Origin of the sequence: Streptomyces sp. NPDC093109 (genome assembly GCF_040701725.1) — a bacterium.
Classification (GTDB): domain Bacteria; phylum Actinomycetota; class Actinomycetes; order Streptomycetales; family Streptomycetaceae; genus Streptomyces.
This window is the reverse complement of the sequence record NZ_JBFBEZ010000014.1, coordinates 1-179,909: the sequence shown is the minus strand read 5'-3', so window position 1 is coordinate 179,909 and position 179,909 is coordinate 1. Positions and strand designations below refer to the sequence as shown.

Here is a 179,909-nt window from a genome sequence, read left to right as displayed (position 1 = left end):
CAGCAGGCCCCGATCACCTACGAGCAGCAGTCAGCTACCATCACACTTGCCGCATAACGACACGAACAGGTGTCCACCCTTCTGGGACAAGGCCCCCTCAAGCAGATCCCCTGGTACTGCGAGACTGATGCCCTGGCCCTGGCAACGGCCTGGCAGACCCAGCTCACAGGCGCCGGCCTCCCCGTTCCGCGCATCCTGCGCACCACCACCGGCGGCGCCTGGTTCGAGATCGCGGAATCGCGATTCACCCTCACCGAGTATGTGCCGGGCCGCCGATACACCGGCACGCCCGCCGACCGCGCCCAGGCCGGGCGCACCATGGCCCTGCTGCACGCAGCGAAGGCCGACGTGCCCGATGGCCCCACCGAGAATGCCTTCGACGGTGCGATCAACCACATCGCCCTGGCCCGGGACGTCACCGACGTGCCCAACGCCGTGCTCGACATGATGGAGTACGAAGTACATGCCTGGGCTCTCCGGGCCGACGCGGCCGACTGGGGCAGCCTCACCCGCCAGTTGACGCACGGCGACACCAACCCATGGAACCTGATCTACGCAGCCGGCGGCCCGGCCACCCTCATCGACTTCGACAACGCTCACCGGGGCCCCAGCCTCCGTGACCTCGCCGAAGCCCTGCTGTCGTTCTGCTCCGTGCACTACCAGCACGACTCCACGAACTTCGCCGCAATCCTCCCCGGCCGCATCAACCGAGGCCTCGCCGCAGACATCCTGAACGCTTACACCAGCGTCCGCCGTCTGGCCCCGGCCGAGTCCGCCTGTCTGCCACTGGCCGGCGGCGCGGTCGCCGTCGGTCTGGTGTGTCTGGGGCTGATGCGAGGCGACTTTCCCCGCCACATGGCCGGCGACCTGGCCAACTGGGCGACCGCCGTGCCTGCCGACATCACCAGTCTTCTCGGCGGTCTCCAGCGATGAAGGTGCCGACGCTCCTCCCGCCGGCGCTGAAGAAAGGCGACACCATCGCGGTCGTCACGCTGTCGTCGCCCGGCCCCGCCCAGTACCCCGACGCATTCCTCAGAGGCATCGCCAATCTCCACTCGGCCGGTTTCAACACGATTACCACACCGACCACCCGGGCCCGTACAGGATGGACAAGCGGTACCGCGGAACACCGCGCCGACGATCTCAACGCGGTCTTCGCCGATCCGGCGATCAGTGGCGTCATCACCACGATCGGCGGCAATCACACTGCCCAACTACTGCCCCACCTCGACTGGAACGCGATTGCCGCCAACCCCAAGGTGCTGTGCGGATACTCCGACACCACCGTCCTTCACCACGCCATCCACGGGTGCACCGGCCTGGTCACCTTCTACGGCCCGGCGCTGCTCCCCCAGTGGGGAGAGTATGACCAGCCGTTCCCGTACTCCGTCGATCACTTTCGCACGGTTACGGCGAACTCCGCAGCGCCCGGCCCCGTACCTGTGTCCGGCTACCTGGTCCACGAACCCCACCGCACCGCCCAAGCCGCGCACCGCCGGCGCTCCGTATGCCCGGCGCCGCCACGCCAGGAGCTGCGCCCCGGGACCGCGACGGGCCCGCTGGCGCCGTTCTGCCTGCCGTCGCTGCGGCTGCTGGCCGGTACCCCGTGGCAGCCGGACCTGTCGGGTCACATCCTGCTGATCGACATCTCCGACCCCCCGTACGGGCCCGATGACGCGGACGCCGACCTCACCCACCTGCGGCAGGCCGGGATCCTCGACCACCCCGCAGCGGTGGTCATGCTCCGTATCAGCCGCGCCCAGGACACCGACGGATTCGAAGCGGTACTCGCCGCCCACACTCGCAGCGGCGACTATCCCGTGATCACCGGTATGGAGGGCGGACACGTCGATCCGCTGCCCACCTACCCGCTGGGGATCGCTGCCGGCATCACCGGAACCGAACTTCGCATCGAAGGTCCAGCTGTCACTACCGAGAGGAAGGCGTCCCGTGTCTGAACACGAAGATTCCGCCGACAGCGCCAAAGCCGTCGCCGTCTGGAGTGGCAAGGGCGGCGTCGGCAAGAGCACCATCGCCGCCGCCATCACCCGTGGGCTCAAAGCCCGCGGCGTCAATGTCGGGCACTTCGACGCTGACCTGACCGGCCCCAGCGCCCCCACACTGTTCGGTGTCGACGGGCGGCTGCGGATCCGTCTCCAGCGCATCCAGCCGGCCCGTAGCAACGGCATCCCCGTCGTCTCGACCGGGCTTCTGGCAGACGCGGACCACCCCTACATCTGGCACGGCCCACTGTTGCGCGGCGCGCTGCACCAACTCGTCCACGACACCGCGTGGGGGCCGCTGGACGCGCTCGTTGTCGACATGCCGCCCGGTACCGGAGAGACGCAGCTCGCCGTACTGAAAGAACTGGACTGCGCAGCCGCCGTCATCGTCACCACTCCCCACGAGCTTGCCCTTGTCGATGTACGCAGATCTCTTCGCATGCTGGAACAGGCCGGAGTGCCCGTCGTTGCCGTCGTCGAGAACATGAGCCAAGCCACCTGCCCCAACTGCTTCCACGACTGGCAGCCCTTCCCAGGCTCGGCGGGCGACGATCTCCACGCCCTTCTCCCCGGCAGCCGACTCATCAAGGTGCCCATCGACAAACGAGCCTCCACCATCGAGAGCGGTGGCAACGTGGATCAGTCGGTCATCGCGCACCTCGAACGCGCGGGCCTCATCATCGACCTGTGCACCCTCCTCATGCCGGCGGCCTGAACCGGCCCGCGCCGGTTACGGCTTCGTGGCGTCCGACCCGTATGCCGTCAGGAACTTGTCGCGGAACTCGTTCATCGGCCAGACCGGCGCGTCCTTGGCGGGGCGCAGGCCCTCGTTCCAGTTCCAGCCGTCGATCTTCTTCAGCACCGCCGGGTCGTGGGCGACGATCGAGATCGGTACGTCGCGGCCGGCGTCCGGGCCTGTGACCGTGGCGTTGGGCTGGTGGTCGCCGAGGAAGACGAGGACGGTGTCGTCGTCGCCGTACTTCTCGACCCAGGTGACCAGGGAGTGGATCGAGTACTCGATGGAACGCCGGTACTCGTTACGGACCTTGGCGCTGTCCGTCCACACCTCCTTGGGATCCTTGCCCGCCTTCTTGATCTCGTGGTAGATCGAGCCGTCCCCGATCTCGTCCCAGTCGACGATCTCGGGCAGCGGCGCCCACGGGTTGTGGCTGGAGGCGAGGACGATCTCCGCCATCAGCGGCTGGTGGCCGGCCTTGCCGTGTTCCAGGCGCTCGAAGGCCGCCAGGCTGAACTGGTCGGGGACCGGGGACCAGCTGAACTTCGGTCCCTGGTAGCCCATCTGGCGCGAGTCGTAGATGTGGTCGAGGCCGAAGAACTTGCCCTCCGGCCAGGACCGCGTCACGCCCGGCATGATGCCGACCGTACGCCAGTCACCGGTGCGCCGGAACGCGTCGGTGAGGGTGAGCCGCTTGCTCGACGTCACACTGCGGTACCGCTGCTGGTTCTTGACCCACATGCCGGACATGAAGGTGGTGTGCGCCAGCCAGCTGCCGGCGCCCGACACCGGCGAGGTGAGATAGCCGCTGCGCGAACCGAAGCCCGCCTGGTCGAGCTGCTCCGTGCCGCGTTCGAGTACGGCCTCGACCTGCGGCGCCATCGCGGGGTCGTCGATCGCGCTGCGGCCGTAGCTCTCGATGAACGCGAAGATGACGTTCTTGCCGCGCAGCCCGGTCAGCAGCTGGTCGGCCGGGGTGTCGCGGAACGCGTCGACGCGCGACTCCTCGGCGAAGATCCGCTTGTCCGCGATGCCGTCCGCGATCTGCCGGTAACTGCGGTCGACATGGGCGGCGGCGTTGCCCGCCGTGACCGGTATGCCGCCGATCTGCGTGCCGAGCGACGCGAGGGTGACCCACACGGTGCCGAGCACGAGCGTCGAGCGCGTCGCCACCGCGTTGTGCCGCGCCAGCAGCCCGCTCAGCCGGACGATCGACAGCGTGATCAGGGCGGGCAGCGCCAGGACGAGCGCGATGAGCCCGATCACCACGCCCATCGCCCCGGCCTCGCCGATCGAGTCGTTGAGGAACGACTTGGCGTCGGCGAACAGGATCCAGTCGAGTACGGGGTCGAAGGGCCGGTCGAGGAACTGGTAGAACCCCATGTCCAGCAGGTTCAGGATCGTCAGCACCCCGAGCACCACCCCGCCCGCCACCGCCGCGGCCAGTCGCGACTTCGGCGGCAGTACGAGCAGCAGGGCGGCGGCGAAGATCGCCTCGACGGGTATCCGGGCGAACATGCCGACCGTCAGCAGATCCTTGTGGTTGGGCAGCAGCAGCGCCCCCGTAACCAGCACCGCGGCCAGTACGGTCACGGTCACGCCGACGATCCGCCGCGCGCGGGACGGCGGTTCCGCCGTCACCGGGGCCGCGGTGGGGTCCGTACCGGAGGCGGGATCCGTACCGGTGTCCGTGTCCGTGCCCGGAGTCGGTTGCGGTTCCGATTCCGTGTCCGCGTTCATCTGCGTGTCCGTGTCCGGATCCGTCAGTGACATCCGAAGGCCCTTCCGTGCGAAGCCCGGTGATCGTACGACGGCCCCGCCGGGAAAGGGAGAGGCGACGGTATGTGTGTACGGTTCACCGGCCTCTTCGGTTCAGCGGTCTGCCCAGTACCCGAAGTGCCGGAAAACTGTCGGTGCCCGCGTGTAGGTTCCGGACATGCCTGTGAAGCCGAGTCCGTTCCGGCTCTTCACTTTCCGTAGCCGTAGCGTGAAAATGGGCGCCATATGAGATCAATCACGGATATTGGAGCACCCTCGCGGATCTGGCGGCCCTATATCGACCCACCTCTGATCACCCAGGAGATGGTCCAGGAACCGGCCGCGGCCGTCGGCGGCCCCGATCAGAAGCGACTGCTCCGCTACCTCGGTGAGTTCGTCGCCGGACGTGCCGCGCCTGTCCATACGGCGGTGGCTTTCAACGCGGTGTACTTCGGCTTCGACACCGAGACGGGCGGCTATGCCGGGGGACCGCTGGACATCGGCGAGTTCCCCTCCGTGGCTCTGGGCGATCGGGTGGAGGCGCTACCGGTCGGTGCCATGATCAACGTCCGGACGGGCGGGGATCTTCTTCCGGCGGAGGTTGTCTACAAGGAGGGCGCTCACCCTGCTCTCGGCGGAGAAGGCGACACCCCGGGCTGGATCTCGGGAGCTCCGGCGGAGGCCCGTGGTCCCGGTGAACTGGCCGAGGCGGAGACATCGGTCCTGCGCGAGCGGCTCGTGTTCGACGATACGGCGTTCGGTCAGGGACTCGCAGCCACCAGGGAGCGGCTGAACAGGCTCCGGCGGCGAGGCAGGATCGACGAGTACGGTCACCTGCTGGTCGAGTCCCAGTACGTTTCGTCCGACAGCGGTCTCGACGACGCGGCCTACTACGCCCGGTATCTGATGACCCGGGGCCGGAGCCAGTTGACGAGTTCCCTCGCTCCCATCCCCCTGCCGTTACTTCTGCCGGCCGGAAGCGACCACGAGGTGATGGGGATGGCGCTGCTCACCCTGATGCGCGCGGTTCGGACGGCGCTGGGTTCGCTGCCGAGCGTGCGTATGTGGGGTGACTACGCATTCACCCGGGATTCGATGGTTGATCGCCTCGCCGATCCGGGACCGCTGGGCGGAGCCGCTCTGGAGACGCTGGCACAGTCGGTCGTACGGTCGGCCGTGCCGAGCGGGCGGCGTCGGCCGGTCGGCGGGAAGCGGGTGGCGTACACGGCTTTGGGGCCGGCGCTGCGCTCCCTGCCGGGAGAGCCGGGGAGCCTGCGTACCACGGCGTACCCTCTGGCGATCTGCCATGCGAACACGCTGCTGGCGGACTACGTACGGGGAGAGCGCGACGACACGACGGGGCGGCTGTCCAACGGAGTGTGGCTGGCCGTGGACGACCGCTGGCAGGGCGGCGGGCTGTGGCGTGCCGAGTACGGGAACGGGGATTTCTCCGCGGGTGACGCCGTGGGACACCGCGACGAGTCGTCCGGCCGTGGCTGGCGGGAGAGCCTCCTGCCGGACGCGGCGTCGATCCCGGCCCCAAGCCCGCGTCCGTCCAACAGCCCTGACGGCTCAACTCGTGACGACGGTCCTTCGGGAGGAGCGTGTGCGGACGACGCGGACGGAGCGGACGACGACGGTCTTTGGTGGCCCGACGACGGGGAGTTGGATGTGCCCCGGTGGCAGTCCGTCACGGGCGAGCGGATCGAGTGGGCACAGCCGCTGCGAGCATGGCAGGTACGCGATGGCATCGTGCCGCTGCCCGAAGAGGTCTCGGCCGATGCCGCGCTCCGGGGCGCGGCGGACACCGTACGGCTCCTGCTGAGTCATGACGGGCGCGAGTCGGCGGCCGGGCCGTTCCGCCACAACGCGCGGTTCGAGCCGCGGCGGGGCTGCCTCGTCGGTCTGAGCTGGCCGGCCGACTTCTTCCCGGGTATCTGGCTGTCGCTGTCCTGGCGGCGCGGCAGCCGTGTGGTGCACGCCAGGACCACGCGACTGCCTCAGCCGGAGACTGTTGACGGCAGGCTGATCGAGCATCGGTACGACCGTCGAGTGCTGACCCGGGACGATGGGGAGGGGCCGAGTACAACAGCGTTCCTACGCGATGGCGAATACGGCGTCGAGTGGCTCGTGATGACCGCGGTGCGGCGTCTGGGGCTGCTCGATGTGTATGGAAGAGCGATGCTCCCGCGTGACCGGGTCGGCCCGGCTGTCCGGCTCGTCATGCCGGACGAGCCGAGGAACACCGCACCTTCGGAAGTGGCGGCCGCGCTCGACAGACTGCTCGCCGCGGGGCGGCTGACGCTGGAACGCGGCAGTCGCGGTGTCGACGGCCGCCCTTCCCACCCGGCCCGCTCCGGCGAGCCGGCGCTCGAACTGGTTTGCTACACGCCACTCGTATTGAGTATCAGGCCGTATACGCCGGATTATCAGGAACCGGCCGTGGACTCCGGCCGTGTGATCAAGGGACATCACGTACCCGGTTTTCTTCGCTATATCGGCCATCTGGGATATGAGGCCAGTGCGGAGCAACGACGCTTGTTCCGGGAGGACTTCCTCGCTTTCGGCCTGGCCGGCACACCGGAGATACCGGCGGGATACACCTACGTCCGACCGCATCGTCGTGGCGTTGAAGACTGACACCGCAGACCCGCGTCCCGATAGACCCGCTCGTCGTCCACCAACAATTCGCAGGAGAACGTGTGACCTCACCCCGCCATCCCCGTTCCCGGCTGTGCGAGGAGGCCGACGCGGCTTCCGCGGCGGCCGAAGGACCACCAAGTACCGTGCCACGAGACGTCACTGCCGCGCTCGACTCGCTGTCACAGGCGCTCGCCGCCGTGCCCTCCCCGGTCGGTGCGGCCCTGCGGCTGATCGAGCAGGCGGACGTTGAGCATGCCCTGCACTCCATGCCGGTTCAGTGGCGGCGCAATCTGCTGAGCGTCCTGCGTATTCCGGTTGAGGGGACCAGGGTCAGTCCCGCGCTGTGCCGGGACGTTCTGGCCAGGATGGTGCGCGACCCGGACTCGACGCGCGCCCGGCATGCCGCTGGACATCTCAGTCAGCCCCTCGTCAACGACTTGGTGGCGGCTGCCTTTTCCGAGGAACCGCTGACTCGGCGCTGGAGTCCGGCACTGCTGCGGCTCACCGCGTGGTCCTTTCTGCGTGCCAGCGCCGAGGACGCGCCGATCTGGTTGTGGGCCGTGGATCAGCCATGGATGACGGACTCGATGACACCGGGTGCGCTGGCCGCTGTACGGGAAGCAGCAGGACGCCTGGTCGCCGTTCTGCCGGAGACCGGCATCGCGGAGGAGGCCGAGACCGTGGTGGCGGATCCTGGTGATGCCGACCTCAGGGATGCCCCTTCGGACACCGCCGGGGACGCGGCCCCCGACGCTCGTCGGCTCGTGGCGGCTCTCGACCGGGTTGAGCGGACGCTGTCGGCGGCGGTCGAGCCCGTACAGCGAGTCGGCCGGGCCGTGGCGGAGCGGGCCAGGCCCGATGACGAAGACCTCGCGGCGCTCACCGAGATCGCCTCGGCGTTCGACGACGCCTTGGCAGGACTCCACGCGCACCGTGCGGGAAGCATGCTCCTTGATCTGGAGAGTCTGCGGGAGCAGACGGCCGGAGTGCTCGAAAGGCTCGAACTCGGTCCGCTACGGGAGCGCCTGTCGCTGGTCGCGCGCCTCGTCAGGACCGACGGCTCGGCGCAGCTCGCCGACGCGCTCGCTCAGGCGCAGGAGCGTGCTCGCACACTCCGCGACCAAGAGGTCTGGGACGAACGGGACCGGGCGGCGGCGGAGGCGTTCGACGCCTTGCTGACCATGGTGGGCTTCGCGCAAAACGGCCAGGACCGGGCCGGCGAGATCGTCGAATTCTTCCGCATGATGTCGGCGAAGGCCCCGGAACTGCTCACACTGGCCGCACAGCACGCCGAGTTCGGCCTGGCGCCCGAACCGGGCCCGGGCGGACAAACACCGGTGGACGCCGAGGAAGGCGGTACAGGCCAACCGGCCCCCGCCGGCCCTCAGGTCGCTGCGCCGGCTCTCTCCGTACCGGACGCGGTAGCGGGCGCAATCCCCGATCCCGAGCCCATCTCCGTCATTCCCGCCCAGCCGGTCGGCGACCAGGACCGGCCCGGGCGAGTGACGCCTTCGCGCACTGCGTCGCACGAACCAGTCCCGGCTCGAACGGATGCTCCGCTCTCCGCGGAGCGTGAAGCGGCCGGCGCCCCTCCGGCGGAGTCCGACGCCGCCACCATCACCGAAGCCCGTACCAGGACCAGCACCGGCAACGGCACTGATTCCGGCACGCGCGTCGAGCGAGCACACAAGGCGACCGAGTCGACGCTCGAACGGACCTCGGCCTCGGACGCACTCGCCCCGATCGTGGCTTCGCACCGCTACGGGGCGGCTGCGGCCCTGGCCGAGCAGAACGGCGAGCCGGCGCACCGCGTCTCGGCGCTGCGGATCTCCGCGTACGCCCATGCCCTGCGTTCGGCGAGCGGTGAATGTGTCTCCCGCATCCGTCTTGAGCTGACGGACATGGACGTCGACGCGCTGGTGAGCAGTCGGCCGGACGCGGCCCTCGTCACAGCGGCTCTCCTCCGTACGGTACTCGTCACCGGCGACTACGAGGCCAGTGCGCCGCTGGAGCGGGTGGCCGCGGGACTGCCGCTCAGTCTCACGACCATCGCGGCCGAGGTCTCTCAGCGAGCCCTGAAGTCCATGCTGCTCCACTCGCCGCCACTCGCTCTGGCCCGCGGGGCCGCCGAACTGGAGAAGGCACTGGAGGAGGCCCGGGAGGAGTGCCAGCTCGGGCTCGACCAGATTCCCCGACTGCGCTACAGCCGGGCGACCGAGATCACCCGGCTCTGGCTGGACAAGGACGGGCTGATCGGCGCGCTTCTCCGCAGCGCCGCCGCCGACGACCGGACGGCGCTGGACGCCGTAGCGGAACAAGTACGGCGGCTGAGTGACGACTCCACACTCCAGGACGAGCTGAACTCGATCGACCGGAAGCTGATGAAGTCCAGTCGCAGCCGGCTGGAGGGACCCGCTCGGCAGGATCTGCTGCGCCTTATGAACGACCGGCTCCGAACGATCGAGAAATGGATCGCCGCGGCCCGCGCGCTGAACGCGGGCGCCATGGACTGGAGCGCCGACCAGGTCCAGGAGATGCGTGTGAACGTCCTGGACCTGCGCGACACGGTACTTGGCGACTTGGAGGAACAGGCCCTCCAGCAGGAGCCGTTCGCCGCCGCTGCCCTGCGCGCGGCGGCGGAGTCTCTGGGGCGCACCTTCGAACTGCTCGCCGGTGACGCCCGGCTCAGCCCGATGGAGCCGCCTGCCGAAGTCGCGCTCGGCGCGGAACTGCTGAAGCTGGTCGGCGTGCGTGTCAACGAGGCGACCGGGCAGGTGAACACCCCTCTGCTGTCCGCCGAGGAGATCGCTGTCGCCGCCGGCCGGTCCTGGGAGGACGCGGTACGCGCCCACGTCGGCGCCGAACGCTTCGATGTCGCCCGTCGGCTGCTGGACCTCTCCGAGGGGCATCACCTGCCGGGCTCGGACGGCGCCGACGAGGTGCTGCCGGACCGCGTCCGGGCGATGGTGGACGAGGCGGGCAAGCGCGCGGTGGCTGTACTGGAGGCGAAGCGTGGGGAACTTGAGGACAGCCTCCGCCGCACCCGGGTGAACGGAGTCTTCCGGGAGGAGGAGGAGCGCGACTTCGAACACCGTCTGCGGGCGTCCGCCCTCACCCCGTCGAGTGACCTCGCCTTCGCCCGCAGTCGGTTCGACGGGCTGTCGGAGGAACTGGAGCGGGCGCACGCGACGGCCACCGCCAAACTCCGGGCCCGGCTCGCGGACATTCCCGACCTGCGGCCCGAGAACCTGGCGCGGGTCGAACCGCTGCTCGACGACGGTGACCTGCTGACCGCCGAGGAACTCATCTCGCACCTCTCCAACGGCGAGTCCATTCCCGATACCCACCAGACGGACCACGCGCTGGATGCCTTCTTCCCCGGCGTGCCGGACGCGCTGCCGCACGGGATTACCGAGCAGCTCGTACGGGCCGTACGCGCGCGCGAACGGTTTCTCGGCCTCGACGCCCTGGACTACTCTGCGATGTCGCCGGAGTTCGCGGAGCGCGCGGCACAAGGACTCGACGGCTGGCGCGAGATGGCTTCCCGGCGGGGGAGCCGCCGTACGGAAGGGCTGAGCGAGGAGAACCTGCTTATGCCGGCTCTTCGGCTCATTGGATACCGCAGTCTGCGCAAGCCGCAGCGTGTCCGGCAGCGGAGCACCACGGCCGAGTACCGCTTCCTTGAACTGAGCGAGGTCACGTATACGGGCGATGCCCTGGTGCCCTCGTTCGGAACCGCCCTCCGCGGCCGGCTTCGGGTGATGCTGGTGTGGGGGCAGCCGACCCCCGAGGCGCTGATGGCCCGGGTGCAGGACGACCCCAGCCAGGACAGTCTGCTGGTCGCCTACTTCGGCACCCTCTCGGCGCGCGACCGTACCGCGCTCGCGGCACGGAGCGTCGCCCGGCGTCCGATGGTGGTGCTCGACGACGCGGCTCTCGCGCATCTCGCGGCCCGGGGGAATCAGTTGCTCGACTCCGCGATGCGGGTTCTTCTGCCGTTCTCGGCGGTCAATCCGTACGTCAGCGAGAAGCGCGGCCGAGTGGCCGAGGAGATGTTCTTCGGCCGCCTCGACGAGCTCGGCTCCGTGCAGAATCCGTCCGGCAATCAGGTGGTGTTCGGGGGCCGTGGTCTCGGGAAGTCCGCGCTGCTCAAGGAAGCGGGCCGGAAGTTCACGGCCCAGGCGCCGCTGGCGCACGTCAGCCTTGACCTGAGCCTGGACTCCACCTTCAACGGTACCAGCGCTCAGCCGTCCACCGTGTGGAACACCATCGGGCGCAAACTGATGGAGAAGGACGCACTGCTCCTGCCCAAGAGGGCCAGGGCGGACGCGACCCTCTCGCACGACCAGGTGCTCGCCGGTATCAAGACCTGGCTGAAGTCCGACAGCGGCCGGCGGATACTGATCACGCTGGACGAGGCCGACGGATTCTTCGAGTCGGATTCACCGGGGTTCAGCGAGACCCGACGGCTGCGGGACCTCAGCTCCGAGACGAACGACGGGGTCAAGGTCGTCTTCGCCGGGCTGCACTCCGTACAGCGTTACGCGACCCTGGCGATCAACAATCCGTTCAGCCACCTGTCGCAGCATCCGACCGTCATCGGGCCGCTCCAGCCGCAGGACGCGGCCAATCTGCTCCTCAAGCCGCTGGCCGTGCTGGGCTACCGCTTCTCCGAGCCGGCGCTTGTACACCGGATCCTCGGGCACTGCTCGTACCAGCCGTTCCTCCTGCAGATGTTCGCCCATCGGCTGGTGCAGACCATGCACACCAGAAGGCTGGAGGAGGGAGCGGGTCCTCTGTACTCCATCGCCCGCGCCGATGTCGAACGGGTCCAGTCGGACAAGGAGCTCCAGCGGAGCATCACGGCGGCGTTCCACGACACCCTGCGTCTCGACTCCCGCTACAACATGATCGCCAATGTGGTCGCCCACCACGCGCACCATCACGGCATCGATGCGCGGATGACTCATGCCGAGCTGCGCGACGAGTGCACCTACTGGTGGGCCGAGGGCTTCCGGGACCTGGACCCCGACCAGTTCCGCGCGTATCTCACCGAGATGGAGGGGCTCGGAGTGCTCGCGCCCGACCCCGACCGCAGGGGCTGGCATCTGCGCAGCGCCAACGCGCTGGGCATGATCGGCGCGCTGGAGGACGTGGACGCCCAGTTGCAGAACACGGCCAGCAGGCATGTGACGGAGCGGCTCACCGCCATGGAGACCCGACACCATTCGGTTATCACCCACTCGCACTGCCCGCTCACGGCGGCGCAGATCGCGGACATCCTGCCGGGCCGACAGGTCTCCGGTTCGGAGCAAGGGCGCCGGAATCTGACCCGTGTGGTCATCGGCACGACCGCCACTGGCATCGATCGGGTCGCCTCCGCACTGCGCGAGGTCGCGGAGAGCACGGGCTGGAAGATGCCGTACGTCGTCAGACGAGCTGACTTCGAGCGGGAACTCGTGGCCGGAGAGCCGGGTGTGAGCCGTCTCGTGGTCTCGGACCTGACCGAGAAGTCGCCCGGTGAACAGGCATGTCTGGAATCGCTCGACAACGCTGTGAGCCGTCTTCCCGAGCGGCCCGGTGTCACTCGCTCCGCGGTGATCGTGGCCGGGCTGGATCAACTCGCCCTCTGGACCGCCTTCATGTCCGAGGACTACCCGGGCGACGCGGACGCCGTACCTCTGAGGCGATTCACCCCTCACGGCCTTCGGACCTGGGCACAGGACCAGAAGGAGAACACCTTCACCTCCGAGGCCGCTCTCGAACGGCTGGGAGAGGTCACGGGCGGCTGGCCGTCGTTGGTCGACCGGCTGGCGGAACAGCTGGTGGGGGGACACTCGGAGAATGTCGCCCTGCGAACCATCCGTACGTGGCTCGGGGATCCGCAGGGCGCGGGTGAATTCCTGGCAGAGGTGGGCCTCGTACCGAAGTCGACCCTCTGGGCTTCGTTCCAGGCGGTGCTGGAGCTGATGACGGAGGACGGTCTGCCCGCGGAGGATCTTCAGTTCGCGGTGGAGGCGGCGATCTTTGATCCGGCGATGACCGCTCCGGAGGTGGTCCGCACGCTGCGCGCCATGCAGGTCTTCGACGTCACCCCGGAAGGCCTGCACCGACCCGAGAGCGTCCTGCACGCGTGCTGGAATCTTGTGGAGCAGAGCTAGCGGTGTGAGAGACGGCCCGGGGCGAGGGACTCCTCTCCCGGGCTGTCCGTTCACCGGACGGTACAGCTTCTTGACCCGCTCAGCGGCAGAGCAGCGTGTCGACAGCCTTCTCCAGGCCCTTGACCTCCTCGGGGTCCGTCGGCAGGGCGGTGACCGCGATATTGACCGAGCGGCCCTTCTCCGTCACGCCGCCGCGGGTCTCGTAGCCGGGGATGTCGCCGCCGTGGCCCCAGTAGAGCCCGCCGCAGGAGAGGGGCCGGCCGGCCAGGCCGAGGCCGTAGCGGGCGCCCTCGCCTATGTGGTCGGCGGGGACGGTGGTGCGCATCTGCCGGAGCTGGGCGGGCCTGAGGAGGCGGCCGTCGAGGAGGGCGGTGTAGAAGCGGTTGACGTCGCTGTTGGTGGAGACGAGGCCGCCGGCGGCCCAGCCCCACGAGGGGTCCAGCTCGGTGAAGTCGTACGGTGTCTCACCGGGCGCGGTGACGACGTAGCCCTTCGGGTGCTCCTCGCGGATGGTCATCTCGCCGGTGGCGGGGAAGTACGTGTGCCGCAGGCCGATCCGGTCGATGACGCGGTGGGTCATCTCCTCGGCGAGCGGGCGGCCTGTGACCTTCTGGACGAGGAGGCCGGCGACGATGTAGTTGGTGTTGCTGTACTTCCACTCGGTGCCGGGCGCGGAGGTGGCCTCGGCGGTCAGCGCCAGGTCGAGCAGCTCGCGCGGCTCCATGTAGCGCTTCAGGAGGGGCAGGAGATCAGGACCGGCCTGTTCCAGGTACTCGGGCAGGCCGCTGGTGTGCTGGAGGAGCTGGCGGACGGTGATGTCGTGACCGTCGATGCCCTTGCCGCGCAGGAGGCCAGGCAGATACGTCTCGATGGGCTCGTCGAGCCGGATCTTTCCCTCGCCGACCAGTTGCAGCACCACGACGGACGTGAAGGGCTTGGTGTTGCTCGCGATCCGCACCTGACCGTCCACCGGGACGGGCGACTTGGTGGCGAGGTCGCCGTATCCGGCGGTGTAGTTGCCGGTACGGCCGTCCCGCTCCCGCGTCGAGGCCAGGGCGGCGGGCCGCGCGCCGCCGGCCACGAGCTCATCGACCACCTTCTGCACCGCGGCCGTCTCGCGCTGCCCGTGGGTCCCGTCGCCTCCCGTGCTCCCGCCGTGCCGGGCCAGCGCCGCCGCCCCGGCGGTCGGCAGCGCCAGACCGGCCACCAGTGTGAGCACCGCCAGCGCGGTCACCCGCCGACGTGACGCCTTACGGGTGGAGGCGGCGGAGGCGGAGGAAGTGGCCTTGGGTGTGGGGGAGTTGAACGGCACGGATAGCTCCTCGGGACTGGCCGGAGACGTGTGTTCCGGTTGATCCACATCATGTCCGTGATCCGTCCGGCGCCGCTATGCGGCTCCCACCCGAAGCGCTGCGGGGGCTGTCCCCCCTCAGTCGCTCCCTCCTCCGTCCCTCCCTCCTCCGTCCGTCCGACTGATCAGGTCAGGGGCGGTACGAGGCCCGTCGCGCCGTCGACATCACCTGTCGGCCGTCCGCCTCGCTCAGGCGGCCCGCCGCCGTCCAGCTTCGTACCGTCGACTCGACCACATCGAGCAGCGCGCGCTTGGTGGCGAAGGGCGCGGCGGACCAGATCGCGTCCAGGAGCGTCGTACCGTCCGGGGCGTACGGGTTGGTGACGCCGGAGTCGAGCGTGCCGAACACCACGCGGGGCTCGGTGCGTTGGACGTAGGCGTGGGTGGGGTCCTCGGTGCCCTCGGCGAAGGGGGCGAAGGTGATGCCGTCGGCTGTGGTGAAGTGCAGCGGCCTGCCGGGCACCGGGGTGAGGGCGGCCAGGAGGTCGCCGGAGAGCGCGGTGTCGCGATGGAGGGAGACCGGCAGGAAGGTACGGCGGGGGTCGCGGGCGACCAGGTTGACCGGGCCGTAGAACAGGGCCTGCGTCGCGGGGGCGTCCAGGGCCGGCTCGGTCCACAGTCGGAAGGGCACCTCGATACGGACCGTATCGCCGTCGCGCCAGGCGCGGGAGAGGGTGAAGTAGCTTCCGGGGCGGGGGGTTTCGGGTGCGGGGGCGCCATTCACGGTCACTTTCACGCCGTCCCGCGCCCACGCCGGTATGCGCAGCCGCAGGTCGAAGGAGGCGCGGCGTCCGCCGGTGGTGCCGATCGTGAGCGTTGTGCCCTGCTCCACCGGGAAGTCCGTCGTCTGCGTGACCGTGACACCACGGTCGGCCCAGGTCAGTGTGGACGGGCTGTAGAGGTTGACGTACAGCGCCGAGCCGTCCGCCTCCGCGAAGTACACCGAGTCCTGGTACTTGGTCGCGCTCTCCATCCCTGTGCCCTCGCAGCAGGTCGTCCCCGCCTTGGGCGTGTAGTCGCGTACATGCCCGGGCAGCAGCCCGATGAAGTACGTGACCAGCGGCTTCTCGGCGTCCGGCCGGTCCTGCTTCGAGCCCAGGACCTGGTTGTAGAGGGCGCGTTCGTAGTAGTCCATGTACTTCGGGTCGCGGTCGTGGAAGAACAGCGTCCGGCTCAGCTTCAGCATGTTGTACGCACAGCACGTCTCGGCGGTCGTGTCGTTCAGTGTGCCCGCGATGACACCGCGCCCCCGCCAGAACTCGGTGCTGCTGGTCCCGCCGATCCCGTACATCCGGTACGGCACGACCATGTCCCAGAAGTTGCGCGCCGACGCGAGATACCGGTCCTCGCCCGTCTCCTCGTACAGCCGGACCAGCCCCGTGAAGATCGGGATGTGCTGGTTGGCGTGCATGCCGTCGAGGATGTCGTCACCCGCCGCACACGCGTCGATCAGTCGGTCGAGGTCGAACAGCCTTGCCAGCGCGAGGTGTTCGGGCCGGTGCGTGAGCGCGTACAGATCGCAGATCGCCTCCACGATCCCGCCGAACTCACCGCTGGAGAAGATCCCCCACATCCGTTGCAGTGTGCTCGCGGGCAGCCGCGACAGCCGGAAGTACATCCAGTCGCAGAGCCCGGCGGCGAGATCCAGCGCGCGTGCGTCGTCGGTGTTGAGATACGCGTCGAGCAGGCCGCGCAGGATCTTGTGCGCGGTGTAGTATGGCGCCCACACCGCCGTGTAGTCCCCACTGGTCATCGACTCCAGCGCGATGAACTGCGTCTCGGGGTACGCCGCGAGAAAGCCGGGATGGCTCGGCGCACCCCAGGAACGGCGCAGGGTGGCGTGCAGGGCCCGGCCCGAGGCGTCGGCGAGAGTACTCCCGGACGTCTCGTCGAGACCGTACGAGGCGAGATCGCCCGCCCCGGCCGAGGACGCGGCGGCCGGAGCAACGGAGTTCAACTCAGCCACCTCGGCCGGTGACAGCGCCCGCGACCAGATGTTGACGTCGTCCAGCGCGCCCGCGAAGAGCGGGTCCGCCGGGTAATTCGACCGCCCGAGCCAGTTGTTGGCCGGGGCACCGAGGGAGCGCGGAGTGAGTGTCATCGCGGTGTTGCGCCCTACGGCGACACCGTCCACGTACAGAATCGCGGTGGTGCCGGAGAGTGTGACCGCGAGGTGGCTCCACCGGTCGAGCGGCAGCGGCGCGGTCCCGTTGACGGCCTGTTCGCCGCCCGCTCCGCCGGTCGTGAGCGCGAAGCGCGGTACGCCTGAGCCGTTGCGGGCGGCGAGGTAGAGATAGCGGGTGGTGCCGTCGCCGAAGTCGAACACCCGGGCCCAGGCGGCGTTGTGCGTGGGCCGCACCCAGGCGGAGAGGGTGACGGCGGGGGAGGCGCTCAGGACGGCGGACGGCAGATCGACGTACTGGTACGAGCCCCGGGCGTTCTCGATGGCCGTACCGCCACCTGCACTCGTACCCGCACCCGCACCCGCACTCGCACCCGCACTCGTACCCGCTGTGCTGGACCGGCCCGGTACGGAGAGTACGGTCGGCTCCCGCCGGAGCGCCTCGCGGACCTCGGTCAGCGCGCCGACGATCGCGCGGATCTTCTCGGCGTAGACGGCCTCGCCCGTACTCCCGTAGGACTGCGCGAGCATGCTGAGGAAGTGGCCGGTGTAGTGCCCGCGCAGATTGCCGTTGGCCTCGCCGTCGAGCCCCTCCCAGCCGCCGGGCGCGACCGCGCCGCGTGTGTCGAGCCCGGCGTTGGCGCGGAAGACCTGGAGGAGGCGGTCGGTGTCGTACCCCCGGCCGTAGTCGAGCATCAGCGCGCGCTTGGTGGCGAACACACCGGCACCGAGGGCGACGTCCTTGAGCGCGAAGGGGCGCAGGGCGGCGGGGGCGGAGCGGGGCGTGGCCGCCGAGGACCGTTCGGTGGCGAGGAGGGAGAGGCCGGGTGCCGTCGCGACCAGGGTCGCGGCGTGGAGGAAGACGCGTCGGTTGAGCGGCGGTGTCATGGCTGCCTCATTTCTGGCGGTGCGGGCCCAGTTCCGGCGTGCATGTGTGAGCTGCGTGCGTGCTGTACGACGACAACGTTCGTCATATCGAACAGAGTTCGGGGATCCGGCCGAACGTAGATCCTCGGAGAGGGACCGTCAACGGTGCCGGACGAACTCAGGCCGGACGAACTCGGGCCGTACGAGCGCAGGGCTCGGGTCCGGCAGCGGACGAATCCGGTCATCCGGCCGTACGGTCGTCACTTACGGTCCCGCTTGCCCTTGCGGGTCTTGAGCCCGGCGGCGGCGCGGATCTCGGCGGCGCGGCGGGCGGTGTCGACGAGGGTGCGCGTGGCGCCGACGGGACAGGGGCCGGTGGGGTCGCTCTCGTCGCTCACGCCGTCCGCCGTGCCGTCCGCCGTGCCGTCCGCCACGCCGTCCTCCGCGTCCATCTCCGTACGGCAGTCCACGCAGACGCCCCTGATCAGCTTCGCGGTCGTCTCGTCGTTGTCGCAGCCGACGCACATCATGACGACGCGGTCGACCCGTACGGTCCGCGCGGCGGCTGCGGTGGCCTGCGCGGCGAGCGTCCGCGCGCTGACGGGCTCGGGCGGCATCTTCGTCTCCAGCCGCTTGCGGGCGATCGCGGCGGGGCTGTGCAGCGGCGACGGCAGGCCGGAGGTCAGGGCAACGGTCAGCAGGTCCGGCGAGGCGCCCCGGTCCAGCCACGCGGCGGCGAGCCCCTCCAGTGCGGCGCACTCGGCGGCGGACAGGGTCATACGGGCGTCGGCGCGGCCCAGTTGGGCGAGGGTGAGGTACGCGAGGGAGCGGGCGGGAGGCGAGCCGGCGGGCGTGGCGGGCGCGGCGGGGGCGGCGGCAGGCGCGGCAGGCAGAGCCTCCTCGGAGGCGTCCACGTCCTCCCGGCCCACATCGGGGACCTCCCGAAGGCGCTCCCGCTCCCGCTGCTGCTCCCGCTCCCGCTCCGTAACGTCAACCCCGCACAGCCCCGTCACGAACGTCTTCCACCAGGCATCGTCCCTCGCCGTACGCGAGAAGTAAGTCCGGGTCACCCAGCGGAAACTGCTGTCCGCCAGCACCAAGTGCTCCTTGATCAGGCGCAGATGCCCGGCGTTGGAGAGCCGCCGCAGCGAGCTGGAGCACGCCTGCTGGCCGTAGGCGGCGATGTTCGCGGCGAGGGCCTTGTATCCGATGGCGGAGCCTTCGGGCAGCCGGTCGATGTACGTGGCGATGGCCGCTTCTCGCGGGCACAGGTGTGCGAAGTCGGCTTCACCGCGCGGAAGTTGTTCGGGCGCGGAGCGCTTGCCGTACCCCGGATTGGCTAAGGGGTGTGCGGGTGTGGGGAGGGCGGGGCTAAAGTCGGCGGCAGCCACGTTCATGTGCTCCTGTCTTTTCCTGTTCGACAGCCACACATGACCCGTAGGTCAGGCCCTGGTTCGGTGGTGACACACCGGCTGGGGCCGCTTTATGCGGCGGATGCCGCGAACGCTAGACCTTCACCACGTTACGTGGCAAGCCGACCACTGTTTGTCATATCACCTGCTCATGGCTGTCCCCTGGTGGTGTGAGGGGAGGGAGGGAGGTTCCCTCCACCTCCCAACCAAAGGAAGGGCTCGAAGCCCGGGACCCGGCCCCCGAGGCCCGGAGCCCGGGGCTCAAGTTCCGGAAGGAACCTCGACACCGAAGTGGTGCCGGCCCGCGACCGGTCGGCGAGGCTCCGAGAGCTGCTTCCCGTCCATGAATGGCCCGCTCCGCTGGACTGACGTCACCCCGGCCGGGGATGATCGGCGTCATGAGTACGGTCCTGCACGGAGTCCAGGTGATCCTCCGCCCGTCGACGTCGGCCGATATCCCGGCGCTGGCCGCGATCCGGTCCACACCGGAGGTGTACGCGCGATGGCGGGGCGGCGACGATCTGGTCGCCGCGGTGGCCGAGGACCTGGAGGATCCGGGGGCCCGGAGCTTCACGGTCGAGTACGGCGGCGAGGTGGCCGGCGCCATCCAGTGGGGCGCCGAGGAGGATCCCGACTACCGGCACGCCAGCATCGACGTCTATCTCGACCCGGCGGTACACGGCCGCGGCCTCGGCGCCGACGCCGTACGTACCCTGGCGCGCTATCTGATCGACGAGCACGGATACCGCCGCCTGGTGATCGACCCGGCCGCCGACAACGCCGCCGCCATCGGCTGCTACCGCAAGGTCGGCTTCCGCACGGTGGGCATCATGCGGCGGTACGAGCGGGGTCCGGACGGCAGCTGGCACGACGGACTGCTGATGGACCTGTTGGCGGAGGAGCTGAGCGCCGACTCCTGAACGCTCCTCCGCTGTGGTTGTCCCCACCGCCGAGGGGTGGCTCACCGGATGGGCAAGGGCATCGTTGCGCGACGATCGTGTGTCCCTGAAGACGACTTGAGTCAAAGGGGTAACAGTGGATCGTCCCGGAGAGCACGCTCTCGCGCGCCGCACGTTATTGGCCGGCACAGCGGCGGTTGGTGCGGGAACAGTGGTGTGGGGAAACACGGGGAAGGCCGCCGCGGACGGGCGGAGAGAGCCGGTGAGGCGGTCGGCGGTGGCCGCCGGCGTGGCCGCTGAGGTGGCTCCCGGTGTGGCCGCCGAAGTGGCGCTTCTGGAGCGCGAGCTGATCCAGCTCCGGCGGGACCTCCACCGGCACCCCGAGGCCCCCGGGCAGGAACAGCGTACGGCCGCTGTGGTGGCCCGGGAGCTGCGGGCGGCGGGGCTGGATGTCACCGCTGGAGTGGGCGGTCACGGAGTCGTCGGCGTACTGCGGGGCTCGCGTCCGGGCCGGACCGTTGCGTACCGGGCGGACATGGACGCTGTTCCGCCCCGGGACATCGTCGGGGGAGGTCCCGCGCCGGCCCATCTCTGCGGACACGACGTCCACACCACGGTGGGTATCGGCGTCGCGCGGGTTCTGGCGCGGCTGCGGCAGCGGCAGCGATGGAGCGGAACGGTGGTCTTCCTGTTCCAGCCCGCGGAGGAGACGCTGTCCGGAGCCCGCGCGCTGATCGACTCAGGTGTGCTGGAGCGCGAGTGCGTCGAGGAAATCCACGCGTTGCACTGCGGACCGTTCCCCGTAGGCCGGTTCGCGGTGACTCCGGGCTACGGCATGCCGGGCCAGGACAAGGCGGAAGTGACCCTCACCGGTCCTGACGCACTCGACGACGCGCGGCGCCTGGCCGTCGACATCGGCGCGCTCGCGACCGTGGCTCTGCCGCAGTCCCCGGCCGACCTGGAGCGGATCATCGCGCAGGCCCGGACGCCCGACGGGCCGCTGGCCCGGTTCGTGGCCGTACGGGCAGTAGCCCAGGAGGCCAAGGTGAGTGTGTCCTACCGCTGCTGGCCGCAGGAGCGGTACGCGGAGGTGCGCGAGAGCATTCGCCGCGTGGCCATGACCTACGCGGGGGCCGGGGTGCGCTTCCCCGCCGAGCCGTTCCCGGCCATGGTCTGCCCGGAACACGACGCCCGCCTGCTCGCCCGCCACCTGCGCCGTACCGTCGGCCGGGACATGGTCACCGAGCTCTGTGCCGCCTTCCCGCCCTTCAGCGGCGAGGACTTCGCCCTCTTCCTGGACCGGATCCCCGGTACGTACACCTTCCTCGGTGTCCAGGCCCCTGGCACACCCATCACCACGAGCTATCCGCACTACCCCGACTTCTCCCCGGACGAGCGCGCCATCGGCGTCGGCGTGCGGGCGATGGCGGGCTGGCTCGCGGAGCGCACCCACAGGAGCGCGGAGCACACCGGCGGACGGCCCCGGCCGGTACGGACCGGCCGATGACCTACGGGCGTTGCCAGCACACCCCTCCCGCTTGAGGCAGCTCAGTAAGCCTCCGGAAAGTCCGGCTGCTCGGGGCCGTGCGGGATGTCGATGCGCTCCTCGCCCGTGCGCAGCGCCCGCAGGATGACCCTGCCGACGTACTCGGGGCTGTGCGCGACCAGGCCGGGCCGTGGGCTCGTTCTGCCGTCCCGGAACATCCCGTCGCCGAATTCGGTCGCGGTGATGGACGGCAGAACGAGCGATACGTCGATGCCGTCGGCGGCGAGTTCCTTGCGTGCGACGGTACTGAGCATGTTCACCGCCGACTTGGACGCCGTGTAGGCACCGACCCCGGGCGGGGCGAGCACCGTCGTACCGGAGCTGATGTTGACGATCCGCCCGGCACCCCGGCGCCGCATCACGGGCAGTACCGCCTGGATCGCCGTGACGACACCGACGACGTTGAGTTCGAGCAGCCGGACGTACGCGACGGGATCGATGTCCTCCAGCCGGCCGTGGAAACTGGCCCCCGCGTTGTTGACCAGGCCGTCGACCCGGCCGTACCGCTGTACGGCGAGGTCCACCAGTGTGTGTACCTGGCCGGGATCGGTCATGTCGGTGGGGACGGGCAGGGCCCCGTCGAGTTCGGCGCTCAGGGCGGTCAGGCGGTCGGTGCGGCGGGCGGCCAGGACGGGCCGCGCGCCGGCCTGGTGCAGGAGGCGGGCGGTCGCCTCGCCGATGCCGGACGAGGCGCCCGTGACGATGACCACGCGGTCGGCCAGATCGGGGCCCGGGCCCGGGGTGGGGGCCGGGTTGGGGTTGGGGGCCGGGTTCGGATTCAGCTGTGCGTTCATGGGTTTCGCCTTCGTTGTGCTGCTGCGGAACCGGCAGGTCTCATGCGAAGTGGGTCGCGAACCAATCGAGCATGGGCTCAGGGCGGCGCTGGAACTCCAGGTAGCCGTCCCAACGGGCCGTTGTGCCCTCGATCCACTGGAGCTTCTTCCGGGTGCCCGGGATGTTGTCGAACATCGTCTGCACATCGCTCGGGTGCGTGAGCACATCGTCGCGTACCTGGTAGAGGAAAGTCGGTACGTTGACGCTCTTCGCCCAGTCGATCGGGCTTTTCCGCGCGAAGCCGATGCTCGTACGCATGATGATGAGCTCGTCGAGCCGGTCGATCTCGTCGGGGAGGCCGATCATGGCCAGCCGGCGCTGGAGGATGGTCTTCGCGGTCACCGGCTGAGGTCCGACAAGGCAGCGCACCCCGTGGAAGACCTCGGGGGACTGCGCCATCGCGGCGAAGGTCGAACTGCACCCCAGGCACCGGCTGAACAGACCGATCTTCATACGGCGCGTGTCGCGACGGGCGCGCACGTAGTTGAGTGAGCCGACGACATCGCGGGCCTCGTAGATGCCGCCGGAAGCGACCCCGCCGTTGGCGGCGCCGCTGTGGCCCAGATTCCGCAGGTCGTAGGTGAGCACGTTGTAGCCCGCGTCGTGGAGGATCTTGAGGTCCGGGGTGAAGTCGACCTCGAACCCGTTGCCGCTCGGCGCCCACAGCGAATGCCAGGGCTCCAGATGGGTGGGCAGCCCGGACCGGCTGAATCCCATGGGGTGGTTGGCGATGATCACCTTGTCGGATCCGGGCGCCGGGATGAACCAGCCCTCCAGCGGCACCCCGTCCTGGGCGGGGAAGGTGACGTCCTCGTAGTCGAGACCGTGCTCGGCGGGCGAGTGCAGGATCGGCGACCGCTGGGTGTGGCTGACCCCGTCGGCGAACTGCTTCAGCAGTGCCTCAGCGGCTTCGTCGGCGTCAGCGTCGGTGGCCTCGGTGACCTTGTCGGCGGCGGCGGCTCCTTGCGCACCGGCGAGCAGCGTCGTGGCGCCGAGGCCGAGGGCGGTGGCCGCGCCCACGGAGGTGTTGAGCATCTGTCGTCTGTTCAGGCGGTCGGCCATGGCTGCGTCTCCTGGTGGTCGGCGTAACCCCGAAGTGCCCGTGGAACACGAACTCCCTCTGTTTTCTGGCCAGTTGGCGTTCAGTGCCGGGAATGCCACCCAGTCAACACGGAGCCCCGGCACAGCAGAAGGACCGATCCGGGCGCCATTGATACCGTGAAGGTATGGGCGATCTCCAGGTCAGGCAGCTTCGCTATTTCGTGGCCGTAGCCGAGGAGTTGCACTTCGGACGGGCGGCACAGCGCCTGGACATGGCGCAGCCACCGCTGTCCCGGGCCATCCGGGACCTGGAGCGTCAGTTGGGCGTGCCGCTGCTGGAGCGCACCACGCGCCAGGTCGCGCTGACGCCCGCCGGGGAGGTGCTGCTCCGGGACGCCAGGACCGTACTCGACACCGTCGCCGCCGCAGTCCGGCGCGCCCAGCACGCCGGACAGGCCCGGCCCGCACTGCGGCTGGCGCTGAAGGCCGACTACGACGGCGGGCTGTTACCGCAGATCCTCGCCGCGTACCGGTGCGAGGCGGCGGCGCTCCCGGTGGAGCTGGTGCTGGTCGGGAGGGGCGAGCAACGGCCGGCGCTGTGCGACGGCCGCGCGGACATCGCGCTGCTGCCGCTCCCCGTTGAACGCCGTTATCCGGACGCCGACTTGGCCGCCGACTTGGCCGCCGACTTGGCCGCTGAATCGGCCGCTGAATCGGCCTCTGACCTGGCCGGCGACCTGGCCGTCGATCTGGACGTCGAACCGCTGTTGACCGAGCCCCGGTTGGTCGCCCTGGCGGCAACCGATCCGCTGGCCGCCCGCACCGGCCTGCGCCTGGCCGACCTGGCGGGCAGAACACTCCCCGACGGAACGCCTGCCGACCGGGACGGCGGACGCGGACGCGGAAGCGGAAGCGGCCGACAGCCGAGCCCGGGGCCCAGTCCGGGGCCCAGCCCGGGGCCCAGGCAGCTGGATCTGGCGCAGATCTTCAGCCTGGTCGAAGTGGGAAGCGTCATCTGGTTCCCGCCCGCCTCGGTCGCCCGCCGCCACCCCCGCCCCGGCATCGTCTACCGACCCGTCCACGACCTCCGGCCCCTGACCCTCGGCCTCGCCTGGCCCCGGGACTCCCGCTCCCCGGCCATCGCCGCCCTCGTAAGAACGGCCACCACCGTCGCGGAGGCCGCCCGCCGCACACACCCGGACGGCCGTCCCGTTCCCGGTACGCGGGCATAGCCGCGCTCCTGGCGGGGCTTTTGGCCGTACGAGTGGCTGCCCGGCCTACTTCCCGCTGTCCTCCGCGAGCGTGTGCGCGACAAGGGCGTTGGCGTGACCGTGCCCCAGCCCGTGCTCGGCTTTGAGCCAGGACACGAGTTCCATGTGCTTGGTCAGTGGCGAAGCGCGGATGTTCGCCTTCCACTCCGCGATCGGGCGGCCGTACTTCTTCTCGATCGAAGGGAAGTACGCGGCAGGGCCCCTGGCGGTTTCCGTCATCTCGGTATGTCCCATCTGGCATCTGGTGCTGAGCGATCCCGGGGTGGTGATGCGCTTCGCTTGTATGACCGGAGGCGACGGGCGAACTCATCGGTCTCGGCGAGCGCGGAAACCAGCGGCCGGCACCCGGCGGAAAACACGGCGAAAAGTTTTTTCGCCGACCTGACAACCCAACGGGCGTGCCATCCCGTTCTCACGCCCATGAAGCACTTCACAGCCCCCGGGGGCCCCTGGAGCCCACCGGCCGTCCGGTAGCTGACCGATCACCGCGAACCCTTCCGCGCTATCCCCTCACGATCAGAGAGATGTCCTGTACATGTCAAAGAAAACTTCTGTTCTCGCTTCCGCCGTTCTGGCCGCTGTCCTCTTCCCCCTGCTGACCGCCTGCGGCGGCGACTCCGACAGCGCCTCGGCCAACACGAAGACCGGCGCGAAGTCGGGCTCGAACGCGGATGCCGGCTCCGGCTCCGTGGACGAGAAGCAGGAGCAGCGGGTGAAGGACAACGATGCCTACGAGAATCTGCTCACCGACTGCATGAAGAAGGCCGGCTTCGAGTACACCCCGACCCTCGGTGACATCTACGCCCCCAGCACCGCGTTCGCGGCGATCTCGGGCGCGGACTACGAGCTGGCCAAGAAGTACCGGCAGAAGTACGGCTTCGGCGGCAGCTACGCATCCCTCGTGTACCCGAACGACGGCGAGCTGAAGTCCGCGGGGGCGACCGAGGAGAGCCCCAACGCGGCGTACCAGGCGAGTCTCACCGAAAGCCAGAAGGACGCCTACATGGTCGCCCGGTCCGGGAAGGACTGGGCGACGGACAACGGCCGGCCGAAGGGGTGTGAGGGATCCGCCCGCGCCGAGGTGTACGGGTCGGACGCGGACGTCGACGCGAAGGAGAAGGCGGAGCAGGAGGCCGACAAGGCCAACGAGCTGAAGCTGAACGGCGATTCCGAGCTGGTCGAGCTGGCCCAGACGTACGCGTCCTGCCTCACCAAGGAGGGGATGGAGCCGTCCAACACCCAGCCGACCGCGATCGGTGACGAACTGCGGCTCAATGGTGGCGGTGGGGCCGCTGCCGCCGGCGGGCCCGCTGCCGTCGGCGAGGAGAAGTCCGTGGACGAGGCCAAGAGCCTCCTCACGAAGGAGATCGAGACCGCTCTGAAGGATCTGGAGTGCGGTAAGGCCTTCCGGGCCGCCTACTTCCCGAAGTTCAAGGAGAACCCCACCTACGGCGGCGGCAGCGGCGGCGTCGGCTGACAACACCCGGTCGGGCGCCACCCCGCCCACCTCCACTCACCACCTCCACTCACCACCCTCTTCACCACCACCACTACCCACAACACCGGCGGAGACAAAGACTGATGGCCAGGCGCAGCAGTGACGGAGAAGGCGGCTCCCGCCGTAAGAAGGGCGGCGGCGGGGGCAGCACCAGCCGCCGGAAGCTGGGAGTGGTGGTCGGCGTGATCGTGCTGGTCGGCGCGGGCGGCTGGTTCGCCGGTACGCAGGTGAAGTCCCCGGCCGACGCCGCCTCCGGGCACACGCCCCCGAAGGCCGGACCGGTGTCGGTGGCGGTCGAGGAGCGCGACCTCACCGCGACCGTGGTGGCGAACGGAACCGTCGAATTCGCCTCTCCGCAGACCCTCAGCCTGGCCGGCCAGGTCGGCACCGGCGGCGGCGCGGGCGACGACACCGTCGAGCAGCGGGTCACCAAGGCACCCTCCACCGGCACCGTGCTGAAGGAGGGGGACGTACTGATGTCGGTGAGCGGCCGGCCGGTGCTCGTACTGGCCGGGACGGTCCCGATGTACCGCTCGATCGTGCCCGGCACCAAAGGGGAGGACGTCACCCAGCTCCAGGGCGCGCTGAAGCGGATCGGCTACTTCCAAGGGGCGCCGAGCGGTACGTATCTGTCGGTGACGGCCGAGGCGGTCACGCAGTGGTACAAGGCCAGGGGCTTCGAGGCACAGGCGCCGACCGAGGCCGACAAGCAGCAGCTGACGACACTTCAGCAGGCCGTCAACGCCGCCCAGTTGGCCCTGATCGCCGCGAAGGCGTCCGATGCGGAGAAGAAGACCAAGGAACTGGAGATGAAGCAGGCCCAACTTGGCCTGGACTCAGCCAACTCGGCGCTCTCCAGCTTCAACGCGTCCTACGGCACCAAGATCCCGGCGGGTGAGGTGATCTTCCTTCCCAAGCTGCCGGTACGCATCGACAAGGTGAAGGTGAAGGCCGGTGACGCCCCCGCCGGCGAACTGGGCACGGTGACCGGCTCCGAGCTGATGGTCCAGGCCGTGGTGCCTGGCGCCGACGCCCTGCTGCTGAAGAAGGGCATGACGGTGGACATCGAGGCCCAGGGCAAGTCGGCGGAGGGCAAGCTGGAGGCGATCGGCGACGACGCCAAGCCGACCACCGGCGAGGACAGCGGCGGCGGTTCCGGCGCCGGCACCGGAACCGACTCGACGGGCGGCTCGACGGGCGGCACGGGCACCGGCTCTTCGGGCGGTACGTCCGGCGACTCGGGCCCGGCGCAGCTGCGGATATCGGTGTCCGACACGGACCTGCTGAAGGACTCCGCGGGCTCCTCCGTACGGGTGACGATCAAGGTCGGATCCTCGGACGGTACGGTGCTGACGGTGCCGGTCGCCGCGGTCCGCACCGCGGAGGGCGGCGGGACGCGCGTCAAGGTCGAACGTGACGGCAAGGTGGTGGAGGTGAGCGTCACCACGGGCATCTCGGCCGGCGGCTTCGTCGAGGTCAAGGCGGCCGGAGGTGCCCTGAAGAAGGGCGACCGCGTGGTGGTGGGCAAGTGACTTTTCCAGTGGACGCGAGTTCCGCCACGACGGCCGACGGGCCCGCACGGGACGCCCACGACCCCGCACGGGAAGCCCACGACCCCGCTCCGGCCGACACCGTCATCCGGTTGACCGGTGTGGAGCGCTCCTTCCCCACTGACCCACCGGTGTACGCCCTGCGCGACGTGAACCTGACGGTCGGCCGGGGCCGTCACGTGTCGATCGTCGGGCCGTCCGGCTCCGGCAAGTCGACGCTGCTCAACACACTGGGGCTGCTGGACAGGCCCACCTCGGGCTCGTACCTGCTGGACGGGGTGGAGACCACCGGGCTCGGCGACCTGGAGCGCACCTCGCTGCGCGGCAGCCGGATCGGCTTCGTCTTCCAGTCCTTCCATCTGCTGCCGTACCGGACGGTGGACGAGAACGTGATGATGGCCGAGACCTACCGCCGCCCCCGCCCCGGACGCGGGCGCGCCGGTCGCCGGGAGCGGGCCAGGGAGGCGCTGGACCGGGTCGGGCTCGGGCACCGCTCGGGCTTCCGCCCGGACCGGCTCTCCGGCGGCGAACGCCAGCGCGTCGCCATCGCCCGCGCGCTGATCAGCGATCCGGCGCTGCTGCTGTGCGACGAGCCCACCGGCAACCTGGACAGCGAGAACACCCTCTCGGTGCTGGAACTCTTCGACGACCTGTGCGCGCAGGGGATGACCCTGGTGGTGATCACCCACGACGAGTCGGTGAGCAGGCGCGCCGAGATGCGGGTGCGGATCACGGACGGCCGTCTCACCGTGGAGGGCCGATGAACGCCGCTGAACGCACCACGGAAGTCACAGAGGTAACAGAAGTAACGGAGGGCACGGAGGCCACAGAGGTCATAGACGTCATCGCGTCTCCCACCTCCCCCGCGTCCCCCGCCTCCGGTCAGCGCCCGTCGGCCACCGGCGGCCGTAAGGACAGGCGCAGATGGACGCGCCTCGGCATCGAGCGCCCGTGGATGGACCCCCGGGATCTGTGGCTGGAGTCGCTGGCCGGCGTCATGGCCCGGCCCATGCGTTCGGCGCTGACCACCCTGGGCACGGTGCTGGGCATCACCACGCTGGTCATCACCATCGGTGTGGCGGCGACCGCCGGCAACCAGATCGTCGGCCGGTTCGACGCCCTCACCGCCACCTCGGTCGCCGTTACGGTGCCACCCCCGCCGCCCGGCGCGGAGTCCGTACCGCTGGTGCCCTGGAGCGGACCCGAGGAGGTCGAGCGCCTCAGCGGCGTCGAGTCGGCCGCCGCGCTGGGCACCTCCGACAAGACCGCCAACATCCGCGTCCGGGCCTCCGAGCTGGTGTCCCCGGGCGTCACCAACGGCACCACCCTCGCCGTGACCGCCTCGACCGCGAACCTGCCGGCGGCCGTACGGGGCGAGATGACCGTGGGCCGGTTCTTCGACGCCGGTGACATCGCCGGCCGCGACCGGGTCGTCGTCCTCGGCGATCAGGCGGCCAAGCTGCTGGGCATCACCTCGGTGGAGGATTCCCCCGCCGTGTTCTTCGAGGACCAGTCCTACACGGTCATCGGCATCCTCGGCGGAATCCGGCGCGAGCAGCAGCTCTCCACCTCGGTGATCGTCCCGTACACCACCGCCGGGGAGCGGCTGGGGCTGGCGAACGTCAGCCGGGTCCTGGTGAACACCGAGCTGGGCGCGGCCCAGCAGGTCGCCAGGCAGGCACCGATCGCGCTCTCCCCCGGGCACGAGAGCTCGCTCTCCGTACAGTCGCCGGCCGACCTGTCCAAGGCGAAGGAGAATGTGCAGGGCGACGTCAACGGCCTCTTCCTGGTGCTGGGGCTGGTCTCCCTCATCGTGGGAGCCATCGGCATCGCCAACGTCACCCTGGTGACGGTGATGGAGCGGGTCGGGGAGATCGGCCTGCGCAGGGCGCTGGGCGCCACGCGGCGGCAGATCGCCTTCCAGTTCCTGCTGGAGTCGACGACGATCGGTCTGCTGGGCGGCATCATCGGCGCCGTGGCGGGCATTGTGATCGTGGTCGGTGTGTCCATCACCAAGGAGTGGACCCCGGTCCTCGACCTGCGGCTCGCGGTGGGCGCGCCGGTCGCGGGCGCGGTGGTCGGGCTGCTCGCCGGGCTCTACCCGTCACTCCGGGCGGCCCGGATGGAACCGGTGGACGCGCTGCGCGGTCCGGCATGATGAAGGTCCGGCGTGATGAGAGTCCAGGGCGACGACCGTTCAGGGCGATGAGAGTCCAGGGCGATGAGCGTCGTGCGTGATGAACCGGGACATCCGGCCGCCACCGTAAGGAAGTTCCCGAGAAAATCCTGTGAACCTGACAACCTCCCGGCCCGGCCATTCCGTTGACCTCCGCATGACGCACTCCGCACCGCCCGGCGCCGGGCATCCCGTGCCCCGCCGCTTCCCGTCGCGCGCCACCGACGTGCCGGGCGGTGAGGGCTGTTGAGCCGGAGTGCGGCGGAGCTGGAGGCCTCGTTCGAGGAGTTCGCGCGCTCGCGTCAGCGGCAGCTGCGCCGGGCCGCCTATCTGCTCTGCGGTGACTGGCACCTGGCCGAGGACCTGACCCAGGCCGCGCTGGCGAAGGTCTTCGCGGTGTGGCGCAGGGTGGAGCGGACGGAAGCCCCGGACGCGTACACCCGTAAGGTGCTGTACCGGACGTTCGTGGACGAGACCCGCCGGCAGCGCTGGTGGGAGCGGCCCGGGGCGCACCAGTACGACGTGGTGGCCGCGCCCCAGGACTCGGAGCTGCGGCTGACACTGCTCAACGCGCTGCGCCAACTGCCCGCACGCAGCAGGGCGGTGCTCGTACTGCGCTTCTGGGAGGACCAGAGTGTGGAGGAGACGGCGGCGGCCCTGGGCTGCACCACCGGCACGGTGAAGAGCCAGACTTCCCGGGGGCTGGCCGCACTGCGCCGGATCCTCGGCGACACCCCCCTGGACAGGGAGTCGCACGTCACCAGCTACACAACGGCGGAGTGGTAAGGATGAAGCAGGTAAACGGGAACAACCGGAATGATCGCGAAAGCCGTGATGAGGACGGCGGCGTGGGCGGCCCGGGCGACCCGAGCGGCCGGGGTGGCCCGGGCGGCGACGGAGGCGGACTCGCGCGGGCGCTGGGGCGGCTGGACGACGACTCAGAACCGCCCATGCCCGACCTGGTCAGGGCCTCGATCAACCAGGGCTACCGGATCCGCCACCGCCGCCGGGTCTCCACCGCGATCGGTTCGACCGTAGCGGTGTTGGTGCTGGCGGGCGGCGCCATGACCCTGCCCTCGATGATCAGCGGCCTCCGCCCCGCCGACGGCGCCGCGAACCCGCTGGGTCCCGCCACGGTGCCGGGCCCCACCACGATGCCCGGGATCCGGTACCCCACCACTTCGGTGCTGCGCGCGGCCGACCTGGACATCGCCCTGGATGTCGCGGAGGCGAAACCGGGCGATCCGCTCGTACCGGGCCGCTACTTCCGGCTGGCCGGGCCCGCGGCACCCGACGGCTTCCTGCTCTACGCCGCCGTCTTCCCGACGGTCACGACGAGCCGGAGCGCGAGGGAGGCCCTGGCGGCGGGCACGTGCGTGAACCTCGCCGGCCGGCTGATCACCACGCCCTGGAGCGACCACGCGCAGTGTGTGGGGACCGCCACCCGGTGGAAGGACGGCGACCAGATGCTGTCCTTCACGGTGACGGACCAGCCGGCGGCGGCGGGCACGGAGGCCGTACCCGATTCCGTCGCCGATTCCGTCGCCGATTCCGTCCCCGAATCCGAAGCCGGTTTCGCCGCCGGTTCCGCCGCCGAATCCGTCGCCGATTCCGTCGCCGATTCCGTCGCTGGTCACACGGCTGTCGGGGCGACCTACTTGACGAAGGACGGCTGGACGATCCAGGTGGTGGCCGGCGCCCTGGACCGTACCTCCCCGGCTTCCCCCAGCACGGCCGTCCCCTCCCCGCTCTCCCCGGCCTCCCCCGTACGCTCCGGCCTGCCCCAGACGGAGGCCACGCCCGAGGGGAACGGAACCCGGACCGGGCCCGAGCCGGCGGCCTCGGGCGGGGAGGCCGACCTGCTGGGGAAGCTGGTCATCGACCTGGCCGGCAGCGAGCGGTTCCTCGATCTGGTCCTGGAGCGGACCGACTGACCCTGGAGGTGGCGCGGCCGGCGCGTGGGTCAGGCGACCGGCTCCCAGACGGGCAGCCAGATGTCATTGGAGGCGCCCGCGCAGGTGTACTGGATCAACGCGTTGCCCTTGCCGACGCCTCCGGCGACGTTCAGGCACTTGTTGCTGGACTTGACCACGAGCTCGTAGCCCTTGCCCGTGGGCACGAACTTCCACTGCTCGTTGTTGGCGTTGCCGCAGGTCCACTGAATGACCTCGGCGCCGTTCGCGGTGCCGCCGCCCTTGACGTTCAGACACTTGCCGCTCTCCAGGGACTCGAAGCGGTAGTACCCGCCGCCCATCGACGTGGCGTCCCACCGCTCGTTGGCGGTCCGGGACAGCGGCCACTGGATGATCGGCGTACCGTTCGCGCTGCCGCCGCCCTTGACGTTGGCGACCTGGCCGGGGTCGGACGCGAGGCGCAGAGTCAGCCGGCTCACCTGCACAGAGCGGGCCGTATCGGCGGGACCGCTTGCGGCCGTCCCGGCCGTCTCGGGTGATGCGGCCGATGCGGCCGGTCCCGAGGACGCGAAGAGCGCCGCTCCCACTGCTGCCGTCGCCGCTGCCGCCGCCATGTACCGCTTGAATCCCGACATGTTCGCTCCCGCTCGTCGATTGTCCGTAAGGCTCCGGGCCGGTCCCTCCCGGCCGAGGGAGAGACTTCCGGAGCATTGCCGACCAGAAGAAGAGAAATGGCGCTAAACCGCTCGTTCGTGGGGCGATCATTCCGCAACTCGGGTGAATCGGCGGAGAGATTGTCGTGAGGGGAGAAGCGCGCTCCCCTCACGACAGGCGGCGGTCGACGGTTGGCGGTCGGCGGTCGGCGGCTGGTCCTACTCGAAGAACCTCAGGCCGGCGCCGGTGTTGCTGGTGGCGCCGGGGACGTTGGCGCGGGTGTACGTGGTGCTGCCCCACCAGACGAACGTGCCGTTCCGCCACTGCCGGGCGGACCAGGAGTAGGGCGTCCCCTTGGGTACCGCGTGGTACACGAAGGGGGCCCGTGGGCCGGCCGGCGGGCTGTTGTCGATGTCGCCGTTGACGAGGGCGAAGCTGTTGCTGCCGGGCCCGTCGACCTTCGAGGTGGCGGGCCAGCCGTTCATCATGGTGTCGGGATTGGAGCCGAACAGGCAGCCGTTGGACTTGTACCAGTCCCATACGTATGTGGGGTCGCCACCCTGGCGCAGACGCAGTTCGCCGATGCAGTACTGGTCGCTCCAGGAGCCGTTGGCCGAGTACACGATGTGCAGCAGGCCCTCGGGGTCCTTGAGCGGAATCGGCGCTTCGTTGATGTACGGGTTGCCGACCTTGCGCTCCCAGCTCTCGCGGGGCTGGGAGATGATGTAGCGGGAGCCGGTCGGGGTGGTCGGGCCGCTCATCTTGACGATGTAGAGGTTCTGCTCCGTGCCGTTGGTGGCCTTGGACCAGCCGGACCACACCATCCAGAGCTGGTTGTTGTACCGGAAGACCGAGCCGTCGATCGCCCACATGTCGTCCGGCAGCGCGAGCTTCGTCTCGGCCCCGTAGCCCGTGTCGGGCGAGTCCGAGCTGATGACGTACATACGGTGCGCCGCGCTCTGGCCGCCCGTGAAGTACACGTAGTACTTGCTGCCGATCTTCACGAGCTTCGGCGCCCAGATGTCACCGATCCCCGGATCGGTCCAGATCGTCCTGGACGCGACATCGGCCAGTCCGGCGAGGCTGGAAGCGGAACGGACGGCGATCCCGCCCCCGACCGTCTTCACCGCGTGGTAGGTGTCGCCCACCTTGATCACACTGGGGTCCGCACCGGGGACGTAGGTGTCGGCGGCGAGTTCGAAGTCCGAGCCGGCGGCGGTCGCGGCCGGCGCTGACGCCGAGGCCGACGTGGCGTCCGGGGTGGGCTGATGGAAGGCGAAGGTCGCCGCTATCGCGGTGGCCGTGAGGACAGACGCCATTAAAAGGGCGCGTAGGGGTGTTGCTTTCGGTCTGCGTGGCATGGTCATGATCCCTGCCTAAATGTTCACGCGACGGAGAGGCGACAGGTGTTCGAAGGGCACCGCAATAGAAGCGAAGAGGAGATGGTCGCGCAAGGAGTTGCGCGAAGTGTTGAACAGACCGATGCTCAGTCAACGGCTTTGGCACACAAGGGAATTGGGGGGGGGGGAGGCGGAGGAGGCGCGGGCCGGGGGTTCGTCGGGGTGGCGGGGGTTGTTGGGAAGGGGGCCGCCCCTCCTGGTGTGAGTGTCGCGTCTCCGTGACAGGTGTAAAGGGCGCTCCTGCGTCGCGTCGCTGCGCGATGACCTTCGGTCACCCTTGACTCCTGTCCCGGAGTCGCAAGTGCGGCTTTTCGGGAGGGGCGGCCGGTGGGAGGGGGTTGCCCGGGGGACCGGATGTTCTGCCGGTCGGCTCAGGGTCCGGCGGCCCGGCGGACCCTGCGGGGCTGCGCGGTAGTGGAGTGGGGTGACTCGGCCCCGTCTCGGCGGCCGGCGGTCTGCTGCTGGTTGCGATTCATGCCCCGCTGGTCGCCGTGGAGTGGGAGTAGAGGCTGCTGGGACTCGTGTGGCGGTAAGTGGGCTCCCGGAGGCGGTCTTTGCCTCCAGAAGGGCGTCTAATGCACCTCAGGACACATGTGCCGCCTGGAGTGACTCCCAACCGCCCGCCAAACTACCCCATATGGGACATGTCGGCGGGTGGCGGGGGGCTTGATCCCGACGACGGTGACGTTGCGGCCGTCTGGCGGGCCGGAAGTGGCTCTAGCGTCACACTCCCTGCTCTCGGGCACCGCCCGGAGACCCCCCGTCCGGCCCGAGGACCCCGGCCGGACAGCAGCCGCCGCCCGCCTTCCGGGCACCACAGCGCAACGGCGACCAGCGGGGCATGGGTGCCAGCAATCAGACGGCCGTCAGCCGCCGAGATGAGCCCCGCTGCCCCATGCAAAGTGTGCGCAGCCCCGCAGGGTCCGCCGGGCCGCCGGACCCTGAGCCGGGTAGCAGGGCATCCGGCCCCCCGGGCAACCCCTCACCCCCCGGCCGCCCCTCCCACACCCGCACTTGCGACTCCGGGGCAGGTGTCAAGGGTGCAGCGAAGCGTAATCGGCGTAGCCGACGCGACGTAGGAGCGCCCTTTACTCCTGTCCTGGAGGCGCGAAACTCACAGCTGGAGGGGCGGCCCTCTTCCCCACGGCCCCCGCCACCCACGCACCTACCCCGCCCCATCCAACCCCGGGTGCGGAATGCTCCATGCCCGGCGCCGGGTGCTGTTGCCCACCCCCGTGGGGCAGCGACACCCGGCGCCTGCGCGTGCCGCGCGCCTGGGCGGGCGGCCATGGGGCGCGCATAGCGCCAAGGGTGTCGATCCTGAAGGTGAGGCGGGCGAAAGTCAACTAACGTGGATTGAAGGTGCGGGCGTCAATGGGTGTGCCCCGACCGGGCGCCGTTTTGGGCGGTTTATTCTTAACGATCGTGTAATTGCCGGGCAACGCGTGATCCCCGGCCGTCGTCGAAGAGTTCTATGATCCGGCGCATGAACACCGACTCTTCGCTCGACTTCGCGGCTCGCTTCCGGCGTGTGATCTCGGTGATCTACCCGAAGGATCTGGGGCGTCCCTGGCGCGATTCGGAGATTGCCGAGGGGACTGGCCTGAGCGGTACGTACATCGGGAATCTCCGTAAGGGGAGCCAGAAGCCGAGTCTGGAGAACGCGGTGAAGATTGCCAAGTTCTTCGGGGTGCCGCTGGATTACTTCAGCGATTCGGCCACCGCGCTCGCCGTCGAGCGGGACTTGCGGAAGATCGAGGCCCTGCGGGACGCTCGGGTGGAGCGCATCGCGATGCGAGCGGCCGGGTTGCCTCCGGAGATGCAGGACGCCGCTCTCACCGTGGTGGAGCAGCTACGGAAGGCGGTCGGGCTGCCCGACGGCGACGGTGGCGATGGTGGCGAGGTCAGAGGGGGGTCCGGCGGCGGGTCCCGTGGTGGTACGGGGCATCCGTCCGGCGATGGCTCCTCGGCGTGACCGAGTCCGGTACCGGTGCTGGTTACGAGCTGACGCCGTTGGGGCGCTGGCAACCCGCCGGCGCCGAGGCTGATGAGGATGACGTGCGAGATCTGGGACGTACCCGCCGCCGGATGCGGGCCAAGGTCAGGGAGCTGGACCTGCCACGGCTGCGTACGGTGGAGGAGCTGACCGCGGCGGTTGCGGAGCGGGTCGGGCGTCCCGTACGGCTCGTACCGCGCCGGATGCGGGTCGGTGAGCCGTCCGGGTTCGTCGAGCGGCGCGCGGACGCCGACATCATCCACTTCGAGCAGGAGACCTCCGGCCTGCACCAGGCCCACATCATCTGCCACGAACTGGCCCATCTCCTCTGCGGCCACCTCGCCGAGGCTCCGGCCGACGACGAAGACGATGAAGGGGCCGGGCAGGTGGAGCTGTCCACCATCGACCCGGACATGCTCCGGCTCGTCCTCGGCCGTTCCCACTACGACGCCGTGGCCGAGGAGGAGGCGGAGATCCTGGGCGCCGAGCTGACCCGTACGCTCGTTCTGGCCCCAGGAGCGGGGACGACCTCACAACTCGCGCCCGCGCTGGAGCACCGCAAGGGGCAGAATGTCTGAGCCGACGACGTTCCCCGAGTCGGTGTTTTCCGCCACGGCCTTCTCCGACGCGCCGTTCAACACCGTCTACCTCACCATCGGCACACTGGCCTGGGCCGTCGCCGTACTGAAGTTCCGCGCCTGGCGCCGTGATCCGTCCCCCGGGCTGCTCGTCGTCGCCCTCACGATCGCCTCGCCCGCGACCGCCTTCGTGGTGGCCGCGCCGGTGGTGTACCGGCTGATCGACCGGCTCGCGCACCGCGGCAATCTGGCGACGCTGCTCGTCTACCTGGGCATCACCGGGTTCTCCGCCGCCGCCGTGGTGCTGGCCCGGATGTGGGCGCCGCCCCAGGTGGAGGCGGACGCGGACGCGGATGCGGAGAGGAGGGCGCAGCCGCGGGCGCAGGGCTGGGACGCGGCCACCGCCGACACCTGGCGGCAGGTACGGCGGCGGCTCGCCGTCTTCGGTGTGCTGGTCGTCGCGATGACCGTCCTGTTCCTCACCGGGGGAGCGCACACCCCGGAGACCCCTCTCACCTTCGACACCACCTTCGCCACCGAGCCCCGGATCGCCGCGTTCCTCGTCATCTACCAGGCGCTGTTCGGCTTCGCGCTGGTCGACATCAGCCGCGTCTTCCTCGGCCACGCCGCCCGGCTGCCGGCCGGACCGCTGCGGCGGGGCATCCGGCAGCTCGCCCTCGGTGGGTTCGTCGCCTGCGGGTATGTGATGTGCAAGGTCGTCGCGATCGGCGCCGCCGCCGGTGGTGTGACCGGTACCGAGTGGCTGAGCACCGCCCTGGGGCCCGTCTTCGCCGCGCTCGGCGCCGTCCTCATCACCACCGGTTTCGCGGGCCCGGCCGTCGCCGCCTGGACGCGCCGCCGCCGCGACTACCGGGCCCTTCGCCCGCTCTGGGACCTGGTGTACGGGGTGGACGGCCGGCTGGCGCTCGAAGCGCCCCCGTCGCGCTGGACCGAGCGGCTCGCGGTGCGCGACCTGGAGTGGCGGACCGCCCGGCGCGGACTTGAGATACGGGACGGCCAGCTCACGCTGCGGCCCTGGGGCGACCCCGGGGTGATCGCCGCCGCGCACCGGCTCGCCGACCGGGACGGTCTCGACGACGCGGACCGCGCCGCCCTGGTCGTCGCCGCGTCCCTGCGCCACGCGGCCGACGCGCTGCGCGCCGGCGTACCGCCCCGCGCCCGCGACGAGCAGGCCCAACTGCCGGGCCTCGACACGGAACCGGCCGAGGAACGGGACCACTTGGTGCGCGTCGCCCGCTGTCTGTCCGCGCCCCTGACCGGCGAGGCGTTGGCCGGTGCCGGTGCCGGTGCCAGTGCCACCGACGCTACGACGAATCCCCCGGTGATCCCGTGATGACTGACGCCGAAGCGGACGCCGGTGACGCCGACACTGGTGACGCTCACACCGTGCCGCGTCCTCCGCACCCGTACGACCCCTCCCGTACCCACCGCGCCTACGCCCGCCTCATGCTGGAGACCATGCCCGAGGAGTCCCGGATCGGGCTCACCCTGGGCTTTGTCCGTACGTTCGGGATCCCCGGCATCGCGCGTGTGCTGGCCGGCACCGGGCGGATGGAGTCCGCGCCCAAGGCGCGGGCGAAGGCGACGGGCGTGGCGATGTTCGCGCTGATCGGGTCGGGGGTGGACACCGACGAGGGGCGGCGGGTGGTGGCCGGGCTGCGGCGGATCCATGAACGGCCCGACATCACACCCGAGTTGATGCGGTACGTGATGGCGTGCTTCACGGTGTGCCCGCTGCGGTTCATCGACGCCCACGGCCACCGCGCTGTCACGGACGAGGAGCGGGAAGGCGCGTACGCGTTCCACACCGGCCTGCTCGACGCGCTCGGGCTGCCCCGGTCGCCGGACGAGGCTCAACTCGCAGACGTGGAACGGTGGATGCGCGCCTACGAGGCCCGCCACTTCGCCCCCACCCCGCAGGGCCGCGCGCTCTGGACCGCCACCAGCGGCGGGCTGCTGGCGGCCAGGCTGCCCCGGGCGCTGGCGCGGCTCGCCCCCGCGGTCGCCGCGTCGCTGCTCGACCCGCCGCTGCGTGCGGCGCTGGACGTACGGCCGCCGCTCGCGCCGGTCCGGGGGCTCGTGGCGTACGGGCTGCGGATGTGGTCGGGGGCGCGGGCCCGATCGGACGCGTAACAAGCCCCCAACCCCTACTGGTACTGGACGAACGCCGCGAAGGCTGACGCGGACGCCCCGGCCGGCTCCGGCCGGTGCACGCCCCGTGGCCGGTACTCCAGCCGGTCCGCCACTCCCACCAGATCGGCCAGCAGCCAGACGATGGCCAGCCACATCTCGGTGCCCTGCAACCCCGGCTCCCGTCCTGGCCCCGAGCCGCCCTCTCCCGCCGGGCCGAAACCGAACCCGGCACCGTCGCGCCAACTCCCCAGCGCCCGCGCCAACTGCGGCCCGGCCCACGCCCGTACCTCCGCCGCCCGATGGCGGGTCTGGCGGCCCGCGAGCCACAGCGGATGTGCCACGTCCAGTACGTTGCACGCGTTCTGGCGGCCGTCCGCGAACCACCGCGGATCGGCGGAGTGGGCCAGTACGGTGTCCACCACCCGCTCCGGGTACGGCACCGGAAGCCCGAACTGCGCGAACGAGCCGCGCGTCAGCCGGTAGTAGCCGTTGACCATCTGGAGTCGGCCCTCGGCGGGCGAGGCGGGCGCGCCGCCCCACATCCCCGTCCAGGGATCCACTCGCGTACCGAGCCAGCCGAACAGCGCCTCCAGCGCGCCGGGCGCGCTCGCAGTGGCTCCCGCAGTCGCGCCCGCAGTCCCGCCCGTATCGAGGTTGCGGTACGCGCCGGTCGCCCAGCAGTCGACCCACGCCCCTGCCGACCACGCCCGCGTCCGCCACGGCAACGCCTGTAGCCGTACGACGAGTTGCTCGGCGGTCATCCGCCGTACCGCGTGCACCGGGTGGGCGAACCGGGACCCCAGGAGCTCCAGCGCGTACCCCACCGACAGCACGTGGTACTCGGCCGCGCCGTCCTCGATCCAGCCGTCGGGGGCCGGCGCGGGCAGCACTCCCGGGCCGCCGCCGGGGGCGAGTTCGGGCACCAGGCCGCTCACCGGGTCCTGGAGTGCGCGCAGCCGTTCGGTGTGTTCGGCGGCGGTCAGTTGTGCCGGTGGCGCGCTCAGCAGCAGATCGGCGATCTCGACCGCGTCGCAGTGTGCGCGTACGGTCGCCGGGGCGCCGGGCCGGTCGCTGTAGCGGCCGGTGTCGCCGTCCCAGGAGCGGGTCAGGACATCGGCGGCCTGCGCCCGGGCGCGTTCGGCGAACCGGGCCACGGAGTCGCCCAGGTCACCGTCCGGTGTGCCGCCCGTCGGTGTGCCCCCGTTCGACGTGCTGCGTTTCGACGTGCTGCCTTTCGACGTGCCCGTGCGTGAGGTGTCGGTGTCACTCCCGCGCCGGTCACGGAGCGGGCGGGCCGGGTTCCCGGCGGCGATCGTCCAGGGCGCCAGGTCCTTGGTGACGACCGCGCCGGCCCCCACCACGCAGTGATCGCCGATCGTCACCCCGTCGAGGACGACGACGTTCGAGCCGATCCACACATCGTCCCCGAGGACGATGCCCTCGCTGGTGAGCGGCTGCCGGTGCACGGGCGCGTCCGGCGCGAAACCGTGGTTGAAACCGAGCAGGGAGCTGTGCGCGCCGATACGCACCCCGTTCCCGAGCGTCACCCGCCCCCGTACCGTCGCGTACGGATTGACCGTGCAGTCGCTCCCGGCCCGGATCTCACCGGTGACGTAGGCGTGCCCCGCGATGTAGGAGTCGGCGCCCAGGCTCAGGACATCGGGGAACACACCGGCCGCCGGGGAGACGTAGCAGCGCGGCCCCAGACTCGCTCCGGCGCCGGCCAGCCGCTTCTGGTGGGCGGCCTGCGCCGCGCGCTGGGTGGCGGAGGCGCGGTGCGTGAAATCCCAGGGGCAGTAGTCGAAGTACGCATCCGATGCCGCGTCTTCCGATGCCGCGTGTTCCGATGCCGCGTCTTCCGAGTCCATGTCCGCGAGTGTAGAGAGCGCTTTCTGTCCGGACAATGACCAAGAGAACAAGAGAAACGGACTGCTGCCCCTGGGTGGCGCTCACGCGGTCCGGTGGAGCAGATACGTGAGCAGTACGTGCGTCTCGCGCACTGCCTGCGACGCCTGCGACGCCTGCGACGCCCACGATGTTCGCGGCGACAGGGAGGCCGGCCGGAGGCACGCACGGGCGGCGTCGAGATGCCGGCGCGCCTCGGCCAGCGTGGCGGCGCGCCCGCCGGCCCGGTCGACGAGGGTGGCGGCGTGGGCGGCCGTCGCGTCGTCGAGGGGGCGGGGGGAGCTGAGCAGGCCCGCGAGTTCCCGTCCGGCGCGGTCGTTTCCTGTCGAGGGTGCGGAGAGCGCGGCGAGGACGGGGTACGTCTTCTTCCGCTGCCGCAGGTCACCGTGGACGGGTTTGCCGGTCACGGCCGGATCGCCCCAGATGCCGAGCAGGTCGTCGACGGCCTGGAACGCCACGCCGAGATGGCGCCCGGCCCGGTCCAGCGCGGTGACGGTGCCGGGCGGTGCCCCGCCGAGCAGCGCGCCGAGGGCGGCGGCGCAGCCGAGGAGGGTGCCGGTCTTGCGCTCGGCCATGGCCCGGTACTCGTCCGGACGTACGGCGCCGGGCCCGGTCCACGGCCGGTTCTCGAAGAGCAGGTCCTCGGCCTGGCCGTGCACCAGCCCGGTCAGTGTGGCGGACAGCCGCCGCACGGCGGCGGCGGTGTGGACGGGCGGTGTGGTCTCGGCGAGCGTCTGTACGGCGAGCGCGAAGAGCGCGTCCCCGGCGAGGACGGCCGGCCCGGTGCCGTACGCCTTCCACACGGCGGGGCGCTGCCGCCGCGTACCGTCGCCGTCCATGATGTCGTCGTGCAACAGCGAGAAGGCATGCACCAGTTCGACGGCGACGGCGCCCGGCACCGCCCGTTCCCCGGCCGCCCCCGCGGCCTCGGCGCCCAGTACGGCGAGCGCCTGCCGTACGCCTTTGCCCTGGGGCGCGCCCTGGGACGCGCACTGGGACGCGCCTTCGGACGCGCCGGCGCGCGGGGCGCCGCCCACCTCGCTCCAGCCGAGGGCGTACGCGGCCATCTCCCCGGTCCACGGCTCCAGCCGGCCGACGGCGACGGTCAGCGCGGGACGTACCAACTCCCGGCAGCGGGCCAGGATTTCGGGCGCACTGGCGACATGATCGGCCGCCGTGGAGGTGGCGTCCGGGTGCGCAGCCGCGACTGCGGTGGAAGCCCTCGTCACAGCGCCCCCTGGCCCAGGCCCGGACCCTGAGGCGGGCCCTGGCTCTGACCCAGGCCCAGGCCCAGGCCCAGTTCCGCCGTAGCTCTGTCGACCATGTCGCGGGCGTGCCGCAGCCCGATCCGGTCCAGGGTCTCGCGCAGCTTGGCCAGTTCGGCGGTCGTCTCCGCGCTGTCGCGGCCCAGTCGGGCGCGGGCCTTGGTGAGGCCGAGGCGGGCGAGGGCGGAGCCCCGGGGTTCGTTCATCGCGTCGAACTCGGCCAGCGCCAGCGCGTAGCCCGCCCGCGCCTCCTCGTACCGCCCGGCCCGGTAGAGAACGTTGGCGCGCATCTTGTGGTTGTAGGCGAGCGCGCTGGACAACTCCATTGCACGGCACGGGATTTCGGCCTTGGCCAGCAGGGCCAGCGCGCGCTCCGTATCGCCGTCCCGTACGGACACCACATCGGCGATCCCGCGCAGCGCCCAGGCCCGGCCCCGGTGGTCGTCGGCGGCGCCCGCGGTCTCGGCGGCCTCCTCGAAGAGGGCGAGGGCGGTGTCGTACGAGCCGGTGTTGCGGTGCATCTGGGCGATGCCCTCCAGCGCCCACACGGTGTGCCGCGCCTCGCCGCGCCGGCGGGCCTCGGCCAGGAGCTTCTCGTGGAGTTCGCCGACGGCGCGGTAGTCGCCCTGGATACGGCCGGTCTCCGCCAGCCCGGCGAGCGAGTAGCCGCGTACGACCACATCGCCCCCGCGCTCGCCCAGCTCGGCCGCGAGCCCGAGCAGCCGGTACGCGAGGGGCAGCGCGCCGCGCTGCCGGGCGAGCGTGCCGCCGCTCCACAGCGCCCAGGCCATCGCCCCGGTGTCCTCGCCCGCGCGGGCCGCGCGGTAACTCGCCTTCCACGCGCGGTCGGCCTCCGCGATCCGGCCGAGCCGCCGGTACGCCTCCGCCACGGCGAGCCCGCAGCGCGCCATCTCCCCCCACTGCCCGGCCTCTTCGGCCGCGTGCAGCTCCTCGATCCCCTTGGCCAGCACGTCGGTGAGGGACGAGTTCACCGACAGCGAGCCGAGCGCGCCCTGATATTCGGGCGCGAACGCCTTTCCCCGTACTGCTGTGGTCCCGCTGGTGGTCATCATGTGCGGTTCTCCTGTTCACGTTCCCGTCCAAGACGCTAGGAGAGATGCGGAGTTGGTGAATCCGCCTCCGTGTGGGTCATGGCGTAGTCCTCAGGTGCCATGTGAGGGGGCCGGGTAGTCAGTGCGACGTACGGGACGGGTACGCGGGCCCGGACACACCCCTAAAGTGGGGCGGGCAGCGGTGGTACGAGGGGGAGCGAGCGGCATGACCGGACACACGGACGCGAGCGGACAGACGGCAGGGCGCAAGGCAGGGCACAAGGCAGAGCACACGGCAGGACACACGGAAGGGCACACGGCAGAGCCACGAAAGCGCAGGATCACACTCCGCCACGCCGCCGGCCTCTGCGGGCTGCTGCTCGGCGGTGTGCTGCTGCTGGGCGCGGGCGCCGGCCTGGTGGGCGTACGGGGGACGGTGGACGACGAGCGCGCGTTCCGGGCGGCGGAGCCCTGCCCGGCGGCGGCGCGCGCGGGGGCCGACTGTCTGCGCGAGCTGCCGGCGTCCGTCGAACGTACGGTGACCAGGGACAACGGGCGGGCCGGGACGACGTACCGGCTCCGGCTGACCGGCCCGGACGTACCCCACGAGGTCGACCTGCCCGGCGCGGGCCCGTTCCTGAAGCGGCTCCACCCGGGCGACGGTGTGACGGTCACCATGTGGCGCGACTACGCCACCACCGTCGCCAAGGACGGGCACATCCAGCACACCACGGACACTCCGGAGGGCGAGCCGGAGTTCATGACCGCCCTGTCACTGGCCCTGCTGGCGTTCGGCGCCTACGCCTGTTACGTCGGTGTGGTGCTCGTGCGGCGCCCCTCCCGGTCCACCGGTGGGGCGCCGCTGCCCGCGCTCCTGGTCCCCCTCGGGGCGTTCAGCGTGGCTGCCGCCCTGCTCACCATCCCCACCGTACTCGTGGGCGATGTCACCAACCCCCTTGTGCAGGCGCTCAGTTGGCCGGTGTTCCTGCTGCCGGCCGGGTGGCTGCTGCGCCGCCTCCACCGCGGAAGCCGCGCCCGGCACGGTACGTAGGGACGGGGGAGGGACGGGGGAGAGACGGCGGAAGGCCGGGGGAGGGACGGCGGAAGGCCGGGGGAGGGACGGCGGATGACATCAGAAGAGCCCCTTGTACCCCTGCCACCCCGTGGAGATCTTCTTCCGGGCGCCGAAAGAGCCCTTGCCGTTTCCCTGGTAGCGGTAGAGAACGCCGGCCTTGTCACGGGCGACCAGATCGTTCCTGCCGTCGCCGGTGATGTCACCGACGCCCACGACCGCGTTGTACGAGGCTCCCCAGCCGGTGAACACGGCCGCCCGCGCCCGCAGTGTGCTCTTCCCCGTACCCTCGAACCGGTACAGCGTGCCGTTCTTCCCCCTGGCCAGGATGTCGCCGAAGCCGTCGCCGGTCAGATCGCCGGCGCCGACGATGTGCGTGTACGCCGCCCAGCCGGAGCCGAGCTTCTTGCGGGCGGCGAGTGTGCCGTTGCCCTTGTTGGCGAAGAGGTAGAGATCGCCCGTCGACTTCTTGCGGGCGACCAGATCCGTCCGCCCGTCGCCGGTCAGATCGCCGGGCGCGGTCAGCATGTCGTACGCGTTCCAGCCGGTGCCCAGCGAGGTGTGGCTGTGGGACGGGGTGTACGGGTTCCCGCAGCGGCCCGCGTACCGGCGCAGCTCGCCCTTCGGTATCCGTACGAGCAGCTCGGCGCAGCGGTCGCTGCCCATGTCGCCGAACGGCACGGCGACCGAGCCGGCGGGCCAGCCCGAGCCGGACCGCTTCCAGTCGAAGGCGCCCTTCCCCTCGGTGTAGTGCAGGGAGAGCGCGCCCTTGGAGTTGAGGGTGAGCAGCTCGCCGTAGCTGTGACCGCCCTGGTCGTGGTGGCCCTGCCGGGCTCTGGACAGATCGATCTTGCCGCTTGTGCTGTACGTTCCCGCGCCTTCGACGGCCGTGGCCTTCAGCGTCCAGGTGTACGAGCCGTTGTAGGCGTAGACGCCCGCCGCGTTCTTACCGTTCCAGTCGACGTTGGCCTCCGTGGTGGCGGCGCCGGTGAACGTACGGACGGTACGCCCGTTTGCGTCCTTCAGCAGGAAGGTCCACTCGACGGGCTTGCTGAAGCCCCAACTGCTCTTCCAGTTGGAGTACTTGAGGTCGGCCGAGGACTGGTCCACCTCGGACTCGGTCCGGGTCAGCGACTGGGACGGCACTCCGCTGGGGACGATACGCACACTGTCGTCGGGGCCGACATGGGCGATGTCCCCGCCGAACTTGTCCACGGCCCAGGTGATCCGCCGCTGGTCGGCGGTGTCACCGGCCGGCAGATCGGCGATCGCGCGCGGCGCCGCGCTCTTGCCGGTGTGGAAGTCGCTGAGCAGCAGTTTCCCGGCGGTCCTGTCGTGCTGTACGAGGTAGCCGTCGCCGACGAGGGCGGGTCCTGACGGCACGGCGAAGCTCTTCTTCGCCGTACGGTCGTAGACCCCGGCGCGCGCGGCCGGGCCGCAGTTCCAGTAGACGAAGCGGCCGACGGCCCGCAGCTCCTTGATGGCGCAGCCGGATCCGGTGGCGTACGACCCGACGGCCTTCCCGCTCTTGATGTCGGTGAGGGTGACCGTGCCCGCCGTCGCGCTCGCGCTCCAGAGCTGAGCTGCCCAGATGGAGGCGGCGACGGGGGTCCGGACGATCCGCTTCACCAGCCGTCGGTACTGCGGGACGTTGTCGATGTACTGCTTGCCGGTCGACTGCGCGTCGTAGACGAAGTAGCGGCCGGAGATGTCGACGATCCGCGCGCCGGTGACTGCGGGCTCGGTGCCGTGGTAGCTGTTGGGGCCGGTGTGGATATGGACGCGCTCCTTGCCGTAGCTCATGAAGACATAGCCAACATGGCCGTTGCCGGCCCCCACCAGGGGCATGCAGCCGCCGACGTCGCAGGGCACCTGCTTGGCGTATTCGTCGTCGCCGAACGGACCGACGTATCCCATGGAGGTACGGGCGGACGCCGTCGAGCCGTCCGCCGCGATCTTCCGGAGCGCCATGAACCGGTCACCGTACGCGCCGCGCTCCACCGTATGCAGGCTGCCGCCCGCGAAGTCGATCCCCCAGACGCCGTCGGTCGGCACCGGGGTGGGTATATCGGCGGCGGCGGCCGTGCCGGCCGCGCTCGCCATGCCCGCCGCGCCCGCCGTACCCGCGCCGGTCATCGCGGTGAATCCCGCGACCAGAGCGGCCACGGCGGCCAGAGCCGTGCTCCGGCGGGCCGGCTTCCGATGGCTCAACAGCGCAAGACGTCTCAAAGGGGATCCCCAAGTGGTCGATCCGCTACGGCGGTACGTCCGCCGCCGCGGCGGTACGGGTGAACCAGGGTGTGGGGCGCCTTGGTTGCTGCCTCTGAGCGAGACGTTCGGATCCTAGCAACCGGCAACCCCCGCCGGGGTCGGCGGCGACTTGAGACAGCCGCACCATCCCCCACCCCGCACCATCCCCCACCCCGCACCATCCCCACCTCCGCACCATCCCCACCCCCGCACCATCCTCACCCCCCACTGATCCCCTACCCAGGGAGCCCCCACATGCGCAGATACCTTGCGCGACTTCTCACCGTCCTCGCCGCCTTCATCGCGCTCGTCGCCATGCCCGTCACGTCCGCGTCCCCCGCGCAGGCCGCCGAGGACTGGAACCCGCCCGCGAACCTCACCCAGCCGCTGAACGAGGTGTGGAACCACGTCTCCACGACCTACCCCGACCTCTACGGTTTCCGCAATTACGGCTGGGACCAGGTCATGGCCAACAGGGGCAGCATCAACTACTGCGTCCGCTGGGAGTCCGACGCCCCCGTCAGCACCACCCTGCGCGACAACATCCACGCCGCGCTGAAGAAGCAGTTCGCCAAGTGGATGGCGGCGATGGTGGAGAGCGGCGCGGGTCACAACGCCTGGCCGTACACCACCGTGCCGGTCAACATCGTCGGCTGGGCGGTGAAGGACCGTTCCACACTCCAGTGGACGGACAACTCGGTCGACATCTACGCCGGCAACCTCGACGAGGGTGGCGCTCCGCAGTGTGCGCCGGACTGCGGCCGTTTCTTCCACCAGAACGGCGACTACTCGCGCTGTCCCGGCGGCGCGGCCCGCCACTACGACCAGTCCCTCTGGCTGACCAAGGGATTCCAGGGCGGCGCCGGCGGCGACTGGGGACAGCGCGTCGGACAGGAGTACTTCACCGGTGTGCTCAACCAGGAGAACATTCACATCTATCTGCACGAGGTCGGCCACACCTTCGGTCTCGACGACTTCTACGACTGGACGCCGACCGGGCAGTGCTGCTTCATCATGAACGCGGGCAGCGCCACGCAGATCACGGAGTTCGACAAGTGGATGCTGCGTGACTTCTGGCGCCATGTGAAGAGCCGCTACGGCCTCTGACCCAGCTGACGCGGCTGATGCGGCTGATGCGGCCGATTCGGCTGATGCGGCCGATGTGGCTGACGAGACGCAGGGACACCCCGCGCCGCACATGTCCTCGCTACGATCGGCCGCGTGCGCGCAAACATCGTGATCGCCGAGGATGACGTCAAGCAGGCCGAACTGGTGCGCCGTTACCTGGAGCACGAGGGGCATACGGTCACGGTTGTCGAGGACGGGCTCGCCGCTCTGGAACAGGTCCGGGGCGGCGAGCCCGACCTCCTCGTGCTCGACGTGATGATGCCCCGGGCCGACGGACTCGACGTGGTGCGGATCCTGCGCGCCGAGGGCCGCGAGGTGCCGGTGCTGATGCTGACGGCCCGCAGCACCGAGGACGATCTGCTGCTCGGCCTGGATCTGGGCGCCGACGACTACATGACGAAGCCGTTCAGCCCGCGGGAGCTGATGGCCCGGGTACGTACGCTGCTGCGCCGCAACCGCCGTACCGTCGAGGCCGGTTCACCTGCCGCCGTGGACGACGGGGTGCTGTCGATCGGCACACTGACGGTGGATCCGGCCCGGCACGAGGTCACGGACGGCGGGACGCCCGTACCGTGCACACCCGGTGAGTTCCGTATTCTCGCCGCGCTGGCGGCGGAGCCCGACCGGGTCTTCACCCGGCAGCGGCTCCTGGAGGAGCTGCACGGGTTCGACAAGTTCGTCAGCGGGCGCACGGTCGATGTGCACATCATGAACCTGCGCAAGAAGATCGAACCCGTTCCCCGGCGGCCCGCCCGGCTGCTCACCGTCTTCGGCGTCGGCTACAAGCTGACGGACCCCGCGAAGGACATACGTCATGCACCGCGCTGACCGGCCGGACCGCGACCAACAGCCGCCCAGGCGAAAGCTGTTGAGGCTGCCGCTCCGCAAGAGTCTGCTCGGCCGGCTGCTGACCGTGTCGGTGCTGGTGGCCTTCTGCTCGGTCGCCGCCACCGCCTGGCTCGCGGTGCAGACGACCTCCGGCGCGATCCGCCAGCAGCAGGGCCAGAACCTCAGCGCCGACGCGAAGATCTACAACACCCTGCTGGGGTACGCGGCGACCCACCCGGGCTGGGAGGGCGTCGACTCCACCGTGCGCGAACTGGCCCGGGACTCCCACCGCCGGATCGCGCTGACCACCCAGGACCGCCGGCCGCTCGCCGACTCCGCCACCGCGACCACGACCGCGAATGCGAATGCGAATGCGACGGAGAGTGTGAACTCGACCGGCACCGCGTCGGGCGCCTCCTCCGGTACGCCGTCCGCCGTCCCGCTGCCGGAGCAGGCCTCGGCGGTGGTCGACGCGCTGGCCGTCGACACCGTACTGGTGCCCAACGCCACCACGGCGACCGCCGCCGGCGCCGACCGCGTCGATCCGCGCGCCGTAGGACCGTTCCTGCTGCCCGAGGCGGAACGTGCCATGCTGCGCCGGACCGCCGCGGGACGCGTGAAGTGCCTCAACGGGCTCGGCATCGCGGCGGATGTTGTCGAGAGCCCGAGCGGGCGGCCCCGGCTCCAGTTCGTCAGCAGCGACACCGACCGGTCCATGGAAAACAAGTGTCTGACAGAAACGCCGGACAGTCCCACCGCGACCGAGAAGAAGGCACTCGACGCACTCAACGTCCTGGCCGACGCCTGCCTGAAGCGCCAGGGGCGCACGGGCGTGAAGCTGAAGCTGAACCTGGATCTGTCCTGGGACCGCGGGTACGCCGGGGGCGGCGCGGGCGACGACGCGTCCGTACGGCCCTACGAGCCCTATCCCGTCCCGGCAGACGCGAACGCGAGGGAGGCCGAGGGGCGGGCGGCCAAGGAGCGGGCGGCCAAGGAACGGGAGGCCGAGGCGGAGGCGGCGGAGCAGCGGGCGGCCGAGGAGCGGACCTCCGAGGAGAAGGCAGCCGAGCGGCAGGCGGCCGAGTCGCGGACGCCCGTGGATTCCGAGCCGGGGCCGACGGTTTCCGAGCGCGGAACGACGGTTTCCGAGCCGGGGCCGACGGTTTCCGAGCGCGGAACGACGGTTTCCGAGCCCAGGATGGCGGTAGGTGGCATGCGCGCTCTTCCCACCGACAAGGTGCCCGCGGCCCGCGACAGCGGATACGACCGGGCCATCGCCTCCTGCGTCGGCAGCGCCCGCCGCGAACAGCTCACCTCCTATGTCGCCGGGCCCGCCCTGCTGTTCATCGGCGATCCCGGTGACACCGCCGGCGCGCCCGGGTTCGACCTCTCACCGGCGAACACCGGGCGCATCGTCGGGGTCACCGCGCTCGTCCTCGCCCTCACGGTCGGCGCCTCGGTGTTCGCCGGAGCCCGGCTCGTACGCCCGTTGCACGCGCTGACCGGCGCGGCGCAGCGGATGCGGGACGGCCTGGACTCGGCGCCGGTGCCGGTCGGTCCTGACAACGAGATCGGGCGGCTGGCGGCGGCCTTCAACGACATGGCGGTACACCGCGCCCGGCTCGAGGAGCAGCGCAAGGTGATGGTCAGCGATGTCGCGCACGAACTGCGCACCCCGCTGAGCAATATCCGCGGCTGGCTGGAGGCGGCACAGGACGGACTGGCTGAACCCGACCCGGCGTTCGTCTCCTCGCTCCTTGAGGAGGCGGTGCAGCTTCAGCACATCATCAACGATCTTCAGGACCTGGCGGCGGCCGACGCGGGCGCGCTGCGGCTGCACCCGGAGACGGTGTGTGTCGATGAGCTACTGGGCCAAGTCGCCGCGGGTCACCAGGCGTTGGCGGAGGCGGCGGGCGTCGCTCTGACGGTTTCGCAGCCGCCGGGGCCGGGCGCGGGTGAAGCGCCGGGGCCCCGGCCGCAGCCGCACGCCGACCCCGTGCGGCTGCGCCAGGCCGTCAGCAACCTGGTCTCCAACGCGGTACGCCACACCCCGCCCGGCGGCCGGGTGACGCTGCGCTCGTACCTCTCCGACGCCGGGGACGAGGTGGCCCTGGAGGTCGCCGACACCGGCAGCGGTATTCCGGCGGACGACGTCCCGCATGTTTTCGACCGCTTCTGGCGGGCAGAGAAGTCCCGCAGCCGGAGTACCGGCGGCAGCGGTCTCGGCCTGGCGATCGTCCTCAAGCTGGCCGAGGCGCACGGCGGGACGGCGAGTGTGGTGAGCACCGAGGGGAAGGGTTCGGTCTTCACACTACGGCTGCCGGTCGCGCCCGGCGGAGCCATGGCGGAAGAGGCGGAAGAGAGCGGGAACACGGACAACACCGAGAACACCGAGAACACCGAGAACACCGAGAGCACCGAGAGCACCGAGAGCACCGAAAACACAACAGGAACTTGATGGGATACGCATGGCGTTCTGACAGCTTCCTCACAAGTGGCCGCCAGTCTTGAGCCCTGCCCGGAACCAGGTGTCTTCGCCGTCCGGGCACCACAGAGGCCGAGCTGGAACTGGAGCCCTACATGTCCCGCCATTACCGCCTGCACTTCGCCGTCCTGACCGCGATCACGGCCGGCGCCCTGCTTGTCCCGGCCGCCGCGGCCGTCGCCTCCGACGCTTCCCGCCCCAGCGAGGTGTCGTCCACCTCGCCGAAGGAGGCCGGACGCGACAAGGAGGCCGCACGCGACCGGGCGGCCGAGACACCGGAGGAGGCCGCACGCGACAAGGCGGCCGAGGATCGGAAGCCGGAGGTCGCCGAGAGGGCCGTCCCGGTGTCCGAGCCGAAGGAAGCCGAGCGCGCGAAGGAGGCCAAGCGCGCGGCCGAGCGCGCCAGGGAAGCCGATACGCTGCCGCGCGGTGCCGTCGCCGCGGGCGAGGCCCCGGCCGGGAACAACTCCGGTACGGCCGCCCTCGTCGGCTCGGCGACCGGTGCGCTCCTGCTCGCGGGCGCCGGCACCCTCGTACTGCGCCGCCGCTCCGCGCAGCGCCACACCGCCTGATCCGACACCGCGCCTGATCGGACACCGCCTGATCCGATACCGCATCTGATCCGACACCACGCGTGGTCCGACGCCCCATCCGATCCGACACCCCATCCGATCCGGCACGACAGTGGCGCCGCCCCTCACTGGGCGGCGCCACTGGCAACCCCGCTCTGGAGCCCGCTGTGTTCCCTGCTGTGTCCCCCGCGCACCATCCGGTGCATCCGGTACATCCGGTAAACCCAGTACGTCCGGTACGGCACTCCGGCGCCCTGCCGCCCGTGGCGCGCCTGGCCCGCCTGGCCCTTGTCGTCCCCGCGGTGCTCACCCTGCTGACCGGCTGCTCGTCGGCGGCGGATACGGCCGCGCCGCGCCCCTCCACCTCGGCATCCAGCTCCGCCACCACCGTCGGCACCCCCACTCCCACCCCCACCCCCGCACCCTCGCGCGGCGCGCCCACCGAGGTCACCATCCCCTCGATCGGCATCAGCGGTCCCCTGATGGAGCTGGGCCTCAACGCCGACGGCACCGTCGAGGTCCCGCCGCCGGAGAAGGGCATGACGGCCGGCTGGTACGTCGGCGGTCCCGCGCCCGGCGAAGCCGGTCCCGCCGTCATCATCGGCCACAACAGCACCCGTTTCGGCAAGGCCGTCTTCCACGGCCTCCACAAGATCGCCAAGGGTGCGGACATCACCGTCTCCAACACCCGTGGAAAGCCGGTGCACTTCACCGTCACGGACACGGAGAGCGTCAGCAAGGGCGCCTTTCCCACCCAAAAGGTCTACGGCCCGACCGACACCCACGCACTGCGCCTGATCACCTGCGACGGCGACTTCGACGCCCAGGGCCACCCGCTGAAGAACCTCATCGTCTACGCGACCCGCGCCTGACACCGTCCCCGCGCCTTCGGACCCCGTCCCCCTGCCCGCGCCCGTGGCACAGTGGCAGGAAGAGTGTTTCTACGGGAAACATGCGGGAGAGGGGATCCGGCCCATGCGCATCGGCGACGTGGCCGCGGCAGCGGGAGTCAGCACACGGGTGCTGCGCTACTACGAGCAGCAGCGGCTGCTCACCTCGGCCCGGACACCGGCGGGGCACCGTACGTACGAGAGCAGCGCTGTGGAGCGGGTCCGGCTCATCCAGCTGTTCTACCGCGCCGGGCTCTCCAGCCGGACCATCCGTGAGGTGCTGCCCTGCGTGGATACGGGCGAGGCCGCCCCGGAGCTGCTGACGCTCCTGGCCTCCGAACGTCAGCGCGTGGAGCGGCAGATCTCCGACCTGTTCACGGTCCGTGACCGTCTGGACATGGTGATCGAGGCCACGACCGACCCGGACTACGACTGTGCCGCCGCGCTCGCGTCCTGAGACACCCTTTCCTGTCTGCCCCCACCCTTCTGACCAGCGGACTTGCATATGACATTGGTGTCAAGTCTTAGCGTCCGGAGTCATCGGCAGGTCGCCGGTACCAGGGAGCCGACAGGCGTCGGACTCCGTGGGATGCGGTCCAGGAGATGACGATGAGTGAAGCGTTCGGTTTCCGTGCGTTCGGCGGCCCGGAGGTCCAGGAGTTCTTCGACCGGCCGGACCCCGTGCCGAGTCCGGCGGAGGTCCTGGTGCGGGTCACGGCCGTCGGGGTGAACCCCCTTGACTACAAGCTGCGTTCCGGCGTCATGCCGGAGTTCTACGGCGAGCGGCCGTTCCCGCAGGTGATGGGGGCGGAGGCGGCCGGTGTGGTGCTGGCGGTGGGCGCGGACGTCGACGGGCTGGCGGTGGGCGACACCGTGTTCGGCTGCGCGCTCACCGGGGCCGGCGTCTACGCGCGGACCACGGTGCTGGTCGGGTCCCTCACCGCGCGCAAGCCCGAGGGACTCCGCGACGACTGGGCGGCGACCATCCCCGTGGCGGTCACCTCCGCCCTCAACGCGATGGACCAGCTCGACCTGCCCAGGGGCGCGACCGTACTGATCAACGGAGTCGGAGGCGGCGTCGGTCTCGCGACCGCGCAGGTGGCGCGCGACCGCGGCCTGAACGTCATCGGTACGGGCGGCCCCGCCAAGCGGGCGCTCGCCGAAGCCGTCGGGGTGACGTTCGTCGACTACACCGACGGCCCGGTCGTCCCCCGGCTGCGCGACCTCGCCCCGGACGGGGTCGACGGGGTGGTGGACATGGTGGGCGGCGTGTCCCTGCGTACGGTGGCACCGCTGGCACGCGAGACGGGGAAGGTGGTGTCCGTCACGGACGAGACGGTGGCCGAGCTGGGCGGCGAGATGGTGCGCCGCCGGATCACCCGGGCCGATCTGGAGCACGCGGCGGCGCTCATGGTGGAGGGGCGTCTCGACCCCCACGTCGTCGAGACGTACCCGCTGTCCCGGGCGGCCGAGGCCCTGGCGCTCGTGGAGGACGGCCACGCGGTCGGCAAGGTCGTCATCGACATGACGCGGGAGTAGACGGCGGGAGCAGACGGCGGGAGCAGACGCGGGAGGGGCGCCCGGGGCGGCCACAACGGCCATCCCGAACGCCCCTACCGAACGCCCCGTACAAGCCGGCTGCTCAGGTGAGTCAGACGGTGACTCGGACGGTGGCTCAGACCAGGTCGAACCGGTCGAGGTCCGACACCTTGACCCACGCCGCGACGAAGTCCTTCACGAACTTCTCCTTCGCGTCGTCGCTCGCGTAGACCTCGGCGAGCGCGCGCAGCTCGGAGTTCGAGCCGAAGACCAGGTCGGCCCGGCTGCCGGTCCACTTGACCTCGCCCGTGGCGTCGTCGCGGGCCTCGAAGGTGTTCTGGTCGGGCGAGGTCGCCGTCCACGTCGTACCCAGGTCGAGCAGGTTGACGAAGAAGTCGTTCGTCAGGGTCCCGGGAGCGGACGTGAGCACGCCGAGCGACGACTGCCCGTGGTTCGCGCCCAGGACGCGCAGGCCGCCGACGAGGACGGTCAGCTCGGGGGCGCTCAGGTTGAGCAGGTTGGCCTTGTCGACCAGCAGGTACTCGGCGGGCAGCCGGTTGCCCTTGCCGAGGTAGTTGCGGAATCCGTCGGCGGCCGGCTCCAGCGCGGCGAACGACTCGACGTCCGTCTGCTCCTGCGACGCGTCCACGCGGCCCGCGGTGAAGGGGACCTCGACGTCGAAACCGGCGTCCTTGGCGGCCTTCTCGACGCCCGCGGCACCGGCGAGCACGATCAGGTCGGCGAGGGAGACCTGAGCACCCTGAGCGCCCTGCGCGCCTTCGGTCCGGGCGGAGTTGAAGGACTCCTGGATGCTCTCCAGCGTGCGCAGCACCTCCGCCAGCTGGTCGGGCTCGTTGACGTCCCACCCGGCCTGCGGCTGGAGGCGGATACGCGCGCCGTTGGCGCCGCCGCGCTTGTCGCTGCCGCGGAAGGAGGAGGCGGCGGCCCAGGCGGTGGAGACCAGCTGGGACACCGTGAGGCCGGAGGCGAGGATCCGCCCCTTGAGCGCGGTGACGTCCTCGGCGCCGACGGTCTCCTGCGCCGCCTCGGGCAGCGGGTCCTGCCACAGCAGGGTCTCGGACGGGACCTCCGGGCCGAGGTAGCGCACGGCCGGGCCCAGGTCGCGGTGGGTCAGCTTGAACCAGGCGCGGGCGAACGCGTCCGCGAACTCGGCCGGGTTGTCCAGGAAGCGCCGCGAGATCTGCTCGTACGCCGGGTCGAACCGGAGCGAGAGGTCGGTCGTCAGCATGGTCGGGGCCAGGCTCTTCGACGCGTCGTGGGCGTGCGGGATGGTGCCGGCGCCCGCGCCGTCCTTCGCCACCCACTGGTGCGCGCCGGCGGGGCTCTTCGTCAGCTCCCACTCGTAGCCGAACAGGTTCTGGAAGAACCCGTGGCCCCACTGGGCCGGGGTCGACGTCCAGGTGACCTCCAGGCCACTGGTGATCGTGTCGCCGCCCTTGCCGGTGCCGAAGGAGCTCTTCCAGCCGAGGCCCTGCTCCTCGATCGAGGCGCCCTCGGGCTCGGCGCCGACGTGGTCCGCCGGGCCGGCGCCGTGGGTCTTGCCGAAGGTGTGGCCGCCCGCGATCAGGGCGACGGTCTCCTCGTCGTTCATCGCCATGCGGCGGAACGTCTCGCGGATGTCGCGGGCCGCGGCCAGCGGGTCCGGGTTGCCGTTGGGGCCCTCGGGGTTGACGTAGATGAGACCCATCTGGACCGCGCCGAGGGGGCCCTCCAGCTCACGGTCGCCGGAGTAGCGCTCGTCGTCGAGCCAGACCTTCTCGGGACCCCAGTACACGTCCTCGTCGGGCTCCCAGACGTCCGCGCGACCGCCGCCGAAGCCGAAGGTCTCGAAGCCCATCGACTCCAGGGCCACATTGCCCGCGAGGATCATGAGGTCGGCCCACGAGAGGCTCTGGCCGTACTTCTTCTTGACCGGCCACAGCAGCCGGCGGGCCTTGTCGAGGTTGCCGTTGTCCGGCCAGCTGTTCAGGGGGGCGAAACGCTGCTGGCCGGCGCCGCCGCCACCGCGGCCGTCGCTGATCCGGTACGTACCCGCGCTGTGCCACGCCATGCGGACCATGAGCGGGCCGTAGTGGCCGAAGTCGGCCGGCCACCAGTCCTGGGAGGTGGTCAGCACCTCCGCGATGTCCTGTTTGACGGCCGGCAGGTCGAGGGACGTGAACGCCTCGGCGTAGTCGAAGTCCTCGCCGAGGGGGTTCGCCACGGCGGGGTTCTTGGCGAGGATCTTGAGGTTGAGCCGCTCCGGCCACCACTGGCGGTTTCCGCCGCCCTGCGTCGGGTGCGGGGCGCGCCCGTGCACGACGGGGCAGCCCCCGCCGCCCTCGGTCGTCGCGCCTACGGCGGTTGCGTCATGGTTCTCGGTCATGGGAATCCTTCCGGACCAGCTCGATCACGGTGCTCAGAACTGCGGTGGTCTGCGGGCGGAGCAGGCGGGGCGCGGGCCCCGGTCGGCTTCCTCTTCCTGCTGCGACGGGCCGTACGGGATCTCCCCGCCTCTTGGCTTATCGCCGGAGTCGATCCTACAATGGACAGAGTCCAAGTCAAGAAGAGAGCCAGCTCCACATCCCATCGGAATCAGGACAGCACCCACCGGCCACCCACCGGCGAACCACGGGTGTCGCGCGCATGAGCGATTGAGGTGAACCGACCGACATGAGTGATCTGCTGGAGCGGCTACGAGGACGCGGCTGGCGGCTGACCTCCCAGCGGCGCGTCGTCGCGGAGGTCCTCGACGGCGACCACGTCCACCTCACGGCCGACGAGGTGCACGCCCGCGCGGCCCGGCGGCTGCCCGAGATATCCCGGACGACTGTCTACAACGCGCTGGGCGAGCTGGTCGCGCTCGGTGAGGTGATCGAGGTCTCCACGGACGGCCGCGCCAAGCGTTACGACCCCAACGCGCGCCGGCCGCACCAGCACCTGGTGTGCTCCGGCTGCGGCACCGTGCGCGATGTCCACCCGACGGGGGACGTGCTGGCGGACCTGCCCGCGGAGGAACGATTCGGCTTTACGGTGTCGCAGGCCGAGGTCACGTACTGGGGGCTGTGCCCGGCGTGCGCCGGGGCGACGGCCGCGGCCGGAGGGACGGCCGGTGAGACGGCAGGGGGGACGGCCGGAGGGACGGCGCGGGGGGCGGCGCGTCAGCCGAAGCTCCAGGCCTGACTGCCCGTACCTGACTGACCGTCCTCCCGCCCGTCACCGCGCGCCCCCGGGACCGGGGAAGACGACCGGATACGACACGGTCGGCGTGGGCCGCACCGCCGGACTGTCGTCCCACTCGGGCCGCTCGATCGGGTAGACGACGGTGGGTCGCGGCTGGGGCTGTGGCTGCGCCGGGGGCTGCTGCCGCGTCTGCTGCCTGGGTAATCGGAGCTGCTCGGGCTGTTTGTCTGCGTCGGCGCCCGCGGTGGTGTGACCGCTGGCGAAGAGGAACACCCCGACCACGACCGCCGCCAGGATCGCCGTCTCCCGCCGGGCTCTGGCCGGCAGCCGGGTATGGCTTCTGACTACGATGCCGTTCGACTTCACATACTGCTCGATCACGGGCACAGCTGTGTCCCTTCGTCTCGTCAGCCGATTCACGCTCCCCCTGCACAACCGCCCCCATGTAAGCACCCGTCACTGACATCACGTCACCCCGTAATCGCCGTGCGTGATCACTTCAGGCCATCGCCGATCGCGGTGGATAAGGAAGTGTGAATGCGAACTTTGCTTCGTTTGTGTTGCTCGCGGATGGCGCGGGAAGTGAATTCTCGCTAGGTCGGCCGGTATCGCGCACGGTTGCGAACACGCCCGCAACGAAAAGGAGTTGACCGTTTTTGTGGTAGGCTATTAATGAATTCGCAGGGTGCCACGAAAAAAGGGGAATGGCGTGAATACCGAGAAGGTTACGGCTCGACGTCTCACGGCCGACGAGGTTTCAGGGTTGGGTCTCCAGGACGGCATCTTCGTCTCGGCAGAGACGGACGGCCTTCCTCTCGACTGCTACGCCCCGGCCTTCCTCACGGAGCCGGGCAAGAATTTCGAAGGAGGGTCCTTCACCGCGAGGACGGCCTTCGGCGAGGAAATTCACGTCCTCCCGGACAACGCCGAAGAGGGCGGTATCTGGATCGCCGACAAGGCGGGACAGGAGATCGAGGTCCTCCAGAGCGCCGGCGTTCTGCTGAACCTCGCCCTCTTCGTTCCCAACGGGAACAAGGAATCCCTGGAGGCGCTCTACGCCGCCGCCCGGGACGCGTTCGGCGCGGGCATCGTGCAGCGCTGGAGCGAGGACACCGTCGAGGTGCCCGACGTCAAGGTCGACCTCTACGAGGAGCCGGCCCGGGGCCGCAAGAACACGAACGGCCAGAACCGCGACCGCCGCGCCCTGGACATCTACCCGACCCGCGTGCGCTTCCTGGAGCCCAGCGAAGGCTGGCGTTTCATTGTCGAACCGCACAAGGAGATCGTCGACGACACCCCGACGATCTGACTCAACACCCCCTGAAAGCCCCGCCGGGCGACCCAATCCCCCCGTCCCGGCAACCGAACGCCCGACTGGATCATTCCAGCCGGGCGTTCCGCGTGGGCGGCCACGAATTCCACCGGCGCGAAAGCGCGAAAGCCGGAATCCAAGGCGAAATCCGCGGGCGGATTTGCGTCAATGGAGTTGACGAGGATTCTGTCCGCCCCGCAGACCGGAGGCGGCGGATCCGCCCGATGCCCCCGACGACTTGACGAGAACTCTCGCTACCCCCTCGCTCCCCCCCCCTCGCTCCTCTCCTCGCACCCCGCCAGGCGCGCCGTGCAACCTTCGTCCCACCTCACGAGTCTCCACGCTGTACTTCTTGCCCGCACAGCGCGAAAGGTCCTCGTGCACCAGAAGAGTCTCGTCGGCGCCCGGGTCGGCGGTGTCATGTCCGTGGTTGTCCTCGGCAGTCTGCTGACCGCCGTCCCCCAGGCCGCGGCTGCGACCCCGGCCGCGACCGTGGCCGCCGACACCACCTGCTCGACCAACGTCTACAAGCGGACGTTCTACAAGAACACCTCGTTCTCCGGCTCCCCGGTGAAAACCGACTGCGACAGCAAGATCAGCGAGAGCTGGTCGGGCAAGCCGGTCTCCGGCGCGCCGAAGGACAACTTCGGTGTCCGCTGGTCGGTGAAGCGGGACTTCGGCTCCGGCGGCCCCTTCACGTTCACCGCGTCCGCCACCGACGGCGTCCGCGTGTACCTGGACGGCGTCCGCAAGATCGACCTGTGGAAGAACACCGGTGACACCGCCCGCTCCAAGAGCGCCGACCTCACCGTCCCCTCCGGCAAGCACACCATCCGCGTCGACTACGTGAACTGGAGCGGCGCCGCCAAGGTCGCCTTCACGTACAAGCCCCGGACCTCGGCCGCACACGACAGGACGAAGCCGCTCGCACCCACCGGTGTGAAGACCGCCTACAACACCAAGACGCGCAGGACGGCCGTCTCCTGGTCCGCCAACAAGGAGATGGACCTGGCGAGTTACTCCCTCTACCGGCGGCCTGTCGGCTCCAGCACCTGGACGAAGGTCACCACGACCACAGCCCGGAGCCACACCGACCCCCTGGTGAACCCCGACGACCGTACGCCGTACTACTACGAGGTGCGCGCCAAGGACAAGGCGGGCAACACCTCGTCGGGCAGCACGGACATCATCGTCCGTCCACTGCCCATCGTCACCTCCCTGACCGGCACCTACGCCAAGGCGACCGGCAAGGTCACCCTGAAGTGGCCCCTCAACAAAGAGCCGCACTTCAGCCACTACACGGTCCTGAGCAACGACATCGTGGACGGCCGTTACGTCTGGGTCCCGCTCGGCACCACCAAGAGCAACACCTGGACCACCGCCCCCGTCATCGCCGACGGCGAGACCCGCCACTACCGCGTACTCGTCACCAACACAGGCGGCACCACCACCTACAACCCGAACTGGCTCGACGCCAACGCGCCCCATGAACTCTGGCTCGCCATCCCCGACGGCATCGCCCCCTACTACGCCCCCGACCTGACCCTGGGCACCTGCGCGGGCGGTATCCAGGCGACCGCCATCGACTACACACCGGCGCCGATCCGCGACTTCGCCGGCTTCGAGATCGAGCGCCGTACGGCGGGGACTGCCACCTGGTCGGTCGTCCTGCACCAGGGCTTCGACCCGCGCCGCGACTACGCCACGGCCACCGTCTGCGACACCCCGCCCACCGGCGGCCGTACCTACGAGTACCGGGCCCGCTCCTATGACGCGGCCGGAAACTACTCGCCGGCCAGCGACATCACTGCCGTTACCTGGTGATGCCGTCGATGTGCCCCAGCCGCGTGGCGGCTGGGGCACATCGGACAGCCCGCTCGTCCTGGACTTCGGCCCGGACGCGCGGGTATGCCTCCCGGACGATGAACCATGGCCGCGGACCATCGGCGCGGCAAGGCTCGTGGCATGACACAGACGAACACCACACATAAGGACCCGACGAGCACCGGAAACACCGTGAACACCGTGCTGGTGATCGGCGGCTCCGGCAAGACCGGTCGCAGGACGGTGGCGCGGCTCCGCGAACTGGGCGTGGAGACCCGAGCGGCCTCACGGTCCGGGGACACCCCCTTCGACTGGGCGGACCGCACGACCTGGCAGGCGGCCCTCGACGGGGTCGACGCCGTCTACATCGTCCCGCTGGACACCTCCCCCTCCCCGACGCCCGCCTTCGTCCGGCAGGCCGTCGCGAGCGGGGTCCGACGGCTGGTGCTGCTCTCGGCCCGGGGCGTGGACGTACCCGGCTACTTCGGCTCCTCCTACGAGGGCGGCGGCCCGCATACGGAGGGCGAGGCGGCCGTCCGGTCGTCCGGCGCCGCCTGGACGATCCTGCGGCCCGGCTGGTTCGCCCAGAACTTCAGCGAGGGCGCCTTCCTCGACGGCGTACGTGCCGGCGAACTCGCCCTGCCCACCGGCGACGGGACCGCCGCGTTCGTCGACGCCGACGACATCGCGGCGGTCGCCGTGGCGGCCCTGACCGAGGACGGCCACGACGGCGAGGTGTACGAACTCTCCGGCCCCCGGGCGCTCGGCATCGCCGACGTACTCGACGAGATCGCGAAGGCGACCGGTGTGCGCGCCGCCTACGTCCCGGTGGAGGAGTCCGTCTTCCGGGCCGCGCTGGTGGCACAGGGCCTGCCCGAGGAGGAGGCCGCGCTCTGGGCGGAAGCGATGAAGCCGATTCGCACGAGCCAGGAGGCACCGGTCACGGACGGCGTACGGAGAGCACTCGGCCGCCCGCCGCGCGACATCACCGACTTCGTCCGTGACGCGTCCGAGGCGGGTGCCTGGTCCTGAAGCCGTCAGGCAGGGCGCCGGTCAGCCCGCCGGTACGGCGCGGTCCGGTACGCGGGGGGTGGCGGTGGCGGCAGAGGCGGTGGCAGGGGCGGTGGCAGAGGCAGGAGAGGTGGCGGAGGAGGCGGCGGGCTCCTGCCGGAAGGTGCTCGGGCTCTCGCCACGGAGCCGTTTGAACGCCGCGCTGAAGCCGAACGCGTCCGCGTAGCCGACCCGCCGGGCCACCGCGGCCACCGTCAGCTCCGGGCGGGTCAGCAGATCGGCGGCGAGCGTCATCCGCCACTCGGCGAGATACGCAACAGGACCGTTCCCGACCAGTTCCGTGAACCGCTTGGCGAAGGTCGTCCTCGACACCCCCGCCACGCTCGCCAGCTCCGCCGTCGTCCACGGGTGCGCCGGATTCTCGTGGATCGCGCGCAGGGCGGGCCCCGCCACCTCGTCGCCGAGTGCGCTGTACCACCCCGGTGGTTCGGCCTCCGGGCGGTCGAACCAGTCCCGCAGTGTGCACACCAGCAGCCAGTCCAGAAGCCGGTCGAGCACCGTCTGGTCCCCCGGCCGGCCGGCGCCGCTCTGCGTCTCCAGGTAGTCCCACATCGGCGAGCAGTCCTGCTCGTCGGATATCACCAGGACCGGCGGCAGAGCGCGGAGGAGCCGCCGCGGAACCTGCTCCCGTACGTCGTACGCGGCGGCCAGCAGCACGGTGGAGCCGCTGAGTTCGAGGTCCCGGTCCACCGCGGCCCCCGGCGCCTCTTCTCCCCAGTGCACCTCCCGTACGCCCGTCGCCCGCTCCGTCGCCGTACCGTCGGGCGGGTCGTCCGGCGGGTCGTCCGGCGGGTCGTCCGTGAAGCGGAACGGTGCGGGCCCCCGGACGATCGCCGTGTCGCCGAGCGCCACGCGCCGCGCCTCTCCGTTCTCCGGCACGATCCACCCGGCGCCACGCAGCGGTACGCACAGCGTCAGGTACGGGCCGTCGGTGAACCGCAGCGACCACGGCGGCCACAGCACCGAACGGCCGAACACCGCACCCTTGCCCCGCACGCCCCGCAACAGCTCGTCGAACACGTCCATGGAGCCAACGATAGGCAGGCACCACGGGTGTCCCGGACGATCGCCTATGCACGACGGACGGACAGCCATGGGTCAGGCGGCGGCGCCGCGATGGACTTGCCCCATGACAACGCAGAGCGCGTACGGCGCCTCGTCCGACATCCTCGTCCTCGGTGCCACCGGCAAGACCGGACGCCGACTCACCGCCCGGCTGCGCGACACGGGCACCGCCCCGGTCCGGGCCGCCTCCCGCTCAGGCGAGGTCGTCTTCGACTGGACCCTGCCCGACACGTGGGAGCCCGCGCTCACCGGAGCCGGGGCGGTTTACCTGGTCGCGCCCGACGATCCTTCACCCGTAAGGGAGTTCGTGCGGCAGGCGGCAGCGTCCGGGGTGCGCCGCTTCGTGGCTCTCTCCGGTCACGGCGTCGAGAAGGCGGGCGACGGCATCGGCTTCGGCTTCGTCTTCGGACAGGGCATGGCCGCCGGCGAGGAGGCGGTCCGGGAGTCCGGTGCCGAGTGGACGGTCCTGCGGCCCAACAACTTCTTCCAGAACTTCGACGAGGACCTGTGGCTCGCGCCTCTGCGGGCCGGCCGTCTGGCCCTGCCGATCGGGGAGATGCCGGAACCGTTCATCGACGCCGACGACGTGGCGGCGGTCGCGGCGACGGTGCTCACCGAGCCCGGCCACGCGGGCCGCACCTACGAACTGACTGGCCCCCGCGCACTCACCTTCGCCGAGGCCACCCGGACGATCGCCGAGGCCGCCGGCCGGCCCATCCGCTACGAGGAACTCACCCCGGCCGCCTACCGCTCCGAACTCCTCGCCGAGGGCCGGCCGGAAGCCGTCGCCGACAGCCTCGGCGCGATGTTCGCCCTGCACCGGGCGGGCCACTCCACCGAGGTGACCGACGACGTCCGCCGAGTGCTGGGCCGCGACCCCGTAGCCCTGCGACCGTGGGCACACCGCATCGCGGCCCGGGGAACCTGGGCACCGTAAGCGCCACGTCGGTCCCCTGACGACCGAAGGCCGGACCGCACACGAGATACGGGCGGGCCCCGCCCCGCCCCGTGCGACGCCTACCGCCCTGCGGCGACGGCGTGTCAGCCCCGTACGGTGCCGTCGCCCGTCCGCTCGGTGCCTTCGGCTGATGCTGATGCCGCCTTCTCGCGCATCTTGCGTACCAGTTCGGCCTTCTGGTCGGCGGCACCCTTGCGGTCGAGATTGCGGTGCGGACCGTTGTTCTGCCGCTCGGCGCGGGACAGCCTCTTGCGCTGGCCGCCCCCCATGCCCACGGGGTTGTTGATGTTCTTGCTCACGGTCATGAGTTCTCCCGGAATGATGTGGAGTGATCTACGGCTTCATCGGTGTGGACGGGCGTGGCGACGTCGAGGGGCGTCAGGTGGGCCGAAGTGTGCGACGGAACCTGGCAGGGCGCATACTCCGGGCGGCCTGGCAGGTCAGAGAGGGATGACACGGACCTGGCTGCCGCACAGCTTGGCCATGTCGTAGTGGCTCGCGCCAGTCCCTCATCCGTGAGGCCATCAGCCCCGACATCGAGGTCCTGACTGAGCCGGTTGACCAGTCCGTGTGCCTGTACCGCGTAGCCGCCGGTAAGCGCCAGAGGATAAGCACCGCCCACGGCGAGCACGTCCGCGAGCAGGCGACGGTGCAGGTCCGTGAGGTTCACGCGGCGGCCCGAGCGCTGCGAACCAGTTCACCGAAGGCGCTTTCCCAGACCACACGGACATCACGGCTGACCAGTGAACGCAGTGTGGGCCACAAGCCGACGAGAAGCTCGTGATGGAGGTACTGGATCAGGTCGTCGTGCCGGCCCTCGGCCAGGACGATGCGGTAGTAGCTCATCCGCAGCCGGGGCTGGTCGAGGTCGAACGTGGTCAGCCCCGACCACGCGAGGTGGAGCGGAAGACTTACTGTGCCGTGCTCAGGGCCGGCAAGCTCGGACAGCGCCGTAGGCAGGCGCTGAGCGAACTTGGCACGGCGGAGATCGGAAAGACCGGGCTGTGATGCCATACGCCGATTATCCAGGAAGGGGGCGCGGCACGCCGAAACGATGGCTGAGCATGAGGAAGCCCCGGGCCGTTGGCCTGGGGCTTTTCTGTGGAGCGGGTGACGAGAATCGAACTCGCGCTCTGAGCTTGGGAAGCTCATGTTCTACCATTAAACTACACCCGCGTCGCAGAGCCTCTGAGGGCTGTGCTTCGTCGGACACTCTACCTCATGGCGGACCCCGGGCGATGTGAGCCCCGGGGTCCTTCTGCGTTGTCGGGGGTGGGGAGTGGGGGCGGATGTGGGGGGTGGGGGCGGGAGTTGGGGGCGTAGGGTGCCCGTGCGGAGTGCCGGTGGGGGGTGGGGCGGGGGGATCCCCTAGGGTGGCGTTTGTCCGCGTTTGTTGGGGAAAGGACCTGATGGACTTGATGGAGCGCACCGTCGTCCGCTGTGCCGAAGGCCATGTGTTCAGCACCGCTACGTTCCCGATGCAGCAGCTCGACGCCGGGAGGATCGGGCCCGGGAGACTTATCCGGTGTCCGAGGTGTGCGCGGTTGCGGCATGCCGTGATCGTGGAGCCCGCGGTGGCGGAGGCCGAGCGGAGCTGACGTTGTCCGCGCGGGGCGTGCGGGCTGCCCGATTGGGGTGGGCTCGCGCGCTCTGCGTATCCTCGGGACGTGCTTCTCTCAGACAAGGACATCCGGGCCGAGCTGGATTCCGGACGCGTACGCCTCGATCCGTATGACGCATCGATGGTGCAGCCCTCCAGCATCGATGTACGGCTCGACCGGTATTTCCGGGTATTCGAGAACCATCGCTATCCACATATCGACCCCGCCGTCGAGCAGGCCGATCTCACCCGCACGGTCGAGCCTGAGGGGGACGAACCGTTCATCCTCCACCCCGGTGAGTTCGTGCTGGCGTCGACGTACGAGGTCATCTCGCTGCCCGACGACATCGCCTCCCGGCTGGAGGGCAAGTCGAGCCTCGGCCGGCTGGGGCTGGTGACGCACTCGACCGCCGGATTCATCGACCCCGGTTTCTCCGGGCATGTCACGCTCGAACTGTCGAACATGGCGACGCTCCCCATCAAGCTCTGGCCGGGCATGAAGATCGGGCAGCTCTGTCTCTTCCGGCTCAGCTCGGCGGCGGAGTTCCCGTACGGTTCCGAGAAGTACGGCTCGCGCTACCAGGGGCAGCGGGGGCCGACGGCGTCCCGTTCGTATCTCAATTTCCACCGGACGCAGGTGTGACGCAGGCATGAGCGAGACCCGAGAGAATCTGACGTACGAGAAGTTCGGGCGGGCCGTCCGCGAACTCGCGCAGATAGTCGCCGACGACGGTTACGAGCCGGATGTCGTGCTGAGCATCGCGCGCGGTGGGGTTTTCGTCGCCGGCGGGCTCGCCTACGCACTCGACTGCAAAAATATTCATCTGGTAAATGTCGAGTTCTATACCGGGGTCGGCACCACGCTCGAAATGCCCGTCATGCTCGCCCCGGTGCCCAACGCCATCGACTTCTCCAACAAGAAAGTCCTCATCGCCGACGATGTCGCCGACACCGGCAAAACGCTGAAGCTCGTGCACGACTTCTGCGTCGACCATGTCGCCGAGGTCCGCAGCGCCGTCATCTACGAGAAGGCGCAGTCCCTCGTGAAGTGCGAGTACGTCTGGAAGCGCACCGACGACTGGATCAACTTCCCCTGGAGCGTCCAGCCGCCCGTCGTGCGGCGCACCGGGCAGGTTCTTGACGCCTGACGCCTGACGCCTGACGCCTGACGCCTGAGGCCTTGGGCACACGTCCCGGGCATCACAAAGGGGCCTTCAGCTCTCCGTCCGGAGAGTTGAAGGCCCCTTCGCGGTCCTCGTACTAGAGCGTGCCCAGCTTCAGCAGCGACAGCAGCGCGATCAGCTGAATCGCCGACGCCGCCAGCGCCTTCGGCCACGGCAGATCGTGCGACTTGCTCACCATCACCGTGAAGAGCGCCCCCGCGCCGATCCAGGTGAGCCACCCCAGAATCTGCACCAGCGAATTGTCGCCGCCCAGGAAAAGCGCGAAGAGCAGCCGCGGCGCGTCCGTGATGGACATGATCAGCATGGAGAGGCCGACGGTCGGCTGCCACGCGCCGTCGCCGCCGAGCTGGCGGGCGAGCGTGTGGGTCACCACGCCCAGCAGCAGTCCGCCGATCACGAAGGCGACCGCTGTCGACAGGGCGTACGGGATGGCCGTGGACAGCGTCGAGTTGATCGCGTCCTCGCGCGCCGTGTCGAAGCCGAAGAGCGCCAGCAGGCCGTAGAGGAACGTCACGACCACGGCCGGGCCCCAGACCGGGTAGTCGCGCATCTGGAAGAACGTCGGGCCCGGGCGCATGACGACGCCGGTCAGCAGTTCCTTCCAGTGCAGCTTCGGCCCCGAGGGGCCGGTGGCCTGGTAGCCACCGCCATGCCCGCCGCCATGCCCACCGCCGTCGCCGTTCCCGGCGTCGTGGTACTGGTCGTCATGGATGCTGAACGCCTGGGTGTGACCCGCGCTGTTGGCGTACGGGTCGGAGCCCTGCGCCGCGCGTCCCCCGTAGGGGCCAGCCTGCGTCTGGCCGTACGGGTCGCCCAGGTACTCCGGCTCGCCCTGTCTGCCGTATCCGCCCTGTCCGCCCTGCTGCCCGCCCTGCTGGCCGCCGGCGGGAGGCCACTGCTGCTGCCCGTACGGAGGTGCGGCCTGCTGACCGCCTCCGTAGTTCGGGGGCGGCGCCTGCCGTCCGTACGGCTGTTGCTGCGGGGGGTACTGCCCCTGCTGCTGCCGCTGCGGTTGTTGTTGCGGGGTGCGGTTGTCCCGGCCGCGTCCGATCCTGAATCCAGCCACGCGATCGAACGTACCTGCTCGCGGCGGGCGCGGTGGCTGCCCTGAGGAACGCGCGGGTCTTTGCTGCCGAGCTGTGACATCCCCTAAGGGATGCCGGGGGACGCCGACGACGCCCCCGACGACGCCCGTTCCAGGAAGACCGACGTGCTGAACGTGGTCACCGGGCGCCGCCCGTTCGCCGCGTACACCGCCACCACGTCCGTCGTCTCGCCCCGGTGCGTCCGCGTCACCGGGCCGCCGCCGAACTCCGGCCGGATCGCTTCCGTGACGGTACGGCCCCGGCCCGAGCCCGACAGCTTCGGCGCCGGTGGCAGCCGTGTCGAGGTGAAGCCGTACGCGGTCCCCGTAGCCCCCGCGCCCCCGAAGCCCTTCCGGCCGCCAGGCAGCAGCGTGCCCCGCGCCGCCCTCCCCGGGGTGCGGGCGCTGCCCAGGACGACCAGGTCGTCGTATCCGTCGCCGTTCACATCCGCCTTCGGCTCCGGCGCCGCCAGGACCGGGCCGCCCGCCGGGACCGGCGCGGCGGCGGAGCGCGGGGCTCCGTCGCGGGTGAACGGGCCACGCAGGAAGCTGACCTGGCCCGCGCTCGCGGTCACCGCGAGGTCCGTCTTCCCGTCGCCGTCGAAGTCGCCGCAGACCGGCTGGTCGGGCCACTCGTTGCCCGCCCGCGCCTTGGCGGGGATCTTGAGGACGACCGCCCGGCCGGTGAGTCCTGTGGGGCCGCCGAAGAGGATCTGGAGCGGTACGGGCGGCATCCCGATGCCGTTGTACGGCGGATCCGTGGCGATGATCAGATCGCCGTACCCGTCCCCGTCGAGATCGCAGGCTGCCTCCGCCTCGAACGCAGCCGGCAGCACCCCGCCGACCTTCGCCGCCCGCGCCCGGGGCGTCAGGAGCTGCCGTACGGAGGGATCCACCGCCCCTTCGCTCCCCGTGCCGTACACGATCCCGATGCCCGCGTCGTCCCCGTACGTATCGTCCTCCGCCTTGACCAGGTCGTTCAGTACGAGGTCGGGGTGGCCGTCGCCGTTGAAGTCGTCCGGCAGGGTGCTTCCCCTGCCGCGCGGTACGGCACGACGCGCCGCCGCGTCCACGGCGCCGTTCTTCGCCTCCAGGGAGCCGCGGCCGGCCGCCGCGTCGGGGGAGGCGGACGTACAGCCCGTCAGCAGCAGCGCCGTACAGACACCGACGACCGCGATACGTATGCGCATACGCACTACCAGTATCAGTGGCCCCAGTGGTGCAGCAAGGCAGGTTACGGGCGAGAGAGATGGACAGGGGGCGAGAAATGACTGAAGCGGTCGGATCCGATGCGTGGATTCGACCGCTTCAGTGTCGTGCTACGCCAACTACTTCACCGGCTCCGGTTCCGACTCCTGCTCCGGCTCGCTCTCCACCGGCTCCGTCCGTACCGAATCCAGCAGCAGCTGCGCCACATCCACCACCTGGAGCGACTCCTTCGCCTGCCCCTCGTTCTTCTTGCCGTTGACGGAGTCGGTCAGCATCACCAGGCAGAACGGGCACGCCGTCGACACGATGTCCGGATTCAGCGAAAGGGCCTCATCGACACGCTCGTTGTTGACGCGCTTGCCGATCCGCTCCTCCATCCACATCCGCGCGCCCCCCGCGCCGCAGCAGAAGCCCCGCTCCTTGTGGCGGTGCATCTCCTGCTGCCGCAGGCCGGGAACGGACGACATGATCTCGCGCGGCGGCGTGTAGATCTTGTTGTGCCGGCCCAGATAGCACGGGTCGTGGTACGTGATCAGGCCCTCGACCGGGGTCACCGGGATCAGCTTGCCCTCGTCGATCAGGTGCTGGAGCAACTGGGTGTGGTGGATGACCTCGTACTCGCCGCCGAGCTGCGGGTATTCGTTGGCGATGGTGTTGAAGCAGTGCGGACAGGTCGCGACGATCTTCTTCGACGCCTTCGGCTTCTTCGTCGCCGGGTCGTCGTCGTCCTCGCCGTACGCCATGTTGAGCATGGCGACGTTCTCCTGGCCGAGCTGCTGGAAGAGCGGTTCGTTGCCCAGGCGGCGGGCGGAGTCGCCGGTGCATTTCTCGTCGCCGCCCATGATGGCGAACTTCACGCCCGCGATGTGCAGCAGCTCCGCGAACGCCTTGGTGGTCTTCTTCGCCCGGTCCTCCAGCGCGCCCGCGCAGCCGACCCAGTAGAGGTAGTCGACCTCGCTCAGGTCCTCGACGTCCTTGCCGACGATCGGGACCTCGAAGTCGACCTCCTTGGTCCACTCGACGCGCTGCTTCTTCGCCAGGCCCCAGGGATTGCCCTTCTTCTCCAGGTTCTTGAGCATCGTGCCCGCCTCGCTGGGGAACGCGGACTCGATCATCACCTGGTAGCGCCGCATGTCGACGATGTGGTCGATGTGCTCGATGTCGACCGGGCACTGCTCCACGCACGCGCCGCACGTCGTGCAGGACCACAGCACGTCCGGGTCGATGACGCCGTTCTCCTCCAGCGTCCCGATCAGCGGACGCTCCGCCTCCGCGAGGGCCGCGGCGGGTACGGAGGCGAGCTGCTCGGCCGTCGCCTTCTCCTCGCCCTCCATGTTCTTCCCGCCACCGGCCAGCAGATACGGGGCCTTGGCGTGCGCGTGGTCGCGCAGGGACATGATCAGCAGCTTGGGGGAGAGCGGCTTGCCGGTGTTCCAGGCCGGGCACTGCGACTGGCAGCGCCCGCACTCGGTGCAGGTCGAGAAGTCCAGCAGGCCCTTCCACGAGAACTGCTCCACCTGCGAGACGCCGAAGACGTCGTCGTCGCCCGGCTCCTCGAAGTCGATCTCCTTGCCGCCGCTGGTCATCGGCTGGAGCGCGCCCAGGGCCGTACCGCCGTCCGCCTCCCGCTTGAACCAGATGTTGGGGAAGGCGAGGAAGCGGTGCCAGGCGACGCCCATGTCGGTCTTGAGCGCGACCGTGATCATCCAGATGAAGGAGGTCGCGATCTTGAGGGCGGCGAAGAAGTACGTGAGGTTCTGGAGGGTGCTGAAGCTCAGCCCCTTGAGGGCGCTGACCAGCGGATACGAGACGAAGAACGACGCCTCGTAGTGGTCGACGCCGTGCTGGGCGCCCTCCAGGGCATGCAGCATCATGATGCAGGTGCCGACGATGAGGATGACGGCCTCGACGAAGTACGCCTGGCCGAAGTTGGAGCCCGCGAAGCGGGACTTGCGGCCGGCCTTGCCCGGCGTGCTCAGCTGCCGGACGACGATCAGCGTCAGGATGCCGAGCACGGTCATCAGGCCGAGGAACTCGACGAAGACGTTGTACGGCGCCCATTCGCCGATGACCGGCAGCAGCCAGTCGGCCTTGAACAGCTGCCCGACGGCGTTGACGATCGTCAGGAGCAGCGAGAAGAAGCCGATCGCCACGAACCAGTGCGCCACACCGACGACGCCCCAGCGGTTCATGCGGGTGTGGCCGAGGAACTCCTTGGCCACGGTGATGGTGCGCTGCTTGGGGTCGTCGGTGCGCGAACCGGCGGGTACGGGCTGGCCGAGCCGCATGAAGCGGTAGATCTGGGCGATGGCACGGGCGAAAAGCGCCAGGCCGACCACGATCAGGACCAGCGACACGATGATCGCGGCGAGTTGCATTTCGGGGCTCCTCGGGCCTGCGAGGCGGAGACTTGATGACGGGCGGGCGACGTAGTGCGGTGATCCGAGCTGATGACCGAGCTGGTGACCGAGCTGATTACTAAGCGGTAACTTATGGAACTCGTGCTGAGGGTACCCACTTATTCCGCCGCAATGTAACGCCCGGTCGGTGATCTGTATCGCTCAGGTGACCCTGACCGCGGCCCCGGCCCGGACCCCGACCGTAACCCCGGCCGCACCGGGCCAGTGCGGCCGGGGTTGCGGCGAGGATCGCCAGGTCCAGCCCGATCCAGTGGTGCTCCACGTAGTGCTGATCGAGCAGCTCGGGTTCGTCCCACGGCAGCGTCGAGTGCCGCCGTACCTGCGCCATGCCGGTCAGGCCGGGGCGTACGAGCTGACGCCAGGGCGCCGCCGCCCGCGGGGTGCCCGGCGGCAGCGGGGCCGGGCCGACCAGGGAGAGGTCGCCGCGTACGACGTGGGGCAGCCGGGACAGCAGGTCGAGACGGAACCGCCGGGTGCGCAGGGAACTCAGGAGGAAGGGCCGTCCGTTGAGTCCCGTGTGCGGGACGCGCACGAAAACCCCGCCGGCCGGCCGGGAGAGCGCCACGGCGAGGGTGGCGGTGGCCAGGACAGGCGCCGCCAGCAGGAGCAGGATGGAACCGAGGGCCAGGTCCAGTAGGCGCTTGGGTGAAGGCGGCGGGAGCGGCGGGAGTCGCAGGGGTCGCTTCGTGGCCATGAATGACCGTTCTGTTGCGTTTCCTTAGGGTTCGGCACAGAACGATCCCAGGTGGGGCCGCCCCCGCCGCGCAGGCGCTCCGGCCGTACCCCCCGGCCCCGGCGGTTCCCGGTACTACCTAGCGACTATCACGATAGTTGAGCCACACCGACTCAGGTCTGTTGACGCCCCGGAATCCGTGAGGCATCCTTGAGCCTGTTCCACTCAAGTCAGCTGGAGGAATCGAAATGGCACGTGCGGTCGGCATCGACCTGGGCACGACTAACTCCGTCGTCAGCGTTCTCGAAGGCGGCGAGCCCACCGTCATCACCAACGCAGAGGGCGCCAGGACCACGCCGTCCGTCGTCGCCTTCGCCAAGAACGGCGAGGTGCTCGTCGGCGAGGTCGCCAAGCGCCAGGCAGTCACGAACGTCGACAGGACCATCCGGTCGGTCAAGCGCCACATGGGCACCGACTGGAAGATCAACCTGGACGGCAAGGACTTCAACCCGCAGCAGATGTCGGCCTTCGTGCTGCAGAAGCTGAAGCGGGACGCCGAGGCGTACCTGGGCGAGAAGGTCACCGACGCGGTGATCACCGTCCCGGCGTACTTCAACGACTCGGAGCGCCAGGCCACCAAGGAGGCCGGTGAGATCGCGGGCCTCAACGTCCTGCGTATCGTCAACGAGCCGACGGCCGCCGCGCTGGCGTACGGCCTCGACAAGGACGACCAGACGATCCTGGTCTTCGACCTCGGTGGCGGCACCTTCGACGTGTCGCTCCTGGAGATCGGTGACGGCGTCGTCGAGGTGAAGGCCACCAACGGTGACAACCACCTCGGTGGTGACGACTGGGACCAGCGCCTCGTCGAGTTCCTGGTGAAGCAGTTCGCCAACGGTCACGGCGTGGACCTGTCCAAGGACAAGATGGCTCTCCAGCGTCTCCGCGAGGCCGCGGAGAAGGCGAAGATCGAGCTGTCGTCGTCCTCCGAGACCACGATCAACCTCCCGTACATCACGGCGTCCGCCGAGGGCCCGCTGCACCTGGACGAGAAGATCACCCGGTCTCAGTTCCAGCAGCTGACCGCGGACCTGCTGGAGCGCTGCAAGACCCCGTTCCACAACGTCATCAAGGACGCCGGCATCCAGCTGTCCGAGATCGACCACGTGGTGCTCGTCGGTGGTTCGACGCGTATGCCCGCCGTCGCCGAGCTCGTCAAGGAGCTGACCGGCGGCCGTGACGCCAACAAGGGCGTCAACCCGGACGAGGTCGTCGCCATCGGCGCCGTGCTCCAGGCCGGTGTGCTGAAGGGTGAGGTCAAGGACGTCCTGCTGCTCGACGTCACCCCGCTGTCCCTGGGCATTGAGACCAAGGGCGGCATCATGACGAAGCTCATCGAGCGCAACACGACGATCCCGACCAAGCGCTCCGAGATCTTCACGACGGCCGAGGACAACCAGCCGTCCGTGCAGATCCAGGTGTACCAGGGCGAGCGCGAGATCGCCGCGTACAACAAGAAGCTCGGTATGTTCGAGCTGACCGGTCTGCCGCCCGCCCCGCGCGGCGTGCCGCAGATCGAGGTCGCCTTCGACATCGACGCCAACGGCATCATGCACGTGGCCGCGAAGGACCTCGGTACCGGCAAGGAGCAGAAGATGACCGTCACCGGTGGCTCCTCGCTGCCGAAGGACGAGGTCAACCGGATGCGCGAAGAGGCCGAGCAGTACGCGGACGAGGACCACCGCCGCCGCGAGGCCGCCGAGACCCGCAACCAGGCCGAACAGCTCGTCTACCAGACGGAGAAGTTCCTCAAGGACAACGAGGACAAGGTCCCGGGTGACGTCAAGGCCGAGGTCGAGACGGCGATCGTGGACCTGAAGGAGAAGCTCAAGGGCGAGGACACCGCCGAGATCCGCACCGCCACGGAGAAGGTCGCGGCCGTCTCCCAGAAGCTCGGCCAGGCGATGTACGCGGACGCCCAGGCGTCCGGTGCCGCCGCCGGTGCCGAGGGCGCTGCCGGTGCCGGTCAGGCGCAGGGCGGCCAGGCCGACGACGACGTCGTCGACGCCGAGATCGTTGACGACGAGAAGCCGAAGAAGGACGGTGCGGTGTGACGGAGGAGACCCCGGGCTTTGACGAGAAGCCCGACGTTCCCTCCGGCGCCAGTCCCGAAGACGCCACGCCGAAGGCCGCCGAGCCCGACTCCGTCAAGGAGTCCGGGCCGGCGGCCCCGGCCGGGGACGTACATGACGTAGCCCTGACAGCTCAGCTGGACCAGGTCCGTACGGCGCTCCACGAGCGCACGGCCGACCTCCAGCGGCTCCAGGCCGAGTACCAGAACTACCGCCGCAGGGTGGAGCGGGACCGCGTCACGGTCAAGGAGATCGCCGTCGCGAGCCTGCTGACCGAACTGCTGCCGGTCCTCGACGACATCGGCCGGGCACGCGACCACGAGGAGCTGGTCGGCGGGTTCAAGTCGGTCGCCGAGTCGCTGGAAGCGGTCACGGTCAAGCTGGGACTCCAGCAGTTCGGTACGGAGGGCGAGCCCTTCGACCCGACGATCCACGAGGCCCTGATGCACTCGTACGCGCCGGACGTCACAGAGACGACGTGCGTCGCGATCCTCCAGCCGGGGTACCGGTTCGGCGAGCGGACGATCCGGCCGGCCCGGGTCGCGGTCGCGGAGCCCCAGCCCGGGGCCCAGCCCAAGGACGAGCAGGCGGGCAAGGACGAGGAGAACGGTGGCCCTGAGGAGGGCTGACGCGGTGCCGCACAGCGGCAGTCGCGAGGGTTGTGCAGGTGAAGGCGGAGAGGAGGGACGTCGGGAATGAGCACCAAGGACTTCGTGGAGAAGGACTACTACAAGGTTCTCGGCGTCCCCAAGGACGCCACCGAGGCCGAGATCAAGAAGGCGTACCGGAAGCTCGCCCGCGAGTTCCACCCGGACGCCAACAAGGGCGACTCGAAGGCCGAGGAGCGCTTCAAGGAGATCTCCGAGGCGAACGACGTCCTCGGCGACCCCAAGCGGCGCAAGGAGTACGACGAGGCGCGCTCGCTGTTCGGCAACGGCGGCTTCCGCCCGGGGCCCGGCGCGGGCGGCAACGGCAACTTCAACTTCGACCTGGGCGACCTCTTCGGCGGCGGCCAGGCCGGCGGTCCGCAGGGCGGACCCGGCGCCGGCGGCTTCGGTGGCGGACTCGGGGACGTCTTCGGCGGGCTGTTCAACCGGGGCGGCGGTCCCGGTACGCGCACCCAGCCGCGCCGTGGCCAGGACATCGAGTCCGAGGTCACGCTCAGCTTCAGCGAGGCGGTCGACGGGGCCACGGTCCCGCTGCGGATGTCCAGCCAGGCGCCCTGCAAGGCGTGTTCGGGCACGGGCGACAAGAACGGCACCCCGCGGGTCTGCCCGACCTGTGTGGGCACCGGACAGGTGTCGCGCGGCTCCGGCGGCGGTTTCTCGCTGACCGACCCGTGTGTGGACTGCAAGGGCCGCGGGCTGATCGCCCAGGACCCGTGCGACGTCTGCAAGGGCAGCGGGCGCGCCAGGTCCTCGCGGACCATGCAGGTACGGATCCCGGCGGGCGTCAGCGACAGCCAGCGGATCCGGCTGCGCGGCAAGGGCGCGCCGGGCGAGCGCGGCGGCCCGAACGGCGATCTGTATGTCGTCGTCCATGTCGACGCCCACCCGGTCTTCGGCCGCAGGGACGACAACCTCACGGTCACCGTGCCCGTCACCTTCGCGGAGGCGGCGCTCGGCGGCGAGGTGAAGGTGCCGACCCTGGGCGGGCCCCCGGTGACGCTGAAACTGCCCGCGGGCACGCCCAACGGCCGTACGATGCGGGCCCGTGGCAAGGGTGCCGTGCGCAAGGACGGCAGCCGCGGCGACCTGCTGGTCACCGTCGAGGTCGTGGTGCCCAAGGATCTGGGCGCCGAGGCACGCGACGCGCTGGAGGCATACCGGAAGGCGACCGCGGACGAGAATCCGCGGGCGGAGCTGTTCCAGGCGGCGAAGGGAGCATGACCCGATGGACAGGGACGGGCGGCGACGGCAGCCCTCAGCGGCGTTCGGCGGGCCCTACCAGCTGACCGAGGAGACCCCGGTCTACGTCATCTCGGTGGCGGCCCAGCTCTCCGGGCTGCATCCGCAGACCCTCAGGCAGTACGACCGGCTCGGGCTGGTCTCCCCGGACCGTACGGCGGGCCGCGGGCGCCGCTACTCGGCCCGCGACATCGAGCTGCTCCGGCAGGTGCAGCAGCTGTCGCAGGACGAGGGCATCAACCTCGCCGGCATCAAGCGCATCATCGAGCTGGAGAACCAGGTGGCCGCGCTCCAGTCGCGCATCGCCGAGCTGTCCTCGGCGGTCGACGGCGCGGCGGCGGCGATGCGGCAGCGCGAGGCACAGGTGCACGCCTCGTACCGCCGGGACCTGGTGCCGTACCAGGACGTGCAGCAGGCGAGCGCGCTGGTGGTGTGGCGGCCGAAGCGTCCGCCGACGGACTGACGCGCCTGTGCGGGGCGGGGCCGGGGCCGGGCGGCCCGGGCCCCGCTTTCGCGTGCCGCGCGGCTCCACGGCGCGCTCGGGGCCGTTCCTCAGCCCAGTTTCCGTTCCTCGGCCGCCGCCTCCGAGCTCCACCACGCGCCGAGCGCGAACATCGTGTCGACGCCCACGGCCTCGTACAGCTTGTTCAGGTCGCTGTTGACGGTCCGCAGGCTGACTCCCAGCTCGGTGGCGATCTGCTTGAGCGTACGGCCCTCCCTGAGCTTGTTGAGGATGCGCCGGGACCTGCTCGTGGTGAGCGTCTCCTCACGCCGCCTGAACCGGCCTCCGGTCCACGGCTCGGCGCGCTCCCACTGCTGTTCGTAGATGTGGTGGAGCAGGGCCACCATGCCGGGGTGGGTGACGCGGAAGGCGGCGTCCCTGCCCGCGTCGGCCCGGTGGTCCGTGACGACGGCGAAATTGCGGTCCACCAGGATCATGCGCTGGAAGCCGGTCGCGAGGGTCCGTATCTCCGCGCCGTGCGCGCTCATCTTCGCGACCCACTCCTGCTCACCGGCCCTGGAGCGCGCCGTGTCCGGATAGAGCGTGTGGTAGGAGATCCCGCGCCGGAGGATCGCGAGGTCGGAGACGGCGGCACTGCGCAGCGTCTCGGCTCTTCGGTTGCCGGGTTGCGCCGTGCGGATCGTGCTCTTCGCCGAGTCCATCGCCTGGGTGATGGCCGCGGTGACGAGTTCGTGGCGGCCGAGGAACTCGACGCCGTTTCCGCTGGGCAGTTCGGCGTTCCGCATCTGCCGGTGCAGCTCGGACATCTGCTCCATGCGGCGCAGATGGTGCGCGATGGCGGCGCGTTCCCGCGCCAGGGCCGTCTGTTCGGCGTGGTAGAGGTCGGCCGCGCTCCACCGCCCGTGGTGCGGGTCGTGCACGGCCAGCCCGAGCGCGGCCAGCTCGGCGCACCCGGGTGCGGAGCCGTCGACGTGTTCACCCTGGACGAGCCTGCGCAGCAGGGTGCGGGCCTCCGCCGACAGGTCGGGTGACGGCACGGTGTGGAGGGTCGTGTTCTCGCGCGACGTTATGTTCCATCCCCTTCGTTTGATCCCTGCACGATTCCGCAGCGCACATGAGTGCAGGCGCTTGTCGCTTGAACGGTACGGGCCGAACGCGCAGGGTGGAGAGGGCCGGTGGCGTACGGGGGTCGCCGCCGGGCCCGGCGCGACGAGTCGGCACCTCGTGGGCGGAGTGAGAGCCGGTTGTGGAAACGAGTCACTTTCGTGGGCGCTCAGCCGTCCTGGTCCAGGATCTGCGAGTGGGCGATGAGATAGCCGAGCTGCGCGCGGCTGCCGCTGCCGAGGGTGGTGGCGAGCTTGGCGATGTGGGCGCGGCAGGTCCGTACGTTCATCCCCAGCCGGCGGGCGATGGCCTCGTCCACGTACCCCTCGATGAGCAGCTTCGCGATGGACCGCTGGACGCCCGTGATGCCGTCGGGCGTCGGCTCGTACGCGACCTGCTCGGTCAGGGGGGTGGCCCGGCGCCAGAGCAGTTCGAAGACCTGGGCCAGATAGTCGACGAGCCCCGGGTGGCGGAGTTCGAGGGCGACCTGCCGGTCGGAACGGGCGGGGATGTACGCGACGGTGCGGTCGAAGATGATCAGCCGCTCGGTCAGCTCCTCCAGTGTGCGGATCTCCATCTCGTCCTCGGCCAGCCGCTCCGCGTAGGCCATGGTGCCCTGGCTGTGCCGGACCGTGTGCTGGTACAGCGTGCGGATGCTGACGCCCCGGTCCACCACCGTACGGCCGCGCTCCAGGGCCTGGGAGAGCGAGTGCTCGCTGCGGCCCCCGCCCGGCTGGACGGTGAGGACCTCGATCCGGCACTCGGCCGTGGAGAGGTCGAGCGCGGCGTTGATCCGGCTGTCGCCCTCCAGGACGGTGATCGCGTGTGTGGTGGGCGGATCCTGGGCGGTGATGTTCATGAACGGCTCGAAAGCGTCGGTCAGCTCGATGGCGAAGTGCCGGCGCTCCTGGATCTCCCGCTCGACCGGGTTGAGGCGCTGTGCGAGAGCGGCGGACGGCGGGACCGGGCGCAGCCAGTCGGAGTCGTCCGGATCCGGATGCAGCAGAGGGAATTCCATCAGGCAGGGGGCCTGCTGGGCCTCGCTGCGGGTGATGCGTCCCGAGCGCAGTGCGCTGGCGTAAAGCCTTTTCCCGTCATCGCACAACTCGGTGACGGGGTGGGGATGCGTCTGTTTTGCGTCGTTTGTGGTCATAGCTCCACCCCCCAGGGTCTTGAACATGCAGGAACATGATGCCTCGTCCCGGTGGTGTTGACGTGTCCGGATAGGACATCGTTCAGATGGCGGGGGAGAGGAATCCATCAAGTGAGGACGAAGCCGACTATGTACAAGAGAATGCTTCGCGCAGTGGTAGCCACTGCTTTCTCTGCGGCTCTGGCCTTCGGTGCGCTGGCCGTCGGCGGGGACATCGCTTGGAACGCGCCTGCCGGAACCACCACGCAGGCCGAGGCGCCGGGCGACATCGCATGGAACGTTCGGGCAGCGGCGTCGGGCGACATCGCGTGGAACTCCGTTCAGGACGGCGACATCGCCTGGACAGCGCCGACCAATACAAACGCATGACCGTCCCGCCGGACGACCGGGTCTTCCGGCGCGAGATGGCCACGGCCTACCGGTCGGGGTGGCACTTCATCGATCTGGTCACGGCCATCCCGCACCGGGGTGACTCGTTGATGGTCACTCTCTTCGGGGAGCCGGTCGTCGTCGTGCGCGAGGACGACGAGGACGTCCGTGCCTACCGTTGCCTTCGCAGGCCGCGAGGGGCCCCACGCCCCGTCCGGTGTGCCATCCGATACGACATGATCTTCGTCAACCTCGACCAGCGTGATCACCAGCTGGTCGGACCAAGAACCACCATCGCCACCCCCCGCAGCGCCTGAGCGATTCCCCCGTCGTTGTAAATCGCTCAGACGCTTCCCCCACACAGCGGCGCCATCGTGGACCTGAAACTCGATGGCGCCGCTGTGCTGCCCGGGTACGGCGCGGAGCGCCCGGACGGCCCCCGTCCGGAGCCGCCCCGCCGTGCCCGGGCCTCTCTGTGCCCACCGCGGGCTCAGCCGCGGCCGATCGCCCGGTCCAGCGTGATCTCGATGACGACCCGGTCCGGGTTGGGGGTCGGGACGCGGCCGTACCGCTCCTCGTAACGGCGCTCCGCGTCCGCGACGGCGTCCGCCTCCGTACGGACCGTGGCCCGGCCCTCCAGCGTCGACCAGTAGCCCTTCTTGACCTGGCACACGGCGACCCTGGGGGCCTCCGGGCCGGCCGCCGCCAGGATGTTGGCGACCTTGCGGCTGTTCTTGTTCGTGATCACGCGCGCGATCCCGGTCTCCGGGTCGTACGTCACCCCCACCGGGACCACGTGCGGGCTGCCGTCCGGCCGCAGGGTCGTCAGGGTGCACAGGTGGTGCTCGCGCCAGAACGCGAGAAGATCGGGACTGGGGGCGCGTACGTCATGAGCCATGCCGAAAGCGTAGGGCGATCCCCCTTGAGTGGAATAGACTCAACTTTGCGCATGCTGTGAGAGTCAGGGTGAGTCCCGGGCCGGGATTACCCGTACGGGAGCGCACCAGGTTTACGCACAGGTGAGGAGAGAGCGCAGTGGACGCCGAGCTGACGAACAAGAGCCGGGACGCGATCAACGCGGCCACCAGCCGCGCGGTGGCGGCCGGACACCCCGATCTGACCCCCGCGCATCTACTGCTCGCGCTGCTGGCGGGCGAGGACAACGAGAACGTCACCGACCTGCTGGCCGCCGTCGACGCGGACCAGGCCGCCGTACGGTCCGCCGCCGAGCGGCTGCTCGCCGCCGAGCCCAGCGTGACGGGGTCGACCGTCGCGCCGCCGCAGCCCAACCGGGAGCTGCTCGCCGTCCTCACGGACGCGGCGCGCCGGGCCAGGGAGCTGGGCGACGAGTACGTGTCCACCGAGCACCTGCTCATCGGCATCGCCGCGAAGGGCGGCCAGGCGGGCGCGGTGCTCGCGGAGCGCGGCGCCGCCGCCGAGAAGCTGCTCGACGCGTTCGAGAAGGCGCGTGGCGGGCGCCGGGTGACCACGGCGGACCCGGAGGGCCAGTACAAGGCGCTGGAGAAGTTCGGCACCGACTTCACCGCCGCCGCGCGCGAGGGCAAGCTCGACCCGGTCATCGGCCGCGACCAGGAGATCCGCCGCGTCGTCCAGGTGCTGTCGCGCCGTACGAAGAACAACCCGGTGCTGATCGGGGAGCCCGGCGTCGGTAAGACCGCCGTGGTCGAGGGCCTCGCGCAGCGCATTGTCAAGGGCGACGTGCCGGAGTCGCTGCGCAACAAGCGGCTGGTTTCGCTGGATCTCGGCGCGATGGTGGCCGGCGCGAAGTACCGGGGCGAGTTCGAGGAGCGGCTGAAGACCGTACTGTCCGAGATCAAGGGCAGCGACGGTCAGATCATCACTTTCATTGACGAACTGCACACCGTCGTCGGCGCGGGCGCCGGCGGCGACTCAGCCATGGACGCGGGCAACATGCTCAAGCCCATGCTCGCCCGCGGCGAACTGCGCATGGTCGGCGCGACCACCCTCGACGAGTACCGCGAACGCATCGAGAAGGACGCCGCGCTGGAGCGCCGCTTCCAGCAGGTCCTCGTCGCCGAGCCCTCCGTCGAGGACACCATCGCGATCCTGCGCGGACTCAAGGGCCGTTACGAGGCCCACCACAAGGTGCAGATCGCCGACGCGGCCCTGGTCGCCGCCGCCACCCTCTCCGACCGCTACATCACCTCCCGCTTCCTCCCCGACAAGGCCATCGACCTCGTCGACGAGGCCGCCTCCCGGCTCCGTATGGAGATCGACTCCTCGCCCGTCGAGATCGACGAACTCCAGCGCTCCGTCGACCGCCTGCGGATGGAGGAACTGGCCCTCAAGAACGAGTCCGACCCCGCCTCCAAACAGCGCCTGGAGAAGCTGCGCCGCGACCTCGCCGACCGCGAGGAGGAGCTGCGCGGCCTCAACGCGCGCTGGGAGAAGGAGAAGCAGGGCCTCAACCGGGTCGGCGCGCTGAAGGAACGCCTCGACGAACTGCGCGGCCAGGCCGAACGCGCCCAGCGCGACGGCGACTTCGACACCGCCTCCAAGCTGCTGTACGGCGAGATCCCCGGCCTCGAACGGGAGCTGGAGGTGGCCTCCGAGGCCGAGCAGGAGGCATCCAAGGACACGATGGTCAAGGACGAGGTCGGCCCGGACGACATCGCGGACGTGGTCGGCTCCTGGACCGGCATCCCGGCCGGCCGGCTGCTGGAGGGCGAGACACAGAAGCTGCTGCGGATGGAGCAGGAGCTGGGCCGCCGCCTGATCGGCCAGTCCGAGGCCGTACAGGCCGTCTCCGACGCCGTACGCCGCTCCCGCGCGGGCATCGCCGACCCGGACCGGCCCACCGGCTCCTTCCTCTTCCTCGGCCCGACCGGCGTCGGCAAGACCGAGCTGGCGAAGGCGCTCGCGGACTTCCTCTTCGACGACGAGCGCGCCATGGTCCGTATCGACATGAGCGAGTACGGCGAGAAGCACTCGGTGGCGAGGCTGGTCGGCGCGCCGCCCGGATACGTCGGGTACGAGGAGGGCGGCCAGCTGACGGAGGCGGTGCGCCGGCGCCCGTACAGCGTGGTCCTGCTGGACGAGGTCGAGAAGGCGCACCCGGAGGTCTTCGACGTCCTGCTCCAGGTGCTGGACGACGGCCGGCTCACCGACGGCCAGGGGCGGACGGTCGACTTCCGCAACACCATCCTGGTGCTGACGTCCAACCTGGGCAGCCAGTACCTGGTGGATCCGCTGTCGACCCCGGAGCGCAAGAAGGAGCAGGTCCTCCAGACCGTACGGGCGTCCTTCAAGCCCGAGTTCCTCAACCGCCTCGACGACCTGGTCGTCTTCTCGGCCCTGTCGCGCGACGAACTCGCCCATATCGCGGGCCTCCAGATCGAGCGCCTGGCCAAGCGGCTGGCCGAGCGCCGGCTGACGCTGGAGGTCACCCCGGCGGCGCTGGAGTGGCTCGCGGACGAGGGCAACGACCCGGCGTACGGGGCCCGTCCGCTGCGGCGGCTGGTGCAGACGGCGATCGGGGACCAGCTGGCGAAGGAGATCCTGGCGGGGGAGATCAGGGACGGGGACACGGTACGGGTGGACCGGGCGGGCGAGCGGCCGGAGGACGGGCTGATCGTGGGGGCGGGGCCGGCGGGGCCGGCGGGGCCGGCGGGGTCTTCGGGGCCGATGCCTCCGGTGGGGCCGACGTCGTTGGAGAAGACGCCGTAGGGTTCATTCGTTCGAACGTTCAAAGGCCGATGGCCAACGGTGTGGAGTACGCATGAGCGAGCAGTTGGTCACAGTCGTCACGGGCGGCAGCCGGGGCATCGGCGCCGCCATCTGCGAGCGGCTCGCGGCCGACGGCCACCATGTCGCGCTCGGGTACCACTCCGACGAGGCGGCGGCGGAGGCCGTCGCCGAGGCGGTACGGAAGGCGGGCGGGCGGTGTACGGCCGTACGGGTCGACACCGCCGACGAGGCGGACGTCGACCGTCTTTTCGAGACGGCGGCGGCCGAACTCGGCCCGGTCACGGGCCTGGTGAACAACGCCGGGGTCAGCGGCCCCGTCGGCCCGCTCGCCGACGCGGACGCGGCGGGCATCCGCCGGGCCCTGGACGTCAACGTCGTCGGCTACCTGCTCTGCGCGAGGCGCGCGATCCGCGACATGACCCGCACCGGCGGCGGCGCCATCGTCAACATCTCCTCGGCCGCCGCCACGCTCGGCAGCCCGGGGGAGTACGTGCACTACGCGGCGGCCAAGGGCGCCGTCGACACGATGACCATCGGCCTCTCGAAGGAGGTCGCGGCGGCCGGCATCCGCGTCAACGCGGTTGCCCCCGGCGTCATTTGGACCGAGTTCCACGCCGACCCCCAACGCCCGGAGAAACTCGCCGCCGGCATCCCACTGGGCCGCGCGGGCCAGCCGTCCGAGATCGCGGGCGCCGTCTCCTGGCTGCTCTCGGCAGACGCCTCGTACACGACGGGCACGATCCTGCGGGTGGCGGGCGGGCGCTGAGTGGGGGGGGGCGGCCTTTGCGCGGGGACGGGGCGCTGGTGTGACTTCCCGAAGACTGTGAATTTCACCAAGAGGTCAGATCTTCGATGAATTCGTTGTAGGAGCGGTTTGTTCCCTGGGGTGTGTCAAGCAGTCCCTGAGTCAAGGCTTTTGAGGCGATCTCAGGGCAGTCGCTCTCCCTGAAGCGCGGGCTGGTGAACTGTGCTTCGAGGTCTTCCTTCGGGGTCCGACGCCGTCCGGTGTCCCTTCCCCGCCATTGTGGGGGAATCTTCCACGACGGCCGGTGCAGGGGGAACGCGTCCGGGAAAAGCAGGAGCCATGCTTCGGACTCGGCGGCGGCGAGGGCATAGACGGATTTGGCGGAGGGAGCGGCCTTGGCAAGCGCGGAGGAGACGGCTCGTCGAGCCGTGTCGTAGGCCGGGCCGGGACAGGCGTCCATGTCCTCGTGGACCACGATTCCCACGAATTCACCTGCTTTCAGCCGAGCCTTTCCCTGCGCCTTTCGGACCAGAATGCGGGCTGCCGTCTCCAGCTCGGCACCCGACTTCCTGCGGAGTCGCACCGGGTCGCTGATCTCGGTGAGGCTGACGGTCTCGGCCAGGCCGGGATGAGCGGCCCTGATGAAGGAAGCCAGCATGCGGCGGTCGTTCGAACTCTCCCCGGCAAGGACGACGATGCCCTTGCTCGACGCCCTGTGTATGCCCCTACGGCTCACAGCTCGTCCTCCGTCAGATCGCCCCCGAGCACTCCGGAGAACCACAGCTCACCGAGCGGCTGGTCACCTGTTACCGCGACGATTTCCTCGATCTCTTCCGTCGACAGGGCCGGGATGATGGAAGCGCCGCTGTCGTCGCGGTCACACACGATGAATTCATGCGGCTCCAAGCGATCCACCAGCGCCGGTGAGTGAGTGGCCACGATGAACTGTGTCCGCTCGGAGGCCTCCCGCAGACGCTCCACAATGAGTTCCAGGGCTTGTGGGTGCAGGCCGTGGTCGATCTCCTCGACGCAGGTGAGCGCCGGGGGGTGCGGGTCGTAGAGCATGGCCAGCAGACCCAGGAGCCGCACCGTGCCGAACGAGGCGTCGGCCAGCGGGGTGGGGCGGCGCAGACCACGCTCGCGAAGTACTACAGCGAGCTGGTCGGCGTAGCCACCAACCTGTTCGAATTCGATGGCGTCCAGTTGGGGCAGAATCCGTCGGGCGTCCTTCGTCAACAGCTCCCAGCGGTGCTCATCGGTGCTCAGCTGGATCAGAAACGCGGCCAGGTTCTCCGCGTGAGACTCCAACTGGCCGGCACTGATGGAGTGGGTGCGCGTGGGCTGTCTCGCGGCCGAGACGTTCACGTCGAACACCCTGAAGGAAGAGAGCCGTTCGGCGACGCGAGTGACCTCCTCGCCGCCGTCCGAACGCCCCAGACGGGGCAGTGTGGACAGCCCGCTGCTCAGCCGCTGGATACCGAATCTGCCGCCGTCGGACTCCCGCCCCGCCCTCTTGTCGACGACGCGGGCCTCTCCGCCCGAGATGGTGATGCGCCGCCCTCTGCCCTGGGTGCGCTTGAACCGGAAATCCTCCTGGCGTGACAGCGAGTAGGAGTCGCGGTTGCTCGCCACGGAGCGCCGGCGAACAGTCAGCGAGTACTCATCCGGAGCCTTGACGCTCGCGTGCGTTGTCCATGTGGCCTTGAGTCGGATTTTCATCGACGTCGGGGGCTTCTCGCCGCCCCAGAAACTCACTTCGTCGAACCCGCCACGCTCATCGAGTGCGGGGCGGAGGTCGGTTCTGATGATCGCGGCGAGGAAGTCGAAGACCTTCAGGACGTTCGATTTGCCCACCCCGTTCGGGCCCACGAGTACGGTCAGAGGACCAAGGGGGATGGTCACGTCACGGAGACTGCGGAAGTTCTCGACGTGGAGTTCCAGAAGGCGGCCGGGCATGGGATGAATCTATCGGTTGAGGGTCGCGAGGTGGGGCAAGTCGCCCAACCGGCCGTCCACCGGCTGACCATATGCGGCCCGGGGCCGGTTGTCAGTGGTGGGTGGCAGTCTGGATGCCATGACACCGGGGGACGAAAACCCGAAGGCCGCGGCGTCCTGGACACTCGCGGACATCGAGCGCGCCGTGCGCGCGAGCTGGGCGGCCGACACCTGTTCACCGGACGATGTGGAGCGCGCCCCCTGGACGGGGGAGAACCCGGCGTGGGGACAGTGCGACATCACGGCGCTGGTCGTGCACGACATATTCGGCGGTGACCTGTTGGTCGCGGACGTCCGTCTCGGTGCCGAACAGCACGGCTACCACTGGTGGAACCGGCTGCCGGGCGGCGTCGAGATCGACCTCACCCGCGACCAGTTCCGGCGCGGCCAGACGGTGGGCGAGCCCCGGGCCGTCCAGCGCCCGCCGGGCCGGCTGCCCCGGCGGGCGGAGGAGTACGAGCTGCTGCGCGGACGAGTGGCGGAGCGGCTCGGGGCGGGTGGCGTGACGGACCGCGCCTGAGGCGCCTGCGGCTCAGCCGGTGGGTGGAGGGGGCCAGGTGGAGGACCGGGTGGAGGACCGGGTGGGGGTGTCGGGTCGAAGATCCACCCGTGCTCCGATCCGGTGGCGGGCGTGCGCGCGGATCGTGGTGGGTGAGGGGGAAGGCGCGATCCAAGGAGCCACGTCATGCTGTCCGAACTCACCCAGGCGATGATCGTCAACGGCGCCGTCCTGGCCGCCGTGTTGCACACCGACCTCGGCCGGGCCCGCAGGATCGGTCCGATGCGGATCCTGCGTCCCCTCGTCATGGCGGGCGCCATCGTTCCGCTCTTCATCGCACGGCCGGTCACCCACGGAACGGGCCTCACCCTCGAACTCGCCGGCGCCGCCGCGGGCGTCCTGTGCGGCCTGGCCGCCCTCGCGCTGATGCGCGTCCACCGCGCCGGGGACACCGGAGCGCCGGTCAGCGGCGCGGGCGCGCCGTACGCGGCGCTGTGGATCGTGGTCATCGGCGCCCGCGCGGCCTTCTCGTACGGCGCCGCGCACTGGTTCCCGGCGCAGCTGACCGACTGGTGCGTCACCCACCAGGTCCCGGGCGCGGCTGTCACCGACGGGCTGATCTTCATGGCCGTCGCGATGCTGCTGACCCGGACCATCGGCCTCGCCGTACGCGCCTACCGCCTTCCGCCGGACGCCCGTCTCCCGCGCGGCAAGCGCGGCGGGCGCGGCGAGCGCGGCGGGCGTGGCGAGCGCGGCCGCGGGTGGCTCGGTGGCGGCCGTGGGTCGCTGAGGGGGCGCCGAGGGCCGCTGAGGGGGCGCGCGCTCAGGCGTCCGGGGGCGGCCCGCCGCCGTTCCCGGCCAGGAGCGTACGGGAGGCGGCGACCGCGAGGTCCGCGATCGTTTCGATGTCGGGGCGGCGGCGGGCGAAGAAGCCGTCCAGGTGGAGCATGGCGTAGCCGTGGGAGGCCGCCGCCTGGTGTTCCAGCAGCGCGAGGGCGGCCTCGGGGCCCCCGCCGGTCGCCCGCAGGGCCAGCGCCAGCATCAGGTCGGTGAGCCCGCGCCCCGCCTCGGCCAGGGCGGCATCGTGCAGTTTCTCCAGCCCGGCGGCGAAGATGATGTTGAACCCGGCCCCCCGGTCGCCCACGTACCGTACGTACGCCCCCGCCATCGCGGCGAACCGCTCGGCCGGATCCGTACCCGCGCGGTCGGCGGCCTGCCGCAGGTGCTCGGTCAGTTCGGTGGCGGCCTGGGTGGCCACCGCGGCCATCAGATGGTCGCGGTCGGGGAAGTGCCGGTACGGCGCCGCCGTACTCACCCCGAGCCGCCGTGCCACCCGCGCCACCGAGAAGTCCGCCGGGCCGGACTCCGCGAGCAGTTCGAAGCTGGCCTCGATGACCGCCGCGCGCAGGTCGCCGTGGTGGTACCGGGCTCGCTGCGGCTTGCCCTCGCTTCCCGGACCGGTGGTGGTCATGGGCTGTCCCCCTCGGAGCCGGCCTGGAGCCTGGCGCGGTAGATGTGATAGCTCTCTTACTGTAGCGTTGTGATAGGCCACTTACATTGGCCGTCGCCGCAAACGGAAGGGAGCCCCCCCATGTCGGGAACGGGTTCGGGTATGGATTCTGGGACGGATCCCGGTATGGATCCCGGTATGGACTCCGGGATCAAGGACAAGGTCGTCGTCATCACCGGAGCCAGCAGCGGAATCGGCGAGGCGACAGCCCTCCTGCTCGCCGAGCGCGGCGCGAAGATCGTCCTCGGCGCGCGCCGGGACGAGCGCCTGTCGGCGCTCGCCGCCCGTATCGAACAGGCCGGCGGCGAAGCCGCCCACGCCCGTACGGACGTCACCCGGCGCCAGGACCTGACGGACCTCGTCCAGCTCGCCCTCGACCGCTTCGGCCGGATCGACGTCCTCGTCAGCAACGCCGGAATCGGCCCGATCTCCCCGATCGACGACCTGCGCGTCGAGGACTGGGAGCAGATGATCGACGTCAACTTCAAGGGCGTGCTGTACGGAATCGCCGCCGCCCTCCCCGTCTTCCGCGCGCAGGGCTCCGGCCACTTCGTGAACACCGTCTCCACCGCCGGCCTGCGCGTCGTCCCGCTCCAGGCGGTGTACGCCGCCACGAAGAACGCCGTACGCACCGTCTCCGAGGGCCTGCGCCAGGAAGCCGGCGACAGTGTGCGCGTCACCGTCGTCTCGCCGGGCTTCGTCCACACGGACTTCGCGGACTCCATGACGGATCCGGAGATGAAGGCCCGGATCCTCGACCGGCGGGACCGCATCGCCATCCCCCCGGACGCCATCGCCCGCGCGATCGCCTTCGCCGTCGAACAGCCGCCCGGCGTCGATGTGGGCGACATCGTGGTCCGGCCCACGGCTCAGGACTGAGCGGCCGAAGGTCCGGGGCTGAGCGGCTCATGGACCGGGGCTGAGCGGCTCACGGGCCGGATGACGAATCCGTGACCCGTTGAGATGCGGATGGGGTTGCCACCCGTGGCCCGGGATGGGGGAGGATGGCAGGAACCGTACGAAGGGAAATTCACGGTGAGCATCGACCCGTCCTCGATTCCGAATTTCGGGGGCAGCCAGCCCCAACCGCAGGGTGCAGGACCGGCGGGCCCCGTCGTCCCTGACCAGGACCTGGTCAAGCAGCTCCTGGAGCAGATGGAGCTGAAGTACGTCGTCGACGACGAGGGCGACCTCGCGGCGCCGTGGGAGGAGTTCCGGACGTACTTCATGTTCCGGGGCGAGGACGACCAGCAGGTCTTCTCGGTGCGGACGTTCTACGACCGCCCGCACCCCGTCACCGACAAGTCCAAGATCCTGGACGCGATCGACGACTGGAACCGCCGCACGCTGTGGCCCAAGGTCTACACGCACGTTCACGAGGAGGGCGACGGTCCGCCGACCGTGCGGCTCATCGGTGAGGCGCAGATGCTGATCGGCATGGGCGTCAACCTTGAGCACTTTGTGTCATCCACGGTCAGCTGGGTGCGCGCCTCGATCGAGTTCGACAAGTGGCTCGTCGAGCAGTTCGACCTGGAGCCGGGCGACGAGAAGCCCGAGGACGTCTGAGCCACGTCTGAGCCACGCAGGCTGAGCCGCCTGAGTCGCCGGGGCCGTACCGCGGCCCGTCCGGCCGGGGGCGCGATCGCTGAGATCGCGTCCCCGGCCGGTTTTTTTCTGCGTTTGCGGCGATGGCGTCGTACGGTCCGCGCTCGCTCGGAAAGCGATGGCTGTCGCGGGTGCGCGCGCTCTAGGGTCGTCCCCCGTGACCGAACTCCCGCCCCACCTCTCCGCGACCACGGACGCGTACGACGCCATCGCCGTGCGCTACGCCGATCTCGTCCGCGATCACCTCGACGCCCTTCCGCTGGACCGCGCGATCCTCGCCGCGTTCGCCGAACTGGCGCGGACCGCGGACGCCGGGCCCGTAGCCGAGCTGGGATGCGGTCCCGGATACCTGACCGCGCACCTGCGTGGCCTGGGGCTGGACGCGTTCGGCGTCGACCTGTCGCCGGTGATGATCGGCCTGGCCCGCGCCGCGTACCCCGACCTGCGGTTCGATGTCGGGTCGATGGACGCCCTGGACATGGCCGACGGCCGGCTGGGCGGCATCGTGTCCTGGTACTCGGTCATCCACGCACCGCCGCGCGAACTCCCTTCGTATCTGGCCGAGTTCCGCCGAGTTCTGGCCGTGGACGGCACGCTCCTGCTCGGTTTCTTCGAGTCCGAGGGCGGTCCGGTGACGGCGTTCGACCACAAGGTGACGACGGCGTACCGCTGGCCCGTCGACGACCTCGCCGGGCTGGCCGGGGAGGCCGGGTTCGTCGAGGTCGGCCGGATGCTGCGCGAGCCCGGGGAGGGGGAGCGGTTCCGCCGGGGGCATCTGCTGATGCGGGCGCGGTAGCGGCCCCTCCGTCAGCGGGTGGCGCCGACTTCGTAGTCGGGGAGTGTGAGCGCCGAGTACGCACCCTGTTCCCGGCCGCCCGCGAGGGGAGCGGGATCCCGCAGGGCCTTGTTGCGCCGCGCCAGCTCTTCGGCCGTACGGGGCAGGATGGTGGTGCTGCCGGTGTCGGCGAGCGCCTGGTTCACGCTCACGAAGTCCCGTATCCGGTTCTCGTACGCGGCGAAGGCCGCCGAGTGGCCCTGGTGCGCGGCGAGTTCACCGGCGAGGACGTACGCGCCGACCAGCGCGAGGCTCGACCCCTGCCCCGAGAGGAAGGACGGGGCGTGGGCGGCGTCGCCCGCGAGGGCCACCCTGCCGGTGGACCAGTGGGGCAGGCGGATCTGGCTGACGGTGTCGAAGAACAGGTCGTCGGCGGTGCGCATGGCGGCCACCATGCGCGGGATCTCCCACTTGTCGTCGGCGAACGCCTCGGCCACGAGGTCGCGTTGGGCGGCGGGGTCGCGGAAGGCCGCGAAGGGCGGTTCGGGCCGGATCACGTTGAGGAAGCCGTGCACCTGGTCGCTGTCGCCCACGGCGTAGAGGACCGCGGACCTGCCCGGGACGTTCCACATCAGGGCGCTGTGGGAGAGCCCGAGGTGGTTGGGCAGGGTGAATCCGGCGAAGCAGTAGCCGAGGTACCGGTGGTACTGCTCCTCCGGGCCGAAGACCAGGCTCCTGGTGTGCGAGTGGAGCCCGTCGGCGCCGATCACCAGGTCGAAGGTGCGCCGGGCGCCGTTGCGGAAGGTCACGTCCACACCGCCGGCGTGGTCGTGGAGGGTGCCGATGGAGTCGTTGAAGAGGAACTCGACGTCCTCGCGGACGGTGTCGTAGAGGACGTCGGCGAGATCACCGCGACGTACTTCGAGGTCGCGGCCCTCGACACCGCCGGTGATCTCCTCGGGCGGGAGGGAAGCCACCCGGCCGCCGTCGGCGTCGAGGAAGGTGATCTCGCGGCTGTCGACGTGCGCCGCCCGGAGCCGCGGGAGCAGGCCCATGCGGGTGACCACCTCCAGCGCGGTGCCGCGGATGTCGATGGGGTAGCCGCCACCACGTACCGCGTCGGCCTTTTCGACGACCGTGACGCGGAAGCCGTAGCGGTGGAGCCAGTAGGCGAGCGCGGGGCCGGCGATGCTGGCGCCGGAGATGAGGACGGTGCGCTGTTCGGCTTCTGTGTTCATGGGATGGGCCCTTCCCTGGTCAGATACGTAATTTAGGTATCTTTATTGAGCGCGCGGCGACGGACTGAGGGTGTGCTGCGCATGGAGATGACTATATACCTAACTTAGGTATCTAACGAGGGATGCGGGATGGATCCACAGCAGCCGGACGCGGCGGCGGTGCCGGACGACGGCCGTGAGCAGGGCGTACGTGAGGAGGGCGTACGTGGGGAGGGTGGTGTGCGTGAGGATGACGTACGTGGGGAGGGTGGTGTGCGTGAGGATGACGTACGTGGGGAGGGCCTGCGTGAGCAGGAGGTGCTGGCCGTGCTTCCCCGGCTGACCCAGATCGGCAGCATCATGAACCGTGGCCGGCTGATCGAACGCGCCATGGAGGCCGCCGCGATCCACGTGGACCGGCCGGCGATGGGCGTACTCCTGTCACTGCACACGGCGGCCCGCCCGCTGAGGATCGGCGAGATCGCCGCGCGGATGCAGGTCGTGGGCCCGCACGTCACCCGGCAGGTGAACGAGCTGGAGCGGCGCGGCCTGGTGGTACGCGTCACCGACCCCGACGACCAGCGAGCCCGCCTCATCGAGGCGACCCCCGACGGCGCGAAGGCGACCGAACGCTACGTCGGCACCATCATCGGCTGGTTCGCCGACGCCCTCGCCGACTGGCCCCAGCAGGACCGCCAGGACTTCGGCCGCCTCCTCGGCCGCTTCGCCGACGACGTCACGGCGCGCCTGGTGGCCCTCGACAACGAGCCGCCGCCGACTGCGGAGTGATGCCGATGCCGATGCCGACGACGGCTGGTCGCTGGGGTGTTGTCGGGTGCAGGTTAGAGCAGTGTTGAGTGGGGTGGGTGGGTGGCGCGGGTTGTTGGGAAGGGGGGCCGCCCCTCCAGCTGTGAGTGTCGCGACTCCGGGACAGGTGTAAAGGGCGCTCCTGCGTCGCGTCGGCTGCGCCGATTTCGCTTCGCTACACCCTTGACTCCTGTCCCGGAGTCGCAAGTGCGGGTGTGGGAGGGGCGGCCGGGGGGAGGGGGTTGCCCGGGGGACCGGCCGGGCTGCCACTCGGTTCAGGGTCCGGCGGCCCGGCCGGTCCCTGCGGGGCTGCGCGGCAGTGGCATGGGGCTGCGGGGCTTGTCTCGGCGGCTGACGGCCGCCGGGTGGCTGGCATTCATGCCCCGCTGGTAACTGTTGCGTTGTGGTGCCCGGGAGGCGGGTTGTGCCTGGTGTCCGGTCGGGGTCTTCGGGTGGTGTCCGGGGCGGGGAGTGTGACGTTGGAGCCACTTCGGGCCCGTCAGATGGTCGCAGCGTCGCAGTCGTCGGGATCGAGGAGCCCACTCCCGTCAACATGTCCCATATGGGTTGGTTTGGCAGGTGGTTGGGGGTCTCTCCGGGCGGCACATGTGTCCTGAGGTGCGTTAGACGCCCTTCTGGATGCAAAGACGGCCTCCGGGAGCCCACTTGTTGCCACACGGGTCCCAGCAGTCTCTGCTCCCACTCCACGGTGATCAGCGGGGCGTGTGTCGCAGCCAGCGGCGGACCGTTGGCCGCTGAGCCGGTGTCGGGCCGCCCCTCTCCTCTGCTGCGTGGCCCCGCAGGGTCCACCGGGCCGCCGGTCCCTGAGCCGAGTGGTAGGACAGCGGACCTCTTGGGCCCCCCTTCCCCCGGCCGCCCCCCTGCTCCTGCACTTGCGCTGGAGGGTTGGGTGTCAGGGGTGGAGCGCAGCGGAATCGGCGTAGCCGACGCGACGGAGGAGCGCCCTTGATACCCGGCCCGGAAGCGCGACAATGACAGCCGAAGGGGGCGGCCCACGCTCAACACTCGCCCTCGTACACCCTGGTCTGCCTCTTGGTACTGACCTGCGGGTTGAACCCGGCGGCCACGGACTCGAGTGGCGTGAACGGTCACTTCTGCGTCCGTCCGGCTCTACCACGCTTGCCCACCCTGTCCAGCGCGGCGAATGCGCACCGTCCCCCGCGTACGCAGGAGTCGGTGCTTCAGGGGCGTTGCGAGGGGACCGGTTGGAGCGTGGGCCAGTGGGTGAGCATTGACTCGCGCAGGGTTCCGGCGAGTCGGCCCAGCTCTTCGAGTTCGCTGCCGTCGGTGGCCATGCGGTTGATGACCCCGAGACGGTGGACGAGCCGCTGCCGGGCCGTCGCGGTGCCCCACTCCCAGTCCTCGTCCGGGATCTTGGCCAGATGGTCGGTAGCACCGCGGTACGCGCGCTGGACCAGCGCGTCGCCTCGGATCAGCCAGCCCGCGCACGCGTCGGTGAGGTCGTTCGGGACCTCGGTGCCCGTGGCGTGGTGCCAGGCGGTGCGGTAGGCCGCCTCCGCCGCGTTCAGTAGTGGCTCGGTCGGAGCGGTGACGCACCAGCAGGTCGGAAAGCCGATCCGCAGGTAGGCGAGTTCCATGAGCCCGTCGCCGAGTGAGGCCTGTTCGAAGTCGATGAACCTGATGCCGCCGCCATTGACGCCACCACCGGTGTGCAGGTCGTTGCCGGGGCAGGGGTCTCCGTGCAGCAGGGCGGGCCGGCCGGGGGGCCGGGCCAGCCGGTCCACGAGGTCGTCCAGCGCGGTCCGTACCCCGGAGGACACCGCACAGCCGAGCGTCCGGGCGAGCCGGAGGAAGGATTCGACGTCGTTGTGGGTGGGGCCGGACCACTGGGGGAGAGCTGCGGCGGGGCCGGGGCCGGGGCCGTCGGTGGTGGAGGGGGAGGCTGTGGCGGAGGCGTGGAGCCGGGCGAGTGCCTCGGCGTAGTCGACCACCCAGTCGTCTGCCGGCTGCCGATGGTCCACGTACTCCAGGACCAGCATCCTTTCGGCGGGGTCGGTACCGAGGAGCCTGGGCACAACAGGTGGTTCGACCCTGGACGCGAGCCGCAGCGCGGTCGCCTCGCGCGCGTACCTGTCGGCGGCCTCCGGCCCCTCGACGAGCTGCTTGACCACCACGGGTGTGCCGGACAGCTCGGCCTGCCACACCCGCGAGCGCGGACTGCTGGTTAGCCGCCTGGCGTTACGCGGCGTACCCAGCTCGGCCCGCAGCTCTTCACTGAACAGAAGTGGTGACTCCATGGCCTCATCCTTCCACTCGGATGAAACCCTCTCGGGTAGTTATGGTCCCGAATGCCTGGGTGCAGGGCCGGGGTGCCGGGTTGGTGAGGGGGTTGCCCGTCGGCCGTCGGCCGACGGGCCGCTGTTTGCTGGGATTCATGCCCCCGCTGGTCGCCGTGGAGTGGGAGCAGGGGCTGCTGGGACGTGTGTGGCGGTAAGTGGGCTTCCGGAGGCGGTCTTTGGGCCCTGGAGTGCGTCTAATGCACCTCAGGACACATGTGCCGTCCGGAGAGGCCCCCAACCGCCCGCCAAACTATCTCATATGGGGCATATCGTTGGGGGTGGGGTGCTTGTTCCCGAGGAGGGTGACGCTGCGGTCGTCTGGCGGTCCGGATGTGGCTCCAACGTCGCACTCCCTGCTCCCGGGCACCGCCCGAAGACCCCGGACCGGCCCGAGGACCCGGCCGGACAGCAACTCCCGTCCAGCTCCCCGGCACCACAACGCAACGGTGACCAGCGGGGCATGAGTCGCAACCAGCAACGGACCGTCAGCCGCTGAGCCGGTGTCGGAGCGCCCCTCTCCTCTGCTGCGCGGCCCCGCAGGGTCCGCCGGGCCGACGGCCCCTGAACCGAGCGGCAGTCCGGCCGGCCCCCCGGGCAACCCTCTCCCCCCGGCCGCCCCTCCCGCACCTGCACTTGCGCCGGAAGGGCAGGTGTCAAGGGTGTAGCGAAGCGTAATCGGCGCAGCCGACGCGACGCAGGAGCGCCCTTTACTCCTGTCCTGGAGGCGCGACACTCAAAGGCTGGAGGGGCGGCCCTGCGCCCACAACCTCCGCCACCGGCCCACCCCTGTCTACCTCTTGGTACTGACCTGCGGACTACAGGCCCTCGGTGTGCTTGGCGAGTGTCACGAGGTCTGACCAGGCGGCCGGGGTGAGCAGAAGCTCGGGGCCGTGCGGGCGCTTGGAGTCGCGTACGGGGACGGTGCCGTGGGCGGTGGCGTGGGTGGGGGACCACTCGACGCAGTTGCCGCCGTCCTGGTTGCTGTAGCTGGACTTGACCCAATTGCGCAGTGGGACATCTTGAGTCACAGTGCCTCCATTTGCTCGCGGATCATTTCGGCCGATGCGGTCGGCGAAAGAGCCGTAGCCGTCAGGACATCGTAGGCTCGTGACATTGACCGGACCGTGGCGGGATCATCCTCGATGACTGCTGAGTTGAGTGACTCCGTGTAGACAACCCGGGTGCCGTCCGGTGCGGTCAGGAGGCTCATGGAGCCGTCCATGAGTAGGTGTGATCCGGTGCTGAACGGCAGCACCTGCACGATGGTGGTGTGACGGGTTCCCTGAGACAGCAATGTTGCCAACTGGCCCCGCATCACCTCTGGACCGCCCACGGCCCGTCTGATCACTGCCTCGCAGATCACGATCGACAGGTCTGGAGGCGACCCCTTGCGCAGCAGTTCCTGCCGGGCCATCCGCGCATCCGCCCGGGCCGTCACCTCGTGGTCAGTTGCTCGGGGATTGCCCGCTCTGAACAGTGCGCGCGCGTATGCCGCCGTCTGGAGGAGTCCGGGGACCAGGTTCGGTGACCACTCGGCGATGGCGATGGCTCGGGTTTCCAGTGCCATCCGGCGGCGGTACCGCGAGGGGAAGTCGTTCACGCGTGTTTCGTCGTACAGGCGCTTGAAAATCCCGTCTGTTTTGAAGATTTGATCGAAGAGGGCGGGAAGATGGCTCGGAATCGGCGGGACCGCGTTTTCGATGCGGGAGATCGTGGACTTCGATGTGCGTGCCAGCTTGGCCAGATTCGTCTGTGACAACCTGCCGTCGGGCCGCAACTCCCTTGCATCCCTTAGGGCTTCCCCGAATCGCTCGCGCGGGCTGTTTGCCTCTTCGGTGCTTTCTTGTTGATCGGTCATTGAAATACCCCTTGACCATGCGTCTGGGAATCAGGTTCGGCGCCCCACGTCTGTGCAGGTCACAGCGGTTTCGTGCGAAGCGAATCGACCACTGCGCAGGTTGGGCCGCTGGAGGCTTCCCAATCTAGCGTCCGCCATTGCACTCTGAACACCCCCGCTCACAATCCGTAGTAAGGGTGCACGCATTGGTGAAACGCGACGTAGATGAAACAGCCATTCGAGAGCTGCGGACGTTGATCGAAAGCGGCGGGTTCTGGCGGCTCACGCCCTCCTGGGTGCCGCGCGAATTCGCCTCTCTTACGCCGGAGTTGGCCAGGCGCGTCGAACGCGGGCTCAGGGGAATCGAGGAGTTGACCGATGGGGAGCAGCGAGGCCCGGTGGGTGCTGGCGCGGCTGACGGAAGCATTCGGTGTGAATGGAGCGCTCATGGCACGGAAGGGGCCCGACTCGTACGGGCCGGAGGGGGCCGGGAGCGTGGGTGGCTCGGACGGCTCGGACGGCCCGGACAGTCCCGACAGCACGCCTCGTCCGGACGCGGCGGACGGCGCGGATCTCGTCCCCGGGTCCGTCCTGCGGTGGCCGCCGTGCGAGTGCGGTGGGCCGAAGTGTCCGGACTCCGGTCCCGGGGGCTCCGGCTCCGGGGACGCTGGTCCGGGGAATGCCGATGGCTTGCTCAGCCGGCGGCTCGCCGAGCGGAATCGGCGCAGCAGTCGGGGCGGGGTCTGACCGTATGGCACGTATGGCACGTATGGCACGTACGGCTTGTGCGGCTTGTGCGGCTTGTGCGGCTTGTGTGGCCCGCGGTCCTCGGCCGGTGGCGGAATTGGGTGCGGCGGACCGCGTTCGAACTGGATATGTGGTGGGCCCTGTTTGGGCAGTTCTCCGCGCCGGTAAGGTGCTTCAGCCGTCGTCGGCGGCGCGCTTTCGAGCACGCCCGTACGACACCGCGGTTGGCATTGTTCAGGCAGCGAGTTTATGCGCGGCAGCGTGGGGAGACGTTCCTTTCCGCGCGGTTGCGGGCGGACGAAGACGCCTTGTACGCAAGGATTTTCGGTTCGGTTCCGCAGGGAGAGGGGCGTCAAGGATGACACGAACGACGAGCGCGACGGCTGTTCCGCTGTCGGCCACGGATTGCCGTTACTGCGAGGCGTGCTGGGTCGATCCCGTCGCGCGGGAGCGGATCCGGACGGCTGATACCGGTGAAAGCGTGCGGGATCTGCTCTGCGCGCGCTGCGCCCGGGGGAATTTCCCCCGGCGGGTCGACCTCTTCCCGCCGTTCGGAATCTACCGGCTCACCCGCCGCATGGTGCCGCTGTGCGACGGAAGGCACGGAAAGCCCGGCCCGCCGAAGATGCCGCCCGACCAGGGGCCCGCGCTGCCGCCCGGCCCCAAGCCGCAGAGTCCGCCCGGGACTCCGCCGGTGTAGTCCCGCACGCGTGTAAGTCCCGCACCCGTGTAGTACCGCACCCGTGTAGTTCCTTACTCGTCCGTACTCCTCCGTCCGCGTACGGCACGATCCGTGCCATGGAACGCATCCTCGACCTCGACGAAGCCGCCGCCGCGCCGGCCGAGTGATTGCCGCGGTGGCGTGCGGCCAGGCTTCGGGTCGGGGCGGTTACCTGGCGGGACGAGGCGGAGCCGTGGCCTGTACGGCTGAGGACCGACCGGGCGCTGGTGCAGGATCCCGACTCGGTCGGTGTGCGGCTTCTCGGGCCGGTGGGTACGGACGCCGAGCTGCTCGTCGTGCTGTTCCGGGGTGGCTGGGCCGATGTGGATTACCTCATCGACCTCGACCTCGACGACGCCGGGCCGCTGCCCGCCTTCGGGATCCGGTCGGTGGGCGACTTCGCGGACCGGATCGACGGGTGGGTGTTGCGGGTGTTTCGGGTGTCGCTGGCACCGGTGCCGGGGTCGGCGGGACTGCCGGGGCCGCCCGGTCCCCGCTGAGGGCGGGCGGTGCGCGCCGCCCTCGGCGCGGGACGTGCTTCGGGCGGCGCGTCGGCCGGTTACTTGAGGGCGGCGAGCGCGGCCTCGTAGTTGGGCTCCTCGCTGATCTCCTCGACCAGCTCGGTGTAGATGACCTTGTCGTTCTCGTCCAGGACGATCACGGCGCGGGCCGCGAGGCCGGCGAGGGGGCCCTCGGCGAGGTCGACGCCGTAGCTCTCGACGAACGCGCGGCTGCGGAAGGTGGAGAGGGTCTTGACGTTCTCCAGGCCCTCGGCCCCGCAGAACCGGCCCTGCGCGAACGGCAGGTCCGCCGAGACGCAGAGCACCGCGGTGTTCTCCAGGCCGGCCGCCACCTCGTTGAACTTACGGACCGACGCGGCGCAGGTGCCGGTGTCGACGCTCGGGAAGATGTTGAGCACCTTCCGCTGGCCGGCGAACGTCGTGAGCGTGGCCGTCGAGAGGTCGCCCGCCACCAGCTCGAAGGCCGGGGCCTCGGCGCCGACCTTGGGGAAGTCGCCGCTGACGTTGACGGGGCTGCCCTTGAAATTGACGGTGCTCGGCATGTGATCCTCCTGAGTTACGGGAAACGCACTGCCTCCGACGCTACCGCCTCCCGATCTCACGCCGCGCCGAGGCTCCGCAGCCGCCGCGCCGCCTCGCGCAGCACCTCGTCCTTCTTGCAGAACGCGAACCGTACGAACGGCGCGCCCTCCTTCTCGTGGTCGTAGAACACCGCGTTCGGGATGGCCACCACCCCGCAGCGCTCCGGCAGCGCGCGGCAGAAGGCGAAGCCGTCGGTCTCGCCGAGGGGGCGGATGTCGGTGGTGATGAAGTACGTGCCCGCCGGGCGGTAGACGTCGAAGCCCGCGGCGGTCAGGCCGTCGGCGAGGATGTCGCGCTTGGCGCGCATGTCGGCGCGCAGGGTGTCGAAGTAGGTGTCGGGCAGGCGCAGGGCCTCGGCGATCGCGTACTGGAACGGGCCTGAAGCCACGTACGTCAGGAACTGCTTCGCCGAGCGTACGGCCGTGACCAGCGCCGGTACGCCGGTGACCCAGCCGACCTTCCAGCCGGTGAACGAGAACGTCTTGCCGGCGCTGCTGATCGTCAGTATGCGCTCGCGCATGCCGGGGAAGGACGCGAGCGGGACGTGCTCGCCCTCGAAGACGAGGTGCTCGTACACCTCGTCGGTGACGACGAGCAGATCGCGTTCGACGGCGAGTTCCGCGACGGCGGCGAGTTCGGCGCGGGTGAGGACGGTGCCGGTGGGGTTGTGGGGGGTGTTGAGGAGGATGAGACGGGTGCGGTCGGTGACGGCGTCCCGCAGTTCGTCCAGGTCGAGGTGGTACGCGCCGTCGCGGGGGCGCAGGGTGACCGGCACGCGTACGCCGCCCGCCATGCCGATGCAGGCGGCGTACGAGTCGTAGTACGGCTCCAGGGCGATGACCTCGTCGCCGGGTCCGACGAGCGCGAGCAGCGTGGCGGCGATGGCCTCGGTGGCGCCGGCCGTGACGAGGATCTCGGTGTCGGGGTCGTACGTCAGGCCGTACCGCCGCCGCTGGTGGTCGGCGACGGCGGTGCGCAGCTCGGGGACGCCGGGGCCCGGCGGGTACTGGTTGCCGCGGCCGTCGCGCAGGGCCCGGACCGCCGCCTCGCGTACGGATTCCGGGCCGTCGGTGTCGGGGAAGCCCTGGCCGAGGTTGATCGCGCCGGTGCGCAGGGCGAGTGCCGACATCTCCGCGAAGATCGTGGTGCCGCCGAGCCATTCTTTGGTCATGGCGGCCATCCTGCGCCGAACCTCTGGAGTTGCTCAAGTCGGCTTTGGGTCCGTGGCGGCGGGGGGACAACCCCATCACGCCCGCGCACGGCGAGAAGCGGGGGATCGCGCTTCGGGGGATGCGTACGGGCGGGACGGAAGGACGGGTGAGGGCGATGGTGAGTGCGAGTGGGGTAGTGGCCCTGCTGGTCGCGGTTGCGTTCGTCGGGGTCATCGCGAGTATGGGCAGCCGGGAGAAGCGGAAGACGCGCCGGCGCCGTACCGCGGCGAAGAGGGGGACGGCGGATCCCGCGCTGAACAAGATCAACCGGCGTGGCGCGCGGCGCGGCCCGTCGAGCGAGCGCAGCTGGTGGGCCACGGGCGGGGGCGGGGGCGTGTCCGGTGTCGGCGGGGGCAGTCCGAACGGCGGAGGCTACTCGTCCGACGGTTACTCGGGCGGTCACTCGGGCGGTCATTCGGGCGGTCATTCGGACGGTCATTCCGGTGGCCACTCGGGAGATTCCGGCGGCCACTCCGGTGGCCATTCATGCGGCGGTGGCGGTCACTCGTCGTGCGGGGGCGGCGGAGGCTGCGGCGGCGGGGGCAGCTGAACGGAGGCGACGGAGGCGACGGAGGCGACTGACACGGGGCAGTCGGTCCGTGGTGCCCGGCGGGGAACAAATCCCGCCGGGCACCGTCGCGTTGGGCTTCCGTCGGCGGTGAGGGTCGGCGGTGCGGTGCGGCGGTGCGGGTCGGCGGTCGGCGGTGCGAGGCGGCGCCAAGTGCGCCTACGCGCGCCGTGAATGCACCTGTTTCTTGTGAACAGTTGAACTCTTGGGCCCCCGAGGGGATGGAAACCCCGTCAAGTTGGGTAAAAACACTGCGAGCGTCGCGTACCTCGTGATTCCCTCGTCGTTGAGAGCTTCCTGCCCTCGGACCTCATATGGCACCGAGCCGGCGATCTCCCCCCACAAGTTCCCTCGCTCATTGTCCGGGACGTCCGACGTGACGCCTCCCGGTTCACCGTCAAGCGTGTTTGCGGAGCCGACCCATGCTCACCACCCTCAATACCGCCTACACCGACACCCGTGCCGCCGATCTGGCCTGGGCGTTGGGCCGGGGCCCCGTCCCCGCGCTGGCCGTCCTCGACCTCGATCTCGCCGGTGCCGGGGTTCAGCTGAGGCTGCTCGGCGCCTCCCACCAGGTGATTCTGGAGGAGGAGGGGGGCACCTGCTCCGAGACCGTCGCCTGCATCCCCGGCAGCAGCACACCGCTGCCGCTCGGGGTGTCGAAGCGGCTGGGGGAGTGGGAGTACGAATTCGCCGCGCGCGTCGAGACGCTCTCGCACAGCTCGTTCGCGGGGCGCGCGCAGGAGCTGCTCGCGCTGGTCGCGGATCACCCGAACGGGCTAGCAGGTACGTTCCCCGGTGACCCCAACGCGTTTACGGCGATGCTGGCGCAGCGCGACGAGGGGCAGGTGAGGTGGCGTACGTGGCACGCGTATCCACAGGAAGGGCGGCTCGTCGTGACGCGGACGCGCGTCGGCGTACGTATGCCTGCCGTGGCTGATTACACCCTTGTGGGTGACAAACCGGAATGTATGCGTGACGTAGCGTTACGGGTGTGATCCAGCAGCAGCCCGCGTCCTCGCCGCCCCGTGGTGGCGCGCGGCTGCCCCGGGGCCGGTTGCCGGGGGTGCGGAATCGTTCGCGGCTTCGACTGCGGCTTCGGTCGCGGCTGGGTGATCGGGCCGCCGCCGCCCGCTTTCTGATCCTCACCGTGGTCTTCATCTGCTCGGCGTGCGGACTGGTGTACGAGCTGGAGCTGGTCGCGCTCGCCTCGTATCTGATCGGTGATTCCGTCACCCAGGCGTCCGTCGTGCTGTCGGTCATGGTCTTCGCGATGGGCATCGGGTCGCTCTGCGCCAAGCGGCTGCGGTGCCGGGCGGCGTTCGGGTTCGGGCTGCTGGAGGCGGGGCTCGCGCTGCTCGGCGGCTGCTCGGCTCTGGTGCTGTACGCCGCGTTCGCGTGGATGGGCGAGGCGCGGTACGCGATGGTGGGGTTCTCCCTGGCCATCGGCGGGCTCATCGGCGCGGAGATGCCGCTGTTGATGACGCTCATCCAGCGGTTCTCCCGGCAGGAGGCGGACGGGACCGTCGCGGACCTCTTCGCCGCGGACTACGTGGGCGCGCTCATCGGCGGGCTCGCCTTCCCGTTCCTGCTGCTGCCCCGGCTCGGGCAGTTGACGGGCGCGCTGCTGACGGGCGCGGTGAACGTGGTGGCGGGCGGGGCGCTCGTCCTGTGTCTCTTCGGGCGCGATCTGACGCCGCGCTCGCGGTGGGTGCTGGTGATCGTGAACCTGCTGGTGCTGGCCGTACTCGCCACGGCCGCCGCCCTGGTGGACGACTTCGAACGGGCGGCGCGGCGCGCGGTGTACGGGGACGGGGTGCGGGTCGCCGTCCATACGGAGGTGCAGGAGGTCGTGCTGACCGGGGGTGAGGGGAAGGGCGGGGACGGGGGCGGGGGCGGGGGTTCCGTCGGCGGCGGGAACGCTCGGGACGCGCCGCTGGAGCTGTATCTCGACGGACGGCTGCGGGTCAGCGCGCGCGACGAGTTCCGGTACCACGAAGCGCTGGTGCACCCCGCGATGCTCGGGCCCCACGCGCGCGTGCTGATCCTCGGCGGCGGCGACGGCCTGGCCGCGCGCGAGGTGCTGCGGTACGGGGACGTCCGCGCGGTCACCCTGGTCGAGCTGGACCCGGGCGTCGTACGGCTGGCCCGTACGGATCCGGCGCTGTCGGCGCTCAACGGGCACGCGTATGACGACCCCCGGCTGCGGGTGGTGTACGGGGACGCGTTCAGCCTGCTGCGCGCGGAACGGGCGGAGGGGGCGGAACGGGCGGAGGGCGCTGAACGGGCGGAGGGGGCGGGCTGGTCCGAGGGGGCACCGGCCGGGTACGACGTGGTGATCTGCGATCTGCCGAACCCCGGCATCACGCCCAGCACCAAGCTGTACTCGGAGGAGTTCTACGGCCTCGCCGCGCGCGTGCTCGCTGACGGCGGGCGGCTCGCGGTGCACTCCGGGTCGCCCACGGCCCGGCCGCGTACGTACTGGACGGTCGACGCGACCCTGCGCGCGGCCGGGTTCGGGACGAGCCCGTACCGGGTGGCGGGCCGGCCACCCGGCTTCACCGCCGGGCCCGACCGGGCGAAGCGCGGCGGGGAGGCGCCGGACGACTGGGGCTTCGAGCTGGCCAGGGTGGGCGCGCGGCCACCCCTCGCGCTCGCGCCGGACGCGCCCGCGCTGCGGTCGCTGACGGTGTCGGCCCTGGCGGCGGGGGCGCGGGAGGCGGAGGAGACGCGGGTGTCCGGGGCGGCGCCGTCGACGCTGGTGCATCCGCGCTACGCGGAGTGAGGCGGGAGCCGCCCCGGCTGCGGGCGGGAGCGTCCCGTACGACCTGTGCCAAGAAGCTCCCCGCTCCGGCCGTACGGCACTACCCTCGGGTTCCATGGAGCTTGAGGTGTTCGTTCCGGTTTCGGCAGAGGCACTCCGGCAGACGTTGCGGGACCCTGCCCGGGTCGCCCGCTGCGTTCCCGGGCTCCAACAGGACGCCCAGGACGCCCAGGACGACCAGGACGCCGAAGGGGCTGAGGAGTCGGGGGCAGGGGCGCGGTCGCTGTCCGGGCGTATGAAGATGCGGATCGGCGGCCATACGATCACCTACCGCGGCGCGCTGACGCTCACCGAGCGGGACGGCGCCTTCGACGTGACGGGCGAGGGCGTGGAGGTCCGGGGTACGGGCTCCGCCAAGCTGACGCTCACCCTCCGGGTGACGGACGTGCCACGGAACGACGGCGCGGGCGGCTCGGATGGCGAGGGAGGCGAGGGCGGCACGGGCGGCACGGGCGGCGCGACGGTCGCTCTCACGGGGGGCGCGCGGGCGGAGGGCCGGCTGGCGGAGCTTCCCGCCGAAACGGTCAGGGTCGCCGCGGGCCGGCTGCTGGTCCGTATCGTCGTGCGGCTGGCGGAGGAGTCCGCAACGGAGAGGCCCGGCAGTCCGGAGAGACCCGAGAAGCCGAAGCCGGCGCAGCCCGAAGAGCACGACGCGGCGGACGCGGCGGACGTGGTGGACGCGGTGGACGGGGTGGACGGTCTTGGGGAACTGGAGGACCTGGAAGGGCTGGGCGATCTGGGCGACCTCGAAGGTCTGGAGCAACTGGGCGGATTCGACGGCCCCCAGGGCGAGACCGTCTACAGCACCGGGGACTTCCACATCCCCGGGATCCCGGGGATCCCCGGAACCCCCTCCGGCGAGCCGCCCGCCGAGGCCGCCCACGCCCGCCGCACCATGATCGGACGCAGCGCCGAGGAGGTCGACCACGCCCCGCCACGCGGCCGTTACGCGCCGGTGCCCGCGCCCGACACGGTCGGCGGCGGGGGCACCCTCCGCTGGATCGCGCCCGCCGCCGCGCTCGCGCTGGCTTCGGCCGTGGTGGTCGGGCGCGCGCTGCGGCGTCGCCGGTAATGTCGGGGTGTGAGTAGCAGCGAAGAGAGCATCCGACTGGCGGCGGGCGACGCCGAGTTGACCATCAACCCGGCGAACGGCTGCCGGATCAGCAGCCTGCGCATCGGCGGGACCGAACTGCTGCGCCAAGGGGAGCGGTACGGCTGCTTCCCGATGGTGCCGTGGTGCGGCCGGATCGAGAACGGGCGGTTCAGGAACGGCGACGAGCAGCACCAGATGCCGCTCAACTCCCCGCCGCACGCCATCCACGGCACCGGCCGCAACACCGCCTGGAGCACCGCGAGCGCGGGCAAGAGCGAGGCGGCGTTCACGTACGACCTGGCCGACCCGTGGCCGTACCGCGGCCGGGTCACCCAGCTCTTCGAGCTGACCGAGGACGCTCTGACGCTCACGCTCGGCGTCGAGGCGCACGACACCTCCTTCCCGGCGCAGGCCGGCTGGCACCCGTGGTTCCAGCGCAGCCTGGCGGGCGGGCGCGAGGTGGAGATCGACTTCTCGCCCGAGTGGCAGGAGGAGCGCGGTGACGACCATCTGCCGACCGGCCGCAGGATCGCGCCGCTCCCCGGGCCGTGGGACGACTGTTTCGGGATGCCGGACGGGGTGGACGTGAAGCTCACCTGGCCCGAGCAGCTGGAGCTGACGGTGAAGAGCCGCGCCGAGTGGGTGGTGATGTACGACGAGCAGGCGGAGGCGGTCTGTGTGGAGCCGCAGTCGGGCCCGCCGAACGGGCTCAACACGCTGCCCCGGCTCGTCACGCAGATCGAACCGCTGGAGATCGCGTCGACGTGGAGCTGGCGACGGCTCTGAGGAAGCCGGGCGAAGGCTTCGAGGAGGGGTGGGCGAAGGCTCCGAGGAGGGGCGGGTCCCGGGCGGACGTAAGCTCATGGCCATGACTGACGTACGGGCTGAGCTGCTCCAGCTGATCAAGGACAAGGCCGTGGTGCACGGCAAGGTGACCCTCTCCTCGGGGCTGGAGGCGGACTGGTACATCGACCTCCGCCGGATCACGCTGGACGGCCACGCCGCGCCGCTGGTCGGTCAGGTCATGCTCGACGCCACCGCCGAGCTGGACTTCGACTGCGTCGGCGGACTGACGCTGGGCGCCGACCCGGTCGCGACGTCGATGCTGCACGCCTCCGCCGCGCGCGGGAAGCGGCTCGACGCGTTCGTCGTCCGCAAGGCGCAGAAGGCGCACGGCCTCCAGCGCCGGATCGAGGGCACGGACGTGAAGGGTCGCCGCTGCCTGGTGGTCGAGGACACCTCGACCACGGGCGGCTCGCCGCTGACCGCGGTCGAGGCGGTACGGGAGGCGGGCGGTGAGGTCGTCGCGGTCGCGGTCATCGTGGAGCGGGGCGCGGCTCCGAAGATCGCCGAGGCGGGGCTTCCGTACATCAATGTGTACGGTCTCGACGAGCTGGACCTCGGCTGACGGTCGGCCGGCAGTCGGCCGGCAGTCGGCCGACCGTCAGCCGGCGGTCGACCGACAGCCCCGTCTCGGCCTCTGAGCTGCGGCTTCTTCATGCGCTGGGGCCCTCGCCGGGGTCCCCGCTGGGCTGTTTCACGTGAAACGGCCAGGACCACCGTGGAGCCCGCGGAGGAGTCTGGAAAGATGGGGGCGACGATGACGTCGCCCCCGGGGGATGCCCCCTAGGTCAGGGACAAGCACCTCATACCCGCACATCACAAGGAGCGGCCCGATGCCCATCGCAACCCCAGACGTCTACAACGAGATGCTCGACCGGGCCAAGGCAGGCAAGTTCGCCTACCCGGCCATCAATGTCACCTCGACCCAGACCCTGCACGCTGCGCTGCGCGGCTTCGCGGAGGCCGAGAGCGACGGCATCATCCAGATGTCCACGGGTGGTGCGGAGTTCCTCGGCGGCCAGTACAACAAGGACATGGTGACCGGCGCGGTCGCGCTCGCCGAGTTCGCGCACATCGTCGCCGCCAAGTACGACATCACCGTCGCGCTGCACACCGACCACTGTCCCAAGGACAAGCTGGACGGCTATGTCCGCCCGCTGCTCGACATCTCCGCCGAGCGCGTGAAGGCCGGCCGTAACCCGCTCTTCCAGTCGCACATGTGGGATGGCTCCGCCGAGACCCTGGCCGACAACCTCGCCATCGGTGAGGAGCTGCTCGCCAAGGCCGCCGCCGCGAAGATCATCCTTGAGGTCGAGATCACCCCGACCGGCGGCGAGGAGGACGGCGTCAGCCACGAGATCAACGACGAGCTGTACACCACCGTCGACGACGCGCTGCGCACCGCCGAGGCCCTCGGCCTGGGCGAGAAGGGCCGCTACCTGCTGGCCGCGTCCTTCGGCAACGTCCACGGCGTCTACAAGCCGGGCAATGTCGTGCTCCGTCCCGAGCTGCTCAAGTCCCTCCAGGAGGGCGTCGGTTCGAAGTACGGCAAGCCCGCCGGCAGCCAGCCCTTCGACTTCGTCTTCCACGGCGGCTCCGGCTCCACGGCCGAGGAGATCGCCACCGCGCTGGAGAACGGCGTCGTGAAGATGAACCTCGACACCGACACCCAGTACGCCTTCACCCGCCCCGTCGTGGACCACGTGTTCCGCAACTACGACGGTGTGCTGAAGGTCGACGGCGAGGTCGGCTCGAAGAAGACGTACGACCCCCGCACCTGGGGCAAGCTGGCCGAGGCCGGCATGGCCAAGCGCGTCACCGAGGCGTGCGCGGCGCTCCGTTCGACGGGCACCAAGATCAAGTAGTGCGAATGATCAAGTAGTGCGGTGGTCGGGCCTCTCGGGCCCGCTCCGCGTGTGCGCCGGTCCGCTGCTGAGCGGGCCGGCGCCGCTGTGTGTACTACGCGGCCTTCCCGCCGGCGCCGGCGTAGCGGCCCGGGGTGGTGCCCACGATGCGCTTGAAGTGCCGGGTGAGGTGGGACTGGTCGTAGAAGCCGGCGGCGGTCGCGACGTCGCCCGCCGGCTGTCCGTCGAGCAGCAGACGGCGGGCCAGGCTGACGCGGCGGGACATCAGGTACTGGTGCGGGGCGATGCCGAAGGCGCCGCTGAAGGCGCGTACGAGATGCACGGGGTGGGCGTGGACCAGGCGCGCGGCCTCCGCCAGGGCGATGCCTTCGAGCAGCCGCTCGTCGAGGAGGTCCCGCAGGCTCTGGGCGATGCTCGTGCGGGTGCCGGTGCCGGTGCCGGCCTCGGTACGGGTGCCGAGGCCGGGGCGCGCGGCTCCGAAGGTCGGGCTGGGGCGCAGATGCTCGCGCAGCCGCTCGCTGATGAGGGCGAGCCTGCTCTCCGCCTCGAACTCGTCGCCCGGGTCCGCGAGGGCCGTGTGCAGCTGTCCGACGCGTCGGCGCAGGACGGGATCGGTGAGGTCGGGGCCGTCCACCGCGGGTCCGATGAAGCGCTCGTCCAGCTGCGTCATGTCGAGGTAGATCACGCGCTTGCGGAAGCCGTGCGGGGTGGCGGGGGAGCCGTTGTGCGGGACCTGGGGCGGGAGCAGGCTCACGGTTTCGCGCGGGGTGGCGCGCTCGAAGCGGTCCAGGTCGTAGCGGATCGCGCCGTCGTCGACGATCAGCAGGGTCCAGGAGTCGTGGACGTGCATGGGGTACGCGTGCTCGGTGAAGTGGGCGTGGAAGACCTCCACGACACCCGCCACGGGCGGGCGCCAGGCGGAGATCTCCGGCCGAGGCGTCACGTTAACAACGTACAAGACGGTGTGGGTGGGCATCCCGGAGTCTCGAAGCATGAGAACCAGAACCGAAGACGAGACGCCGGTGCGTTTCGACACCAAGATCGCTGTCCTGCTGCGCGACGACCTCGAGTCCTGGCAGCGGCTGAATGTGACCGCCTTCCTGGTCAGCGGGCTCGGTACGGCCGTCCCCGAGGTGATCGGCGAGCCGTACGCGGACGCCGACGACACCGCGTATCTGCCGATGTTCCGGCAGCCCGTGCTGGTCTTCGAGGGGGCGAAGGAGACGCTGACCGCCGCGCACGGACGCGCGCTGTCCCGCGCGCTGCCGAGGGCCGTGTTCACCTCGGATCTGTTCGGCACGGGCAACGACCGGGACAACAGGGCGGCGGTGCGGGCCGTGGGCGGGGAGCAGCTCGATCTGGTGGGGCTGGCCGTTTACGGGCCGCGCAACGCGGTGGACAAGGTCTTCAAGGGCGCGCGGATGCACCCCTGAGAGGGCCGTTCGTCCGGGCCGGCCGCCGCTGCCCGCTCGCCGCCCGTGCGAGGGGCGGGGATGATCCACGTATGGAGATCAGGCTGGCCTCGGGGCGGGGGCGGTGGGTGGTTTTCACTACGGTGCTCGGGTCGAGCATGGCGTTGCTGGACTCGACCGTGGTCAATGTGGCGCTGCCGCACATCGGGAAGTCGCTCAACGCGGATCTGGCCGTTCTCCAGTGGACCGTGAACGCCTACATGCTGACGCTGGCCGGGCTGATCCTGCTGGGCGGGGCGCTGGGTGACCGGTACGGGCGGCGGCGGGTGTTCGTGGTGGGGGTGGTGTGGTTCGCGGCGGGGTCGCTGCTGTGCGGGGTGGCGCCCGGGGCGGCGGTGCTGATCGTGGCCCGTGCGTTGCAGGGGGTGGGTGGGGCACTGCTGGTGCCGGGGTCGCTGGCGATCATCCAGGCGAGCTTCCACCCGGACGACCGGGCGCGGGCCGTCGGGGTCTGGTCGGGGCTCGGCGGGGTCGGGGCGGCGGTCGGCCCGTTCCTGGGCGGCTGGCTGGTCGACGGGCCCGGCTGGCGGTGGGTGTTCCTGATCAATGTGCCGCTGGCCGCGCTGTGTGTGCCGGTGGCGCTGCGGCACGTACCGGAGACCAGGGACCCGGCGGCGCACGGCCGGTTCGACGCGCTGGGGGCCGGGCTGGGGGCGGTGGCGCTGGCGCTGGTGACGTATGCGCTCATTGGGCGGGTGTGGTGGGCGGGGCTGGTGGGGGTGCTGGTGGCGGTCGCCTTCGTACGGGTGGAACGGCGGCGGCCCGATCCGATGCTGCCGCTGCCGATCTTCCGGTCCCGGCTGTTCACCTCGGTCAATCTGGTCACGCTCTGCGTGTACGCGGCGTTCGGCGGGTTCTTCTTCCTCGCCGCGCTCCAGCTCCAGGTCGTCGTGGGGTACTCGGCGCTCGGCGCGGGGGCGGCGCTGCTGCCGACGACGGTGCTGATGCTGCTGCTGTCCGCGCGCTCCGGCGCGCTGGCCGAGCGCATCGGGCCGCGTATCCCGCTGACCGTCGGTCCGCTGCTGTGCGCCGGCGGGATGCTGCTGATGCTGCGCGTGGGCGAGGGCGCCGCGTATCTCGCGGATGTGCTGCCGGCGCTGGTGGTCATGGGGATGGGGATGGTCTCGCTGGTCGCGCCGCTGACGGCGACCGTGCTCGGCTCCGTGGACACCGCGCGCGCCGGGCTGGCCAGCGGCATCAACAACGCCGCCGCCCGCGCGGCCGGACTGCTCGCGGTCGCCGCGCTGCCGCTGCTGGCGGGCATGGGCCCGGAGGCGTACCGCTCGGCGGCGGAGTTCGGCGCCACGTTCCGGCGCGCGATGCCGATGTGCGCGGGGGTGCTGGTGCTGGGGGCGCTGATCGCCTGGACCACCGTACGCACCCCGGCCAGGCCGCCCGCCCGGGCCCCGGCATCCGCTGAGGCCCCGGCGCCGGCGGAGGTTCCGGCGCCGGTCCGGCCCGAGTGCCACGTCCACTGCGGGCTGACGGCGCCGCCGCTGGAGGGGGAACGGGGATACGCGGCTACAGATCGTCGGGCAGCAGACGGAAGCCCTGGTGACCGGTGAGAGGACGGATCACACGGAAGTGCCGGCGGTCGAGCGTGAAGACGGCGTCGGTACGGAACTCCGCGGCGAGCGCGGCGTTCATGGCGTCGGTCAGACCGATCTCCATGTCCTGGTGCCGGGACATGAGGGCCCGGGCGCTGCGGAGATGCGGCGCGATCTCGGGTACCTCGTAGCGGCGCACATCGACCTTCTCCATGACATGGTCGAGAATGCGGAGCGCTGTTGGCGCACCGATTCTGGTGGTCACCAGATAGTCCAGCTCGGCCAGGACCAGCGGGGAGATCACCAGGTGCCCGATCTGCGCCCGTGCCTTGCGGCAGGCGTGGTGCTCCGCGTCATTGCTGTTGAAGACCGCAAGCAGTGCCGAGGTGTCGGCGATGGCCACGGCGGCGCTCACGCGCCGAACCCCTGACGCAGGAATTCGTCCGTGCGGGACGAGAGATCGGCCGGGCCGTCGAAGAGCGGCAGATCGTCGTCGTCGCCCATCGGGTCCGTGGGGTGCAGGGGGATCGGGTCGGAGTGGTCCGCCGGCACGAGGGTCGCGATGTGACGGCCGTTCTTGGTCACCGCTATGGCGTGCCCCTGCTCCGCGGCGGCAAGGATGCGCGCGGACTGCTGGTTGAACTCCCGGGCGGTGGCTGTGTCCATGAAACCAAATGTACTACCTGTGTACTACATACGGCTTCCGCCGGTGGGACCGGGGCTCCGGCCGGGCAGGGCAGACTGTAGGTATGGCCATCCACGAAAACCTCCTGGGGGGACCGCCCCCCACCCAGCTGCCCGATGATCCCGAGCCGCGTGAGCTGCTCGCGAACGGTACGCCGCCCGCCGAGGTCGCGGCGAAGTACCCGACGTCCTCGCTCGCCTGGGCGCAGCTCGCCGATGACGCGTTCGAGGGCACGCGGGTCGTCGAGTCGTACGCGTACGCGCGGACCGGGTACCACCGGGGGCTCGACTCGTTGCGGCGCAGTGGCTGGAAGGGGCACGGGCCCGTGCCGTGGGAGCACGAGCCGAACCGTGGCTTCCTGCGCGCGCTGCACGCGCTCGCCCGGGCCGCGCAGGCGATCGGTGAGCAGGCGGAGTACGAGCGCTGCGCGACGTTCCTGCGCGATTCCTCGCCGCTGGCGGCCGACACCCTCGGCTGACGCCACCTCGGCTGACGCCACCCTCGCTGACGGCATCCTCCGCTGACAGCACCGCCCGTCGCGGGGCGAGTTCCGTTGCGTGTGCCCCGTTCCGTTCGGCACTCGTGAGTCTCGTCACTGCGTGAAAACGGAACCGTACGAAGGCCCCGCCCGTATCCCAGGGCGCGGGCCTTCGCTTGTTCGATCGCACGCTCTGTCGAACAAGGAGACCGTCTGTGGGCCAGCGTGGTGTGACCGTCCAAGGCCGCCGTCGGCGTCGGCAGTCCGCGCCGTTGGCCGTGGTGGGGCTGGTCCTGGCCACCGTGGTGGTGGGCGGTGGCGTCGCCATCGCCTCCTGGCGGGGCGTCGGGGGTACGGGTGCGGACGCGGCCCCCGGGGCCTCCGCACCCGCCCCTGGTACGGGCGCGCAGGTGGCCCCGGACTCGCCCCCGGTCTCGGCCTCGCCCTCCGTCGAGGCCGCGGTGACGCCCTCTCCGACTCCCACCCCCACGCCCACGCCCACCACCGTTCCCGTCTCCGGGCCCGGCACCTTCACCGCCGCGGAGGCGCAGGGGAAGAAGACCGGCACCGGGCCGCTCCGCCGCTACCTCGTGGAGGTCGAGGACGGGATCGACATCTCGGCCGAGGGCGCCGCCGCCGAGATCCAGGAGATCCTGGCCCATCCGCTCGGCTGGGCCGCGCACGGCCGGGGCTCCTTCCAGCTGGTCTCCGGGGGCAAGGAGGCGGACTTCATCATCCGGATCGCCACCCCCACCACCGCCGACAAACTCTGTGCCCAGCAGGGACTCAACACCCGTGGCGAGCTGAACTGCGAGACCACCGACGGTGTCGTGGTCAATCTGCGGCGCTGGATGCTCGGCTCGCCCATGTTCGACGGGCCGCCGACCGAGTACCGGCACCTGATCATCAACCACGAGGTCGGGCACGAGATCGGCATCCGCCAGCACATGGGCTGCGGCGGCCCCGGCAAACTCGCGCCCGTGATGATGCAGCAGATCAAGGGCCTCGACGGGTGCCGGTCCAACGCGTGGCCGTACGACGAGGACGGGGAGTTCATCGAGGGGCCGCTCGTCTGAGGGACCGGTCGGCCGAGGGACCGGTCGGCCGAGGGACCGCTCGTCCGAGGGGCCGCTCGTCCGAGGGGCCCGGGCCCGGTCGGGACGAGGGGCCGGTCGGCCGCGGGCCCCTCGGCCGACCGGCTCTGGGGCGTGAGGTGTCCTCGGGGCTCCCGTCCTATGATGCGATGAGGGGACCGGGGCTCCGTAGCCAATCGGAAAGGGGCGGACCGCTACCCGGCAGCCATATCGAGGAGACAGCGATGTCGCATACCCCCGATGCTCCCGGAGCCGGTTCGGACGCCCCGAACCTCGACTTCGCCGGGACCACCCCGTACGAGGACTACGTCCAGGCCGACGTCCTCACCCATTTGCAGCAGCCGCGCTCCGACGACCCCGGTGAGCTGGTCTTCCTCGTCACCACCCAGGTCATGGAGCTGTGGTTCACGGTGATCGTCCACGAGTGGGAGACCGCCGCGCGTGCACTGCGCGAGGACCGGGTCCCGCGCGCCCTGGACGCGCTCAAGCGGTCCGTACGGGAACTGGAGGCGCTCAACGCCTCCTGGAAACCGCTCGGCCAGCTGACCCCCGCGCAGTTCAACGCGTACCGGAGCGCGCTCGGTGAGGGCTCCGGCTTCCAGTCGGCGATGTACCGGCGGATGGAGTTCCTGCTCGGCGAGAAGTCCGCGTCGATGCTCGTACCGCACCGGGGCGCGCCGCGCGTCCACGCCGAGCTGGAGAAGGCCCTCCAGGAACCCGGCCTGTACGACGAGGCCCTCGCGTTCCTCGCCCGGCGCGGGCTGCCGGTGCCGCGCGCGGTCCTCGACCGCGAACCGTCCCAGCGCTACGAGCCGTCGCCCGAGGTCGAGGCGGTCTGGACCGGGATCTACGGCGACCCCGAACGGAACCCTGAACTCGTGCGGCTCGGCGAGGCGTTGACGGACGTCGGGGAGCTGGTCTGGCGCTGGCGCAACGATCATCTGGTGGCCACCCGGCGCGCGATGGGCGCCAAGACCGGTACGGGCGGCTCCGCCGGCGTCGCGTGGCTGGAGAAGCGGGCCACGAAGAACGTGTTCCCCGAGCTGTGGACGGCGCGCAGCCATGTCTGAGTCCCCGATGCCCGAGTCCCCGGCCGAGAAGGCCCCGACGTCCCCGGCCGAAAAGGCCCCGACCCGCACCGCCCTCGCGCTCAAGGCCCGCGCCCGCGCCCTCGACGCCGCCGACGAACTCGCGCCACTCCGCGCCCTGTTCGCCCTCGACGACACGTCCGTCTACCTCGACGGCAACTCCCTCGGCGCCCTCCCCGCCCATGTCCCCGCCCGCATACAGGATGTGATCACCCGTCAGTGGGGTGAACTCCGCATCCGCTCCTGGTCCGAGGGTGACTGGTGGACCGCGCCCGAGCGCATCGGCGACCGCGTCGCGCCGCTCGTCGGCGCGGGCCCGGGGCAGATCGTGGTCGGCGACTCGACCAGCGTCAACGTCTTCAAGGCGGTGGTCGGCGCCGTACGCCTCCAGGACACCGAACGGGCGGCGGAACCCGCGCGGGACGAGATCCTGGTGGACGCCACGACCTTCCCCACGGACGGGTACATCGCCGCCTCCGCCGCCCGATTGACCGGCCGGCCCGTCGTCCCCGTCGACCCCGGGCAGGTGCTCGGCTCGCTCGGACCGCGTACCGCCGTCGTCCTCCTCAACCACGTCGACTTCCGCACCGGACGCCTCCACGACCTGCCGGGCATCACGGCCGCCGCGCACGAGGCGGGCGCGCTCGTCGTCTGGGACCTGTGCCACAGCGCGGGCGCCCTGCCGGTCGGGCTGGACGCGCACGGCGTCGACCTCGCCGTGGGATGCACGTACAAGTACCTGAACGGCGGGCCGGGTTCACCCGCGTTCCTCTATGTCGCCGAGCGCCACCAGTCGCGCTTCGACTCCCCGCTGCCGGGGTGGAACTCGCACGCCGATCCGTTCGCGATGGACCACGCGTACGCGGCGGCGGACGGCGCGGTACGCGGCCGGGTCGGCACCCCCGACATCCTCTCCATGCTGGCGCTGGAGGCGTCCCTCGACGTGTGGGACGGGGTGAGCGTGGCGGCCGTACGGGAGAAGAGCCTGGCCCTCACCGATCTCTTCCTGGAGTGCGTGGAGGCGTACGCGCCGAAGGGCGGCCCCGGTTCCGTCGTACCGCTGACCCCCGCCGCGCACGCCGAGCGCGGCAGCCAGATCGCCCTGCGGTGCGCGGCGGCGCCCGCCGTCATGGCCGCGCTCATCGCGCGCGGGATCGTCGGTGACCTGCGCAGGCCGGACGTGCTGCGCTTCGGGTTCACGCCGCTGTACACGGGGTTCGCGGAGGTGGAGCGGGCGGCGCGGGTGCTCGGGGAGGTGCTCGGGGAGGTGCTCGGGGAGGTGCTCGGCGATCTGGAGGGGTAGGCGCTGGGGCGGGTAGAGCTGGGGCGGGGTCGGTTCATGGGGCTTCGTCCGTGCCGGTATTGGTGCTTGCGAGGCTTGTGTGACGGGTGTTCAGGGAGAGGTACGGGCCGAACGGGCCCTGCCCCGGCCCCCGTCCGGCCCCCGCCCGGGAGACGGACGGGAGCCGGGCGGGTGATCAACCCCCTCCAGGGCTGATAGCGTCCCCGCTGATCAGGTCAATTCGGCCCCCGCACCGAAAGGTTGGAGCAAGATGCCGGACCCCGCCGCGCACGATGCCGTTGCTCGTGACGCCGCAGAGACCGAATCGGTCTTCGCCCATCCGGTTGTCCGGCCCGATGCCACCGCCGCGTACGGCGAACATCCTGATCAGGTGATCGACTTCTACGCCCCCCGGGGCGAGCACGACCGTGACCGCGTACCGCTGGTGGTGATCCTGCACGGCGGCGCGTGGCGCGCACCGTACGACCGGGCGCATTTGACGCCGTTCGCGGGATTCCTGGCGCGGCGCGGTTTCGCCGTCGCCAACGTCGAGTACCGGCGCGGTCCTGGCGAGGTGGCGGAAGGCGCGGCGCGGAACGCGGAGCAGAACGCGGAGCAGGGCGGGGACCCGGTGGCCGGGCGCTGGCCCGAGACGTTCGACGACGTCGCCGCCGCGATGGACGCGCTGCCCGCGCTCGCCGCCGACGTGCTGCCGCAGGCCGACGCCCGGCGGACCGTGGTGACCGGGCACTCCGCCGGCGGCCATCTCGCCCTCTGGGCGGCGGCCCGCCATGTGCTGCCCCTGGGCTCCCCCTGGCGGCTCGACGGGCCGCCGCCGCTGCGCGGGGTCGTCGCGCTGGCGCCGATCGCGGATCTCGTACGGGCCGCCGAACTGGGCGTGTGCGGCGAGGCGATCCACCAACTGTTCGGCGGCCAGGAGCAGTTCAAGCAGCGCCGGGAACACGCCGACCCGGCCGCGCTGCTGCCGACGGGGATCGCGACGGCGGTCGTCCAGGGCCGTACGGACCTCACCGTGCCGTACGAGGTCACCGAGGCGTTCGTGGACGCGGCGGCGCGCGCCGGCGAGATGGTCGGGCTGACGCTCCTGGAGGAGGTCGGCCACTTCCCGCTGATCGACCCGGCGGCGGACGCCTGCGCGGTGGTGGCGGAGGAGATCGCCCAGCTGGCCTGGTGAGGGGGGATCCTCCGGCCCGTCAGCGCGTCGTCAGCGCGTCATCAGCGCGCGTAGCTCCTCGGCGATCTCCGCCGGAGCCTCCTCCGCCATGAAGTGGCCGTACGTCACGCTGCTGTGCCGCAGGTCCGGCGCCCACGCGCGCCACAGCTCCGCCGCGTCGAAGCCGAGCGCGGCGCCCCAGTCCTGCTGGAGCACGGTGACCGGCATACGCAGCCGGTTGCCGGCGGCCCGGTCGGCGCGGTCGTCGTCGAGGTCGGCACCGGCGGAGGCGCGGTAGTCGGCGACGATCGAGGGCACCGCGTCGCGGCAGGCGGCCAGGTAGGCGGCCCGGACATCGGCGGGGATCGCGTGCGGGTCCTTGGTCCAGATGTCGAGGAAGTGCCCGAAGAACGCGTCCGGGCTCGCCGCGATCATCCGCTCGGGCAGGCCCGGCGGCTGGGCCATCAGATAGAGGTGGAAGCCGACGGCGGCGGTGACGCCGTGCAGCACGTCCCACATGTCGAGGGTCGGCAGTACGTCCAGCGACGCCAGGTGGGTGACCGCCTCGGGGTGGTCGAGCGCGGTACGGAACGCGACGAGGGCACCGCGGTCGTGCCCGGCGAGCGCGAAGCTCTCGTGGCCGAGGGCGCGGGCGAGGGCGACGATGTCGGCGCCCATGGTGCGCTTGGAGTAGGTGCCCGCCTTGCCCGCCTTGCCCGCCTCCGCCGGCTTGTCGCTGGCACCGTAACCGCGCAGGTCGGGGCAGATCACGGTGTGGTCGGCCGCGAGGTCGGCGGCGACGTGCCGCCACATCAGATGGGTCTGCGGGAAGCCGTGCAGCAGCACGATCGGGGTGCCCGTACCCGCGGTGGCCACATGGAGGGACACGCCGTCGGCGACGGGGACGCGGCGGTAGTCGAAGCCGGGGATGACGGGGGCCATGGTTTGCTCTTTTCCTTGGGCGGGCTGTGCTCGGACGCTTCGACGAGCTTGCCGCGCGCGGATGAGCATCCGGTCAGCACGCGCGGGAGTGGCGGTGACGGGAGCGACGGGAGCGACGGGAGCGATGGGAGTGGCGGAGCAGAAGCAGGAGCAGGAGCAGGTCGGGTTCGGCGTGCTGGGGCCCGTGACGGCCTGGGACGCCGCCGGTGACCCGATTCCGCTGAAGGGGCCCCGGCACCGCGCCGTGCTTGCCCGGCTGATCGTCGCCCGCCGCCGCGTCGTCCCGGTCGGTCGGCTGGTCGAGGAGCTGTGGGTGGCGCCGCCGCCGGGGGCGGTGGGGGCCGTACGTACGTTCGTGGCCGCGCTCCGGCGCGCGCTGGAGCCCGAGCGCCCGCCGCGCGCGCCCGCGCGGCTGCTGGTCACGGAGGGCCCCGGGTACGCGCTGCGCGCCGGGCCGGACGCGGTGGACGCCTGGCGGTTCGAGAGGGCGGTGGCCGCCGCCTCGGAGCTGCCGTCGGGGGACGCGCTCGTACGGCTCGAAGAGGCGCTCGGGTGGTGGCGCGGGCCCGCGTACGCCGAGTTCGCCGACGAGCCGTGGGCGCGCGCCGAGCGCTCGCGCCTCGCGGAGCTGCGGCTGCACGCCGTGGAGCGGCGGGCCGGTGCGCGGCTGGCGCTCGGCCTGGCCGCCGCCGCGGTGCCGGATCTCGACGCGCATGTCACCGAGCACCCCTGGCGCGAGGACGCCTGGCGGCTGCTGGCGCTCGCGCTGTACCGCTCCGGCCGCCAGGGCGACGCGCTCGCGGTGCTGCGCCGGGCCCGTACGCTCCTGGTCGAGCAGTTGGGGGTGGATCCGGGCCCGGCGCTGCGCGCGCTGGAGGCGGACATCCTCGCCCAGGCTGACCACCTCGGCGCCCCGGCGGACCACGGCGCCCCGGCCCCGGTCCCGGGTACGGCCCCGGTCCCGGTCCCGGGCACGGCTCCGGCCCCGGCCTCGGCCTCGGCCTCTGTGTGGGCGGACGCCGCCGCCGCGTACGACCGTACGGTGTCGGCCGGCGCCCGCGCCCGCCTGGAGTCCACCGTGGGCCTCCTGCGCGGCCTCGCGGTGACCGGGGGCGGCGGCCTGGAGGCGGCCCGCAGCCACCGGGTACGGGCCATCGCGGCGGCCGAGGAGCTCGGCGACGTGGAGCTGACCGCCCGCGTGATCGGCGCGTACGACGTCCCGGCGAACTGGACCCGCTCCGACGATCCAGGCCAGGCGGCCCGCGTCGTGTCCGCCGCCGAACGCACCCTGGCGGCGCTCGCCTCGCTTCCTTCCGCCGCCAGCCACGGGCCGGCCCGCGCCCGGCTGCTGGCGACGATCGCCGTGGAGTCGCGCGGGGGCGACCGGCGGGCGGCGGGGCCCGCCGCCAGGGAGGCCGAGCGGATCGCCCGTGGGCTGGACGATCCGGCCCTGCTGGCGTTCGCCCTCAACGGCGTGTTTATGCAGACCTGCCACCGCGCGGGCCTCGCCCCGGAACGGGACGCGGTCGGCGCCGAGCTGATCGCGCTGTCGGCCCGGCACGGCCTCGTCGGCTTCGAGGTGCTCGGCCATCTCGTCCGGCTCCAGGCGCGCGGTGCGCTCGCGGACTTCGCCGGAGCCGACGCCCACGCCACCGCCGCCGACCGGCTGGCCGAGCGCCACGAGGTGCCGTTGGTGGGCGTGTTCACGCGGTGGTACCGGGCGTTGCGGCTCGCCGCGACCGGCGGGGCGACGCCCGCCGAACAGGCGGCGGCCTACCGCGCCGCCGCCGTCCGGCTCGACGGCGCCGGCATGCCCGGTCTGCGGGACGGCCTGCTCGCGCTCGCGCTGCTCAGCATCGACGTACGTACGGCGCGCGGAGAGCCCCCGAAGCTCACGGACGACTGGGGCCCCTACGCCCCGTGGGCGCGGCCTCTCGCCCTCCTCGCCCAGGGCCGCCGCGACGACGCCGCCGACGCGCTGCGCCGTACCCCCGAACCCGCCCCCGACCTGCTGTTCGAGGCGATGTGGTGCCTCACCGCACGGGCGGCGCTCGCGCTCGGCGACCGGGAGGCGATGGCGCGGGCGCGGCGGGCGCTCGCCCCAGCCGCCGGGGAGCTGGCCGGGGCGGGCAGCGGGCTGCTGACGCTGGGTCCTGTCGCCGGGTGGCTCGACGCGCTCGACGACGCGCTCGACGACACGCTGGGGTCCGGGCCGTCCGCGTAGTAACCCCGGTCGCACACGCGGTACACGCCGTACACGCCGTACACGCCGTACACGCCGTTCGCCCGGCAGGACGTACGTCCCAGTAGCCCGTAGTCGTACCGCCGTAGTCCCTGGGACGGACGGGCGAGGATCCCCTTCTGTAGGGACGACCACGCCCCGTCGCCCCGCCTACCGTGGCAGCGTGACCGAGACAACCACCGGGGAGACCCGGAGCCCTGAGTTCCACCTGGCGGCCAGGGCCTTCGCCGGCCTGCGCCAGGACCTCATCCACGATGCCTTCGCGTACCGCCCCCTGCGTCCCCTGCGCACGCTCGGCCCGTTCGACCGGCTGATGCCCGGCCGGATACGCGCGGTCGCCGTCTGGGTGCCGCACGCGGTGATCGTCTTCGGCGCGCTGATGGTGTTCGCCGTGTCCACGCCGCACGTCGGCCTGGTGCTCGCGCTGATGATCACGCTGCCGGTGCTGCTGACCATGGCCCGCCCGGTCGGCGCGTGGTGGCTGTCGCTGGCGGCCTCCGGAGTGGTGGGGATCCTCAGCTACGGTGACTGGCCCTGGTCGGTGTCGACCTTCGCCGGATATTTCGTGGTGATCGTCACCGTGGGCGCCCGCAGCCGGCCGCGCACCGCCGTCTGGATGTGGTCGGTCACGGTGGTGTACTCGATCTTCGTGGGGGTGCTGTTCAACCGCGGGTACGCCACCGGCGGCAATACGGTCCCCATGGTCTTCCTCACCGCGATCGCGCTGCTCTCCGTGAGCATGGTGCACGTACGGCGCGAGGCGGAGCACCAGGTCGCGGAGCAGCAGAGCGTCACCGCCGTCGAACGCGGCCGGCGCACGCTGCTGGAGGAGCGCACCACCATCGCCCGCGAGCTGCACGATGTCGTCGCCCACCACATGTCCGTGGTGGCGATCCAGGCGGAGGCCGCGCCGTACCGGGTGGAGAATCCGCCGCCCGAGCTGGAGCAGGCGTTCGTCACCATCCGCGAGAACGCCGTCGCCGCGCTGACCGAGCTGCGCCGCATCCTCGGTGTCGTACGGGCCGACGACTACGAGGCACCCGACGCCCCGCAGCCCACCCTGGCCGAGCTGGATGGGCTGCTCGACAACGTCCGTGACGCCGGGCTGACCGTGGAGAAGGCGGTCACCGGCGCGGTACGGGAGCTGCCGCAGGGCGTCGAGCTGTCGGCGTACCGCATCGTCCAGGAGGCGCTGAGCAACGCGCTCCGGCACGCGCCGGGGTCGAGCGCGCGGGTCGAGATCGGTTACGTACTCGGCGGGCTGGGGCTGCGGGTCGTCAACACCGCGCCGCGCGGGCTGGTCAAGCCGTCGCCCGGGGCCGGGCACGGCATCACCGGGATGCGGGAACGGGTGTCCATGCTGAACGGTGAGATGACCGCGGAGTCCACGGGGGACGGCGGCTACGAGGTCGCGGCGTTCATTCCGGTGGCGCTGGTGAAGGAGGTGGACGCGGCATGAAGGACGCGCCGACGGACGGCACCGCCATGGTCGGCACCGCCAACACCATCAAGGTGCTGATCGTGGACGACCAGGTGATGGTCCGCGAGGGCTTCTCCGTCCTGCTGAACGCCATGCCGGACATCGAGGTCGTGGGCGAGGCGGTGAACGGCCGCCAGGCGGTGGGCCGGGTCGCCGCGCTCCGCCCCGACGTGGTGCTGATGGACATCCGTATGCCGGAGCTCAACGGCATCGACGCGACCCGCGAGATCGTCGCGGCGAACGCCGACGCGAAGGTGCTCGTCCTGACCACCTTCGACCTGGACGAGTACGTCTACCAGGCGCTGCGCGCGGGCGCCTCCGGCTTTCTGCTCAAGGACGCCTCGGCGCGCCAACTGGCAGACGGAGTAAGGGTGGTGGCGTCCGGCGAGGCGCTGCTGGCACCGGCGGTCACCCGGCGCCTCATCACCGAGTTCGCCCGGCTGGCCGAGATGCCCAAGGCGCCCACGATGGCCCGGATCGGGGAGCTGACCGAGCGCGAGACGGAGGTGCTGGTGCTGATCGCGCAGGGCCTGTCGAACGCGGAGATCGCGGAGCATCTGGTGGTCGCGGAGTCCACGATCAAGACGCATGTGAGCCGGATCCTGGTGAAGCTGGGCCTGCGGGACCGCACGCAGGCGGCGGTGTTCGCGTACGAGGCGCGGCTGGTGACGCCGGGGTGAGGTGACGCCGGGGTGTGACGGCCGCCGGGTGATCACTCACATGGGTGATCACACCGGCATATGCCGATGCGCCCGCCGTCCGTATCGCCATGCTGGCATCCGTCTGACAGGAGGTGCACGATGACAGTTATGGCAGAGCGAACGTCGAAGGTTACGCCGCGGATGTCGGTGGAGGAGTTCGAGAGGATCGCCGAGTTCGCCGCCGTGGAGTCCGAGAGCGTCAGGCTGGAATTCATCGGCGGGCGAATCGGAGTCAAGAAGATGCCGGACGGGGATCACGGCACGATCATCATGTGGCTGATTCGGCAGTGCATGCAGTTGAGGCCGGATCTGGACCTCGACAACATGCAGGGCCTGAGAGTGGGCAAGTACCGCAAGGGACGCGCCCGGCCGGACGGTGCGCTGGCACCCGTCGGGCACTTCGAGGGGCAAGGGGAGTGGGCCGACCCCGACGGTGTGCTGATGGTCCTGGAGGTCACCTCGTTCGACTCGGACACCCACAGCCGGGACCGCAAGGAGAAGCCGTCCGCCTACGCGGATGCCGGTATCCCGGCGTACCTGCTGATCGACCGGGATGATTTCACCCTCACTGTGCACAGCGTTCCGGACGCGGCGACCGGCGCCTACCGCCACCGCGAGACGGTCGCCTTCGGGGAGCGGGTCGTCCTGCCGGACCCCATCGGTATCGAGCTGGACACCGGGAATCTCAAGAGATACATGCGCTGACGGTAGTGGCGCCGGGGTTGAGGCGTGGCGGGGGTGTGACGGCCGCCGGGTGATCACTCACATGGGTGATCACACCGGCATATGCCGACGCGCCCGTTGTCCGAATCGCCATGCTGGCATCCGTCTGACAGGAGGTGCACGATGACAGTTATGGCAGAGCACGGGAGTTACCTGTCCGCCGAGGAGTTCGAGAGGCTGGCCAAGCTCGTCGAGAAGGAATCCGACGCCGTCAGGCTTGAATTCATCAACGGACGGATCGGGCTCAAGTACATGACGGACGGTGATCACAGCGAGATCATCAGGTGGCTTCAGAAGCGCTGTATGCAGGCCCGGCCGGACCTGTGGCTGTACGCCGGCGGTGAGATCGGGCTGCTGGTCGAGGCGTACCGGAAGGGCCGGGCCAAGCCGGATGCCGTTCTCGCGGCGGAGAAGGCATTCGTCGGGCAGGGCGACTGGGCCGACCCGGCGCTGTCGCTGATGACGGTCGAGGTCACCTCGTACGACTCCGATACCGACCGGCGGGACCGCAAGGAGAAGCCGGCCGCCTACGCGGCGGCGGGCATTCCCGTCTATCTGCTGATCGATCGCGACCATCACACGGTCAGCGTGTTCACCGAGCCGTCGGCCGACGGCTATGGCTACTGCCAAGTGGCCGACTTCGGCAAGAGAGTGACGCTTCCCGACCCGGTCGGCGTCGAGCTCGACACCGAAGAGCTCAAGGAGTACGTGCGGCGCTGACGGCGGCGGGAGCGCCAGGAGAAGCGGGAAGCCGCGGGGGCGTGACGCGGGGAGCCGCGGGGGCGTGACGCGGGGACCAGGGGCGTGACGCGGGGAAGCCGCAGAGGCATGAAACCGTAGGCGGAACCCCCGTACCGGCCTACGGTTTCATGCCTCTGCGGTCCCCGTGTGTGCAGGTTCCCTGGCTGGTCAACCTCACGGACCACTCTAATTTCGCTCGACCCCGGAGTCGTTGACGATCTGTCCACGACCTCTTGATCAGGAGTCCACAATTCGGCTGAGTACGGCCGCGCCGGTGAGCGCCTCGTGCCGGCACTCGCGCGGGGAGACCCCGTACTCCGTCCGGAACGCCCGGCTGAAGACGGCGTAGTGGGCGAAGCCCCAGCAGGCGGCGATCTGCCCGATGGGCACGGTGGCCTGCGACGGGTCGGTGAGATCGCGCCGGGCGCGTTCGAGGCGCAGCCGCCTGATCCACGCCGACACCGTGGTCTCCTCGCTCCGGAACAGCCCGTGCAGATAGCTGCTGGAGATGTGGTGCGAGGCGGCGACGGCGCCGGCCGTGAGGTGCGGATCGCCCAGGTTCTCGCGGATGAACGCCTTCACGGAGAGCGCGAGCGCGCGCCTGCGCGCGTGCGGCGGCAGTTCGTCCTCCGCCTCCATGCCGTGCGCCAGCGTCGCGACGAAGAGATCGAGCAGGATGTCGTTCAGCCGCGACGCCTCCGCCGAGCCCGCGCGCGGGACGTCACGGGAGATCCGGGTGAGGAAGTCGGCGAGATACGCCCCGATCCCCTCCCGGCCGGACAACTGCCGCGCCAGCAGCCGCTCCACCCGGACGGTGGGCAGCGGCACGAGCTGCTTGGGGATCTCCAGACCGATGCCCCGCATATTGCTCCCGGGGGTCCGGCACACGAACGGGCGGTCGGTGTCGACCACGTACATCTGACGCCGGTAGTGCACGCTCCGGTGGGACATCTGCTCCACGTCCACCCGCCCGCTCAGCGGCAGGGAGAGATGGTAGAGCCCCGGATCGGAGCGCCGGATCATCCGGTCCGTGCGCACCATGTGCACCGACGGCAGCTCGATCGGCCACACCACGGCGGAACCTGCGGAACCTGCGGAACCTGCGGAACCTGCGGAACCTGCGGAACCGAGAGGGATCACCCGCATCTCCGCCCGGAAGTCCCCGGCGGTCGGCGAGCGCAGGTCCATCGGGCACACGGTCTCCGCCATGAGCGCGCACCAGTAGGAGAAGCGGTCGGACACCGGTATGTCGTCGCTACGGAACACCGTCTCTGTCGTCATGTGTCTGTGTCACCTTGGTGGGGCCAGTGGTGCCGGGGCGGGCAGGGGCGCCGGGGACAGCGGCCCGGCGAGCCGCTCCAGGTAGGTCCGGGTCTCCGGATCGCCCGGGTTGATCTGCCGGAACGGGTGCCGGGGCCACAGCGGGCGTCCGTCGATCCACGGTACGACGGTCGGCGCGGCGTCCAGCCAGCCGTGCAGCTCCGCCGTCCCCACCGGCGCCGCCGGCAGCCCGGTCCACGGCCGCCCGGCCGGGCCCGGCGCGAGGATCCCGAGCAGGGCCTCGGGGCGGTCGCCGTCGCCGCCGTGCGCGGGGAAGAGCAGCAGAACCGGCCCGCCGCTGTCCGGATCGTGCAGCAGGACGTACCGCCTGGGTACGGGTACGGGCGCGCGCCCGGCCAGCTGGAGCCGCCGGGCGGTGGGCGCGCCGTACCGGAGGAGCCGGTGGAGGGAGTGCAGCCCGACGGCCGTGAAGAACGCACAGAACACCACCCGCTGGAGCCCCAGCGCCCACCCGCCGCCGTGCACGGCGAACCCAACGCCGGCCTGCGCGACAGCGCCGCCGAGCCCGAGGACGGTACCGGCCAGCGTCGTAGAACTCCGCAACGTCCGCACCCGCCACCACGGCACCTCCCGGATATCCCGCTCCGGCCGCGCATACCGCGCCCCCCACCGATTCCCGGCCCGGGGCGGCGGCACGGGCACGTGCAGACGGCGGGCCTGGGCGGCGAAGACGGCGAAGGTGAGGAGGGTGGGGGATTCGGGTGTTGCGGGTGCTTCTGCTGTAAGCGTCGCGGGGGCTTCGGGCGCTGCGGGCGCTGCGGGGGCTGCGGGCGCTGCGGGCGCTTCAGGTACTTCCGGCGCTACGGGCACCTCGGCCCCCGCCGCCGCCCCCGCCGCTGCTCCCGCCTCCGCTGCCGCCCCCGCCCCCGGCCGGTCCAGCAGTCCGGCCCGTTCCGCCGCTCGTACGGCACGGCGTCGGGTCAGGGGGCTGCGTACCGGGATCGCCCAGACCACTTCGCCGCCGCCCGGCGGTGCCAGGACGCCCGCGCCGGCGCCTCCCTTCGCCGGGTCGCCGCACCACCACAGGAGCCCGACGGAGAGCGGCTGGACCAGCGCCAGCCGGCGTGCCGTCGCCACCACGGTCATGGGCCGCAGCCCGTCGGTCGCCGGATCGCGCAGCACCAGCAGCGCGGGCCGCGATCCGCGCGGTACGGCCGCGACGACGCAGGTCGTCCAGCGCGCCGCCGCGAGCCGGCGCCGCATCAGCCGCGACAGCCACAGGGCGCCGAGCGCCCGCACCAGCAGGGCGACGGAGAGCCCTGTGAGGCTCCCGGTCACTTCGAGCACCCAGTCGTCGAACCCCTTGGCCCGCGCCGTCGCGGCGATCACCGTGAAGCCGATGATCAGGGTCACGCTGACCCTGATCCACAGGGCTGCGCGGGCACGGTGGCGGGCCTGCGCGGCGGCGGTGGCGGCGAGACCGAGCGCGGCTCCGGGCACCGGGCCGCCGCCCGGTGCCTGAGTCGGGCCGCCGCCCGGAGCCGGTGCCGGAGTCGGTGCCTGAGTCGGCTCCGCCGGTTCGGAAGATCTGCCGCTGCTGTCCCGCATGGTGAGCCCCCGTGATGTCCGGGCGCCGTACCGCCCGCGTACCGCTACCGCCCGCTACCGATCCGGCCCGAGGCTACCGGGCGCCGGTGCGCGGCCGGTGCCCACCGGGAGCATCAGCCCCCACGCCCCCGGACGCAGCGTCCACGTCCGCGTCCGTACGGGCCCGGTGACCCGGGCGTCCGCGCGGTAGCGGAAGTCCGCGCCCGAGACCGTCACGGACAGCGCGCTCGCCCGGAGCGGCTCCGCCGACGCGCGCCGGCGGATCACGACCTCGGCGCGCCCGTCGCACGACCGCACGGTCACGTCCTCGACCGGTTCGTCCAGATCGCTCAGCAGGACCCCGTCCGCCTCGACACGCAGCCGGTGCGTATGGCCGGATATCGCCTGCGGAACGGGGCGTACCAGCGTACGGACCAGGGAACGGCACGTGTGCCACATGTGCGCGGCGGCGGGACCGACACCGGAGGCGGGACCGACACCGGAGGCGGCGCCGGAGCCCGTACCGCCCGAGCCCGTACCGCCGGACGCGGACGTACCGGAGGAGCCGGGCGTACCGGAGGAGCCAGGCGTACCCGATGTACAGGGCGGCCCGGACGCGCCCGTCTGTTCATCCCACCCGTCCCAAGCGCCGCTCCCGTATCCGCCCCCGTGTCCGCTCCCGTATCCGCCCCCGTGTCCGCTCCCGTATCCGCCCCCTCCCGTCCCCGGCAGGGCCGGGATCCGGAGGTCTCCCAGCACCACCCCGTCGCTGTCGTCCACCAGCAGATCCAGCCGCCGCACCGCCCCGTCCAGCACCGCCCGCGCCGCCGCCACCGCGCCCGTGGGCACGCCGAGCGAGGCCGCCAGCTCCACGGACGCGCCGATCGGTACGAGCGAGAGCGCGCCCGAGGACAGCTCGCGCTCCCGGTGGAGCAGGGCGACCATCCGCATCAGCGCCCGGTCGTCGCCGACCAGCACCGGGCGCCGGTTCCCCCGTCTGGCCAGCGCCCGCGACAGCTCCTCAGGGCCCTCGGGGAAGCAGAGTTTGACCGCCGCTCCGCCGCTCAGAACATCTTTCGCGATCCGCACGGATTCGCCGTCGGTCCGGCCCGCGACCGGGTCGATGACCACCAGAAGCTGCTGCGCGCCGTTCTCGGCGGGCTCTGGAGCCGACACCTCGGTCCTTCCTCGGGTAGCATCTTTGTGCAAGAGCCCCTTGCGCTATTGCGCCAGGGGCTTCGTCTATTCCGGGGCATCCGGTTCGACGGTCAGATCTGTGTCGTACAACGCGCCGTACTTGTCGTACAGCGTGTCGTACAGCGCTCTCCGTGACGTACAGCGTTGTGCGCCGCCGCCCTGACCTTGGACATGCCCCGCCCGGAAGGGGTGTACGCCTGTGCCCGCACTTGTGCTGCTCGGTGCTCAGTGGGGTGACGAAGGCAAGGGAAAGGCCACCGACCTGCTCGGTGGATCCGTGGACTATGTGGTGCGCTACCAGGGCGGCAACAACGCCGGTCATACGGTCGTCGTAGGCGACCAGAAGTACGCACTGCATCTCCTCCCTTCCGGAATCCTCTCCCCCGGTTGTACCCCGGTGATCGGTAATGGAGTGGTCGTCGACCCGGCCGTCCTGCTCTCCGAGCTGAGTGGGCTCAACGAGCGTGGTGTCGACACATCCAAGTTGCTGATCAGCGGTAACGCCCATCTGATCACGCCGTACAACGTGACCGTCGACAAGGTGACGGAACGGTTCCTCGGCAAGCGGAAGATCGGCACGACCGGCCGTGGCATCGGCCCGACGTACGCCGACAAGATCAACCGGACCGGCATCCGCGTCCAGGACCTCTACGACGAGTCGATCCTGACGCAGAAGGTCGAAGCGGCGCTGGAGTCCAAGAACCAGCTGCTCGCCAAGGTCTTCAACCGGCGGGCCATAGAGGTCGGCCAGACCGTCGAGGAGCTGCTGAGCTTCGCGGACCAGCTCAAGCCGTACGTTTCGGACACGACGCTCGTCCTGAACAACGCGATCGACGAGGGCAAGGTCGTCCTCTTCGAGGGTGGCCAGGGCACACTGCTCGACGTCGATCACGGCACGTACCCCTTCGTCACGTCCTCCAACCCTACGGCGGGCGGCGCCTGCACGGGCGCGGGCGTCGGACCGACGAAGATCAGCCGGGTCATCGGCATCCTCAAGGCGTACACCACGCGCGTCGGCGCCGGTCCGTTCCCGACCGAGCTGCTCGACGAGGACGGCGAGGCGCTGCGCCGCATCGGTGGCGAGCGGGGCGTCACGACGGGCCGCGACCGCCGCTGCGGCTGGTTCGACGCGGTGATCGCGCGCTACGCGACACGGGTCAACGGCCTGACGGACTTCTTCCTCACCAAGCTGGACGTGCTCACCGGCTGGGAGCAGATCCCGGTGTGCGTGGCGTACGAGATCGACGGCCGCCGCGTCGAGGAACTCCCGTACAACCAGACCGACTTCCACCACGCGAAGCCGGTGTACGAGTACCTGCCCGGCTGGTCGGAGGACATCACGAAGGCCAAAACCTTCGCTGATCTCCCGAAGAACGCGCAGGCGTACGTGAAGGCCCTGGAGGCCATGTCGGGCGCCCCGATCTCGGCGATCGGTGTGGGTCCGGGCCGTACGGAGACGATCCAGATCAACTCCTTCATCTGAGCTGAGCTGAGCTGAGCTGAGCTGACCGTACGCATGAAGGCCCGGACCGCGCGGTACGCGGTCCGGGCCTTCATGCTGTTCGTGCCGCCTACTTCAGCAGGTACGCCTTCTCGATGGTGACGTTGTAGGTGTTGCCGTTCTTGTCGGTCAGCTTCGCCTTGAAGGAGACGGACTTCGCCGTCTTCGGATGGCTCAGCTTCAGGCTCTTCTTGCCGTTCTTCGCGGTGGTGACGGGGGCCTTGCTCCACTTCTTGCCGCCGTCGTAAGAGACCTGCACGGAAAGGGACTTCAACTTCGTGGCCGCCGGACCCTGGATGGTCAGCGGGACCGTGAACTTCTTGCCCGCCGGGGCGGTGCTCGCCAGGCTCAGCTTCGGGACGAAGCGGACGGTGGAGAGCGGCAGGTTCACGGACTTGCCGGCTGCGGGCTTCTTCGAGGTGAACGCCCAGTCCGCGACGAGGCGGGTGGTGACACCGGCGACCTTGGTGGAGCGGGTCGCGTCCGTATAGATGCGGTACTTCGCGGACTTGGCCGGCAGGCCGGAGACGCCGTCGTCGCCGCAGAGAGCGCTCACTGCGGTCTTCGAGCCGTTGACGGAGATGAAGCTCCGCTGCTTGGTCGTCAGCGACAGGCCCTCGTTGCCGGAGCCGTCCGTGAACTCGGGTACGCAGAACCACAGGTCATTGCCCGACCGCCAGGCGTTGCTGTACTTGCCGATCCTCGGGCTGAACACACCGACGTTGAAGGTCCGCTCGTACGTCTTCTTCGGCTGGTAGACCTTCTCGCCGTACTGCGTGAGCATGAGGTCAAGTTCCGGGGAGTTCTTGCTGACGTTCTGCCCGGCCGCGAAGCTCCATGCGATGCCCTTGCCACCGGAGACGTAGGTCTTCGCCGTGGCGGGCAGGGCGAACGGCCTGCTGACCGTCTGGTAGCCGTCCTCCGACGGCAGCTCCCAGGTCGGCGAGATCGAACCGAAGCGATTCTTGGTGGAGGAGCCGATCTTCAGCTTCACCAGGGCCAGTTCACTCTTGGTGATCTTGTGGGAGAAGCCGGTGTACAGCGAACCGGTGCGGCGGTAAAGCACGTTGTACGTAGTGCTCCCCTTCTGCCAGGTGCCGCCCAGCTGCGCACCGAACTCCTTCGCGGGCAGCGCCGGGCCGACATGGCCGGTGCGGAGTCCGTCGAACGAGAGGAGGTCCACCACGCTCGCGAAGAAGCGGCCCGCCGAGCTGTGGTCGTAACGCACGTACGTATGAACGCTCTTGGCGGACTCCGGCGCCGTAATGCTGACCGGCTTCGCCTTGCGGGCGTCGAAGGTCACCGTGGTGTTCTTGGCGACGGTGAGCTTGGGCTGCATCATCAGCGCGACATCCGGTTCGGCCTTCGCGCCCTTGGGCGTCTGGACCTGCGACTCCACCGCGTACGTACCCTTCGGCACGCGCAGCTTGACGACACCGTCCCCGTCGGTGTCGTACCGCTCGTTCCAGAAGTCGTTGGCGAGGCTGTAGACCGTGCTGCCCGACTGCGAGGGCCTGCCCTTGGTGTCGAGGTACTTCAGGGTGAGCTGGTACGACTCGGTTTCGAGCTGCGCGGCGAAGGCGGTACGGACGGACTGGCCGCCCACGGTGGCCTTCGCGACGACCGCGCCGGCGTAGCCGCCGCTCGCGCTGCCGCTGATGTTGTTGGCGCTGATGCCGACCCGCGCGGTGCCGCCCGCCGGGACGGTGACCTGCTGCGCGCCGAGGGCGAAGAAGCCGGCCGGGGCGGCCTTGCCCTTGGGCCCTGTCGCCTCCAGCGACAGATCGAGGGTGACCGGGCTCGTACCGTCGTTGCGGTAGGTGACCTGCTGGGTGACCGGCTTCGTGTGCGGCCACAGCAGGGTGCCGAAACTGACCGAACTCCGCTCGCTGACGACGGTCTGCGTGATCGCCTTCGTCAGGTCGGCGCGGCCGGTGCCCTGCTGGTACGGGGTGAGCCCGGCGGTGGGCTTGGCGGAGGAGACCAGCGCCTGCTTGATGCGCGCCCCCGTCCAGTCGGGGTGCTGCTGGGCGAGGATGGCGGCGGCGCCCGCGACATGCGGGGTGGCCATCGACGTACCGGACATGGACACGTAGCCGTCGGCGGCCGGGGTGCCGTCGACGCCCTTGGCGGCCTTCGCGGCGACGATGTCCACACCGGGCGCGGTGATGTCGGGCTTCAGCGAGCCGTCGGCCGTCGGGCCCACGCTGGAGAAGTAGGCGATCTTGTCCTTGCTGTCGACCGCGCCCACGGTGAGCGCGGAGGCCGCGCTGCCGGGCGAACCGATCGTCTCGGCATCGGGGCCCTCGTTGCCGGCGGCGATGACGAAGAGGATGTTCTTCTCGGCGGAGATCTTGTCGACCGCGGTTTCGAGCGGATCGGTCTCCGAGGTGTCCTCGCCGCCGAGGCTCAGGTTGGCTATGCGCGCACCCTGGTCGGCGGCCCACTGCATGCCCGCGATGATGCCGGAGTCGTCACCGAACCCGTCGTCGTCCAGCACCTTGGCGTCGAGGATCTTCGCACCGGGCGCGACCCCCTTGTACTTCCCGCCCGACTTCGCACCGGAGCCCGCGATGGTCGAGGCGACGTGTGTGCCGTGGCCGACGTGGTCGACGGTGTTGCCCGAGCCCGAGAAGTCCTTGCGGAGGACCGAGACGCCCTTGAGGTCGGGGTGCGTCTGGTCAACTCCGGTGTCGAGGACGGCGACCTTCACGCCCTTGCCGTCGTACCCGGCCCCCCAGGCGGTCGGCGCGCCGATCTGCGGGACGCTCTTGTCGAGGAGCGCCTTGCGCTTGCCGTCCAGCCACACCCGCTCGATCCCGGGGGCCGCTTCACGGGCCTCGCTCCGCGGATCGCCTTCGGCGGTGAGGGCCTCCCAGACGTCGGCGGACTCGTCCTTGGGCGCGGTGAGCGCCTCGCCGCGCACGGCGGGGAGAGTACGGCGGACGGAGATGTCGGCGTCGGCGATGGCGGCCTTGGCGTCGGCCTTCTGGTTGGCGTTCTTGGCATACGAGACGATGAGGGGGAGCGTGGCGCGGTGCGCGTCGTCGTACTGGGCCTTGAGCAGCCCCGTCACGTTGAACAGGCGGCGGTCCAGGCGGCCTTGGCCGACGAGGAGGGACGCGTCGGAGGGCAGGACGTAGGTGTCGTCGCCGATCTGCCGGATGGTGATCCGGACGCTCTCACGTCCTTCGCCACGCTGGACGCGGACCACTTTCCCGTGGGTGTCGATGTGGACCTGGTCGCCGGTGATGAGTGTGACGACGGAGGTGGTGCCGTTGCCTTGCGTCCCGAATGCCTTGACGGCGCTGGTCTCCGTTGCCGTCTCCGTTGCCGCTGTCGCGGTGCCGGAGAGGGTGCCGGACGTGAGCCCGGCTATGAGGAGGGCGGCGATGGTGGCCGCGCCGGCTCTTCTGTTGTTTCCGTGGCTGAACAAGGTTCCCCACCCTTTGAGTTACTGAATCGGACGGAATTACGGGTGCCCCCACACCTCGGACTTCGTGCTCGCGCGCCTTCGCGCGTCAGGCGGCGCTGGTGTTGGCGCGGGGGGTCCGGTCGGTGAACCAGCGGTACAGGGCCCCGAGCCCGAAGCCCTGGACGAGGGCGCTGACGGGAATCGCGATGAGGAGCAGAACAACGTTAAGGAAGGCCAGCGACGGGGGAAGGACCGGACCCAGGAGTGCGATCGGCGAGGAGATGAAGAACGAGGTCGGCGCGGTGACGACGCCGATCCACAACCCGGCGAAACTGGCGTCCCCGCTGTGGTCCACGAAGATCGCGTCCACGGCGACCCAGGCGCAGACGGCGAGGACGATCGCGAGGTAGCCGAGGGCCACGGGGTTCACGAGGTTGCGGCGGAGGGTCTGGGCGAAGGGACGCGAGGAGGAAGAGAAGGGAGAGGAGGAGGGAAAGGAGGAGGGGGAGGCAGACATCTTGGGGCTCCTGGGGGCGTTGGTTGTTCTGCTCTGTTGACCTCCACTTTGCCTTCGTCGAGAGAGGGCCACCTGAGTAGTCCTACTTATGTTCGTGTAGGTGAACGGGCTTGTGAGACTGGCGAGTTGGGCGCAGCGAGGGCGCGACGGGCGGCACGCCAAAAGAGAGAGATACAGCCGACGAAGAATCCGTTCCAAAGTCACCAACGGAGTTGGATTCGGAGTCGGATTCGGCGCCGAAGTCGGTGTCGGTGTCGGAGTCGGAGTCGGTGTCGGCATCGGCCGGCGCGGGGGTGCTGTCCCGCGCGCCCGGAACCGACGCGTACAGCACCCCCACAGCCACGACGGCAACGCTGATCGCCGTCACGACAAAGCCCCACGACCCACCCGACCCGCCGGAGGCCGCGCCTGCGTCGATCACCCCCACCCGGGCGACTCCAGCGTGAACCAGATGGCTTTGCGCCCGACGGGATCGGACGCGTAAATGGTCGTCCCCCAGGCACGCGCGAGTTGCGCTACGAGGGCGATCCCCCGTCCTTCCTCGTACGCGGCCTGATCGGTGTCGCCGTCCTCGTGTCCGTGTCCGCGCGCACGTACAACTGCCGTGGGCACGGGCAGAACCCAGGGCTTGTCGTCGGTGACGGCGACGGTGACGCGACCCCCGTCCACCGCCACGGACACCCGGATCAGCGGGGTCTCGGTGTGCCTGTGCGCATTGGTGACGACCTCGGTGACGCACAGGCGGGCGTCCTCGACGAGGGGGTGATGACGGCGGTCGATGCCCAGCAGTGAACTGACGAAATTACGTGCGATTTTCGGCGCGGCGGCCGTGTTCGGGAGCGTGAGCCGGTAGGTCTCCCGGTCGAGGAGGGGCGGGGGAGCGGGCGAGGCGGTGGCGGTAACGGTGGTCATGTCGTTCTCCCAACGCTGCGGTCTGAGCTGGTGCGTTGCCCGCCATGCGTGGCTGTGGCCACGGCCGCGCACGGGTCAAGGCGCGCGGAAGTGGCTGCACTTCGGTCTTACTGGCGGACGACGCGGTGCTGGGATGACGATAGCGCACCGTATAAAGCTTGTGACTTGATCGGCGCATGGCGATGACGAGTGGAATACCATCAGGGTCCAAGCAGCGTTGAGAAGCAACCGCAAGGAGGGGCACATGCCGCCGAGGAAGACACCTACGGCTCGGCAGCGCCGATTGGGTTCCGAGCTGCGCAGGATCCGGGAGCATGCCGGCCTGTCACTGACTCATGCCGCGTCGTTGCTCGGTGCGGATCGCACTGCGCTGAGCAATACCGAATCGGGTCGATTCGGCGTGAGCGCCGATCGAGTACGTACCTGGGCGGGTCACTATGGATGTCCGGATGCCGCGTATGTGGAAGCTCTCGCGGAGATGGCTGCGGAGCGCATAAACGGTTGGTGGGAGGACTACCGCCGTGACCTCGCCAGTGATGCGCTCGACCTTGCTGAGCTGGAGCATCATGCCGTGGGTATCCGTTCGGTCCAGATCATGTATATGCCTGGCCTGCTTCAGACGGAGGACTATGTCCGCGCGGTGTTCTCGGAGAGTGTTCCACCGCCGAGCCCGGCACGTCAGCGGCGCCAGGTGTCGCACCGCTTGAAGCGTCGCGATGTGCTTGATCGGGAGGACCCGCCCACCTGCACGTTTCTCATTCATGAAGCCGCGCTCCGGATGACCTACGGCGGATCCAAGGTGGCTCGGGGGCAGCTCGACAACCTGCTGGAACAGTCGGATCGGGACAACGTGACCGTCCGTGCCATCCCATTCGCCGCAGGCGGTTTCCCGCATGCCAGCAGTTCGGCACACTACGTCTACGGTGTCGTCCCGCAGCTCGACACCGTTCAGACGGACACTGCGACCGGGTCAGGTTTTCTCGATGCCGAGACGAGTCTTGAAAACTGGCGGGTCGCGCTGGACCGGACGGAGGAGAAGTCCCTCGACCCAGCGAGTTCAAGGGACTTCATTCGCAAGATCGCAAAAACAGTATGAAGGCGTGATAATCATGGAAATTCAATGGCGCAAGTCTTCGAAGTCCTCCAATGCTGAAGGCTCCGATTGCCTGGAACTTGCCGAGCAGGGAGGCGAGATCCTGATGCGCGAGAGCGATAACCCCGACATCGTCATCCGCACCACGCGCGCCAAGCTGCGTGCGTTCCTCGGTGGCGCCAAGGAGGGCGAGTTCGACGACCTGGCGTGAGTTCGCCAGGTCTGAGTGGCGGGCGGTTCCCCATCGGCGCAGATGGGGGCCGCCCGTTTGTGTTGTGGGTCCGGCGGCTTGGGCAGGACGCTAGTCCGCGCAGATCCGTAGCACTAGCTAAAGATGCTGGTATCACTCGTTAGAGGTAAAACACTTGATACGGAACTGCGTTAAGCGCTAGCGTTGCTGATGTCGTCGCACCGGGCGCATCCCTCGGCAGGACCGCCCGTGCGGCTGAACTCCCCGTGACTCTGCGTCTGTTGGGGGGAGTGTTCCGACGGGGCCCGGCCTCTCGCCTGCGGCTCGTCACGCCGGCCATGGGCGACCGGGCGGGCCCCGTCTCTCTGTCCGAAGGGATGGCATGACGCTCAGCGCGATGACCAAGACACACGAACCCGCCGCCGATCCGACGGCCTTTGACGAGTGGGGATTACCGCCCGGTGGGCTCTGGGGCCTGCTGCCCGCCTCCGTGCCCCGGGAGTTCGCGGAGCCGACGCCGGAGTTGCTGGCGCGGGTGGAGCAGGGGCTCAGGGGGTGGGCGGCGTGAAGGGGGATAAGGGAAGTTACGCGCGGCAGAGGCTGTCCCTGATGATCGCCACGTTCGGCATGAACGGCTCGCTCGTCGTCCCCAAGGACGTCCCGCCGCCTGAGCCCGAGCCCGAGCGCGAGCGCGTACCCCCGGAGCCGGGTCCGGGGTCGGGATCGGACCCCGAGCAACCCCCAGAGCCGGCCGACGAGCTGAGCGCACGGGTTGCCGAGCGCAACAAGCGCAGCAGCCGCGGCGGGGTGTGAGAGGTGTGAATGGATCCTGCTCACGATGCCGGACCGGCAGCTCGATGGTGTGTGCCGATAGGCCCGTTCGGCAACGGGGAAGGAGCCGGACCGGTCGCTCGACCGGCACCCTCGGCGAGAGAGTCGGCGTGGGGCTTCGGTCTCCGGGCCGCTGCTGTCGGGTGCGGGTCAGAGCGACGCCGAGTGGGGTGGGCCGGTGGCGGAGGTTGTGGACGTGGGGCCGCCCCTCCAGCTGTGAGTGTCGCGCCTCCAGGACAGGTGTAAAGGGCGCTCCTGCGTCGCGTCGGCTGCGCCGATTACGCTTCGCTACACCCTTGACACCTGCCCTTCCGGCGCAAGTGCAGGCGCGGGAGGGGCGGCCGGGGGGGTGAGGGGGGCCCAGGAGGTCCGCTGCCCTACCACTCGGCTCAGGGTCCGGCGGCCCGGTGGACCCTGCGGGGCCGCCACCCTTACGTAGTCCGCAGCCATGGAGCGTCCCGGAGTCCACGTAGGTTTCCGAAGCTCGATCGCCGGTGCCGGAGGGTCATATTCGGCGCGGTACGGCTCCGTCCTGCCGGCGGTAGAGGTCGCGCAGCAGGGAAATCTCGGCGCCGTGATGGATCAGCTCCCGGTTGACGTGCAGGACGATGCCTTCCATGGGGAACCGCTCGGTGCCTGCCGCGGGCGGATTCTCCAGGTCGGCGTCCGAGAGCTTGCAGACCCCCGCGTGCCATCTCCCGTACATCTCATCGAGCTGTTTCAGGGCCTCGTCAGCGGTCCTCGCGTAGGCGAATGTCTGGTAGTCGACGTCCTGGCCGCCGAAGTGCCATGCGACCCGATAGCCCAGGCAGGAGACGATGATGTGCGCCAGCCGCCAGGCAATCGTGGTCACCGGCGCCGGCTCCGGGGCGGGGGACTCGTAGTCCATCGTCCATTCCCCCGAAACTGCCGGTGCGGCCGACGTGCCACGTGGGCGGATGCTCCAGCAGTCGCGCACCGGCTCCCAGAAGTACTCCTCATCGGCAAGACCGTCCAGCCGTGGCCGCAGGTTCTTGTGCCAGTGCCGGTCCAGCTGGTCCGCGATTCGCTCGCTTCTCGTCATTTCCGCACGCTACATAGAACGGAGACCTGGCCGCGACCCTCGCGGATGCCGCCGCCGGCCGTGAGCCGCGAGACCGTACCGCACCGGGATATGACGCTGGGGCCGTCCGTTGGCTGCGACGTTGGAGCCACTTCGGGCCCGTCGGACGGCCGCAGCGTCGCAGTCGTCGGGATCAACTCCCTCACCCCCGCCAATCTGCCCCATATAGGATGATTTGGTAGGCGGTTGGGGGTCTCTCCGAACGGTACATGTGTCCTGAGGTGCATAAGACGCACTCCAGGGCCCAAAGACTTCCTCCGGGAGCCCACTTACCGCCACACGAGTCCCAGCAGACCCACCACCACCCCAGAGTGACCAGCGGGGCATGAGTCGCAACCGGCAACGGACCGTCGGCCGCTGAGCCGGTGTCGGACCGCCCCTCTCCTCTGCCGCGTGGTCCCGCAGGGTCCGCCGGGCCGCCGGTCCCTGAGCCGAGTGGTAGAACGGGCGGACCTCTTGGGCCCCCCTTCCCCCGGCCGCCCCCCCACTCCTGCACTTGCGCTGGAGGGTTGGGTGTCAGGGGTGGAGCGCAGCGGAATCGGCGTAGCCGACGCGACGGAGGAGCGCCCTTGATACCCGGCCCGGAAGCGCGACAATGACAGCCGAAGGGGGCGGCCCCACGCTCAACACTCGCCCCCGTGGACCATGCCGGGCGTCCGTAGTGACCCGCAGACAGTGTCCGGACGGGCGTCCTGTGGGTGTCGTGCGAGAGTCCAACAGCAACATGGGCGGCGGCGACGAGGCCTGGTACCAGGATCACTGGAACCGGCTGGAGGCGTCCGTCAGGGAGGCTCGGGCCGGCGACTGATCGTGAGCCGGGGCTTGCGCCTGCGGTTGCCAGGTGTAGCGGACGTCCGGTTCGTACTCCTCGTTGCGCAGTCCGTCGGTGCGCTCGGCCGCGGTGAAACCGTGTCGCTCGTAGAACCGTTGGGCCGGTCCGTTGACCTGGAATGTCCACAGCTCCAGGCCGGTGGGCCGCCGTTGCTTGGCCAGTTCTATGAAACGGTCGCCCACACCCCGGCCGCGCCACGCCGGATCGAGGTAGAGCTGGTCGAGCTCGTCGCCGTCGAGGGCCAGGAGGCCGATCGCGGTGCCGTCGGCGACGGCCACCCAGCTCTCGTACTGGGGCACGACCACGTACGAGAACCAGTTCTGCACCTCGTCGTCGCTGTGCGCGCGGCGTACGGTCGGCAGCGCGGCGGCGAAGGAACGGAGCCATACGTCGGCCATGCCGGCCGCGTCGGAGCGTTCCGCACGCCGGAACGCGAGTTCAAGTACAGGCTCAGATCTGTCCACAGCGCGTGACTATCGCAGATGAGCGATCCGGGCGCATCCGCTACGCACGCAATCCGTCGCTGACGACCGCGATGATCGGCTCCAGCGCGGCCCCCTCGCCCCGGGTCATGCAGGCGCCCATCAGCGCGTTGACGTCGGCGGCGGTGACGTCGGGGCGTACGGCACCGGCCTTCTGGGCGTTCGCGAGCAGGCTGTCCGTGCGGTCGCAGAGGAGGTCGAGGCCCATGCGCTCGTGGTGGGAGTCCGGGGCTCCGGTGGCAGTGGCAGTGGCAGTGGCAGCGGTGGTGGTGGTGGTGGTGGTGGTGGTGGTGGCCGTGGCGGCGGCCAGTTGCTCGGCCAGGCCGCGGTTGGCCGCGCCCGCGCGCACGGTGGCGGCGAGGTACATGAAGAATGCGGCTCCGGGTTCCTCCCGCTCGGCGAACTCGTCTGCCTGGGCGGCGAGTTCCACCACCTGGGCGCGCAGGATCGCCGTGAACAGAGCCTCCTTGGTGGGGAAGTGCCGGCTGACAGTGCCGGTGCCGACGCCCGCGCGGCGCGCGATCTCGTGCACGGGTACGGACAGCCCTTCGGTCGCGAAGATCCGGGCGGCCACTTCCAGGACGTGGGCCCGGTTGCGCCGCGCGTCGGCGCGCAGTGGTGGTTCGGCGGTCATGGTTCTGGTCCTTCTCGGGGTGCGGGTATGGGTGTGGGGCGCGGGGCTGGGGGCGTGGACAACCGGGATGGCCGTCCCGTATCGTCCCTCTTCAAGTAAGCGGGATGCCTGTCCCGATTCTAGGAGGTACTGCCATGTCTGACCAGGCCTGGACCGCCGACAACGTCCCTGACCAGGGCGGACGTACGGTGGTGGTCACCGGCGCCAACACCGGGATCGGCTTCGAGGCGGCCCGGATTCTGGCCCGGCGCGGTGCCGCGGTGGTGCTGGCCTGCCGTACGCCGGCCAAGGCGGCCGACGCCGCCGACCGTATCCGTGCCGCCGCACCCGGCTCGTCCGTCACCACACTGCGGCTGGATCTCGCGTCCCAGGCGTCGGTGCGCGAGGCCGCCGAGGAGTTGCGTGCCGAGCACGCGCGCATCGACCTGCTCATCAACAACGCGGGCATGCTCGGCTCCAAGGAACGCACGGTGACGGAGGACGGCTTCGAAGCGACGTTCGCGACCAACCACCTCGGTGTGTTCGCGTTCACCGGGCTGGTCCTGGACCGGCTGCTCCCGGTGCCCGGCTCGCGGGTGGTGACGGTCAGCAGTCTTGTCCACCGTGGTGCTTCCCTGGACTTCGACGATCTCCAGGCCCGCCGGAAGTACCGGAGAAGCGGCGTCTATAGCGCGTCGAAACTGGCCAACCTGATGTTCACCTACGAGTTGCAGCGCCAACTGTCCGCGGCCGGCGCGCACACCGTCGCCCTTGCCGCGCATCCGGGCATGTCCCGTACGGAGTTCACCCGGGATCTCAGCCCGGCCAACCGGTTCCTCTTCGACCCGCGGATCAAGGCGCTGACCGGCTGGATTCTGCAGGACCGGACGGTCGGCGCGCTGGGCATGGTGCGCGCCGCGGTGGACCCGGCCGCGCGAGGCGGCGAGTACTACGGCCCGCCCGGCCGCGCCCAGTTCACCGGCCACCCCCAGCGGGTCGAGTCCAGCGCCGGATCCCACGACGCCGCGGCACAAGGCCGCCTCTGGCGGGAGTCCGAGCGGCTGACGGGTGTCAGTTATCCGCTCGCGCAGCTCCAGTCGTAGAGCCGACACGGGAGTTGTCGACGCGGGTGGTGCGGCGCCGGGGCCGGTGGGGTGGGGGTGTGGTCGGTGGTGCGGGTTGTGGGGATGGGGGCCGCCCCTCCTGTTGTGAGTTTCGCGCTTCCGGGCCGGGTATCAAGGGCGCTCCTCCGTCGCGTCGGCTGCGCCGATTGCGCTGCGCTCCACCCTGGACACCCGGTCCTCCAGCGCAAGTGCGGCTTTTCGGGAGGGGCGGCCGGGGGTGGGGGGTGCCCGGGTGGCCGGCCGGGCTGCGGGCCGGTTCAGGGTCCGGCGGGCCGGTGGGCCCTGCGGGGCTGAGCGGCAGTGGCATGGGGTGGTGGCGCGCCGTCTCGGCGGCCGGCGGTGCGCTGTTTGCTGCGACTCATGCCCCGCTGATCACTCCGGGTGGGGGAGGGGCTGGTGGGATGTGTGTGGCGGTAAGTGGGCTCGCGGAGGCGGTCTTCGGGTCCAGGAGTGCGCCTTGGAGAGCCCGGCGGTAGGCGTGACGAATGGCCGTGTGACGACCCGGAGGCAAGACAGGCACGAGCCTGGGTGATCATGGAGTTCTTGACGCTCAGTGATCGCCGGAGGGTTCGCGCCTGTCCTGCCATCATGCCTGCTCGAACGCCTGTGGGACCAGTTCGCAGCGCTGCTGCCCGAGCATGTCGATACCCATCCGCTCGGCTGCCACGAACTGGGCTTCACCGGCGAGATCGCCCGCAAGGGCGTGCCCGCACCGATCCAGGCCGGCAAGAGGTGGGTCGTGGAGCGGAGCCACGCATGGATGAACGGCTTCGGCAAGCTCCGCCGCTGCACCGAGAAGCGCCAGTGCGCTGTGGACTTCTACCTCTACCTGTCCGCCGCAATCGTCACGCTCCGCATGCTCATCCGCCGCGCGACCCCGCTCTACCGCTGGGACGGACGGCCCACCACCAAGAGACTCCAGTGACGCCTGCTGACGGGAGTCCGTCTGCGTCGGGCGGACAAGCACTGCCGCACGCCTGGGGAAAGGCGAGCTGCTCAACGAGGGCAGGGCCGACCCGCGCTTCTGGCTGTGGAGGCTGTGGTGATGATGGCGTCGAGCCGGTCCCGGGTTTTCACCAGGGTACTGACCTGCGCATCGATGCGGTCCCGCTCGGCCGACAGCCGGTCGAGCAGCGCGGGGGTCACGTCACCGGTCTCGACGCACGGCAGCAGTTCCAGGATCGTCCTGCTCGGCAGCCCTGCGGAGTACAGCTGCTGAATCAGCTGGACGCGGTCGACCGCGCTGTCCGGGTACTGCCGCTGGCCGCTGGGGCTGCGCGCCGAGGCCAGCAGGTCCTGCTCTTCGTAGTAGCGCAGTGCCCGCACGCTCACGCCCACCCTTGAGGCCAGCTCACCGATGCGCATCAACGCCCCCTCTGTGACCTGGATCATGTTTCTTGCCTCTGACGTCAACGTCAGGTTCTAGCGTAGCCCGTGAACAGCCCGGACAGGAATCACCTCACCACTGCCAGGAGACTCCCCATGAAGATCACCGGCTCCGTCGCCCTCGTCACCGGCGCCAACCGCGGCATCGGCAGGCACTTCGCCCAACAGCTCCTGCACCGGGGCGCCACCAAGGTCTACGCGACCGCGCGCACCCCCCACCTCGTCGACCTCCCCGGTGTGGAGGTGCTGCGGCTCGACATCACCGATCCGGCTTCGGTCGCCGCCGCGGCGGGCGCGGCCTCGGACGTCACCCTCTTGATCAACAATGCCGGCGTCTTCACCCAGCAGAACCTCGTCACCGGGGACCCCGAGAAGATCCGGCTGGAGATGGACACCAACTACTTCGGCACCCTCAACGTGGTCCGGGCGTTCACTCCCGTCCTGGCCGCCAACGGCGGTGGGGCCATCCTCAACGTCCTGTCGGCGATGTCCTGGCTCGCCTACGACGGGGCCAACGCCTACAGCGCGGCGAAGGCGGCGGCGTGGAGCCTCACCAACGGCATCCGCCTCGAACTCGCGGGCCAGGGAACCGCGGTGACGGGCCTGCACCTGGCCAGCACCGACACCGACATGATGGCCGGGTGGGACGTGGAGAAGAACGACCCCGCCGATGTCGTGCGCGCCGCCCTCGACGGTATCGAGGCCGGGAAGATGGAGATCCTCGCCGACAACAACTCCGTCCAGCTCAAAGCGACCCTTTCCGCCGACCCGAGCGTCCTCTATCCGCAGGCGGTTCCCGCCGTCTGACCCTTCGGCAGCCGCCCGCCCGGCCGGGCTTCAGCCGGGCGCGGCCATGCGTACTCGTCACGCTCCGCACGCGCGTCCGCCGCGCTACCGCTGGGACACCTGCCCACGACCAGAGGACTCAAGTGACGCCTACCGCCGGGCTCTCTTATGCACCTCAGGACACATGAGCCGTCCGGAGAGGCCGCCAACTGCCCGCCAAAGCGCCCCATATAGGACATGTTGGTGGGGGTGGGGTGCTTGATCCCGGCGACTGTGACGTTGCAGTCGTCTGACGTGCCGGAAGTGGCTCTAACGTCACACTCCCCGCCCCCGTACACCGCCCGGAGACCCCGGACCGGCCCGAGGACCCCGGCCGGACTGCAACTCCCGCCCACCTCCCGGGCACCACAACGCAACGGTGACCAGCGGGGCATGAGTGCCAGCCGACGGGCGGCCGTCAGCCGCCGAGACGAGCCGGGCAGCCCCATGCCACTGCCGCGCAGCCCCGCAGGGCCCACCGGCCCGCCGGACCCTGAGCCGAGTGGTAGGACAGCGGACCTCCTGGGCCCCCCTCACCCCCGGCCGCCCCTCCCGAAAAGCCGCACTTGCGACTCCGGGACAGGTGTCAAGGGTGAGCGAAGCGAAATCGGCGCAGCCGACGCGACGCAGGAGCGCCCTTTACACCTGTCACGGAGACGCGACACTCAAAGCAGGAGGGGCGGCCCCGTGCCCACAACCTCCGCGACCGGTCGCGCGTGGCTGGGTCACCAGTCGTCGCCGCTTCCGGTGTTGGAGTCGTCGTCGTTGGAGGTGCTTCTTACGGTGCCACCATTGGCTACTTGGTCGTAGAGGTACTCGGTGGTGATGTTGATGTAGTCGCCGTTGCCGCCCCTGCCACTACCGTGGCCGTATTCGCTGCTTGGGCTGGGAGTGTCGCTCTGGGGGGTGCTGTGGCTGGCGGAAGAGGACGAGGGATTGCCGGAGGATGAGCCGGAGACGCTCTGACTCTTGGGTGATTGTTCGGCTGCTGGTTCCCAGAGTTCATCGGTCACTATGTGCCACCACTCCGTGAAGGTGATGGGCAAGCCCAGCTCTCGGCACTCCTGCGCAACCCGAGCGCGGGCCCGAGGCTCCCACCTGATTCGTTGGAGTCCGAGTAGTCCACCCAACCTGCTTAGTTGTGCGTCCAGTTGGTGCGCGTTCAGCGGCCTCGGTGATTTGGGGGGAGAGGTGGGTATGGGTGATAGATCGCATCGGTATACGAGAAAGACCGTGCCGGAGTGCATGTCGGTGCTCTCGGTGATGTAGTTCCATACGCGCTGGTCGGCGATCTCCTTCGCCGTCCTGTGCCGAGACTTGATCCGCTGAGTGATCTCGTCGCGTACGGACTCGTATGTCTTGGTCGCCGGCTCGATGGCGGCCAGAAAGGCACGTTGCGCGTTGTGCGACCGAATCCTGGCCCTTTTTCGTCGGCCCGGCAGACGGAGAAACGGAGGTAACGGCGTCCAGTTCGCGATTCCTCTGAGCAGGTCCACCCGGGCGTTCCAGCCGCCGTGGGCGCGGTAGAACTCCTCCAGCGCTCTGGAGAGCGTGTCGAGGTATGCGCGCTCGGCCGCTGCCCACCGGGCCAGGTCGGCTTCCGTGCAGTGCAGCTTCTCGTCGCCGTTCGGGCTGGGACGGTAGACGCGGACGCTGTCCTCGAACGCGCATGACGCGCTGGGGATGAACCGAGCCCCGCAGGCTCTCTTTACATCCAAGGGTATTTCGACCGCGTGCATCGTGACCGGCTCGCCCCCGGTCCGGTCCGAATCTGCCATGACCGTCACCCCCCACAGGCTCAGGGCCCACCCCGACCGAGGCGGTCTCTTCACGGTATCCGTCATCGCGTCCGGACGGCAGCGTTCCGGCGCTGTTCCGTGAGGGGCGGGCCCGCGTAACCGCAGTGACCACCCGGGGCCGGCCGGGTGGTCACTGTGTCCTGCTGTCCTGCTGTCCTGCTGGTGTGCCGTGACGCGTCAGATTCCGTCGCGGGACTGGTTGGTTCTGCGGATCTGGCCGGGCAGGGTGACGAGGTCGATCAGCCAGCCGATTCCCACGAGACCGACCGTGCACAGGTAGAGCACGCCCCGGCCGGTCTTCCCCTGGTAGAAGTGGTGGGCGCCGAAGAGGCCGAGGGGGAACCACCAGAGGTAGGCGATGCCGAGGGACTTCCGGTGGCGGTGGAGGGTCGGTGTTTCCGGTCGTTCCGCCGGCCGTTCCGTCGCTTGCTCCGCCGCCCGTACCTCCGGCCGTACCTCCGCTCGTACCTCTGTCCTCTTCTTGGTCAGGACCTGGGTGGCTGCGCCTCGCTGCGGCTCGGGGTGCTGGACTCGGGGCAGTGGAAGCGGCTCCGTCCGTGCCGGTGAGGCCGGCACCGGCGCCGTCGTCGGGAGCACCGTTTCGTTCAGGCCGATGTGGCCGTGGACGCGCTTCAGCCAGGTCGGTGCCCACCAGTTGGCACGGCCCAGCAGGGTCATGACGGCCGGGACCAGGACACACCGTACGACCGTGGCGTCCAGGGCCACCGCGAGGGCCAGGCCCAGGCCGAGTTGCTGGATCGAGCCCATGCGGCCGGTGACGAAGCAGCCGAAGACGATGACCATCAGCAGCCCGGCCGAGGTGATGATCCGGCCCGAGTGCTGGAGGCCGCGGCGTACCGCGACGTCCGTTTCCAGGCCCTCGGCCACGTACTCCTTGATGCGGCCCAGCAGGAACACCTCGTAGTCCATCGACAGGCCGAACGCGAAGGCGAAGACGCACACCACCGTGAACGGGCTGAAGCCGTCGATGGTCAGCAGGCCGAGCGGGTCGGCGAGGAAGCCGTGCTGGAAGACCAGGGCCATCAGGCCGAACGTCGCGCCGAGCGACAGTGTGTTCATGGCGACGGCCGTGAGGGGTACGACGACGGAGCCGGTCATCGCGAAGAGCAGGATGATCATTGCGACGAGTGTGACCGCGATCGCCAGTGGCAGCCGGTCGGTGATCTGCTGGAGTATGTCGTCCAGGGCCGCCGCGTCGCCGGTCACCCACGACTGGCCGCCTGACTGGGCGCCTGACTCGCCGCCCGACCGGCCGCCGTCGGGACGGTCGGCGCGGATCTCGTGGACCAGGTCGCGGGCCGTGGCGCCCTCGGGGTCGCCGGTGGTGTCGATGCCGACGGTCGCCAGCCCGGGGCCGGCCTCCTGCGCCGGGTAGACGCGGGTGACGCCGGGGCGGTCCGTCCAGCGCTGCGCCCAGTCGTCCAGGGCGGCGGCATCGGTACGGGCGACGACCGTGATGGTCGGGACCGTCGGCAGGTCGAACCGGTCGGCGAGCTGATCCGTGACCCGTACGGACTCCAGCGACCTGGGGCGCGCTCCGGGGTCGCTGAGATGCATCGACATCGACAGCACGGGAAGGCTCGCGGCGACCAGGGCCACGCCTGTGACCAGCATGGTGGTCAGCGGACGGCGCTGGACGCGGCGGGCGAGCCCGGCGAAGACGCCCGTCTCTGCGGCGTCCGTCTCGGCGGTGTCCACCCCCGTAGCCACCCCCGTAGCCACAGCCTGCGCCCCACGCCGTTCCCGCCGCTTCGCCGGCTTGATCCGGTTACGGGCGAAGCCGGTCAGCGCCGCCGTCAGCGTCAGCGCCACCAGCATCGACGCCAGCGCGATCGCCACACCGGCCGCGCCGAGCGCCGCCAGCTCGGGGATGTCGAACATGAGCAGTCCGGTCAGCGCCGCGGCCACCGTCAGGGCGCTGAAGGCGATGGTCCGCCCCGAGGTCGCCCACGCGCGGTTCAACGCCTCCTCGGACCCGTAACCGGCCCCCAGCTCCTCGCGGTAGCGGGCGACCAGCAGCAGCCCGTAGTCGATGGACAGGCCCATCCCGAGGAGTGTCACCACCGTCACCGCGTCCGAAGTGATGGACGTGAACCGGGTGATGAGCAGCAGAATGGTCATCGAGGACGCGATCGACACCACCGCGCCGAGCACCGGCAGCCCCGCCGCGATCACACCGCCGAAGATGAACACCAGCACGACCAGGGTGATCGGCAGTGAAAGTGTCTCCGCGCCGGACAGGTCCGAGTTCGCCTGCTCATTGAACTGCTTCTCCATGACCGGCTCGCCCCCGACGGTCACCCGGGCGTCGGTCTGGCCGCTGTCCACGAGGGTCGCGGCGAAGCCGTGCAGGGCGTCGGTGAGCGCGTCGACCGCGGTGTCCTCCGCCTCCGCGGCCTTGTCCGCGTCCCCGCCCCCGCCTCCGCCCGCGCCTCCGTCCCCACTTCCGTCCCCGCCCGCGCCTCCATCCCCGTCCTTGGCCGGCTTGGACAGGGTGACCTGTACGAGCAGACCCCTCTTGTCCTTGGCCGTCAGCATCGTCGTCTCGGCCGCCGACAGCCCCGCGTCGTACGGAGTGACGACCTCCGCCACCCCGGCCACCCGCTGGAGTGTGCCGGCGAGCGCCCGCACGTCCTCCCGTACCGCCGGCGCGGCAGTGTCGACGCCGTCGATGACACCGATGACGACCCCGCCGCGCTCGCTTCCCTCGTCGAGTACGGCGCCCGCCTGGAGCGACTCCATGGACGACGATCCGGCCCGGCCCGAGATCGAGCCGAACACCGGCCCGGCGCTCAGGACGCCGATGGCGACCGCGACCGCCCAGATCAGCAGCGTCTGCCAGCGGTGCCGGAAGCACCAGTTTCCGGTTCGGGCGATGAGCCCCTGAGCCTCAGACATGGTTGTTTCGACCGTCTCTCTGGTCCGGCGACCGTGCGTGGAGTGGTGGGGTCGATCCTTCTCCGGAGCGGGTCGCCGGACCATGGGAGCACCAGCAGAGTCCGGGGTGGGGCTACCCCCAACGCGGCTCCCCGGGAAGCCGTATGGCGGTCAACTCGGCTTCACTGAAAGGGGTGTTCAGACGTGATGTGTTGCGGTCATAATCCGAGGGCCCGTTCGCCCCGTCCGACCCCACGCGCCACGGAGGCCCCCCGCATGATCACGACCGACGGTTCAACTCTCGTACGCAGCAGCTCACTTGGACGACGCGGCTTTCTCGCCGGCGCGCTCGCCGTGTCCGCCACCGCCCTCGCCGGTGTGGGCCTCGGCGCGAGCCCCGCAGCCGCCGCCACGCAGGACTGGATGGGCGGCTTCGCCGACTCCACCCCCGTACAGCGGCTGACCATCCCCGGCACGCACGACTCCGGCGCGCGCGTGGGAGGGCTCTACGTGGCGTGTCAGAACACCAGCATCGCCGAGCAACTCGAGAGCGGGGTGCGCTTCCTGGACATCCGGTGCCGGGCCTTCGACAACGCGTTCAGCATCCACCACGCCGCGTTCTATCAGAACCTCAACTTCGACGACGTCCTCGGCGCCTGCCGCGCCTTCCTCCAGGCGCGCCCCTCCGAGACCGTGCTCATGCGCGTCAAGCAGGAGTACTCGTCGGTCAGCGACACCGAGTTCCGGCGGATCTTCGACACGTACCTCGACGGCAAGGGCTGGCGTTCCCTCTTCCGCCTCGACGGCGGGCTGCCGACGCTCGGCCAGGCGCGCGGGCGGGTGGTGCTGCTCGCGGACGTCGGCGGCATGCCCGGCGTACGGTACGGGGACAGCAACCTCTTCGACATCCAGGACGACTACCAGGCTCTGCCCGCCGCCAAGTACCCCAAGATCGCGGCCCAGTTCCGCAAGGCCGTACAGCAGCCGGGCAAGATGTACATCAACTACGTCAGCACGGCTGCCTACTTGCCGCCCCGCTGGAACTCCGACCAGCTCAACCCGCAGGTGCACAGCCTCCTCGACGGGTCCGAGGGGAGCGGCTGGCGCGGGCTCGGGATCGTCCCGCTGGACTTCCCGGCCACCCGGTCCGGCCTGGTCGAGTCCCTCATCCGGCACAACGGCTGAACGTCACAACGGCTGAACGTCACAACCGCTGAACGTCACAACGGCTGAGAGGTACGAAGGGCGGCGGCCGGGCGGCCCGGCGGTCAAGCGGTCAGTACGTGTCCGGCGGCGGCATCGGCGCCCCCGGGATACGGATGACCGCCACCGTCCCGCCCCCCGCCGCCTGCCGGAGTGCGACGTCGCCGCCCGTCTGCTGGACCGTACGGGCCACGATCGACAGCCCGAGCCCCGAGCCCGGCAGTGCGCGGGCCGACGACGAGCGCCAGAACCGCTCGAAGACGTGCGGGAGTTCCTCGGCCGGGATGCCGGGACCGTGGTCCCGTACGGTCAGCTCGCCGCTCCTGCTCAGCGCGACCTCGATCGTGCCGCCGGACGGGCTGAACTTCACCGCGTTGTCCAGGACGTTGACCAACGCCCGTTCCAGCGCGGCCGGTTCGGCCCGTACGTACCACGGGTTCAGCTCGGCGTCGATCGTCAGGTCCGGGCCGCGCAGCCGGGCCCGCTGGAGGGCGCTGGTCATGGTGTCGTGCAGACCGATGACCTGGAGCGGTCCCGGATCGGCGGCGTCCGGGCGGGACAGCTCCTGCAAGTCGCCGATGAGCGAAGCGAGTTCGGTCATCTGTGCCTTGACGGACGCCATCAGCGCCTTGCGGTCGTCGGGCGGGATCGCGCGGCCGGTCTCCTCGCTGCGGGCGAGCAGCTCGATGTTCGTACGGAGCGAGGTGAGCGGGGTCCGCAGCTCGTGCCCGGCGTCCGCGATCAGCTGCGACTGCCGGTCGCGGGAGGAGGCGAGCGCGGCGGTCATCGAGTTGAACGACCGTGAGAGCCGGGCCACTTCGTCCTCGCCCTCCACCGGGATCCGGACCGTGAGGTCCTCGGTACGGGCCATGTGCTCGACCGCGCGGGTCAGATCGTCGACCGGCCGCAGCCCGGCCCGCGCCACCCAGAGCCCGGCCGCGCCCGCGCCGATGATGCCGACGCCGGCGACGGCCGCGAGCAGCAGTGCGAGCTGGTTGAGCGACGAGTCGATCTCGGCGAGGGGCCGCGACACCGAGACGGCGGCCTGGACGCCGGGCCGGACCGGGACCTGCTGGCGCTGGGTGAAGACACGGACCTTGGCGCCGCTGGCGGTCGTGCTGTTGTGCAGGGTGGTGTCCGCCGTACCGCGTGCGACGGCGACATCGTCCTTCTGTACCGTCACGGGTTCCGAGTACGTGGTGACGCAGCGCGTCCCGTCACTCAGGACCACCTGGATATAGGCGAACGAAGCCCGGTTGTCGGTGGTGTTGGTGGCGCCGCAGTTGTCGAGGGCGTTACGGATGGCGTCCGGCGGAGCGGCGGTGTTCTGAAGGGATGTGTCCAGCTCGCTCTCCAGCTGGTTGCGCGTCAGCACCCAGCAGGACACGGCCACCACGGCCACCGCGACCGCCACGGCCGAGGCCACCAGCAGCGCCAGCCGGGAACGCAGCGGGAGCGTACGGAGCCGGCGGATCAGCGACGTCACGACGGGCCACCGAAGCCGCCCGCAGGGACGGTCGCCCCGCCCGCACCGCCCGCCGCGTCCGCGCGCAGCGCGTACCCGACCCCGCGCACGGTGTGCACCAGCCGCGGTTCGCCCCCGCTCTCCGTCTTCCGGCGCAGGTACATCACGTACACGTCCAGCGAGTTGCTGCTCGGCTCGAAGTCGAAGCCCCAGACCGCCTTGAGGATCTGCTCGCGGGTCAGCACCTGCCGGGGGTGCGCCAGGAACATCTCCAGCAGGGTGAACTCCGTACGGGTCAGCTCCACCCGCCGCTCCCCGCGCGTCACCTCGCGCGTCGTCAGGTCCATCCGCAGGTCCGCGAAGGCCAGCACATCGTCCGCCGGGGCCTCGCCCACGTCCGACGCGTACGAGCTGCGCCGCAGCAGCGCGCGGATCCGTGCGAACAGCTCGTCCAGCTCGAAGGGCTTGACGAGATAGTCGTCCGCCCCCGCGTCCAGGCCGGTGACCCGGTCGCCGACGGTGTCGCGCGCGGTCAGCATCAGGATCGGCACCTTCGAACCGCCGGCCCGCAGCCGGCGGGCGGCCGTCAGCCCGTCCATCCGGGGCATCTGGATGTCGAGGACGATCAGGTCGGGCGCGTACGCGGCGGCCTTCGTGAGCGCGTCGAGACCGTCCACGGCGACCTCGGTCCCGTAGCCGTCGAAGGCGAGGCTCCGCTGGAGGGCTTCCCGTACGGCGGGCTCGTCGTCGACGATCAGGATTCTGTGGGAATCGCCTTCGGCGGGACTCATGTGGCGGCTACCTCGTCAGTCGGTCGGTCTGTGGTCGTGAACGGTACGGCGCGAACCGCGTCCCGGCGGGTCGCAGTGCGTCTCAGCCTCGCACGGCGGCCCGGCGGCGTGCCGTCCGCATCCTGGGGGAGACGGTACGCACCTCGTCCGCACGCCGGGCGGGCCGGACGGGGTCCGCGTGCCGCGCGTGGTGCTGGAAGAGATCCTGTACGAGCGCGAGCGGAAGTGCCAGGTCGGCGGGGCCCGCCGGGCCGTCGGCGGTGGTGGCGGTAACAGCGGTCCTCGCGGTGATCTGTGTCGTCATGGTGTGCCTCCTCGGGATCGGGTTCTCCCTGGTACGGGACGGATCAGCTGCCGCTGCCGCCGGAGCGCAGCTTCGCGAGGTCCGCCTTGACGGTGTTCACCGGGATGGCGAAGCCGAGGCCGACGCTGCCCGCGCTGGAGCTGCTGCCGGCGGACGAGGAACTCGGCGCGTACATCGCCGAGTTGATGCCGATGATCTCGCCGTTCATGTTGATCAGCGCGCCCCCGGAGTTGCCCGGGTTGAGCGAGGCGTCGGTCTGGAGCGCCTTGTACGTGGTCTTCGAGGAGCCGGTGTCGCCGTTGAACTGCTGACCGCCGAACTCGAACGGCCAGCCGTTCCCGTTCCCGCCCTGCTGCTCCTGCTGGCTCTGGCTCTCGCCGTCCTCCTTCGCGACGGTGACATCGCGGTTCAGGGCCGAGACGATGCCGCTGGTGACCGTGCCGGTCAGGCCCTCGGGGGAGCCGATCGCCACGACCTGGTCACCGACCGCCACCTGGGAGGAGTCGCCGAGCGTGGCCGTCTTCAGGCCGCTCGCGCCCTCCAGCTTGATCAGCGCCAGGTCCTTGTCGGGGTCGGTGCCCACGACCTGGGCCGTGTACGACTTGCCGGTGCTGAGCTGGACCTTGAGGGTCGAGGCGCCGGAGATGACGTGGTTGTTGGTGATGATCTCGCCGTCGGACGTGATGATCACGCCGGAGCCGGTGGCCGCACCGCTCGTCGAGGTCGCGTTGATCTCCACGATGGTGGGGGAGAGCGCGGCGGCGACCCCGGCCACGGTGCCCTTGCTGCTCTGCGAGACGGGCGTACCGCTGATGATCGACGAGGCGCTGTTGCTCGTACCGCTGTCGGTGTACCGGCCGACCAGCGCGGCCGACCCGCCGCCGACGACCGCCGCGGCGAGGGCCACCGCGGCGAGCAGCGCGACCGGGCGCTTGGCGCGGACCGGGGCGGGGGCGGGGGCGGCGGCGTGGTGGGCCGGTCCTGCCGGAGCGGCGGCGACCGTGGGGCCGTACGCGGGCGGCGGCGGCCAGGCCTGGCTGCCGTAGGTCTCCGGCATGGCCGCGGTCTCCGGCGTCTCCGTCGTCTGCGGGGTGCCCATGGCGTTCGCGTTCGCGCTCGTGTCCGCGTTCACGCTGGGCTGCTGCTGCGTGCTGTCACCGTCGCCGCTGCTGCGGTAGTAGTCCGTCATGGGAATGACTCTGGGCGCCGAGTATGAGAGGAGGCTGAGGACCCGCTGAGAACGGCTGCAAAACCGCGTATGCCCGATATAAAGGCAGGTCGGGAAGGGGGTCGCGAGGCGGGTACGGCGGCTACGAAGGCCGGTAGTCGGTCGCGCGAACGGCAACAGCGACCACGCCGCACATCACGCGCACCCGCACATCACGCGCACCCGTACGTCACGCGCACCCGCACGACCGTCGCACCACCAGCGCCGACGGGAACTGCTTCACCCGCTCCCGGCGCGAGCCCGCGACCCGCAGCCCCTCGTCCAGTACGAGATCCACCGCCGCCCGCGCCATCGCCGGCCGGTCCGAGGAGACCGTCGTCAGCGGCGGGTCCGTGAGACCGGCCTCCTTGACGTCGTCGAAGCCGGCCACCGCCAGCTCGCCCGGCACATCGATCCGCAGCTCACGGGCGGCCCGGAGCAGGCCGATCGCCTGGTCGTCGGTCGAGCAGAAGATCGCCGGGGGCCGGTCGGGGCCCGCCAGCAGCTCCAGCGCGATCAGATACGCGTCGTACCGGTTGTACGGGGCCTGGAAGAGCCGCCCCTCCACCGACCGGCCCGACTCCAGCATCGCCCGCCGCCAGCCCTCGACGTGGTCGGCCACCGGGTCGCCGACCACCGGGGTCGCCTCGATGCCGCCGAGGCACGCCACGTACGCGTGCCCGTGCTCCAGCAGATGGCGGGTGGCGAGCTGCGCGCCGCCGATGTCGTCGGTGATGACGGCGACGTCGTCGATGTTCTCCGGCCGCTCGTGCAGCAGCACCACCCGGGCGTCCCACGCGTCGATCTCGGCCGCCGCGCGCTCGCTGGGACCCTGGCTGACCAGGATCAGCCCGGAGACCCGCATGCCCAGGAAGGCCCGCAGGTAGTGGACTTCGCGCTCGTCCCGGTAGTCGGAGTTGCCGACGAGGACCATCTTGCCGCGCTCGGCAGCCGCCTGTTCGACGGCGTGGGCCATCTCCGCGAAGAAGGGCTGCCGGGCGTCCGGCACGACCATCCCTATGAGGTCGGTCCGCCGGGACGCCATCGCCTGGGCGACCCGGTCCGGCCGGTAGCCCAGCTCCTTGATCGCGGCGACCACCCGCTCGCGCGTGGCCGGGGCGACCGGCCGGGGTCCGTTGTTGATGACGTAGCTGACGACCGCGGTCGACGTCCCCGCCAGTCGTGCCACATCGTCCCGCGTCACCTTGGCCACGCGCGGCAGTCTACGCGTGGTGACCTACCGCTGGGCAGGGCGTACGGCGGCTTCTTCGACGGCTTCCGCCCCGACGGCCTCCCGCACGGTGTCCGGTACGGCGTCGAGCCCCGCGCTCAACCCGTCGCCAGGCCCGTTGTCGCCCGACTCGGCGGCTGCGGCAGCGGCTGCGGCGGTCTTCGCCTTGGCCGCCCTGGCCTCCTCGGTCGCGCGCTCCGGCTTCTCGGGCGTGACGAAGCGGTAGCCCACGTTCCGTACGGTGCCGATCAGGGACTCGTGCTCGACGCCGAGCTTCGCGCGCAGCCGCCGTACGTGGACGTCGACCGTCCGCGTACCGCCGAAGTAGTCGTAGCCCCAGACCTCCTGGAGCAGCTGGGCGCGGGTGAAGACCCGGCCGGGGTGCTGCGCGAGGTACTTGAGCAGCTCGAACTCCTTGAAGGTCAGGTCCAGGACCCGGCCCTTCAGCTTCGCGCTGTAGGTCGCCTCGTCGACCGAGAGGTCGCCGTTGCGGATCTCCATCGGGGAGTCGTCGGTCGAGATCTGCTGGCGGCCCATCGCGAGCCGCAGCCGCGCCTCGACCTCGGCAGGCCCCGCCGTGTCGAGCAGTACGTCGTCGATGCCCCAGTCGGCGGTGACGGCCGCGAGGCCGCCCTCGGTGACGACGAGGATCAGCGGGCAGCCGGGGCCGGTGGAGCGGAGCAGCTGGCAGAGCGAGCGCACCTGGGGGAGGTCGCGCCGGCCGTCGATCAGGATGACGTCGGCACCAGGGGTGTCGACGAGGGCGGGCCCTTCGGCGGGGGCCACCCGCACATTGTGGAGCAGAAGTCCGAGAGCGGGCAGCACCTCCGTGGAGGGCTGGAGCGCGTTGGTCAGAAGCAGCAGAGAACTCATCGCCGCCCACCTGCCTCAATTGCCTGGGTCGGACTGTTGTCGTACACGGTTCGCTTGCCCATTACGTCGGTTCCTCCTCGGTCCCTGCGAGGACGTATGCGGCACTGCTGGGTAATGCGTTTCCTGCGTGTCACGCGTGTCATGCGTGTTACTGCTCGGTGGTGCTTACGGGCCCCGCGTCCTGAGGCCCGTGGTCCTACGGGGTTCTGCCGGGTCGTACGGGGTCCTGCTGGGTTGTACTGGGTCCTGCTGGGGTCCTTCGGTACTTCTGTCCGTGAATTCCGTCTGCGTCATCTGTCTGTAACAACGGACGGGAAACACAAAAGGACCCGGGGGCGACATTGCCCGGATCCTCTTCCGAGGAGAATAACCCACTTACGTCCCCGCGTAGAGGGGCAATGTCGCAGATCACGAGATTGCCGGCGCGCGCGGAGCGCCCGGCGCACGCTTCCGGAGGCGTGTTCGGACCCTCATCCGGGCGGTGTACAGGCCATGTACGGCAGGTTTCATGGGGTTTCGGCGGCACGGTGCACAGGGGGCGCACAGAGGCGCGGATCTTCTCCGCCATCATGGAGGGAGCGAACGCAGTGAGGAGGGGCCGGACATGGCGTCGGGCACGATGCGCTACTGGGCCGCGGCCAAGGCCGCGGCGGGGCTCGCGGAGGAACCGTACGCGGCGGAGTCGCTCGCCGAGGCCCTGGAGGCCGCACGGGTGAAGCACCCCGGTGAACTCGCCCGGCTGCTGCGGGGATGTTCCTTCCTTGTCGACGGTGACCCCGTGGGTAGCCGCGAGCATGAGACCGTACGCCTTGCCGAGGGCGGCACGGTCGAGGTGCTCCCGCCGTTCGCAGGAGGGTGAACCGCAGCACATGAGCAACGATCAGCAGTATCCGTACGGAGGCCAGGGGGCCGGGTCTCAGGGGTCCCAAGGGGCTCAGGGGTCCCAGGAGTCTCAGGGGGCTCAGGGCTGGACCGATCCCCAGCAGCCGGCGCAGGGGCAGGGGCAGGGGCAGCGGGAGCCCGTTGCCGCGCAGACATGGGAGGGGCAGACCTGGGACACGCAGTACCAGCCGCAGATCCAGCGGATACAGCCGCAGGCGGCGTCTCCGGCGTCACCGGCCTCCCAGGCGCCTCAGGCACCCCAGGCACCCCACCAGGCCCACCAAGCGTCTCCGGCCGCCCCGGCCGCCCAGACGGCGTACCTGCCGCCGCAGGGCGCGTACGGCGTGCCACAGCCCGCGCCGGGCGGTACGGGAGCCGTGCCGGGAGCCGCGCCGGGAGCCGCGCCGGGAGCCGTGCCGGGCGGGACTCCGGGAGCCGCTCCCGGCTCCGCACCCGCCGGCGCCGCGGCCCCCGCTGACACCAGCGGCTACGGCGCCCCCACCACCCTGGGCAACACCCGGATGACCGACGCCCAGCGCGCCCGCGCCGAGGGCCGCTCGCCGATCATCCCGCCCGGTATCCAGCCGGCCGCGCTGACCGCGCTGCTCGGCCTGCTGCTCGCCGGGGGCGCGGCCATCGGCTCGTACGCCCTGCTCGTCCCGCTCGTCCTGCTCCAGGCGGTCACGGCGGCCGGCTGGTTCCGGCTGAACGGCATGTGGCCCGCGCGGCAGGGCATCGCGCTCGCCTTCCTCGGCGGGCTCGTCTCCGATGTGGTGCTGCTGGCGGCGGGCCGGGAGAACGGCTCCGCCGCGATCCTCGGCACGCTCGGCGTGTGGGTGCTGCTCGTCGTCGTGCTCCAGCTGCGCAGCCGCGCGGGCGCCGACGAGCGGATGATGGGCCTGATGGCCGCCGTCGCCTCCGCCGCGCTGGCGATCCTGGCGACCGGCCATCTGGCGGCCGTGCCTGACGCGGTGGTCGTCGGCACGCTCGCGGTCGCCGCGGCCACCGTGGTCCGCGCGCTGCCGCTGCCGTCCCTCATCACCCTTCTGGCGGCGCCACTGGCCGGCGCAGGTGCGGGGCTCGCGGTGGTCGGCGTAGGCATGACGGATCTGAGCGGTGCCGACGGCGGGCTGATCGGGCTCGGCGCCGGCATCTGCGCGCTGATCGGGCTGCGGGCGGCAAGCTACGACTACCCGTCGAAGTTCGTCCACATGACCGCCGGGGTGGCCCTGCCGCTGACGGCCGCCGCGCCCGCCGTCTATCTGCTGGGCCGCATGCTGGCCTGACCATGCTGGCCTGACCGCGTACGAACCGCGAACCGCGAACCACGAACCACAAGTGAAGAGTCACGAACCATATCCGGGGGAACCGTTTGCCCCTGCCGGGCGTCGATGACTCGGCATGGGGCATCCTCGATGCCGCCCAGCGCTCTCCAGCGCCAAACAACCAGTACGTACCAGTACGGGGGAAGTCCGGGAAATGCGTGCACTGCGAACTCTGCTGATAGTCGTCGTGATCCTCGGCGGGCTCTTCGTCGCGGCCGACCGGGCCGCCGTCTACTTCGCCGAGGGGCAGGTCGCGCAGAAGATCAAGTCGAGCCAGGGGCTCACCCATGACCCCAGCGTCTCGATCAAGGGCTTCCCCTTCCTCACCCAGGTCCTCGACTCAAGCCTCACCGAGGTCCAGGTTGGCCTGGGCGGCGTCAGCGCCACCGTGGACGGCCGTACGGTCGAGGTGACCGAGGTCAACGCGATCCTCAAGCGGGTCAGGATCGACAGCAGCTTCACCTCGGCGACGGCCGGGGAGGCGGACGGCTCGGCGCAGATCTCGTACGCCGCCCTCCAGCAGTCGGCGCCGAAGGGCGTGACCATCGGGTACGCGGGCGCCGAGCGCGCTGCCAAGGGGCAGGTCAAGCTCTCCGGGGCGCTGGCCGATGTCGCGGAGGGCGCGGGCTTCCAGGTCCCCGCCGCGTTGAAGCCGCTGGTGAACGGCGAGAAGGTCACCGCCTACAGCACGGTCACGCTGGTGAACGGCGACACGGTCCGCTGGAAGGCGGAGGACCTGCCCCCGCTGCCGATTCCGGGGCTGGAGAGTCAGGTGCGGGACCTGCTGGACCACGACATGAAGATCGACGGCATGCCGTCGACCCTCAAGCTCGACAAGGTCGCCGCGGCCGAGGACGGGCTGCGCTTCTCGGGCACGGGCAAGGACGTCTCGCTCACCAGCTGAGACGGAGGTGTCCGTACCGCAGTCGCGGGCAGGATGACGGGCAGGCGACTCATAGGACGGCGGGGAGCCGGCCGGCCGTGGAGGTCGGCCCGCCCCCTTCGTATCTCGACAGGTGGACGATCGCGTCTCATGATGCGACACGACGGTGACATGGCCGTCGAGACCTACCTACGATCGGACATATGAAGCGTCAGGCGGACCTCACGAAGCGGCGGGCAGTAGACCTGTGCCGCGTCGCCGCCATGCTCTGTCGCACTCACTGAGCGGGACGTCCGGCGCGTTCGCGCCTACGCGTTCCGCTCTCCCGGCCCTTCGAGCTTCCTCAGGGCTCGGGACCCCTCCCCGCCCCCGCCGCCATCAGGGTCCACACCTTCCCCGTGCCCCGGAAATCCGGCTCCCCGCCCGTACGATCCGCCCGCACCATCTCGCCGAAACTGCCCCGGAGGAGAACAGCATGAGCCGTACTGACGTCCTGGTAGACGCCGACTGGGTCGAGGCCCACCTCGACGACCCGAAGGTTGTCATTGTCGAGGTCGACGAGGACACCTCGGCCTACGACAAGAACCACATCAGGAACGCCGTCCGGATCGACTGGAAGAAGGACCTCCAGGACCCGGTCCGCCGTGACTTCGTCGACCAGGACGGCTTCGAGAAGCTCCTGTCGGCCAAGGGCATCGCCAACGACGACACGGTCGTGCTCTACGGCGGCAACAACAACTGGTTCGCGTCCTACGCGTACTGGTACTTCAAGCTGTACGGCCACGACTCCGTCAAGCTCCTCGACGGCGGGCGCAAGAAGTGGGAGCTGGACTCCCGCGACCTGGTCGAGGCCGTCCCGTCCCGCGAGGCCACCGCGTACACCGCGCAGCCGCAGGACACCTCGATCCGCGCCTTCCGCGACGACGCCGTCGCCGCGATCGGCACGCAGAACCTGGTCGACGTGCGCTCGCCCGACGAGTTCAGCGGCAAGCTGCTCGCCCCGGCGCACCTCCCGCAGGAGCAGTCGCAGCGTCCGGGCCACATCCCGACCGCGCGCAACATCCCGTGGTCCAAGAACGCCAACGACGACGGCACCTTCAAGTCGGACGACGAGCTGAAGGAGCTGTACGCCGCGGAGCAGATCGACCTGGCGAAGGACACCGTCGCGTACTGCCGCATCGGTGAGCGCTCGGCGCTCACCTGGTTCGTGCTGCACGAGCTGCTGGGTGTCGGGAACGTCAAGAACTACGACGGCTCGTGGACCGAGTACGGCTCGCTCGTCGGTGTGCCGATCGAGCTCGGCGCCGCGAAGTAGTTCCGGCGCCGACCGGCGCCATCGGTGCCATCCGGCGCCACCCAAGCAATCACGCACGCCCCGATCCGGAGGACGAACAGTATGTGTGGAGCACAGGCCGGCGGCCCCGACGCTTCGACGATCAAGCCCGGCGAGACCACCATCCAGGGTTCCGTGACGCGTGACGGCGAGCCCGTCACCGGTTACGTACGCCTGCTGGACTCGACCGGCGAGTTCACGGCGGAGGTCCCGACCTCGGCGACCGGCCAGTTCCGCTTCTACGCGGCCGAGGGCACGTGGACGGTGCGCGCCCTCGTTCCCGGCGGCACGGCGGACCGTACGGTCGTCGCGCAGACCGGCGGTCTGTCCGAGGTCGCGATCGCGGTCTGAGTTCCGCGCGTCGTTCGTACGTATGAACAACCGGCCGGAGGGCCGTGCCCCAGGGAGTTGGACGCTTCCACCGGGGGGCACGGCCCTTCGCGCCGTTCGCGTCGTACATTCTCGGGCGAGTCGTACGCTGGAGGTATGTACGCGCGGCGCCGTCGCGGCTACTTCCTGATCATGGGCGGATGCCTGGTCCTCTTCGTCTCCGCCGCGACTTTCGTGCGCATCTGGTCGCTCCCGGCCGCGATCGCGCTGTGTGTGGTCGCGCTGCTGCTCCCGCCGATCGCCGCCATCGTCGGCAATACGCGCGGCAAGGACGACCGCTGGTGGGACGAGCCGCCGGAGGACCCGGAGACCCGGGAGGCGCGGAAGTCGCAGGCCTGGCTGGACGAGCTGGAGCGGAGAAAGCGCCGCTAGGGCCTGTGTGGGGCACTGGCTAGAGGCGCGTTGGCTCCACGACGTCCTGGAACGCGTGCGTGTTCTCCGCAGCCCACCGGCCGAACGTCAGGGCCCGGGCGCCGGTGAGGCGGGGGACCGTGTCGCGTACCGCGCGCAGCGCGTCGTTGACGTCGCCGCCCAACAGGTCGAGTACGGCGTCCGCCTGCTCGACGCCCAGGAACGCCGCCATCCCCGTATGCGCCTCCGCCCGGCTGATCTCGGCGGCGGGCACGTCCCGGCCCAGCGCGGCGCCGATGGCCGCGGCCTGCCGGCGCGGCGTGACGCGCTCCGGCCCGGTCAGCGCGTATGTCTGCCCCTGGTGCCCGGGCTCCGTCAGCGCCAGCCGGGCGACGGACGCGATATCCGCGGGGTGGACGGCGGGCAGTCCGATGTCCGCGTACGGCACCAGGACCGGCTCGTGCGCGCGGATCGTCGGCGCCCACCACAGGGTGTTCGAGGCGAACTGCGTCGGCCGCAGGATCGTCCAGGCCATGCCGCTGTCCTTGAGCAGCCGCTCGGTGTTCTGGTTGTCCGCGGCGGCGGGCAGATGCGGGTGCGTCTCGACGGTGATCGACGAGACGAGCACGACATGCTCCACGCCCGCCTCCCGGGCGGCGGCGAGGATCGCGGCGTCGTCGCCCACGCGCGACACCAGGAACAGCGCGCGCACCCCGGCCAGCGCGGGGTGGAGCGAGTCCGTACGGGTGAGGTCGCCCGCGACGGCCTCGACGCCGGTGGGGAAGGCGGCGGCCCGTCCGGTGTCGCGGGTCAGACCGCGCACGGGACGGGCGCCGGGGGACGGGTCGTCCCGGTCGTTCCGGTCGTTCCGGTGGAGCTGCTTCAGGAGTGGGGTGCCGATGTTTCCGGTCGCGCCGGTGACGAGGATCATGGCAAGGACGCTAGAACCGGAACCTTGCTTGAGGTCAAGGGGCCGCGTTGTCAGTATTGTCAGTAGACGAGCGCCTGGACGCCGTCCGCCATGATCTCGCTGACGAAGACCTGGGCCCCGGCGATCCGTACGCCCTCCAGCACGTCCTTCTCCTCGATCCCGCGCCGGGCCGCGCACTGCGTGCACAGCGTGATCCGCCCGCCCGCGAGGATCGACTCGACGAGATCGGGCAGCGGCGCGGCGTGCGGCAGCTCGAACTCCGCCGCCCGCCCCGGCACCGCGAACCACGCCGACTCACCCGTCAGCCAGAACGACACCTCCACCCCGCTGGCCACGGCGACGGCCGCGACGGTGAAGGCCTGGGAACAGCGCTCGGGGGCGTCGGCGCCGGCGGTGACTTTGATGACGAGCTTCTTCGCGGAGGACATGGCCGAATCGTAATCCGCAGGCGTACAACCGCGCGGCTGCGTCGCTGGTCAGGTGGGTGCGCGGGAAACGGAACCCGCGCTTCGGAGAGTCAGCACCCTTGGGGGGAAGCGCACTTGGACACCACGGAGACGGATCCGGTGGCGGAGCGGGAGCCGGAGGCCGAGTCCGGGAAGGATCCGGAGGCGGATCCGGCAGTGGAGCATCAACCCGCCGTACCGCCCGCACCGCGCGCCCGAAGACGCGGCCGGACGGCCCTGATCGTCGCCACCGCCGCCGTCCTCGGCATCGTCGCGGGCACGGCCACGGGGTACGCGATCCAGGCCGACCGTGAGCCCACACCCCTGCCGGTGCTCGCCCAGCCGGGCGGAGTGCCGTACCCGGCGAAGCCCCTCGCGGCGAGTGGCGGTGCCGGCGACGCCGCTGGCGCCAAGGCGGCCGTCGAGCCGCCGGGGGTGGTCCGCGACCTGCGGAAACGGTTGATCGGCCGGCCGGCGGGGAGCCGTGACCACTCGCCGGAGGTGATCAGCGACGGCTGGATGTCCGTGGCGTCGTATGCTCAGTACTTTTCTTCCCCGGATCACGCCTTCGGCTGGTTGATCGCCAACGATGTGCGCCGGATCGCCGCAACGTCCTGGCTGGAGGGTGAGAACCGGCAGGTGGACGTGGTGCTGGCCCAGTTCCGGCCGGGCGAGTCCACCCCCGTACTGGACGACGTCGACGCGGAGACGTCCCGCGACTATACGGACGAGATGAGCAGTGGCCCGGTCTCGGGCAGCGTCCGAGGCGGCTACTACCTCTTCGAGCCCGTCCAGAAGCCCGGCTTTCTGCCGGGCTATCACGCCCTGGGGTACGCGGGCCGGGGTGACGTGAAGGTGCAGGTCTATATCTTCGACACCCGGCCCATCGCGGAGCGCGACATCAGGAAGCTGACCGAGCGACAGTTGGAGCGCCTGTGACGACCAATGACGTCCCCGACGACGTTCCCGGCGATGTTCCGAGCGCCCCCGGTGTCCCGTCGCGCGCCCGGCGGCTCCTCGGGACCGTCGTGCCCGCCGTGCTCGTGGTCGGGGCCGTCGCCGGCGGCCTCGTGTTCATCAAGACCACGGTCGACGGCGCCGACCGCGACGTCACGGCCGCCGTCAGGGAGAAGAGCGACCCCAAGCCGGGCAAGGACCCCGCCGGGCCCGTCGGCAAGGGGCGTACCGACACCGAACTGACCAGGAAGCTGCTGCCCGTTCCGTCCGACTACCGGCTCGGCCCCGATATCGAGGGGATGAGCAATGACGGTGAGCTGACCGCCGAGCAGTTGAAGCGGATGTTCGTGACCAGGGCGGCGGGGAATGGTGTGCTGGACCGCGACCGCCTGGAGGACCTGTTCAGCGGGATCGGCGTCAGTGGGAGGGCTATGCGTTCGTACAGCGCGGACCGCGGCAGTCTCACCGTCGAAGTGAATGTGAGCACCCACACCAAGGCGGGCGCGGCCCGCGACTGGCACGAGGCCTTCGCGGTGGCGGCACGGCAGGCGGACATGCGGGAGGGGCCGTCCTTCGGCAAGGAGTTCAAGGCCGCCTGTTTCCGGCAGCCCCGGGCGTCGGACGACATCGTGCCGGGGCTCCGGTCGATGATGTGCACCGGGTACGTGGACGACGTGGTCGTGAGCATGATGGCGGAGGGCAAGACCGATGACCTCGACGCGGGGGAGGTCGCCAAGCTGATGCGGCGGCAACTGGACCATCTCGAATCGCCGGGGAGATACGTATGAGCGAGCAGCCCGTCACCACCTCGGCCACGGCAGAAGCCCCGCCGGAAGCCCCGCCGGAAGCCGTCCCGGAAGCCGTCCCGGAAGTCGTCTCGGAAGTCGTTACGGAAGCCGCACCTGCGCCGCCCGCCCCCGCGCCGCCCCGGCGCGTCCTGCGGGCCGTCGCCCGCTGGACGGTCGCCGTCGCCGTGTTCGCCGGGCTCGGTGGGGGAGTCGCGTACGGCGTCACCTCCATGGAGCGCGGCGACGTCCCCGGGCTCTCCACCCGGAGCGACGGCCGCTGGGACTACCCGCGGCTGACGCTGCCCGCGCTGCCCGCCGGCGCACCGCGCCCGTACACCGAGGGCAACATGGCGCAGATCCACTACGCCGACGAGAGCGACCTGCTGCTCCCCGCGCCCGCGGGCGCGATCCCCGACAAGAAGCTCACCGGGGGCCGGGTCGGCGTGGCCCGGCTGCTGGCCGAGTTCGACGTCGAACGCCGTACCGAACTGGGCGATGTGCTGCGGGACCACGGCGTACGGCAGGTCTCGGCGCGCGGCTGGACCATGCCGGACGGCACCGCGTCACGGATCCACCTGGTGCGCTTCCCCTCGGTCGGGCACGCGTACTCCTTCGTGCACGAGGAGATCATCGAGCAGCTCTACGGCGGCCCGGTGACCGCGGGGGAGGACACCGAGCAGGACCCGGGGTGGCCCGACGGCGGGGCCGAGGCCGTACTGAACACCACGGCGTACGTCTTCCGGGAGCCCGAGCCCTACGGGGCGACCCAGCTGCGGCAGGCGTATGTGCTGGCCGGGGACATGGTCGCGGTGATCACGCACGAGAAGAAGGGCGGCACCCCGGCCGTGCCCTTCCACCAGACGGTGATCCTCCAGAACCAGCTGCTCGGCTGAGGTTGCTCGGCCGGGGCCGCGGGGTCGGGGCCGCGGGGCCGGGTGTCACCGCTGCCCCGCCCGGCGTACCTCGCCGAGAGGGCCGGGCCCCCACCCATTAGGCTGGGGCCCGGCTCTTGCCGTCCGTACCGGCGGCTCTGGTCTTGCCCGTACCGCCTGTACCGCCCGTACCGCTCGTACCGTTCACCCGAGGAGCACCCCGTGCTTGAGGCTTTCTTCACTACTCTGCTGATCCTCGTCTGCGTCGGCGTGCTCGCCTTCACCGGGCTGGCCGTGAAGAAGCTGTACCAGGGCCAGCGGTAGCACCGGCCACAGTCCCCGACGTCGTCGCCTCCCCCCTCCACCACCTACAGATCGCCTGAGCTGCTCCCATGATCGAGATCCCGTCCGACCTGCACCCGGACCTTGTCCCCCTCGCCTTCCTCCTCGGCGACTGGCAGGGCGTCGGCGTCTTCGACTTCCCCGGTGACGAGAAGGCCAACTTCGGCCAGGAAGTCAGCTTCAGCCACGACGGCCGGGACTTCCTCGAATACGCCTCGCACACCTGGGCGCTCGACGACGAGGGCAACAAGGTCCGGCCGATCGAGTCCGAGTCCGGCTACTGGCGCGTGGACAAGGACCGCAAGGTCGAGATCGTGATGGTCAGGGACCAGGGCGTGGTGGAGATCTGGTACGGCGACCTGGGCGCGACGAAGCCGCAGATCGACCTCGTGACGGACGCGGTGGCGCGTACGGCGGCCTCCGGTCCTTACAGCGGGGGCAAGCGGCTGTACGGGTACGTCAACAGCGACCTGATGTGGGTGGGCGAGAAGGCGACCCCCGAGGTCCCGCTGCGCCCGTACATGTCGGCGCACCTGAAGAAGATCGTCACGCCGGACCAGGTCGCCGCGTGGGCGAAGGACCTCGGGGATCTTCCGGACGACGGGATCGCGTTCTTCAAGTAGGACGCAAGGGGTACCGAAAGCGGGTACCAGAAGCGGGTACGGAAGCGGGTGCCGGAAGCGGGTACGTAAGCGCGGACGGGTCTGTCGGCACGGTTCGCCGTGCCACGCCGCCTGCCTACACTGGGTCCGTGGTGACCACCGACTGGAAGAGCGATCTGCGGCAGCGCGGCTACCGGCTGACCCCGCAGCGCCAGCTTGTCCTCGAAGCCGTCGACACCCTCGAACACGCGACACCCGACGACATCCTCTGCGAGGTGCGGAAGACCGCCTCCGGGGTGAACATCTCCACTGTCTACCGCACGCTGGAGCTGCTGGAGGAGCTGGGCCTCGTCTCGCACGCCCACCTCGGGCACGGCGCGCCGACGTACCACCTGGCGGACCGGCACCACCACATACACCTCGTCTGCCGGGACTGTACGGAAGTGATCGAGGCGGACACCGCGGTCGCGGCGGAGTTCACGGCGAAGCTGCGCGAGGACTTCGGTTTCACGACGGACATGAAGCACTTCGCGATCTTCGGCCGCTGCCGGGACTGCGCGGCGAAGGCGGCGAAGGCGGCGAAGGCCGCGAAGGCCGCCACGGGCGGCAAGGGAGACAAGGGCGCGCCGGGCGACAGCGCCGGTTCCGGGTCGTAGCCGGCCGCCGAGCCGGTCGTAGCCGGTCGCCGCGTCCCCGCCGGTCGTACGCTGAACAGCATGCAGCCTCATTCAGCGACCGGTTCCACGACCGGCCCCACGCCCGCCGCCCCCAGCCCCCTCCTCTCCCTCCCCGGCGCCGTCGCCGCCGACGGGCAGGACGAGGGGGTCGCCGCGCACTACGGTGATCTCTTCCGCGAACAGCGCGCTCTCGCCGCCGGCACCGGCCTCGTCGACCTCTCCCACCGGGGCGTCATCACCGTCACCGGCGACGACCGGCTGAGCTGGCTGCATCTGCTGCTCACCCAGCACGTCAGCGCGCTGCCCGCCGGACAGGCCACCGAGGCGCTGGTCCTCTCCGCGAACGGCCACATCGAACACGCGCTGTACCTCGTGGACGACGGCACGACCGTCTGGGCGCACGTCGAGCCGGGGACGCGGGAGGCGCTCGTCGCGTATCTGGAGTCGATGAAGTTCTTCTACCGGGTCGAGGTCGCGGACCGTACGGACGACTTCGCCGTCGTCCATCTCCCGGCGGGCTCCATCGCGGACGTCCCCGAGGGCGCGGCCGTACGGGAGGTCCCGTACGGCAGGGACGTCTTCCTGCCCCGGGCCGACCTGGCGGCCTACGCCGCCGCGCACGGCCCCGCGATCGGCATCCTCGCGTACGAGGCGCTGCGCATCGAGGGCCACCGGCCGCGCCTCGGCTTCGAGACCGACCACAGGACCATCCCGCACGAGCTGGGCTGGATCGGCGGCGCGGTCCACCTGGAGAAGGGCTGCTACCGGGGCCAGGAGACGGTGGCCCGCGTCCAGAACCTGGGAAAGCCGCCGCGCCGGCTGGTCTTCCTGCACCTGGACGGCAGCGATGTCCACCTCCCCGGCCACGGCACCCCGCTGCGGCTCGCGGCGGACGGCGCGGAGGGGCGGCAGCTCGGCTTCATCACGTCCTCCGGGCGCCACCACGAGCTGGGACCGATCGCGCTGGCCCTGATCAAGCGCAATGTGCCGCTGGACGCGCAACTGATGGCGGGGGACACGGCGGCGGCCCAGGAAGTGGTCGTGGAGCCGTAGGCGCAGGCCGCGCTTGCGCGGCTCACGGCTACATGTCCAGCACCACCGTGAACGGGCCGTGATTCGTGAGCGAGACGCGCATGTCCGCTCCGAACCGGCCCGTCTCCACCGTCGCCCCCAGTTTCCGCAGCTGCGCCACCACCTCGTCCACCAGCGGTTCGGCAACCGCGCCCGGCGCCGCGGCGTTCCAGGTGGGGCGGCGGCCCTTGCGCGCGTCCCCGTAGAGAGTGAACTGCGAAATTACCAGGAGCGGGGCGTTCACCTCCGAACAGGACTTCTCGCCCTCCAGTATCCGTATCGACCAGAGCTTGCGGGCGAGCCGCTCCGCCTGCTCCGGGGTGTCCTCGTGGGTGACTCCCACCAGCACACACAGGCCCTCGCCGGTGATCCGGCCGACGGTCTCCGGCCCCGACTCCGTCTCGACGACGACGCTCGCGCCGTCCACTCTCTGCACCACTGCTCGCATACGAACCAACCTATCCGGGGCCGAACGGGTGCAGAGTGCCCCCATGGGCGGTGGCGGGAATGGCACGATGCACGGGAGCGAGGGGAAGTACGCGTGATGAGCACATCTGGCGCCGGACAGCTGCCCGGGCAGCCGTCCGGCCAGTTGCCCGGACAACCGTCCGGACAGCCGTCCGGCCGACCGCCCGGCCGACCGCCCGGTCCCGTACCGAGGACCCGTACGACGGCCGGCACGGGGGGCCACGACCCGGGCGGAGTCTCCGGCGGCGGCCCGGTGATCGGCCCGGTGATCGGCCCGGTGGCCGGCCCGGTGGCCGGTCCGGTGATCGGTTCGGTGGTCGGGCCGGTCGGCGGCCCCGCGATCGGTCCGGTCGGAGGCGAGGGCGCGCTGCCCGCGCCCAAGCCGTACGACTTCCGGGTGCTGCGCCTGCCCGAGCTGCGCGCGCTGTGCCGGGAGTCGCAGCGCGACGAGGCCGATCTGAGCTATCTGCGCCGGCTGTTCCAGGGCCGGATCGACATCCTGCGGGCCGAGTTGGCGCGCCGTACCGCCCCCGAGACGCCGGTGGTCGACCGGCTGTCCGAGATTCTGGCGGACACTCCGTCGCGGCACCGCTCGTCCGCCCGCCACGTGACGCTCTCCACGCCGCGCGGCGAGGAGTTCCGTACGCTGGCCGCCGAGACGCTCGCGGAGGTGGAGCTGTCGGACCTGGAGGCGCGTACGGACGACGAGTTGCGGGCAGCCATGGGCCGACTGGTCGGAAACGAGAGGCAGTTGTCGCGCCGGCGCCATCAATTGCAGCGTACGGCCGACGATTGCAGCGCGGAGATCGCGCGCAGGTACCGTGAAGGCGAAGCGCGGGTGGACGACCTGCTCAGGTAGGGCCGCGCCCGCACCGAAGCTCCGGAGCCGCCCCCAGCCGCGCCCGCACGCCAGCACCCGCCCGCCCGCGCCAGCACCCGCCCGCCCGCGCCAGCACCCGCCCGCCCGCACCCGCACGCCCGGACCCCGTCCCCAGCACCCCGCATCGGAAGGCCGACGATGACCTCCAGCACATACGCGATACCGCCCGCCGCCGCCGTCGAGCCGCCGGTGCTCGCGGAGGTCGTACGGTCCGGCTTCGTGGAGGGCCGGCACCGTGGGTCGCTGGTGCTGCTCTCGGCGGACGGCCGGGTGGAGCTGGAGCTGGGCGACCCCGAGGCGCCGGTCTTCCCGCGCTCCAGCAACAAGCCGATGCAGGCGGCGGCCGTACTGCGGGCGGGGCTCGAACTGGCGGACGAGCGGCTGGCGTTGGCGGCGGCGAGCCACTCGGGCGAGCCGTTCCACCTCGACCTCGTCCGGACGATGCTCGCCGAGCATGGGCTGACCGCCGACGATCTCCAGGCCCCGCCGGACCTGCCGCTGGACCCGGTCGAGGCGGAGGCGTATCTCGCGGCGGGCGGGGTACGGGAGCGGATCACCATGAACTGCTCCGGCAAGCACACGGCGATGCTGGCGGCCTGCGACCGCAACGGCTGGCCCCGGGAGAGCTATCTGGACCCGGACCATCCGTTGCAGAAGCTCGTCCTGAGTGTCGTCGAGGCGACGGCGGGGGAGCGGGTCCCGGTGGTCGGTACGGACGGCTGCGGTGCCCCGCTGATGGCGCTGAGCCTCACCGGTCTCGCCCGCTCCTTCCGTCACTTCGTACGCGCCGCGCCCGGGACGCCCGAGCGGCGGGTGGCGGACGCGATGCGCGCGCACCCCGAGTACGTCGCGGGGACGCGGCGTTCGGACACCTGGCTGATGCGGGAGGTGCCAGGCACGCTCTCGAAGATGGGCGCGGAGGCCGTACAGGCGGTGGCGCTGGCGGACGGCCGCGCGCTGGCCTTCAAGATCGAGGACGGCGGGGCGCGGGCGCTGGGGCCGGTGCTGGCGCGGGCGCTCCAGCTGCTGGGCGTGGAGGCCGAGGTGCTGTCCCGGATCGGCCGGGCGCCGCTGCTGGGGGGCGGCGAGGTGGTGGGGGCGGTGCGGGCGGCGTTCTGAGCGGACGCGGCGGCCGTACGGGGCCCGGCATCCCGGGGCCCGCGCATGCTCGGATGCGGCGCATATTCGGATGCGGCGTTCCGTATCCGCCGCATACCGTGCTGACCATGAGCCTTGAGGTCCGCACCGTCGCCGCGTCCGAGTACCCCGACTGGCAGCGGGCCGTCGACACCGGCTTCCTGCGCTCGTCGCCCCTCGCGGACGAGGTGCTGGCCGGCCGGCTCGCCAACATCGACCTGGACCGTACGCGGGGTGTCTTCGACGGCGGGCGCTGCGTGGCGACGTTCCGTTCCTTCGCGCAGGAGCTGACGGTGGTCGGCGGCGCCCGGCTGGCCGCCGACGCCGTGTCGAACGTGTCGGTGTCGCCGACGCACCGCAGACGCGGTCTGCTCGGCCGGATGATGGACGCCGATCTGGCGGCGGCGAAGGAGCGCGGTGACGCCGTCGCCACGCTGATCGCCGCCGAGTACCCGATATACGGCAGGTACGGCTTCGGCCCCGCAGCCTGGATCACCGAGTGGGAGATCGACGTGCCGCGCACGGGCCTGGACCCGCGCTGGCGCGGCCCGGAGGACGGCGGCCGGATCGATCTCGTCGACGCCACCGACGTGGCGGAGTTCGGGCCCGCGCTGTACGAGCGCTTCCGCGCCAGGCAGCCCGGCGCGGTGACCCGGGACGACCGCTTCTGGCGGATATCGACCGGACGGGTTCCGGAGCGCGCCCCCTTCGAATCGCCGTTCTGGGCCGTGTACCGCTCCCCGTCCGGCGAGACGGAGGGGCTGGTGGCGTACACCGCGGACGCCAACTGGGGCGACGGCAAGCAGCCGTTGAACATGGTGTCGGTGCGCCAGATGATCGCTCTGCACCCGGCGGCGGAGCGCGCGCTGTGGCGGTTCGTGTGCTCGATCGACTGGGTGACGACCGTACGGACGGGCTACCGCGCCCCTGACGACCTGCTGCCCCAGTTCTTCCCCGACCCGCGCGCGGCCAGGATCGTGACGCAGGCGGACTTCCTGTGGGTGCGGCTGCTCGACGTCGTCCGGGCGCTGGAGGCACGTACGTACCCGGTGACGGCCGGGCTGGTGCTCGACGTACAGGACAAGGCGGGGCCGGCCGCCGGCCGCTTCCGGCTGGACGCCTCGCCGACGGGCGCGAGCTGCGCACCGACCACGGAGTCCGCCGATCTCACGCTGGACGTACGGGAGTTGGGCGCGCTCTACCTGGGCGACGAGTCCGCGCTGCGGCTGGCGGCGCTGGGCACGGTACGCGAGGAACGCCCGCGCGCGGCGGCGGTCGCGGAGTCGCTGTTCCGCACCCCGAGGCGCCCTTGGTGCCCGGACGTGTTCTGAACGCGTTCTGACGGGTTCTGACGGGTTTTGAACGTGTTCTGGCGTTGCTCCGACGGGGGCGGGGCGGTGGGGGACGGCCGCTGCGTAGGCTTCGGCAGCATGAGTGACGACGACAGCCGGCCCGGTGGTGGCGGTGGATCCGCGGGCAGCGACTCCGCGGGCAGCGACTCCGCGCGCAGTGACTCCGACTCCGGTCTGCGGGAGCGCAAGAAGCGGCAGCGGTATCAGGACATCTCCGACGCGGCGATCGCGCTCTTCCTCGACAAGGGGTTCGACGCCGTCTCCGTCGCGGAGGTCGCGGCGGCGGCCGAGATCTCCAAGCCGACGCTCTTCCGCTACTTCCCAACCAAGGAGGATCTCGCCCTCCACCGGTTCGCCGACCACGAGGACGAGGCGGCCAGGGTCGTACGGGGGCGCCCCGACGGGGTGCGCCCGCTCGACGCGCTCTGCCGCCACTTCGTCGACGGGCTCGACCGGCGCGACCCGGTGACCGGGCTCACCGACGACGACACCCTGTACGCGTACCTCCGGCTGCTGTACGGGACTCCGAGCCTGGTCGCGAGGCTGCACGAGTACACGCGGCGCTCGGAGGAGGCGCTGGCGGCGGCGCTCGGCGGGGGGATCGAGGGCGTGCTCGGGGCCGGGCAGGTGCTCGTCGTGCAGCGCATCCTGGCGGAGGAGAACTGGCGGCGGATCCAGGAGGGGGCGAGCGCCGCCGAGGTGTATCCGGTGGCGGTCGCGCAGGCGGAGCTGGCGTTCGGGCGGCTGCGGACGGGGCTCAGCGCCTGGTGAGAGATTTCGTTATTTCGTTACTGAGTAATGTTTGATACTGGGTCGCATTACTCTGCTTCGAGTGATGCCACCCGAACCTGCCGCAGGCCCCGATCCCGACCGCGCCGACGCCCTCGCCCGTGAACTCGCGCGTGAACTCGACCGTGAGCGCGCCTACCACCGGACCTGCCGCGCCGCCCTGGCCGGCATGGCGTCCGACGCACAGGACCAGGTCGGCACCGGCGAGAACGCCTTCGCCTCCGGCGCGGACGCCGAAGTGCTCGGCCGCCATCTGCGCAGCCGGGCCAAGGAGTTGCGGCTCGACCCCGACAGCCCGCTGTTCTTCGGCAGGCTCGACTTCGTCCCCGACGGCGACGGCGGCGACGGCAACGGCGACGGTGATGGCGACGGCGACGGCGACTGCGGCGCTGGTGATCACGCCGGGCAGAGCTACCACATCGGCCGCCGCCGGATCAGCGAACACCCCGCCTCCCCGCCCCTCGTCATCGACTGGCGCGCACCCGTCTCGCGCGCGTTCTACCGGGCGAGCGCCCACGATCCGCAGGGCGTCGCGGTCCGCCGCCGGTTCGGCTGGGCGCCGGGGAGCGCGGGGGAGCCGGAGGATCTGACCGGACTGGAGGACGAGCACCTCACGGCGGGAACGGGCGCCGTGAACGGCGCGACTCCGGCGGCCGGCGCGAGCCTCCTCACGCACGAGATCGAGCGCCCCCGCGTCGGCCCGATGCGCGACATCGCCGCCACCATCCAGCCGGAGCAGGACGCGCTCGTACGGTCCGGGCTCGACCGTTCCCTCTGCGTCCAGGGCGCCCCCGGCACCGGCAAAACAGCCGTCGGGCTGCACCGCGCCGCGTACCTCCTCTACACCTACCCGCAGCGCGTCCACCGCGCCGGCCTGCTGATCCTCGGGCCCAACCGCGCCTTCCTCGCCCATATCGCCGAGGTCCTGCCCGCTCTCGGCGAGACCGGCATCCGGCAGTCGACGGTCGCCGACGAGATCGCCCGCCATCCCGTGGGTACGGAGGACTCCGAGGCCGCCGCCACCGTCAAGCACGACGTCCGCATGGCCGAGGTCTGCCGCCGGGCGCTGTACGGACAGGTCGCGGCGCCCACCGGGCCGCCGATCGAGCCGCTGACCGTGCCTGACGGGTCGTACCGCTGGCGGGTGGGCGCCGACGAGCTGGCCGCGATCGTCGACACCGTACGGGCCGAGGCGCCCCCGTACGCCGTCGGCCGCGAGCGCGTGCGCAGCCGGGCCGTACGGGCGGTGCGGCTCCAGGCGGAACGGCGCGGCGGGCCGAAGCCGGCGGCGTGGGCGCGGCGGATCGAACGGTCCCGGGCGGTCGGCGCGTACGTCGACGCGGTCTGGCCGGTGGCACGCCCGGAAGAGGTGCTGGCGGGAGTGCTGGCGGATCCTGGGGCGGTGGCGGGCGGTGTGCTGACGGAGGAGGAGTGCCGGTCGATCCGGCGCGACGTTCCCGGGAACGGGGCGCGCACCGGCCCACGTGGGCGACCACTTCGCTGGTCAGCGGCTGATCTCGTACTCCTCGACGAACTCGCCGGGCTCATCGAACGCCCCGGCGGCTACGGCCATATCGTCATCGACGAGGCGCAGGATCTCTCCCCGATGGAGTGCCGGGCGATCGCGCGCCGCGCGGACTTCGGCTCGCTGACGGTGCTGGGCGATCTAGCCCAGGGCACCACCCCGTGGGCCGCCCGCTCCTGGCCCGAACTCCTCGGCCATCTGGGGAAGCCGGACGCGGCCGTGATCCCGCTGACCATCGTCTACCGGGTCCCGGGCGCGGTGGTACGGCTCGCCAACCGGCTGCTCGGCTCGCTCGACGTGGACGTACCGCCGGCCCGTTCGCTGCGCGGGGAGGGCGAGTTGACGGTACGGCGCGCCGACGGTGGCATGGCGGGGGAGGCGACGGCCGCCGTGACCGCCTCCATGACCGCCTCCATGACCGCCTCCGTGACTGTCGCCGTGACCAACGCCGTGACCGTCGCCGTACGGGAGGCGCTGGCGCGCGAGGGCTCGATCGGCGTCATCGCCGACACGGCGGCGGTGCCCGGCCTCCGTACGGCCCTGGCCGCCGCCGGGGCGACACCGCCGGGCGGGCGGGTGACCGTACTGCCCGCGACGGCGGCGAAGGGCCTGGAGTACGACCACGTCGTCCTCGTCGAACCGGCGGCCATCGTGGCGGCCGAGGCGCACGGGCGGGGGCGGCGGAGGCTGTATGTGGCGCTCACGCGCGCGGTGTCGCGGCTGGACATCGTCCACAGCCTGCCGCTGCCGGCGGAGCTGACGGGCTGAGGGCCGCCCTCGCCACCCGGCCCGATGTCAGACCCCCGTGCCATAGTCCGAAGCATGAATGACGAAGACTTCTGGGCCCTGATTGAGGACGCGCGGCGGCGGAGCGACGACCCCGACCGCCGACTCGACCTGCTGCGTGACCAGCTCGTGTCGCGTACGCCGGCGGAGATCATAGGTTTCTGGACGTGCCTGGACCGGGCGCGGGCCAAGGTCGACACATGGGAGATGTGGTCGGCCGCCGAGCTGATATGCGACGGCTGGTGCTCCGACGACAGCTTCTGGTACTTCCAGTTCTGGGTGGTCGGCCTCGGCCGCGCCGTGCTGACGAAGGTCGCGGCCGAGCCGGACGCGCTCGCGGAGATCCCGGAGGTGCGCCGGCTGGCGGACATCCCCCTGAGCGAGTGGGACGACGGCGATGTGCCCGAGTGGGAGTGCCTGGACTACGTCGCGGCCGAGGCGTTCGACGCCGTGACGGGCGAGACGGACGGTCTGGAAGCGGCGTTGGTGGCGGCGGGCATCGATATGTCGTGCAGCCCGGAGCCGACCGGCGAGGCGTGGGAGGTGCGGGACAAGGCGGAGGCTGAGCGACGGCTGCCGCGGCTGAGCGCGATGTTCCCGCTGGAGGGAGAGGCGGCATGAGGGACGTGGCGCGAGGGGACGCGGTGCGAGGAGGCGTGGCGCGAGGAGACGTGGCGCGAGGGGACGCGGTGCGAGAGGGCGCGATTCCCGCGGTGGGCGGGCAGCGGCTCCTCAGCCCTTGACGGCCTCCGCGATCCGCTGGGCGGCCTCGGCGGGCGTGAGGTGCGTGGTGTCGATGACCTCGGCCTCGGCGTGCAGCCAGGTGCGGGCGGCCTCGGCGTAGGGCTCCAGGTATCGGAGGCGGAACGGGGAGTCGGGGCCGAGAACAGTGTCGCCCGCGATACGCCCGCGGAGGGTGTCCTGGTCGGCGTGGAGGACGAAGTGCCGTACGGGAATGGCGTGTTGGGCGAGGCCCGCGACGATCTCGCGCCAGTACTGCTCGACCAGGACGGTCATGGGCATGATCAGGATGCCGCCGGTGTAGTCGAGTACGTGGCGGGCGGTCTCGACCACGAGCGGGCGCCATGGCGGCCAGTGCTGGAAGTTGCCCGTCCAGGGCAGCCCCGGCTTGATGTCCATGAGCGTCTCGCCGACCTTCTCGGCGTCGAACACCCGGGAGTCCGGGATCAGCTGCTGGACGAGTGCGCTGGTCGTCGTCTTGCCGGCGCCGTGGGTGCCGTTGAGCCATACGATCATGGGTTCCACGCTACCGCTGCGCGGGCGTCGCTCTCGGCGGGCCGATGTCAGTGCCTGGTCGTAGCGTGTGCGCGTGACCCAACTCATGCAGTCCTATTCGTACTTGCGGTCATCGGCCGTGCGCGATTCCGCGGCCGGACGCAGTCTCGCGCTGGAGACCTCCGGCGGCGCCACACCGGCCGGAGAGGCGGCCAACCCCCGTTTCTTCAGCGGGTTCCTGACCGAGCCGGCCGCCGCGGCGACGGCGCTGCTCGCGGTCGCCGACGTGGCCGCCGCCCGCTACTACCGGCCGAGCATCACGGCCTCGCTCGACCCGGTGGTGACAGCCGACGGTGACCGGCTGCGTATGGAGTCCTTCTCCGGCTGCTGCGGGGTCTACGCCCGGCTCGACGTGCTGGCGCCCGGCCTCGACGGCGGTGAGGTCGGGCACGGCACCACGAACGTGGATGTCAACCCGCCGCTGCGGCGGGCGCTGGCCGGGCTCGGCGGGCTCGACCCGCTCCATCTGGCCATTGGGCCCGAGGAGTTGGCGGTCCGCACCTTCGACGGTGAGTTCGTGGAGAAGAAGGTCCCGCTGCCGGAGCGCTGGTTGCGCGGTTTCGCCGAGGCCCAGGTGCTCGCGGCGGACTTCGCCCTTCGGGCCGAGGTGCCAGCGGCGGAGGCAGCCGCGCTGCTGCGGGCGCTGCCGAGGGCCACCCGCCAGTCCCAGGCCCGCTCGACCCGCTGGGTGGTGCCCACGGGCCGCACCCTGCGTCCCACGACCAGACCGGTGCCGGGCGCCGTGTGCCTGCCGGGGCCGGAGCGGCTGCTGACCCTCCAGACGGTCCTGCGGCACGCGACGACCGTACGGGTGTACGCGCCGACCGAGGCCGCCGCGGACGGATCCGCCGCTGTGGCCTGGGAGGTCGAACTCCCCTGCATGCGGCTGACGTTGATGCTCTCGCAGAGCGCCTCGCGCGGGTTCTCCGGCGAGGGCGGAGTGCTCCACGACCTCGCCACAGGACAGGCGGCGGCGGGCGCGGAACAGATCGCGGAGCTGCTGGCCTGGGAGCCGAGGATCGATGTCGCCGAGCTGTCGGCGCAGACCGGGCTGGAGGCCGGCCGGGTGCGCGCCGCGCTGACCATGCTGGGCACGTCCGGCCAGATCGGCTACGACCTCGCCGAGGAGTCGTACTTCCACCGTCACCTGCCGTACCGCGCGGGCGCCGCGGAGACACGCAACCCCCGGCTGCGCGGCGCGCGGGCGCTCGTCGCGGACGGTGCGGTGCGGCTCGAAGGACCGCTGGCCCGGGTCGGGAAGGGCGAGGACGCGCATGTGGTCCGTACCGACGACGCGTCGGGGCAGTTGAGCTGTACCTGCTTCTGGTGGGCGAAGTACCGGGGCGGACGCGGCCCCTGCAAGCACGTGCTCGCGGTGAGCATGGCCCGCGACACGACGTCCGACACGCACGCGACAGCGCACAGGGCACCAGAGACAACATCGGAGACAGCACGATGAAGACGAACCTGATCCACCTCGCGGAAGCCTGCGATGTCGAGGGAGTCATCAAGGAACTCGGCGCCCTCACACCGGACGAACGCGCGGCACAGGCCGACGCCCTCACGGCCCGGCGCGCGACGCTCGAGGACGAGTGGATCTGGCGGCCCGAGGACGAGCGGGCCGCCCAGCTCGCCGCCGAACTCGGCTGCCGTACCACCCCGAGGCCGTTGCCGACTGGCTCGTGACCGAGAACGACAAAGGGCCGATCGGCCTGCCCTTCCGCGGTGTCTGGATCGTCGACGTACTGGACCTCCACCCCGTCGCCTGGCGGGCCGAACTGGCCGCGCGGCTCGACGAGCTGATGACGTTCCTCGGGGTCCGGTTCGGTGAGAATTACTACATCATCGCCCACCTCGTCCATCAAACGGGCTGCCCCGTCCCGATCTCCGACGGGTACGTCGGGGGCTGGCTGGACAGCCGCGTGGGGAGTTCGTACTCGAAGCACCCCGCGCACCTGAGCGGCGGGCCGGGGCCCGGCGCGACCGCCCTGGAACGGCTGCGCGCGGACGACCTGACACCGACGTTCCTCCCGCTGGTCGTGGAGCGGGGAATCCACCTCAGCATTCTGTTTCTCGACCGCTGGATGAAGCGGGGCGGCCTGCGGCACGTGTGGGAGGACACCGAACTGGGCGTGTTCGTCAGCTTCTCCGCCGAGGGCCTGATCGACCGCGCCGCGCTGATCCGGCACGTCTTCGCGAGCCTGAGGGGCGAGGAGGAGGGGCCGGACATCGCGGTCATGATGACGGTGCTCGCCCTCACCCCGGAGGAACACGCCTCGGTGGCCCGCGAACGCACCGCACTCGCCGAACCCCTGCGCGCGGTGCTGCTCCAGGACGAAGGGCGCAGGGAGACCGCACCGGTGCTCGACTACCTGCGGGCGCTCGCCCCCACCCCGGCCGAGAACGCGCCGTACGCCAGGGACCATGTGGCGCTGCTCGACCTGTCGTCGCCGGTGGCCGCCTACGGCCAGGAGATCCTGAACGGCGTGGACGAGGCCGGGCTGCTGGAGCCCGACGTGCGTACCGAGATGTGCGAACGCCTCCTGCTCCGCCCGGAGAAGAAGCTGGTCCGCGCCCAGCTGACCCGGCTCGACCGGGCGGCCCGCAAGGACCCCGCGCGCGCCGCCCTGACCGTGCTCGACGCGGCCCTGGCCTTCGACCACCGGGACGTCGGCATACAGGAGCGCGCCCTCGACGTGGTCGCCCGGCACCTGGGGGCCGCGGGCGACGCCGTACTGCCGGAGCTGCGCACGGCCGCCGTACGGATCAACCCCGGCCTCACGGCCCGCGCCGCCGAACTCCTCGGCACCGCACCGGATCCGCTCACCGAGCCGTACGCCGACACGCTGCCCCCCGTACCCGAACCGCGCCCGGTGCCGGACCCGATCGGGACGGCCGTCGAGGTCGCCGAGGAGTTCGCGGCGGTCATCGCGAACGACAGGGACGTCGTGGCGTTCGAGCGCGTCCTGGACGGGCTGGTCCGCCACGCCCACCTCGACCGGGCCGCGCTGGCCCGGTCGCTGAAGCCGGCTATGCGCAGAAAACCCCGCTCGGTGTTCGACTGCGCCCACTCCGACGTGTACGACGTGGCCGCGGCGCTGCGGGGCGACGAGCCGAGGGAGTTCAGCCCCACGGGCCGCCTCGGGTACGGAAAGTACTCCCCGGCCGGGGAACTGCTGAGGGCGCGCCTGGCCGAGGCGGTCACCATCATCGAGGCCGGCGCGCAGCCGTTTCTGCTGGCCGTACCGACGGATGCCACCGGCGCGCTGGACGCCGCCGTACTCGTACGGCGGATCTCGGAACTCGACGCGCTCGGCGTCACGCCCGCGCCCGTGGACCTGGCCCAGGCGCTGCTGCGTACCACCCCGACCGCGGACGAGGAGATACGGGACGCGGCAGGGCGGCTCGGGTCGGACGCCGGGCAGCGGCTGGCCCAGTGGCTGCGCGAGGGCGGTCTGCCGCAGTGGGACGCCACACCGTCGGACTGGGAAGAACGCCACATACGCCCCGAGACGTCCCCCTGCCCCCCGCTCCTCCCGGCCGCCGAGGCCCTGATCGGGCCGTACCCGCGCAGCGGTGGGTACGCCGGCCCGATGCTCCCCTTCTGGCTCGCCCAGTTGCCCCGCCACAGCGATATCGTGCTGGCCCGCGACTACTTCAGGTTCCACTACGACAGGGCGCGGGGCTGGGCCCGCGCCCTGCCGTACGCCGCGGAGTCCGGCGGCCCGGCGGGCCGCGCGCTGCACATGGCACTGGCGGAGACCCTCGCGTACGACCGGCAGGACGAACGAGACGCGGCGGTGGACGCGCTGCTCGTGCTCGCCGCGCGGGGCCGGCTCAACACCGAACTGCTCGGACAGCGGCTGGCCGAGATGCTGCGCGCGACCGGGGCGAACCGGGTGATCGCCTCCCTCCGCACGGCGGCCGAGACCGGCGCGTACGCCACCATCTGGTCCCTGCTCGAAATCGCCCTCCCCCGCCTGCTCCGCGATCCCACAGCCCGGAGCAGCACCGGAGCCCTCCTCGCCCTCGGCGTCGACTGTGCCTCACGCTGCGCGGCGAAGGGCGAGATCCCCCAGGTCACGACGGCCGCCGCGCGCACCGGATCGAGCCAGGCGGTGAAGAACGCGAGACTGCTCCGCGACCTGCTGGGCTGACGGGCTGTCCGTTCCCAAAGATCTGGATCGAGGAGGTGTCTCTGAGCTGGGCCTTGTCAGTTCTGCTGGGACGGGTTCGAAGCCGGGCGGCCCAGTGGATCTGCACGGTGTTGCGCCTGCTTGAGCGCGAGCTGGGACGGTCCCATTTGTTCTGTCGGACGGCACGGCCGTGGCCTGGTGTTTTTTTCAGTTCTGGTGGGACTCATCCCGTAGGGCGTCGTAGTCGTCCGGTGTCGTCACCAGCATCAGTGATCGTCCCAGGGAGTCGGTCCAGCGAAAGAGGGCGTCGTTGGAGAAGGCGTGGGCACGGAGCTTTTCGCGGAGAGTGGGGACGTTCAGCCGGTGCTCGGCCTCTGTGTAGACGGCGTCGATGGTGCGCCGGTGCTGGCTGAGGTTCGTCCATCGGCGAGGTGCCCGTAGGGCCCGCCAAGCGGGATCGGCCACCATGCCCAGCAGCGTGACGAACTCTGGGTAGGTGGCGATGTACTCCCGCTCGTCGACGCGTCGCCTGATGATGTTCCCGTAGATGGCTTCCTTGGGAGGGAGCTGGGCGAGGCGGTCGTTCCAGCGTGAGAGCAGATGAGGTTGGTTCTTGTTCAGGAGCCAGGAGCGGACCAGGTGCTGCGCTTCCTTCGTCCCTGCTTCCAAGGTGTCGGGGAAACGGCGAGCGATCCGTCGGTGTCGGTGCTCAGCGGTAACGAGCTCTGGGAGATGGCCGACACGGTAGTGGCGGTTACCGTCTACCCAGATGCCGTGTCGGCGGCAGAGCTGGAGATCGGCGGGGCGATGGGCGAGAACGGGCCTGGTGATCCCGCGGCGATGCATGCAGTGTGAGCAGGCGACGTAGAGACGCCGACGGTAGCGGACTACGTCACCTGCGGTGCGCGCCTCAACCCGGGCGATCGCCGGTAGCAACATCCGAAGGGTCTCGGGCGTAAGTCCCGTCAGGATGGCCAGCCGTGGCAGAACCATCGGAGTCCAGCGCCACAGTGTGTCCGTCCGCTTGCCGACCTGCGCGTTTTTGAACGGTGTCAGAGTTTTCGCCAGTTGGCCCGCCGTCACTTGGTTGGCGGCGGCAAGGCGGTGCAGATACCAGCCGAAGACCTCCCCGTGGACCGGCGGCAGAGGAAGCGGAAGGCGTCGAACCGGGGTTTCCCAGGGCTCCACCGCTCAGGCTGCCTTCGGCCTGCGGGCGCGCTTGGCGCGGCGGCGATCGGGCTGGGGCTGCTGGACGGCGTGGTCGAGCTCGATCTCATCGAGCATGCGCTTGGTGATCTTTTCTGTGCCGGTGTCGATGGCGTCGACCGCGGCTTCTCGGATGAGTTGGGAAAGGCTGCCGATCAGTCCGCCGGTGCGTTCGTGGAGGTAATCGGTCGTGGCGACCAAGGTGCCGGGGCGATGAGCGTGTAGTTGCAGGGAGTCTTCCATGGTCGCCACCAGGGCCTGCCAGTGCTCCTTGTCCGCGCGGTTCTTGTGGGCGAAGGGCCGGGAGGGGATGACCGTGTAGCGGCCGGCGATCTGTTGCCCGCGTGTGCCCTGGAACAGGCTGCTGGTCTCGACGTCGAGACCAGCAAGCACGAAGGTGGCCGCGATCCGTTCCGAGAGGTACTTCAGCTGGTCGGATGCCTCGGCTCCGTGTCGGGTCGTCAGGTCGAGGTTGTGGATCTCGTCGACCAGGACGAGCGTGGTGCCGAGCATGCCGAGCAGGTCACAGACGGCGTTGGTGATCTGGACCTGGCTCATGCGGTGCTCCAGCGGGACACCGAGGAATCGGGCGAACTCGCCTGCGAGCATTTTCGGGGTGGCGGCCGGGGGAACGGTGACGAAGACGACGGGCAGTCCGCCAACAGCAGCGGGATTGCGGCGCCGGGTGATCTGTTCAACATTCTTGCCCAGCTGGGTGATTGCTGTGGTCTTGCCGGTGCCAGCCGATCCGGACACGATCAGGCCGCGGCGGGCGGAGACCTGGTGCCGGTTGAGCACGATGCGTTTGCGGCCGGTGGTGACGACGCCGCGGATCGTGGGGGTGTTCACGATGACCGATCGTGTGTGGTAGTCGATCCGCGTTTCCTTGTAGGACCCCAGTTCGCCCTCGTCCAGGACTGTTCCGGGTGGGAGGGACGGTGGAGGCTCGGGATTTTCGTCAACGAACGCCCGCCAGCCTTCCTTCGTGGTCAGCGGCGCCTGTGGGTTGGCGATGTCCTGTGGCGGCGCCTGACTCACAGGCGGCTCCCGTCAGTGAAGGCGTCGAAGACTCCGAAGGGAATGACGTTCGACGGCTGTTCCAGGAGGGTGGTCTCGCCCTCGACGTCTTCCAAATCCGGTGTCTGCGGCAGCGCGGGGGCAAGCCGAGCGGGCTCTAGCGCAGCCCGGGTGCGGGCGGCGGTCCGGCGGTCCGGGCCGCTTTCCGCCCGGGTCAGCAACTGGTCGACTGCGGCGGCCACGGCGGCCTGGTCGGTGTCGTCCCGGCCCCGCGTCGCGAGCAGGTCCCGGGCTCGGCGCCAGGTGAAATCCGCAAACGGCGCGGAGACCAGGTGCCGGTGTGTCCACGGAACAGTGATCCACTCTCCGGTGCGTGCGTCGCGTACCCAGACCTGGGACAGGTCGTAGGGGTCGTAGTGGACTTCCCAAAGCCCACCTTTGGCGGTCACTCCCGAGGAGCGGCGCCGTAGCGGGTTCAGTCCGGGGCAGTTGTAGGTGCGGTGGTCGATGCGGATGCCGTAGTCATTGACCGAACGCCAGAGTGCTGGCAGCAGTTCCAAGTAGTCGAGGCCGCTCAGCGGCATCGGCAGGTAGCCGGTGCGGGAGACCAGCAGGGCGTACGCGTCGTTGGGAGACATTGGACGCCCCTGAAGGAATGGACTGCGCAGCCCTTCGTGAGGCCGCTGCTGCCAGCAGGCCACGATCCACTCCTGGAGCAAGTCGTCCAGCTCCGCGAGTGCCCAGGCCGCCTCGACCCGGGCCCCGCGACGAGTGACGTTCGAGCCCGTGTAAGGGCCTGCTGATCAATAACTCGTCGTCTTGATCTCTGGGTTGGGAATTCCGAGGTGTGCGGTGAGGTCGGTGAGATCGTCGAGGGTGGCCAG

The 179,909-nt window shown here is 70.6% G+C and carries 160 protein-coding genes, 1 tRNA gene and 2 pseudogenes; 98 read left to right on the top strand and 65 right to left on the bottom strand.

Annotation, left to right across the window (positions count from 1 at the left end; genetic code table 11):
• The first annotated feature begins 69 nt into the window (after positions 1-69).
• The 3 genes from AB0389_RS16415 to AB0389_RS16405 are packed head-to-tail and all read left to right on the top strand — an operon-like array spanning position 70 to position 2,718.
• A complete protein-coding gene (locus AB0389_RS16415) occupies positions 70-933 on the top strand; it encodes a phosphotransferase (RefSeq protein ID WP_366396067.1) in 864 nt (287 codons plus the stop codon).
• Entirely contained in the window at positions 930-1,958 is a 1,029-nt protein-coding gene (locus tag AB0389_RS16410) for an LD-carboxypeptidase (protein ID WP_366396066.1), read from the top strand. Before AB0389_RS16415 ends, AB0389_RS16410 begins: the two co-directional genes overlap by 4 nt.
• Positions 1,951-2,718, top strand: a complete 768-nt coding sequence (locus AB0389_RS16405; protein WP_366396065.1) for a P-loop NTPase — start codon at positions 1,951-1,953, stop codon at positions 2,716-2,718. Before AB0389_RS16410 ends, AB0389_RS16405 begins: the two co-directional genes overlap by 8 nt.
• 15 nt (positions 2,719-2,733) lie before the next feature.
• Here AB0389_RS16405 and AB0389_RS16400 read toward each other — a convergent pair whose 3' ends face one another.
• Complete coding sequence (locus AB0389_RS16400) at positions 2,734-4,512, bottom strand: sulfatase (RefSeq protein WP_366396064.1); 1,779 nt, start codon at positions 4,510-4,512, stop codon at positions 2,734-2,736.
• A gap of 231 nt (positions 4,513-4,743) precedes the next feature.
• On the opposite strand from AB0389_RS16400, the gene AB0389_RS16395 reads away from it, so the two are divergent.
• Positions 4,744-7,137 (top strand): hypothetical protein, encoded by a 2,394-nt coding sequence (locus tag AB0389_RS16395; RefSeq protein ID WP_366396063.1) that lies wholly within the window; start codon positions 4,744-4,746, stop codon positions 7,135-7,137.
• Positions 7,138-7,283: 146 nt separating this feature from the next.
• Positions 7,284-13,301, top strand: coding sequence for a hypothetical protein (locus tag AB0389_RS16390; protein WP_366396062.1), 6,018 nt, complete (start codon positions 7,284-7,286; stop codon positions 13,299-13,301).
• A gap of 79 nt (positions 13,302-13,380) precedes the next feature.
• Here AB0389_RS16390 and AB0389_RS16385 read toward each other — a convergent pair whose 3' ends face one another.
• From AB0389_RS16385 to AB0389_RS16375, 3 genes are all read right to left on the bottom strand, one after another.
• Positions 13,381-14,613 carry a serine hydrolase domain-containing protein gene (locus tag AB0389_RS16385; protein WP_366396061.1) on the bottom strand — a complete coding sequence of 411 codons (1,233 nt, stop codon included), beginning with the start codon at positions 14,611-14,613 and terminating at the stop codon, positions 13,381-13,383.
• Positions 14,614-14,782: 169 nt separating this feature from the next.
• Complete coding sequence (locus AB0389_RS16380; RefSeq protein WP_366396060.1) at positions 14,783-17,662, bottom strand: beta-L-arabinofuranosidase domain-containing protein; 2,880 nt, start codon at positions 17,660-17,662, stop codon at positions 14,783-14,785.
• 239 nt (positions 17,663-17,901) lie between these two features.
• Positions 17,902-19,038, bottom strand: a complete 1,137-nt coding sequence (locus AB0389_RS16375; protein WP_366396059.1) for a hypothetical protein — start codon at positions 19,036-19,038, stop codon at positions 17,902-17,904.
• Positions 19,039-19,451: 413 nt separating this feature from the next.
• Between AB0389_RS16375 and AB0389_RS16370 the strand changes: the two genes are divergently transcribed.
• Complete coding sequence (locus AB0389_RS16370; protein ID WP_366396058.1) at positions 19,452-19,973, top strand: GNAT family protein; 522 nt, start codon at positions 19,452-19,454, stop codon at positions 19,971-19,973.
• Positions 19,974-20,265: 292 nt separating this feature from the next.
• On the top strand, positions 20,266-21,459 hold the full coding sequence (locus AB0389_RS16365; RefSeq protein ID WP_366396057.1) for an amidohydrolase: 1,194 nt from the start codon (positions 20,266-20,268) through the stop codon (positions 21,457-21,459).
• A gap of 41 nt (positions 21,460-21,500) precedes the next feature.
• Here the strand turns inward: AB0389_RS16365 and AB0389_RS16360 are convergent, their stop codons facing one another.
• Both AB0389_RS16360 and AB0389_RS16355 read right to left on the bottom strand, forming a co-directional pair.
• Positions 21,501-22,292, bottom strand: a complete 792-nt coding sequence (locus AB0389_RS16360; protein WP_366396056.1) for an SDR family oxidoreductase — start codon at positions 22,290-22,292, stop codon at positions 21,501-21,503.
• Positions 22,293-22,332: 40 nt separating this feature from the next.
• Positions 22,333-23,394, bottom strand: coding sequence for an alpha/beta hydrolase (locus AB0389_RS16355; RefSeq protein ID WP_366396055.1), 1,062 nt, complete (start codon positions 23,392-23,394; stop codon positions 22,333-22,335).
• 164 nt (positions 23,395-23,558) lie between these two features.
• On the opposite strand from AB0389_RS16355, the gene AB0389_RS16350 reads away from it, so the two are divergent.
• Positions 23,559-24,605: a LysR family transcriptional regulator gene (locus AB0389_RS16350; RefSeq protein ID WP_366396054.1), complete on the top strand. Its 1,047-nt coding sequence runs from the start codon at positions 23,559-23,561 to the stop codon at positions 24,603-24,605.
• A 45-nt stretch (positions 24,606-24,650) separates the two neighbouring features.
• Here AB0389_RS16350 and AB0389_RS16345 read toward each other — a convergent pair whose 3' ends face one another.
• On the bottom strand, positions 24,651-24,863 hold the full coding sequence (locus AB0389_RS16345) for a DUF4287 domain-containing protein (RefSeq protein WP_366396076.1): 213 nt from the start codon (positions 24,861-24,863) through the stop codon (positions 24,651-24,653).
• Positions 24,864-25,179: 316 nt separating this feature from the next.
• Here AB0389_RS16345 and AB0389_RS16340 point away from each other — a divergent pair, with 316 nt between their 5' ends.
• From AB0389_RS16340 to AB0389_RS16315, 6 genes are all read left to right on the top strand, one after another.
• The gene (locus AB0389_RS16340; RefSeq protein ID WP_366396053.1) at positions 25,180-26,121 is read left to right on the top strand and encodes a hypothetical protein; all 942 of its coding nucleotides are present in this window, start codon (positions 25,180-25,182) and stop codon (positions 26,119-26,121) included.
• A gap of 104 nt (positions 26,122-26,225) precedes the next feature.
• Positions 26,226-27,674: a peptidoglycan-binding protein gene (locus tag AB0389_RS16335; RefSeq protein WP_366396052.1), complete on the top strand. Its 1,449-nt coding sequence runs from the start codon at positions 26,226-26,228 to the stop codon at positions 27,672-27,674.
• A gap of 104 nt (positions 27,675-27,778) precedes the next feature.
• The gene (locus AB0389_RS16330) at positions 27,779-28,456 is read left to right on the top strand and encodes an ABC transporter ATP-binding protein (protein ID WP_366396075.1); all 678 of its coding nucleotides are present in this window, start codon (positions 27,779-27,781) and stop codon (positions 28,454-28,456) included.
• Complete coding sequence (locus AB0389_RS16325; RefSeq protein ID WP_366396051.1) at positions 28,453-29,850, top strand: ABC transporter permease; 1,398 nt, start codon at positions 28,453-28,455, stop codon at positions 29,848-29,850. The genes AB0389_RS16330 and AB0389_RS16325 overlap by 4 nt, the downstream gene beginning before the upstream one ends.
• A 264-nt stretch (positions 29,851-30,114) precedes the next feature.
• Positions 30,115-30,654 carry a SigE family RNA polymerase sigma factor gene (locus AB0389_RS16320; protein WP_366396050.1) on the top strand — a complete coding sequence of 180 codons (540 nt, stop codon included), beginning with the start codon at positions 30,115-30,117 and terminating at the stop codon, positions 30,652-30,654.
• 62 nt (positions 30,655-30,716) lie between these two features.
• Positions 30,717-31,802: a hypothetical protein gene (locus AB0389_RS16315; protein WP_366396049.1), complete on the top strand. Its 1,086-nt coding sequence runs from the start codon at positions 30,717-30,719 to the stop codon at positions 31,800-31,802.
• 29 nt (positions 31,803-31,831) lie between these two features.
• On the opposite strand, the gene AB0389_RS16310 is transcribed toward AB0389_RS16315, so the two are convergent.
• Positions 31,832-32,416 (bottom strand): RICIN domain-containing protein, encoded by a 585-nt coding sequence (locus tag AB0389_RS16310; RefSeq protein WP_366396048.1) that lies wholly within the window; start codon positions 32,414-32,416, stop codon positions 31,832-31,834.
• Positions 32,417-32,653: 237 nt separating this feature from the next.
• On the bottom strand, positions 32,654-33,754 hold the full coding sequence (locus AB0389_RS16305) for a glycoside hydrolase family 43 protein (RefSeq protein ID WP_366396047.1): 1,101 nt from the start codon (positions 33,752-33,754) through the stop codon (positions 32,654-32,656).
• 1,567 nt (positions 33,755-35,321) lie between these two features.
• Here AB0389_RS16305 and AB0389_RS16300 point away from each other — a divergent pair.
• The 4 genes from AB0389_RS16300 to AB0389_RS16285 all read left to right on the top strand — a co-directional run bounded on the left by AB0389_RS16300 (position 35,322) and on the right by AB0389_RS16285 (position 38,563).
• A complete protein-coding gene (locus tag AB0389_RS16300; protein ID WP_366396046.1) occupies positions 35,322-35,810 on the top strand; it encodes a helix-turn-helix transcriptional regulator in 489 nt (162 codons plus the stop codon).
• Positions 35,811-35,893: 83 nt separating this feature from the next.
• A complete protein-coding gene (locus AB0389_RS16295; RefSeq protein ID WP_366396045.1) occupies positions 35,894-36,409 on the top strand; it encodes a hypothetical protein in 516 nt (171 codons plus the stop codon).
• The gene (locus tag AB0389_RS16290; RefSeq protein WP_366396044.1) at positions 36,402-37,763 is read left to right on the top strand and encodes an MAB_1171c family putative transporter; all 1,362 of its coding nucleotides are present in this window, start codon (positions 36,402-36,404) and stop codon (positions 37,761-37,763) included. Before AB0389_RS16295 ends, AB0389_RS16290 begins: the two co-directional genes overlap by 8 nt.
• Entirely contained in the window at positions 37,763-38,563 is an 801-nt protein-coding gene (locus AB0389_RS16285; protein ID WP_366396043.1) for an oxygenase MpaB family protein, read from the top strand. The genes AB0389_RS16290 and AB0389_RS16285 overlap by 1 nt, the downstream gene beginning before the upstream one ends.
• A gap of 14 nt (positions 38,564-38,577) precedes the next feature.
• Here the strand turns inward: AB0389_RS16285 and AB0389_RS16280 are convergent, their stop codons facing one another.
• The 3 genes from AB0389_RS16280 to AB0389_RS16270 form a co-directional block, all read right to left on the bottom strand.
• Positions 38,578-40,431, bottom strand: coding sequence for an acyltransferase (locus AB0389_RS16280; protein ID WP_366396042.1), 1,854 nt, complete (start codon positions 40,429-40,431; stop codon positions 38,578-38,580).
• An 81-nt stretch (positions 40,432-40,512) separates the two neighbouring features.
• Positions 40,513-41,613, bottom strand: coding sequence for a polyprenyl synthetase family protein (locus tag AB0389_RS16275; protein WP_366396074.1), 1,101 nt, complete (start codon positions 41,611-41,613; stop codon positions 40,513-40,515).
• 80 nt (positions 41,614-41,693) lie between these two features.
• Complete coding sequence (locus tag AB0389_RS16270) at positions 41,694-42,803, bottom strand: tetratricopeptide repeat protein (RefSeq protein WP_366396073.1); 1,110 nt, start codon at positions 42,801-42,803, stop codon at positions 41,694-41,696.
• 208 nt (positions 42,804-43,011) lie between these two features.
• Between AB0389_RS16270 and AB0389_RS16265 the strand changes: the two genes are divergently transcribed.
• Positions 43,012-43,836, top strand: coding sequence for a hypothetical protein (locus tag AB0389_RS16265; protein ID WP_366396041.1), 825 nt, complete (start codon positions 43,012-43,014; stop codon positions 43,834-43,836).
• Between the two features lie 81 nt (positions 43,837-43,917).
• Here AB0389_RS16265 and AB0389_RS16260 read toward each other — a convergent pair whose 3' ends face one another.
• The gene (locus AB0389_RS16260) at positions 43,918-46,068 is read right to left on the bottom strand and encodes an FG-GAP-like repeat-containing protein (RefSeq protein WP_366396040.1); all 2,151 of its coding nucleotides are present in this window, start codon (positions 46,066-46,068) and stop codon (positions 43,918-43,920) included.
• A gap of 294 nt (positions 46,069-46,362) precedes the next feature.
• On the opposite strand from AB0389_RS16260, the gene AB0389_RS16255 reads away from it, so the two are divergent.
• The 7 genes from AB0389_RS16255 to AB0389_RS16225 all read left to right on the top strand — a co-directional run bounded on the left by AB0389_RS16255 (position 46,363) and on the right by AB0389_RS16225 (position 53,549).
• Complete coding sequence (locus AB0389_RS16255; protein ID WP_366396039.1) at positions 46,363-47,214, top strand: hypothetical protein; 852 nt, start codon at positions 46,363-46,365, stop codon at positions 47,212-47,214.
• A gap of 114 nt (positions 47,215-47,328) precedes the next feature.
• A complete protein-coding gene (locus AB0389_RS16250; protein ID WP_366396038.1) occupies positions 47,329-48,063 on the top strand; it encodes a response regulator transcription factor in 735 nt (244 codons plus the stop codon).
• Positions 48,050-50,521, top strand: a complete 2,472-nt coding sequence (locus tag AB0389_RS16245; protein ID WP_366396037.1) for a HAMP domain-containing sensor histidine kinase — start codon at positions 48,050-48,052, stop codon at positions 50,519-50,521. Before AB0389_RS16250 ends, AB0389_RS16245 begins: the two co-directional genes overlap by 14 nt.
• 122 nt (positions 50,522-50,643) lie before the next feature.
• On the top strand, positions 50,644-51,120 hold the full coding sequence (locus AB0389_RS16240) for a hypothetical protein (RefSeq protein ID WP_366396036.1): 477 nt from the start codon (positions 50,644-50,646) through the stop codon (positions 51,118-51,120).
• Positions 51,121-51,383: 263 nt separating this feature from the next.
• Entirely contained in the window at positions 51,384-51,992 is a 609-nt protein-coding gene (locus AB0389_RS16235; RefSeq protein ID WP_366396035.1) for a class F sortase, read from the top strand.
• Positions 51,993-52,095: 103 nt separating this feature from the next.
• Positions 52,096-52,467 (top strand): MerR family transcriptional regulator, encoded by a 372-nt coding sequence (locus tag AB0389_RS16230; protein ID WP_366396034.1) that lies wholly within the window; start codon positions 52,096-52,098, stop codon positions 52,465-52,467.
• Between the two features lie 152 nt (positions 52,468-52,619).
• A complete protein-coding gene (locus tag AB0389_RS16225) occupies positions 52,620-53,549 on the top strand; it encodes an NADP-dependent oxidoreductase (RefSeq protein ID WP_366396033.1) in 930 nt (309 codons plus the stop codon).
• A gap of 136 nt (positions 53,550-53,685) precedes the next feature.
• Here the strand turns inward: AB0389_RS16225 and katG are convergent, their stop codons facing one another.
• A complete protein-coding gene (gene katG / locus AB0389_RS16220) occupies positions 53,686-55,935 on the bottom strand; it encodes a catalase/peroxidase HPI (RefSeq protein ID WP_366396032.1) in 2,250 nt (749 codons plus the stop codon).
• Between the two features lie 287 nt (positions 55,936-56,222).
• On the opposite strand from katG, the pseudogene AB0389_RS16215 reads away from it, so the two are divergent.
• A pseudogene (locus AB0389_RS16215) lies at positions 56,223-56,630 on the top strand (transcriptional repressor); the annotation flags it as partial.
• 135 nt (positions 56,631-56,765) lie between these two features.
• Here AB0389_RS16215 and AB0389_RS16210 read toward each other — a convergent pair.
• Positions 56,766-57,113, bottom strand: a complete 348-nt coding sequence (locus tag AB0389_RS16210) for a hypothetical protein (protein WP_366396031.1) — start codon at positions 57,111-57,113, stop codon at positions 56,766-56,768.
• 328 nt (positions 57,114-57,441) lie between these two features.
• Between AB0389_RS16210 and AB0389_RS16205 the strand changes: the two genes are divergently transcribed.
• The 3 genes from AB0389_RS16205 (at position 57,442) to AB0389_RS16195 (ending at position 60,900) form a co-directional block, all read left to right on the top strand.
• Complete coding sequence (locus AB0389_RS16205) at positions 57,442-58,041, top strand: hypothetical protein (protein WP_366396030.1); 600 nt, start codon at positions 57,442-57,444, stop codon at positions 58,039-58,041.
• Positions 58,042-58,422: 381 nt separating this feature from the next.
• Positions 58,423-59,868, top strand: coding sequence for a PA14 domain-containing protein (locus AB0389_RS16200; RefSeq protein WP_366396029.1), 1,446 nt, complete (start codon positions 58,423-58,425; stop codon positions 59,866-59,868).
• A gap of 141 nt (positions 59,869-60,009) precedes the next feature.
• Positions 60,010-60,900: an NAD(P)H-binding protein gene (locus AB0389_RS16195; RefSeq protein WP_366396028.1), complete on the top strand. Its 891-nt coding sequence runs from the start codon at positions 60,010-60,012 to the stop codon at positions 60,898-60,900.
• Between the two features lie 21 nt (positions 60,901-60,921).
• Here the strand turns inward: AB0389_RS16195 and AB0389_RS16190 are convergent, their stop codons facing one another.
• On the bottom strand, positions 60,922-61,965 hold the full coding sequence (locus AB0389_RS16190) for an AraC family transcriptional regulator (protein ID WP_366396027.1): 1,044 nt from the start codon (positions 61,963-61,965) through the stop codon (positions 60,922-60,924).
• Positions 61,966-62,068: 103 nt separating this feature from the next.
• Here AB0389_RS16190 and AB0389_RS16185 point away from each other — a divergent pair, with 103 nt between their 5' ends.
• Positions 62,069-62,941 (top strand): NAD(P)H-binding protein, encoded by an 873-nt coding sequence (locus AB0389_RS16185; protein WP_366396026.1) that lies wholly within the window; start codon positions 62,069-62,071, stop codon positions 62,939-62,941.
• 104 nt (positions 62,942-63,045) lie between these two features.
• On the opposite strand, the gene AB0389_RS16180 is transcribed toward AB0389_RS16185, so the two are convergent.
• From AB0389_RS16180 to AB0389_RS16170, 3 genes are all read right to left on the bottom strand, one after another.
• Complete coding sequence (locus AB0389_RS16180; protein WP_366396025.1) at positions 63,046-63,267, bottom strand: DUF6243 family protein; 222 nt, start codon at positions 63,265-63,267, stop codon at positions 63,046-63,048.
• 361 nt (positions 63,268-63,628) lie between these two features.
• Complete coding sequence (locus AB0389_RS16175) at positions 63,629-63,976, bottom strand: transcriptional regulator (RefSeq protein ID WP_366396024.1); 348 nt, start codon at positions 63,974-63,976, stop codon at positions 63,629-63,631.
• A gap of 88 nt (positions 63,977-64,064) precedes the next feature.
• Positions 64,065-64,138, bottom strand: a tRNA-Gly gene (locus AB0389_RS16170).
• 233 nt (positions 64,139-64,371) lie between these two features.
• Here AB0389_RS16170 and AB0389_RS16165 point away from each other — a divergent pair.
• The 3 genes from AB0389_RS16165 to AB0389_RS16155 all read left to right on the top strand — a co-directional run bounded on the left by AB0389_RS16165 (position 64,372) and on the right by AB0389_RS16155 (position 65,710).
• A complete protein-coding gene (locus AB0389_RS16165; protein WP_366396023.1) occupies positions 64,372-64,560 on the top strand; it encodes a hypothetical protein in 189 nt (62 codons plus the stop codon).
• Between the two features lie 69 nt (positions 64,561-64,629).
• Positions 64,630-65,205 (top strand): dCTP deaminase, encoded by a 576-nt coding sequence (gene dcd, locus AB0389_RS16160; protein ID WP_114660586.1) that lies wholly within the window; start codon positions 64,630-64,632, stop codon positions 65,203-65,205.
• Positions 65,206-65,212: 7 nt separating this feature from the next.
• A complete protein-coding gene (locus AB0389_RS16155) occupies positions 65,213-65,710 on the top strand; it encodes a phosphoribosyltransferase (RefSeq protein WP_366396022.1) in 498 nt (165 codons plus the stop codon).
• A 112-nt stretch (positions 65,711-65,822) separates the two neighbouring features.
• Here the strand turns inward: AB0389_RS16155 and AB0389_RS16150 are convergent, their stop codons facing one another.
• From AB0389_RS16150 to AB0389_RS16135, 4 genes are all read right to left on the bottom strand, one after another.
• Positions 65,823-66,812 carry a Yip1 family protein gene (locus tag AB0389_RS16150; protein WP_366396021.1) on the bottom strand — a complete coding sequence of 330 codons (990 nt, stop codon included), beginning with the start codon at positions 66,810-66,812 and terminating at the stop codon, positions 65,823-65,825.
• Between the two features lie 83 nt (positions 66,813-66,895).
• Entirely contained in the window at positions 66,896-68,020 is a 1,125-nt protein-coding gene (locus AB0389_RS16145; RefSeq protein ID WP_366396020.1) for a VCBS repeat-containing protein, read from the bottom strand.
• Between the two features lie 138 nt (positions 68,021-68,158).
• A complete protein-coding gene (locus AB0389_RS16140) occupies positions 68,159-70,417 on the bottom strand; it encodes a (Fe-S)-binding protein (RefSeq protein ID WP_366396019.1) in 2,259 nt (752 codons plus the stop codon).
• 112 nt (positions 70,418-70,529) lie between these two features.
• Positions 70,530-71,153, bottom strand: a complete 624-nt coding sequence (locus tag AB0389_RS16135) for a sugar transferase (protein WP_366396018.1) — start codon at positions 71,151-71,153, stop codon at positions 70,530-70,532.
• Between the two features lie 227 nt (positions 71,154-71,380).
• Here AB0389_RS16135 and dnaK point away from each other — a divergent pair, with 227 nt between their 5' ends.
• From dnaK to AB0389_RS16115, 4 genes are all read left to right on the top strand, one after another.
• A complete protein-coding gene (gene dnaK, locus AB0389_RS16130) occupies positions 71,381-73,246 on the top strand; it encodes a molecular chaperone DnaK (protein WP_366396017.1) in 1,866 nt (621 codons plus the stop codon).
• Positions 73,243-73,893, top strand: coding sequence for a nucleotide exchange factor GrpE (gene grpE, locus AB0389_RS16125; protein ID WP_366396016.1), 651 nt, complete (start codon positions 73,243-73,245; stop codon positions 73,891-73,893). Before dnaK ends, grpE begins: the two co-directional genes overlap by 4 nt.
• 66 nt (positions 73,894-73,959) lie before the next feature.
• Entirely contained in the window at positions 73,960-75,153 is a 1,194-nt protein-coding gene (gene dnaJ, locus AB0389_RS16120; protein ID WP_366396015.1) for a molecular chaperone DnaJ, read from the top strand.
• 4 nt (positions 75,154-75,157) lie between these two features.
• Positions 75,158-75,634, top strand: a complete 477-nt coding sequence (locus tag AB0389_RS16115; RefSeq protein ID WP_366396014.1) for a helix-turn-helix domain-containing protein — start codon at positions 75,158-75,160, stop codon at positions 75,632-75,634.
• An 89-nt stretch (positions 75,635-75,723) separates the two neighbouring features.
• Here AB0389_RS16115 and AB0389_RS16110 read toward each other — a convergent pair whose 3' ends face one another.
• Both AB0389_RS16110 and AB0389_RS16105 read right to left on the bottom strand, forming a co-directional pair.
• Complete coding sequence (locus AB0389_RS16110; RefSeq protein WP_366396013.1) at positions 75,724-76,671, bottom strand: LuxR C-terminal-related transcriptional regulator; 948 nt, start codon at positions 76,669-76,671, stop codon at positions 75,724-75,726.
• 236 nt (positions 76,672-76,907) lie between these two features.
• Positions 76,908-77,891 (bottom strand): helix-turn-helix transcriptional regulator, encoded by a 984-nt coding sequence (locus tag AB0389_RS16105; protein ID WP_366396012.1) that lies wholly within the window; start codon positions 77,889-77,891, stop codon positions 76,908-76,910.
• Positions 77,892-78,020: 129 nt separating this feature from the next.
• On the opposite strand from AB0389_RS16105, the gene AB0389_RS16100 reads away from it, so the two are divergent.
• Positions 78,021-78,260, top strand: a complete 240-nt coding sequence (locus AB0389_RS16100) for a 5'-nucleotidase (protein WP_366396011.1) — start codon at positions 78,021-78,023, stop codon at positions 78,258-78,260.
• Positions 78,257-78,577: a (2Fe-2S)-binding protein gene (locus AB0389_RS16095; protein WP_114660598.1), complete on the top strand. Its 321-nt coding sequence runs from the start codon at positions 78,257-78,259 to the stop codon at positions 78,575-78,577. The genes AB0389_RS16100 and AB0389_RS16095 overlap by 4 nt, the downstream gene beginning before the upstream one ends.
• A 173-nt stretch (positions 78,578-78,750) precedes the next feature.
• On the opposite strand, the gene AB0389_RS16090 is transcribed toward AB0389_RS16095, so the two are convergent.
• The gene (locus AB0389_RS16090) at positions 78,751-79,158 is read right to left on the bottom strand and encodes a TIGR03618 family F420-dependent PPOX class oxidoreductase (RefSeq protein ID WP_366396010.1); all 408 of its coding nucleotides are present in this window, start codon (positions 79,156-79,158) and stop codon (positions 78,751-78,753) included.
• A 137-nt stretch (positions 79,159-79,295) separates the two neighbouring features.
• Between AB0389_RS16090 and clpB the strand changes: the two genes are divergently transcribed.
• Together clpB and AB0389_RS16080 are read left to right on the top strand one after the other, a co-directional pair.
• Positions 79,296-81,968, top strand: coding sequence for an ATP-dependent chaperone ClpB (clpB, locus tag AB0389_RS16085; RefSeq protein ID WP_366396009.1), 2,673 nt, complete (start codon positions 79,296-79,298; stop codon positions 81,966-81,968).
• 52 nt (positions 81,969-82,020) lie between these two features.
• Positions 82,021-82,755: an SDR family oxidoreductase gene (locus AB0389_RS16080; RefSeq protein ID WP_366396008.1), complete on the top strand. Its 735-nt coding sequence runs from the start codon at positions 82,021-82,023 to the stop codon at positions 82,753-82,755.
• A gap of 64 nt (positions 82,756-82,819) precedes the next feature.
• Here the strand turns inward: AB0389_RS16080 and AB0389_RS16075 are convergent, their stop codons facing one another.
• Together AB0389_RS16075 and AB0389_RS16070 are read right to left on the bottom strand one after the other, a co-directional pair.
• Positions 82,820-83,392 (bottom strand): hypothetical protein, encoded by a 573-nt coding sequence (locus tag AB0389_RS16075; protein ID WP_366396007.1) that lies wholly within the window; start codon positions 83,390-83,392, stop codon positions 82,820-82,822.
• A 74-nt stretch (positions 83,393-83,466) separates the two neighbouring features.
• Positions 83,467-84,690, bottom strand: a complete 1,224-nt coding sequence (locus tag AB0389_RS16070) for an AAA family ATPase (RefSeq protein ID WP_366396006.1) — start codon at positions 84,688-84,690, stop codon at positions 83,467-83,469.
• 118 nt (positions 84,691-84,808) lie between these two features.
• Here AB0389_RS16070 and AB0389_RS16065 point away from each other — a divergent pair, with 118 nt between their 5' ends.
• On the top strand, positions 84,809-85,249 hold the full coding sequence (locus tag AB0389_RS16065) for a hypothetical protein (RefSeq protein ID WP_366396005.1): 441 nt from the start codon (positions 84,809-84,811) through the stop codon (positions 85,247-85,249).
• 802 nt (positions 85,250-86,051) lie between these two features.
• Here the strand turns inward: AB0389_RS16065 and AB0389_RS16060 are convergent.
• Complete coding sequence (locus AB0389_RS16060; protein ID WP_366396004.1) at positions 86,052-86,699, bottom strand: TetR/AcrR family transcriptional regulator; 648 nt, start codon at positions 86,697-86,699, stop codon at positions 86,052-86,054.
• Positions 86,700-86,864: 165 nt separating this feature from the next.
• On the opposite strand from AB0389_RS16060, the gene AB0389_RS16055 reads away from it, so the two are divergent.
• The 3 genes from AB0389_RS16055 to AB0389_RS16045 all read left to right on the top strand — a co-directional run bounded on the left by AB0389_RS16055 (position 86,865) and on the right by AB0389_RS16045 (position 89,139).
• A complete protein-coding gene (locus AB0389_RS16055; protein WP_366396003.1) occupies positions 86,865-87,617 on the top strand; it encodes an SDR family oxidoreductase in 753 nt (250 codons plus the stop codon).
• A 156-nt stretch (positions 87,618-87,773) separates the two neighbouring features.
• Entirely contained in the window at positions 87,774-88,304 is a 531-nt protein-coding gene (locus tag AB0389_RS16050; RefSeq protein WP_366396002.1) for a YbjN domain-containing protein, read from the top strand.
• A 196-nt stretch (positions 88,305-88,500) separates the two neighbouring features.
• Positions 88,501-89,139, top strand: a complete 639-nt coding sequence (locus AB0389_RS16045; protein WP_366396001.1) for a class I SAM-dependent methyltransferase — start codon at positions 88,501-88,503, stop codon at positions 89,137-89,139.
• An 11-nt stretch (positions 89,140-89,150) separates the two neighbouring features.
• Here the strand turns inward: AB0389_RS16045 and AB0389_RS16040 are convergent, their stop codons facing one another.
• The gene (locus AB0389_RS16040; RefSeq protein WP_366396000.1) at positions 89,151-90,356 is read right to left on the bottom strand and encodes an FAD-dependent monooxygenase; all 1,206 of its coding nucleotides are present in this window, start codon (positions 90,354-90,356) and stop codon (positions 89,151-89,153) included.
• A gap of 129 nt (positions 90,357-90,485) precedes the next feature.
• On the opposite strand from AB0389_RS16040, the gene AB0389_RS16035 reads away from it, so the two are divergent.
• Complete coding sequence (locus tag AB0389_RS16035; protein WP_366395999.1) at positions 90,486-91,124, top strand: MarR family transcriptional regulator; 639 nt, start codon at positions 90,486-90,488, stop codon at positions 91,122-91,124.
• Between the two features lie 1,220 nt (positions 91,125-92,344).
• On the opposite strand, the gene AB0389_RS16030 is transcribed toward AB0389_RS16035, so the two are convergent.
• The 3 genes from AB0389_RS16030 to AB0389_RS16020 form a co-directional block, all read right to left on the bottom strand.
• Entirely contained in the window at positions 92,345-93,421 is a 1,077-nt protein-coding gene (locus AB0389_RS16030; protein ID WP_366395998.1) for an aminoglycoside phosphotransferase family protein, read from the bottom strand.
• Between the two features lie 857 nt (positions 93,422-94,278).
• On the bottom strand, positions 94,279-94,491 hold the full coding sequence (locus tag AB0389_RS16025; RefSeq protein WP_366395997.1) for a DUF397 domain-containing protein: 213 nt from the start codon (positions 94,489-94,491) through the stop codon (positions 94,279-94,281).
• A complete protein-coding gene (locus AB0389_RS16020) occupies positions 94,488-95,321 on the bottom strand; it encodes a helix-turn-helix transcriptional regulator (RefSeq protein ID WP_366395996.1) in 834 nt (277 codons plus the stop codon). Before AB0389_RS16020 ends, AB0389_RS16025 begins: the two co-directional genes overlap by 4 nt.
• A 1,084-nt stretch (positions 95,322-96,405) precedes the next feature.
• On the opposite strand from AB0389_RS16020, the gene AB0389_RS16015 reads away from it, so the two are divergent.
• Both AB0389_RS16015 and AB0389_RS16010 read left to right on the top strand, forming a co-directional pair.
• Positions 96,406-96,747 carry a hypothetical protein gene (locus tag AB0389_RS16015; protein WP_366395995.1) on the top strand — a complete coding sequence of 114 codons (342 nt, stop codon included), beginning with the start codon at positions 96,406-96,408 and terminating at the stop codon, positions 96,745-96,747.
• A gap of 248 nt (positions 96,748-96,995) precedes the next feature.
• Positions 96,996-97,268 (top strand): hypothetical protein, encoded by a 273-nt coding sequence (locus AB0389_RS16010; RefSeq protein WP_366395994.1) that lies wholly within the window; start codon positions 96,996-96,998, stop codon positions 97,266-97,268.
• A gap of 59 nt (positions 97,269-97,327) precedes the next feature.
• Here AB0389_RS16010 and tpx read toward each other — a convergent pair whose 3' ends face one another.
• On the bottom strand, positions 97,328-97,831 hold the full coding sequence (gene tpx, locus AB0389_RS16005; protein ID WP_366395993.1) for a thiol peroxidase: 504 nt from the start codon (positions 97,829-97,831) through the stop codon (positions 97,328-97,330).
• A gap of 56 nt (positions 97,832-97,887) precedes the next feature.
• The gene (locus AB0389_RS16000; protein ID WP_366395992.1) at positions 97,888-99,042 is read right to left on the bottom strand and encodes a pyridoxal phosphate-dependent aminotransferase; all 1,155 of its coding nucleotides are present in this window, start codon (positions 99,040-99,042) and stop codon (positions 97,888-97,890) included.
• A 1,030-nt stretch (positions 99,043-100,072) separates the two neighbouring features.
• Between AB0389_RS16000 and AB0389_RS15995 the strand changes: the two genes are divergently transcribed.
• The 6 genes from AB0389_RS15995 to fbaA all read left to right on the top strand — a co-directional run bounded on the left by AB0389_RS15995 (position 100,073) and on the right by fbaA (position 106,275).
• Entirely contained in the window at positions 100,073-100,648 is a 576-nt protein-coding gene (locus AB0389_RS15995) for a DUF2617 family protein (protein ID WP_366395991.1), read from the top strand.
• Positions 100,649-100,758: 110 nt separating this feature from the next.
• Positions 100,759-102,435 (top strand): polyamine aminopropyltransferase, encoded by a 1,677-nt coding sequence (locus AB0389_RS15990; protein WP_366396072.1) that lies wholly within the window; start codon positions 100,759-100,761, stop codon positions 102,433-102,435.
• 94 nt (positions 102,436-102,529) lie between these two features.
• Positions 102,530-103,546: a carbon monoxide dehydrogenase gene (locus AB0389_RS15985; protein WP_366395990.1), complete on the top strand. Its 1,017-nt coding sequence runs from the start codon at positions 102,530-102,532 to the stop codon at positions 103,544-103,546.
• A 9-nt stretch (positions 103,547-103,555) separates the two neighbouring features.
• The gene (locus AB0389_RS15980; RefSeq protein ID WP_366395989.1) at positions 103,556-104,353 is read left to right on the top strand and encodes an aldose 1-epimerase; all 798 of its coding nucleotides are present in this window, start codon (positions 103,556-103,558) and stop codon (positions 104,351-104,353) included.
• Positions 104,354-104,435: 82 nt separating this feature from the next.
• Positions 104,436-104,975, top strand: coding sequence for an orotate phosphoribosyltransferase (pyrE, locus tag AB0389_RS15975; RefSeq protein ID WP_366395988.1), 540 nt, complete (start codon positions 104,436-104,438; stop codon positions 104,973-104,975).
• A gap of 268 nt (positions 104,976-105,243) precedes the next feature.
• Positions 105,244-106,275, top strand: a complete 1,032-nt coding sequence (fbaA, locus tag AB0389_RS15970; RefSeq protein WP_366395987.1) for a class II fructose-bisphosphate aldolase — start codon at positions 105,244-105,246, stop codon at positions 106,273-106,275.
• Between the two features lie 94 nt (positions 106,276-106,369).
• Here the strand turns inward: fbaA and AB0389_RS15965 are convergent, their stop codons facing one another.
• Positions 106,370-107,218, bottom strand: coding sequence for an AraC family transcriptional regulator (locus AB0389_RS15965; protein WP_366395986.1), 849 nt, complete (start codon positions 107,216-107,218; stop codon positions 106,370-106,372).
• Positions 107,219-107,267: 49 nt separating this feature from the next.
• On the opposite strand from AB0389_RS15965, the gene AB0389_RS15960 reads away from it, so the two are divergent.
• The gene (locus AB0389_RS15960) at positions 107,268-107,708 is read left to right on the top strand and encodes a DUF2000 domain-containing protein (protein WP_366395985.1); all 441 of its coding nucleotides are present in this window, start codon (positions 107,268-107,270) and stop codon (positions 107,706-107,708) included.
• Positions 107,709-107,779: 71 nt separating this feature from the next.
• On the top strand, positions 107,780-109,312 hold the full coding sequence (locus AB0389_RS15955) for a DHA2 family efflux MFS transporter permease subunit (protein WP_366395984.1): 1,533 nt from the start codon (positions 107,780-107,782) through the stop codon (positions 109,310-109,312).
• Here AB0389_RS15955 and AB0389_RS15950 read toward each other — a convergent pair.
• Entirely contained in the window at positions 109,269-109,709 is a 441-nt protein-coding gene (locus AB0389_RS15950; protein WP_366395983.1) for a PIN domain-containing protein, read from the bottom strand. The genes AB0389_RS15955 and AB0389_RS15950 overlap by 44 nt on opposite strands.
• Positions 109,706-109,960: a type II toxin-antitoxin system prevent-host-death family antitoxin gene (locus AB0389_RS15945; protein ID WP_366395982.1), complete on the bottom strand. Its 255-nt coding sequence runs from the start codon at positions 109,958-109,960 to the stop codon at positions 109,706-109,708. The genes AB0389_RS15950 and AB0389_RS15945 overlap by 4 nt, the downstream gene beginning before the upstream one ends.
• Positions 109,961-110,043: 83 nt before the next feature.
• Here AB0389_RS15945 and AB0389_RS15940 point away from each other — a divergent pair, with 83 nt between their 5' ends.
• From AB0389_RS15940 to AB0389_RS15920, 5 genes are all read left to right on the top strand, one after another.
• Positions 110,044-110,457, top strand: coding sequence for a DUF3151 domain-containing protein (locus AB0389_RS15940; protein ID WP_366395981.1), 414 nt, complete (start codon positions 110,044-110,046; stop codon positions 110,455-110,457).
• A gap of 215 nt (positions 110,458-110,672) precedes the next feature.
• Entirely contained in the window at positions 110,673-111,533 is an 861-nt protein-coding gene (locus tag AB0389_RS15935; RefSeq protein ID WP_366395980.1) for a DUF3152 domain-containing protein, read from the top strand.
• Between the two features lie 242 nt (positions 111,534-111,775).
• Positions 111,776-112,621, top strand: coding sequence for a tryptophan 2,3-dioxygenase family protein (locus AB0389_RS15930; protein ID WP_366395979.1), 846 nt, complete (start codon positions 111,776-111,778; stop codon positions 112,619-112,621).
• The gene (kynU, locus tag AB0389_RS15925; RefSeq protein WP_366395978.1) at positions 112,614-113,942 is read left to right on the top strand and encodes a kynureninase; all 1,329 of its coding nucleotides are present in this window, start codon (positions 112,614-112,616) and stop codon (positions 113,940-113,942) included. The genes AB0389_RS15930 and kynU overlap by 8 nt, the downstream gene beginning before the upstream one ends.
• A 250-nt stretch (positions 113,943-114,192) precedes the next feature.
• Complete coding sequence (locus AB0389_RS15920; protein WP_366395977.1) at positions 114,193-115,116, top strand: alpha/beta hydrolase; 924 nt, start codon at positions 114,193-114,195, stop codon at positions 115,114-115,116.
• A 30-nt stretch (positions 115,117-115,146) separates the two neighbouring features.
• On the opposite strand, the gene AB0389_RS15915 is transcribed toward AB0389_RS15920, so the two are convergent.
• Positions 115,147-116,037: an alpha/beta hydrolase gene (locus AB0389_RS15915; protein WP_366395976.1), complete on the bottom strand. Its 891-nt coding sequence runs from the start codon at positions 116,035-116,037 to the stop codon at positions 115,147-115,149.
• A 130-nt stretch (positions 116,038-116,167) separates the two neighbouring features.
• Here AB0389_RS15915 and AB0389_RS15910 point away from each other — a divergent pair, with 130 nt between their 5' ends.
• From AB0389_RS15910 to AB0389_RS15890, 5 genes are all read left to right on the top strand, one after another.
• Complete coding sequence (locus AB0389_RS15910; protein WP_366395975.1) at positions 116,168-118,261, top strand: BTAD domain-containing putative transcriptional regulator; 2,094 nt, start codon at positions 116,168-116,170, stop codon at positions 118,259-118,261.
• Positions 118,262-118,442: 181 nt separating this feature from the next.
• Complete coding sequence (locus tag AB0389_RS15905; protein WP_366395974.1) at positions 118,443-119,738, top strand: histidine kinase; 1,296 nt, start codon at positions 118,443-118,445, stop codon at positions 119,736-119,738.
• A complete protein-coding gene (locus AB0389_RS15900; protein WP_366395973.1) occupies positions 119,735-120,439 on the top strand; it encodes a response regulator transcription factor in 705 nt (234 codons plus the stop codon). Before AB0389_RS15905 ends, AB0389_RS15900 begins: the two co-directional genes overlap by 4 nt.
• A gap of 120 nt (positions 120,440-120,559) precedes the next feature.
• Positions 120,560-121,165 (top strand): Uma2 family endonuclease, encoded by a 606-nt coding sequence (locus tag AB0389_RS15895; RefSeq protein ID WP_366395972.1) that lies wholly within the window; start codon positions 120,560-120,562, stop codon positions 121,163-121,165.
• Positions 121,166-121,306: 141 nt separating this feature from the next.
• On the top strand, positions 121,307-121,903 hold the full coding sequence (locus AB0389_RS15890; protein ID WP_366395971.1) for a Uma2 family endonuclease: 597 nt from the start codon (positions 121,307-121,309) through the stop codon (positions 121,901-121,903).
• A 258-nt stretch (positions 121,904-122,161) separates the two neighbouring features.
• Here AB0389_RS15890 and AB0389_RS15885 read toward each other — a convergent pair whose 3' ends face one another.
• The 3 genes from AB0389_RS15885 to AB0389_RS15875 all read right to left on the bottom strand — a co-directional run bounded on the left by AB0389_RS15885 (position 122,162) and on the right by AB0389_RS15875 (position 125,968).
• On the bottom strand, positions 122,162-123,205 hold the full coding sequence (locus tag AB0389_RS15885; protein ID WP_366395970.1) for an AraC family transcriptional regulator: 1,044 nt from the start codon (positions 123,203-123,205) through the stop codon (positions 122,162-122,164).
• Between the two features lie 9 nt (positions 123,206-123,214).
• Positions 123,215-124,705: a hypothetical protein gene (locus AB0389_RS15880; protein ID WP_366395969.1), complete on the bottom strand. Its 1,491-nt coding sequence runs from the start codon at positions 124,703-124,705 to the stop codon at positions 123,215-123,217.
• A gap of 162 nt (positions 124,706-124,867) precedes the next feature.
• Positions 124,868-125,968, bottom strand: a complete 1,101-nt coding sequence (locus tag AB0389_RS15875; RefSeq protein WP_366395968.1) for a diacylglycerol kinase — start codon at positions 125,966-125,968, stop codon at positions 124,868-124,870.
• A 220-nt stretch (positions 125,969-126,188) separates the two neighbouring features.
• Here AB0389_RS15875 and AB0389_RS15870 point away from each other — a divergent pair, with 220 nt between their 5' ends.
• A complete protein-coding gene (locus tag AB0389_RS15870; RefSeq protein WP_366395967.1) occupies positions 126,189-127,472 on the top strand; it encodes an adenylosuccinate synthase in 1,284 nt (427 codons plus the stop codon).
• Positions 127,473-127,560: 88 nt separating this feature from the next.
• Here AB0389_RS15870 and AB0389_RS15865 read toward each other — a convergent pair whose 3' ends face one another.
• From AB0389_RS15865 to AB0389_RS15850, 4 genes are all read right to left on the bottom strand, one after another.
• Positions 127,561-130,926: a S8 family peptidase gene (locus AB0389_RS15865; RefSeq protein ID WP_366395966.1), complete on the bottom strand. Its 3,366-nt coding sequence runs from the start codon at positions 130,924-130,926 to the stop codon at positions 127,561-127,563.
• An 85-nt stretch (positions 130,927-131,011) separates the two neighbouring features.
• Positions 131,012-131,422, bottom strand: coding sequence for a hypothetical protein (locus AB0389_RS15860; protein ID WP_366395965.1), 411 nt, complete (start codon positions 131,420-131,422; stop codon positions 131,012-131,014).
• Between the two features lie 82 nt (positions 131,423-131,504).
• Positions 131,505-131,789, bottom strand: coding sequence for a hypothetical protein (locus AB0389_RS15855; protein ID WP_366395964.1), 285 nt, complete (start codon positions 131,787-131,789; stop codon positions 131,505-131,507).
• Positions 131,790-131,839: 50 nt separating this feature from the next.
• On the bottom strand, positions 131,840-132,334 hold the full coding sequence (locus AB0389_RS15850; protein WP_366395963.1) for an ATP-binding protein: 495 nt from the start codon (positions 132,332-132,334) through the stop codon (positions 131,840-131,842).
• A gap of 244 nt (positions 132,335-132,578) precedes the next feature.
• On the opposite strand from AB0389_RS15850, the gene AB0389_RS15845 reads away from it, so the two are divergent.
• The 4 genes from AB0389_RS15845 to AB0389_RS15830 all read left to right on the top strand — a co-directional run bounded on the left by AB0389_RS15845 (position 132,579) and on the right by AB0389_RS15830 (position 134,430).
• Positions 132,579-133,430: a helix-turn-helix transcriptional regulator gene (locus AB0389_RS15845; protein WP_366395962.1), complete on the top strand. Its 852-nt coding sequence runs from the start codon at positions 132,579-132,581 to the stop codon at positions 133,428-133,430.
• A gap of 13 nt (positions 133,431-133,443) precedes the next feature.
• Positions 133,444-133,638, top strand: a complete 195-nt coding sequence (locus AB0389_RS15840) for a DUF397 domain-containing protein (protein WP_366395961.1) — start codon at positions 133,444-133,446, stop codon at positions 133,636-133,638.
• A 376-nt stretch (positions 133,639-134,014) separates the two neighbouring features.
• A complete protein-coding gene (locus tag AB0389_RS15835; protein ID WP_366395960.1) occupies positions 134,015-134,185 on the top strand; it encodes a hypothetical protein in 171 nt (56 codons plus the stop codon).
• Positions 134,186-134,226: 41 nt separating this feature from the next.
• Positions 134,227-134,430: a hypothetical protein gene (locus AB0389_RS15830; RefSeq protein WP_366395959.1), complete on the top strand. Its 204-nt coding sequence runs from the start codon at positions 134,227-134,229 to the stop codon at positions 134,428-134,430.
• Positions 134,431-134,953: 523 nt separating this feature from the next.
• Here the strand turns inward: AB0389_RS15830 and AB0389_RS15825 are convergent.
• The 3 genes from AB0389_RS15825 to AB0389_RS15815 all read right to left on the bottom strand — a co-directional run bounded on the left by AB0389_RS15825 (position 134,954) and on the right by AB0389_RS15815 (position 137,498).
• Positions 134,954-135,511, bottom strand: a complete 558-nt coding sequence (locus AB0389_RS15825) for a DinB family protein (RefSeq protein WP_366395958.1) — start codon at positions 135,509-135,511, stop codon at positions 134,954-134,956.
• A gap of 795 nt (positions 135,512-136,306) precedes the next feature.
• The gene (locus AB0389_RS15820) at positions 136,307-136,780 is read right to left on the bottom strand and encodes a GNAT family N-acetyltransferase (RefSeq protein ID WP_366395957.1); all 474 of its coding nucleotides are present in this window, start codon (positions 136,778-136,780) and stop codon (positions 136,307-136,309) included.
• A 106-nt stretch (positions 136,781-136,886) separates the two neighbouring features.
• Positions 136,887-137,498: a helix-turn-helix domain-containing protein gene (locus AB0389_RS15815; RefSeq protein WP_366395956.1), complete on the bottom strand. Its 612-nt coding sequence runs from the start codon at positions 137,496-137,498 to the stop codon at positions 136,887-136,889.
• Between the two features lie 134 nt (positions 137,499-137,632).
• Here AB0389_RS15815 and AB0389_RS15810 point away from each other — a divergent pair, with 134 nt between their 5' ends.
• Both AB0389_RS15810 and AB0389_RS15805 read left to right on the top strand, forming a co-directional pair.
• Positions 137,633-138,580: an oxidoreductase gene (locus AB0389_RS15810; RefSeq protein WP_366395955.1), complete on the top strand. Its 948-nt coding sequence runs from the start codon at positions 137,633-137,635 to the stop codon at positions 138,578-138,580.
• Positions 138,581-139,256: 676 nt separating this feature from the next.
• Positions 139,257-139,526 (top strand): annotated as a pseudogene (locus AB0389_RS15805) (IS5/IS1182 family transposase); the annotation flags it as partial.
• Positions 139,527-139,597: 71 nt separating this feature from the next.
• On the opposite strand, the gene AB0389_RS15800 reads toward AB0389_RS15805, so the two are convergent.
• On the bottom strand, positions 139,598-139,966 hold the full coding sequence (locus AB0389_RS15800) for a MerR family transcriptional regulator (RefSeq protein WP_366396071.1): 369 nt from the start codon (positions 139,964-139,966) through the stop codon (positions 139,598-139,600).
• A gap of 117 nt (positions 139,967-140,083) precedes the next feature.
• On the opposite strand from AB0389_RS15800, the gene AB0389_RS15795 reads away from it, so the two are divergent.
• Positions 140,084-140,794, top strand: coding sequence for an SDR family oxidoreductase (locus AB0389_RS15795; protein WP_366395954.1), 711 nt, complete (start codon positions 140,084-140,086; stop codon positions 140,792-140,794).
• 743 nt (positions 140,795-141,537) lie between these two features.
• On the opposite strand, the gene AB0389_RS15790 is transcribed toward AB0389_RS15795, so the two are convergent.
• Positions 141,538-142,590, bottom strand: a complete 1,053-nt coding sequence (locus AB0389_RS15790) for a hypothetical protein (RefSeq protein WP_366395953.1) — start codon at positions 142,588-142,590, stop codon at positions 141,538-141,540.
• Between the two features lie 198 nt (positions 142,591-142,788).
• On the bottom strand, positions 142,789-145,530 hold the full coding sequence (locus AB0389_RS15785) for an MMPL family transporter (RefSeq protein ID WP_366395952.1): 2,742 nt from the start codon (positions 145,528-145,530) through the stop codon (positions 142,789-142,791).
• A gap of 255 nt (positions 145,531-145,785) precedes the next feature.
• Here AB0389_RS15785 and AB0389_RS15780 point away from each other — a divergent pair, with 255 nt between their 5' ends.
• Entirely contained in the window at positions 145,786-146,694 is a 909-nt protein-coding gene (locus tag AB0389_RS15780) for a phosphatidylinositol-specific phospholipase C domain-containing protein (RefSeq protein WP_366395951.1), read from the top strand.
• Positions 146,695-146,785: 91 nt separating this feature from the next.
• Here the strand turns inward: AB0389_RS15780 and AB0389_RS15775 are convergent, their stop codons facing one another.
• The 6 genes from AB0389_RS15775 to AB0389_RS15750 all read right to left on the bottom strand — a co-directional run bounded on the left by AB0389_RS15775 (position 146,786) and on the right by AB0389_RS15750 (position 152,583).
• Entirely contained in the window at positions 146,786-148,198 is a 1,413-nt protein-coding gene (locus AB0389_RS15775) for a HAMP domain-containing sensor histidine kinase (RefSeq protein WP_366395950.1), read from the bottom strand.
• Positions 148,195-148,968 carry a response regulator transcription factor gene (locus AB0389_RS15770; RefSeq protein WP_366395949.1) on the bottom strand — a complete coding sequence of 258 codons (774 nt, stop codon included), beginning with the start codon at positions 148,966-148,968 and terminating at the stop codon, positions 148,195-148,197. Before AB0389_RS15770 ends, AB0389_RS15775 begins: the two co-directional genes overlap by 4 nt.
• Positions 148,969-149,050: 82 nt before the next feature.
• Entirely contained in the window at positions 149,051-149,272 is a 222-nt protein-coding gene (locus AB0389_RS15765; protein WP_366395948.1) for a hypothetical protein, read from the bottom strand.
• Positions 149,273-149,315: 43 nt separating this feature from the next.
• Positions 149,316-150,461, bottom strand: coding sequence for a trypsin-like peptidase domain-containing protein (locus AB0389_RS15760; protein WP_366395947.1), 1,146 nt, complete (start codon positions 150,459-150,461; stop codon positions 149,316-149,318).
• Between the two features lie 208 nt (positions 150,462-150,669).
• Positions 150,670-151,692, bottom strand: a complete 1,023-nt coding sequence (locus AB0389_RS15755; RefSeq protein ID WP_114660657.1) for a LacI family DNA-binding transcriptional regulator — start codon at positions 151,690-151,692, stop codon at positions 150,670-150,672.
• A gap of 24 nt (positions 151,693-151,716) precedes the next feature.
• Entirely contained in the window at positions 151,717-152,583 is an 867-nt protein-coding gene (locus AB0389_RS15750) for a response regulator transcription factor (RefSeq protein WP_366395946.1), read from the bottom strand.
• 604 nt (positions 152,584-153,187) lie between these two features.
• Here AB0389_RS15750 and AB0389_RS15745 point away from each other — a divergent pair.
• The 7 genes from AB0389_RS15745 (at position 153,188) to AB0389_RS15715 (ending at position 157,768) form a co-directional block, all read left to right on the top strand.
• Positions 153,188-153,442 carry a MoaD/ThiS family protein gene (locus AB0389_RS15745; RefSeq protein ID WP_366395945.1) on the top strand — a complete coding sequence of 85 codons (255 nt, stop codon included), beginning with the start codon at positions 153,188-153,190 and terminating at the stop codon, positions 153,440-153,442.
• A gap of 10 nt (positions 153,443-153,452) precedes the next feature.
• On the top strand, positions 153,453-154,751 hold the full coding sequence (locus AB0389_RS15740) for a hypothetical protein (protein WP_366395944.1): 1,299 nt from the start codon (positions 153,453-153,455) through the stop codon (positions 154,749-154,751).
• Positions 154,752-154,944: 193 nt separating this feature from the next.
• Positions 154,945-155,694, top strand: coding sequence for a DUF2993 domain-containing protein (locus tag AB0389_RS15735; protein WP_366395943.1), 750 nt, complete (start codon positions 154,945-154,947; stop codon positions 155,692-155,694).
• Between the two features lie 182 nt (positions 155,695-155,876).
• Complete coding sequence (locus tag AB0389_RS15730) at positions 155,877-155,957, top strand: putative leader peptide (RefSeq protein ID WP_366396070.1); 81 nt, start codon at positions 155,877-155,879, stop codon at positions 155,955-155,957.
• A 191-nt stretch (positions 155,958-156,148) separates the two neighbouring features.
• Positions 156,149-156,988 (top strand): sulfurtransferase, encoded by an 840-nt coding sequence (locus AB0389_RS15725; RefSeq protein ID WP_366395942.1) that lies wholly within the window; start codon positions 156,149-156,151, stop codon positions 156,986-156,988.
• 81 nt (positions 156,989-157,069) lie between these two features.
• Complete coding sequence (locus AB0389_RS15720) at positions 157,070-157,357, top strand: DUF1416 domain-containing protein (RefSeq protein WP_028439550.1); 288 nt, start codon at positions 157,070-157,072, stop codon at positions 157,355-157,357.
• Positions 157,358-157,492: 135 nt separating this feature from the next.
• Positions 157,493-157,768, top strand: a complete 276-nt coding sequence (locus AB0389_RS15715) for a DUF3099 domain-containing protein (protein WP_366395941.1) — start codon at positions 157,493-157,495, stop codon at positions 157,766-157,768.
• A 19-nt stretch (positions 157,769-157,787) separates the two neighbouring features.
• Here the strand turns inward: AB0389_RS15715 and AB0389_RS15710 are convergent, their stop codons facing one another.
• Positions 157,788-158,678, bottom strand: coding sequence for an NAD(P)H-binding protein (locus tag AB0389_RS15710; RefSeq protein ID WP_366395940.1), 891 nt, complete (start codon positions 158,676-158,678; stop codon positions 157,788-157,790).
• A 59-nt stretch (positions 158,679-158,737) separates the two neighbouring features.
• The gene (locus AB0389_RS15705; RefSeq protein WP_366395939.1) at positions 158,738-159,106 is read right to left on the bottom strand and encodes a DsrE family protein; all 369 of its coding nucleotides are present in this window, start codon (positions 159,104-159,106) and stop codon (positions 158,738-158,740) included.
• A 114-nt stretch (positions 159,107-159,220) separates the two neighbouring features.
• Between AB0389_RS15705 and AB0389_RS15700 the strand changes: the two genes are divergently transcribed.
• The 6 genes from AB0389_RS15700 to AB0389_RS15675 all read left to right on the top strand — a co-directional run bounded on the left by AB0389_RS15700 (position 159,221) and on the right by AB0389_RS15675 (position 164,415).
• Positions 159,221-160,063 (top strand): hypothetical protein, encoded by an 843-nt coding sequence (locus AB0389_RS15700; RefSeq protein WP_366395938.1) that lies wholly within the window; start codon positions 159,221-159,223, stop codon positions 160,061-160,063.
• Complete coding sequence (locus AB0389_RS15695; RefSeq protein WP_366395937.1) at positions 160,060-160,869, top strand: hypothetical protein; 810 nt, start codon at positions 160,060-160,062, stop codon at positions 160,867-160,869. The genes AB0389_RS15700 and AB0389_RS15695 overlap by 4 nt, the downstream gene beginning before the upstream one ends.
• Positions 160,866-161,762 (top strand): hypothetical protein, encoded by an 897-nt coding sequence (locus tag AB0389_RS15690; protein WP_366395936.1) that lies wholly within the window; start codon positions 160,866-160,868, stop codon positions 161,760-161,762. The genes AB0389_RS15695 and AB0389_RS15690 overlap by 4 nt, the downstream gene beginning before the upstream one ends.
• 371 nt (positions 161,763-162,133) lie before the next feature.
• On the top strand, positions 162,134-162,706 hold the full coding sequence (locus tag AB0389_RS15685; protein ID WP_366395935.1) for an FABP family protein: 573 nt from the start codon (positions 162,134-162,136) through the stop codon (positions 162,704-162,706).
• A gap of 128 nt (positions 162,707-162,834) precedes the next feature.
• Positions 162,835-163,341: a transcriptional repressor gene (locus AB0389_RS15680; protein WP_366395934.1), complete on the top strand. Its 507-nt coding sequence runs from the start codon at positions 162,835-162,837 to the stop codon at positions 163,339-163,341.
• 60 nt (positions 163,342-163,401) lie between these two features.
• A complete protein-coding gene (locus AB0389_RS15675; RefSeq protein WP_366395933.1) occupies positions 163,402-164,415 on the top strand; it encodes a folate-binding protein in 1,014 nt (337 codons plus the stop codon).
• Between the two features lie 28 nt (positions 164,416-164,443).
• Here the strand turns inward: AB0389_RS15675 and dtd are convergent, their stop codons facing one another.
• Positions 164,444-164,881 (bottom strand): D-aminoacyl-tRNA deacylase, encoded by a 438-nt coding sequence (dtd, locus tag AB0389_RS15670; RefSeq protein ID WP_366395932.1) that lies wholly within the window; start codon positions 164,879-164,881, stop codon positions 164,444-164,446.
• Positions 164,882-165,154: 273 nt separating this feature from the next.
• Between dtd and AB0389_RS15665 the strand changes: the two genes are divergently transcribed.
• From AB0389_RS15665 to AB0389_RS15640, 6 genes are all read left to right on the top strand, one after another.
• A complete protein-coding gene (locus AB0389_RS15665; RefSeq protein WP_366396069.1) occupies positions 165,155-165,760 on the top strand; it encodes an ABC transporter substrate-binding protein in 606 nt (201 codons plus the stop codon).
• Between the two features lie 159 nt (positions 165,761-165,919).
• Positions 165,920-166,900 (top strand): asparaginase, encoded by a 981-nt coding sequence (locus AB0389_RS15660; protein ID WP_366395931.1) that lies wholly within the window; start codon positions 165,920-165,922, stop codon positions 166,898-166,900.
• A 107-nt stretch (positions 166,901-167,007) separates the two neighbouring features.
• Entirely contained in the window at positions 167,008-168,249 is a 1,242-nt protein-coding gene (locus AB0389_RS15655; protein WP_366395930.1) for a GNAT family N-acetyltransferase, read from the top strand.
• A gap of 99 nt (positions 168,250-168,348) precedes the next feature.
• Positions 168,349-169,041, top strand: a complete 693-nt coding sequence (locus AB0389_RS15650; protein WP_366395929.1) for a TetR family transcriptional regulator — start codon at positions 168,349-168,351, stop codon at positions 169,039-169,041.
• A 64-nt stretch (positions 169,042-169,105) separates the two neighbouring features.
• Positions 169,106-171,352 carry an ATP-binding domain-containing protein gene (locus tag AB0389_RS15645; protein ID WP_366395928.1) on the top strand — a complete coding sequence of 749 codons (2,247 nt, stop codon included), beginning with the start codon at positions 169,106-169,108 and terminating at the stop codon, positions 171,350-171,352.
• 54 nt (positions 171,353-171,406) lie between these two features.
• Positions 171,407-171,991, top strand: coding sequence for a DUF4240 domain-containing protein (locus AB0389_RS15640; protein ID WP_366395927.1), 585 nt, complete (start codon positions 171,407-171,409; stop codon positions 171,989-171,991).
• Between the two features lie 111 nt (positions 171,992-172,102).
• On the opposite strand, the gene AB0389_RS15635 is transcribed toward AB0389_RS15640, so the two are convergent.
• Complete coding sequence (locus tag AB0389_RS15635) at positions 172,103-172,627, bottom strand: ATP-binding protein (protein ID WP_366395926.1); 525 nt, start codon at positions 172,625-172,627, stop codon at positions 172,103-172,105.
• 85 nt (positions 172,628-172,712) lie between these two features.
• On the opposite strand from AB0389_RS15635, the gene AB0389_RS15630 reads away from it, so the two are divergent.
• Genes AB0389_RS15630 through AB0389_RS15620 form a run of 3 tightly spaced genes read left to right on the top strand, consistent with a single transcriptional unit; the run spans position 172,713 to position 176,823 of the window.
• Entirely contained in the window at positions 172,713-174,125 is a 1,413-nt protein-coding gene (locus AB0389_RS15630; protein WP_366396068.1) for an SWIM zinc finger family protein, read from the top strand.
• On the top strand, positions 174,122-174,352 hold the full coding sequence (locus AB0389_RS15625; RefSeq protein ID WP_366395925.1) for a hypothetical protein: 231 nt from the start codon (positions 174,122-174,124) through the stop codon (positions 174,350-174,352). Before AB0389_RS15630 ends, AB0389_RS15625 begins: the two co-directional genes overlap by 4 nt.
• On the top strand, positions 174,349-176,823 hold the full coding sequence (locus AB0389_RS15620) for a DUF6493 family protein (RefSeq protein WP_366395924.1): 2,475 nt from the start codon (positions 174,349-174,351) through the stop codon (positions 176,821-176,823). The genes AB0389_RS15625 and AB0389_RS15620 overlap by 4 nt, the downstream gene beginning before the upstream one ends.
• Before the next feature lie 186 nt (positions 176,824-177,009).
• Here AB0389_RS15620 and AB0389_RS15615 read toward each other — a convergent pair whose 3' ends face one another.
• From AB0389_RS15615 to AB0389_RS15605, 3 genes are read right to left on the bottom strand one after another with little or no spacing between them, the layout of a single operon-like run.
• Complete coding sequence (locus AB0389_RS15615) at positions 177,010-177,990, bottom strand: TniQ family protein (protein WP_366395923.1); 981 nt, start codon at positions 177,988-177,990, stop codon at positions 177,010-177,012.
• A gap of 3 nt (positions 177,991-177,993) precedes the next feature.
• Positions 177,994-179,046 carry an ATP-binding protein gene (locus tag AB0389_RS15610; RefSeq protein ID WP_366395922.1) on the bottom strand — a complete coding sequence of 351 codons (1,053 nt, stop codon included), beginning with the start codon at positions 179,044-179,046 and terminating at the stop codon, positions 177,994-177,996.
• On the bottom strand, positions 179,043-179,663 hold the full coding sequence (locus AB0389_RS15605) for a Mu transposase C-terminal domain-containing protein (protein ID WP_366395921.1): 621 nt from the start codon (positions 179,661-179,663) through the stop codon (positions 179,043-179,045). The genes AB0389_RS15610 and AB0389_RS15605 overlap by 4 nt, the downstream gene beginning before the upstream one ends.
• Between the last annotated feature and the right edge of the window lie 246 nt (positions 179,664-179,909).

Coding starts and splice junctions, on each gene's coding strand:
- AB0389_RS16410 (WP_366396066.1), top strand. CDS start 930: ATGAAGGTGCCGACGCTCCTCCCGCCGGCGCTGAAGAAAGGCGACACC.
- AB0389_RS16400 (WP_366396064.1), bottom strand. CDS start 4,512: ATGTCACTGACGGATCCGGACACGGACACGCAGATGAACGCGGACACG.
- AB0389_RS16395 (WP_366396063.1), top strand. CDS start 4,744: ATGAGATCAATCACGGATATTGGAGCACCCTCGCGGATCTGGCGGCCC.
- AB0389_RS16380 (WP_366396060.1), bottom strand. CDS start 17,662: ATGACACCGCCGCTCAACCGACGCGTCTTCCTCCACGCCGCGACCCTG.
- AB0389_RS16375 (WP_366396059.1), bottom strand. CDS start 19,038: ATGAACGTGGCTGCCGCCGACTTTAGCCCCGCCCTCCCCACACCCGCA.
- AB0389_RS16370 (WP_366396058.1), top strand. CDS start 19,452: ATGAGTACGGTCCTGCACGGAGTCCAGGTGATCCTCCGCCCGTCGACG.
- AB0389_RS16360 (WP_366396056.1), bottom strand. CDS start 22,292: ATGAACGCACAGCTGAATCCGAACCCGGCCCCCAACCCCAACCCGGCC.
- AB0389_RS16355 (WP_366396055.1), bottom strand. CDS start 23,394: ATGGCCGACCGCCTGAACAGACGACAGATGCTCAACACCTCCGTGGGC.
- AB0389_RS16350 (WP_366396054.1), top strand. CDS start 23,559: ATGGGCGATCTCCAGGTCAGGCAGCTTCGCTATTTCGTGGCCGTAGCC.
- AB0389_RS16345 (WP_366396076.1), bottom strand. CDS start 24,863: ATGACGGAAACCGCCAGGGGCCCTGCCGCGTACTTCCCTTCGATCGAG.
- AB0389_RS16340 (WP_366396053.1), top strand. CDS start 25,180: ATGTCAAAGAAAACTTCTGTTCTCGCTTCCGCCGTTCTGGCCGCTGTC.
- AB0389_RS16335 (WP_366396052.1), top strand. CDS start 26,226: ATGGCCAGGCGCAGCAGTGACGGAGAAGGCGGCTCCCGCCGTAAGAAG.
- AB0389_RS16325 (WP_366396051.1), top strand. CDS start 28,453: ATGAACGCCGCTGAACGCACCACGGAAGTCACAGAGGTAACAGAAGTA.
- AB0389_RS16310 (WP_366396048.1), bottom strand. CDS start 32,416: ATGTCGGGATTCAAGCGGTACATGGCGGCGGCAGCGGCGACGGCAGCA.
- AB0389_RS16305 (WP_366396047.1), bottom strand. CDS start 33,754: ATGGCGTCTGTCCTCACGGCCACCGCGATAGCGGCGACCTTCGCCTTC.
- AB0389_RS16300 (WP_366396046.1), top strand. CDS start 35,322: ATGAACACCGACTCTTCGCTCGACTTCGCGGCTCGCTTCCGGCGTGTG.
- AB0389_RS16290 (WP_366396044.1), top strand. CDS start 36,402: ATGTCTGAGCCGACGACGTTCCCCGAGTCGGTGTTTTCCGCCACGGCC.
- AB0389_RS16285 (WP_366396043.1), top strand. CDS start 37,763: ATGACTGACGCCGAAGCGGACGCCGGTGACGCCGACACTGGTGACGCT.
- AB0389_RS16280 (WP_366396042.1), bottom strand. CDS start 40,431: ATGGACTCGGAAGACGCGGCATCGGAACACGCGGCATCGGAAGACGCG.
- AB0389_RS16270 (WP_366396073.1), bottom strand. CDS start 42,803: ATGACCACCAGCGGGACCACAGCAGTACGGGGAAAGGCGTTCGCGCCC.
- AB0389_RS16265 (WP_366396041.1), top strand. CDS start 43,012: ATGACCGGACACACGGACGCGAGCGGACAGACGGCAGGGCGCAAGGCA.
- AB0389_RS16255 (WP_366396039.1), top strand. CDS start 46,363: ATGCGCAGATACCTTGCGCGACTTCTCACCGTCCTCGCCGCCTTCATC.
- AB0389_RS16245 (WP_366396037.1), top strand. CDS start 48,050: ATGCACCGCGCTGACCGGCCGGACCGCGACCAACAGCCGCCCAGGCGA.
- AB0389_RS16240 (WP_366396036.1), top strand. CDS start 50,644: ATGTCCCGCCATTACCGCCTGCACTTCGCCGTCCTGACCGCGATCACG.
- AB0389_RS16230 (WP_366396034.1), top strand. CDS start 52,096: ATGCGCATCGGCGACGTGGCCGCGGCAGCGGGAGTCAGCACACGGGTG.
- AB0389_RS16225 (WP_366396033.1), top strand. CDS start 52,620: ATGAGTGAAGCGTTCGGTTTCCGTGCGTTCGGCGGCCCGGAGGTCCAG.
- katG (WP_366396032.1), bottom strand. CDS start 55,935: ATGACCGAGAACCATGACGCAACCGCCGTAGGCGCGACGACCGAGGGC.
- AB0389_RS16195 (WP_366396028.1), top strand. CDS start 60,010: ATGACACAGACGAACACCACACATAAGGACCCGACGAGCACCGGAAAC.
- AB0389_RS16190 (WP_366396027.1), bottom strand. CDS start 61,965: ATGGACGTGTTCGACGAGCTGTTGCGGGGCGTGCGGGGCAAGGGTGCG.
- AB0389_RS16185 (WP_366396026.1), top strand. CDS start 62,069: ATGACAACGCAGAGCGCGTACGGCGCCTCGTCCGACATCCTCGTCCTC.
- AB0389_RS16180 (WP_366396025.1), bottom strand. CDS start 63,267: ATGACCGTGAGCAAGAACATCAACAACCCCGTGGGCATGGGGGGCGGC.
- AB0389_RS16175 (WP_366396024.1), bottom strand. CDS start 63,976: ATGGCATCACAGCCCGGTCTTTCCGATCTCCGCCGTGCCAAGTTCGCT.
- AB0389_RS16165 (WP_366396023.1), top strand. CDS start 64,372: ATGGACTTGATGGAGCGCACCGTCGTCCGCTGTGCCGAAGGCCATGTG.
- AB0389_RS16155 (WP_366396022.1), top strand. CDS start 65,213: ATGAGCGAGACCCGAGAGAATCTGACGTACGAGAAGTTCGGGCGGGCC.
- AB0389_RS16145 (WP_366396020.1), bottom strand. CDS start 68,020: ATGCGCATACGTATCGCGGTCGTCGGTGTCTGTACGGCGCTGCTGCTG.
- AB0389_RS16140 (WP_366396019.1), bottom strand. CDS start 70,417: ATGCAACTCGCCGCGATCATCGTGTCGCTGGTCCTGATCGTGGTCGGC.
- AB0389_RS16135 (WP_366396018.1), bottom strand. CDS start 71,153: ATGGCCACGAAGCGACCCCTGCGACTCCCGCCGCTCCCGCCGCCTTCA.
- dnaK (WP_366396017.1), top strand. CDS start 71,381: ATGGCACGTGCGGTCGGCATCGACCTGGGCACGACTAACTCCGTCGTC.
- dnaJ (WP_366396015.1), top strand. CDS start 73,960: ATGAGCACCAAGGACTTCGTGGAGAAGGACTACTACAAGGTTCTCGGC.
- AB0389_RS16115 (WP_366396014.1), top strand. CDS start 75,158: ATGGACAGGGACGGGCGGCGACGGCAGCCCTCAGCGGCGTTCGGCGGG.
- AB0389_RS16105 (WP_366396012.1), bottom strand. CDS start 77,891: ATGACCACAAACGACGCAAAACAGACGCATCCCCACCCCGTCACCGAG.
- AB0389_RS16100 (WP_366396011.1), top strand. CDS start 78,021: ATGTACAAGAGAATGCTTCGCGCAGTGGTAGCCACTGCTTTCTCTGCG.
- AB0389_RS16095 (WP_114660598.1), top strand. CDS start 78,257: ATGACCGTCCCGCCGGACGACCGGGTCTTCCGGCGCGAGATGGCCACG.
- AB0389_RS16090 (WP_366396010.1), bottom strand. CDS start 79,158: ATGGCTCATGACGTACGCGCCCCCAGTCCCGATCTTCTCGCGTTCTGG.
- AB0389_RS16080 (WP_366396008.1), top strand. CDS start 82,021: ATGAGCGAGCAGTTGGTCACAGTCGTCACGGGCGGCAGCCGGGGCATC.
- AB0389_RS16075 (WP_366396007.1), bottom strand. CDS start 83,392: ATGCTGGCTTCCTTCATCAGGGCCGCTCATCCCGGCCTGGCCGAGACC.
- AB0389_RS16070 (WP_366396006.1), bottom strand. CDS start 84,690: ATGCCCGGCCGCCTTCTGGAACTCCACGTCGAGAACTTCCGCAGTCTC.
- AB0389_RS16065 (WP_366396005.1), top strand. CDS start 84,809: ATGACACCGGGGGACGAAAACCCGAAGGCCGCGGCGTCCTGGACACTC.
- AB0389_RS16060 (WP_366396004.1), bottom strand. CDS start 86,699: ATGACCACCACCGGTCCGGGAAGCGAGGGCAAGCCGCAGCGAGCCCGG.
- AB0389_RS16055 (WP_366396003.1), top strand. CDS start 86,865: ATGGATCCCGGTATGGACTCCGGGATCAAGGACAAGGTCGTCGTCATC.
- AB0389_RS16040 (WP_366396000.1), bottom strand. CDS start 90,356: ATGAACACAGAAGCCGAACAGCGCACCGTCCTCATCTCCGGCGCCAGC.
- AB0389_RS16035 (WP_366395999.1), top strand. CDS start 90,486: ATGGATCCACAGCAGCCGGACGCGGCGGCGGTGCCGGACGACGGCCGT.
- AB0389_RS16030 (WP_366395998.1), bottom strand. CDS start 93,421: ATGGAGTCACCACTTCTGTTCAGTGAAGAGCTGCGGGCCGAGCTGGGT.
- AB0389_RS16020 (WP_366395996.1), bottom strand. CDS start 95,321: ATGACCGATCAACAAGAAAGCACCGAAGAGGCAAACAGCCCGCGCGAG.
- AB0389_RS16015 (WP_366395995.1), top strand. CDS start 96,406: ATGACACGAACGACGAGCGCGACGGCTGTTCCGCTGTCGGCCACGGAT.
- tpx (WP_366395993.1), bottom strand. CDS start 97,831: ATGCCGAGCACCGTCAATTTCAAGGGCAGCCCCGTCAACGTCAGCGGC.
- AB0389_RS16000 (WP_366395992.1), bottom strand. CDS start 99,042: ATGACCAAAGAATGGCTCGGCGGCACCACGATCTTCGCGGAGATGTCG.
- AB0389_RS15995 (WP_366395991.1), top strand. CDS start 100,073: ATGCTCACCACCCTCAATACCGCCTACACCGACACCCGTGCCGCCGAT.
- AB0389_RS15985 (WP_366395990.1), top strand. CDS start 102,530: ATGGAGCTTGAGGTGTTCGTTCCGGTTTCGGCAGAGGCACTCCGGCAG.
- pyrE (WP_366395988.1), top strand. CDS start 104,436: ATGACTGACGTACGGGCTGAGCTGCTCCAGCTGATCAAGGACAAGGCC.
- fbaA (WP_366395987.1), top strand. CDS start 105,244: ATGCCCATCGCAACCCCAGACGTCTACAACGAGATGCTCGACCGGGCC.
- AB0389_RS15960 (WP_366395985.1), top strand. CDS start 107,268: ATGAGAACCAGAACCGAAGACGAGACGCCGGTGCGTTTCGACACCAAG.
- AB0389_RS15955 (WP_366395984.1), top strand. CDS start 107,780: ATGGAGATCAGGCTGGCCTCGGGGCGGGGGCGGTGGGTGGTTTTCACT.
- AB0389_RS15945 (WP_366395982.1), bottom strand. CDS start 109,960: ATGGACACAGCCACCGCCCGGGAGTTCAACCAGCAGTCCGCGCGCATC.
- AB0389_RS15940 (WP_366395981.1), top strand. CDS start 110,044: ATGGCCATCCACGAAAACCTCCTGGGGGGACCGCCCCCCACCCAGCTG.
- AB0389_RS15930 (WP_366395979.1), top strand. CDS start 111,776: ATGTCGCATACCCCCGATGCTCCCGGAGCCGGTTCGGACGCCCCGAAC.
- kynU (WP_366395978.1), top strand. CDS start 112,614: ATGTCTGAGTCCCCGATGCCCGAGTCCCCGGCCGAGAAGGCCCCGACG.
- AB0389_RS15920 (WP_366395977.1), top strand. CDS start 114,193: ATGCCGGACCCCGCCGCGCACGATGCCGTTGCTCGTGACGCCGCAGAG.
- AB0389_RS15915 (WP_366395976.1), bottom strand. CDS start 116,037: ATGGCCCCCGTCATCCCCGGCTTCGACTACCGCCGCGTCCCCGTCGCC.
- AB0389_RS15900 (WP_366395973.1), top strand. CDS start 119,735: ATGAAGGACGCGCCGACGGACGGCACCGCCATGGTCGGCACCGCCAAC.
- AB0389_RS15895 (WP_366395972.1), top strand. CDS start 120,560: ATGACAGTTATGGCAGAGCGAACGTCGAAGGTTACGCCGCGGATGTCG.
- AB0389_RS15890 (WP_366395971.1), top strand. CDS start 121,307: ATGACAGTTATGGCAGAGCACGGGAGTTACCTGTCCGCCGAGGAGTTC.
- AB0389_RS15885 (WP_366395970.1), bottom strand. CDS start 123,205: ATGACGACAGAGACGGTGTTCCGTAGCGACGACATACCGGTGTCCGAC.
- AB0389_RS15860 (WP_366395965.1), bottom strand. CDS start 131,422: ATGTCTGCCTCCCCCTCCTCCTTTCCCTCCTCCTCTCCCTTCTCTTCC.
- AB0389_RS15850 (WP_366395963.1), bottom strand. CDS start 132,334: ATGACCACCGTTACCGCCACCGCCTCGCCCGCTCCCCCGCCCCTCCTC.
- AB0389_RS15845 (WP_366395962.1), top strand. CDS start 132,579: ATGCCGCCGAGGAAGACACCTACGGCTCGGCAGCGCCGATTGGGTTCC.
- AB0389_RS15840 (WP_366395961.1), top strand. CDS start 133,444: ATGGAAATTCAATGGCGCAAGTCTTCGAAGTCCTCCAATGCTGAAGGC.
- AB0389_RS15835 (WP_366395960.1), top strand. CDS start 134,015: ATGACCAAGACACACGAACCCGCCGCCGATCCGACGGCCTTTGACGAG.
- AB0389_RS15830 (WP_366395959.1), top strand. CDS start 134,227: ATGATCGCCACGTTCGGCATGAACGGCTCGCTCGTCGTCCCCAAGGAC.
- AB0389_RS15825 (WP_366395958.1), bottom strand. CDS start 135,511: ATGACGAGAAGCGAGCGAATCGCGGACCAGCTGGACCGGCACTGGCAC.
- AB0389_RS15820 (WP_366395957.1), bottom strand. CDS start 136,780: ATGGCCGACGTATGGCTCCGTTCCTTCGCCGCCGCGCTGCCGACCGTA.
- AB0389_RS15815 (WP_366395956.1), bottom strand. CDS start 137,498: ATGACCGCCGAACCACCACTGCGCGCCGACGCGCGGCGCAACCGGGCC.
- AB0389_RS15810 (WP_366395955.1), top strand. CDS start 137,633: ATGTCTGACCAGGCCTGGACCGCCGACAACGTCCCTGACCAGGGCGGA.
- AB0389_RS15800 (WP_366396071.1), bottom strand. CDS start 139,966: ATGCGCATCGGTGAGCTGGCCTCAAGGGTGGGCGTGAGCGTGCGGGCA.
- AB0389_RS15795 (WP_366395954.1), top strand. CDS start 140,084: ATGAAGATCACCGGCTCCGTCGCCCTCGTCACCGGCGCCAACCGCGGC.
- AB0389_RS15790 (WP_366395953.1), bottom strand. CDS start 142,590: ATGGCAGATTCGGACCGGACCGGGGGCGAGCCGGTCACGATGCACGCG.
- AB0389_RS15785 (WP_366395952.1), bottom strand. CDS start 145,530: ATGTCTGAGGCTCAGGGGCTCATCGCCCGAACCGGAAACTGGTGCTTC.
- AB0389_RS15780 (WP_366395951.1), top strand. CDS start 145,786: ATGATCACGACCGACGGTTCAACTCTCGTACGCAGCAGCTCACTTGGA.
- AB0389_RS15770 (WP_366395949.1), bottom strand. CDS start 148,968: ATGAGTCCCGCCGAAGGCGATTCCCACAGAATCCTGATCGTCGACGAC.
- AB0389_RS15765 (WP_366395948.1), bottom strand. CDS start 149,272: ATGACGACACAGATCACCGCGAGGACCGCTGTTACCGCCACCACCGCC.
- AB0389_RS15760 (WP_366395947.1), bottom strand. CDS start 150,461: ATGACGGACTACTACCGCAGCAGCGGCGACGGTGACAGCACGCAGCAG.
- AB0389_RS15750 (WP_366395946.1), bottom strand. CDS start 152,583: ATGAGTTCTCTGCTGCTTCTGACCAACGCGCTCCAGCCCTCCACGGAG.
- AB0389_RS15745 (WP_366395945.1), top strand. CDS start 153,188: ATGGCGTCGGGCACGATGCGCTACTGGGCCGCGGCCAAGGCCGCGGCG.
- AB0389_RS15740 (WP_366395944.1), top strand. CDS start 153,453: ATGAGCAACGATCAGCAGTATCCGTACGGAGGCCAGGGGGCCGGGTCT.
- AB0389_RS15735 (WP_366395943.1), top strand. CDS start 154,945: ATGCGTGCACTGCGAACTCTGCTGATAGTCGTCGTGATCCTCGGCGGG.
- AB0389_RS15730 (WP_366396070.1), top strand. CDS start 155,877: ATGAAGCGTCAGGCGGACCTCACGAAGCGGCGGGCAGTAGACCTGTGC.
- AB0389_RS15725 (WP_366395942.1), top strand. CDS start 156,149: ATGAGCCGTACTGACGTCCTGGTAGACGCCGACTGGGTCGAGGCCCAC.
- AB0389_RS15720 (WP_028439550.1), top strand. CDS start 157,070: ATGTGTGGAGCACAGGCCGGCGGCCCCGACGCTTCGACGATCAAGCCC.
- AB0389_RS15715 (WP_366395941.1), top strand. CDS start 157,493: ATGTACGCGCGGCGCCGTCGCGGCTACTTCCTGATCATGGGCGGATGC.
- AB0389_RS15710 (WP_366395940.1), bottom strand. CDS start 158,678: ATGATCCTCGTCACCGGCGCGACCGGAAACATCGGCACCCCACTCCTG.
- AB0389_RS15705 (WP_366395939.1), bottom strand. CDS start 159,106: ATGTCCTCCGCGAAGAAGCTCGTCATCAAAGTCACCGCCGGCGCCGAC.
- AB0389_RS15690 (WP_366395936.1), top strand. CDS start 160,866: ATGAGCGAGCAGCCCGTCACCACCTCGGCCACGGCAGAAGCCCCGCCG.
- AB0389_RS15685 (WP_366395935.1), top strand. CDS start 162,134: ATGATCGAGATCCCGTCCGACCTGCACCCGGACCTTGTCCCCCTCGCC.
- AB0389_RS15675 (WP_366395933.1), top strand. CDS start 163,402: ATGCAGCCTCATTCAGCGACCGGTTCCACGACCGGCCCCACGCCCGCC.
- dtd (WP_366395932.1), bottom strand. CDS start 164,881: ATGCGAGCAGTGGTGCAGAGAGTGGACGGCGCGAGCGTCGTCGTCGAG.
- AB0389_RS15660 (WP_366395931.1), top strand. CDS start 165,920: ATGACCTCCAGCACATACGCGATACCGCCCGCCGCCGCCGTCGAGCCG.
- AB0389_RS15655 (WP_366395930.1), top strand. CDS start 167,008: ATGAGCCTTGAGGTCCGCACCGTCGCCGCGTCCGAGTACCCCGACTGG.
- AB0389_RS15650 (WP_366395929.1), top strand. CDS start 168,349: ATGAGTGACGACGACAGCCGGCCCGGTGGTGGCGGTGGATCCGCGGGC.
- AB0389_RS15645 (WP_366395928.1), top strand. CDS start 169,106: ATGCCACCCGAACCTGCCGCAGGCCCCGATCCCGACCGCGCCGACGCC.
- AB0389_RS15640 (WP_366395927.1), top strand. CDS start 171,407: ATGAATGACGAAGACTTCTGGGCCCTGATTGAGGACGCGCGGCGGCGG.
- AB0389_RS15635 (WP_366395926.1), bottom strand. CDS start 172,627: ATGATCGTATGGCTCAACGGCACCCACGGCGCCGGCAAGACGACGACC.
- AB0389_RS15630 (WP_366396068.1), top strand. CDS start 172,713: ATGCAGTCCTATTCGTACTTGCGGTCATCGGCCGTGCGCGATTCCGCG.
- AB0389_RS15625 (WP_366395925.1), top strand. CDS start 174,122: ATGAAGACGAACCTGATCCACCTCGCGGAAGCCTGCGATGTCGAGGGA.
- AB0389_RS15605 (WP_366395921.1), bottom strand. CDS start 179,663: ATGTCTCCCAACGACGCGTACGCCCTGCTGGTCTCCCGCACCGGCTAC.